General features: G+C 67.9%; 209 protein-coding genes, 5 tRNA genes, 1 pseudogene and 1 riboswitch (2 of these 216 running past the window's edge). Of the genes and pseudogenes, 103 read left to right on the plus strand and 112 right to left on the minus strand.

Features of this window, described 5'->3' with window-relative positions:
* Positions 1-1,373, plus strand: the 3' portion of a protein-coding gene (locus tag FHR72_RS10945; RefSeq protein WP_183467996.1) for an alpha/beta hydrolase. 349 nt of this gene lie to the left of the window's left edge; only the last 1,373 of its 1,722 coding nucleotides appear in the window; its start codon lies beyond the left edge, outside the window; it ends in the stop codon at positions 1,371-1,373.
* A gap of 5 nt (positions 1,374-1,378) precedes the next feature.
* Positions 1,379-2,002, plus strand: a complete 624-nt coding sequence (locus FHR72_RS10950; protein ID WP_183467997.1) for an Rv0804 family intramembrane glutamic endopeptidase — start codon at positions 1,379-1,381, stop codon at positions 2,000-2,002.
* A gap of 3 nt (positions 2,003-2,005) precedes the next feature.
* Here the strand turns inward: FHR72_RS10950 and FHR72_RS10955 are convergent, their stop codons facing one another.
* Complete coding sequence (locus FHR72_RS10955; protein WP_183467998.1) at positions 2,006-2,443, minus strand: PPOX class F420-dependent oxidoreductase; 438 nt, start codon at positions 2,441-2,443, stop codon at positions 2,006-2,008.
* Positions 2,444-2,557: 114 nt separating this feature from the next.
* Between FHR72_RS10955 and FHR72_RS10960 the strand changes: the two genes are divergently transcribed.
* Positions 2,558-2,950: a sterol carrier family protein gene (locus FHR72_RS10960; RefSeq protein WP_183467999.1), complete on the plus strand. Its 393-nt coding sequence runs from the start codon at positions 2,558-2,560 to the stop codon at positions 2,948-2,950.
* A gap of 204 nt (positions 2,951-3,154) precedes the next feature.
* Positions 3,155-4,687, plus strand: coding sequence for an amidophosphoribosyltransferase (gene purF, locus FHR72_RS10965; protein WP_183468000.1), 1,533 nt, complete (start codon positions 3,155-3,157; stop codon positions 4,685-4,687).
* A 28-nt stretch (positions 4,688-4,715) separates the two neighbouring features.
* On the opposite strand, the gene FHR72_RS10970 is transcribed toward purF, so the two are convergent.
* Entirely contained in the window at positions 4,716-5,702 is a 987-nt protein-coding gene (locus FHR72_RS10970) for an NAD(P)H-binding protein (protein ID WP_183468001.1), read from the minus strand.
* Positions 5,703-5,824: 122 nt separating this feature from the next.
* Here FHR72_RS10970 and purM point away from each other — a divergent pair, with 122 nt between their 5' ends.
* Entirely contained in the window at positions 5,825-6,916 is a 1,092-nt protein-coding gene (gene purM, locus FHR72_RS10975) for a phosphoribosylformylglycinamidine cyclo-ligase (protein ID WP_183468002.1), read from the plus strand.
* 28 nt (positions 6,917-6,944) lie between these two features.
* On the opposite strand, the gene FHR72_RS10980 is transcribed toward purM, so the two are convergent.
* Both FHR72_RS10980 and ygfZ read right to left on the minus strand, forming a co-directional pair.
* Complete coding sequence (locus FHR72_RS10980; RefSeq protein WP_183468003.1) at positions 6,945-7,130, minus strand: DUF3073 domain-containing protein; 186 nt, start codon at positions 7,128-7,130, stop codon at positions 6,945-6,947.
* A 148-nt stretch (positions 7,131-7,278) separates the two neighbouring features.
* The gene (gene ygfZ / locus FHR72_RS10985; protein ID WP_183468004.1) at positions 7,279-8,376 is read right to left on the minus strand and encodes a CAF17-like 4Fe-4S cluster assembly/insertion protein YgfZ; all 1,098 of its coding nucleotides are present in this window, start codon (positions 8,374-8,376) and stop codon (positions 7,279-7,281) included.
* Between the two features lie 81 nt (positions 8,377-8,457).
* On the opposite strand from ygfZ, the gene FHR72_RS10990 reads away from it, so the two are divergent.
* Complete coding sequence (locus FHR72_RS10990) at positions 8,458-9,321, plus strand: aminodeoxychorismate lyase (protein WP_183468434.1); 864 nt, start codon at positions 8,458-8,460, stop codon at positions 9,319-9,321.
* Positions 9,322-9,653: 332 nt separating this feature from the next.
* On the opposite strand, the gene FHR72_RS10995 is transcribed toward FHR72_RS10990, so the two are convergent.
* The 9 genes from FHR72_RS10995 to lmeA all read right to left on the minus strand — a co-directional run bounded on the left by FHR72_RS10995 (position 9,654) and on the right by lmeA (position 14,366).
* A complete protein-coding gene (locus FHR72_RS10995; RefSeq protein WP_183468005.1) occupies positions 9,654-9,902 on the minus strand; it encodes a hypothetical protein in 249 nt (82 codons plus the stop codon).
* 23 nt (positions 9,903-9,925) lie between these two features.
* Entirely contained in the window at positions 9,926-10,555 is a 630-nt protein-coding gene (locus FHR72_RS11000) for a heme-binding beta-barrel domain-containing protein (RefSeq protein WP_183468006.1), read from the minus strand.
* Positions 10,556-10,719: 164 nt separating this feature from the next.
* The gene (locus FHR72_RS11005) at positions 10,720-11,040 is read right to left on the minus strand and encodes a DUF732 domain-containing protein (RefSeq protein WP_183468007.1); all 321 of its coding nucleotides are present in this window, start codon (positions 11,038-11,040) and stop codon (positions 10,720-10,722) included.
* Between the two features lie 272 nt (positions 11,041-11,312).
* On the minus strand, positions 11,313-11,615 hold the full coding sequence (locus tag FHR72_RS11010) for a DUF1416 domain-containing protein (protein ID WP_024448701.1): 303 nt from the start codon (positions 11,613-11,615) through the stop codon (positions 11,313-11,315).
* 1 nt (position 11,616) lies between these two features.
* Entirely contained in the window at positions 11,617-12,450 is an 834-nt protein-coding gene (locus FHR72_RS11015) for a sulfurtransferase (RefSeq protein WP_183468008.1), read from the minus strand.
* Positions 12,451-12,470: 20 nt separating this feature from the next.
* Complete coding sequence (locus tag FHR72_RS11020) at positions 12,471-12,932, minus strand: DUF4395 domain-containing protein (RefSeq protein ID WP_183468009.1); 462 nt, start codon at positions 12,930-12,932, stop codon at positions 12,471-12,473.
* 89 nt (positions 12,933-13,021) lie between these two features.
* A complete protein-coding gene (locus FHR72_RS26830; protein WP_396888426.1) occupies positions 13,022-13,114 on the minus strand; it encodes an Ms5788A family Cys-rich leader peptide in 93 nt (30 codons plus the stop codon).
* A 29-nt stretch (positions 13,115-13,143) separates the two neighbouring features.
* Positions 13,144-13,575, minus strand: coding sequence for a thioredoxin family protein (locus tag FHR72_RS11025; protein ID WP_183468010.1), 432 nt, complete (start codon positions 13,573-13,575; stop codon positions 13,144-13,146).
* Positions 13,572-14,366 carry a mannan chain length control protein LmeA gene (lmeA, locus tag FHR72_RS11030; RefSeq protein ID WP_183468011.1) on the minus strand — a complete coding sequence of 265 codons (795 nt, stop codon included), beginning with the start codon at positions 14,364-14,366 and terminating at the stop codon, positions 13,572-13,574. The genes FHR72_RS11025 and lmeA overlap by 4 nt, the downstream gene beginning before the upstream one ends.
* A 191-nt stretch (positions 14,367-14,557) precedes the next feature.
* Here lmeA and FHR72_RS11035 point away from each other — a divergent pair, with 191 nt between their 5' ends.
* The 6 genes from FHR72_RS11035 to pstB all read left to right on the plus strand — a co-directional run bounded on the left by FHR72_RS11035 (position 14,558) and on the right by pstB (position 20,342).
* Entirely contained in the window at positions 14,558-15,358 is an 801-nt protein-coding gene (locus FHR72_RS11035; protein WP_183468012.1) for a winged helix-turn-helix transcriptional regulator, read from the plus strand.
* A 14-nt stretch (positions 15,359-15,372) separates the two neighbouring features.
* A complete protein-coding gene (mshD, locus tag FHR72_RS11040; RefSeq protein ID WP_183468436.1) occupies positions 15,373-16,284 on the plus strand; it encodes a mycothiol synthase in 912 nt (303 codons plus the stop codon).
* A 114-nt stretch (positions 16,285-16,398) separates the two neighbouring features.
* Positions 16,399-17,535, plus strand: a complete 1,137-nt coding sequence (gene pstS, locus FHR72_RS11045) for a phosphate ABC transporter substrate-binding protein PstS (RefSeq protein ID WP_183468013.1) — start codon at positions 16,399-16,401, stop codon at positions 17,533-17,535.
* Between the two features lie 48 nt (positions 17,536-17,583).
* Complete coding sequence (gene pstC / locus FHR72_RS11050) at positions 17,584-18,642, plus strand: phosphate ABC transporter permease subunit PstC (protein ID WP_183468014.1); 1,059 nt, start codon at positions 17,584-17,586, stop codon at positions 18,640-18,642.
* Positions 18,639-19,556 carry a phosphate ABC transporter permease PstA gene (gene pstA, locus FHR72_RS11055; RefSeq protein WP_183468015.1) on the plus strand — a complete coding sequence of 306 codons (918 nt, stop codon included), beginning with the start codon at positions 18,639-18,641 and terminating at the stop codon, positions 19,554-19,556. Before pstC ends, pstA begins: the two co-directional genes overlap by 4 nt.
* A gap of 9 nt (positions 19,557-19,565) precedes the next feature.
* Positions 19,566-20,342 carry a phosphate ABC transporter ATP-binding protein PstB gene (gene pstB / locus FHR72_RS11060; protein WP_183468016.1) on the plus strand — a complete coding sequence of 259 codons (777 nt, stop codon included), beginning with the start codon at positions 19,566-19,568 and terminating at the stop codon, positions 20,340-20,342.
* A gap of 131 nt (positions 20,343-20,473) precedes the next feature.
* Here pstB and phoU read toward each other — a convergent pair whose 3' ends face one another.
* The 5 genes from phoU to FHR72_RS11085 form a co-directional block, all read right to left on the minus strand.
* Positions 20,474-21,142, minus strand: a complete 669-nt coding sequence (gene phoU / locus FHR72_RS11065) for a phosphate signaling complex protein PhoU (RefSeq protein WP_183468017.1) — start codon at positions 21,140-21,142, stop codon at positions 20,474-20,476.
* Between the two features lie 88 nt (positions 21,143-21,230).
* Positions 21,231-23,201 carry an LCP family protein gene (locus FHR72_RS11070; RefSeq protein WP_183468018.1) on the minus strand — a complete coding sequence of 657 codons (1,971 nt, stop codon included), beginning with the start codon at positions 23,199-23,201 and terminating at the stop codon, positions 21,231-21,233.
* Between the two features lie 262 nt (positions 23,202-23,463).
* On the minus strand, positions 23,464-24,597 hold the full coding sequence (dusB, locus tag FHR72_RS11075) for a tRNA dihydrouridine synthase DusB (protein ID WP_183468438.1): 1,134 nt from the start codon (positions 24,595-24,597) through the stop codon (positions 23,464-23,466).
* A gap of 29 nt (positions 24,598-24,626) precedes the next feature.
* Positions 24,627-25,634: an acyl-ACP desaturase gene (locus tag FHR72_RS11080; protein ID WP_183468019.1), complete on the minus strand. Its 1,008-nt coding sequence runs from the start codon at positions 25,632-25,634 to the stop codon at positions 24,627-24,629.
* A 106-nt stretch (positions 25,635-25,740) separates the two neighbouring features.
* Positions 25,741-26,322 carry a TetR/AcrR family transcriptional regulator gene (locus FHR72_RS11085; protein WP_183468020.1) on the minus strand — a complete coding sequence of 194 codons (582 nt, stop codon included), beginning with the start codon at positions 26,320-26,322 and terminating at the stop codon, positions 25,741-25,743.
* Between the two features lie 69 nt (positions 26,323-26,391).
* Between FHR72_RS11085 and FHR72_RS11090 the strand changes: the two genes are divergently transcribed.
* Both FHR72_RS11090 and FHR72_RS11095 read left to right on the plus strand, forming a co-directional pair.
* A complete protein-coding gene (locus FHR72_RS11090; protein WP_183468021.1) occupies positions 26,392-27,411 on the plus strand; it encodes an oxygenase MpaB family protein in 1,020 nt (339 codons plus the stop codon).
* A 20-nt stretch (positions 27,412-27,431) separates the two neighbouring features.
* A complete protein-coding gene (locus tag FHR72_RS11095; RefSeq protein ID WP_183468022.1) occupies positions 27,432-28,100 on the plus strand; it encodes a L,D-transpeptidase family protein in 669 nt (222 codons plus the stop codon).
* Between the two features lie 3 nt (positions 28,101-28,103).
* On the opposite strand, the gene FHR72_RS11100 is transcribed toward FHR72_RS11095, so the two are convergent.
* Entirely contained in the window at positions 28,104-28,460 is a 357-nt protein-coding gene (locus FHR72_RS11100) for a DUF2510 domain-containing protein (RefSeq protein ID WP_183468023.1), read from the minus strand.
* A gap of 102 nt (positions 28,461-28,562) precedes the next feature.
* Between FHR72_RS11100 and FHR72_RS11105 the strand changes: the two genes are divergently transcribed.
* The 3 genes from FHR72_RS11105 to FHR72_RS11115 all read left to right on the plus strand — a co-directional run bounded on the left by FHR72_RS11105 (position 28,563) and on the right by FHR72_RS11115 (position 31,089).
* The gene (locus FHR72_RS11105) at positions 28,563-29,459 is read left to right on the plus strand and encodes a serine/threonine-protein kinase (protein ID WP_183468024.1); all 897 of its coding nucleotides are present in this window, start codon (positions 28,563-28,565) and stop codon (positions 29,457-29,459) included.
* Between the two features lie 120 nt (positions 29,460-29,579).
* Positions 29,580-30,281, plus strand: a complete 702-nt coding sequence (locus tag FHR72_RS11110) for a VldE C-terminal domain-containing protein (protein WP_183468025.1) — start codon at positions 29,580-29,582, stop codon at positions 30,279-30,281.
* A 91-nt stretch (positions 30,282-30,372) separates the two neighbouring features.
* A complete protein-coding gene (locus FHR72_RS11115; protein ID WP_311736118.1) occupies positions 30,373-31,089 on the plus strand; it encodes a GAF and ANTAR domain-containing protein in 717 nt (238 codons plus the stop codon).
* 196 nt (positions 31,090-31,285) lie between these two features.
* Here the strand turns inward: FHR72_RS11115 and FHR72_RS11120 are convergent.
* A tRNA-Lys gene (locus FHR72_RS11120) sits at positions 31,286-31,361 on the minus strand.
* A 132-nt stretch (positions 31,362-31,493) separates the two neighbouring features.
* Between FHR72_RS11120 and FHR72_RS11125 the strand changes: the two genes are divergently transcribed.
* From FHR72_RS11125 to FHR72_RS11145, 5 genes are all read left to right on the plus strand, one after another.
* Positions 31,494-31,566: transfer RNA gene (locus tag FHR72_RS11125), tRNA-Glu, on the plus strand.
* A gap of 39 nt (positions 31,567-31,605) precedes the next feature.
* Positions 31,606-31,682: transfer RNA gene (locus tag FHR72_RS11130), tRNA-Asp, on the plus strand.
* A 41-nt stretch (positions 31,683-31,723) separates the two neighbouring features.
* A tRNA-Phe gene (locus tag FHR72_RS11135) sits at positions 31,724-31,797 on the plus strand.
* Positions 31,798-31,814: 17 nt separating this feature from the next.
* Positions 31,815-32,384 (plus strand): chorismate mutase, encoded by a 570-nt coding sequence (locus FHR72_RS11140; protein WP_183468027.1) that lies wholly within the window; start codon positions 31,815-31,817, stop codon positions 32,382-32,384.
* 22 nt (positions 32,385-32,406) lie between these two features.
* On the plus strand, positions 32,407-32,982 hold the full coding sequence (locus FHR72_RS11145; protein ID WP_260155982.1) for a TetR/AcrR family transcriptional regulator: 576 nt from the start codon (positions 32,407-32,409) through the stop codon (positions 32,980-32,982).
* 8 nt (positions 32,983-32,990) lie between these two features.
* On the opposite strand, the gene FHR72_RS11150 is transcribed toward FHR72_RS11145, so the two are convergent.
* The gene (locus FHR72_RS11150) at positions 32,991-33,785 is read right to left on the minus strand and encodes an MBL fold metallo-hydrolase (protein ID WP_183468029.1); all 795 of its coding nucleotides are present in this window, start codon (positions 33,783-33,785) and stop codon (positions 32,991-32,993) included.
* A gap of 159 nt (positions 33,786-33,944) precedes the next feature.
* Between FHR72_RS11150 and FHR72_RS11155 the strand changes: the two genes are divergently transcribed.
* Together FHR72_RS11155 and FHR72_RS11160 are read left to right on the plus strand one after the other, a co-directional pair.
* Entirely contained in the window at positions 33,945-34,550 is a 606-nt protein-coding gene (locus FHR72_RS11155) for a TetR/AcrR family transcriptional regulator (protein ID WP_183468030.1), read from the plus strand.
* A 49-nt stretch (positions 34,551-34,599) separates the two neighbouring features.
* On the plus strand, positions 34,600-36,165 hold the full coding sequence (locus FHR72_RS11160; RefSeq protein WP_183468031.1) for a phytoene desaturase family protein: 1,566 nt from the start codon (positions 34,600-34,602) through the stop codon (positions 36,163-36,165).
* 28 nt (positions 36,166-36,193) lie between these two features.
* Here FHR72_RS11160 and FHR72_RS11165 read toward each other — a convergent pair whose 3' ends face one another.
* Complete coding sequence (locus FHR72_RS11165; protein ID WP_183468032.1) at positions 36,194-36,346, minus strand: hypothetical protein; 153 nt, start codon at positions 36,344-36,346, stop codon at positions 36,194-36,196.
* Positions 36,347-36,379: 33 nt separating this feature from the next.
* Positions 36,380-36,745 carry a UBP-type zinc finger domain-containing protein gene (locus FHR72_RS11170; protein WP_183468033.1) on the minus strand — a complete coding sequence of 122 codons (366 nt, stop codon included), beginning with the start codon at positions 36,743-36,745 and terminating at the stop codon, positions 36,380-36,382.
* A gap of 70 nt (positions 36,746-36,815) precedes the next feature.
* On the opposite strand from FHR72_RS11170, the gene FHR72_RS11175 reads away from it, so the two are divergent.
* From FHR72_RS11175 to FHR72_RS11190, 4 genes are read left to right on the plus strand one after another with little or no spacing between them, the layout of a single operon-like run.
* A complete protein-coding gene (locus FHR72_RS11175; RefSeq protein WP_183468034.1) occupies positions 36,816-37,256 on the plus strand; it encodes an SRPBCC family protein in 441 nt (146 codons plus the stop codon).
* Complete coding sequence (locus tag FHR72_RS11180) at positions 37,253-38,329, plus strand: CaiB/BaiF CoA transferase family protein (RefSeq protein ID WP_183468035.1); 1,077 nt, start codon at positions 37,253-37,255, stop codon at positions 38,327-38,329. The genes FHR72_RS11175 and FHR72_RS11180 overlap by 4 nt, the downstream gene beginning before the upstream one ends.
* A gap of 60 nt (positions 38,330-38,389) precedes the next feature.
* The gene (locus FHR72_RS11185; RefSeq protein WP_183468036.1) at positions 38,390-38,830 is read left to right on the plus strand and encodes an SRPBCC family protein; all 441 of its coding nucleotides are present in this window, start codon (positions 38,390-38,392) and stop codon (positions 38,828-38,830) included.
* A gap of 4 nt (positions 38,831-38,834) precedes the next feature.
* On the plus strand, positions 38,835-39,293 hold the full coding sequence (locus tag FHR72_RS11190) for an SRPBCC family protein (RefSeq protein WP_183468037.1): 459 nt from the start codon (positions 38,835-38,837) through the stop codon (positions 39,291-39,293).
* Positions 39,294-39,309: 16 nt separating this feature from the next.
* On the opposite strand, the gene FHR72_RS11195 is transcribed toward FHR72_RS11190, so the two are convergent.
* The 3 genes from FHR72_RS11195 to FHR72_RS11205 form a co-directional block, all read right to left on the minus strand.
* Positions 39,310-40,485 carry a pyridoxal phosphate-dependent aminotransferase gene (locus FHR72_RS11195; protein ID WP_183468038.1) on the minus strand — a complete coding sequence of 392 codons (1,176 nt, stop codon included), beginning with the start codon at positions 40,483-40,485 and terminating at the stop codon, positions 39,310-39,312.
* 11 nt (positions 40,486-40,496) lie between these two features.
* A complete protein-coding gene (locus FHR72_RS11200; RefSeq protein WP_183468039.1) occupies positions 40,497-41,975 on the minus strand; it encodes an FGGY-family carbohydrate kinase in 1,479 nt (492 codons plus the stop codon).
* A gap of 92 nt (positions 41,976-42,067) precedes the next feature.
* Positions 42,068-42,535, minus strand: a complete 468-nt coding sequence (locus tag FHR72_RS11205) for a MarR family winged helix-turn-helix transcriptional regulator (RefSeq protein WP_183468040.1) — start codon at positions 42,533-42,535, stop codon at positions 42,068-42,070.
* 104 nt (positions 42,536-42,639) lie between these two features.
* Between FHR72_RS11205 and FHR72_RS11210 the strand changes: the two genes are divergently transcribed.
* From FHR72_RS11210 to FHR72_RS11240, 7 genes are all read left to right on the plus strand, one after another.
* Entirely contained in the window at positions 42,640-43,056 is a 417-nt protein-coding gene (locus FHR72_RS11210) for a RidA family protein (protein ID WP_183468041.1), read from the plus strand.
* 120 nt (positions 43,057-43,176) lie between these two features.
* Positions 43,177-44,283 (plus strand): alkene reductase, encoded by a 1,107-nt coding sequence (locus tag FHR72_RS11215; protein WP_183468042.1) that lies wholly within the window; start codon positions 43,177-43,179, stop codon positions 44,281-44,283.
* A gap of 35 nt (positions 44,284-44,318) precedes the next feature.
* Complete coding sequence (locus tag FHR72_RS11220) at positions 44,319-44,507, plus strand: hypothetical protein (protein WP_183468043.1); 189 nt, start codon at positions 44,319-44,321, stop codon at positions 44,505-44,507.
* 207 nt (positions 44,508-44,714) lie between these two features.
* A complete protein-coding gene (locus tag FHR72_RS11225; RefSeq protein WP_183468044.1) occupies positions 44,715-45,926 on the plus strand; it encodes an acetyl-CoA C-acetyltransferase in 1,212 nt (403 codons plus the stop codon).
* Positions 45,927-45,956: 30 nt separating this feature from the next.
* The gene (locus tag FHR72_RS11230) at positions 45,957-48,113 is read left to right on the plus strand and encodes a 3-hydroxyacyl-CoA dehydrogenase NAD-binding domain-containing protein (protein ID WP_183468045.1); all 2,157 of its coding nucleotides are present in this window, start codon (positions 45,957-45,959) and stop codon (positions 48,111-48,113) included.
* 395 nt (positions 48,114-48,508) lie between these two features.
* Positions 48,509-49,471: a helix-turn-helix domain-containing protein gene (locus FHR72_RS11235; protein WP_183468046.1), complete on the plus strand. Its 963-nt coding sequence runs from the start codon at positions 48,509-48,511 to the stop codon at positions 49,469-49,471.
* Positions 49,472-49,497: 26 nt separating this feature from the next.
* Positions 49,498-51,003 carry a class I adenylate-forming enzyme family protein gene (locus FHR72_RS11240; protein WP_183468047.1) on the plus strand — a complete coding sequence of 502 codons (1,506 nt, stop codon included), beginning with the start codon at positions 49,498-49,500 and terminating at the stop codon, positions 51,001-51,003.
* Here the strand turns inward: FHR72_RS11240 and FHR72_RS11245 are convergent.
* Positions 51,000-51,425, minus strand: coding sequence for a pyridoxamine 5'-phosphate oxidase family protein (locus FHR72_RS11245; protein ID WP_183468048.1), 426 nt, complete (start codon positions 51,423-51,425; stop codon positions 51,000-51,002). The genes FHR72_RS11240 and FHR72_RS11245 overlap by 4 nt on opposite strands.
* A 77-nt stretch (positions 51,426-51,502) precedes the next feature.
* On the opposite strand from FHR72_RS11245, the gene FHR72_RS11250 reads away from it, so the two are divergent.
* On the plus strand, positions 51,503-52,495 hold the full coding sequence (locus FHR72_RS11250; RefSeq protein WP_183468049.1) for an LLM class F420-dependent oxidoreductase: 993 nt from the start codon (positions 51,503-51,505) through the stop codon (positions 52,493-52,495).
* Between the two features lie 12 nt (positions 52,496-52,507).
* Here the strand turns inward: FHR72_RS11250 and FHR72_RS11255 are convergent, their stop codons facing one another.
* Positions 52,508-52,858, minus strand: a complete 351-nt coding sequence (locus FHR72_RS11255) for a VOC family protein (protein ID WP_183468050.1) — start codon at positions 52,856-52,858, stop codon at positions 52,508-52,510.
* 862 nt (positions 52,859-53,720) lie between these two features.
* Between FHR72_RS11255 and FHR72_RS11260 the strand changes: the two genes are divergently transcribed.
* Both FHR72_RS11260 and FHR72_RS11265 read left to right on the plus strand, forming a co-directional pair.
* On the plus strand, positions 53,721-57,125 hold the full coding sequence (locus tag FHR72_RS11260) for a hypothetical protein (protein ID WP_183468051.1): 3,405 nt from the start codon (positions 53,721-53,723) through the stop codon (positions 57,123-57,125).
* Positions 57,126-58,051: 926 nt separating this feature from the next.
* A complete protein-coding gene (locus tag FHR72_RS11265) occupies positions 58,052-75,124 on the plus strand; it encodes an Ig-like domain-containing protein (protein ID WP_183468052.1) in 17,073 nt (5,690 codons plus the stop codon).
* Positions 75,125-75,130: 6 nt separating this feature from the next.
* Here the strand turns inward: FHR72_RS11265 and FHR72_RS11270 are convergent, their stop codons facing one another.
* Together FHR72_RS11270 and FHR72_RS11275 are read right to left on the minus strand one after the other, a co-directional pair.
* Positions 75,131-76,780: a DNA repair helicase XPB gene (locus tag FHR72_RS11270; RefSeq protein WP_183468053.1), complete on the minus strand. Its 1,650-nt coding sequence runs from the start codon at positions 76,778-76,780 to the stop codon at positions 75,131-75,133.
* A gap of 205 nt (positions 76,781-76,985) precedes the next feature.
* On the minus strand, positions 76,986-79,259 hold the full coding sequence (locus FHR72_RS11275) for a helicase-associated domain-containing protein (protein WP_183468054.1): 2,274 nt from the start codon (positions 79,257-79,259) through the stop codon (positions 76,986-76,988).
* A gap of 129 nt (positions 79,260-79,388) precedes the next feature.
* Between FHR72_RS11275 and FHR72_RS11280 the strand changes: the two genes are divergently transcribed.
* The 4 genes from FHR72_RS11280 to FHR72_RS11295 are packed head-to-tail and all read left to right on the plus strand — an operon-like array spanning position 79,389 to position 80,957.
* Positions 79,389-79,574, plus strand: a complete 186-nt coding sequence (locus tag FHR72_RS11280) for a hypothetical protein (protein WP_183468055.1) — start codon at positions 79,389-79,391, stop codon at positions 79,572-79,574.
* 47 nt (positions 79,575-79,621) lie between these two features.
* Positions 79,622-80,059 (plus strand): cyclic pyranopterin monophosphate synthase MoaC, encoded by a 438-nt coding sequence (gene moaC / locus FHR72_RS11285; RefSeq protein ID WP_221193449.1) that lies wholly within the window; start codon positions 79,622-79,624, stop codon positions 80,057-80,059.
* A complete protein-coding gene (locus tag FHR72_RS11290) occupies positions 80,056-80,535 on the plus strand; it encodes a MogA/MoaB family molybdenum cofactor biosynthesis protein (protein WP_183468057.1) in 480 nt (159 codons plus the stop codon). Before moaC ends, FHR72_RS11290 begins: the two co-directional genes overlap by 4 nt.
* Positions 80,532-80,957, plus strand: coding sequence for a molybdenum cofactor biosynthesis protein MoaE (locus FHR72_RS11295; protein ID WP_183468058.1), 426 nt, complete (start codon positions 80,532-80,534; stop codon positions 80,955-80,957). The genes FHR72_RS11290 and FHR72_RS11295 overlap by 4 nt, the downstream gene beginning before the upstream one ends.
* Positions 80,958-80,963: 6 nt before the next feature.
* Here FHR72_RS11295 and FHR72_RS11300 read toward each other — a convergent pair whose 3' ends face one another.
* From FHR72_RS11300 to FHR72_RS11315, 4 genes are all read right to left on the minus strand, one after another.
* Positions 80,964-82,484, minus strand: a complete 1,521-nt coding sequence (locus tag FHR72_RS11300) for a transglycosylase family protein (RefSeq protein ID WP_183468059.1) — start codon at positions 82,482-82,484, stop codon at positions 80,964-80,966.
* 10 nt (positions 82,485-82,494) lie between these two features.
* Positions 82,495-82,667, minus strand: a riboswitch (cyclic di-AMP (ydaO/yuaA leader).
* A 284-nt stretch (positions 82,668-82,951) separates the two neighbouring features.
* Positions 82,952-83,218, minus strand: coding sequence for a MoaD/ThiS family protein (locus FHR72_RS11305; RefSeq protein WP_183468060.1), 267 nt, complete (start codon positions 83,216-83,218; stop codon positions 82,952-82,954).
* Between the two features lie 3 nt (positions 83,219-83,221).
* On the minus strand, positions 83,222-84,283 hold the full coding sequence (moaA, locus tag FHR72_RS11310) for a GTP 3',8-cyclase MoaA (protein WP_183468061.1): 1,062 nt from the start codon (positions 84,281-84,283) through the stop codon (positions 83,222-83,224).
* Complete coding sequence (locus tag FHR72_RS11315; RefSeq protein ID WP_183468062.1) at positions 84,280-84,687, minus strand: YccF domain-containing protein; 408 nt, start codon at positions 84,685-84,687, stop codon at positions 84,280-84,282. The genes moaA and FHR72_RS11315 overlap by 4 nt, the downstream gene beginning before the upstream one ends.
* Before the next feature lie 182 nt (positions 84,688-84,869).
* Between FHR72_RS11315 and FHR72_RS11320 the strand changes: the two genes are divergently transcribed.
* A complete protein-coding gene (locus FHR72_RS11320) occupies positions 84,870-85,280 on the plus strand; it encodes a cold-shock protein (RefSeq protein ID WP_183468063.1) in 411 nt (136 codons plus the stop codon).
* Positions 85,281-85,411: 131 nt separating this feature from the next.
* On the plus strand, positions 85,412-86,428 hold the full coding sequence (locus FHR72_RS11325) for a glutathione S-transferase family protein (RefSeq protein ID WP_183468064.1): 1,017 nt from the start codon (positions 85,412-85,414) through the stop codon (positions 86,426-86,428).
* On the opposite strand, the gene FHR72_RS11330 is transcribed toward FHR72_RS11325, so the two are convergent.
* Positions 86,413-86,907 carry a DUF2771 domain-containing protein gene (locus tag FHR72_RS11330; protein ID WP_183468065.1) on the minus strand — a complete coding sequence of 165 codons (495 nt, stop codon included), beginning with the start codon at positions 86,905-86,907 and terminating at the stop codon, positions 86,413-86,415. The genes FHR72_RS11325 and FHR72_RS11330 overlap by 16 nt on opposite strands.
* On the minus strand, positions 86,904-88,589 hold the full coding sequence (locus FHR72_RS11335) for an MFS transporter (protein ID WP_396888427.1): 1,686 nt from the start codon (positions 88,587-88,589) through the stop codon (positions 86,904-86,906). Before FHR72_RS11335 ends, FHR72_RS11330 begins: the two co-directional genes overlap by 4 nt.
* Before the next feature lie 89 nt (positions 88,590-88,678).
* Between FHR72_RS11335 and FHR72_RS11340 the strand changes: the two genes are divergently transcribed.
* The gene (locus tag FHR72_RS11340) at positions 88,679-89,506 is read left to right on the plus strand and encodes a DUF3027 domain-containing protein (RefSeq protein WP_396888428.1); all 828 of its coding nucleotides are present in this window, start codon (positions 88,679-88,681) and stop codon (positions 89,504-89,506) included.
* Positions 89,507-89,510: 4 nt separating this feature from the next.
* Here FHR72_RS11340 and FHR72_RS11345 read toward each other — a convergent pair whose 3' ends face one another.
* Positions 89,511-89,963 carry an SRPBCC family protein gene (locus tag FHR72_RS11345; RefSeq protein WP_183468067.1) on the minus strand — a complete coding sequence of 151 codons (453 nt, stop codon included), beginning with the start codon at positions 89,961-89,963 and terminating at the stop codon, positions 89,511-89,513.
* A 16-nt stretch (positions 89,964-89,979) separates the two neighbouring features.
* A complete protein-coding gene (locus tag FHR72_RS11350) occupies positions 89,980-90,231 on the minus strand; it encodes a DUF2530 domain-containing protein (RefSeq protein WP_183468068.1) in 252 nt (83 codons plus the stop codon).
* Positions 90,232-90,313: 82 nt separating this feature from the next.
* On the opposite strand from FHR72_RS11350, the gene FHR72_RS11355 reads away from it, so the two are divergent.
* The gene (locus tag FHR72_RS11355; RefSeq protein ID WP_260155984.1) at positions 90,314-91,141 is read left to right on the plus strand and encodes a TrmH family RNA methyltransferase; all 828 of its coding nucleotides are present in this window, start codon (positions 90,314-90,316) and stop codon (positions 91,139-91,141) included.
* Positions 91,138-91,416 carry a DUF2537 domain-containing protein gene (locus tag FHR72_RS11360; RefSeq protein ID WP_183468070.1) on the plus strand — a complete coding sequence of 93 codons (279 nt, stop codon included), beginning with the start codon at positions 91,138-91,140 and terminating at the stop codon, positions 91,414-91,416. The genes FHR72_RS11355 and FHR72_RS11360 overlap by 4 nt, the downstream gene beginning before the upstream one ends.
* 50 nt (positions 91,417-91,466) lie before the next feature.
* Here FHR72_RS11360 and sepH read toward each other — a convergent pair whose 3' ends face one another.
* Together sepH and serC are read right to left on the minus strand one after the other, a co-directional pair.
* Positions 91,467-92,282: a septation protein SepH gene (gene sepH, locus FHR72_RS11365; RefSeq protein ID WP_183468071.1), complete on the minus strand. Its 816-nt coding sequence runs from the start codon at positions 92,280-92,282 to the stop codon at positions 91,467-91,469.
* A gap of 89 nt (positions 92,283-92,371) precedes the next feature.
* Complete coding sequence (gene serC / locus FHR72_RS11370; protein ID WP_183468072.1) at positions 92,372-93,487, minus strand: phosphoserine transaminase; 1,116 nt, start codon at positions 93,485-93,487, stop codon at positions 92,372-92,374.
* Between the two features lie 238 nt (positions 93,488-93,725).
* Between serC and FHR72_RS11375 the strand changes: the two genes are divergently transcribed.
* Complete coding sequence (locus FHR72_RS11375) at positions 93,726-94,754, plus strand: AurF N-oxygenase family protein (protein WP_183468073.1); 1,029 nt, start codon at positions 93,726-93,728, stop codon at positions 94,752-94,754.
* A gap of 49 nt (positions 94,755-94,803) precedes the next feature.
* A complete protein-coding gene (locus FHR72_RS11380) occupies positions 94,804-96,477 on the plus strand; it encodes an FAD-dependent oxidoreductase (protein WP_183468074.1) in 1,674 nt (557 codons plus the stop codon).
* 5 nt (positions 96,478-96,482) lie between these two features.
* Here the strand turns inward: FHR72_RS11380 and FHR72_RS11385 are convergent, their stop codons facing one another.
* From FHR72_RS11385 to FHR72_RS11400, 4 genes are all read right to left on the minus strand, one after another.
* Positions 96,483-97,256: a bestrophin-like domain gene (locus tag FHR72_RS11385; protein ID WP_183468075.1), complete on the minus strand. Its 774-nt coding sequence runs from the start codon at positions 97,254-97,256 to the stop codon at positions 96,483-96,485.
* A 115-nt stretch (positions 97,257-97,371) separates the two neighbouring features.
* Positions 97,372-97,824 (minus strand): VOC family protein, encoded by a 453-nt coding sequence (locus FHR72_RS11390; RefSeq protein WP_183468076.1) that lies wholly within the window; start codon positions 97,822-97,824, stop codon positions 97,372-97,374.
* Positions 97,825-97,913: 89 nt separating this feature from the next.
* Positions 97,914-98,534: a maleylpyruvate isomerase N-terminal domain-containing protein gene (locus FHR72_RS11395; RefSeq protein WP_183468077.1), complete on the minus strand. Its 621-nt coding sequence runs from the start codon at positions 98,532-98,534 to the stop codon at positions 97,914-97,916.
* The gene (locus FHR72_RS11400) at positions 98,531-99,652 is read right to left on the minus strand and encodes a citrate synthase 2 (RefSeq protein WP_183468078.1); all 1,122 of its coding nucleotides are present in this window, start codon (positions 99,650-99,652) and stop codon (positions 98,531-98,533) included. The genes FHR72_RS11395 and FHR72_RS11400 overlap by 4 nt, the downstream gene beginning before the upstream one ends.
* A gap of 65 nt (positions 99,653-99,717) precedes the next feature.
* Between FHR72_RS11400 and pdxH the strand changes: the two genes are divergently transcribed.
* From pdxH to FHR72_RS11425, 5 genes are all read left to right on the plus strand, one after another.
* Positions 99,718-100,374: a pyridoxamine 5'-phosphate oxidase gene (gene pdxH / locus FHR72_RS11405; RefSeq protein ID WP_311736119.1), complete on the plus strand. Its 657-nt coding sequence runs from the start codon at positions 99,718-99,720 to the stop codon at positions 100,372-100,374.
* Between the two features lie 129 nt (positions 100,375-100,503).
* A complete protein-coding gene (locus tag FHR72_RS11410; RefSeq protein WP_183468079.1) occupies positions 100,504-101,148 on the plus strand; it encodes a TetR family transcriptional regulator in 645 nt (214 codons plus the stop codon).
* A gap of 104 nt (positions 101,149-101,252) precedes the next feature.
* Positions 101,253-102,557: a citrate synthase gene (locus FHR72_RS11415; RefSeq protein WP_183468080.1), complete on the plus strand. Its 1,305-nt coding sequence runs from the start codon at positions 101,253-101,255 to the stop codon at positions 102,555-102,557.
* 161 nt (positions 102,558-102,718) lie between these two features.
* Entirely contained in the window at positions 102,719-104,155 is a 1,437-nt protein-coding gene (locus tag FHR72_RS11420) for an MFS transporter (RefSeq protein ID WP_183468444.1), read from the plus strand.
* Positions 104,145-104,564 carry a MarR family winged helix-turn-helix transcriptional regulator gene (locus FHR72_RS11425; RefSeq protein ID WP_183468081.1) on the plus strand — a complete coding sequence of 140 codons (420 nt, stop codon included), beginning with the start codon at positions 104,145-104,147 and terminating at the stop codon, positions 104,562-104,564. The genes FHR72_RS11420 and FHR72_RS11425 overlap by 11 nt, the downstream gene beginning before the upstream one ends.
* Here the strand turns inward: FHR72_RS11425 and FHR72_RS11430 are convergent.
* Positions 104,561-106,120, minus strand: coding sequence for a phytoene desaturase family protein (locus FHR72_RS11430; RefSeq protein ID WP_183468082.1), 1,560 nt, complete (start codon positions 106,118-106,120; stop codon positions 104,561-104,563). The genes FHR72_RS11425 and FHR72_RS11430 overlap by 4 nt on opposite strands.
* Before the next feature lie 46 nt (positions 106,121-106,166).
* Positions 106,167-106,415, minus strand: a complete 249-nt coding sequence (locus FHR72_RS11435; RefSeq protein WP_183468083.1) for a DUF2630 family protein — start codon at positions 106,413-106,415, stop codon at positions 106,167-106,169.
* 51 nt (positions 106,416-106,466) lie between these two features.
* Between FHR72_RS11435 and FHR72_RS11440 the strand changes: the two genes are divergently transcribed.
* Positions 106,467-106,829, plus strand: coding sequence for an FKBP-type peptidyl-prolyl cis-trans isomerase (locus tag FHR72_RS11440; RefSeq protein WP_183468084.1), 363 nt, complete (start codon positions 106,467-106,469; stop codon positions 106,827-106,829).
* On the opposite strand, the gene FHR72_RS11445 is transcribed toward FHR72_RS11440, so the two are convergent.
* Positions 106,826-108,181, minus strand: a complete 1,356-nt coding sequence (locus FHR72_RS11445) for a sensor histidine kinase (RefSeq protein WP_311736120.1) — start codon at positions 108,179-108,181, stop codon at positions 106,826-106,828. The two genes, FHR72_RS11440 and FHR72_RS11445, sit on opposite strands and share 4 nt — an antisense overlap.
* Before the next feature lie 5 nt (positions 108,182-108,186).
* Positions 108,187-108,897 carry a two-component system response regulator PrrA gene (gene prrA / locus FHR72_RS11450; protein WP_311736132.1) on the minus strand — a complete coding sequence of 237 codons (711 nt, stop codon included), beginning with the start codon at positions 108,895-108,897 and terminating at the stop codon, positions 108,187-108,189.
* A gap of 206 nt (positions 108,898-109,103) precedes the next feature.
* On the opposite strand from prrA, the gene FHR72_RS11455 reads away from it, so the two are divergent.
* The 8 genes from FHR72_RS11455 (at position 109,104) to FHR72_RS11490 (ending at position 123,921) form a co-directional block, all read left to right on the plus strand.
* On the plus strand, positions 109,104-111,101 hold the full coding sequence (locus FHR72_RS11455; protein WP_183468086.1) for an ABC transporter ATP-binding protein: 1,998 nt from the start codon (positions 109,104-109,106) through the stop codon (positions 111,099-111,101).
* Positions 111,094-112,983: an ABC transporter ATP-binding protein gene (locus FHR72_RS11460; RefSeq protein WP_183468087.1), complete on the plus strand. Its 1,890-nt coding sequence runs from the start codon at positions 111,094-111,096 to the stop codon at positions 112,981-112,983. Before FHR72_RS11455 ends, FHR72_RS11460 begins: the two co-directional genes overlap by 8 nt.
* Complete coding sequence (locus FHR72_RS11465) at positions 112,980-114,797, plus strand: ABC transporter ATP-binding protein (RefSeq protein WP_183468088.1); 1,818 nt, start codon at positions 112,980-112,982, stop codon at positions 114,795-114,797. The genes FHR72_RS11460 and FHR72_RS11465 overlap by 4 nt, the downstream gene beginning before the upstream one ends.
* Before the next feature lie 89 nt (positions 114,798-114,886).
* Positions 114,887-118,024: a cadherin-like domain-containing protein gene (locus tag FHR72_RS11470; protein ID WP_183468089.1), complete on the plus strand. Its 3,138-nt coding sequence runs from the start codon at positions 114,887-114,889 to the stop codon at positions 118,022-118,024.
* Positions 118,025-118,074: 50 nt separating this feature from the next.
* Positions 118,075-119,802: a hydroxysqualene dehydroxylase gene (locus tag FHR72_RS11475; protein ID WP_183468090.1), complete on the plus strand. Its 1,728-nt coding sequence runs from the start codon at positions 118,075-118,077 to the stop codon at positions 119,800-119,802.
* A 118-nt stretch (positions 119,803-119,920) separates the two neighbouring features.
* Complete coding sequence (locus FHR72_RS11480; RefSeq protein WP_311736121.1) at positions 119,921-122,704, plus strand: ATP-binding protein; 2,784 nt, start codon at positions 119,921-119,923, stop codon at positions 122,702-122,704.
* 15 nt (positions 122,705-122,719) lie between these two features.
* On the plus strand, positions 122,720-123,097 hold the full coding sequence (locus tag FHR72_RS11485; protein ID WP_183468091.1) for a hypothetical protein: 378 nt from the start codon (positions 122,720-122,722) through the stop codon (positions 123,095-123,097).
* Positions 123,098-123,108: 11 nt separating this feature from the next.
* On the plus strand, positions 123,109-123,921 hold the full coding sequence (locus FHR72_RS11490) for a DUF5995 family protein (RefSeq protein ID WP_183468092.1): 813 nt from the start codon (positions 123,109-123,111) through the stop codon (positions 123,919-123,921).
* 48 nt (positions 123,922-123,969) lie between these two features.
* Here FHR72_RS11490 and FHR72_RS11495 read toward each other — a convergent pair whose 3' ends face one another.
* Positions 123,970-125,073: an epoxide hydrolase family protein gene (locus FHR72_RS11495; protein ID WP_183468093.1), complete on the minus strand. Its 1,104-nt coding sequence runs from the start codon at positions 125,071-125,073 to the stop codon at positions 123,970-123,972.
* Positions 125,074-125,106: 33 nt separating this feature from the next.
* Here FHR72_RS11495 and FHR72_RS11500 point away from each other — a divergent pair, with 33 nt between their 5' ends.
* The 3 genes from FHR72_RS11500 to FHR72_RS11510 all read left to right on the plus strand — a co-directional run bounded on the left by FHR72_RS11500 (position 125,107) and on the right by FHR72_RS11510 (position 131,492).
* Positions 125,107-125,553, plus strand: coding sequence for a hypothetical protein (locus FHR72_RS11500; RefSeq protein WP_183468094.1), 447 nt, complete (start codon positions 125,107-125,109; stop codon positions 125,551-125,553).
* Positions 125,554-125,564: 11 nt separating this feature from the next.
* The gene (locus FHR72_RS11505; RefSeq protein WP_183468095.1) at positions 125,565-125,903 is read left to right on the plus strand and encodes a hypothetical protein; all 339 of its coding nucleotides are present in this window, start codon (positions 125,565-125,567) and stop codon (positions 125,901-125,903) included.
* Between the two features lie 480 nt (positions 125,904-126,383).
* On the plus strand, positions 126,384-131,492 hold the full coding sequence (locus FHR72_RS11510; RefSeq protein ID WP_183468096.1) for a cadherin-like domain-containing protein: 5,109 nt from the start codon (positions 126,384-126,386) through the stop codon (positions 131,490-131,492).
* Positions 131,493-131,581: 89 nt separating this feature from the next.
* On the opposite strand, the gene FHR72_RS11515 is transcribed toward FHR72_RS11510, so the two are convergent.
* A complete protein-coding gene (locus FHR72_RS11515; RefSeq protein WP_183468097.1) occupies positions 131,582-133,060 on the minus strand; it encodes a carboxyl transferase domain-containing protein in 1,479 nt (492 codons plus the stop codon).
* Between the two features lie 26 nt (positions 133,061-133,086).
* Here FHR72_RS11515 and FHR72_RS11520 point away from each other — a divergent pair, with 26 nt between their 5' ends.
* The 7 genes from FHR72_RS11520 (at position 133,087) to FHR72_RS26750 (ending at position 141,243) form a co-directional block, all read left to right on the plus strand.
* Positions 133,087-133,821, plus strand: coding sequence for an enoyl-CoA hydratase (locus FHR72_RS11520; protein ID WP_183468098.1), 735 nt, complete (start codon positions 133,087-133,089; stop codon positions 133,819-133,821).
* The gene (locus FHR72_RS11525; RefSeq protein WP_183468099.1) at positions 133,821-134,939 is read left to right on the plus strand and encodes an MBL fold metallo-hydrolase; all 1,119 of its coding nucleotides are present in this window, start codon (positions 133,821-133,823) and stop codon (positions 134,937-134,939) included. The genes FHR72_RS11520 and FHR72_RS11525 overlap by 1 nt, the downstream gene beginning before the upstream one ends.
* 27 nt (positions 134,940-134,966) lie before the next feature.
* On the plus strand, positions 134,967-136,559 hold the full coding sequence (locus FHR72_RS11530; RefSeq protein WP_183468100.1) for a serine hydrolase: 1,593 nt from the start codon (positions 134,967-134,969) through the stop codon (positions 136,557-136,559).
* Between the two features lie 8 nt (positions 136,560-136,567).
* Entirely contained in the window at positions 136,568-138,970 is a 2,403-nt protein-coding gene (locus FHR72_RS11535; protein WP_396888429.1) for an HAD-IC family P-type ATPase, read from the plus strand.
* A gap of 10 nt (positions 138,971-138,980) precedes the next feature.
* Positions 138,981-139,271: an antitoxin gene (locus FHR72_RS11540; protein WP_183468102.1), complete on the plus strand. Its 291-nt coding sequence runs from the start codon at positions 138,981-138,983 to the stop codon at positions 139,269-139,271.
* Between the two features lie 14 nt (positions 139,272-139,285).
* Positions 139,286-139,717, plus strand: coding sequence for a type II toxin-antitoxin system Rv0910 family toxin (locus FHR72_RS11545; RefSeq protein WP_183468103.1), 432 nt, complete (start codon positions 139,286-139,288; stop codon positions 139,715-139,717).
* Positions 139,718-139,908: 191 nt separating this feature from the next.
* Positions 139,909-141,243 carry a hypothetical protein gene (locus FHR72_RS26750; RefSeq protein ID WP_183468104.1) on the plus strand — a complete coding sequence of 445 codons (1,335 nt, stop codon included), beginning with the start codon at positions 139,909-139,911 and terminating at the stop codon, positions 141,241-141,243.
* Between the two features lie 212 nt (positions 141,244-141,455).
* On the opposite strand, the gene FHR72_RS11555 is transcribed toward FHR72_RS26750, so the two are convergent.
* From FHR72_RS11555 to FHR72_RS11620, 15 genes are all read right to left on the minus strand, one after another.
* Positions 141,456-142,118 (minus strand): NAD(P)H-binding protein, encoded by a 663-nt coding sequence (locus FHR72_RS11555; RefSeq protein WP_183468105.1) that lies wholly within the window; start codon positions 142,116-142,118, stop codon positions 141,456-141,458.
* Positions 142,119-142,123: 5 nt separating this feature from the next.
* Positions 142,124-142,687: an isomerase gene (locus FHR72_RS11560; RefSeq protein WP_183468106.1), complete on the minus strand. Its 564-nt coding sequence runs from the start codon at positions 142,685-142,687 to the stop codon at positions 142,124-142,126.
* On the minus strand, positions 142,684-143,913 hold the full coding sequence (locus tag FHR72_RS11565) for a cytochrome P450 (protein WP_183468107.1): 1,230 nt from the start codon (positions 143,911-143,913) through the stop codon (positions 142,684-142,686). The genes FHR72_RS11560 and FHR72_RS11565 overlap by 4 nt, the downstream gene beginning before the upstream one ends.
* A complete protein-coding gene (locus FHR72_RS11570; RefSeq protein WP_183468108.1) occupies positions 143,910-145,064 on the minus strand; it encodes a cytochrome P450 in 1,155 nt (384 codons plus the stop codon). Before FHR72_RS11570 ends, FHR72_RS11565 begins: the two co-directional genes overlap by 4 nt.
* A complete protein-coding gene (locus FHR72_RS11575; RefSeq protein WP_221193461.1) occupies positions 145,061-145,414 on the minus strand; it encodes a hypothetical protein in 354 nt (117 codons plus the stop codon). Before FHR72_RS11575 ends, FHR72_RS11570 begins: the two co-directional genes overlap by 4 nt.
* Before the next feature lie 59 nt (positions 145,415-145,473).
* Entirely contained in the window at positions 145,474-146,532 is a 1,059-nt protein-coding gene (locus FHR72_RS11580) for an NAD(P)H-dependent amine dehydrogenase family protein (RefSeq protein WP_183468109.1), read from the minus strand.
* Positions 146,533-146,542: 10 nt separating this feature from the next.
* The gene (locus FHR72_RS11585) at positions 146,543-147,601 is read right to left on the minus strand and encodes an NAD(P)H-dependent amine dehydrogenase family protein (protein WP_183468110.1); all 1,059 of its coding nucleotides are present in this window, start codon (positions 147,599-147,601) and stop codon (positions 146,543-146,545) included.
* Positions 147,598-148,833 (minus strand): cytochrome P450, encoded by a 1,236-nt coding sequence (locus tag FHR72_RS11590; protein WP_183468111.1) that lies wholly within the window; start codon positions 148,831-148,833, stop codon positions 147,598-147,600. Before FHR72_RS11590 ends, FHR72_RS11585 begins: the two co-directional genes overlap by 4 nt.
* The gene (locus tag FHR72_RS11595; RefSeq protein WP_183468112.1) at positions 148,830-149,240 is read right to left on the minus strand and encodes a hypothetical protein; all 411 of its coding nucleotides are present in this window, start codon (positions 149,238-149,240) and stop codon (positions 148,830-148,832) included. The genes FHR72_RS11590 and FHR72_RS11595 overlap by 4 nt, the downstream gene beginning before the upstream one ends.
* 11 nt (positions 149,241-149,251) lie before the next feature.
* On the minus strand, positions 149,252-150,010 hold the full coding sequence (locus FHR72_RS11600) for a hypothetical protein (protein WP_396888430.1): 759 nt from the start codon (positions 150,008-150,010) through the stop codon (positions 149,252-149,254).
* Positions 150,007-150,138 carry a hypothetical protein gene (locus FHR72_RS26540; RefSeq protein ID WP_260155985.1) on the minus strand — a complete coding sequence of 44 codons (132 nt, stop codon included), beginning with the start codon at positions 150,136-150,138 and terminating at the stop codon, positions 150,007-150,009. The genes FHR72_RS11600 and FHR72_RS26540 overlap by 4 nt, the downstream gene beginning before the upstream one ends.
* Before the next feature lie 14 nt (positions 150,139-150,152).
* Positions 150,153-150,947: a CbbQ/NirQ/NorQ/GpvN family protein gene (locus FHR72_RS11605; protein WP_183468113.1), complete on the minus strand. Its 795-nt coding sequence runs from the start codon at positions 150,945-150,947 to the stop codon at positions 150,153-150,155.
* Positions 150,944-152,476 (minus strand): nitric oxide reductase activation protein NorD, encoded by a 1,533-nt coding sequence (locus FHR72_RS11610; RefSeq protein WP_183468114.1) that lies wholly within the window; start codon positions 152,474-152,476, stop codon positions 150,944-150,946. The genes FHR72_RS11605 and FHR72_RS11610 overlap by 4 nt, the downstream gene beginning before the upstream one ends.
* 150 nt (positions 152,477-152,626) lie before the next feature.
* A complete protein-coding gene (locus tag FHR72_RS11615; protein WP_183468115.1) occupies positions 152,627-153,229 on the minus strand; it encodes a TetR family transcriptional regulator in 603 nt (200 codons plus the stop codon).
* Positions 153,230-153,276: 47 nt separating this feature from the next.
* Entirely contained in the window at positions 153,277-154,008 is a 732-nt protein-coding gene (locus FHR72_RS11620) for a hypothetical protein (RefSeq protein WP_183468116.1), read from the minus strand.
* A gap of 149 nt (positions 154,009-154,157) precedes the next feature.
* On the opposite strand from FHR72_RS11620, the gene FHR72_RS11625 reads away from it, so the two are divergent.
* The 4 genes from FHR72_RS11625 to FHR72_RS11640 all read left to right on the plus strand — a co-directional run bounded on the left by FHR72_RS11625 (position 154,158) and on the right by FHR72_RS11640 (position 158,928).
* The gene (locus FHR72_RS11625) at positions 154,158-154,946 is read left to right on the plus strand and encodes an SDR family NAD(P)-dependent oxidoreductase (RefSeq protein WP_183468117.1); all 789 of its coding nucleotides are present in this window, start codon (positions 154,158-154,160) and stop codon (positions 154,944-154,946) included.
* A gap of 21 nt (positions 154,947-154,967) precedes the next feature.
* Entirely contained in the window at positions 154,968-156,041 is a 1,074-nt protein-coding gene (locus FHR72_RS11630) for an NAD(P)H-dependent amine dehydrogenase family protein (protein WP_183468118.1), read from the plus strand.
* Positions 156,042-156,191: 150 nt separating this feature from the next.
* The gene (locus FHR72_RS11635) at positions 156,192-156,533 is read left to right on the plus strand and encodes a hypothetical protein (RefSeq protein WP_183468119.1); all 342 of its coding nucleotides are present in this window, start codon (positions 156,192-156,194) and stop codon (positions 156,531-156,533) included.
* 139 nt (positions 156,534-156,672) lie between these two features.
* On the plus strand, positions 156,673-158,928 hold the full coding sequence (locus tag FHR72_RS11640; protein ID WP_183468120.1) for a molybdopterin-containing oxidoreductase family protein: 2,256 nt from the start codon (positions 156,673-156,675) through the stop codon (positions 158,926-158,928).
* Here the strand turns inward: FHR72_RS11640 and FHR72_RS11645 are convergent.
* The 6 genes from FHR72_RS11645 to FHR72_RS11670 all read right to left on the minus strand — a co-directional run bounded on the left by FHR72_RS11645 (position 158,905) and on the right by FHR72_RS11670 (position 166,938).
* Complete coding sequence (locus FHR72_RS11645) at positions 158,905-160,704, minus strand: putative bifunctional diguanylate cyclase/phosphodiesterase (RefSeq protein ID WP_183468121.1); 1,800 nt, start codon at positions 160,702-160,704, stop codon at positions 158,905-158,907. The genes FHR72_RS11640 and FHR72_RS11645 overlap by 24 nt on opposite strands.
* Positions 160,705-160,860: 156 nt before the next feature.
* On the minus strand, positions 160,861-162,330 hold the full coding sequence (locus FHR72_RS11650) for an acyl-CoA synthetase (RefSeq protein ID WP_183468122.1): 1,470 nt from the start codon (positions 162,328-162,330) through the stop codon (positions 160,861-160,863).
* The gene (locus FHR72_RS11655; protein ID WP_183468123.1) at positions 162,327-163,091 is read right to left on the minus strand and encodes an SDR family NAD(P)-dependent oxidoreductase; all 765 of its coding nucleotides are present in this window, start codon (positions 163,089-163,091) and stop codon (positions 162,327-162,329) included. The genes FHR72_RS11650 and FHR72_RS11655 overlap by 4 nt, the downstream gene beginning before the upstream one ends.
* A gap of 1 nt (position 163,092) precedes the next feature.
* On the minus strand, positions 163,093-164,622 hold the full coding sequence (locus FHR72_RS11660) for an AMP-binding protein (RefSeq protein ID WP_221193398.1): 1,530 nt from the start codon (positions 164,620-164,622) through the stop codon (positions 163,093-163,095).
* Positions 164,612-165,352 (minus strand): GntR family transcriptional regulator, encoded by a 741-nt coding sequence (locus FHR72_RS11665; RefSeq protein WP_183468125.1) that lies wholly within the window; start codon positions 165,350-165,352, stop codon positions 164,612-164,614. The genes FHR72_RS11660 and FHR72_RS11665 overlap by 11 nt, the downstream gene beginning before the upstream one ends.
* Positions 165,349-166,938, minus strand: a complete 1,590-nt coding sequence (locus FHR72_RS11670) for an SMP-30/gluconolactonase/LRE family protein (RefSeq protein WP_183468126.1) — start codon at positions 166,936-166,938, stop codon at positions 165,349-165,351. The genes FHR72_RS11665 and FHR72_RS11670 overlap by 4 nt, the downstream gene beginning before the upstream one ends.
* Before the next feature lie 139 nt (positions 166,939-167,077).
* Between FHR72_RS11670 and FHR72_RS11675 the strand changes: the two genes are divergently transcribed.
* The 12 genes from FHR72_RS11675 (at position 167,078) to FHR72_RS11730 (ending at position 181,850) form a co-directional block, all read left to right on the plus strand.
* Entirely contained in the window at positions 167,078-167,929 is an 852-nt protein-coding gene (locus tag FHR72_RS11675) for an SDR family NAD(P)-dependent oxidoreductase (protein ID WP_183468127.1), read from the plus strand.
* Positions 167,930-168,025: 96 nt separating this feature from the next.
* Positions 168,026-169,438, plus strand: coding sequence for an aromatic ring-hydroxylating oxygenase subunit alpha (locus tag FHR72_RS11680; protein ID WP_183468128.1), 1,413 nt, complete (start codon positions 168,026-168,028; stop codon positions 169,436-169,438).
* Positions 169,439-169,507: 69 nt separating this feature from the next.
* Positions 169,508-171,367, plus strand: a complete 1,860-nt coding sequence (locus FHR72_RS11685) for a flavin-containing monooxygenase (protein ID WP_183468129.1) — start codon at positions 169,508-169,510, stop codon at positions 171,365-171,367.
* Complete coding sequence (locus FHR72_RS11690) at positions 171,360-172,274, plus strand: SDR family NAD(P)-dependent oxidoreductase (protein WP_183468130.1); 915 nt, start codon at positions 171,360-171,362, stop codon at positions 172,272-172,274. Before FHR72_RS11685 ends, FHR72_RS11690 begins: the two co-directional genes overlap by 8 nt.
* 28 nt (positions 172,275-172,302) lie before the next feature.
* Positions 172,303-173,481: a CaiB/BaiF CoA transferase family protein gene (locus FHR72_RS11695; protein ID WP_183468131.1), complete on the plus strand. Its 1,179-nt coding sequence runs from the start codon at positions 172,303-172,305 to the stop codon at positions 173,479-173,481.
* Complete coding sequence (locus FHR72_RS11700; protein WP_183468132.1) at positions 173,471-174,652, plus strand: acyl-CoA dehydrogenase family protein; 1,182 nt, start codon at positions 173,471-173,473, stop codon at positions 174,650-174,652. The genes FHR72_RS11695 and FHR72_RS11700 overlap by 11 nt, the downstream gene beginning before the upstream one ends.
* Complete coding sequence (locus FHR72_RS11705; RefSeq protein WP_183468133.1) at positions 174,649-175,566, plus strand: acyl-CoA dehydrogenase family protein; 918 nt, start codon at positions 174,649-174,651, stop codon at positions 175,564-175,566. The genes FHR72_RS11700 and FHR72_RS11705 overlap by 4 nt, the downstream gene beginning before the upstream one ends.
* A complete protein-coding gene (locus FHR72_RS11710) occupies positions 175,563-176,717 on the plus strand; it encodes an acyl-CoA dehydrogenase family protein (protein ID WP_183468134.1) in 1,155 nt (384 codons plus the stop codon). Before FHR72_RS11705 ends, FHR72_RS11710 begins: the two co-directional genes overlap by 4 nt.
* On the plus strand, positions 176,717-177,712 hold the full coding sequence (locus FHR72_RS11715; protein ID WP_183468135.1) for an acyl-CoA dehydrogenase family protein: 996 nt from the start codon (positions 176,717-176,719) through the stop codon (positions 177,710-177,712). The genes FHR72_RS11710 and FHR72_RS11715 overlap by 1 nt, the downstream gene beginning before the upstream one ends.
* 2 nt (positions 177,713-177,714) lie before the next feature.
* Positions 177,715-179,427, plus strand: a complete 1,713-nt coding sequence (locus tag FHR72_RS11720) for a thiamine pyrophosphate-binding protein (RefSeq protein ID WP_183468136.1) — start codon at positions 177,715-177,717, stop codon at positions 179,425-179,427.
* 27 nt (positions 179,428-179,454) lie between these two features.
* The gene (locus tag FHR72_RS11725; RefSeq protein WP_183468137.1) at positions 179,455-180,879 is read left to right on the plus strand and encodes an aldehyde dehydrogenase family protein; all 1,425 of its coding nucleotides are present in this window, start codon (positions 179,455-179,457) and stop codon (positions 180,877-180,879) included.
* Between the two features lie 86 nt (positions 180,880-180,965).
* On the plus strand, positions 180,966-181,850 hold the full coding sequence (locus FHR72_RS11730; protein ID WP_183468138.1) for an amidohydrolase family protein: 885 nt from the start codon (positions 180,966-180,968) through the stop codon (positions 181,848-181,850).
* Between the two features lie 30 nt (positions 181,851-181,880).
* Here the strand turns inward: FHR72_RS11730 and FHR72_RS11735 are convergent, their stop codons facing one another.
* Complete coding sequence (locus FHR72_RS11735) at positions 181,881-182,219, minus strand: DUF3140 domain-containing protein (protein ID WP_183468139.1); 339 nt, start codon at positions 182,217-182,219, stop codon at positions 181,881-181,883.
* A complete protein-coding gene (locus FHR72_RS11740; RefSeq protein WP_183468140.1) occupies positions 182,216-182,431 on the minus strand; it encodes a hypervirulence associated TUDOR domain-containing protein in 216 nt (71 codons plus the stop codon). The genes FHR72_RS11735 and FHR72_RS11740 overlap by 4 nt, the downstream gene beginning before the upstream one ends.
* Positions 182,432-182,524: 93 nt before the next feature.
* Here FHR72_RS11740 and FHR72_RS11745 point away from each other — a divergent pair, with 93 nt between their 5' ends.
* Positions 182,525-183,775 (plus strand): KasA/KasB family beta-ketoacyl-ACP synthase, encoded by a 1,251-nt coding sequence (locus tag FHR72_RS11745; RefSeq protein ID WP_183468141.1) that lies wholly within the window; start codon positions 182,525-182,527, stop codon positions 183,773-183,775.
* A gap of 26 nt (positions 183,776-183,801) precedes the next feature.
* Here the strand turns inward: FHR72_RS11745 and FHR72_RS11750 are convergent, their stop codons facing one another.
* The gene (locus tag FHR72_RS11750; protein ID WP_311736123.1) at positions 183,802-184,704 is read right to left on the minus strand and encodes a cyclopropane mycolic acid synthase family methyltransferase; all 903 of its coding nucleotides are present in this window, start codon (positions 184,702-184,704) and stop codon (positions 183,802-183,804) included.
* Between the two features lie 90 nt (positions 184,705-184,794).
* Complete coding sequence (locus FHR72_RS11755) at positions 184,795-185,727, minus strand: cyclopropane mycolic acid synthase family methyltransferase (protein ID WP_260155987.1); 933 nt, start codon at positions 185,725-185,727, stop codon at positions 184,795-184,797.
* 235 nt (positions 185,728-185,962) lie between these two features.
* On the opposite strand from FHR72_RS11755, the gene FHR72_RS11760 reads away from it, so the two are divergent.
* On the plus strand, positions 185,963-186,736 hold the full coding sequence (locus tag FHR72_RS11760; RefSeq protein WP_183468143.1) for a 3-keto-5-aminohexanoate cleavage protein: 774 nt from the start codon (positions 185,963-185,965) through the stop codon (positions 186,734-186,736).
* Here the strand turns inward: FHR72_RS11760 and FHR72_RS11765 are convergent.
* A complete protein-coding gene (locus tag FHR72_RS11765) occupies positions 186,726-187,172 on the minus strand; it encodes a cupin domain-containing protein (RefSeq protein WP_183468144.1) in 447 nt (148 codons plus the stop codon). The genes FHR72_RS11760 and FHR72_RS11765 overlap by 11 nt on opposite strands.
* A gap of 26 nt (positions 187,173-187,198) precedes the next feature.
* On the opposite strand from FHR72_RS11765, the gene FHR72_RS11770 reads away from it, so the two are divergent.
* Both FHR72_RS11770 and FHR72_RS11775 read left to right on the plus strand, forming a co-directional pair.
* Positions 187,199-187,624, plus strand: coding sequence for a hypothetical protein (locus FHR72_RS11770; RefSeq protein ID WP_183468145.1), 426 nt, complete (start codon positions 187,199-187,201; stop codon positions 187,622-187,624).
* A 28-nt stretch (positions 187,625-187,652) separates the two neighbouring features.
* A complete protein-coding gene (locus FHR72_RS11775; RefSeq protein WP_183468146.1) occupies positions 187,653-188,249 on the plus strand; it encodes a GNAT family N-acetyltransferase in 597 nt (198 codons plus the stop codon).
* A gap of 12 nt (positions 188,250-188,261) precedes the next feature.
* Here FHR72_RS11775 and FHR72_RS11780 read toward each other — a convergent pair whose 3' ends face one another.
* From FHR72_RS11780 to FHR72_RS11800, 6 genes and pseudogenes are all read right to left on the minus strand, one after another.
* Positions 188,262-188,711 carry an Hsp20/alpha crystallin family protein gene (locus FHR72_RS11780; RefSeq protein ID WP_183468147.1) on the minus strand — a complete coding sequence of 150 codons (450 nt, stop codon included), beginning with the start codon at positions 188,709-188,711 and terminating at the stop codon, positions 188,262-188,264.
* A 105-nt stretch (positions 188,712-188,816) separates the two neighbouring features.
* Positions 188,817-189,134 carry an isochorismatase family protein gene (locus tag FHR72_RS26755; protein ID WP_311736124.1) on the minus strand — a complete coding sequence of 106 codons (318 nt, stop codon included), beginning with the start codon at positions 189,132-189,134 and terminating at the stop codon, positions 188,817-188,819.
* Positions 189,115-189,411: pseudogene (locus FHR72_RS26760) on the minus strand (isochorismatase family protein); the annotation flags it as partial. The gene FHR72_RS26755 and the pseudogene FHR72_RS26760, both read right to left, overlap by 20 nt.
* 9 nt (positions 189,412-189,420) lie before the next feature.
* The gene (locus FHR72_RS11790; protein WP_183468455.1) at positions 189,421-190,278 is read right to left on the minus strand and encodes a winged helix-turn-helix transcriptional regulator; all 858 of its coding nucleotides are present in this window, start codon (positions 190,276-190,278) and stop codon (positions 189,421-189,423) included.
* A 30-nt stretch (positions 190,279-190,308) separates the two neighbouring features.
* Entirely contained in the window at positions 190,309-191,835 is a 1,527-nt protein-coding gene (locus FHR72_RS11795; protein ID WP_183468148.1) for a carotenoid oxygenase family protein, read from the minus strand.
* Positions 191,832-193,067, minus strand: a complete 1,236-nt coding sequence (locus FHR72_RS11800) for an acetyl-CoA acetyltransferase (protein ID WP_183468149.1) — start codon at positions 193,065-193,067, stop codon at positions 191,832-191,834. The genes FHR72_RS11795 and FHR72_RS11800 overlap by 4 nt, the downstream gene beginning before the upstream one ends.
* Positions 193,068-193,260: 193 nt before the next feature.
* Here FHR72_RS11800 and FHR72_RS11805 point away from each other — a divergent pair, with 193 nt between their 5' ends.
* Positions 193,261-193,947 carry a GAF and ANTAR domain-containing protein gene (locus FHR72_RS11805; protein WP_183468150.1) on the plus strand — a complete coding sequence of 229 codons (687 nt, stop codon included), beginning with the start codon at positions 193,261-193,263 and terminating at the stop codon, positions 193,945-193,947.
* A 6-nt stretch (positions 193,948-193,953) separates the two neighbouring features.
* Here the strand turns inward: FHR72_RS11805 and FHR72_RS11810 are convergent, their stop codons facing one another.
* Together FHR72_RS11810 and FHR72_RS11815 are read right to left on the minus strand one after the other, a co-directional pair.
* Entirely contained in the window at positions 193,954-195,939 is a 1,986-nt protein-coding gene (locus tag FHR72_RS11810; protein ID WP_183468151.1) for a molybdopterin-containing oxidoreductase family protein, read from the minus strand.
* Between the two features lie 394 nt (positions 195,940-196,333).
* Positions 196,334-196,406, minus strand: a tRNA-Arg gene (locus tag FHR72_RS11815).
* Positions 196,407-196,557: 151 nt separating this feature from the next.
* Between FHR72_RS11815 and FHR72_RS11820 the strand changes: the two genes are divergently transcribed.
* The 3 genes from FHR72_RS11820 to FHR72_RS11830 are packed head-to-tail and all read left to right on the plus strand — an operon-like array spanning position 196,558 to position 198,088.
* Positions 196,558-197,238, plus strand: coding sequence for a hypothetical protein (locus FHR72_RS11820; protein ID WP_183468457.1), 681 nt, complete (start codon positions 196,558-196,560; stop codon positions 197,236-197,238).
* The gene (locus FHR72_RS11825; RefSeq protein WP_183468152.1) at positions 197,235-197,819 is read left to right on the plus strand and encodes a cytochrome c oxidase subunit 3 family protein; all 585 of its coding nucleotides are present in this window, start codon (positions 197,235-197,237) and stop codon (positions 197,817-197,819) included. Before FHR72_RS11820 ends, FHR72_RS11825 begins: the two co-directional genes overlap by 4 nt.
* Complete coding sequence (locus tag FHR72_RS11830; RefSeq protein ID WP_183468153.1) at positions 197,819-198,088, plus strand: cytochrome C oxidase subunit IV family protein; 270 nt, start codon at positions 197,819-197,821, stop codon at positions 198,086-198,088. The genes FHR72_RS11825 and FHR72_RS11830 overlap by 1 nt, the downstream gene beginning before the upstream one ends.
* Position 198,089: 1 nt before the next feature.
* Here FHR72_RS11830 and FHR72_RS11835 read toward each other — a convergent pair whose 3' ends face one another.
* Complete coding sequence (locus FHR72_RS11835) at positions 198,090-198,914, minus strand: LLM class F420-dependent oxidoreductase (RefSeq protein ID WP_183468154.1); 825 nt, start codon at positions 198,912-198,914, stop codon at positions 198,090-198,092.
* Positions 198,915-199,051: 137 nt separating this feature from the next.
* On the opposite strand from FHR72_RS11835, the gene FHR72_RS11840 reads away from it, so the two are divergent.
* Complete coding sequence (locus tag FHR72_RS11840; protein ID WP_183468155.1) at positions 199,052-200,149, plus strand: glutamate--cysteine ligase 2; 1,098 nt, start codon at positions 199,052-199,054, stop codon at positions 200,147-200,149.
* On the opposite strand, the gene FHR72_RS11845 is transcribed toward FHR72_RS11840, so the two are convergent.
* The 10 genes from FHR72_RS11845 to FHR72_RS11890 form a co-directional block, all read right to left on the minus strand.
* Positions 200,146-200,865: an anti-sigma factor gene (locus tag FHR72_RS11845; protein WP_183468156.1), complete on the minus strand. Its 720-nt coding sequence runs from the start codon at positions 200,863-200,865 to the stop codon at positions 200,146-200,148. The two genes, FHR72_RS11840 and FHR72_RS11845, sit on opposite strands and share 4 nt — an antisense overlap.
* Positions 200,862-201,446, minus strand: coding sequence for a sigma-70 family RNA polymerase sigma factor (locus tag FHR72_RS11850; protein ID WP_183468459.1), 585 nt, complete (start codon positions 201,444-201,446; stop codon positions 200,862-200,864). Before FHR72_RS11850 ends, FHR72_RS11845 begins: the two co-directional genes overlap by 4 nt.
* Positions 201,447-201,478: 32 nt before the next feature.
* The gene (locus tag FHR72_RS11855; protein ID WP_396888432.1) at positions 201,479-202,231 is read right to left on the minus strand and encodes a DUF1365 domain-containing protein; all 753 of its coding nucleotides are present in this window, start codon (positions 202,229-202,231) and stop codon (positions 201,479-201,481) included.
* A 107-nt stretch (positions 202,232-202,338) separates the two neighbouring features.
* On the minus strand, positions 202,339-203,439 hold the full coding sequence (locus FHR72_RS11860) for a serine hydrolase domain-containing protein (RefSeq protein WP_260155988.1): 1,101 nt from the start codon (positions 203,437-203,439) through the stop codon (positions 202,339-202,341).
* On the minus strand, positions 203,439-204,509 hold the full coding sequence (locus FHR72_RS11865; RefSeq protein ID WP_183468157.1) for a poly-gamma-glutamate hydrolase family protein: 1,071 nt from the start codon (positions 204,507-204,509) through the stop codon (positions 203,439-203,441). Before FHR72_RS11865 ends, FHR72_RS11860 begins: the two co-directional genes overlap by 1 nt.
* Positions 204,510-205,736: an Nramp family divalent metal transporter gene (locus tag FHR72_RS11870; protein WP_183468158.1), complete on the minus strand. Its 1,227-nt coding sequence runs from the start codon at positions 205,734-205,736 to the stop codon at positions 204,510-204,512.
* 92 nt (positions 205,737-205,828) lie between these two features.
* Complete coding sequence (locus tag FHR72_RS11875; protein ID WP_183468159.1) at positions 205,829-206,068, minus strand: hypothetical protein; 240 nt, start codon at positions 206,066-206,068, stop codon at positions 205,829-205,831.
* Positions 206,069-206,083: 15 nt separating this feature from the next.
* Positions 206,084-206,320, minus strand: a complete 237-nt coding sequence (locus FHR72_RS11880; RefSeq protein ID WP_396888433.1) for a hypothetical protein — start codon at positions 206,318-206,320, stop codon at positions 206,084-206,086.
* A gap of 34 nt (positions 206,321-206,354) precedes the next feature.
* Complete coding sequence (locus FHR72_RS11885) at positions 206,355-207,431, minus strand: NAD(P)H-dependent amine dehydrogenase family protein (protein WP_183468161.1); 1,077 nt, start codon at positions 207,429-207,431, stop codon at positions 206,355-206,357.
* Between the two features lie 12 nt (positions 207,432-207,443).
* Entirely contained in the window at positions 207,444-208,235 is a 792-nt protein-coding gene (locus FHR72_RS11890) for an SDR family oxidoreductase (protein WP_183468162.1), read from the minus strand.
* A gap of 579 nt (positions 208,236-208,814) precedes the next feature.
* Here FHR72_RS11890 and FHR72_RS11895 point away from each other — a divergent pair.
* Entirely contained in the window at positions 208,815-209,669 is an 855-nt protein-coding gene (locus tag FHR72_RS11895; RefSeq protein WP_183468163.1) for a type IV toxin-antitoxin system AbiEi family antitoxin, read from the plus strand.
* A 168-nt stretch (positions 209,670-209,837) separates the two neighbouring features.
* Here the strand turns inward: FHR72_RS11895 and ku are convergent, their stop codons facing one another.
* Both ku and FHR72_RS11905 read right to left on the minus strand, forming a co-directional pair.
* On the minus strand, positions 209,838-210,791 hold the full coding sequence (gene ku / locus FHR72_RS11900) for a non-homologous end joining protein Ku (protein ID WP_183468164.1): 954 nt from the start codon (positions 210,789-210,791) through the stop codon (positions 209,838-209,840).
* On the minus strand, positions 210,791-211,723 hold the full coding sequence (locus FHR72_RS11905) for a carbohydrate kinase family protein (protein WP_183468165.1): 933 nt from the start codon (positions 211,721-211,723) through the stop codon (positions 210,791-210,793). The genes ku and FHR72_RS11905 overlap by 1 nt, the downstream gene beginning before the upstream one ends.
* A 41-nt stretch (positions 211,724-211,764) precedes the next feature.
* Here FHR72_RS11905 and FHR72_RS11910 point away from each other — a divergent pair, with 41 nt between their 5' ends.
* Positions 211,765-214,032 (plus strand): ATP-dependent DNA ligase, encoded by a 2,268-nt coding sequence (locus tag FHR72_RS11910; RefSeq protein ID WP_183468166.1) that lies wholly within the window; start codon positions 211,765-211,767, stop codon positions 214,030-214,032.
* Here FHR72_RS11910 and rnhA read toward each other — a convergent pair.
* The 6 genes from rnhA to FHR72_RS11940 form a co-directional block, all read right to left on the minus strand.
* Positions 214,019-214,483, minus strand: a complete 465-nt coding sequence (gene rnhA / locus FHR72_RS11915) for a ribonuclease HI (RefSeq protein ID WP_183468167.1) — start codon at positions 214,481-214,483, stop codon at positions 214,019-214,021. The genes FHR72_RS11910 and rnhA overlap by 14 nt on opposite strands.
* Before the next feature lie 35 nt (positions 214,484-214,518).
* A complete protein-coding gene (locus tag FHR72_RS11920; RefSeq protein ID WP_183468168.1) occupies positions 214,519-215,148 on the minus strand; it encodes a glyoxalase in 630 nt (209 codons plus the stop codon).
* A gap of 7 nt (positions 215,149-215,155) precedes the next feature.
* Positions 215,156-215,644, minus strand: a complete 489-nt coding sequence (locus tag FHR72_RS11925; protein ID WP_183468169.1) for a nitroreductase/quinone reductase family protein — start codon at positions 215,642-215,644, stop codon at positions 215,156-215,158.
* A 125-nt stretch (positions 215,645-215,769) separates the two neighbouring features.
* Positions 215,770-216,105, minus strand: coding sequence for a hypothetical protein (locus tag FHR72_RS11930; protein ID WP_183468170.1), 336 nt, complete (start codon positions 216,103-216,105; stop codon positions 215,770-215,772).
* Between the two features lie 28 nt (positions 216,106-216,133).
* Positions 216,134-217,360, minus strand: coding sequence for an MFS transporter (locus FHR72_RS11935; RefSeq protein WP_183468171.1), 1,227 nt, complete (start codon positions 217,358-217,360; stop codon positions 216,134-216,136).
* Positions 217,357-218,016: a beta/alpha barrel domain-containing protein gene (locus FHR72_RS11940; RefSeq protein ID WP_183468172.1), complete on the minus strand. Its 660-nt coding sequence runs from the start codon at positions 218,014-218,016 to the stop codon at positions 217,357-217,359. The genes FHR72_RS11935 and FHR72_RS11940 overlap by 4 nt, the downstream gene beginning before the upstream one ends.
* Before the next feature lie 86 nt (positions 218,017-218,102).
* Between FHR72_RS11940 and FHR72_RS11945 the strand changes: the two genes are divergently transcribed.
* Positions 218,103-219,287 carry an ROK family transcriptional regulator gene (locus tag FHR72_RS11945; protein ID WP_183468173.1) on the plus strand — a complete coding sequence of 395 codons (1,185 nt, stop codon included), beginning with the start codon at positions 218,103-218,105 and terminating at the stop codon, positions 219,285-219,287.
* 46 nt (positions 219,288-219,333) lie between these two features.
* The gene (idi, locus tag FHR72_RS11950) at positions 219,334-219,894 is read left to right on the plus strand and encodes an isopentenyl-diphosphate Delta-isomerase (RefSeq protein WP_183468174.1); all 561 of its coding nucleotides are present in this window, start codon (positions 219,334-219,336) and stop codon (positions 219,892-219,894) included.
* Here idi and FHR72_RS11955 read toward each other — a convergent pair.
* The 9 genes from FHR72_RS11955 to FHR72_RS11995 form a co-directional block, all read right to left on the minus strand.
* Positions 219,818-220,921 (minus strand): DUF5914 domain-containing protein, encoded by a 1,104-nt coding sequence (locus tag FHR72_RS11955; RefSeq protein ID WP_183468175.1) that lies wholly within the window; start codon positions 220,919-220,921, stop codon positions 219,818-219,820. The genes idi and FHR72_RS11955 overlap by 77 nt on opposite strands.
* On the minus strand, positions 220,918-222,453 hold the full coding sequence (locus FHR72_RS11960) for an FAD-dependent oxidoreductase (protein ID WP_183468176.1): 1,536 nt from the start codon (positions 222,451-222,453) through the stop codon (positions 220,918-220,920). The genes FHR72_RS11955 and FHR72_RS11960 overlap by 4 nt, the downstream gene beginning before the upstream one ends.
* On the minus strand, positions 222,450-223,160 hold the full coding sequence (locus FHR72_RS11965; RefSeq protein ID WP_183468177.1) for a class I SAM-dependent methyltransferase: 711 nt from the start codon (positions 223,158-223,160) through the stop codon (positions 222,450-222,452). Before FHR72_RS11965 ends, FHR72_RS11960 begins: the two co-directional genes overlap by 4 nt.
* Before the next feature lie 55 nt (positions 223,161-223,215).
* A complete protein-coding gene (locus FHR72_RS11970) occupies positions 223,216-224,160 on the minus strand; it encodes a phytoene/squalene synthase family protein (RefSeq protein WP_183468178.1) in 945 nt (314 codons plus the stop codon).
* A 13-nt stretch (positions 224,161-224,173) separates the two neighbouring features.
* The gene (gene crtI, locus FHR72_RS11975; protein ID WP_183468179.1) at positions 224,174-225,685 is read right to left on the minus strand and encodes a phytoene desaturase family protein; all 1,512 of its coding nucleotides are present in this window, start codon (positions 225,683-225,685) and stop codon (positions 224,174-224,176) included.
* Positions 225,685-226,851: a polyprenyl synthetase family protein gene (locus FHR72_RS11980; protein ID WP_260155989.1), complete on the minus strand. Its 1,167-nt coding sequence runs from the start codon at positions 226,849-226,851 to the stop codon at positions 225,685-225,687. The genes crtI and FHR72_RS11980 overlap by 1 nt, the downstream gene beginning before the upstream one ends.
* 475 nt (positions 226,852-227,326) lie before the next feature.
* Positions 227,327-228,199 (minus strand): LLM class flavin-dependent oxidoreductase, encoded by an 873-nt coding sequence (locus FHR72_RS11985; RefSeq protein WP_183468180.1) that lies wholly within the window; start codon positions 228,197-228,199, stop codon positions 227,327-227,329.
* Between the two features lie 64 nt (positions 228,200-228,263).
* Positions 228,264-228,998: a DUF4873 domain-containing protein gene (locus tag FHR72_RS26765; RefSeq protein WP_183468181.1), complete on the minus strand. Its 735-nt coding sequence runs from the start codon at positions 228,996-228,998 to the stop codon at positions 228,264-228,266.
* A complete protein-coding gene (locus FHR72_RS11995) occupies positions 228,995-229,894 on the minus strand; it encodes an AurF N-oxygenase family protein (protein ID WP_183468182.1) in 900 nt (299 codons plus the stop codon). Before FHR72_RS11995 ends, FHR72_RS26765 begins: the two co-directional genes overlap by 4 nt.
* 141 nt (positions 229,895-230,035) lie before the next feature.
* Between FHR72_RS11995 and FHR72_RS12000 the strand changes: the two genes are divergently transcribed.
* Positions 230,036-230,152 carry the beginning of a phage holin family protein gene (locus tag FHR72_RS12000; protein WP_183468183.1) on the plus strand. 264 nt of this gene lie beyond the right edge of the window, so the window shows 117 of its 381 coding nt (coding positions 1-117); its start codon is at positions 230,036-230,038; the stop codon falls past the right edge of the window.

Raw genomic sequence — 230,152 nt, forward strand, 5'->3', positions numbered from 1 at the left:
AGGTCTCGGCGCTGATGGGTATGGACGGCCCGAGCACGTCGAGCTATCTGCGCCTGCTTCTGGTCGCCGTCGCGGTCGCCGGAGTGTGCATCGCCACGGCCAGGCTGCTTCTGGACCTCATCAAGACCATGGCGCGTGTCCTGATCCGGCGGTGGCGACTCTCCGACGAGATGGCGCTGTTCATCGGTACGGCGGTTGTCGTGATCCTGGTCATCACGCTGGTCAACGGCGTGCTCGTGCGGGGATTCCTGGCCGGGGCCAACCGGATCTTCCAACCCCAGAACTCGACCACCAGAGAAGGCGTCGTCCAGCCGGAGGAGACCGAAAGATCGGGCAGCCCCGACTCTTTCGCCGCCTGGGACACGCTCGGCTATCAGGGGCGCAACTTCGTCGGCACCGGTCCCCACGCCGACGAACTGGCCCGCGTCAACGGCAGGCCCGCCCTGGAGCCGATCCGGGTCTATGTCGGACTGCAGACGGCCGACACCGACGAAGAGCGGATGGCGGTGCTGCTCAGCGAACTCGAACGCACCGGCGCCTTCGAGCGTGAGGTGCTCGTCATCGCCCCGACGACCGGGACCGGCTGGATCAATCCGATCGCGGCGCGTTCGCTGGAGCTGATGTACAACGGCGACACGGCGATCGTCGGTTCCCAGTACTCCTACCTTCCGAGTTGGATCTCGTTCCTCGGCGACCAGCAGAAGTCGATGGAGTCGGGCCGGTTGATGATCGATGCGGTGCACGATCGCTGGGTCACCCTGCCACCGGAGCGCCGCCCACGACTCGTCCTCTACGGCGAGAGCCTGGGATCCATGGCGGGGCAGGGCGCGTTCGACTGGCTGCCGGACATCTCGCGGATGGGGTTCTCGTCGGTGCTGTGGGTCGGCCCGCCGAACGCGAGCCCGCTGTGGCACGGCATCACCGTGCGCCGCGACCCCGGCACCCCCGAGGTCGAACCGCGCTACGACAACGGGCGCACCGTGCGGTTCTCGCAGGGCAACGACGCGGCCCAGATCGCGGCCGATACGGCGGGGCCGTGGGAGAGCCCCAGAGTGCTCTTCCTGCAGCACTCGTCGGATCCGATCGTGTGGTGGTCCCAGGACCTGCTGTTCACCCGGCCGGACTGGCTGTCCGAACCGCCGGGCCGTGACCGCACGAGGTCGATGCGGTGGTATCCCATCGTCACGTTCTGGCAGGTGGCCGCCGACATGACCAACGCGGCGTCGGTCCCCGGCGGGCACGGACACAACTACGGCGATTTCATCCTCGACGGCTGGGCGGGTGCCGCACCGCCGCAGGGCTGGACCCGGGAGGACACGGATCGGATCCGGGTCGCGCTGGCCGAGACCGAATTCGAGGACGGCGACTACTAGTGCCCGTGCGGCGCGAGAGGGCCCGGGTGGCCGCGCTGGCGGTCGCGCTGCTCGGCTGGAGCGCGCTCGCCCCGCGGCTGTCGAAGCGGTGGAACCCGTTGCCGCAAGCCGTGTTCGGCGCGGTGGCCGTGGCCGGGCTGCGGCCCCCGCTGGGTCTGCGTCTGCCGGAGCTGGGGCGGGGGCTGCGGTGGGGAGGGGTGGCGGCGTCCACTGTCGTCGCGACCGTCGCGGTCGGCACGCTCCTGCCGCCGGTGCGCGCCGGAATGGCCGGTAGGGAGTTGCCCGCCGAGCCCGCGCGGTGGCTCCTTCTCCGCATCCCGTTCGGCACGGTGTGGTCGGAGGAGGTCACGTTCCGCGCCGCGCTGGGCACTGCCGCCGAGAACGCGTTCGGCGCCACTGCCGGCCGGCTGCTCGCCGCGGCGGTGTTCGGACTGTCCCACACTCCCGATGCCCGCGCCGCCGACGAGTCGGTGCCGCTGACTGTGATCGCCACCGGTGCGGCCGGGTGGATGTTCTCCTGGCTGTACGCCCGTTCCGGCAGCCTGGCCGCGCCGATGCTGGCGCATCTGGCCGTCAACGAAGCCGGAGCGATGGCGGTCCTGGCCGTTCGGCCCCGGCCAGATCGCTGACTGTCAGCCCGCCGTCGCGACGTTCCGCACGTGCGCCGTGAGCTGGTGGGGTTCGGTCTGCTGGTCATCGATCCCGAAGCTGATCACCCTCCGCGGTGTGATCCGGATGATCGCCGCGTCCAGCGGATCGCCGTTCGGTTCGCGGGGCGCGTCCTCCAGCGTCGCCTGGACGGCGGTGCCGCGGATCTCGAGGCACCGCACCCGCCAGGGATCACGTGAGGTGATGTCGTCGATCACGAACGCCACCTTGGGATTAGCGGCGATGTTGCGATACTTGCGGCTCTTCGACATCTCGTATCCGGAGATGTCGATGGTCCCCGACGTCTCGTTGAACGTGAACCCGACGGGGCTGTTCTGCGGGGTTCCGTCGGGCTGGATGGTGGCAAGCCGTCCAAGCTCCGCCTGTTTCATGAATTCGATCTCGTATGCGGTGAACGTCATGCGGGTCACGCTAGAACCTCAATGGACGTTGAGGTCAAGGGTGGATCGCCGGGACGTCGACCCGACGCGGAGGGCGGCGCGCCGCGGCCTGCAGGCACTCTGAGAACCTGGGTCATGGCCGCCCGTCGCCCCGCCGATCCGGCGAAGACCCGCGCCGCCGTCGCGGCCCTCGCCGAGTGGTTGCGCGATGACGCCGCCGCTGCGCCGGAGCGCGCAACTCTGGCCGAGGCGGTGCGCGCCACCGCCAGGACCCTGGCCGCGCTCGCGCCCGGCGCCACGGTCGAGGTGCGGGTGCCGCCGTTCGTCGCGGTGCAGTGCATCGAGGGACCCCGGCACACCCGGGGCAATCCGCCCAACGTCGTGGAGACGGACCCGCGAACCTGGCTGATGCTGGCCACCGGGCTGACCACGCTGGAGCAGGCCGCCGCCGACGGCTCCCTTCAGATGTCGGGATCGCGCGCGACCGAGATCGCCGCCGTGCTGCCCCTGGTGGCTCTCCCGGACTGACGGATCTTTCTGAGCGGCGGAAGCCATTGGCACGGACTGCCATGAATCGGCGGGACGTCACGGACCACCACGGAATGCGGGAGCGGCGAATCTTCGTTGTTCCCAGCGGCAAACCGCCCCACTCCGTCGCGTGATTCCGCTTTTCCCAGTCGTGCACCGTAGACTGTGCGACGTCACCCACAGCCCCCAGGGAGCAGCCTGATCGTGACCGCCGAGCAGCTCGACAACGAGCCGAAAGAAGAGTGCGGAGTATTCGGGGTCTGGGCGCCCGGCGAGGAGGTGGCGAAGCTCACGTACTACGGCCTCTATGCCCTGCAACACAGGGGTCAGGAGGCTGCGGGTATCGCTGTCGCCGACGGTTCCCAGGTGCTGGTGTTCAAAGATCTCGGGCTTGTCAGCCAGGTGTTCGACGAGCAGACGCTGGCGGCGATGCCGGGCCACGTCGCCGTCGGGCACTGCCGCTACTCCACCACCGGGTCGACGACGTGGGAGAACGCCCAGCCGGTGTTCCGCAACACCGCGGCGGGAACCGGTGTCGCCCTGGGTCACAACGGCAACCTCGTCAACACCGCCGAGCTGGCCGCCCGCGCCCGCGACGAGGGCCTGATGGGCAACCGTGGCGCGGCCACCGCGACCACCGACTCCGACATCCTGGGCGCGCTGCTGGCCCACGGCGCCGCCGACTCCTCCCTGGAGCAGGCTGCGCTCGAACTGCTCCCGACCGTCCGGGGCGCTTTCTGCCTCACGTTCATGGACGAGAACACCCTCTACGCGGCCCGCGACCCGTACGGCGTGCGTCCGCTGTCGCTGGGCCGGCTGGACCGCGGCTGGGTGGTGGCCTCCGAGACCGCCGCGCTCGACATCGTCGGTGCGTCCTTCGTCCGTGACATCGAACCCGGCGAGCTGCTGGCCATCGACGCCGACGGTGTCCGGTCGACGCGCTTCGCCAACCCGACCCCCAAGGGCTGCGTCTTCGAGTACGTCTACCTCGCACGCCCTGACAGCACGATCGTCGGCCGGTCGGTGCACGGCACCCGTGTCGACATCGGCCGCAGGCTCGCCCGCGAGAAGCCGGTCGACGCCGACTTGGTCATCGGTGTCCCCGAATCCGGGACACCCGCCGCGGTGGGGTACGCGCAGGAGTCGGGCATCCCGTTCGGTCAGGGCCTGATGAAGAACGCCTATGTGGGGCGCACCTTCATCCAGCCGTCGCAGACCATCCGGCAGCTCGGTATCCGACTCAAGCTCAACCCGCTCAAAGAGGTCATCCGCGGGAAGCGGCTCATCGTCGTCGACGATTCGATCGTGCGGGGCAACACCCAGCGCGCACTGATCCGGATGCTGCGCGAAGCCGGGGCGGTCGAGGTGCACGTGCGCATCGCGTCGCCGCCGGTGAAATGGCCGTGCTTCTACGGCATCGACTTCGCCACCCCCGCCGAGCTGATCGCCAATGCCGCGAGCAATTCGGCCGACGAGCACGAGATGCTCGACGGGGTGCGCCACGCGATCGGCGCCGACTCTCTGGGCTACATCTCCAAGCAGGGCATGATCGCGGCGACCGAGCAGCCCGCATCGCGGCTGTGCTCAGCCTGTTTCGACGGTGAGTACCCGATCGAGCTTCCGGGCGAGACCGCGCTCGGCAAGAACGTCATCGAGCACATGCTCGCCACCGCGGCGCGCACCGGGATCCCGATCTCGGCGGACAACGACAACGCCTCGGCCCTGCGCCGGCCATAGGCGAGCGTCCCCGGGGGGAGCGCCGCTGCTAGCGGACAGTCCCTGTCGCAGAGGTGAAGCGGAGCAGCCGAGGCCGGCCGCCCTTACCGGCGTTGCCCTCCTGCACCAACGCCTGCGTCACCGCGTCGCGGTAGCCGGTCAACCCGTTGGGCGGAGGCGGAACCACGCCGTCGATGTCCTTCTCGTGGGCGACCGCGTCGCATTCCAGTGACTCCACGAGGGGACGTGCCAGCCCGGACGCGATCGGCGTCACCAGCCCCACCCAGCGGCTCGCCAGCGTCGGGGTCAGCCAGGGCAGCACCACGAAACGGCGCGGCGCCAGCCCCGCGACCTCGGCGTACACCTGCATCGCGTCGCCGTACTCCAGGATGTCGGAGGAACCGATGTCCCACGTGCGTGATGCGGGCACCTCCGCGGTCGCGCACTCGACGAGGTAGTACAGCGCATCGTCGATCGAGATGGGCTGGATCTTGTTGTGCACCCACTTGGGCGTCGTCATGATCGGCAGTCGATCGGTCAGATGCCGGATCATCTCGAAGGACGCCGATCCCGTGCCGATCACGATGCCCGCCTGCAGCACGATCGTCTCGATCTCGGAGGCCAGCAGGATCTCACCCACCTCGACGCGCGAGGCCAGGTGCCGGGACAGGTCTGTGTTCGCGGGGTGCAGACCGCTCAGGTAGACGATCCGTCGCACCCCGGCCTTCTTGGCGGCCTCGACCACGTTGTGCGCCGAGCGCCGCTCCTCCTCGACGAAGTCCTTCGAGGTCCCCATCGAATGCACGAGGTAGTAGACGACGTCGACACCGTCGAACGCCTCGACCAGTGAGTCGGGCTCGGTGAGATCGCCGCGGGCCACCTCGACCCGGTCGCGCCACTCGGCCTTGTCGAGCTTTGCGGGTGTGCGTGCCATCGCCCGTACGCGCAGTCCCCGGTCGAGCAAGGCGGGTATCAACCGGCCACCGATGTAACCGGTCGCCCCGGTCACCAGGCAGCGAACTTCCTCAGCAGGCATGGCCGCGGGATGTCCACTTCAGGGGCGGGGCAAACCCGCGAACGGGATCTGACACCTCCCCGTCACACCACAACAGATACTGCCAGCGATTCGCTGGGAAAGCGCGGGTAGCCTTGCTCTCGATGACAAAGGGTGTTGAACGACAGGGCATCGCCGAACACCGCGGCGTTTCCTATGCGTCGGCAGGCGTGGACATCGAAGCCGGTGATCGAGCCGTCGAACTCTTCAAACCACTCGCGAAGAAGGCCACCCGGCCCGAGGTGCGCGGCGGCCTCGGCGGCTTCGCCGGCCTGTTCGCCCTCCGCGGGGACTACCGCGAGCCGCTGCTGGCGTCCTCCACCGACGGCGTCGGCACGAAGCTCGCCGTCGCCCAGGCCATGGACAAGCACGACACGGTCGGCATCGACCTGGTCGCGATGGTCGTCGACGACCTCGTCGTGTGCGGAGCCGAGCCCCTGTTCCTGCAGGACTACATCGCCGTGGGCAGGACGGTTCCCGAACGCGTGGCCGAGCTGGTGTCCGGCATCGCCGACGGCTGCGTGCTCGCCGGATGCGCCCTGCTCGGCGGCGAGACCGCCGAACACCCCGGTCTGATGGCCCCCGACCACTACGACATCTCGGCCACCGGGATCGGCGTGGTGGAGGCCGACGACGTCCTCGGACCCGACCGGGTCCGGCCCGGCGACGTGATCATCGCGATGGCGTCCACCGGGCTGCACTCCAACGGCTACTCGCTGGCCCGGCACGTGCTGCTGGAGATCGACCATATGAACCTGGCCGGGCACGTCGAGGAGTTCGGCCGCACCCTCGGCGAGGAGCTGCTCGAACCCACCCGTATCTACGCCAAGGACTGCCTCGCGCTGGCCGCCGAAACGCAGGTGCGCACGTTCTGCCACGTCACCGGCGGCGGACTGGCAGGCAACCTCGAACGCGTCATCCCGCCCGGACTCGTCGCCGAACTGGACAGGGGCACGTGGACGCCCGCTCCGGTCTTCGGCATGATCGCCCAGCGCGGACGTATCGAGCGTGCCGAAATGGAGAAGACGTTCAACATGGGCGTCGGCATGGTGGCCGTCGTCGCGCCGGAGGACACCGATCGCGCGTTGGCCGTTCTGACTGCCCGCCACCTGAATTGCTGGACCCTCGGAACCATCCAGAAGGGCAGCAAGGACGCGTCACGAGCTGTGCTCGTGGGTCAGCACCCCAGATTCTGAGAACGCTGCGGGGGACCGACTGGCGGAACTAGCGTCGCCAGTCGTCCTCGTCGGCCCAACCGTCGTCGGACGGCGCTTCGCTGCCGTTGAGGCGGTCGTCGTCAGGAGCGTTCGACAGCTCGCGCTGTAGCCGCTCGAAATCGGTCTGCGGCGAGCTGTACTTCAGCTCACGTGCAACCTTGGTCTGCTTTGCCTTTGCCCGGCCGCGGCCCATGGGGGAACCCCCTCGCGCAATAACGGAGCGGCCCAATTTCTAGGCGGCTCCGATCTGAGTGTGTTTATTGTCCTGCCGTCACTTTACCGTGCCGCGCGCTGTACCGCTGGCAGGCCCTGTTGCGGCGCGGTTTTTTGCGTCGATCGCCTCACCGGGCACCGCCGCGCAGTCGTTCGACGGCGAGCCGGCCCGCTCCGATCGCGTCCGCGGCCGGCATCGAGTCGGGGTCGATCGCGGCGGCGACCTGCACGTCCCCACCGGTCGTCAGCGGGGTGTCTGCGGGCAGACCCCGCTTGAGCAGTGCCAACGCGATGGCGCCCTCGTCGACGTGAGTCACCACCGTGCCGAGCCGCCCGACGGCACGGCCACCCGCGAGCAGGGGGTCCCCCGGTGAGGGCCGGTCGGCGTCGCCGTCGAGGTGCAGCAGCACCAGCATGCGGGGAGGTTTGCCCAGGTTGTGCACACGCGCGACGGTTTCCTGACCGCGGTAGCAGCCCTTGTCGAGATGGACCGCGCCGACGCCGGGTCCGCCGATCCAGCCGACCTCGTGCGGGATGGTGCGCTCATCGGTGTCGACACCGAGGCGTGGGCGCTGGGCCGCGACGCGGTGCGCCTCGTAGGCCCACACCCCGGCCGGCCGGACACCGGCGGCCACCAGCGCGTCCCGCCACGCCGCGAGCTGGGTGCGGGGCACCACCAGGTCGACCTCGAGGGTCGCCCCCGGCAGCCTTCGGACGAACCCGCCGTCGGCGAGTGCGGTCGCGGTGCCCTCCGCGGGAAGCTCGGCGATGCCGAGCGCGGCCAGGACCGGCGCGCCGCTCACCCCGGGGCCGAGCAGTGACAGCACACCGAGGTCCGCGGGATCGATGACGACGTCGGCCCAGAACACCATCTTGCGCAGGAAATCGAGCAGGGCCTGGCCCCGCCACGGCTCGGTGTCGATGACGGTGCGGCCGTCGAGCTGCGTCTGCAGCCAGTGATCTTCCACCCGGCCCTGCCCGTCGAGGCTGAGGTTCTCGGTGACCGCCCCGTCGGCGAGCTCGCTGACGTGCTGACTGGAGATGGTGTGCAGCCACGACTTCCGCTCGGCACCCGTCAGGGTCAACACCGCCCGATGGGAGCGGTCGACGACCACGGCGCCGTCGGCGGCGGCCCGCTGCTCACCGAGAGGGTCGCCGTAGTGCCAGACGGCGCCCGCGTCGGGTCCGTTGTCGGGGGCGGGTACTTGCGACGTCTCCCAGGCCATGGCTCAACTCTACGAGCCCTGTGCCCGAGGCCGCCGCTACGCTGGTGCCCCATGGCAGAGACCGCGGGCGCACCGAACGGCATCGTCGTGACGCTCGACGGCCGTCTGCACGATCCCGACGTTCCGCTGCTGCACGCCGACGACCTGGCGGCGGTGCGCGGTGACGGCATCTTCGAGACGCTGTTGATCCGCGACGGTCGTCCCTGTCTGCTCGAGGCCCACCTGGGCCGCCTGGCGCACTCGGCGCAGATGCTGGATCTGCCCACCCCCGACGCCGATCGGTGGCGGGCCGCCGTCGACGTCGCCGTGCGCGCGTGGCTGGCAACCGGTGGCGACGAGGGCGTCCTCCGCCTGGTGTATTCGCGGGGCCGCGAACACGGCGGCGAGCCCACCGCGTACGCCACGATCGGGTCCGTCCCGGCGCGGATCCACGACGTCCGGCGCCACGGTATCGCTGCGGTGACACTCGAGCGCGGCCTGTCCAGCGGCGGCATCGACGAGCTGCCGTGGCTGCTCGCGGGTGCCAAGACACTCTCGTACGCGATCAACATGGCCGCCTTGCGCCACGCGGAGCGCCAGGGCGCCGCCGACGTGGTCTTCGTCAGCACCGACGGCCACATCCTGGAAGGGCCCCGCTCGACCGTCGTGATCGCCACGACGTCGGCCGACGGCCACGCCTGCCTGCTCACCCCGCCGCCCTGGTATCCGATTCTGCGGGGTACCACGCAGCAGGCGCTCTTCGAAGTGGCGCGCGATGCCGGCTACGACTGCGACTACCAGGCCCTCACGCCCGCCGATCTTCGTGCCGCTCAGGGCGTTTGGCTGGTCTCGAGCATCACGCTGGCGGCGCGGGTGCACACCCTCGACGGCACCCCCCTCCCGCCTGCGCCGATGGCCCACGATCTGGCGGCGTTGGTCGATGCGGCGATCTTGTGCGATCGCTGAGCGCGTAATTCCCTTGTCGCCCTGTCGAAGCGGGAGTACGGTCGCGGGTACACAGGAAGGGAGGTGGTCCGAGAAATTGATTGACTTATGGACATGTGAGGTGGCTGCGAGCTAGCAGCGCCGGGAGAGCGCTTGACGCACCTGTGCGCGCTGGCGAATTCCCCGCAGTCACCCGGCCCCCGAGCCTCTTGGTCTTGTCCGACCGAGAACACCGGCTCGGGGGCCGCTCCATATCTGCAGCCGGTTCGGCCGGAAAGGAGCAGCCGGCGTCGTGCCGGACATGATGGCCCGCACCCAGGGTGCGTCGAGGGGGTGACGGCGTCGGCGCTGATTCAGCCGGCCGGGCCGGGGGCCAGTGTCGAGCACTCCGCCATCGCGGTCTCCCAGACCTCGGGGTCGATGCCCGGCGGGGGATCGGCGGCCGGTCCGGGCGGGGCGGGCACGCCGTGCTGACCCAGGCAGTAGGCGAACGAACCGTGGCCGACACTGGGCACCGCCGAGGTCGGACTGGTCTCGTCGGCCGGTTCGCTCGGCCCCGAGCACGCCGTGAGTCCGGTGAATGCTGCTGCGGCGGCGAACATCGCCACTCGGTGAGGGGTGCGCACTAGCCCACGAACCTGGACAGCCGGGCCGACAGGTGCGGTACCAGGCCCCCGTCGGCGTCGACGCGTTCCTCGACATACGCCAGGTCGCCGCCCTCGATGATTCCGTAGAGCCGTTTCGCGCCGCCGACCAGCACTCCCGACTTGCTCCGCGCGAGTGCATCGGTCACCAGCTCCCACGAAGCCTGGTTGAGCGGTTGCCCGTAGAACAATTCGACGTACCCCGCGGAGTGCGCGAGCAGAAGCTCGATGGCCTGCGCCTCGGACGGGTCGTTGGGGTCGTTGACGAAGCGCCAGAACCCCGTCTCGCGCAGGTCCGGCCGGTCGTACTCGCCGTCGTCGTCGAGGCGCCAGGAGCGGGCCTCCCAGTTCAGGTAGTCGCGTCCGTCGTGGGACACCACGATCTGCTGGCCGAACCGGTAGTCGCCGTGGGCATCCCGGCCTTCGCCTTCCCCGCGCCACACGCCGACCAGCGGCAGCAGCGCGAGCAGCGCATCGTCGAAATGGGCGCCCTCACGCAGATTCGCCGTGTCGGAAGGCAACGGCAGATCCCCGAACACGGGGATGTTGCGCGCGGAGGTCGCTCTGGCTCGCTCGGCAGCTGCGGCGACCGCCTCGTCGCCAGAGGTCACGACTCGTCAGTGACGAGGCGGTACAGCGCGTACAGCGCGAACCACGTGATCACCACGACGGCCGCGACGAGCAGGATCTCGAAAAACAGCACCACGGCAGAAAGTCTAACCGCCGGGAGAAATACTCTCCCGGCGGCCGTCGACGCGTCACGAAAAGAGGCGCGTCAGCTGACTTTCCACTCGAACTCGGGGCAGAACGCGCCGGTCGCGGCGCCGATGAAGTAGCCCGCCTGGTAGTCCGACCAGTCGGTGACGCTGGTCAGGTCCGCGACCTCCTGCTCGAAGGAGGCGCCGTTGGACCAGTCCTCGCAGACCGCACGGCCGGTGTCGACGACCTGGGGGGTTTTCTCCGCCGGCCAGGTGATCCCGCCGTTGGTGATCACCGTGAGGAAGTCGTCCTCGGGTGCCGCGAACGCCGCGGGGGCACTGAAGAGAGCAACAGCGGCAAAGGCCGCAGACGCGGCGCAGGCGATCGTGGTCTTCATGTCTGGGTCCTCGTGTCGGCGCGGCGGGGCCGCGAAAGGGCGAACGCGGCAGAACCGCGCAGGGTGGGCGCGGCGAGCCGCGGGCATGATACCCGAGGCCGACCGCGAACCTGTCGGGGTCGAACCCGCCCCCAACAGCGCGGGTTCTCCCCTATATTCGCCGACCACAGCTAATCCTGCAGCGTTTTCACAGCAGAACAGCCCAACGTCCGGCGACCGGAGCGTGAACACACCGCTCGGCGGCCGCGGACGGTTGACGTCCGTGACTTTGGTCAGGCGACCTTGACGTCGACCTCGTGGATCCCGGCGCCCGACGGTGCCACGCTGGCGTCGCCGTTGCCCGCGGGCGAGAGCGCGCGCAGCGTCCACGTCCCGGGCGCGGCGAAGAACCGGAAATCACCGGTGGCCGATGCGACGACCTCGGCGGTGAACTCGTCCGAGCTGTCGAGCAGGCGCACGAAGGCACCGCCCACCGCCTGGCCCGACCCGTCGACGACACGGCCGGTGATGACCGTCTCCTTCTCCAGGTCGACGCTCGCAGGCAACGTCAGTCCTTGCTTCGGTGCAGAGCACATATCAACTTCCCAACTCAATCGGGGCACCCACCAGGGAGCCGTATTCCGTCCAACTGCCGTCGTAGTTCTTGACGTTCTTGTGTCCCAGCAGCTCCTGCAGCACGAACCAGGTGTGCGACGAGCGCTCACCGATGCGGCAGTAGGCGATGGTCTCCTTCTCGCCGTCGAGTCCCGCGTCGGCGTACAGCTTGGCCAGGTCCTCGTCCGACTTGAAGGTTCCGTCGTCGTTGGCGGCCTTGCTCCACGGCACGTTGATCGCGCTGGGGATGTGGCCGGGGCGCTGGCTCTGCTCCTGGGGGAGATGCGCGGGGGCGAGGATCTTGCCGGAGAACTCGTCGGGGGAGCGCACGTCGACGAGGTTCTTGGTACCGATCGCGGCGATGACCTCGTCGCGGAACGCGCGGATGCTGTTGTCGGGATCCTTGGCCGTGTAGCTGGTGCTCTCCCGGGTCACGGTGTCCTTCGACAGGGGGCGGGCGTCGAGCTCCCACTTCTTGCGGCCGCCGTCGAGCAGCTTGACGTCCTGGTGGCCGTAGAGCTTGAAGTACCAGTAGGCGTAGGCGGCGAACCAGTTGTTGTTGCCGCCGTAGAGGATCACGGTGTCGTCGTTGGCGATGCCGCGCTCGGACAGCAGCTTCGAGAACTGCTGGACGTCGACGAAGTCACGCTTGACCTGATCCTGCAGATCGGTCTTCCAGTCCAGTTTGATCGCGCCCGGGATGTGCCCGGTGTCGTAGGCGCTGGTGTCCTCGTCGACCTCGACGAAGACGGTCTTCGGCGCGTCGAGATTGCTCTCGGCCCAGTCGGCGGAGACCAGGACGTCGGAGCGTGCCATGGAGGAGATCCTTTCGATTGCTAACGGGTGGGGGTCAAGCGGGTGATGAGCGGATAGAGCTGACAGCCCAGGCAGATGCCGAAGGCTGCATTGAGCAATGCCGCCACCAGCGCCAGGGCGGTGGCGGTCAGACCCAGCGGGATGAGGCCGCCGGCGAAACCGAGGCTGCCCGCGACGGCGAAGACGAACCCGACCAGCTGCGCGAACTTCAGCGGGGCGACCGGCTCCCGTTCGGTGACCGGGCCCAGGCGCGGGGCGACCAGGGACGCGAAGACGAGCCCGTAGGGGTGCCGGCGCGGTCCGGCCACCGCGCCGACGGCGAACACGACGGCCTGCGCGCCGAGGATGATGGCGGCCAGAGCGGGGCTCTGGGCCGACACCAGCAGCGCGACGACCAGGACGCCGGTCGTCACCCACGCGACGAAACGGGGACCGCGCACGTCGACCTGCGCCGGGGCGCGTGTCTGTGTGGGGTTCGACATAGCTGTGCTTCCTGTTGTCCGGGACGGCTGGGAGCGGCAGACCACTGGGGGCCGGTCGCAGAGTGCGGCGCGAAGAACAGCGCAGCTACTCAGCAGCTACGACAACAACAGCAACAACCCGCGACGCGGCACAGATCGACTGCGCGGCGCTTGGTGAGCACGAGCTCAAGGCGGGCTGACACGGCTGACAGCTTACCCAACGAGGGGGTGATCAAGCCAACAGCGGCTCGAGGGCCGACCGCAGGTCAGCGGCGGTCGGCACACCCGAGGCGCGATAACGCTGCCCGCCGTCGGCGTCGAAGATGAACGTGGTGGGCAGCGACAGCACCGAAAGCGTGCGCGCCGCGGCGGGATTGGCGTCCATGTCGATCTCGACGTGGGCGACCGCGGGCAGGTCTGCACACACCTGGTCGACGACGCGGCGCAGACCCACGCACGGCCCGCACCAGGCTGCCCCGAAATGCAGCACGGTCGGGCCGGACCGGGACAGCCCCAGCTCGTCGATCTCGCTGTCCTTGAGTACGGGCCACTCCGCGGCGCCCTTCATCAGGCCCGAGCGCCGCGTCAGCAGCCGTCCGACGACGAACGCCGCACCGAACGCCGCGATCAACACGGCGAGGACGACGATCCACGAAGTACTCATGACAACCGGAACTCGTGCAGGTCGACGGTTACTCCCTCGGCGATGCCCTCGATGATGATGTCCGAGCCCCGCGCGCCCTCACTGGTCGGTGCGATCCCGAACGGAAGCTTCTGGCCCGGCAGCTCGGTGGTGAACGCGGCGAGCACCGCAGGGATCTGTTCTTCGGGGACCGCCTGGTCGGCAGTGCCCGGTTCGGTCAGCACGCCGGTGGCGGTCAACACCAGCGTGGTGTCGTCGGGGCCCGCGACGGACAGATCGACGGCGATGCTCACGCGTTCGTCGAAGCCGGCCTTGTCCGGAGTGCCGGTGAACACCAGCCCGCGATTGCTGGAGATCCCCGACTCGGTCGTCCCGCCGGTGGAGTCCTCGGTCTCCGAGGTCGGCGCCTCGATCAGCAGGTCCGGGATGCCCATGTACCGGCCGACGTGGGTCGAGTCGATGATGATGCGGCTCTCCAGCTTCTCGACCGTCAGCGAGCCGTCGGGCGCCACCAGCCAGGAATCGCCCAGGCCGACCGAATGCATGGTCGCCTCCAGGGACGCCTTGCCCACCACGGCGTGATCAACGCCACTGGCCTTGATCTCGACCTCGTCGTAGTAGTGCCGCCGGGCCTGGGTGATGAACGGGAATCCCAGGATGGCGACGGACGGGTCCCAGTGCAGGTCGGCAGCACTGCGAACACTTCTGGCCAGGCGGTATTCGGCGTAGATGGCGGCCCCGAAGTCGGTGCCGACGGCGCCGACGGTCACCGCCGCGAGGGTGGCGAGGGCACCGATGACGAGCTTGCGCACCCCGACATTGTTGCCGACGCCGCCGAGCCCATGCGCTCCGCGCGGCTAACAGGCTGGTTGCACGCTATCGTTTAACAACCAACGGTCCGGTAACGGCCGTATGTCAGGCATGAATCTGGAAAGTGACCGCCCGCGACAACGATGTCCGGCGGTCTTCCGGGCCATGAGCTCCACGGCTGCTGGAGGGTCAGTTGGATCTACTGCTACTGACGGTCGACCCGCACCCGGAATCAGTCCTGCCGTCTCTGTCGCTACTCGCGCACAATGTGCGCACCGCCCCCACCGAGGTGTCCTCGCTGCTGGAGGCGGGCACCGCCGACGTCGCCATCGTCGACGCCCGCACCGATCTGGCCGCCGCGCGCGGTCTGTGCCGTCTGCTGGGCACCACCGGGACGTCCGTTCCGGTGGTCGCGGTGGTGAACGAGGGCGGGCTCGTCGCGGTGAACGTGGAGTGGGGTCTCGACGAGATCCTGCTGCCCGGCACCGGCCCGGCCGAGATCGACGCGCGTCTGCGCCTGCTGGTCGGGCGCCGCGGTGGGATGGCCAATCAGGAGAACCTGGGCAAGATCAGCCTCGGTGAGCTCGTCATCGACGAGGGGACCTACACCGCGCGGCTGCGGGGCCGCCCGCTGGACCTCACTTACAAGGAGTTCGAACTCCTGAAGTATCTGGCCCAGCACGCCGGGCGGGTCTTCACGCGGGCCCAGCTGCTGCAGGAGGTCTGGGGATACGACTTCTTCGGAGGCACCCGCACCGTCGACGTGCACGTGCGGCGCCTGCGCGCCAAGCTCGGGCCCGAGTACGAATCGCTGATCGGCACCGTCCGCAACGTGGGTTACAAGGCCGTCCGACCGGCTCGCGGCCGGCCGCCCGCAGCCGACACCGACGAGCGCGACGCCGACGATCCGTACGACGACGAGGACTCCTTCGGACCCGACGACGTCCCCGAGGCGCTGGGCAGCCCGTCCACCCAAGCGCTGCGCAGCCAGTGACCTCCTCCAACCCGCTGTCCGACGACGTCGGCTGGCGCACGACCCTGTCGGACGACGACCAGACGGCCATCCGCGACCTCATCTCTGCGGCGAGGTCGGCCGACGGCGTGGCCCCCGTCGGTGATCAGGTGCTGCGCGAGCTCGGCCAGCCCCGCACGCGACACCTGGTGGCCGTCCGCGACGGCGCGATCCGCGGATACCTCAACCTCGCGCCCGCCGACGGGGACGCCGCGGCGATGGCCGAACTCGTGGTCCACCCGGATGCGCGCCGCCGCGGCATCGGCGCGGCGATGATCCGCGCCGCACTCGCCGACGGCGGCCCCGCCACCCGCGTCTGGGCCCACGGCAACCTCGAGCCGGCGCGCGCCACCGCAGCAGCGCTGAACCTCGTCGCGGTCCGTGAACTCCTCCAGATGCAGCGAACGCTGGCCGACCTGCCGCCCACGCCGTCCGTCGACGGTGTGCGTTTCGCCACATACGGCGGCCCGGACGACGACGCCGAGGTGCTCCGGGTCAACAACGCGGCGTTCTCGTGGCATCCGGAGCAGGGCGGGTGGACCGAGGCCGAGATCGCCGAGCGCCGGGACGAGCCGTGGTTCGACCCTGACGGCTTCTTCCTCGCCTTCGACGCCGACAGCGGCGCGCTGCTCGGATTCCATTGGACCAAGGTGCATTCCGCGTCGTTGGGCGAGGTGTACGTCGTCGGCGTGGACCCCGCCGCCCAGGGCCGCGGCCTCGGCGCAGCGCTCACGCTGACGGGTCTGCACCACCTCGCAGACCGGCTCGGCGGGCCCGGCCGCGACGCCGACGTGATGCTTTATGTCGAGGCGGACAACACCGCGGCGGTGAAGACGTATCGACGGTTGGGTTTCGACGTGGTCAATTCTGACGTGGCGTACGCCACCGAGACTGCAGCCCACCTGTGAACTCGCTGAACCTGTTCACGCCTCGTTAACCCGGCATCCCCGAACCGTCCACTGCGGACGCATACCTTGCCGGAGAGTTCGAGCCGCCTGGAACGTTCGAGGAAAGTGGGATAAGTGAAGCTCAACATCATCGGCAAGTCGTTCGGTACGACTGTCTCGGTCGCCGCGATCGCCGCTCTGACGCTGGCCGGCTGCGGCAGCGACAACAACGCTCCGGCAGGATCGGGCTCCTCGGAGTCCGGCTCGTCGGCGTCTGCTGCCGACTGCGGGGGCAAGGCCTCCGTCACCGCCGAGGGCTCGACCGCCCAGCAGAACGCCATCGCGCTGTTCAACCAGGTGTGGGGCCAGAAGTGCCAGGGCAAGAACCTGTCCTACAACCCGACCGGCTCGGGCGCGGGTCGCGAGCAGTTCGTCGCGGGCAACGTCGACTTCGCCGGTTCGGACTCGGCCATCAAGGAAGAGCAGGCCCAGCAGGCGGCGCAGCGCTGCGGCGGCAACCCGGCGTGGAACCTTCCGCTGGTGTTCGGCCCCATCGCGATGGCCTACAACATCGAGGGCGTCGAGGGCCTGGTGCTCAACGGCGACACCCTCGCCAAGATCTTCCAGGGGCAGATCGCCAAGTGGAACGACCCGGCCATCGCCGCGCTCAACGAGGGCAAGTCCCTGCCCGACGTGGCCATCACGCCGATCTTCCGTTCGGACTCCTCGGGGACCACCGACAACTTCCAGAAGTACCTGGAGGCCGCGTCGGCCGGTGCATGGACCAAGGGCGACGGCAGCGAGTTCCAGGGCGGCGCCGGTGAAGGCGCCCAGAAGTCGGCCGGCGTCGCGCAGGCCGTGCAGGCGACCCCGGGCGCCATCGGCTACGTCGAGAAGGGCTTCGCCGATCAGGCCGGCATCCCCTACGCCCAGATCGACAACGGCAGCGGCGCGGTCGAGCTGACCGACGAGTCCGCGGGCAAGGCGATCGACGCGGCCAAGTTCGCCGCCGAGGGCAACGACCTGACGCTGGACCTCGCGTCGCTGTACGGCACCACCGAGTCCGGCGCTTACCCGCTGGTGCTCGCGACCTACGAGATCGTCTGCTCCAACGGCTACGACGCCGAGACCGCCCAGGCGGTGAAGTCCTTCCTGACCGTGGCGGCCAACGACGGCCAGAGCGGACTGTCGGCCGCGGGGTACGTCCCGCTGCCGGAGAAGTTCAAAGAGCGTCTGCTGACGTCGATCGACGCCATCGGTTCGACCGCTTAGTTCACTGGCGCAACCGCCGTACCGCGGCGAGGATGGGTGCTTGACCGTATGACCGACAAGCTCGATGGAACTTCATTGACCACACCGAATCCGTTGGGATCGGGGTCGGGGGAGGCACTGGCCGCCCCCTTCCCCGAGCCGACCCCCATCTCGACCAACCCCTCGGGGAATGCGAAAGTCCGCGCGGGCGACCGCATCTTCCGCGGATTGGCCGAGGGGTCGGGCATCCTCATCGTGGCCATCATCGCCGCGATCGGGATCTTCCTGCTGTGGCGTGCTGTCCCCGCGCTGGCCCGCAACGAGGAGAACTTCTTCCTCTTCGGCGGCTCGTGGATCACCACGGACACCTCGGCCATGCACTTCGGAATCCTGGACCTGCTGCAGGTGACGGTGTTCGTGTCGGTGTTCGCCCTCGTCATCGCGATGCCCATCGCACTCGGCATCGCGATCTACCTGACGAACTATGCGAACAAGCGGGTGTCGGGGCCGCTGGCCTACATGGTCGACCTTCTCGCCGCGGTGCCGTCGATCATCTACGGCGTCTGGGGTCTCTACGTGCTGGCGCCGGCGATCAAGCCGGCGGCGGTGTGGCTCAACGAGAACCTCAGCTGGTTGTTCCTGTTCTCGACGGGCAACGCGTCGGTGGCCGGTGGCGGCACCATTTTCACCGCGGGCATCGTGCTCGCGGTGATGATCCTGCCGATCATCACCGCGGTGACCCGCGAGGTGTTCGTCCAGACGCCGCGCGGCCAGATCGAGGCCGCGCTGGCGCTGGGCGCCACCCGCTGGGAGGTCGTGCGGACGACGGTGCTGCCCTTCGGTATGTCCGGCTACATCAGCGGCGCGATGCTCGGCCTGGGCCGCGCCCTCGGTGAGACGATCGCGCTGCTGATCATCCTGCGGGGCACGCAGACCGCGTTCGGATGGTCGCTCTTCGACGGCGGCTTCACCTTCGCCAGCAAGATCGCCTCGGCGGCCTCCGAATTCAACGACCAGTACAAGGCGGGTGCGTACATCGCGGCCGGCCTGGTGCTGTTCATCCTGACCTTCGTGGTGAACTCGCTGGCCCGCGCTGCGGTCGCCGGAAAGGACCGGTCCGCCTCATGACCTCCGCAACGTTGGACCAGCCGGTCAAGGTGCCGACCTTCCAGGGGGTCAGCACGCGACGCAGGATCACGAACACCGTGGCGACCGTTCTGGTCACCGCGTCGGTGGTGGTCGCGATCGTTCCTCTGGTGTGGGTGCTCTACACCGTCGTCGCCAAGGGCATCGGCATCGTCATGTCCAGCACCTGGTGGATGAACTCGCAGTCGGGCATGACGGCGTTCGCCGCCGGCGGTGGCGCCTACCACGCGATCGTGGGCTCCCTGGTGCAGGCCGCGATCTGTGCGGTCATCTCGATCCCGGTCGGTGTGTTCGTCGGCATCTACCTCGTGGAGTACGGCGGCGGCACCCGGCTGGGCAAGCTGACCACCTTCATGGTCGACATCCTCACCGGCGTCCCGTCGATCGTCGCGGCCCTGTTCATCTACGCGCTGTGGGTGGCGACCCTGGGCTTCGAGCGGTCGGGCTTCGCGGTCTCACTTGCCTTGGTGCTGTTGATGATTCCGGTCATCGTGCGCTCCACCGAGGAGATGCTGCGCATCGTGCCGATGGATCTGCGCGAGGCCAGCTACGCGCTCGGCGTGCCGAAGTGGAAGACCATCTCGGCGATCGTGGTGCCGACCGCGCTGTCGGGCATCGTCACGGGCATCCTGCTGTCGCTGGCCCGCGTCATGGGTGAGACGGCTCCGCTGCTCATCCTGGTGGGCTACTCGCAGGCGATCAACTTCGACATGTTCGGCGGCTTCATGGGCTCGCTACCGGGCATGATGTACGACCAGACCTCGGCGGGTGCGGGTGCCAACCCGATCCCGACGGACCGCCTGTGGGGTGCCGCGCTGACCCTCGTCGTGCTGATCGCCGTGCTTAATGTCGGCGCCCGGTTCATCGCCAAATTCTTTGCCCCCAAGAAGGTCTAGGAGAAACTCATGGCCAAGCGCCTTGATCTGAAAGACGTCAACATCTACTACGGCGCGTTCCATGCGGTGGCGGGTGTCTCGCTGTCGGTGGAGCCGCGCAGCGTCACCGCCTTCATCGGGCCGTCGGGCTGTGGCAAGTCCACGGTGCTGCGCACCCTCAACCGCATGCACGAGGTGATCCCCGGCGCCCGCGTCGAGGGCTCGGTGCTGCTCGACGGCGACGACATCTACGGCGCCGGCGTCGACCCGGTGGGTGTGCGCAAGACCATCGGCATGGTGTTCCAGCGTCCGAATCCGTTCCCCACCATGTCGATTCGCGACAACGTGGTGGCCGGCCTGAAGCTGCAGGGCGTGCGGAACAAGAAGACCCTCGACGAGGTGGCCGAGCGTTCCCTCAAGGGCGCCAACCTGTGGAACGAGGTCAAAGACCGGCTCGACAAGCCCGGCGGCGGCCTCTCCGGCGGTCAGCAGCAGCGTCTGTGCATCGCCCGCGCCATCGCCGTGCAACCCGACGTGTTGCTGATGGACGAGCCGTGCTCGGCGCTGGACCCGATCTCCACCCTGGCGATCGAGGACCTGATCTCTGAGCTCAAGCAGGACTTCACCATCGTGATCGTCACGCACAACATGCAGCAGGCGGCGCGCGTGAGCGATCAGACGGCGTTCTTCAACCTCGAGGCGACCGGCAAGCCGGGCAAGCTCATCGAGATCGACGACACCGAGAAGATCTTCTCCAACCCGACGCAGAAGGCGACCGAGGACTACATCTCGGGCCGCTTCGGCTGAACGCCCCCGCACCGACCACGGATCGCCCCGTCTCCGCCGAGACGGGGCGGTTCTGCATTCCGGGCGCGGCTCCCGGCACCGACGAGTGAGCCCCCCGGCGATTCACCGGGGGGCTCAGTCGACTCTCGTGGTCAGCGGGACGCCGGCAGCTGTTCCTCGTCGGCGGTCCGGCCGGTGACCTGGAAGATCACCCGGCGCGCCACCTCGACCGCATGGTCGGCGAAGCGCTCGTAGAAGCGGCCCAGCAGCGTCACGTCGACGGCGGCCGCGACCCCGTGCTTCCACTCCCGGTCCATCAGCACCGTGAACAGGTGGCGGTGCAGGTCGTCCATCGCGTCGTCTTCTTCACGGATGCGCGCGGCCTTCTCGGGATCCCGGGTGAGCAGCACCTCCTGGGCGCTGTGGCCCAGTTCCACGGCGACACGGCCCATCTCGGCGAAGTAGCCGTTGACCTCCTCGGGCAGGGCGTGCTGAGGATGGCGGCGACGGGCGATCTTGGCGACGTGCAGGGCCAACGCGCCCATGCGATCGACGTCGGCGACGATCTGGATCGAGCTGACGATGGCCCGCAGGTCGCCGGCGACCGGGGCCTGCAGCGCAAGGAGGACGAAGGCTTCCTCTTCGGCGCGGACGCTGAGCGCCGAGATCTGATCATGGTCGGTGATGACCTGTTCGGCGAGGGCCAGATCGGCCTGCAGAAGGGCCTGCGTGGCTCGCTCCATGGCAATCCCTGCAAGGCCGCACATCTCGCCGAGCCGGCTGGCCAGGGCATCCAACTGCTCGTGGTAGGCGGTACGCATGTGTCAACCCTACGGCGTGGGGAACCCGTCGTCACGAACCGACGGTGAACGAAGAGTGAATGCCACCTGCCCAAATGCTGCGTGGCGGCTACTCGCAGCTGGTGTCCGCGGCGTTGGTGACGGTGAGGTCCTCGGGCAGCTCGGTGGCCGGGGCCTTGGTGCCCCGCAGGACGTGCAGCTGCACCGGGGAGCCGCTGGGTGACGGCGCGCCGACGGAGTCGAAGTTGCTGCCGAGGACCACCTGTACCACGTCGCCCATGCCGTTGACCTGCTCGATCGTCGCATCGGCGAACGACGAGGCCACCGTCGCGGCGGCTTCTTCGTTACCGGCGGAGTAGAAGACGGTCGTCTGCGCCAGCGGGCCGGGGTAGTCGTCGGGAGTGGTCACGTTGAACCCGTGCGACTGCAGCGCGCTGGCCGCGGTGGCGCCCAGGCCGGTCTGGCCGGTCGAATTCGACACCTGCACGGTCACCGTCTCCGGATCCGTGACGATCACGTCGACCGTCTGGTCACCGGGCTGCGCCGGATCCTGCTGGTCGGGCGCCTGGCCGGCCAGCGACTCCGGCGTGCCGGGCACCGGGGTGTTGTCGGCGTTGCGCTCCTCGGGGAGGGGCTCGTCGTTGATGATGGCGCTGAACAGGGCCCGCATGTCGTCGGTGCGCGGGATCTCGTTGCCCCACTCGTCGGCGTACCCGACGGTCGGCACCGTCACGAAGGTGATGCGCCCGGCGGTGACACCCTGCACGGACTGGCCGAGGTCGACGAGGTCCTTGGTGTCGACGTTGTCGACGTAGCTGTCCCCGATGAACATGTTCACGACGTTGTTGAGCTTGGACAGCGAGAAGAAGGTCTCTTTGGAGATCAGCGAGCGCAGCAGCGACGACAGGAACAACTGTTGGCGTTTGATACGGCCGTAGTCGCCGTTGGTCTCGGTGGTGACCTGCCGGGCGCGCACGTAGTTCAGCGCGGTGTGGCCGTTGACGACCTGGCGGCCGGCGGTCGGCAGCACGGTGCCCAGTTCGTAGTCCTCGATCGGGGTGGTGCTGCAGACCTCGACGCCGCCGAGAGCGTCGACCATCTTGGAGAACCCGGCGAAATCGACTGCCATGAACCGGTTCACATGCAGACCGGACAGCTTCTGGATCACCTTGACCAGACACTTGGGTCCGCCGACGGCGAAGGCGGAGTTCAGCTTGTACTCGGTGTAGACCGATTCCTTGCCGTACATCGGGGACTCTTCGTCCGTGATGGGCCCGTACTCCCGGGTCTCGGCGTTCCAGGGCTCGCATTCCATCGGGTCGATCTCGAGGTCGCGCGGAAACGACACGGCCACAACGCGTTTGCGGTTCGCCGGGATGTTGACCAGCATCACGGTGTCCGACCGGGCGCCCGCTGCGTCGTCGGTGGTGCCGGCACCCATGTCGCTGTTGGCCCCGATGCGGCTGTCGGTGCCGACGATCAGGAAGTTCTCGTCACCGAACTGTGCGTTCGGGTCGACGATGTCGCGGGAGTCGGGATCGAGTGCGGACACCCGATTGAGCAGGTTGTTCTTCGCCGACTGCCACTGCCAGGCGCCGCCGGTCAGCACCAGGGCGAGGACGGCCACCAGTGCCGCGACGACCCGCCCGGCCACACCCGCGCGGCGGTGCGAGCGGCGGGGGCGGTCGGGGAGGTGCCTGGGCGGCCGGGGCGTCGTCAGATCGGGAAGTTCGGAGGCCGGGGCGGCGATCGCCGGCAGGATCGTGGTGTCGAGGTCGTCGCCGTCGGGGTAGGGCTCGGGCTCTGGATCGGGATCCGGTGCGGCGCGGTGCCGCCTGGGCTCGGGCAGCGAGGTACCGCCGTTGATCTTGGCGATCAGGTCGGCGACGGTGACGGGTCCCGACGGCTCGTCGGTGCGCGCGGGGGAGGCGTCCTCGGCGGTGGCGGGACCTATTTCGCGCTCCCACGGCGCGGCGCCTGGCTTCGGCCGCCGCGATCGGGTAAGCCAGTCTCGGTCGGGTGTGTCCCCACTTCCGGGAAGCGAACGGCCAGGAGTGGCGTCGTCGTCGCCGTCACTCATCTTCTACCGGCCTTCCAGCGTCCCTGCGGCGTCTCGTGGGTGCGCGTCGTTGCGCACGGGCACGCAGGCCGCCGAGTGCCTGCTAACTGTCTAGAGCACTGCGCCCTGCTCCGCCACCGGAGCCGGGCAGTGTGATCCCTCATCGTACTGAGACATCCTGAGAGACATCCAGCCGCAGCCGGGTGTCTATTCCCTCTCGAAACCCTCTCGAACCGACCTCGGCGCGATCACGAACCCGTCTCGGATCCGGCGTAACCGCAGCTCAGCCGCCCGAGTGCATGACGTCGGCCCCGGCGGGCACCGTGCAGTCGTCCGGGTCGTCAAGCCAGCCCTCGGGCAGCGTGACCGAGGCCGGGGAGCCCTGACGTCCGCGCGGGCCGTTGGCGGCGTCGGGGAACGGTACGTCGGGATCGAGGGTGCCGAGCAGGTCGTCGAGCTCGGAGATGGTCTTGACCAGCGCCAGCGACCGGCGCAGATCGGCGCCGGCAGGGAATCCGTGCATGTACCACGCCACGTGCTTGCGGATGTCCCGCATTCCTTTGTCCTCTCCGAAGTGGGCAGCGAGCAGCTCACCGTGTCTACGGATGATCTGCGCCACCTCACCGAGGGTCGGCGGGGTGGCCGGCGCAGTGCCGGCGAACGCCGCGGACAGCTCGGCGAACAGCCACGGCCGTCCCAGGCAGCCACGGCCGATGACCACACCGTCGCACCCCGTCGCGGCCATCATGGCCAGCGCGTCACGAGCGTCGAAGATATCACCGTTCCCGAGCACCGGAACACTCGTGACGTGCGCCTTCAGTGCGGCGATCTGGTCCCAGTCGGCGCTGCCCGAATAGCGCTGCGCGGCGGTCCGGGCGTGCAGCGCGACGGCCGCTGCACCCTCCTCGGCGGCGATGCGTCCCGCATCGAGGTGGGTGTGGTGGGCGTCGTCTATCCCGATGCGGAACTTGACGGTGACCGGGATGTCCGTCCCCTCCGTCGCGCGGACCGCGGCAGCGACGATCTGACCGAACAGCCTGCGCTTGTAGGGCAGGGCCGCTCCGCCACCGCGCCGGGTGACCTTGGGCACCGGGCAGCCGAAGTTCATGTCGATGTGGTCGGCGAGGTCCTCGTCGACGATCATCTTCGCCGCGGCATAGGTGTTGACCGGGTCGACGGTGTAGAGCTGCAGGGACCGCGGTGATTCGTCGGGGGCGAACGTCGTCATGTGCATCGTCACCGGATGCCGCTCGACGAGGGCGCGGGCGGTCACCATCTCGCAGACGTACAGCCCGCTGACGGTGCCGGCGCGCGCCAGCTCGAGTTCGCGGCACAGCGTCCGGAACGCGACATTGGTCACCCCGGCCATGGGCGCGAGGACGACCGGGCTGCGCAACGCGATCGGCCCGATCTGCAGCGCAGATCGGGCCGGTCGGGTGGTGTCTGCTACGAGGCTGATGATCCCACCAGCTGGTTCTTGGCGGCCTTCTTCTCGGCCATCTGCCGCAGCCGTTCCTCGCGGCGCTGCTTGGCGATCTCGAACTTGTCGACGGCCTCCTGCAGCTCCTCGACCAGCAGGCCGAGGTCGTCACGCAACCGCGCACTCTCGCCGTTGAAGTCCTCGCGCTCGAAGATGCGCCACTTCTTGAGCACCGGCATCACGATGTCTTCGAGGTGGATCCGCGGGTCGTAGACGCCGCCGGAGGCGATGCTGACCGCGCGCCGGCGGAAGTCCGGGATCGTGTACCCGGGCATCTTGAAGTTGCGCAGCACCTTGTGCAGAGACTTCATCGCCTGGTCGGGCGCGATCTCGAAACCGGCCTCGGAGACGTCGCGGTAGAAGATCATGTGCAGGTTCTCGTCGGCCGAGACGCGCTGCAGCAGTTGGTCGGCGATCGGCTCGTTGCACGCCTTACCGGTGTTGCGGTGCGACACGCGGGTGGCGAGCTCCTGGAACGTCACGTAGATGACCGAGTCGAACAGGCTGTCGGCGAACAGGTCGGCCTCGATCTGGTCGTTCTGGCCGGGGCTGAAACCGCGGGTCATCTGCTCGAGGCGCAGCATCTCCAGTTCGACCGGATCGACGTTGCGCGTGACGATGAGGTAGTCGCGCAGCGCGATGCCGTGGCGGTTCTCCTCGGCGGTCCAACGGTTCACCCAGAAGCCCCAGGGGCCGTCCATGCTGAAGTTCATCGCGATCTCGCGGTGGTAGGACGGCAGGTTGTCCTCGGTCAGCAGGTTGACGAGCATCGCCACGCGGGCGGTCTCGGAGATCTGCGACTGCTCCGGGTGCCAGTCCTGGCCGCCGAGTGCGTAGTAGTTCTTGCCATCGGACCACGGGACGTAGTCGTGCGGATTCCAGTCCTTCTTCATCCGCATATGACGGTTCACGAGGGGCTCGACGACGGGCTCGAGTTCCCTCAGCAGTTGCAGGTCGGTCAGGTCTTTCGACACGACACCTCCCAGTTATCTGTACCTGATGGTTGCACTCAATATATCTGTGTATCCCGGTGACATTCAAGCCGCCGCGCCGTACCTCACACCCAGGTGGGGGCCCTGATCAGGTCGACGCCCTGCTGAGCAGTAGCTCAGCACAGTGGTCGATGAACTGCTCGCGGGTGGCTGACAACCTGTCGTCGAGATACGCCGTGAACAACGCAGTGAGTGCCCCGATCAGGCCGGTGGCAACCATCGCCTGAGTGGCGGGGTCGGTGATCTGGGTCAGGTTGTGCTGCAGCAACTCGATGAAGCTGGGCATCCACCGAGCCCCGGATCGGGCCAGGACCGGTTCGGCCTCCGGTGCCAGCAGCAGCACCCGGCCGCGGGCCGGGTCGTCGATCATCAGCGCGACGAACCGTTCGACGGCGTCGCGCATGCTGTCGGACTCCATCAGGGTGGACATCGCCGCGGCGCAGACGTCGTCGTACACCGCGGCCACGTATTCGTCGCGGTCGGCGAAGGATTCGTAGAAGTACCGCTCCGTCAGGCCGGCTTCGCGGCACACCGCGCGCACCGTCAGGTTCGGACCGCCCGGACGGCCGAGCAGGCCGATGCCCGCGGCGATCAGTTCGTCGCGCCGGAGGGCCTGGCGGTCCTGCAGCGGAACACCCGACCAGCGGCCACGTCGTTGACCGGACGCCACAGTCCTCCTAAGCTCCGTAGTGACAACACGCGTAGTCAAAAACCGTGATCCTCGTCGAGAAGAGCACCAGTGACTCAAGATACGTCCGAGATACCTCCCGTGAGCGAGGGATCGGCGACCGGATCGGCCCCGGTGGGTGCGGGTTGCCCCGTCAGCGGCGGCGGATACGACGCGCCGCCGGAACCCCTCGGCCCCGATTCGCTGACGTGGAAGTACTTCGGCCAGTGGACCGGGATGCTGCAGGGACCCTGGGCCGGCTCGATGCAGAACATGCACCCGCAACTCGGCGCCGCGGTGCAGGAGCACTCCATCTTCTTCATCGAGCGGATGCCGCGCCTGTTCCGGTCGGTGTATCCGATCGGCGGCGTGGTGTTCGACGGTCACCGCGCTCCGAGGACCGGCGCCCAGGTGCGCGACTATCACATCGGCATCAAGGGAGTCGACGACCAGGGGCGGCGCTACAGCGCGCTCAACCCCGACGTCTTCTACTGGGCGCACGCGACCTTCTTCAAGTCCACGCTGCTGGCTGCGGAGTGGCTGGGCGGCGGTCTCACCGAGGCGCAGAAACGGCAGCTCTTCGACGAGCACGTGACGTGGTACCGCATGTACGGCATGAGCATGCGCCCCGTCCCGAAGTCCTGGGAGGAGTTCCAGGAGTACTGGGACCACATGTGCCATCACGTGCTGGAGAACAACTGGGCCGCCCGCACCGTGCTCGACCTGTCGACGATGCCCAAGCATCCGTCGCTGGAATGGATGCCGGACTTTCTGTGGCGGCTGAATCTGGCGGTGATGCAACGCTTCTTCAACTTCACCACCGTCGGACTCTTCGATCCGCCGGTCCGTGAGCTCATGGGCTACACCTGGTCGCCCCGGCAGGAACGTGCGCACCGGCTCTTCGGCAAGGCCGTCCATCACGTGGTCAAGCTGCTGCCCGGGCGCGTGATGATGCATCCGCGTAAGCGTTCGGCATGGGACCGGGCCCACGGACGTCTCCCGGTCGACGCGCCGCTGGTGGAGACCCCGGCCCGCAATCTGCCGCCCCTGGCGTATCGCGACGACCCGCATTACTACAGCCCGAGGGTGTGAAGACCGGCTAAGTTTGGGCGATGCGACGAAACCTGGCGCGACGCAACGTAGTGACCGTCCTCGTCGCGGTGTTCGCCGCCTCGGCATTCGCCGTTCCGGCGGCGGCGGACCCGTCGGTGGCGCCCGGTCAGATGATCGTGGTGAGCGCACCCACGGCGGATTCGCCGACCGCCACCCTGTCCGCCTACGAACGTGTCGACGACGGGTGGCGCGCGGTGCTCGGGCCGACGCGGGCCGATCTCGGTTCGCTGGGCGTGGGGGCTCCCGAGGACGACGTCTTCCGCACCCCCGAGGGCACCTTCCCGCTCGGGCAGGCCTTCGGCCGCGAGGTCAATCCCGGCACCCGGATGCCGTACTTCCAGGCCACCGACGAGGACTGGTGGGACGAGGACGTCGACTCCCCGACGTACAACACGCACGTGCACGCCGAGGAGATCGCCTCCGACGACGCCGAGAACCTGTACGACTCCGGGCCCATCTACGACTACGCCGTCCTGATCGACCACAACCCCGAGCGGATCCCGGGCCGCTCGGCGGGCATCTTCCTGCACGTGTCCGACGGCGAACCGACCTGGGGCTGCGTGGCCATCGACCGCGATCAGATGCGGTCGGTGCTGCAGTGGCTGGATCCCGCGGCGCACCCGCACATCACCATCCGCGTCGGGTCCGACGGGCCGCCCGCCCTCTGACGGTTAGCGCCGCGCGACGTGGGGCGTCCAGGACAGGCCGTCGAAATAGCGCAGCGCGTAAGGGTTCTGGGGATCCGGATACCAGTTCGGCCGGGCCGGTCGGTAGCGACCGAAGACCCCGGCGGGATCGCCGGCGATGCTGAGCCGGTGCTCATAGTCCGCACGGGCCCGGAGGCCGGCCTCACGCACGGCCGCGGCGCGTCGGCGTCGGCGGACGACGATCAGCAGGCCTGCCACCGCGATTGCGGCGACCACCTCGTACCAGCCCAGCCACATCCACCACGCCGCTGTCGACGCCGCGACGACGGTCAGGGCGGGGTGGCGGCGTGCGAAAGGCCGGTGGGCGATCTGCTCGGGCATCGATGGCGATCTTACGAGCGCGGCGGCACCCGGGACCGGGCTTCGGGGCGACGCGCCTGCGCGTGAGGTTTGCTTTCTCCGCCGACGGGCTAGCTTGGAGGAATGCAGGCGCCGGAGATCCTGGGCGGCCGCTATGAGTTGGGGCGTGTCCTCGGCCGTGGCGGGATGGCCGAAGTGCGCGATGCCTGGGACAAGCGGCTGGGTCGTCCGGTGGCCGTCAAGCTGCTCTACCCGTCGGTGGTCACGCAGCCCGACACTCGCAGGCGCTTCGCGACCGAGGCGCGCGCGGCCGCGGCCCTCAACCATCCGCATGTCGTCGCGGTGCACGATTCCGGCGTCCATGACGGCAGGCACTACATCGTGCTGGAGCGCCTGCCCGGGCAGAACCTGGCCGACGTGCTGGCCCGTAACGGGCCGCTGCCCACCGAACACGTGCGCGCCATCATGCGCGACGTGCTCTCCGCGCTGAGCGCCGCGCACGCCAATGGGGTGCTGCACCGCGACATCAAACCGGCGAACATCTTGTTCACCGAGTTCGGCGGGGTGAAGATCGCCGACTTCGGGGTGGCGAAGAGTCCCGACACCCCGCAGACGTTGACGAACCGGGTCTTCGGCACGATGGCCTACCTGCCTCCCGACCGGATCGCGGGACGGCCGGCCACTCCGAGCGACGATCTGTACGCGCTCGGAGTCGTCGCCTACGAGGCGCTCACGGCCCGGCGTGCGTATCCGCAGGAGAATCTCGGGGCGCTGGCCGACGCGATCGCGGCGGGGCAGGTGATGCCGCTGTCGGCGTTGCGGCCCGACGTCGATCCGGCTCTGGTGACCACGATCGAGCGCGCGATGGCCACCGATCCGCGGTGGCGGTTCGCCACCGCCGAGCAGATGCTGGCCGGCCTTGACGCGCCCCGCGCCCGGCCCGATCGGACCGGAACCGTGCTGGCGGCCGTCGCAATTCTGCTCGTCCTGGTGCTCGCCGCGGTACTCGTCGCGCTGTAGCGAATTCCTTGCGTGACCTGCAAATATCTGCGGGCTCACCGATGGGTCGCGGTCGGATAACGATCCGCGCGTCGAGTTCAGTTTTGATCTTGCATGCTGTATTTTGCGGGATTTTTCGTTATGTTGCTGGGCGTGGGTCGGCACTCATTGCCCAAGAAGCGGCGCAACCCGTCTGTGTACGTGATGTCGGCGCTCGCCCCCGCGGCGGTGTTCCTGGCCGTCAAGGGTGATGCGGGCCCGGTTCCCGTGGTCGTCGAGGACGAGCCCGTGGCCGCCCCCGCTCCCGCCGCGGTTCTCGAGCCCTCGGTGCCGTGCTGCGTGGAGATCGTCGCAGCGCCCGCGGCGTCGCCGGCACCGGCATTGCTGACCGACCCGGGGGACGACGCCGCGGTGGCGCCGGCCTCGCTGGTGTCCGCGTCGCGTTGGCGGGTCGTGAGCCGCACGCTGCCCGCCGGGGTCGCCCCCGAGCGCGGGCTGCAGGTGCGCACGATCCTGACCGCTCGGAGCATCAGCGCCGTCTTCCCGGAGATCAACAACATCGGCGGCGTACGCCAGGATGCGCTGCGCTGGCATCCGAACGGCCTCGCGCTCGATGTCATGATCCCGAACCCCGGCTCCGACTCGGGGATCGCGCTCGGCAACCAGATCGTCGCGTACGTGTTGGCCAACGCGCAGCGCTTCGGCATCCAGGACGCCATCTGGCGGGGCGTGTACTACACCCCCGGTGGGGCCCGATCCGGCGGCTACGGGCACTACGACCACGTCCACGTCACGACCACCGGCGGTGGCTACCCCGACGGCGACGAGGTCTACTTCCGCTGACCTGCCCGGTCCTGCCGCCCGGTCTGGCCCGCTACCCGGGCGAGGACGGCCGTAGTTGCCGCCGCCGCAGGTGAATAACCAAGATGGGTTCGTGGTTGATCTGGGCCGCGAAACATCGCACGACTCTTCCGATGAGCGTCAGCTCATTCAGGACGCCCTCCAGCAGCTCGACGAGTTGCAGCGCAACGGCGCCTCCGATCCCGACGACGGTCTGCGCACCCTGGTCGAGACGGCGGTCGCGGCAGTCCCGGGCGCGGTGTATGCCGGCATCACCCTGGTGACCGAGAGCGAAGACGTGTCGTCCGTCGCGGCGACGCACGAGTACGTCGACCTGCTCGACGCAGTCCAGCAGGAGGTGCGGGAGGGGCCGTGCCTGTCCGCGGCGTGGGAGAACCACCTCATCTGCATCGAGGACCTCCGCAGCGACGGACGGTGGCCGAAGTACCGGGACGCCGCCCTGGCTCGCACGCCCGTGCGCTCCGTGCTGTCCTTCGAGCTGCACACCGAGGGCAAGAGCGTGGCCGCGCTGAACTTTCTCGCCGAAACGCCGGGGGCGTTCGACGCGGACTCCATCGAGCTGGGGGTCGTCTATGCCACGCACACGACCCTGGCCTGGAACTCACTGCGCCGGGAACAGCAGTTCCGCAATGCGCTCGCCAGCCGTGACGTGATCGGTCAGGCCAAGGGAATTCTGATGGAGCGCCACGACATCGATGCCGTGGCCGCGTTCGACCTGCTGCGCCGACTGTCGCAGGAGATGAACGTCAAGCTCGCCGACCTTGCCCAGCAGCTCGTTCGCAAGCGCTGAAGCTCACGCGGCGCCGGCAGGTGGGTGCGGCGACACCGGCTGATCCTCCCTGCTGAAAACCATGGTTGCGCCCCGGTGTCGCCTTGGACCGGACATGTGGGCAACTGCACTCGATCCGGTCCCGACAGTCGCGATACCCGGGTGGGCGGGTGCGCAATCGTGCGCAAAGCGCAAAGAGGGTGTCCGATGGACGAAGTGGTGCCCCCACCAGGGCTCGAACCTGGGACCTGCGGATTAAAAGTCCGTAGCTCTACCGACTGAGCTATAGGGGCGTGGGTGGACTTCGATGACGGGGAAAGGATACGGCACGCAGCCCGTTTGAGGATTTGGGTGTCCGTACCCTAAGCTATCGAAGCTCCCAACGACATGAGCGTTGCGAGTACCCCGGAGAGATTCGGAAATGGGCCCCCATCGTCTAGTGGCCTAGGACGCCGCCCTTTCACGGCGGTAGCACGGGTTCGAATCCCGTTGGGGGTACACGCGACGACCACCTCGGTGGGAGGAGCAGCACAGTAAGGCCCTGTGGCGCAGTTGGTTAGCGCGCCGCCCTGTCACGGCGGAGGTCGCGGGTTCGAGTCCCGTCAGGGTCGCCATTACGGCGAGGCACTTGCCAGGCAAGTGATCGGTGCCGTCCGGCCAGGTAGCTCAGTTGGTACGAGCGTCCGCCTGAAAAGCGGAAGGTCGCCGGTTCGATCCCGGCCCTGGCCACCGCAAACATCGGTGACATGATGGTCCCGATGATTCGTCTTCTCGCCTTCGTCTCCGCGCTGTCGGCGCTCGCGATCTCAGCTGCCCCCGCGGTGTCCGCCCAGCCCCAGAGCTCCCTGGTCGACCTCGTCGACGCGGCGACGCGCCGGCTGCAGGTCGCCGACCCCATCGCGGCCAACAAGTTCCACACCGGCGGCCTCATCGAGGACCCGGCCCGCGAGCAGCAGGTCCTCGACGCGGTGTCCGCCGAAGCGACCACCCTGAACCTGGACCCGGCGTATGTGACGACCGCGTTCCGCGACCAGATCGACGCCACCGTCGCCGTGGAGTACACCCGCCTGGCCCAGTGGAAATTCGATCCCGCAGTCGCGCCCGCCGAGGCCCCCGACCTGGCGTCCTCGCGCGGGGTCATCGACGCGCTCAACCGCGAGATGGTCACGCTGATGGCCGACGACTGGGACACGCTCCACTCGCCGACCTGTCGTCTGGACCTCGATCAGGCCAAGGCGACGGTGGTGGGACAGCGCGGCCTCGACCCGCTGTACCGCCAGGCCCTCGACTTCGCGACGCGCAGCTACTGCCGTTGACCGTGACAGCATGTCTTCCGGCATGAACGATTTTCGCCAGCGGTTGCTCGACGCGTTGGAAGCGTCGATCGCCGAGGACGGGTACCCGAAGACGACCGTCGCCGACATCGTCCGCCGCGCCAGGACATCCCGGCGCACCTTCTACGAACACTTCGACAGCCGGGAAGCGTGCTTCATCGCCCTGCTCTCGGACGCCAACGCCGACCAGATCAGGCAGATCTCCGAAGCCGTCGATCCCAGCGCGCCGTGGCAGAAGCAGGTGCGTCAGGCGATCGAGGCGTGGATCTCGTCCGGGGAGGCCCGGTCGGCGCTGATGCTGAGCTGGATTCGCGACGTGCCCGCGCTCGGCGCCGTCGCGCGGGAGTTGCAGCGCGACGCCCTGGACAACTTCATCGACATGGTGGGCACGCTCGGGGCCACCGACGAGTTCCGCGCCGCGGGCATCGGTCCGGTGTCGCGGCGCCGGATCATCATGCTGCTGGGCGGACTTCGCGAGCTGACCGCGATCACGGTCGAGGAGGGCGGCAAGATGAGCGATGTCATCGACGAGGCCGTCGACGCCTCCATCTCGCTGCTCAGTCCGCACGCTCCGGGCTGACCGCCGGGTCAGGGTGTCGCGGTGGCCTTCGCGCGTTCGAAGAGCGTGGCGTCGTGGCTGCACAGGATCATCAGATCGGGGTCCCGGCGCTCATAGAGCTCGGTCAGACGAGAGTGGTTGTCCCTGACCTTGTCCCGGTCGAAGGCCACTGCCATCTCGAAGCCTGCCAAGGCCTTCGGCATCGGCGGGCCACCGGCGATCGTGCTCGGGTGGTAGAAGGCGTCGCCGGCCTGCAGCAGCCAGCGTTCACCGGCGTCGACGGCGACGCACGCGTGCCCGTCGGTGTGCCCGGGCAGCGAGATCATCACGAAACCGGGGCCGATCTCGCTGAGTTCCTTGGCCGCGGCGAAACCGCGCCACGCCTCGCCGTCGATGCTGTGCTCCACGAGCCGCGGCCCGTGCGCCCACTGTGAAGACTGGAACCGCAACCGGTTGCGCAAAGCCCGGGATCTCATCGCGCCGGCCGCCTCCTCTGTCGTCACATGGACGAGGGCGTCGGGGAAGTCGGCGAGGCCGCCGATGTGGTCGGCGTCGAAGTGGGTCACGATGATGTGGCGGACGTCCGACGGCGTGAAGCCGAGCCCGGCGAGCTGGCGCACCGCGGTCTCGGAGGGGTCGAAGACCGGCTTGAGGATCAACCGGCGGGCTGCGCCGAACTCCGCGGGGTGGCGGCAGTCGCGGGTGCCGAACCCGGTGTCGACGAGGACGAGACCGTCGTCGCCCTCGACGACCAGGACGTGACAGACGACCGTGGGACAGCCCACGGGATGCATGGTCCCGCAGTTGAGATGGTGGACCTTCACGAAATATGCCCCCCGGCGTGGCGTGCTGCAGGCGTGTCGGCGGACGCGCCCGCGGACAGTCAATGTGACACCCGCCCGCTGCGTCAACCCGCTCCGTTCGTGGGGGAGCAGCGTGATTTCCCCGGAGTTCGGGGCTGGTCGTTGAGGTACCTTACGCACATGGTCCGGCCTGCTCAGACGGTGCGCAGTGAGCGCACCAGGGAAGCGCTGCGGCAGGCCGCGGTGGTCCGGTTCCTGGCCCAGGGCGTGGAGGAGACGACGGCCGAGCAGATCGCCGCGGACGCGGGGGTCTCGCTGCGCACCTTCTACCGGCACTTCGCGTCCAAGCACGATCTGCTGTTCGCCGACTACGACGCCGGTCTGCACTGGTTCCGCTCGGCACTGGCGGCGCGGTCACCGGACGCCTCGATCATCGAGGCGGTGCAGGCGGCCATCATGGCGTCGCCGTACGAGGACTGGGCGGTCACCAAGATCGCCGCGATGCGGGCGCAGGAACTCGACGCCAGCCGCATCGTGCGTCATATCCGGCAGGTCGAGGCCGATTTCGCCGAGGCCGTCGAGCACCACATGACCGAGGCGAACGGGCCCTCGCCGGGCACCGACGAACGCATGCGCATCACTGTCACGGCCCGCTGCATCGCCGCGGCAGTATTCGGGGCGATGGAGGTGTGGATGCTCGGCGAGGACCGGTCGCTGCCGGAACTGGACCGGCTGTGCCGGCACGCGCTGCAGCACCTGCGCTCCGGAGTCGGCGACAAGCTCTGAAAGTTTTGTCATTATTGACAAAACATTCGCCCCGTGTCAGCCTCAGCCGATGACGGACTTCGATGCCATCGTCGTCGGCGCGGGGCACAACGGGCTGACGGCCGCGGCGTTGTTGCAGCAGGCCGGTCTGCGCACCCTGTGTCTGGATTTCAAGCTCTACGCCGGCGGAATGGCCTCCACCGTGGAGCTTTTCGACGGCTTCCGCTTCGAGATCGCGGGGTCGGTCCAGGTGCCCACCTCGGCGGTGGTCAGCGATGCGCTCGGTCTCGGCGACCTGCCGACCGTCGATCTCGACGTGATGTCGGTGCAGTTGCGTGGCGTCGGCGACGATCCGCTCATCTACTACACCGACCCGATGACATTGTTGACCCACCTCAACGACGTGCACGGTGCCGACGCGGTCCACGGCATGGCCGGGCTGATGGCGTGGTGCCAGGCCCCGACGCGGGCGCTGGGCAGGTTCGACGCGGCGCAGCCGCCCAAGACGCTCGACGAGATGTTCGCCTGTGCCACCAGCGAATTCGAGAGACAAGCCATCAGCGACATGCTGTTCGGATCGGTGACCGACGTACTCGACCGTCACCTGCCCGATCGGGAGAAGCACGGGGCGTTGCGCGGCATGCTGGCGTTTCTGGCCGTCAACACCACCTACCGTGGGCCGGCCACTCCCGGCAGCGCCGCCGCGCTCGCCTTCGGCCTCGCCGTCCCGGACGAGAACGCCACGCTGATCAAGAAATTCCGCGGCGGTATGGGCGCGGTGACCGAACATCTTCTGCACCTGTTCACCGCGGCAGGCGGAGAGCTGCGCCTACGCAGCAGAGTCGACGGGATCCTCGTCGGGGACGGGCGGGTGTCGGGCGTGCGGCTGGACGACGGCACGACGGTGACGGCGCCGGTCGTGGTGTCCAATCTCGCGCCGGACGTCACCGTCAACGAGCTCATCGACACCTCCGCGATCCCGGGCGACATCCGAGAACGGTTCTCCCGCATCGACCATCGCGGCAGCTACCTGCAGATGCACTTCGCGCTCGACGGTCCGCCGACGTTCGCCGCACCCTACGAGGTGCTCAACGACCCCGAATTCCAGTCGGCCATCGGCATCTTCACCACCCCCGAGGACCTTCAGCGTCAGTGGGAGGACTCGGCCAGGGGAGTGGTGCCGACCGATCCGGCCATCGCCCTGCAGATCCCGTCGGCCAACGATCCGGGGCTCGCGCCGCCGGGAAAGCACGCGGTCTCGGCGTTCTCCCTGTGGTTCCCGCTGACCGAGCAGGAGGCGAGCTACGGCGAGATGAAGACCGAGATGGGCCGCCGCGTCATCGACAAGATCACCCGGCTCGCACCGGATTTCGAGAGTCTCATCCTGCGCCACACCACATTCACGCCCAAGCACATGGGCACGATGTTCGGCGCACCCGGCGGTGACTACTGCCACGGCCTGATCCATCCCGAACAGATGGGCCCCAACCGTCCAGGCCCGAAAGGCTATGCCGACCAGCCGCTCCCCGTCGACGGGTTGTATTTGGCGAGTGCCGGATGCCACGGTGGACCGGGCATCACCTTCATCCCCGGCTACAACGCCGCTCAGCAGATCCTCGCGGACGGGCGCGGCTGACGAGCCGCGTCACCCCACGCACGCGGAGTCAGTCGGTGGCGGGGCCGCTCGGGGTCGCGCCGCCCTCGTCGGACCAGTCGTTGCCCTCGTCATCACCGCGGGAAGGGTCGGTGACGACGTCGTCGTCGGTGCCCTCAGGGGCGGTGTCGGTCTCGGTCGTGGTCGGCTTGTCTTTCGTCACGGCGCTGGATTACCCAGGTCACCGCGCATTCATTCAGCCGCGGCGAGCTTGCAGCTGGGCCATCCAGTCGGCAGGCACCCGACCGCGTGGGCCCGGCACCGTCTCGTCGGCCGGCCTGCTCTGGGGTGCGGCGAGTTCCGGACCGTCGTAGTACTGGTCGGTGTCGTAGTCCCAGAACCAGTCCTCGCCGGGTTCGAACGAGCGGATGATCGGGTGTCCGCTGGATCGCCAGTGCGCCGAGGCGTGCTTGGCGGGGGAGTCGTCACAGCAGCCGATGTGGCCGCAGGCCGCGCACCTGCGAAGGTGCACCCACCAGCCGCCGTCGGCGTCGCATTCCACACACCCGGTGCCACTGGGCGCAACGCTGGGGTCGACAGCCTTCTTGTCGTCGTCGCTCACCCCTCGAGCCTACGGTCCCGGTCGCTTCATCTCGATCCGAACGACGACCGCGGTGGTCTATGGTCTCGCCATGGCAACCAAGGATTCCCGCGAGGTCGTTATCGACGCCACCCCCGAGCAGATCCTCGACGTGATCGCCGACGCCGAGGCGACCCCGTCCTGGTCGCCGCAGTACCAGAAGGCCGAGGTGCTGGAGCGTTTCGACAACGGGCGGCCCAAGCAGGTCAAGATGACCGTGAAGGCCGCGGGCCTGACCGACGAGCAGGTCATCGAATACACCTGGGGCGACGACAAAGTCACGTGGACGTTGGTCTCGGCCGGGCAACTCAAGGCCCAGGACGCCGGTTACACACTCACCCGGGAAGGGGACAAGACGCGGGTGCGGTTCGACATCGCCATCGACCTGTCGGTGCCCATGCCCGGCTTCATCCTCAAGCGCACGATGAAGGGCGGCGTCGAGACGGCGACCGAAGGCCTGAAGAAGCAGGTGCACAAGGTCATCAAGGGGTGAGCGGCGGACCCCTGGCCGGGGTGCGGGTCGTCGAACTCGGCGGCATCGGGCCGGGGCCGCACGCCGGGATGATGTTGGCGGATCTCGGTGCCGACGTGGTGCGCATCCGAAGGCCCGGCGGCCTGCAGATGCCGGCCGAGAGTGTCGACCTGATGCACCGCGGCAAGCGTGTGGTGGACCTCGACCTCAAGACGGAGCGCCGGGCGCTGCTCGGCCTGGTCGCCAGGGCCGACGTGTTGATCGACGGCTTCCGCCCCGGCACCTGCGAACGGCTCGGCATCGGGCCCGAGGACTGCGAATCGGTCAACGCGCGGCTGATCTTCGCGCGCATCACCGGCTGGGGCCAGCACGGCCCGATGGCGACGGACGCGGGCCATGACATCAATTACCTGTCCCAGACGGGGGCGCTGTCGGCGATCGGGTACCGCGATCGCCCCCCCGTCCCGCCTCTGAACCTGGTCGCCGACTTCGGCGGCGGGTCCATGCTGGTGCTCGTGGGCATCGTGGCCGCCCTCTACGAACGGGAGTCGTCGGGGAAGGGGCAGGTGATCGACGCCGCGATGGTCGACGGCGTGAGCCTGCTGTCCCAGATCGCCTGGACGATGAAGGCCGTCGGTTCGTTGCGCGACGAGCGGGAGTCCTTCCTGCTCGACGGAGGAACGCCGTACTACCGCACCTACGAGACCGCCGACGGCAGGCATGTCGCGGTGGGCGCGATCGAGCCGCAGTTCTACGCGCAACTGCTCGCGGGCCTGGGGTTGGCGGCCGAGGATCTTCCCGATCAGGGGGACCGCTCGGGCCATCCCGCGATGCACCGCCTGTTCGCCGAACGGTTCGCCGCCCGGACCCGTGACGAGTGGGCCCGGATCTTCGCCGGCACCGACGCCTGCGTGACGCCCGTGCTGACGTGGCAGGAAGCGGCCGACAACGCGCATCTGCGCGCCCGCGCGACGATGGTGACCGCCCACGGCGTCGATCAGGCGGCCCCGGCGCCCCGGTTCTCCCGGACACCGGCGCCGCCGCCGGCGCGCCCGCCGCAGCACACCACCCCGGCCCACTCGATCGGGTGGTGACACGGCGTTAGCTGCGAAATACTGGGCACGAGGCCGGTCGCTTGACTACCATTTGCCGGTATGGCGGTGCGGGCATCCAGCGAAGTGGTGATCGAAGCCCCGCCGGAGGCGATCATGGACGCCCTGGCGGACATCGAGGCGGTGGCCTCGTGGTCCTCGCTGCACAAACAGGCCGAGGTGGTCGACCGCCACCCCGACGGCAGGCCGCACCACGTGCGAACGACGGTCAAGATCATGGGTCTCGCCGACAAGGAGTTGCTGGAATATCACTGGGGCGACCACTGGGTGGTGTGGGACGCCGAGAAGACGAGCCGGCAGCGCTGCCAGCACGGTGAATACAACCTGACCCCGCTCGGTGAGGAACGGACCCGGGTGCGGTTCGATCTGATCCTTGATCTGGCCGCTCCCTATCCGACGTTCCTGGTCAGGCGGGCCAAGCGGATGGTGCTCGATGTCGCCCTGGAGAACCTCCGCCAACGCGTGCTCGCCGCGGCGCGATAGCGACATGGCCATCCGGGCGGCGCGCGAGGTCCTCATCGAGGCACCGATGCCCGTCGTCCTGGACGCGTTGGCCGACGTCGAGGCCTGGCCGTCGTACTCGTCGATGCACAAGCACGTCGACGTCGTCGACCGCTACCCCGACGGCCGCCCGCACCACGTGCGCGTCAAGGTGAGGGTGCTCGGGCTCAGCGACACCGAACTACTCGAATACCGTTGGGGTCCAGACTGGTTGGTGTGGGACGCGCAACCGACGTCGCAACAGTACGCCCAGCACGTCGAATACCGCCTCACCGACGAGCACAACGGCGCCTCGACGCGAGTACGCGTGGAGATCACGGTGGAACCGGCCGTGCCCATCCCGGAATTCATGATCCGCCGGGCCGGCAGCGCCGTGCTCGAGGCGTCCACCACGGGCATCCGCCGACTGGCCATGCAGCGCACGAGTTCTCACCGCGTCGAGTAGACGCGTCGGCGATCCGTCAGCTGCGGTGCCGCAGCGCCTGGAGCCTGCGGATGGCTTCGTCGAGTGTCTCGTCGCGCTTGCAGAAGGCGAAGCGCACCAAGTGTTTCCACTCGTCGGCATGCGGTGCCGCGGCATCGCAGAACGCCGACATCGGGATCGCGGCGACGCCCACCTTCTCGGGGAGTTCCGCGCAGAACGTGGTGCTGTCGTCATAGCCGAGCGGGCGGGGATCGACACACAGGAAATACGTACCGGAACTGTCGTAGACGTCGAACCCGATGTCGGTCAGTGCCGCACCCAGTCGGTCGCGACGGGCTTGATAGGACGCGCACAGTGCATCGACCCAGGCGTCCTGGGTGGCCAGGGCCTCGGCCACCGCCGGCTGGAACGGTGCTCCGGAGACGTAACTCAGGTATTGCTTGGCGGCGCGCACACCGGCGATGAGATCCTCGGGCCCGCAGGCCCAGCCGACCTTCCACCCGGTGGCGTTGAACATCTTGCCGGCGCCCGAGATCGTGATGGTGCGCTCCGCCATGCCCGGATAGTTGGCCAGCGGCCGGTGCACCTTCCCGTCGAACACCAGATGCTCGTACACCTCATCGGTGATGACGAGCAGGTCGGCCGCGACGGCGAACTCGGCCAACCCCCGCAGTTCGTCGTCGCCGGCGATCATCCCGGTCGGGTTGTGAGGCGAGTTCACGATGATGGCTCTGGTGTCCGGGGTGACCGCGGCCCGCAGCGCCTCGAGGTCGATCGCGAAACTCCTGCCGTCGCGGCGAAGCGGCACCGCGCGCCGTCGGCAACCGGCCATCGCGATGACCGGCGAGTAGGAATCGTAGAACGGTTCGATCAGCAGGATGTCCGACCCGGGTTCGACGAGGCCTAGTACCGACGCCGCGATCGCCTCGGTCGCCCCGACGGTGACCAGTACCTCGGTGTCGGGGTCGTATTCGGTGCCATAGCGGCGCCGGCGCTGATCGGCGATGGCCTGACGCAGGGACGGAATGCCCAGCCCCGGCGGGTACTGATTGACTCCCTCGGCGATGGCGTTCTGGGCCGCCGTCAGCATCGCCGGGGGGCCGTCCTCGTCGGGGAACCCCTGCCCGAGGTTGACCGCTCCGAGACGCGTCGCAAGCGCCGACATCTCGGCGAAGACCGTCACCGCATACGGCCTCAGGCGTTGAACCGTCACAGCATCGGAGCCTAGCCGCGGGGCGCCGAGAGGCGGTGGACCTGTGCCCTGGTGGCCGGATAGAGCTCGCGCCACGTCCGGTAGAGGTCGTCGTACATCGCTGAGCGTGCACCGTCGGGTTCGATGATCCGGTCGATCGTGGTCCAGTCCGTATCGCGGGGCAACAGCCCGACACCGATGCCGGCCAGCAGCGCGTCGCCGTAGCTCGCGCCGATCGTCTGGTGCGGGACCAACTGCGTGCACCCGGCGATGTCGCTCACGGCCTGCGCCCACAGCGGGCTGTGCAGCCCGCCGCCGACGGCGACGACGCGGGCGGCCGGCGATGCCTGGGCGAACCTTTCGAGGATCTCGCGGACACCGAAGGCGATGCCCTCGTATGTCGCGCGCAGGAGGTGGCCCCGGCCGTGCCGCAGCGACAGGCCCGCGAAGACGCCGCGGGCGTACGGGTCGAACAGCGGAGTGCGTTCCCCCGCGAGGTAGGGCAGCATCAGCAGCCCTTCGCCACCGGGCGGCACCGCCAGCGCCTCGGCGGTCAGGTCGTCGAGCGACGCGTCGCCGAGGACGCCCTGCAGCCAGGTCACGAGGCTGCCCGCCGTGGCGGTGCCGGCGGCCAGCGCATAGGTTCCGCGTTCCACCGCGGCCGTCGTCCACAGCGACGGATCAGTGGCGTAGTCGGCGAGGACCTGGACCATGAACATCGTCGAGCCGTACATCAGCATGAGGTCCCCGGGCCGGCGGACACCGACGGAGAAGGCTTCGGCATACGCATCGACGGTGCCCGCGAGGACGGGGGTGCCCGCGGGGATGCCGGTCTGAGCGGACGCCTCCGGGGTGACCGCGCCGATCACCTCGTCGGGCCACACCAGTGTCGGCATCGGCAGGTGTCCGCAGATCCGGCGAGCCCAGTCGTGGTTCCACGTGAATTCGGCCGTGGCATAGAGGGGATCGCACTGGCTGGCGGTGTGATGATCGAGGATGTATTCGCCGGTCAGCTTCGCCGCGATGTAGGAGTTCGCGCCGAACCAGCGGGTGGCGGCGCCGAACACCTCCGGTTCGTTCCGGCGCACCCATTCCAGTTTCGGGCCGATCGCCTGGCTGGTCAGCCGGCTACCGCCGCTCTCCAGGATCGCGGCATCTCCGAATTCGCCAGTGAGCAGGTCGATCTCCTCGACCGCGCGGGTGTCGATGCCATACAGGATGGCAGGGCGCAGCGGCGTCAGGTCGTCGCCGCACAACACCAGGCACGGACCCATACCGCTGACGCACACGCCGGCCAGCGTCGCCTGCGGAGGCATCTGCGCGACAAGGGCCCCGCCGATCTCGCGAATCTCGCGCCACCACACCGTTTCGGCGTCGAACTCCGCCCACCCGGGCCGGGGGAGGCTCATCGTATGGGTGAGGGTATGCGCCGCCAGGAGGGTCCCCGCCGCATCGGTGAGCACACCTTTCGTGCTTCCGGTGCCGATGTCGATCCCGAGCAGTGTCTGCACCGTCCCACCGTAGGGCGCGCACCGCGTCCCGGGTCGCGAACACCGCGCCACGTCTGTCCTCCGGCCGGTGGAGCGGCCCTCGTGCGCGGGGCCTAGGCGAGGCTGGGGTGAACCACCCTCAGCTTGTCCGCGATCCGCGTCAGCGCCCGCAGGTCGGTCGGGGTGAGCGGGTCGAGCACCAGTTCGCGCACCGCCTGGACGTGCACCGGCGCGGCGCGAACCACGTGCCGATAGCCCACGTCGGTGAGTTGGGCGAGGGTGTAGCGGCCGTCCGCAGGATCAGGCGACCGGGTCACCCAGCCGCGCTGTTCGAAGCGCTTGACGACGTTCGAGAGCCGCGACAGCGAGCCGTTGGCCAGGAACGCCAACTCGCTCATCCGGATTCGCCGGCCCGGCGCTTCCGAGATATGGCTCAGCGTCAGGTATTCGAACAGCGTGAGGTCCACCCCGCGCAGTGGTGCCTCGAGCCGGCCGGGCAGCAGCAGCATCAGCGCCACGAGCCCGGTCCATGCCTCCTTCTCCTCCGGGGTCAACCACGACGGTTCGTAGGTACGCGCCATGGGTGCACACTATCGGCCTCCGCCCGGCCTCGGAATAACTTCACGCATGAAGTCATTACTTCCACCGTACGGTTCACGCATGAAGTGATATCGAGAGGTGACCCATGACTGATGTCGAGTTCTTCAACACGCCCGGTTACGGCGAGAAGTTGCGGGAGACGTTGCACTACAGCCAGGCGGTACGAATCGGAGACAGGGTGGAGATCTCGGGTCAGGGCGGGGTGGACGACGACCTCAATATCCCCGACTCACTGGAGGAGGAAATCGTCCTGGCATTCGACAACGTGGAGCGCACGCTGGCCACCGCGGGTGCCGGATGGGGCGACGTCGTGCACGTGAACTCCTATCACGTCGCGAGCGAAGCGGATGCCATCGGCGCTGCCCACAACGACGTCATGGTGGCCCAGTTCCGTGCGCGGATGCCGGAGCGGGCGCCGATCTGGACCCAGACCGGCGTCACCGTGCTCGGACTGCCCGGGATGCGGGTCGAGATCCGGGTCACCGCAATCCTTGGAAAATGATGTCCACCAGCGTGTTCGGCGCTGTGTGAGGCGGCCTCGCGGCCATGCCACAGCGGTGCCTGTGGGCCCGGCCGAGAGTCGGCGGGGAATGAATCGGCGCCGACGGGCGCTTGGTGGATCATGACCTTCACGCTCAGCGAAACCTCCGCGCTGCTCAAGCCCATCGATCTCGGGAACGCGAAGCTCGCCAATCGAATCTTCATGGCGCCGTTGACGAGGTCGCGTGCCGATGCCGATGGGACGCCGTCCGCGCTGGCCGCGGAGTATTACTCCCAGCGCGCCGAAGCGGGACTGATCATCAGCGAGGCCACGGCGGTATGCGAGCAGGCCAACGGCGCCTACATGAACACCCCCGGGATCTACACCGACAGGCAGCAGGACAAGTGGGCCGAGATCGCCACGGCGGTGCACCGCGCCGGCGGCAGGATGTTCGTCCAGTTGTGGCACGTCGGACGCATGGCTCATCCCGACATCAGCGGTTTCGAGACCGTGGGCCCGTCGGCGGTCGCCGCAGACGTGGTGACGCACACGCCGGCCGGCAAGAAGCCGCTGCCGGTGCCCCGCGCGCTGAACACCGGCGAAATCCAGGAGATCATCGGTCAATTCCGGACGGCCGCCCGGCGTGCCGTCGACGCCGGTATGGACGGTGTCGAAATCCATTCTGCGAACGGCTATCTGCTGCACGAATTCCTCTCCGACGTGGTGAACCAACGCACCGACGTCTACGGCGGTTCGCCGCAGAACCGCGCCAGGTTCGCCGCCGAGGTCGTGGAGGCGGTCGCGGCCGAGATCGGGGCGGACCGTGTGGGCCTGCGGATCTCGCCGGGAAACAGCGCAGGGGACATGCAGGAGATCGACCAGGTCAGCGCCTACGAGGCCCTGTTGTGCCGGATCGCGTCCCTGGACATCGCCTACCTGCATGTGGTGATCGAGCCGTCGCGGCCTGCGTTCGCCGCGGTGCGCACGCAGTGGGAGGGCACCCTGGTGCTGAACACCCCGCGGACCCAGGACACCGACTTCGGTGTCATGGAGAACCTCGCGGAGTGGGGGGTGGTGGGTGCCATCTCGGTCGGCCGCGCGTTCCTGGCCAACCCGGATCTCGTGCATCGTCTGACCGTGGGGGCCGAACTGAACGAGCCCGACGTCGAGACCTTCTATGCCCCCGGGCCGGCCGGGTACATCGACTACCCGACATTGGACGAATTGGTGACGCCTCGATCGGCGTAGGTGTGAACGGCGCGGAGGTGGGAAACACCGTGGGCATGGCTACCTACCGCGTACTGAATCCGAAGGGCGACGTCGTCGACACCAAGGACATCGAGAGCGCCGACGACGCACACGCCTGGTTCGTCGACCAGAAGGCCGACAACTCGGAGCTGGGCTGGCGCATGGAGGTCGAGCACGACGGGGAATGGTCGTTCTTCGACGACACCGAAGGCACCCCCGACTAGCCGCCACGGTCCGTGAGCGGGGCGCCGCCTGCTCCCAGCACGTGAACTCGCACGGTCCGCATTCGGATCGTGCGAGTTCGCGTCTCTCCAGTACTTCGTTCGGGGCCCAACCAAGCGGTTGGGCGAGGCTGCTAGCATCGCCACCAGAGGATCAGCCTCCCCGCGGCACATCCGCGAACCCCGATCTGAACAGGACCTGGAGAGCACATGTCCGAAGAAGCCTTCATCTATGAGGCCATCCGCACGCCTCGCGGCAAGCAACGCAACGGCTCGCTGAACGAGATCAAGCCCGTCAACCTGGTCGTCGGCCTGATCGACGAGATCCGCGCGCGCTACCCCGACCTGGACGAGACCCTGATCAGCGACGTCATTCTGGGCGTCGTATCGCCCGTCGGCGACCAGGGCGGCGACATCGCCCGCACCGCCGGCCTGGTGGCGGGCCTGCCCGAGACCACGGGCGGTTTCCAGCTCAACCGTTTCTGCGCCTCCGGCCTGGAGGCCGTCAACCTGGGCGCGCAGAAGGTGCGCTCGGGATGGGACGACCTGGTGCTCTCCGGCGGTGTCGAGTCGATGAGCCGCGTGCCGATGGGCTCCGACGGCGGCGCCTGGGCCTCCGATCCTGAGACGAACTACCGCATCGGCTTCGTGCCGCAGGGCATCGGCGCCGACCTGATCGCCACCATCGAGGGATTCTCGCGCGACGACGTCGACGCCTACGCCCTGCGTTCGCAGGAGAAGGCCGCCGCAGCATGGTCGGGCGGCTACTTCGCGAAGTCGGTCGTGCCCGTCAAGGACCAGAACGGTCTGGTCGTCCTCGACCATGACGAGCACATGCGCCCCGACACCACCATCGAGGGCCTGGGCAAGCTGCGCACCGCTTTCGACGGCGTCGGCGCGATGGGCGGCTTCGACGACGTGGCGCTGCAGAAGTACCACTACGTCGAGCGGATCAACCACGTCCACACCGGCGGCAACAGCTCGGGGATCGTCGACGGCGCCGCGCTGGTGCTGATCGGTTCCGAGAAGGCGGGACAGTCGCAGGGTCTCACCCCGCGCGCCCGCATCGTGGCGACCGCGACGTCCGGCGCCGATCCGGTCATCATGCTGACGGGCCCGACCCCGGCGACCCAGAAGGTCCTCGACCGCGCCGGCCTGACCGTCGACGACATCGACCTGTTCGAGCTGAACGAGGCGTTCGCCTCGGTGGTGCTGAAGTTCCAGAAGGACCTCAACATTCCCGACGAGAAGCTCAACGTCAACGGTGGCGCCATCGCCATGGGTCATCCGCTGGGGGCCACCGGCGCCATGATCATGGGCACCATGGTCGACGAGCTGGAGCGGCGCAACGCACGGCGGGCGCTCGTCACGCTGTGCATCGGCGGCGGCATGGGTGTCGCGACCATCATCGAACGAGTCTGAGCGCGCGGGCTACGGAGGAACTGAAAGATCATGGCAGAAAACACCATTCAGTGGGACAAGGATGCCGAGGGCATCGTCACCCTGACGCTGGACGACCCGACCGGTTCGGCCAACGTGATGAACGAGCACTACAAGGAATCCATGCACAATGCCGTCGAACGGCTTGTGGCAGAGAAGGATTCGATCAGCGGCGTGGTGATCGCCAGCGCGAAGAAGACCTTCTTCGCCGGCGGTGACCTCAAGGGCATGATGAACGTCGGTCCGGACAACGCGGCCGAGTCGTTCGCCGAGGTCGAGTTCATCAAGGCCGACCTGCGCAAGCTCGAGACGCTGGGCAAGCCTGTCGTCGCGGCCATCAACGGCGCCGCGCTCGGCGGCGGTCTGGAGATCGCGCTGGCCTGTCACCACCGCATCGCCGCGGACACCCGAGGTGTCGTGATCGGTCTGCCCGAGGTCACCTTGGGCCTGCTGCCCGGCGGCGGCGGCGTGGCCCGCACCGTGCGCATGTTCGGTATCCAGAAGGCGTTCATGGAGATCCTCTCCCAGGGCACCCGGTTCAAGCCCGGCAAGGCCAAGGAGATCGGTCTGGTCGACGAATTGGTCGACAGCGTCGAGGAATTGGTTCCCGCCGCCAAGGCGTGGATCAAGGCCAACCCTGAGGCCCACACCCAGCCCTGGGATCAGAAGGGCTACAAGATGCCCGGCGGCACGCCGTCGCATCCGGCCCTCGCCGCGATCCTCCCGTCGTTCCCGGCCCTGCTGAAGAAGCAGCTCAAGGGCGCGCCGATGCCGGCCCCGCGGGCGATCCTCGACGCCGCGGTCGAAGGCGCCCAGGTCGACTTCGACACCGCCACCCGCATCGAGAGCCGCTACTTCGTCGGCCTGGTCACCGGCCAGACCGCGAAGAACATGATCCAGGCGTTCTTCCTGGACCTGCAGGCGATCAACGGCGGCGCCTCGCGGCCCGACGGCATCGCCAAGCAGGAGATCAAGAAGATCGGTGTGCTGGGTGCGGGCATGATGGGCGCCGGCATCGCCTACGTCTCGGCCAAGGCCGGCTACGAGGTCGTGCTGAAGGACGTCGCGATCGAGGCCGCCCAGAAGGGCAAGGCGTACTCGGAGAAGATCGAGGCCAAGGCGCTCGAGCGCGGCCGCACCACCAAGGAGAAGTCCGACGCGCTGCTGGCCCGTATCACCCCGACCGCCGATGCCGCCGACCTCAAGGGCGTCGACTTCGTGATCGAGGCCGTCTTCGAGAACCAGGAACTCAAGCACAAGGTGTTCCAGGAGATCGAGGACATCGTCGAGCCGAACGCGCTGCTGGGCTCCAACACCTCCACGCTGCCGATCACCGGTCTGGCGACCGGCGTGAAGCGCCAGGAGGACTTCATCGGCATCCACTTCTTCAGCCCCGTCGACAAGATGCCGCTGGTGGAGATCATCCGAGGCGAGAAGACCTCGGACGAGGCGCTGGCCCGGGTGTTCGACTACACGCTGGCGATCGGCAAGACCCCGATCGTGGTCAACGACAGCCGCGGCTTCTTCACCTCCCGTGTCATCGGCACCTTCGTCAACGAGGCGCTGGCGATGCTGGGCGAGGGCGTGCCCGCGGCCAGCATCGAGCAGGCCGGGTCGCAGGCCGGCTACCCCGCGGCCCCGCTGCAGCTCTCCGACGAGCTCAACCTGGAGCTCATGCAGAAGATCGCCACCGAGACCCGCAAGGCGACCGAGGCGGCCGGCGGCACCCACGAGGCGCACCCGGCCGAGGCCGTGGTCAACAAGATGATCGAGATCGGTCGCCCCTCGCGGCTCAAGGGCGCGGGCTTCTACGAGTACGTCGACGGCAAGCGTGCCGGCCTGTGGCCCGGTCTCGCCGACACCTTTTCTTCTGGGGCGGGCTCCGGCGCGGCCGATATCCCGCTGCAGGACATGATCGATCGCATGCTGTTCGCCGAAGCGCTGGAGACGCAGAAGTGCCTCGACGAGGGCGTGCTGATGTCGACCGCCGACGCGAACATCGGCTCGATCATGGGCATCGGTTTCCCGCCCTACACCGGTGGCTCGGCCCAGTTCATCGTCGGCTATCAGGGCGAGCTCGGGGTAGGCAAGGAAGCGTTCGTCGCGCGCGCCAAGCAGCTGGCGGAGCGCTACGGCGAGCGGTTCAACCCGCCCTCCTCGCTGAGCTAGCCGCCGGCAGTCATCGTCTGACGCAGAACCCCCGCGACCTCCGGGTCGCGGGGGTTCTCGCGTGTGCGGGCCGAGTCCGGTCCGTTGAGTGCACGCTGCGTAACGACAACAGCGGGGACGTCGTCAGGAACCGGGCGTCTGGAGGCATGGCTGTGCGCGTTCCTGTCGGCGCTGCACGCTCGGCGCCTGCGGTTGGCGAACGCCGTGGGCGAGGCCGTGGGCGACGTGTATTCCGGTGCCGAACTCCTTGATATGCCGGAAAGCGGTGTGCCTGCCGAGCTTCGACCGGAGGCGGGTCATCGGGGTGGGGCGCTTCAAGAACATGTCACCCATGCTGCCCACACTCACAGACCGGGAACAGTGGCCCTAGCGCCGATGGTCGTTAAGATAGTGACATGCATTCCGTGGCGATCCTGGCGTATGACGGCATGACGGGCTTCGAATCGGGGCTCGCCGCGGAGATCTTCGGCATGACGGAGCTGTCGGAGCGGTTCTCCGCGGGCATCGCCCGGCCCTGGTACACGGTCAAACTGTGTTCGGAAGCAGGCGAGATCAGGCTGCTGGGCGGCGCCACCATTCGAACCGCCTACGGTCTTTCCGACCTCGCCGACGCGGACACCGTCGTCATCCCCAGTGTTCGTGACGTGGACCAGCCGACGTCGCCCGGCCTCATCGACGCACTCAAGGTCGCCGAGAGTCGCGGTGCGCGCCTGGTGTCGATCTGCTCGGGGGCCTTCGCGCTGGCCGCCGCCGGTGTCCTCGAAGGACGAAAGGCGACGACGCACTGGATCTACACCGATCTGTTGAAGCAGCGCTACCCGGGCATCGACGTGGACTCCGCCCCGCTCTACGTCGACAACGGGACCGTGCTCACCAGCGCGGGCTGCGCGGCCGGGCTCGATCTGTGTCTGCACATCGTGAGGTCGGACCATGGCGTGCGCGTCGCGAACGACGTCGCCCGGCGCCTCGTGGTCTCACCGCACCGCGCCGGAGGGCAGGCGCAGTACATCGAGACCCCGGTGCCCGAGCCCGCCACCGACGGACGGATCGCGGCCGGGATGGCGTGGGCGCTGGAGAACCTCGACCGGCCCATCACCCTGGACGACCTGGCTGCCCAGTCGATGATGTCGCGGCGAAGCTATCTGCGGCAGTTCGCGAAAGCCACCGGCACCACGCCGATCAAATGGCTCATCGAGCAGCGCATCCAGGCCAGCCTTGCGCTGCTGGAAGCCTCGGACTTCTCGATCGAACAGATCGCGGTGCGTGTCGGTTTCGAATCCCCGGCCACCTACCGCCATCACTTCGTGCGTCAGGTCCACACCACGCCGAGCGATTACCGCAGCGCGTTCACCGGCTAGCGGATTCGGGGCACGGCCCCGCCTGGATGGCACAGAATGACGGGGTGCCCGAAGGGTTTACCGAGAACTTTGCGACAGCGCTGGCCGGTTACGGCGATTCTCCCTGCATCGAGTACGACGGCCGCTGGTACACCGGTCACGAGGTGGCGGCCTACGGCGCCGACCTGGCGGCTGCCCTCCGCGGCGCGGACGTGGACGCCGACGCACCCGCCGGTCTGGTCGTCCGGAACCGCCTCCACCATGCGGCGGCGATAGTGGGGTTGCTCGCGGCCGGCCGCACGCTGGTCATGATCTATTCGTTCCAGTCCCCGGAAGCCATCGCTCGCGACATCGAACGGCTCAACCTGCCTGCCGTCATCGCCGACCCCGAAGACTGGACGGCGCCCGTCGTCGCCGCCGCGACGCGCACAGGCTGCGCAGGTATCTCCCTGTCTCTCGCCGAACCTGCGGTCGCATCGGTGCGCGGGTTGGAGCGCCGAGACCGTACGCGCTCCCACGCGCCGGCCGAGCCCGGCGTGGCTTTGAAGATCTTGACGAGCGGAACGACGGGACCGCCCAAAAGGCAGGCAATCCCGATCCATGTGCTGGAACGTACGGTCTTCAGCGTCACCGCGGGGGAACGTGCGGCCGATGATGCGCCACCGGAATTCGCCTACTGGCAGTTCGGGGGTATCGGCGTCTGTCAGCTGATCGCGGGGATCTACAACGGCCGCCGGGTGGCGATGCTGGAGCGGTTCACGGTCGACGGCTGGGTGGATGCCGTCAAGAGACATCGAGTCACGCGGGCCGGCGTCCAGCCTGCGGTGATCCGGATGCTTCTCGACGCAGATGTGGCCGCCGCGGACCTCGCCTCGCTGGAATTCCTGATCAGCGCGTCTGGTCCGCTGGACCCCGAAACTCGTGACGAGTTCGAGCAGCGATACGGCATTCCCATCCGGCTTGCCTATGGCGCAACGGAATTCGCGGGGTCGCTGTGCGCCTGGACGCCGGAGATGCTGCGCGACTTCGGCCAGGCCAAGCGTGACAGCGTGGGACGTGCGCTTCCCGATACCGAGTTGCGGGTCGTCGACCCCGAGACCGGCGGCGAGGTCCCTGCCGGTCAGCGCGGCGTGCTGGAGGCCAAGGTCGCGCCGATCGGCCCCGAGTGGATCCGTACCACCGACATTGCGAGTATCGACGACGACGGGTTCGTCATGCTGCACGGGCGCGCCGACGGCGCCATCAACCGCGGAGGCTTCAAGGTGCTCCCCGAGACGGTCCGGCGCGTACTGATGGGGCATCCGAGCGTCCGGGACGCCTGCGTGGTCGGCGTCCGCGACGAACGGCTCGGACAGGTGCCGTTCGCGGCGATCGAGACCAGGCCCGGTGCGCCGACCCCGTCCGAGGACGAACTCAAAGATCTTGTCCGTCAGCAGCTTCCGGTGTACAACGTACCGGTCGCCGTGACCGCCGTCGACGCGCTGCCGCGCAACCCCGCGTTGAAGGTGAGCCTGCCCGCGGTGGCGGCGTTGTATGCCGGCGGTCAGGCCTAGAAGGCGCCGAGGTCCGCTGACAGCCAGTGCGCCGTCTCGACGAACACCGCAACGGATTCTCCGTGCTCGCGCCGGGCCATGTCGAGGTAGCCGTCGACCGTCTGCGGCGGCAGGTAGCGACGCGCCATCTCCACCAGCTGTTCATCGGTGCCGGGTTCGATACGCAGGACCGGGCCGTCCACGGCGACGTACCGCACGCTGGGCTCGACACGCTCGACCATGAGGGAGACGAAGCCGCTCGCCTCGATCAACTGGTGCTTGCGGGAACCCTTGCCGGTGGTGAACCACAGCGGGCCCCCGGGGGTGTACTGGTACCAGATCGGCACGGTGAGCGGGCCGCGCTCGGGACCGTGAGAAATGGACAACGCGCCGACGTGGGGCTCGGCCAGAAACTGTTCGCGATCTTCTCTGGAGAGTGCCATGGGGTCACGGTACCGACCCCCGGTGACAACGCAGCTTCCCGTTTCGCGGACCCTCGGCTCGACATAGAGTCGGGTGCATGCGCTTCGGACTCTTCATCCCGCAAGGCTGGCGACTCGACCTGGTCGGTATCGAACCTCGTGACCACTGGCGGGTGATGAGCGAGCTCGCGACGTATGTGGACCACGGCGACGTCTGGGATTCGTTGTGGGTCTACGACCACTTCCACACCGTCCCCGTGCCCACGGGGGAGGCGACGCACGAGGCGTGGTCGCTGATGGCGGCCTACGCCGCGACGACGTCGCGGATCAAGCTGGGCCAGATGTGCACCGCCATGAGTTACCGGAACCCGGCCTACCTCGCGAAGGTCGCTGCGACCGCCGACGTCATCTCGGGCGGACGCATCCAGATGGGTATCGGCGGCGGGTGGTACGAACACGAGTGGCGCGCTTACGGATACGGATTTCCGTCGGCGGGCGTGCGGCTGGCCCGACTGGACGAAGGTGTCCAGATCATGCGCGGTGCGTGGCGAGACGGCGTGGTGACCTTCGACGGCAAGCACTACCAGACCGACGGGGCGATCGTCGCTCCGCGGCCGCTGCAGGAGGGCGGCATACCGCTGTGGATCGCGGGTGGCGGCGAGAAGGTCACGTTGCGGATCGCCGCGCAGTACGCCCAGTACACGAACTTCACGTCGGAGCCCGAAGGATTCGAACACAAGTCGCAGGTGCTGGCCGGCCACTGCCGCGATGTCGGCACCGACTTCGAGGCGATCGTGCGGTCGGCGAACATCAACGCCGTCGTCGGAACCTCCGACGCCGACGTGAAAGACCGGCTGGGAAGGGTGCGCTCGCGCATCGCCGAATTCAGCGGGGAGTCCGCGGCCGACGCGATGCTCAACGCGATGAACACGCCGCAAGCGGGAAGCGGCACACCGGAACAACTCGTCGAAGCGCTGGGGAAGCTGCGCGACCTCGGCTGCGAGTACGTGATCTGCTATTTCCCCGAGGCGGCCTACGACCGCTCCGGAATCGAGCTGTTCGAACGTGAGGTCATTCCGGCCTTTACGTGAATCGGTTGCGGCTCAACCCTTGTGACTGAGAACGTTGACGACGTTGCCCTGCGCGTCAGCGAAGAAGAACCGACGGACACCCCACTCTTCGTCGCTGAGCGGGTGCACGATAGTCAACCCTGCGGCCACGGCAGCGCCGTACGCGGCATCGACGTCGTCGACTTCAACCGACAGCGACGGGTTGACCCTCGCGGTCGCGTCTCGTGTCATCAGGCTCACCTGATGTCGGTGGTCGGCATCGGCGAGTGTGGCGATCCATCCGTGGTTCATCACCACCTCCAGGCCGAGCACCGATCGATAGTGGGGCAGGGCCGCCTCGATGTCGTCGACGGACACGATGGGCACGACGCGTCGGACACTCATGCCACTACCCTACGAGCCGGGTCGGACGACACTTTTGGCAAATACTGACGTCTCAGCAGGATAATTCGACGTGGCTACTGTGGCGCCGCGGTGTCCGATCGGCGGAGAGCGCAGAGCCCCGGCATGGTGGGTGCCCTGCCGTCGCATAAATACGACGTGGATGTTCTGTGCGAGCAACCCCAGGTACCACACCGCGCCGCGCCGCGCCGCGCTCCCGCGCAGTGATCCGGCCTCGCGGCAACGCGGAGGGGGGGACGGACGGACCAGGGTCTCAACCACGAGCGGGGTGCGGACGGCCGACGGCACCGCGCTGGCTGAGTTTAATTTTCTCGTGTGAAAATTTGCTGATAATGCGTTTGTCGCATCTTGAGCTCGAAATATATCCCACTGACCGGACCAGGCTGATTGCTGCACGTTTGCATCTGCAAAAAATCTCTCGGATTTCGTTATCAGAGTCACGTTATTGGCTTACGCTCATTCTTGCTGGACGCACGCTGGACATTGAGGCGTGCGTCCAGCAAACCAAGGTTCGTTCCAGATGGACGTGGTTTCGGGCTGTGAGATCGCCGCCTGCAGGCGCCGACGCTGCGGACGATTCTTCCCGATGCCTCTGGGTCACGCTCCTGGTGCGCTACGCGGGGAACAATTGAACAACCGGGGGGTGCAGACACAGCAACGGAGGAAGACTATGTGTGCAGCCCCGGCCCGTCACCGTGCCGAGCGCTCGGGACAGACCCGCGCCGCCCGGGACTACTGGTCTGCCGGCGACCTTGTGGACACCACCGGCGAACGTCGGGCGCCCAAGCACACACGTCGATCGTCGAGACTGACCCTGCACATCGGGCGGGTCGGTGCCTTGGCAGTGTCTCTCGGGGTAGGTCTTGCGGTCGCGAACTCCTCTGCCGTCGCCTACGCCGACACTGACTCTGAGGCCTCGGTGTCGGATTCCCGGGCCGACGAGCAGAACGCTCCTGACTCAACGACACCCCCTCCCTCCGGCAGCGACGAGGATTCGCCCGCTGCCGAGTCAGACGAGCCGACAGCCGACGACACCGTTGCCGACGACGACGAACTGGATCCAGGATCGGAACCCGACGATTCCGACGACGACACCACCGAGACATCGCCCGACGACGCGGACGTTCCGTCCGAGGACATCTCCGACAAGGAACCGCAGCAGCCGCCCGGCCCTGAAGACGACCCGGCCGAGCCGGTGGTCACTCAGCCTCGAACCGACGAGGATGGGCCCGCCGAAGACCAGCTGATCGATGACCTCAGCGAATCAACCGACCACACGGTTACGGGGAACGGCGAGGACGACGAGAACGGCGAGGCGGAGCACGCCCCCGGCGTCGCGAACGTCGACATCGGCAGCTCCTCGACCCCGGCGCCTGAGGTGTCCGTCGGTGACGCGGGTGCGGCGAAGACGGTGAGCTTCGTTTCAGCCCTGGTGTCGTCGGTGGTCTCACCGTTCGCCGACCCCGAAGCCCCCGCTCCTGTTCCGTGGTTCGACGCGCTCCTCGCCTGGGTCCGGAGGCAGATCACCCACACCTTCGCGAACAAGACCCCGGTGTACGGCCCCATCACCATCGAACAGATTCTGACCGGGCAGCTGTTCATCGATCTCAACGCCACCGACCCCAATGGTGATCCGTTGACCTACGACATCATTCAGCCGACGCACGGTCTTGTCGTCAGGGATCCGATCACCGGGAGATTCGTCTACACCCCGACCGCGATCGTGGCGGGCGATCCACTGACCGACAGCTTCCAGATCGTGATCCGGGACGACTCCGAGCACCTCACCGGGGCGCTGGGGTCAATCCAGAAGCTGTTCCACGGGATTGCGCGGCTGTTCGGACTCGCAGAAAAAGACAACGTCACCGTCACGGTCCCGGTCACCGTCACGCCGGTGGTGCAACTGCCACCGGGCGTGGTCACCGTCGGGTTGCCCATCTTCACGCTGGGCGGCGCACCGGTCAAGATCCTCACCTCGGCGACGATCACCGACCTCGACTCCGACCGGATCTCCAAGGCCGTCATCAAGATTGCGACGTCCAGCCAGGATGGCGACGTCTTGCAGTACACACCGCCACAAGGCAGTCCGATCACGGTTACGTGGGATGCGCTGTCCAAAACCCTGACACTGTCGGGACTTGCGACGCCCGACGAATACGAGCAGGCCCTGCTCGCGATCTCTTTCACCGCGACGAAGGGTGGACTACCGCGGGGACTGACCATCTCGGTGACAGATGACGACGGTGTGCAGAGTTTGGTGCCGGGTGCGGCGATTGTGAGTGTGATCGGGTTGCCGCCGGCGATCGTGACGATCGGGGCGCCGCTATTCAAGCTGGGTGGTTCGCCGGTGAAGGTGGTGTCGTCGGTAACGATCACCGATGTGGATTCGGAGAAGTTGTCTTCGGCGACGTTGACGATCGGTGCGCTCAGTTTCAAGGCCGGTGATGTGCTGGCTTACAGCATGATTGACGGTAATCCCATCCAGGGTGTGTGGGATGCGGCGACGCGGACATTGACGCTGAGCGGACTCGCCTCGGTTGAGCAGTATGAGCAGGCCATCAAGGCGGTGACGTTCTCGACCACCGAGGGTGGGTTGTCGCGGGGTGTGTCGATCTCGGTGACCGATGACGCTCAGGTGCAGAGTTTGGTGCCGGGTGCAGCGATTGTGAGTGTGATCGGGTTGCCGCCGGCGATCGTGACGATCGGGGCGCCGCTGTTCAAGCTGGGTGGTTCGCCGGTGAAGGTGGTGTCGTCGGTGACGATCACCGATGTCGATTCGGAGAAGTTGTCTTCGGCGACGTTGACGATCGGTGCGCTCGGTTTCAAGGCCGGTGATGTGCTGGCTTACAGCATGATTGACGGTAATCCCATCCAGGGTGTGTGGGATGCGGCGACGCGGACATTGACGCTGAGCGGACTCGCCTCGGTTGAGCAGTATGAGCAGGCCATCAAGGCGGTGACGTTCTCGACCACCGAGGGTGGGTTGTCGCGGGGTGTGTCGATCTCGGTGACCGATGACGCCCAGGTGCAGGCTCTGGTGCCGGGTGCGGCGATTGTGAGTGTGATCGGGTTGCCGCCGGCGATCGTGACGATCGGGGCGCCGACGTACACCATCGGGACTGCCCCGGTGAAGTTGCTGTCATCGGTGAGCATCAGCGATCTCGATTCGGACAGAATGTCCAAAGCGACGGTGACCATCACCACTTTCGGACAGGCGGGGGATCTGCTCGCCTATATCGCCCCGCCGGGAAACCCGGTCTCTGCATCCTGGGACGGCGCCATCCGAACCCTGACGCTGTTCGGATCGGCGACCACAGAACAGTACGAAGAGGCATTGCAAGCCGTCACGTTCTCGGCGACCGGGGGTGCGCTACTCGTTCGCGGCATATCGGTACGCATCATCGACGACACGGGTGTCGAGAGCCTTCTTCCCGGGGCCGCCACCGCCGGCGTGCGCTACTCGCTGCCCCCCTCGGTCATCACGCTCGGAACCCCTACCCACACCATCGGAACGGTGCCCGTCAAACTTCTGTCGTCGGTCACCATTACCGACGCCGATTCGGATGGCTTCTCGTCTGCGCGGGTGAGCATCGAAGCGTTCGGACAGGCAGGCGATGTCCTTGGCTACGTGCGGCCGATCGGTAGTCCGATCACCGCGAGTTGGGACGCCGGCACGAAGACACTGACGCTTGTCGGCGCCGGGACGAAAGCCGAGTACGAGGAGGCGCTCAAGGCGGTCACGTTCTCGGCGACCGGCGGGGTGCTGCTCGTCCGCGGCATTGCGATTTCGGTGTCCGATGACACGGGCGTCAGCAGCTCCGGCTTGCTCAACGGTGCGGCCACCGCCAACGTGCGAAATCCGCTTCCGCCCCTGGTCGTCACCGCTGGGTGGCCTTCTCACACACGAAACGGCGCGGCGACGACGGCACTGGGCTCGGCATCCATCACCGATGCCGATTCGGACTACATGACCGGGGCTACCGTCAGGGTGACCAACGGGGCCGGCGGGGATCTGTTGAGTTTCTCGCCGATCGTCGGTATCCCGCTCACCGCGAACTACAGCGCCGCGACGTACACACTCACCTTCACAGGAAACGCGACCAGAGCGCAGTACGTCGCTGCCCTGGAAGCCGTGAAATTCTCGGCCACCTCGAACGGATTCGGTGCTGTGCGCAATCTGACGTGGACCGTCACCGACGATGCCGGCCAGACCGGCTCAGGGGCATCGCTACTCAGCGTCCTGTGGTGACCAGCAAGCACCGCTCAGGTCGAAGGTAGACCGACGGTGTGGGCGGAGGGCATACCACCCAGCGGGGGGCTCGGCAAAGCGCGGCGCCGATCATCGCGATGGGTCTGTGCAGAGCGTGGGCAGCCACCGTGGGCGGGCGGCGATCATCGGCGTGAAGTCCGCCCTGGGGGTACACGTCGCACAGGCGCACGGCACGGCGACGCCGCTTCGGGAGAGCAATCCCTGAAGCCATCCCTGCCATAGGAGCCCACGGCGGCGTGCGGGCCGCTGAAGACAGGGTAGGTGACCCTGTGTCGTCCTCGCAGCCGAAATGCGCAAACTTCACCGTGGTTGCATTCGCTTCGTGACGTGTCCAGTTTTGATGCCCTAACATTTGCGGATGCGCTATAGATCCGGTATTTGACCAGGCTAACAAGGTTCTTGACTCGACAACCACTGTAGCCAAATTGTTGCGCACGAAAGAATCTGGGCAAATATTAGCGTGGACGTCACGGAATGCTTTAGGCTCCTGCGTAGCTGGAACGAGACGCCGGAAACGTCGATCCTTTCAGCAAACCAGTAAATGGTGCAGGAATGGGTCGGGGGAGCGGCGATGACCGCTGCTCGATGACGCGCGTCTCTGTCAGCGCGAAGCTTCTCCGATTTGCACTTCTGCACGTAAAGCGGGCGCGTGCGAACCACACATGATCCGGGGGGATTGCAGGTGCAGCAAACGGAGGAACAGTATGTGCGCAACCCCCACCCGTCATCGTGCCTGCGCCAAGGACGACGCATGCGTTGACGCCGGAATCTGGGCCGCCCGCGACCTGGTCGACCGGACCGGTTCCTCCAAGTCGGCGAAGCACGCGCGCAAGCGATCGTCTGTTACTGGACTGCACATCGGTCGCGTCGGGGCTCTCGCGATATCGCTCGGGGTCGGGTTCGCTATGGCAAACGCCTCCGGCGTGGCCTATGCGGGTACCGAGTCGGAGACATCGTCATCCGCGGATTCCAACGACGCGGATGCGGCCGACGACCAGACCGGCGCTCCTGATGCACCGGATGCCGAGTCGGACGGAACCGACGTCGAAACTCCCGGGGACGAGCCGGATGAAGACGTCACGGTCGTCGACCCCTCCGAGACCGAGGGCGACGTCGACGGCGGCGACGACGCAGGCTCCGTCGGCGGAGGCGAGGACACGGGGGGCGGCGGCACCGCCCCCGAGGTCCCGGAAACAGACTCCGGTGAGGAACTCCCGACCACCCCGTCCGAGGTGACCGGGTCGGACACCGGCACTCCGACTGACCCGGCGCCGGATTCCGGTGCCACTACCGAACCGGTAGACGAGCAGACGACCACCGATCTCGATGACGCCGGCGATCCGGCAGATGTCGACATCATCTCCGAGCCGACGGACACCGTCGGGGTTACCGACATCGACCCCGTCGCTGCCGAGCAGAGTGACACCGTCGTCCCGACCGCCTCGGCTCAGCCCGAGGCGTCGGAGAACGTCGGAACCGTGGACGTCCTGTCTGCGGTTGTCTCCAGTGTTCTCGCGCCGTTCACCGATCCGGCAACGCCCGCGCCGGCACCCTGGTTCGACGCCCTGCTGGCCTGGGTCCGGCGCCAGATCACGCACACCTTCTTCAACGAGAGCCCGGAATGGGGCCCGGTCACCGCGCAGCAGCTCCTCACGGGCCAGGTGGTCATCGACCTCAACGCCGTTGACCCGAATGGGGATCCGCTCACATTCAAGATCATCCAGCCGGCGCACGGTGTCGTCCTTCGGGATCCGATCACCGGCAACTTCGTATACACCCCGACATCGGTGGTCACCGGAGCGCCGCTCATCGACAGCTTCAAGGTCGTCATCAGCGACTCTTCCGAACACCTGAAGGGTCTCGTCGGCGTCGTCCAAGGAGTGTTCCACTTTCTCGCGCGCGCCATAGGACTGGCCGAGCGCGACGAGGTGACGCTGATGATCCCGGTCACCGTCAATCCCATCGTGCAGATGGCGCCCGTCTTGGTCGTGACCCCCGTAGGGACGGGCACCGCGGGCGACCCCATCAAGGTGAGCCCCGTCGTGGTGATCACTGACCTGGACTCGCAGAAGCTGACCTCTGCCACGGTCACCCTCAACGATCCCGGCCCCGGCCAGGTCCTCGGGTACGGTTCACTGCCGGCGGGGGTGACCGCTACCTACTCCAACGGCGTCCTGACCTTCACCGGCGCCGCGACAGTGGCGGCCTACAGGGATCTGCTGGCCTCGGTGACCCTAACCGCGCCTACCGCGGCGATCAAGACGGTGTCGTTCCAGGTCGTGGACGATCAGAACAAACCCAGTCTGCCGGCCGTCGCGGTGATCACCGTGCTCGGATTACCGGTCGAGGTCCCCCCTCTGGTGATCGTCTCGCCGGCGGCGGTCGGTGTCGTGGGCGCCCCGGTGAAGATCAGTCCGATCGTGGTGATCACCGATCTGGATTCTGACGAAATCAGTTCAGCGACAGTGTCGGTGGATGGTTTCGGCGAGGGCGATGCGTGGGCCTACGGGCCGGTGCCGCCGGGGATTCTGGTGACGACCGGTGCGGGTTCGCTGACGTTCACCGGGTCGGCGTCGGTCGCCGCTTACGAGCAGCTGCTGCAGTCCGTGACGTTGACCTCGGCGGCGGTCGGACTCAAATCGGTGTCTTTCACGGTGGTCGATTCCGAGGGTAACCAGAACATCGTGCCGGCGGCCACGGTGATCACAGTTCTCGGGTTGCCGGTGGAACTGCCTCCGCTGGTGATCGTTTCGCCCGTGGCGGCCGGTGGTGTGGGCGCCCCGGTGACGATCAGTCCCGTCGTGGTGATCACCGATCTGGACTCCGACGAGATCGGTTCGGCGACTGTCACTGTCAAGGACGCTACTGACGGGGATGTTCTCGGGTGGGGGTCTCTGCCGGACGGGTTCGAGGTGTCCGTCGGTGCGGGGTCGGTGACGTTCACCGGTGCGGCGTCGGCGGCGGTGTATCGGCAGATCCTGCAATCGGTGACGTTGACGTCGACCAGCGCTGGGCTGAAGTCGGTCACCTTCACAGTGACTGACGCTGAAGGTAATGCGAACACCGTTCCTGCGGGCACGGTGATCACGGTCCTCGGGTTGCCGGTGCAGGTGCCTCCGCTGGTGATCGTTTCGCCCGTGGCGGCCGGTGGTGTGGGCGCCCCGGTGACGATCAGTCCGATTGTGGTGATCACCGATCTGGACTCCGACGAGATCGGTTCGGCGACGGTCACTGTCAAGGACGCTACTGACGGGGATGTTCTCGGGTGGGGGTCTCTGCCGGACGGGTTCGAGGTGTCCGTCGGTGCGGGGTCGGTGACGTTCACCGGTGCGGCGTCGGCGGCGGTGTATCGGCAGATCCTGCAATCGGTGACGTTGACGTCGACCAGCGCTGGGCTGAAGTCGGTCACCTTCACAGTGACTGACGCTGAGGGTAACGAGAACGCAGTGCCGGCGGGGACTCTGGTGACCGTCGTAGGCGTGCCGAATGCCGACCTCGCTCCGGTCGTCGTGGTTTCTCCAGTGGCGGCCGGCCTGCCCGGCCAGCCGATCACGGTCAGCCCGGTGGTGGTGATCACCGACCTGGATTCCGGCGAGATCCGTTCTGCCACCGTCACGGTCAATGGCGCGGCCGCGGGTGACGAGATCGGGTACGGCGACCTACCGGCCGGTTTCGAAGTAACGACGGGCGCCGGCACCGTGACGTTCACAGGGAACGCGACGGCCGCGGTGTACCAGCAGCTGCTCCAATCGGTCACGCTGACCTCGACGACAGCTGGGTTCAAGTCGGTCAGCTTCTCTGTCACCGATGCTGAGGGCAACAAGAACACGCTGCCTGCCGTGACGCTCGTGACGGTCGTGGGTGCGGCCGTTGAGGTGCCCCCGCTGGTGATCGTGACTCCGGCTTCTTTGGGCGGGGCGGGGCAGCCGGTCACGATCAGTCCGATCGTGGTGATCACCGACCTGGACTCTGACATCGGTTCGGCCACCGTCACGGTCAAAGATGCGGCAGCCGGAGATGTTCTCAATTGGGGTGATCTGCCGGACGGGTTCGAGGTGTCCACGGGCACCGGGTCGGTCACCTTTACCGGTGCGGCGTCGGCGGCCGTCTATCAGCAGATCTTGCAGTCGGTCACTTTGACGTCCAGCACGGCGGGTTTGAAGTCTGTCAGTTTCGTCGTCACCGATGTCGACGGTAATGCGAATGCCGTGCCTGCCGGGACCGTCGTCACGGTGATGGGCGCGACTGTTGAGGTGCCGCCTTCGGTGATCGTTTCGCCGGCGGCGCTGGGTGCGGCCGGGCAGCCGGTCACGATCAGTCCGATCGTGGTAGTCACGGATCTGGATTCTGAGATCGGTTCGGCCACAGTCACCGTGGAGGACACTGCTGCCGGGGATGTTCTCGGGTGGGGTGAGCTGCCGGATGGGTTCGAGGTGTCGACGGGCACTGGGTCGGTGACGTTCACCGGTGCGGCGTCGGCGGCGGTGTATCAGCAGATCTTGCAGTCGGTCACTTTGACGTCCAGCACGGCGGGGCTGAAGTCGGTGTCGTTCACTGTGGTTGACGTTGACGGTAATGCGAATGCGGTGCCGGCGGGCACGGTCGTCACGGTGGTGGGCGCGACTGTTGAGGTTCCGCCGTTGGTGATTGTTTCGCCGGCGGCGCTGGGTGGTGCGGGTCAGCCGGTCACGATCAGTCCGATTGTGGTGATCACTGACCTGGACTCCGAGATCGGATCGGCGACGGTCACTGTCAAAGACGCTGGTGCCGGGGATGTCTTGACCTGGGGTGAGCTGCCGGACGGGTTCGAGGTGTCTACGGGCACTGGGTCGGTGACGTTCACCGGCGCGGCCACGGCGGCGGTGTATCAGCAGATCTTGCAGTCAGTCACTTTGACGTCCAGCACGGCGGGCCTGAAGTCTGTTTCCTTCACGGTCACCGATGTCGACGGCAACGCGAACGCCGTCCCGGCAGGAACCGTCGTCACGGTCGTCGGCGCGACTGTCGCGGTGCCCCCGCTGGTGATCGTCTCCCCGGCGGCGCTGGGTGCGGCCGGTCAGCCGGTCACGATCAGTCCGATCGTGGTGATCACCGACCTGGATTCTGACATCGGTTCGGCCACCGTCACTGTCAAAGATGTGGCTGCCGGAGATGTTCTCAATTGGGGTGAGCTGCCGGACGGGTTCGAGGTGTCTACCGGCGCGGGGTCGGTCACCTTTACCGGTGCGGCGTCCGCTGCCGTCTATCAGCAGATCCTGCAGTCGATCACGCTGACGTCCAGCACGGCGGGGTTGAAGTCGGTGTCGTTCACGGTCACCGATGTCGATGGCAACGCGAACGCAGTGCCGGCGGGCACGGTCGTCACGGTGGTGGGCACCACTGTTGAGGTGCCGCCGCTGGTGATCGTCTCGCCAGCTGCGCTGGGTGCGGCCGGGCAGCCGGTCGCCATCAGCCCGATCGTCGTGATCACCGACCTGGACTCTGACATCGGTTCAGCCACAGTGACGGTCAAGGACGCCGCCGCGGGCGATGTCTTGAACTGGGGTGAGCTGCCGGGCGGCTTCGAGGTGTCTACCGGCGCGGGCTCGGTGACCTTTACCGGTGCGGCGTCTGCGGCGGTGTATCAACAGATCCTGCAATCAGTCACGTTGACCTCGACCAGCGCGGGATTGAAGTCTGTCAGCTTCGTCGTCACCGACGTCGACGGCAACGCGAACGCCGTGCCGGCAGGAACCGTCGTCACGGTCGTCGGCGGCGTCGCGCAGGTCCCGCCCCTGGTCATTGTTTCCCCGGCGGCGCTGGGTGGGGCGGGGCAGCCGGTCACGATCAGTCCGATTGTGGTGATCACGGATCTGGACTCTGAGATCGGTTCGGCGACAGTCACAGTGAAAGATGCGGCCGTCGGGGATGTCCTGAACTGGGGTGAGCTGCCGGACGGCTTCGAGGTCTCCACGGGCGCGGGCTCGGTCACCTTCACCGGCGCCGCCTCGGCCGCCGTCTACCAGCAGATCCTGCAGTCAGTCACACTGACGTCGACCAGCGCGGGTCTGAAGTCCGTTTCCTTCGTCGTCACCGATGTCGACGGCAACGCGAATGCTGTGCCGGCGGGCACTGTCGTCACGGTCGTCGGCGCCGTCGCGCAGGTTCCGCCGCTGGTGATCGTCTCGCCGGCGGCGCTGGGTGGGGCGGGGCAGCCGGTCACGGTCAGTCCGATCGTGGTGGTCACCGACCTGGACTCCGAGATCGGTTCGGCCACAGTCACCGTCAGAGACCCGGCTGCCGGGGATGTTCTCAATTGGGGTGAGCTGCCGGACGGGTTCGAGGTGTCCACGGGCACCGGGTCGGTGACTTTTACTGGCGCGGCGTCGGCGGCCGTTTACCAGCAGATCCTGCAGTCAGTCACCCTCACCTCCAGCACGGCGGGGTTGAAGTCGGTGTCGTTCACGGTCACCGATGTTGACGGCAACACCAATGCGGTGCCCGCCAGCACGGTCGTCACCGTGGTGGGCACCACTGTTGAGGTGCCCCCGCTGGTGATCGTTTCGCCCGCGGCGCTGGGTGGGGCGGGTCAGCCGGTCACGATCAGTCCGATTGTCGTGGTCACCGACCTGGACTCTGAGATCGGTTCAGCCACCGTCACCGTCAAAGACCCGGCTGCCGGAGATGTTCTCAATTGGGGTGAGCTGCCGGACGGGTTCGAGGTGTCTACGGGCACTGGGTCGGTGACGTTCACCGGTGCGGCGTCGGCAGCGGTGTATCAGCAGATCCTGCAGTCGGTCACGTTGACGTCCAGCACGGCGGGGTTGAAGTCTGTCAGTTTCGTCGTCACCGATGTCGACGGCAACGCCAATGCTGTGCCGGCCGGGACCGTCGTCACCGTGGTGGGCACCACTGTTGAGGTGCCCCCGCTGGTGATCGTGACTCCGGCCTCATTGGGCGGTGCGGGGCAGCCGGTCACGATCAGTCCGATCGTCGTGATCACCGACGTGGACTCTGACATCGGTTCAGCCACAGTGACCGTCAAGGATGCTTCTGCCGGGGATGTCCTCGGATGGGGTGAGCTGCCGGACGGCTTCGAGGTATCTACCGGCGCAGGGTCGATCACCTTCACCGGCGCGGCGTCGGCGGCCGTCTATCAGCAGATCTTGCAGTCGGTCACGCTGACCTCCAGCACGGCGGGATTGAAGTCGGTGTCGTTCACGGTCACCGATGTCGATGGCAACGCAAACGCGGTGCCAGCAGGAACCGTCGTCACGGTCGTGGGCGCGACGGTAGAGGTTCCGCCGTTGGTGATCGTTTCGCCGGCGGCGCTGGGTGGTGCGGGTCAGCCGGTCACGATCAGTCCGATTGTGGTGATCACCGACCTGGATTCTGAGATCGGTTCAGCCACAGTGACCGTCAAGGATGCTTCTGCCGGGGATGTCCTCGGATGGGGTGATTTGCCGGACGGCTTCGAGGTGTCTACCGGCGCGGGATCAGTCACCTTCACCGGCCCGGCGTCGGCGGCCGTTTACCAGCAGATCCTGCAGTCAGTCACCCTGACCTCTAGCACGGCGGGGTTGAAGTCGGTGTCGTTCACGGTCACCGATGTTGACGGTAATGCGAACGCCGTCCCGGCGGGCACGGTCGTCACGGTCGTCGGCGCGACGGTAGAGGTGCCGCCGCTGGTGATCGTCTCGCCCGCGGCGCTGGGTGGGGCCGGTCAGCCGGTCACGATCAGCCCGATTGTCGTGGTCACCGACCTGGATTCTGAGATCGGTTCAGCCACCGTCACCGTCAAAGACCCGGCTGCCGGAGATGTTCTCAATTGGGGTGATTTGCCGGACGGGTTCGAGGTGTCTACCGGCGCGGGCTCGGTGACGTTCACTGGCGCGGCCACGGCGGCGGTGTATCAGCAGATCTTGCAGTCAGTGACCCTGACCTCCAGCACGGCGGGGTTGAAGTCGGTGTCGTTCACGGTCACCGATGTTGACGGTAATGCGAACGCAGTGCCGGCGGGCACGGTCGTCACGGTCGTCGGCGCCACTGTTGAGGTGCCGCCGCTGGTGATCGTCTCGCCAGCTGCGCTGGGTGCGGCCGGGCAGCCGGTCGCCATCAGCCCGATCGTCGTGATCACCGACCTGGACTCTGACATCGGTTCAGCCACAGTGACGGTCAAGGACGCCGCCGCGGGCGATGTCTTGAACTGGGGTGAGCTGCCGGACGGCTTCGAGGTGTCTACGAGCGCAGGCTCGGTGACCTTTACCGGTGCGGCCACGGCGGCGGTGTATCAGCAGATCTTGCAGTCGGTGACCCTGACCTCTAGCACGGCGGGGTTGAAGTCGGTGTCGTTCACGGTCACCGATGTTGACGGCAACGCGAACGCCGTGCCGGCAGGGACCGTCGTCACGGTCGTCGGCGCCGTTGTGCAGGTTCCGCCGCTGGTCATTGTTTCGCCGGCGGCGCTGGGTGGGGCGGGGCAGCCGGTCACGATCAGTCCGATTGTGGTGATCACTGACCTGGACTCTGAGATCGGTTCGGCGACAGTCACAGTGAAAGACCCGGCTGCCGGGGATGTCTTGAACTGGGGTGAGCTGCCGGACGGCTTCGAGGTGTCCACAGGCCCTGGGTCGGTCACCTTTACTGGCGCCGCGTCGGCGGCGGTGTATCAGCAGATCTTGCAGTCAGTCACACTGACTTCGAGCTCGTCGGGGTTGAAGTCGGTGTCGTTCATGGTCACCGATGTCGACGGTAATGCGAACGCGGTGCCGGCGGGAACCGTGGTCACGGTGGTGGGTGCGGCCGTTGAGGTGCCGCCCTTGATCATTGTTTCCCCGGCGGCGCTCGGTGCGGCGGGGCAGCCGGTCACGATCAGTCCGATTGTCGTGGTCACCGACCTGGATTCTGACATCGGCTCGGCCACCGTCACGGTCAAAGACGCGGCATCCGGAGATGTTCTCAATTGGGGTGAGCTGCCGGACGGGTTCGAGGTGTCTACCGGCGTGGGCTCGGTGACCTTTACCGGTGCGGCGTCGGCTGCGGTGTATCAGCAGATCCTGCAGTCGGTCACTCTGACGTCCAGCACGGCGGGGTTGAAGTCTGTCAGTTTCGTCGTCACCGATGTCGACGGCAACGCGAACGCTGTGCCGGCAGGCACCGTCGTCACCGTTGTCGGCGCCGTTGTGCAGGTTCCGCCACTGGTGATCGTTTCGCCCGCGGCGCTCGGTGGGACCGGGCAACCGGTCACGATCAGTCCGATCGTGGTGATCACCGACCTGGATTCGGATTCACTGCAGTCGGCGACGGTCACGGTCAAAGATGCTGCCGCCGGGGATGTCCTCGGATGGGGTGAGCTGCCGGACGGCTTCGAGGTGTCTACGAGCGCAGGCTCGGTGACCTTTACCGGTGCGGCCACGGCGGCGGTGTATCAGCAGATCTTGCAGTCGGTGACCCTCACCTCCAGCACGGCGGGGTTGAAGTCGGTGTCGTTCACGGTCACCGATGTTGACGGCAACGCGAACGCAGTGCCGGCAGGGACCGTCGTCACGGTCGTCGGCGCCGTCGCGCAGGTCCCGCCCCTGGTCATTGTTTCCCCGGCTGCGTTGGGTGCGGCGGGGCAGTCCATCACCATCAGTCCGATCGTGGTGATCACCGACCTGGACTCCGAGATCGGTTCGGCCACAGTCACAGTGAAAGACCCGGCTGCCGGGGATGTCCTGAACTGGGGCGAGCTGCCGGACGGCTTCGACGTGTCTGTCGGCACAGGATCAGTCACCTTCACCGGCGCGGCGTCCGCTGCCGTCTATCAGCAGATCTTGCAGTCGGTCACGTTGACGTCGACCAGCGCGGGATTGAAGTCTGTCAGTTTCGTCGTCACCGACGTCGACGGCAATGCGAATGCAGTGCCTGCCGGCACGGTCGTCACCGTAGGGGGCGCAACTGTCGCGGTGCCCCCGCTGGTGATCGTTTCCCCGGTTGCGCTCGGCGCGGCCGGGCAGCCGATCGCGATCAGTCCAGTTGTGGTGATCACCGACCTCGATTCCGATGCTCTGGACTCAGCGACGGTAACGATCGACGATCCCGCCATCGGTGATGTGTTGAGTTGGGGTGGTCTGCCTGACGGTGTCACCACCGTCGGGTTTGATTCCCGCACCGGGTCGGTGACGTTCACTGGTGCGGCATCTGCTGCCGTCTACCAGCAGATTCTGCAGTCGGTCACGTTGACCTCGACGGGTGCGGGCTTGAAGTCTGTTTCCTTCACTGTGATTGATGCCGACGGCAATGAGAACGTGGTGTCTGCGAGCACGGTGGTGACTGTCGCCGGCGTACCCGTTGAGGTGCCGCCGTTGGTGGTCGTCTCGCCCGCGGCTGTGGGTGCGGCGGGACAGCCGGTCACGATCAGTCCGATTGTGGTGATCACTGACCTGGATTCTGAGATCGGTTCAGCCACAGTCACAGTGAAAGATGCGGCTGTCGGGGATGTCCTGAACTGGGGTGAGCTGCCGGACGGGTTCGAGGTGTCCACCGGCGCGGGCTCGGTGACCTTTACCGGTGCGGCGTCGGCTGCGGTGTATCAGCAGATCCTGCAGTCGGTCACTCTGACGTCCAGCACGGCGGGGTTGAAGTCTGTCAGTTTCGTCGTCACCGATGTCGACGGCAACGCGAACGCTGTGCCGGCCGGCACCGTCGTCACGGTCGTCGGCGCCGTCGCGCAGGTCCCGCCCCTGGTGATTGCTTCCCCGGCTGCGCTGGGTGGGGCGGGGCAGCCGGTCACGATCAGTCCGATCGTGGTGATCACCGACCTGGACTCCGAGATCGGTTCGGCCACAGTCACAGTGAAGGATGCGGCCGCCGGGGATGTCTTGAACTGGGGTGAGCTGCCGGACGGCTTCGAGGTGTCCACCGGCACCGGGTCGGTCACGTTCACCGGTGCGGCCTCGGCGGCGGTGTATCAACAGATCTTGCAGTCAGTCACACTGACCTCCAGCACGGCGGGGTTGAAGTCGGTGTCGTTCACGGTCACCGATGTTGACGGCAACGCGAACGCAGTGCCTGCCGGCACTGTCGTCACCATTGTCGGAGCCGTTGTGCAGGTTCCGCCGCTGGTGATCGTTTCGCCGGCTGCGCTGGGTGGTGCGGGGCAGCCGGTCACGGTCAGTCCGGTTGTCGTGGTCACCGACCTGGACTCCGAGATCGGATCGGCCACAGTCACCGTGAAGGACGCTGCTGCCGGAGATGTTCTCAATTGGGGTGAGCTGCCGGACGGGTTCGAGGTGTCCACAGGCACTGGGTCGGTGACCTTTACTGGCGCGGCGTCCGCGGCGGTGTATCAGCAGATCCTGCAGTCGGTCACCCTCACCTCCAGCACGGCGGGGCTGAAGTCCGTTTCCTTCGTCGTCACCGACGTCGACGGTATTGCGAATGCAGTGCCGGCGGGCACCGTGGTCACGGTGGTGGGCGCGGCCGTCGAGGTGCCGCCGTTGGTGATTGTGTCGCCCGCGGCGGTGGGTGGGGCCGGTCAGCCGATCGCGATCAGTCCGATCGTGGTGATCACCGACCTCGATTCCGATGCTCTGGACTCAGCGACGGTAACGATCGACGATCCCGCCATCGGTGATGTGTTGAGTTGGGGTGGTCTGCCTGACGGTGTCACCACCGTCGGGTTTGATTCCGGCACAGGGTCGGTCACCTTTACTGGTGCGGCGTCGGCTGCGGTGTATCAGCAGATTCTGCAGTCGGTCACGTTGACCTCGACGGGTGCGGGCTTGAAGTCTGTTTCCTTCACTGTGATTGATGCCGACGGCAACGAGAACGTGGTGTCTGCGAGCACGGTGGTGACTGTCGCCGGCGTACCCGTTGAGGTGCCGCCGTTGGTGGTCGTCTCGCCCGCGGCTGTGGGTGGGGCCGGCCAGCCGGTCACGATCAGTCCGATCGTGGTGATCACCGACCTGGACTCGGATTCATTGCAGTCGGCCACGGTCACGGTCAACGACCCGGCTGCCGGGGATGTGCTGAACTGGGGGTCGCTGCCGACCGGGTTCGAGGTGTCCACAGGCGCAGGGTCGGTGACCTTCACGGGTGCGGCCTCGGCTGCGGTGTATCAGCAGATTCTGCAGTCGGTCACTTTGACGTCCAGCACGTCGGGGCTGAAGTCTGTCAGTTTCGTCGTCACTGATGTCGACGGTAATGCGAATGCGGTGCCGGCGGGCACCGTGGTCACGGTGGTGGGCGCGGCCGTTGAGGTGCCGCCGCTGGTGATTGTTTCCCCGGCGGCGCTGGGTGCGGCGGGTCAGCCGATCACAATCAGTCCGATCGTGGTGATCACCGACCTGGATTCGGATTCACTGCAGTCGGCGACGGTCACGGCCGACGATCCGGCTGCCGGGGATGTTCTGAACTGGGGGTCGCTGCCGACCGGGTTCGGGGTGTCCACAGGCGCAGGGTCGGTGACCTTCACGGGTGCGGCCTCGGCTGCGGTGTATCAGCAGATCCTGCAGTCAGTCACACTGACCTCGAGCTCGGCGGGGCTCAAGTCGGTGTCGTTCAAGGTGGTCGATGCCGACGGCAATGAGAACGTGGTGTCTGCAAGCACGGTGGTGACTGTCGCCGGCGTAGCCGTTGAGGTGCCGCCGTTGGTGGTCGTCTCGCCCGCGGCTGTGGGTGCGGCGGGTCAGCCGATCACGATCAGCCCGATCGTGGTGATCACCGACCTGGATTCGGATTCACTGCAGTCGGCGACGGTCACGGTCGACGATCCGGCTGCAGGGGATGTTCTGAACTGGGGGTCGCTGCCGACCGGGTTGGAGGTGTCCACGGGCGCAGGGTCGGTCACGTTCACGGGTGCGGCGTCTGCGGCGGTGTATCAGCAGATTCTGCAGTCGGTCACGTTGACCTCGACGGGTACGGGCTTGAAGTCGGTGTCATTCACTGTGATTGATGCCGACGGCAACGCAAGCACCATTCCGGCGGGCACCGTGGTCACGGTGGTGGGTGCGGCCGTTGAGGTGCCGCCCCTGGTGGTCGTCTCCCCGGCGGCGCTGGGCGCGGCGGGGCAGCCCATCACGATCAGTCCGATCGTGGTGATCACCGACCTGGATTCGGATTCACTGCAGTCGGCCACGGTCACGGTCAACGACCCGGCTGCCGGGGATGTTCTGAACTGGGGGTCGCTGCCGACCGGGTTCGAGGTGTCCACAGGCGCTGGGTCGGTGACCTTTACTGGTGCGGCATCTGCTGCCGTCTACCAGCAGATCCTGCAGTCAGTCACACTGACGTCCAGCTCGGCGGGGCTCAAGTCGGTGTCCTTCACGGTGGTCGATGCCGACGGCAACGAGAACGTGGTGTCTGCGAGCACGGTGGTGACTGTCGCCGGCGTACCCGTTGAGGTGCCGCCGTTGGTGATTGTGTCGCCCGCGGCGGTGGGTGGGGCCGGTCAGCCGATCGCGATCAGTCCGATTGTGGTGATCACCGACCTGGATTCGGATTCACTGCAGTCGGCGACGGTCACGGTCGACGATCCGGCTGCCGGGGATGTTCTGAACTGGGGGTCGCTGCCGACCGGGTTCGAGGTGTCCACAGGCGCAGGGTCGGTGACCTTCACGGGTGCGGCCTCGGCTGCGGTGTATCAGCAGATTCTGCAGTCGGTCACGCTGACCTCGACAGGTGCGGGCTTGAAGTCGGTGTCGTTCACGGTGGTCGATGCCGACGGCAACGAGAACGTGGTGTCTGCGAGCACGGTGGTGACTGTTGCCGGCGTAGCCATTGAGGTGTCGCCGTTGGTGGTCGTCTCGCCCGCGGCCGTGGGTGCGGCCGGCCAGCCGGTCACGATCAGTCCGGTTGTGGTGATCACGGATCTGGATTCTGCGGAGCTGCAGTCGGCGACGGTCACGGTCGACGATCCGGCTGCAGGGGATGTTCTGAACTGGGGGTCTTTGCCGACCGGGTTCGGGGTGTCTACGGGCGCCGGGTCGGTGACCTTCACGGGTGCGGCGTCGGCTGCGGTGTATCAGCAGATTCTGCAGTCGGTCACGTTGACCTCGACGGGTGCGGGCTTGAAGTCGGTGTCCTTCACGGTGGTCGATGCCGACGGCAATGAGAACGTGGTGTCTGCGAGCACGGTGGTGACTGTTGCCGGCGTAGCCATTGAGGTGCCGCCGTTGGTGGTCGTCTCGCCCGCGGCCGTGGGTGCGGCCGGCCAGCCGGTCACGATCAGTCCAGTTGTGGTGATCACCGATCTGGATTCTGCGGAGCTGCAGTCGGCGACGGTCACGGTCGACGACCCTGCCGCAGGGGATGTTCTGAACTGGGGGTCGTTGCCGGCCGGGTTCGGGGTGGCTACGGGCAACGGGTCGGTGACCTTCACGGGTGCGGCGTCGGCTGCGGTGTATCAGCAGATCCTGCAGTCGATCACGCTGACCTCCACGGGTGCGGGGTTGAAGTCTGTTTCGTTCACTGTGATTGATGCCGAGGGCAATGCAAGCAGTGTTCCGGCCGCCACGGTGGTCACGGTGGTGGGTGCGGCCGTTGCGGTTCCGCCGTTGGTGGTCGTTTCCCCGGCGGCGCTGGGTGCGGCGGGGCAGCCGGTCACGATCAGCCCGATCGTGGTGATCACGGATCTGGATTCTGCTGAGCTGCAGTCGGCGACGGTCACGATCGACGACCCGGCTGCCGGGGATGTTCTGAACTGGGGGTCGCTGCCGACCGGGTTCGGGGTGTCCACAGGCAACGGGTCGGTCACGTTCACTGGCGCGGCGTCGGCTGCGGTGTACCAGCAGATCCTGCAGTCGATCACGCTGACCTCCACGGGTGCGGGGTTGAAGTCTGTTTCGTTCACTGTGATTGATGCCGAGGGCAACGCAAGCACTGTGCCGGCCGCCACCGTGGTCACGGTGATGGGTGCGGCCGTTGCGGTTCCGCCCCTGGTAGTCGTCTCGCCCGCGGCCGTGGGCGCGGCGGGTCAGCCGATCACGATCAGCCCGATCGTGGTGATCACCGGCTTGGATTCGGATTCGCTGCAGTCGGCGACGGTCACGGTCGACGATCCTGCTGTCGGGGATGTGCTGAACTGGGGGTCGCTGCCGACCGGGTTCGGGGTGTCCACAGGCAGCGGGTCGGTCACCTTTACTGGCGCGGCGTCGGCTGCCGTCTACCAGCAGATCCTGCAGTCAGTCACACTGACGTCCAGCTCGGCGGGGCTCAAGTCAGTGTCCTTCACTGTGATTGATGCCGAGGGCAACGCAAGCACCGTTCCGGCCGCCACCGTGGTGACGGTGGTGGGTGTTCCGGGGGTGCAGATCGCTCCGGTGGTGGTGGTGGCTGCGGCTGCGGCGGGGACCACCGGTGAGTCGGTGACGGTCTCCCCGATTGTGGTGATCACTGATCTGGATTCTGAGGAGATCCAGTCGGCCACGGTGACGGTGTCCAATCCGGGTGCCGGAGATGTATTGGGTTGGGGGACAGTGCCGACTGGTTTCCAGGTCACCACTGGCACCGGCACGGTCACGTTCACCGGGGTCGGATCGGTGGCGGTGTATCAGCAGCTGCTGGAGTCGGTGACGTTGACGTCGACCAGTCCTGGGTTGAAGACCGTCTCGTTCACCGTCACTGATGATCAAGGCAAGACCAGTGTGGTTCCGGCCGCCACCGTGGTGACGGTGGTGGGTGTTCCGGGGGTGCAGATCGCTCCGGTGGTGGTGGTGGCTGCGGCTGCGGCGGGGACCACCGGTGAGTCGGTGACGGTCTCCCCGATTATGGTGATCACTGATCTGGATTCTGAAGAGATCCAGTCGGCCACGGTGACGGTGTCCAATCCGGGTGCCGGAGATGTATTGGGCTGGGGGACAGTGCCGACCGGTTTCCAGGTCACCACTGGCACCGGCACGGTCACGTTCACCGGGGTCGGATCGGTGGCGGTGTATCAGCAGCTGCTGGAGTCGGTGACGTTGACGTCGACCAGTCCTGGGTTGAAGACCGTCTCGTTCACCGTCACTGATGATCAAGGCAAGGCCAGTGTGGTTCCGGCCGCCACCGTGGTCACCGTCATCGGGTTGTCTGCTGTCGCACCGATCGTCTTGACGTCGGTCGTCAGCGTGTCCTACACCGCCGGAGCGGGAGCTACCCCGGTCGATGCCGGAATCATTGTGCTCGACGGAGATTCGGCGATGATGTCGGGAGCCACCGTGACAATCACCGACCCTGTCGCAGGCGACGCTCTGACATGGGGCACTCTGCCGACCGGTGTGTCAGCGGAGTACAACGCAGGAGTACTCACCTTTGACGGTGATGCGACCGTCAGCCAGTACCAGCAGCTTCTACGAACGGTCGCGTTCTCGACGAACTCGACGGCTCTGTCGTCGATCAGGATGATTTCGTTCACCGTCACCGATGCCCAGCTCAATAGCAGCGCCTCAGGATCGGTAGCGGTCACAGTGGTGTCCGTACCCGTCCTCGCGACCCCGGTCGTCGTGACCACGGTGGCAAATGTGTCCTACACGGCCGGCGCTACGGCAACAACCGTCGATCCGAATCTCACCCTCCTCGACGCTGATTCGTCGCAGATCTCCAAAGCTGTGGTATCGGTTGTCGGCGGTGCAACAGCCGGCGAGATCCTGGGCTTCACACCGCAATCGGGTATCAGCGGCAATTACAGCGGGGGCGTCCTGACGTTCGAAGGTACCGCTTCACTGAGCGCCTACCAGCAGATCTTGCGCTCGGTGACGTTCACCACGAGTAGCGGTGCCCTTGCCACCATCAAGAGCATCTCGTTCGTGGTGACCGACGTCGACGGAAAGGTCAGCGCACCGGGCCTCGTCGCGGTGACCGTGGTGTCAGCTCCTCTCAATGTCGCTCCGCTGGTGATCACCTCGGGTGTCAATCTCACGTACACGGCGGGAACGAGCGCGGTGGCGGTCGACTCAAACCTGGGTCTGCTCGATCTCGACTCGAGCACGATTAAAGGGGCGACTGTCAAGATCACGGGCAACTTCAGTGCCGGCGACACGCTAACCTACTCTGCGCAGCAGGGGATTACAGGTACATATGACGGGACCTCCGGAACGCTGACGTTCACGGGTGATGCCTCGGTGGCCGACTACCAACAGCTGCTCAGGTCGGTCAAGATCGCGACCAGCTCAACGGCGCCGGCAACATTCAAGACGGTGTCGTTCACCGTCACCGATCAGCAGAATTCGTCGAGTCTGCCGGGCTCGGTCACCGTGACCGTGCTGGCTGCGCCGGTGAACCTCGCACCCCTCGTCACTACGGTGCTCGGCCCGATCTATACGGCGGGAAACACTGCAGTACAGGTGAACCCGTTGCTCACTGTCCTGGATCTCGATTCGTCGACGATGCAGGGAGCATCAGTGGCGATCACGGGCAACTTCGTATCGGGCGACGTTCTCGGTTTCACTCCTGTGAGCGGCATCGTCGGAAACTACAACAGCGCCACGGGAGTCCTGACCTTCACCGGGACCGCCGCCACCGCGACCTATCAGCAGCTGTTGCAATCGGTGACGTTTGCCTCTGGAGCGTCTGGTTCTACCGATGTGAAGACTGTCACCTTCACCGTGACCGATGCTCTGGGCGCGACGAGCCCGAACGCCACCGCGCTGGTGACGCAGACCGCCAACTCGGCGCCGGTACTCACGGCCCCGCTCGGCGGTGGTGTGCTCCTACTCGGCGCACAAGTGGTCAGCCCGACCGCGGTGATCCTGGATGACTCCTCGTATTTGAACCAGGCTGTCGTCACGATCACGAATGTGCAGAGTGTCGACAATCTGACATTCACACCCGTGGGGAACATCACCGGCAACTATGTCAACGGGGTGTTGACGCTGTCCGGCGAGGGAACGGTGGCGCAGTATCAGGAAGCCATCCGCTCCGTCAGATTCTCCAAGACGGGCCTCAATCTGCTCAGCACCCGCACCGTCACCATGGTGGTGCGCGACTTCCAGGGGGTTTCCAGCAACACCACGACAGGGTTGTTGACGCTCGTGTTGTAACGGGTCCTAGATCGCAGGGCCGAGCAGGTCGTCGGCGTCCTTGATGACGTAGCCGTAGCCCTGCTCGGCCAGGAAGCGCTGCCGGTGTGCGGCGTACTCCGCATCGAGGCTGTCACGGGAGACGACCGAATAGAACACGGCGCCACCGCCGTCGGCCTTGGGGCGCAGAAGTCGGCCCAGGCGCTGCGCCTCCTCCTGACGTGAACCAAAAGTTCCCGAAACCTGCACTGCAACACTGGCTTCCGGCAAGTCGATGGAGAAGTTGGCCACCTTCGAGACCACCAGCGTACGGATGTCACCGCGGCGGAAACTATCGAACAACTCCTCCCGCTCGGCCGTCTTCGTCGACCCCTGGATCACCGGGGCGTTCAACTCGGTGCCCAGTTCTTCCAGCTGGTCCAGATACGCGCCGATCACGAGCGTCGGTTCTTTCGGATGCCGATCGAGGATCGACTTGACCACCGCGATCTTCGTGTGGGCAGTCGCGCACAGTTTGTAGCGTTCCTCTGGCTCCGCCGTGGCGTAGAGCATGCGTTCGTTGTCGGTCATCGTGACCCGAACCTCCACGCACTCGGCCGGTGCGATCCACCCTTGCGCCTCGATGTCTTTCCACGGTGCGTCGTACCGCTTGGGTCCGATGAGCGAGAACACATCGCCTTCGCGGCCGTCTTCGCGGATCAGCGTGGCCGTGAGTCCGAGGCGGCGGCGGGACTGCAGGTCCGCCGTCATTCGAAAGACGGGCGCGGGCAGAAGATGCACCTCGTCGTAGATGATCAGTCCCCAGTCCCGGCTGTCGAACAGCTCAAGATGCTTGTACTCACCCTTGGTACGTCGGGTGATCACCTGGTACGTCGCGATCGTCACGGGCCGGATCTCTTTACGCTCGCCCGAGTACTCGCCGATTTCATTCTCGGTCAGGGATGTTCGCGCGATGAGCTCCCTCTTCCACTGGCGGCCCGCCACCGTGTTGGTGACGAGGATCAGCGTGGTCGCCCCGGCTTTGGCCATCGCAGCGGCACCGACCAAAGTCTTGCCGGCGCCGCACGGGAGTACCACGACGCCGGATCCGCCGTCCCAGAACGAGTCTGCGGCCATCTGCTGGTAGTCACGCAGCTGCCAGCCGTCCTGATCGAGGTCGATCGGGTGTGCTTCGCCGTCGACGTAGCCCGCCAGATCCTCGGCCGGCCAACCGATTTTGAGCAGCATCTGCTTGACGCGACCGCGCTCGCTGTTGTGCACGAGGACGGTGTCGTCGTCGATACGTGCACCGAGCATCGGTGCGATCTTCTTGTTGCGGAGCACCTCTTCGAGTACCGCACGATCGAAACTGACCAGCATCAGACCGTGTGCCGGGTGTTTGACGAGCTGCAGGCGCCCGTACCGCGCCATCGTGTCGACGATGTCGACCAGGAGCGGCTGCGGGACGGCATAGCGGGAGAAGGACACGAGGGCGTCAACAACCTGCTCGGCATCGTGTCCCGCCGCGCGTGCGTTCCACAGGGCCAACGGGGTGATGCGATAGGTGTGCACGTGCTCGGGTGCACGCTCCAGTTCGGCGAACGGGGCGATCGCCGCGCGGGCCGCTCCGGCCAGCTCGTGATCGATCTCGAGCAGCACCGTCTTGTCGGACTGCACGATCAGCGGGCCGTCAGTCATCGCGTCCCCACCCTGTTGCCTGCGATAAAGTCACGATTTCCCATTATTCCGGGTCGTGAGGAGTGCCCGCCGCAACGACTGCGTCACTCCGCCCGTTCCCCGGGGTGGGGGATTTGCTGCGCGCCGCGCTCTGCAGATCTCGGGCCTGTTATGAGCCATGGGAGAGCGCCCTTGTGCTTTGCCGGATTGCGCGGCTGGCGAAACGTCAGTCGGAGTCCGCAGAGACGACGGACGTGACGCGGTGGATGGCGAACTCCCGTACCCGTCCCGAGGCCGGGTCGTAGGCGGTCAATTGGCCCCCGCGGACATTGATCGGGGCCACGACCCGCTGGGTGGCCACGCCTGCGGGGTCGACATAGCCGATCACCACCGACTCCTGGTGGTGCGCCGCCTGCTGCAGCTCGGAGATGGCGACCGCCGGGTCCAGCCTCGACGCCGACGACGGTGCCGACGCCACTTTGCGCAGCACCGCGACGATCGCTGCCAGCGTCTGATCCGTCGGTGCCGGGTTGTGCCGGTATCCGCGTCGGCGCCCCGGCACCGGCACCCGCGCCCCGCGGCTGCGCAGATCGACGATGGCGCCGGTCGCATCCTCGGCTGCCGGTGCGAAACCGGCAGCGCGCAGCGCGCTGAGGACATCGGAGATCGGGGCTTGGGACACTGCCACCGTCGGCGCGAGCAGGCGCAGTTCGACCGCTTCGGTCGCCGGCGCGGCGACGGCCTGGGCCAGCAGGGCCGCGTCCTCGCAGCGGACGAAGGACGCCGCCATGCCGACGCGCAACTGGCCGTGCCGCCTGGCGACGTCATCGATCAGATAGGACAGTGCCTGTGGCACAGGGGTTTTGGAGTAGCGGTTGAACAGTGCATGGAGCTCGCCCGCGGTCTTGCCCGTGTCGAGGGCACGGCGCACCGACGATTCGTCGATGCGGTACACCATGGCCGCACCAGCGGATTCGACATTGGCGACCGTCGAGAGCTGTTCGGCCAGCGTGCGCTCCAGTGGACCCGGGACCACGACGGTGAGGTCCGCCTGCAACAGAAAGTGGTCGATGGGGGACGGCAGAACCTTCTCCATCGCAGCGATCACCGCGTCATCGCCGTCCCCACTCAGCAGCTTGCGAAGGGGGCTCGCAATGGCCCCGCGCCCGACTGCCCCCACGGCATGGGCCTCGGTGAGTAGGTCGGCGACGGGATCGCGCTGCAGTCGCACGGCCCAGCGCGGCCGCCTCCACACCATCGCCGCGGACGCGCTGTCCGCGTCCACCCCGGCCCCGGCCGGCAAGTCGCTCAAGGTGTCGAGAAGAAGTCTGCGATCCAGCGGTGCCGCCGTCGAGAACAGCGAATCTGACAGCGCTGCATAAGGTTTGCCGTCGGGCCCGCGGGTGCCGACCAGACTCGGACGCCCGGGGAGATCGATCCAGGCCGAGACGAGGAGATGCCACCGCGCGGCCGTCGACGATTCGACGAACCGGTCGGCAGCCACGGTCGGCGCCCACACCGAACCGGCGGCGTCGGTCGGGTCGGGCTCGGGGATGCCGGGCGCGATCAGGCCGGCCGCCGCGGCCACCTCGAGAATCAGGCCGAGCCGGCGGTCCTCGATGCCGGTGACCTTGGTGAGCCGCTTGACCTCACGTATGCCCAGACCGCCGCTGCGCAGCTCCACGACCGGTGCGTCGCTGAGCGTCTCCAGCACCATCTCAACTTCGCGAAGCAGATCGAGCGCCGCCCCGGCGGCCACCGCGTCGACATCGGCACCCTTCGTCTTCGTGACCGTCGGGTCCGGCTTCGACAAGCTGACCGGGCCGGGCGTCTCCCCGCGCAGGACCTGTCCCACGAGGCGCGGCAGGATGACCGTGTCGTCGTCGAGCCGGCGCAACAGTCCGGCGGCCAGCAGCCGGGGCACCGGCCGATCCGGCGGGGTCCCCGGCATCGCGTCACGGGTGCGGCCGATGGGTGATCCCTCCAGCAGCTTGTCCAGCAGCTCACGCGCGCCGGCGTCGAGGGACTCCACAGCCACTCTGATATCGCCGGGCGTCAGGGCCGCACTCTCCACCGTCGCCTGCCCCGGGTACCACGGCAGGCTCGAGGCAACCTCCGCGGCGACGCGCAGGGCGCCCTCGCCGGTCAGATCGCCCCACACCAGCGCGCGATCGCAGAGGTCGTCGACGGCGGCACGGAGGTCGGCGTGGTCGGCGCGCTCGCCGAACAGCTCGGCGAGCTCACCGAACGTCGCGGTCGTGGTCTCCGCGTGCAACGTGAGCAGGGCGTCGAGCACGGCCATGTGCAGGAAATCGAGGTCGTCGGTGGCAGCCTTGACGGATTGGCGCGCCGCAGCCCGGGCGGCCAGCGCAGCGATGCTGCCCGGCGGAGGCTGGGTGAGGTCAGGCCGCAGTCGCAGCAGTCGAATGAGCTGCGCGTCGTCGCCGTCGGCCAGCCAAGCAGCCAACGGCACGCCAGGAACCTTCGCCCCGGTGCTCATCGGCTGTTACTGCTCTTCGTGCAAGCCCTCATCGGCTCCTACTGCTCTTCGTGCAAGCCCTCATCGCTGACCAGCGTAAAGGAGCCTCCCGACCTCGCCAGCCGCTGATGGGCCTGCCACAATGTCTTCGTGGCTGATGACAAGAAGAATCGATACGTCGATCCCGGCTGGCCCACGACCGATGCCGACGACCATGCGGTCAGTGAGCTGGCCGCCGACCGCACCGGCGCGCTGTCCCCGTTCGGTGACATCACGTTCCCGCTGCCGGCCGAGACACTGCCGTTCATCCAATCAGTAACCGTCGTCAACAAGTAGTGGTGGCCGACCGCCTCTCGCATCTCGACGAGACCGGCGCGGCCCACATGGTCGACGTCACGGCCAAGGACGCCACCAAACGGGTCGCTGTGGCCGTGGGCACGGTGCACACCAGGCCGGACGTCATCGCGATGATCGCTGCGAACGGGCTGCCGAAGGGTGACGCGCTCGCCACCGCGCGCGTTGCCGGCATCATGGCCGCAAAGCGCACGAGCGATCTCATCCCCCTGTGTCACCCACTGGCCCTCACCGGCGTGGACGTCGACTTCGTCATCGGAGGCGACGACGATCCAGGGGCGGTCACCATCACGGCCACCGTGCGTACCACTGACCGCACCGGCGTCGAGATGGAGGCCCTCACCGCCGTCAGTGTCTCCGCGTTGACGGTGTACGACATGATCAAGGCCGTCGACAGGGCAGCGACCATCGACGACATCCACGTCATCCGCAAAGAAGGCGGCAAGACCGGAACGTGGGTCAGGTGACGCGGTCGGGTCGGGTCATCATCGCGTCGACCCGGGCGTCGAGCGGCGTGTACGAAGACAAGACCGGCCCGGTCCTGGTCGAGTGGCTCCGGGCCCGAGGGATCGACTCACCGCCGCCCGTCGTCGTCGCCGACGGCGATCCGGTCGCCCAGGCGTTGCGAACGGCGCTCGCCGAGGACCCGGACATCATCGTGACCTCCGGTGGCACCGGCATCTCGCCGACCGACTCCACACCACAGGTCACCGCCGAGGTGCTCGATTACGAGATCCCCGGACTTGCCGACGCGATCCGGCGCTCCGGTCTGCCGCACGTTCCGACGTCGATCCTGTCCCGCGGCATCTGCGGTGTTGCGGGCCGAACGCTGATCGTGAACCTGCCGGGCTCCCTGGGCGGGGTGAAGGACGGACTCGCCGTGCTCGGCGACGTGCTCGATCACGCCCTCGATCAACGTCAAGGCAAGGATCATTCGCGATGACCGCCGTGGTGCGCGCTGCCCTCACCGAACAGCCCATCGACTCTGCGCACCACGAAGAGCTGGTCTCCCACGAGTCCGCCGGCGCCGTGGTCGCATTCGCCGGCGTCGTCCGTGACCACGACGGGGGTCGTACGGTCACCAGACTGGAGTACTCCGCGCATCCCACGGCCGAGCAGACACTCGCCGACGTCGTCGCCGAGGTGGCGGCCGAGAGCCCGGGGGTGCGCGCGATCGCGGTGAGCCACCGGGTGGGCCCGCTGAACATCGGCGATGCCGCGCTGGTGGCCGCCGTCGCCGCCGACCACCGCGGCGCAGCGTTCGAAACCTGCGCGCGGCTGGTCGACCGGGTCAAGGAACGGCTACCGGTGTGGAAGCACCAGTTCTTCGCCGACGGCACCGACGAATGGGTGAACTCCGCCTAAGCCTGCTCAGGCCGGAGGCAGCACCGGCGCAGGCGCCGGAGCGGCGGGAGCAGGCGCGCCCGCGACGGGAGCCGGGGCGGCCAGCGGCGCCGGGGCGCCGGGCAGCGGTGCGGGAGCCGGGCCCACCGGAGCGATCGGCGCCGGGCCTCCGCGATTGTCCGGAGTAGTCAGCGGACGCTGCGTCAGCGCCAGGAGCGCGTCGGTACCGGAGATCTCCTGGGTCTGGATCGCGTGCCAGATCTCCTTGAGGTACGTGACATTCGGGCTCTGGTTGGGGCCCTGTGGCGCGATCGCGGTGCCGGGGGGAAGGTTCTCCGGGCTGGCGAGGTGAGGAACCTCGCTCGGGACCGGCAGCTCACCGGAAATCGCCTGATTGGCCATGTCGTAGGCCGGAGCCGGAACATCGACCGCGCCCAGCGGTGCCAGCGGGTCCGGTGCGGGAGCGGAGGCCACCACATTGGGAGCCGGCGCAGGAGCCGGGGCCGGGGGAACCGGGGGCAGGACCGGTGCGGGTTGCAGCGGGGCGTCGACACCGAGCGACCACACCTGCGGCTCGCCGGGTGCGGGCGCCGGAGCGGCATCCCAGTTGGCGGCCGCGACGACGGCGCTCTGCGGCGCCGGGGCAGGCGCGGCCAACGGTGTGACACCCGCGACGTCCACGACCGGAGCCGGGGCCGGAACGGGGGCCGCGACCGGATCGATCGGGGCGGGTGCCGACAGAGCGTCGAACGGCACCGCAGCAGGTGCCGGAGGCGGAGGCAGCGGCACATCCACCGGGGCGGGTGCCGGGGGCAGGGGCGCGGGTGCGGCGAGTGCGTCGGCCGGGGCGGGTGCCGGCGGCAGGGGCGCGGGTGCGGCGAGTGCGTCCACCGGGGCGGGTGCCGGCGGCAGGGGCGCGGGGGCGGGAGGCAGTGGCTCGGGAGCCGGAGGGAGCGGCGCCGGTGCGGCCATCGCATCGATGGGCGCCGGGGCGGGCGGCAGCGGTGCGGGCGGCAGAGGAGCCGGTGCGGGCGGCAGCGGCGCCGGTGCGGCCATCGCATCGAACGGCGCAGGGGCCGGCGGCGGCGGAGGCGGAGCGAACGGTGCCGGGGGAGGAGGCAGCAGGCCGTTGAGTCCAAGGGGATCGATCGGCGCAGGCGGCGGTTCCACCACGTTGCGCGGCGTTGCGGCGGAGAGCGGCCCGCCGCACGACGGCCACGCACCCTTGCCCTGAGAGGCCAGGACACGCTCGGCGACCGCGATCTGTTCTTCCTTGGTGGCCAGGTGAGCTGCGGGGGCATACTCGCCGCCGCCGTGGCCGGACCACGTGCTCGGGGAGAACTGCAGTCCGCCCTGATAACCGTTGCCGGTGTTGATGGCCCAATTGCCGCCGGACTCGCAGCTGGCGACGCGGTCCCATTCGCCGTCTGTCGCTGCGCCGGCCTGGCCGGCGAGGGCGAGGCCGCCGCCGCCGATGACCGCGCCGGTTACGGCGATCTTGGCGACGCTCTTGGCTGATGAAGCGGGCTTACGGTGCCGTCCACTCATAGGTGCGCGTGGTTCCTCTCTGAAGCGCCCGCGAGGTCAGCTGTCGGGTTCGGGCTGGAGAGGTCGCCCGGCCGTCCTCGTCGAAACGACGACGGCTTCACCCCAAGGAACCGCAGTGGGTTCCAGGTCCTTCAAGTCGGTGGACCAGTGGGTCCCCCGCCTCCATCCAGGTTGTATCTCGTTGTCCCCGCGCACCAACGGATGGAGCTCGGCGCAATTGGTGACGCGGCAGGCGATCGATTGTGGGGGTTGATCGCCTGGTTCAGAACCGTATCGGCTCTCCGGGGAGTCGTCACCTTTTGCTCAACGCCGTGTCGACGTCGGCGGCAAATACTAAAAAAACTCTAAAAGACCAAGAGAGACCGTTGTTCCTGCAGGTGCCGGTCGCCTCAACCTCGCCGTAGCCATCCCGTGACCATTCCGTGATGTGACGCAAATCACGGAATAGACTCGGCGAATCGGTCTAGTTACCCGCCGGCAAACGGCGGCAAAACATCGATCGTCGGGGCGTTGCCGAGCTCAGTGGCCATGTCTCGCACCGCAACTCCGTCGCGCAGATAAGAGCACCTCGCGAGCACCTTCGCCAGCCCCGCGTCGCGTCTCCGCAGCACCGCGACGAGGTCGTCGACCGTGGCGCCCGCCGGAAGCTCGACCATCTCGGATTCCACACCCGCGGCAGCCCTCGCCGCGGCGAAGAAGCGCACGGTCACCCGTACGCCGAGGTCGGCCTCCATCGGTCAGCCGCCGATCGCGCTCATCGGGCGGTCCGGCTGCACGAAGTCGGGGTCGTTGATCCCGTGTCCGGCGGCCTTCGTCCACATCGCGGTGCGCCAGGCCGCTTCGAGCGCGGCGTCATCGGCGCCGGAACGAAGCAGCGCGCGCAGATCGGTCTCGTCGCGCGCGAACAGACAGTTGCGGATCTGGCCGTCCGCAGTCAGCCGGCTCCTGTCGCAGGTGGAGCAGAACGCCTGGGACACCGACGCGATGATCCCGACGTGGCCTGCGATGCGCGCGCCGTCGTGAACGCGCCACAGCTGGGCGGGAGCCGACCCCCGCGGCGCAGGGTCGAGAGACAGCGTGAAGTGCCGCCGCAGGGCGCCCAGGATCGCCTCCGCGCTCAGTGCGCGGTCGCGCTGCCACGAGTGATTCGCATCGAGTGGCATCTGCTCGATGATGCGGAGCTGATATCCGTTGTCCAGGCAGAACCGCAGGAGAGCCACCGCGTCCTCCAGACCCGTGGCCGGGTCCAGCACCGCATTGACCTTGACCGGGCTCAGCCCCGCATCCCTGGCCGCCCGCAGGCCGGCTACGACGTCGTCGAACCGGTCTCGCCGGGTGATCGCGGCGAAGCGCGCCGGGTCGACGGTGTCGAGCGAGACGTTGATGCGGTTGAGGCCGGCCTGCTTGAGCGCGGCGGCCCGTGCGGCAAGTCCGACGCCGTTGGTCGTCAGCGTGATCTCGGGGCGGGGCCGCAACGCCGCGGTCGCGGCGACCACCTCTTCGAGGTAGGGCACCACCAGGGGCTCGCCGCCGGTGAACCGGACACTGGTGATCCCCAGTCGGGTGACGCCGATCCGCAGCAGTCGCGTCAGCTCGTCGCGGCTGAGCTTCTGGTCCCGGGCCAACCAGTCGAGCCCCTCGGCCGGCATGCAGTAGGTGCACCGCAGGTTGCACAGGTCGGTCAGGGAGACGCGCAGATCGGTCGCGATACGTCCGAACGTGTCGATCAGAGGGCCGTCGGCAGGCGCAGGAGAGGGCGGGCGAAGCACCGACGGCACTCCGAGCGCCACCGCGCTCACGGCACGGCTCCGACCACGCGACCGCGCGCCTGATCCACCGGAACGATCTCCTTGCCCAGCGGCATCAGCGATACCGGGATGAGTTTGAGGTTGGCGACTGCCAACGGGATGCCGACGATCGTGATGGCCATCGCGATCGCGGTGGTGATGTGCCCGATCGCCAGCCAGATGCCGGCGACGATCACCCAGATCACGTTGCCCACCATTGCGCCGGGCCGTGGGCCGGGCTTCTCGACGATGGTCCGGCCGAACGGCCACAGCGCGTAGGCGGCGATGCGCAACGACGCGAATCCGAAGGGGATCGTGATGATGAGGACGAAGCAGATCAGGGCTGCCAGAACGTAGCCGAGCGCCAGCCACAGGCCGCCGAATATCAGCCAGATGACGTTCAGTGCCAATCGCATATCAGTCGCCTTGTTCTTCCTCCAGCGGTGACCTGCAGCCTACCGACATAAGGGGATGCTGGCCCCCGCAGCGTCCGAGTAGGATCTGCCGGGACGCGTCCCGACGCATACGGGGCGCTTACTTTGTGTACCCGAACAGGTACAGACGTATATCGGCTTCAGACAGACAGCAGGTGAGACCAGTGCCGACCGGCCGGGTGAAGTGGTACGACGCGGAGAAGGGCTTCGGGTTCCTCTCACAGGAGGAGGGCGAAGACGTCTACGTGCGGTCCTCGGCGTTGCCTGCCGGAGTCGAAGGCCTGAAGGCCGGACAGCGCGTCGAGTTCGGAGTGGCCGCGGGTCGACGCGGTCCGCAGGCGCTGCAGGTGAAGCTCATCGACCCGCCGCCGAGCATCAGCCGCAACCGCCGCGAAGCCGCGACCGTGGAGCACAAGCACACACCCGACGAATTGCACGGCATGGTCGAGGACATGATCACGCTCCTGGAGGGCGCGGTGCAGCCGGAACTGCGCAAGGGCAAGTACCCCGACCGCAAGGTCGCCCGCCGGGTTTCCGAAGTGGTCAAGGCGGTCGCGCGCGAGCTCGACGCCTAGGCGTCGCCGCGGCCCCGGTGGTCACCGGGTCTGTTGTCGTGGGCGCCGACAGTGGCATGACCCGGAGTCGTCACCGTTTTCGGTGGGCAATCATGTCGCTGCGGTCAGGCTCGGCGGGTATGAAGTGACCCATGAGCTACGTGGCCAATCCGTCCTCGTCCGACGGTGAGTTCAACCGGGACACCGACTACATCACCACCCGCATCACCGCCGACGGTCGAGACGGTTACGCCGTGGAGCCCGGCCGGTATCGGCTGGTGGTCGCCAGGGCGTGCCCGTGGGCGAACCGAACGATCATCGTGCGGCGGCTGCTCGGCTTAGAAGACGTTCTGTCCATTGGCTTCTGCGGTCCCACCCATGACGAACGCAGCTGGACGTTCGACCTCGACCCGGACGGTGTCGACCCGGTGCTCGGCATCCACTATCTGCGCGACGCCTACAACAAGCGTGTCCCGGACTATCCGAAAGGCGTGACGGTGCCCGCGCTCGTGGACATCCCGACCGGGGAGGTCGTCACGAACGACTTCGCCCAGATCACGCTCGACTTCTCGACGGAGTGGACGGCGTACCACCGCGACGGTGCACCGCAGCTCTACCCCGAGGCGCTGCGCGACGAGATCGACGAGGTGGCCCAGCGGATCTACACCGAGGTCAACAACGGGGTCTATCGCTGCGGCTTCGCCGGTTCACAGAAGGCGTACGAGCGGGCCTACGACCGGCTGTTCACCGCGCTCGACTGGCTGTCGGAACGACTGGAGAGCCAGCGATACCTGGTGGGCGACACCATCACCGAGGCCGACGTGCGGCTGTTCACCACACTGGCACGCTTCGACCCCGTGTACCACGGTCACTTCAAGACCAACCGGAGCAAGCTCTCGGAAATGCCGGTTCTGTGGGCGTACGCTCGCGACCTGTTCCAGACACCGGGTTTCGGCGACACCACCGACTTCGTGCAGATCAAACAGCACTACTACATAGTGCATTCGGACATCAATCCCACGGGCGTCGTCCCGAAGGGTCCGGATCTGTCGAACTGGCTGACGCCGCACGGGCGGGAGGCGTTGGGCGGCAAGCCGTTCGGCGACGGCACTGCGCCCGGCCCGACGCCCGAGGGCGAGCGGGTGCCCGAGGCTCACTCGGCGGGCTGATCCCACACCGTGCGCACCGACCATTCGGCGTGCGGCACGGGGAACTCGTTTCCGGCTTCGTCGCGCACGAGCGTCGGCAACTGGACAGCCAGACCGGTGAGCCGGCCGCGCTGGGCGTCCATGGTCGGGATGGTCACCGCGAGCGTCGTGTCCGGCCGGAACTCCTCGATGACGTCGGCGTCCTCGTAGGCGCGCAGCAGTACCCACGGCGCCCGCGAGATCTCGCCGGGAATCGACAACTGGATGGGTTTGCGTCCGGTCACGGGCAACTCGCCCTGCTGGGCGGGCACCACGCAGTCGGTGGGGTTGAGCACCTGGCAGAAACGGTAGGGGCCGACCCGCGTCAGGTGCCCGTTGGAGAACGCCGAGATCTCCGGCAGTTCCGAGGAGTGCCCGCGGGACAGCTGCCAAACCAGTACACCCGTACCGATCGTGGAGAGCAGCGCCAGCGTCACCAGAGCAGCGACAAGACGTTTCACTCCCGGGTCACCGCCGCATCCGTCCGTACACCCTCCTGCTCGGCGTGCACGGGGCGATTACCGCCGAGCCCCGGCACCAGTGACTCGCCACGATAGCTCAGCACGGTCTGCGCCAGACCGAGGATCAAGATCGCGGTGATCACGGTGAACCCCGCGTACAGCTCGGTGTAGATGAGCACGCCGGTCGCGCCGCCGGCCACCCAGGCCAACTGCAGCAGCGACTCCGAGCGCCCGAAGGCCGATGCGCGGGATTCCTCGGGCAGGTCGTCCTGCAGCGATGCGTCCAGGGAAGCCTTGGCGATGGCGCTGGCCGCCGACGTGACGAACGTCGCGGCCGCGGCCACGAGCAGATTCCCGGTCAGCGCGGTCGCCAGTGCCATCACGGTGACGGCGAGGGCACAGCGCACCACCAGGCGGGCGGGGTGGCCGAGTTTGAGGCGTGCCGCGGTGAAGTTGCCGCCGAAGTTCCCGATGGCCGCCGCGGCACCGATCATGCCGAGGATGCGCAGCTGCTCCCACCCGCTGGCGTCGTGGGCTTTCGCGACGAACGCGGGGTAGAGGAACAGGAAGCCGACCATCACCTTGACGGTGCAGTTGCCCCACAGCGAGGTGATGATGTTGCGGCCGAGCGGCTGGCGGACTTTCGCCGACGAGTCCCGCCGCATCTCTTCGGTTCCGCCGTGGTAGCTCAGGGTCGCCGGCACCTCGCCCTCGGTGACCTCCACCCACTTGGGTATCCGCATGGCCAGGGCGGCGCCGGCGATGGTCACCGCCACGACGACGTAGAGAGCGCCGGGCATCTCGAACAGCTGGAAGCCGTATTCGGCGGCCGCGGCAATACCTCCGCCGATCATCGTGCCGCCCAGCAGTCCGAACGTGGTGAGCCGCGAGTTCACCCGCACGAGATCGATCGACGGGGGCAGCACCCGGGGTGTGACGGCGCTGCGGAGCACCGAGAACGATTTCGACAGCACCATCATCCCGAGAGCGCAGGGATAGAGCACCCAGGACGGGAAGCCTCCCGTCGCGCTGTCGAAGTTGGCGATCAGCACGACCGCCAGCACTGTCCGCAGCGCGAACGACGCCGCCAGCGCGACCCGCCTGCCATGTTGCAAGCGGTCCAGGGCGGGGCCGATGAGCGGCGCGATCACCGCGAACGGTGCGATCGTGATCAGCAGGTACAGCGCCACCTTGCTCTTGCTCTCGCCGGAGGCTGCGGCGAAGAACAAGGTATTGGCCAGCGCGACGGCCATGGCGGCGTCCACCGCGAAGTTCGCGACCACCGGCCACGTCAACGCCGTCAGACCCGACTTGTCGGCGCCGTCGGCGGTCGCGGCGCGGTGCACCATCCCGTACACCTTGGAGCCCATCTCGCGGCTCCGTTGCGCGGCGGCACGCGTCACCGTCACCTTGTCGCCGCCGGCGCCCGGGGCCCGGCCCGGCGGCGGATCGTAGGAGGAACGGGTCCGGTGCCGGATGTCGTCGTCGAGCGGAGGCAGCCAGCGATTGCCGTGGTCGTTGGGTGAGTACGGCCGCCCCGACCTGCGGTTGCCGGGACGCATTCCCGGGTCGCTGGGATAGTTGGCCATCCCCGGGTGTTCTCCCGCAGGTGGGCGTGGCGGGTAGTAGCGTCCACCCTGCTGACCGTCAGGGTCCCGGGGGTCACGCCGCGGTCCGGTCACGCAGACGATTCTCCCTCATGGGGCCGACAGCGTCCGCGCAGGCGACCGGTGTGGCTAGACGTTGCCTGACTCAGGCAATATTGGAGGCGATGGACAGCATGACCGAACCCGATCAGCAGACCGATCCGACCGACATCGGATCCGGCCCCGCGCACGACGAACCTGGTTCCGTCGTGGCCAGCCCTGACCTGGAGGCGATCCTGCTGGGCGCCGTCGACGATGCGCGCGCAGCGATCATCGAGTACAGCGGCGACGACAGCGTCGGGGAGTATCTGGGCGCCGGGTTCGAGGATCCGACGTCGGCCACCCACCGCTTCCTGGCAGAACTGCCCGGCTACCGCGGCTGGCAGTGGGCCGTCGTGGTGGCGGCCTGCCCGGGTGCCGCGCACGCCACCATCAGTGAAGTGGTGCTCGTCCCCGGCCCCACCGCGCTGCTGGCGCCGAAGTGGATCCCCTGGGAGGAGCGGGTCCGGCCCGGCGACCTGAGCCCGGGTGACCTTCTCGCCCCGCCCGCAAACGACCCCCGCTTGGTTCCGGGATACACCTCGACCGGCGACCCGCAGATCGACGAGGTGGCCGTCGAGGTCGGGCTCGGTCGACGACAGGTGCTGAGCCTGTGGGGCCGCAACGACGCCGCGCAGCGTTGGCACGACGGCGAATACGGTCCCGGCTCGGCGATGGCACGGTCCACGCGGCGCATGTGCCGGGACTGCGGCTACTACCTTCCGCTCGGCGGTGCGCTCGGGGTGATGTTCGGCGTCTGCGCCAACGAATACGCCGCCGACGGACACGTCGTCGACGCCGAATTCGGTTGCGGCGCCCATTCGGACACCCCGGCGGCGCCGGGCACGGGTTCGCCACTGTTCGACCCGTACGACGACGGTGTGCTCGACCTGGTCGAACGCACCGAGGGTTAGCGGCTCAGCTCTCTGCGGCGGCCTTGATCCGCGTCAGCGACGCGTTCATGCCCTCGACCAGTTCATCCTCGAAGCTGGGCACCCCGCCCATGAACTTGCCGACCAGAAAGTTCGAGACCGCCGTCGTGCCGTTGTCGGCGCGCCTCGTCTCGGTCAGCCGGGTGCCGGCTTCGGTCGGCTCCAGCTCATAGCTCCACACCGTGTGGTTCTCGTTGACGCGGAACGCGAGCTTCTTCTCCGGCACGTACTCGGTGATCCGGCACGTCGTCGGCCAGAACAGCAGCCCGCGACGGTTGAGGTTGATGGTGCGCGCCCCGGGGCGCAGCTCGCCGACGGGCTTCATCAGACGGCACTGCGGGCTCCACTGCGGCATCTTGCTCAGGTCCGAGATGAGATCCCACACCTTGGTCACCGGCGCGTTGATGTCGACCTCGGCCTGCAATATCGGCGCTGCCATGGCTTCTCCCTAGTACTTACGTCAGACCGCGTTGGGCGCCGCGGTGCCCGCGACGCACGGCGTGACGTTGCCACAGAAAAATCGATGTGCCAAGAACGCCCACGCCGAGCCCTGCCAGCGTGACGGGCCGCCAGTCGTGCAGCGCGGCGACGGTGAACGCGAGCACGGTCGCGAGGACCCAGCCGCACGTGATCGCGATGATGACCGGCCACGGTGTGAGCAGGGCCGCGGGCAGCGGGGGTGGCTGGGGCTCGCCGTCGGGTTCCATCGCCTCCAACCTAATCGACGTGCCCGGGGCAGTGGGTAGTGTCTAGCGCTGTGCCAGCCGCCCGCCCACTCGAATGTGCGTGATGGCCAACGTCTTGCCGAACGTCGTAGACATCACGGATCCGGCGGATCCCCGGCTCGACGATTTCCGCGACCTCAACAGTGTCGATCGCCGGCCGGACCTTCCGAGCGGCAAAGGCCTCGTGATCGCCGAAGGCGTTCTCGTGGTGCAGCGCATGCTTGCCTCGCGGTTCACGCCCCGCGCCCTCCTCGGCACCGATCGGCGTCTGCAGGAACTCGGATCCGACCTCGATGACGTCGCGGCCCCGTTCTACCGGGCGAGCGCGGAGGTGATGGCCGAGGTAGTCGGTTTCCACCTCAACCGCGGGGTTCTGGCGTCGGCTTCGCGCGCGACGGAGCTCTCCGTCGACGACGTGCTGCACGACGCCCGCACGGTCGCCGTGCTTGAAGGCGTCAACGACCACGAGAACCTCGGATCGGTCTTCCGCAATGCCGCGGGCCTCGGGGTCGACGCCATGATCTTCGGCACCGGATGTGCCGATCCGCTCTATCGCCGTGCGGTACGGGTGTCGATGGGCCACGCTCTGCTCGTGCCGTTCGCCAGGGCGGCGGCGTGGCCTGAAGACCTCCAGGTGCTGCGCGAGAACGACTTTCGTGTCCTTGCGATGACCCCGGATCCGGCGGTCCCGACCCTGGCCGAAGCGATGGCGGGCCTGGCGGAGCAGCGGGTGGCGATCCTGGTCGGCGCGGAGGGGCCGGGTCTCAAGGAACACACGATGCGCTCCAGCGATGTGCGGGTGCGCATCCCGATGGCGAGGGGCACCGACTCGCTCAACGTCGCGACGGCTGCGGCGCTGGCGTTCTATGAGCGGGATAGGCTCGCCCCGTGAACGACGAAACCCCGTGGGCCACTGGCTTGACGGTGGCCGCGTTCGTCGCCGCGGTGACCGCCGCGGCCGTCATCGTGCTGAGCCTCGGGCTGATGCGGGTGCATCCCCTGCTTGCAGCCGGCCTGAATCTCGTTGCGGTGGGCGGGTTGGCGCCCACGGTGTGGGGTTGGCGCCGAAAGCCGGTGTGGCGCTGGTTCGTTCTGGGCGCAGGTGCCGGCGTGGCGGGCGCCTGGGTGGCTCTCCTGGTGCTGGGGTTTTCCGGCGTCAGGGTCTGAGGCCGTCGGCAGCCCGCGTCAGCGAGCGCTCGCCGGGGCCGGGGACGGCGTCAGCGCTGTCCGCCGCTGGACCGGACGCCGAGAAGGACGTCCTCCCAGGCCGGCACCGCGGGGCGGCCCTTGCGGGGACGTGGCGTCTTGGCGGCCGGGGCGTCCTGGGCATCCTGCGCGGCCGGTGCCGGTTCCGGCGTGGCGACGGGTTCCGGCTCCGGTGCGGGGAGCGGCTCGGCCTCTTCGAGCGCCAGCTGCGCGACGGGTGCCAGCGGCCGCAACGGGCGGGAGTAGCTCGGATCGATCAGCTCGGTGGCTGCCTCGTCGAACGCAGTGACCGTGCCTCCGTGCGCGCCGGGGGCGTACCGGAAGTGCGCGACGTTGTCGGACATGCCGGCTTTCCATGCCATCTGCACGGTCCAGCGTCCGTCTTCGTTGCGCCAGGCGTCCCAGTTGGTGCCCTCCGGGTCGAGTCCCCGCGCGATGAGCGCCGAGGTCACGGTCTCCAGCAGGGTCAGCACCGACGGGCCGTCGGCGAGGACGGGATGTGCCGCGGTCGCCAGTTCGGCGGCGCGGGCACGCTCCAGCAGCACGGGGTGGGCGAAACGTTCCACCCGGGCGATGTCGACCCCGGCGGCGTTGGCGACCTGCTCAACCGAGGCGCCGGCGCGGATCTTCGACTGGATTTCCCTCGGGCGCAGCACGTTCGGCACCTCGACATCGATGGTGGTTTGATTCGAACCGGCGCGGTCGCCGCGCACGGCGGCCTTGAGCCGGTCGTCGGACCGCAGGACGAACTTCTCCCCGGAGTCGCCGGTCTCGCAGATGATGCGCTTGCCGTCGATATCCAGTCCGACGACTCTGAGTTCCCGCATTGCGACCTCCTCCGGGCTGGTGCCATGCCCGATATCCAGGTCACCCTACTGCGTTATCACTCCGTAACCGGGGTGACACGCGGCAGCGATCACAGACGCTGCACAACCCAGTCGATGCAGGCCGTCAGCGCACTGACGTCGTCGGGTTCGACGGCGGGGAACATTCCGACCCGCAGCTGATTGCGGCCCAGCTTGCGGTACGGCTCGGTGTCGACGATGCCGTTGGACCGGAGGATCTTGGCCACCGCGGCGGCGTCCACGGAATCGTCGAAGTCGACGGTGCCGACGACCTGGGACCGCAGCGCGGGGTCCGCCACGAACGGCGTGGCGAACGACGCGCCGTCGGCCCACGAGTACAGCCGCTGCGAGGAGTCGGCGGTGCGCGTGACGGCCCAGTCGAGGCCGCCGTTGCCGTTGAGCCAGTCGACCTGCTCGGCCAGCAGCACCAGGGTGGCGATCGCCGGGGTGTTGTAGGTCTGGTTCTTCAGGCTGTTCTCGATGGCGATGGGCAGCGAGAGGAATTCCGGCACCCACCGGCCCGAGGCGGCGATGGCCTCGACCCGTGCCAGCGCTGCGGGGGACAGGACCGCGATCCACAGGCCGCCGTCACCGGCGAAGTTCTTCTGCGGCGCGAAGTAGTAGGCATCCACTTCGGTGATGTCGACCGGCAGGCCACCTGCGGCAGAGGTCGCGTCGATCGCCACCAGCGCGTCACCGGCGCCCTCGGGACGGGTCACGGGCACGGCGACGCCCGTCGACGTCTCGTTGTGCGCCCAGGCGATCAGGTCCACCGAGGGGTCGGACTGCGGGGCAGGGGCGCTTCCGGCGTCGGCTTTGATGACGATGGGGTCGCCGACGAACGGGTTCTTCGCGACGGCCGACGCGAACTTCGCGCTGAACTCGCCATAGGTGAGGTGCAGGGACCGGGAATCGACCAGGCCGAACGCGGCCGCGTCCCAGAATGCGGTCGAGCCGCCGTTGCCGAGGATCACCTCGTATCCGTCGGGCAGTGCGAACAGCTGCCGCAGCCCGTCGCGCACCCGTCCGACCAGGTTCTTCACCGGCGCCTGCCGGTGGGAGGTGCCGAAGAGATCCCCCGCCGCGGCCAGTGCCTGCAGCTGCTCGGGCCGGACCTTGGACGGGCCGCAGCCGAACCGTCCGTCGGCGGGCTTGAGGTCGGAGGGGATGGTCAGGGTCTCGGCCATGGCCGCAAGCCTAATGAGGCCACCCGGACCATGCGAAACGCGGTCAGGGTGCGCCCCGCGGGACCCCGGACGGTCCGCCGGCGTACCGCGCCGTCGTCCTCACTGTGACGTGCACCACATGTGACCTGGATAACCCGGCTGACCCACAGCTGGAGAAACCCCCTGGTTAATTCCTGGGACCGTGGGTACTGTTATTGGACATCGAGCCGACGAATGTAAACCTCACGGGAGGCTGCGAATGGCTGTCAAAGAAGCGAAGACGCGCGTGATCCGGCGCTGGCGCAAGAACATGGACGTCCTTGACGACGTCGAGTACGTGGACACGCTGAAGACCCTGTCCGAGGGTTCGGTGCGCCGCAACTTCAATCCCTACACCGACATCGACTGGGATTCGCCGGAATTCGCGGTGACGCCGGACGACGAACGGTGGATCCTGCCGGGCACGGACCCCCTCGGGCGGCACCCGTGGTACCAGGCGCAGACGCGGCAGCGACAGATCGAGATCGGCATGTGGCGCCAGGCCAATGTCGCCAAGGTCGGTCTGCACTTCGAGTCGATCCTGATCCGCGGCTTGATGAACTACGCGTTCTGGGTGCCCAACGGTTCCCCCGAGTACCGGTACTGCCTGCACGAGTCGGTCGAGGAGTGCAACCACACCCTGATGTTCCAGGAGATGGTGAACCGGATCGGCGCCGATGTGCCCGGTATGCCGCGCATGCTCAAGTGGCTCTCGCAGTTCATCCCGCTCGCCGCGGGTCCGCTGCCGATCGTCTTCTTCTTCGGCGTGCTCGCCGGCGAGGAGCCCATCGACCACACGCAGAAGAACGTGCTGCGCGAGGGCCGGTCGCTGCACCCGATCATGGAGCGCGTGATGGCCATCCACGTGGCCGAGGAAGCGCGACACATCTCGTTCGCCCACGAGTACCTGCGCAAGCGCGTGCCGCACATGCGCCGGATGCAGAAGTTCTGGCTGTCCCTGCACGTGCCGATCATCATGCGCGTGCTGTGCCAGGCGATCGTCGTGCCGCCGAAGGCCTTCTGGAAGGAATTCGACATCCCGCGCTCGGTGAAGAAGGACGTCTTCTTCGGCACTCCCGAGGCGCGCCAGTTCCTGCGGGACATGTTCGGCGATGTCCGGATGCTGTGCCACGAGACCGGTCTGATGAACCCGTTGGCGAAGCTGATGTGGCGGCTCTGCAAGATCGACGGCAAGGCCAGCCGCTACCGCAGCGAGCCGGCGCGTGAGCACGTGGTGAGCGCGGCCTAGCCGCGGCGGTCAGGACCCCGGCGGCCAGGACTCAGCGGACAGGATTTCCATGCCCCACGTCATCACCCAGTCGTGTTGCAGTGACGGATCATGCGTCTACGCGTGCCCGGTGAACTGCATCCACCCGTCGCCCGACGAGCCGGGCTTCGCGACGGCCGAGATGCTCTACATCGACCCGGATGCCTGCGTCGACTGCGGGGCGTGCGTCTCGGCCTGCCCGGTGGGGGCCATCGCCCCGGACACCCGGCTGGAACCCGATCAGCTCCCGTTCGTCGAACTGAACGCGGCGTTCTATCCCACCCGCGAGGGCAAGTTGCCGCCGACGTCCAAGCTGGCGCCGGTGCTGGAGGCCCCGGTGGTGCACCCGCGTCCGGACGGGCCGCTGACCGTGGCCATCGTGGGCTCCGGGCCGGCAGCGATGTACGCCGCCGACGAATTGCTCACTCAGCAGGGTGTGCGCGTGAACGTCTTCGAGAAGCTGCCCACGCCTTACGGTTTGGTGCGTGCCGGGGTGGCGCCGGACCATCAGAACACCAAACGGGTGACGAAGCTCTTCGACAAGATCGCTTCGAAGCCCGGCTTCACCTTCTACCTGAACGTCGACGTCGGCGCGGACGTCACCCACGACGAGCTGTTGGCGCACCATCACGCCGTGCTCTACGCCGTCGGCGCCCCCAACGACCGCCGTCTCGACATCGAGGGTGTCGGCATGCCCGGCACGGCCACGGCCACCGAGGTCGTCGCCTGGTACAACGGGCATCCCGAATTCGCCGATCTGCCCGTGGATCTGAGCGGAGACCGGGTTGTCGTCGTCGGCAACGGCAACGTGGCGCTCGACGTGGCGCGCATTCTGACCACCGACCCCGAGGTGTTGTCCCGCACCGACATCGCCGACCACGCGCTCGACGCTCTGCGGAACTCGCGGGTCCGGGAAGTGGTCGTCGCGGCGCGGCGTGGGCCCGCCGCGTCGGCCTTCACCCTGCCGGAACTCATCGGCCTGACCTCGACGTGCGAGGTCGTGCTGGACCCCGCCGACCACCGGCGCGTGCTCGCGGACCTGGAAAACACCACCGACGCGCTGACGCGGAACAAGCTCGAAGTCCTCGCCAAGCTGGGCGACGCGTCGGCGCCGTCCCCCCGCCCACGTATCCGGTTGGCCTACCAGCTGACCCCACGGCGGGTGCTCGGAAGCGAGACGGCAACCGGCGTGGGGTTCACGGTGACGGGTACCGAGGACGTCGTCGAGATGCCCGCGAAGCTTGTCCTGACGTCGATCGGCTACCGCGGCAAGCCCATTCGCGGACTGCCTTTCGACGAGGCGGCCGCGGTGGTGCCCAACGAGGGCGGACGGGTGACCGAGGACGGAACACCGCTGCGCGGCAGCTACGTCGCGGGCTGGATCAAGCGTGGACCCACAGGTTTCATCGGCACCAACAAGTCGTGCGCAGCCGAGACGGTGCACAACCTGGTCGCCGACTACAACGAGGGTCTGCTGGCCGCACCCGCGCACCGGGCGTCCGCATTGACACGTTTCGTGCGGGGCAGACAGCCGAAGGTCATCGATGCCGCCGGGTGGCGGGCGATCGACGAGGCGGAAATCGCCCGCGGCGCAGGACAGCGTCCGCGGGACAAGTTCACCTCGGTCGTCGAGATGGCGGACGCGGCGGCCGCAGCGCCGGTGCCACCGCTACACCAGCGGCTGCTGGCCGGCCTGCGGCGCTGAGCCCGTCAGGCCCAGTCCTGCAACACGTTCACGAACGCGGTCGGCCCGACCGACAATTCGCCGACATACGGGTGTTCGAGGGCGAAGATGAGGTACAGCACGAAGGCCAGCAGCGCCGACGTCAGCCCGACCACGAGCGCATGGAGGACGAGATCTTTCGTTCCGAACAGGAACGTGAAGGCCATCATCACGCCACCACCGCCGACCAGCAGCACCCACAATTCGCCGGGCACCGACGCCTCACCGGTGGACACTCGTTCCTTGCGTGCGGCGCTCAAGTCGTTCAGCCGGAGGATGGCATGGTCGAAGAAGGCGATCTCGTTGCGGGTTTCGGGCTGCACCTTCAGGTAGGCCTCCCACACGGTGACCAGCTGATCCGACTGCTCCGGGACCGTCTCGCCGCGGTGCATCCGTGGGAACTCGTCGTCGATGACGTCGCGGGTATAGGCGATCAAGGCGTCATCGACGGCACCGCGCGACTGTGCGGGCAGCGCGGCCGAGTCCCGGAGTAGATCCGCGATCGCCGTCGCCTCCGAGCTGCTGGCGTCCTCGGCGTCGGTGAACTGCTCCCAGACCACCACGACGACGAAGGCGACCAGCACGGCATAGAGGACGCCGGCGAGTTGGGACACCGAGCCCGAGACAGCGTTCGTGTGTTCCAGCCGGGTGTGGGACACGACCCGGCGGAACAGGATCAGGCCGCCGACGGACAGGCCGACGATCACGGCGACCCACAGGAAGCCCAGTATCACGGGCGGGATTTGCAGCAGCCAGAGCACAGTCCGTTACCTAGCGTCAGGTGCGCGCGTGCGCGGCGCAGTCCGGCAATTATGACCACCGGACGGCGCCGCGGCGCGTCAAACACACGGATTTTCGCGGACTGTCCTGACGGCGCTAGCTCTGGCCGTTCATCTCGGCCAGCACCTGGTCCATGTCGACCTCCTTGACCGTCTCGGCCAGCGACCAGTGATGGCCGAACGGATCGCGCAGGACCCCGTAGCGGTCGCCCCAGAACTGGTCTTCGAGCGGATTGACCACCGTCGCACCGGCATCGAGTGCCCGCTGGAACCGTCCCTCGACGTCGGGGCCCTGCAGGTGGATGGTCACCGGGGTCCCACCGAGCGCCGGGGGCGTGGTGGATTTGTCGCAGTTGAACTCCGGGAAGTCGTCGTTGAGGAACACCATCGAACCGTTGAGCTGCATGCAGGCGTGCATGATCTTTCCGTTCGGACCGGGCAGTCGCACCATCTCCTCGGCACCGAAGGCCTTGGCGTAGAAATCGAGCGCGGCTGCCGCGTCGTCGACGACGAGGTGCGGCACGAGCATGGGGGTGTTGTCGATCGCCATGAAGAGCTCCTCACAAGCTGGGTGGTGTGTGACGACGATGCAGACCTGCCGCCGCCGGGAAACTCATCGCCGCGCACACGCCGATGCCGTCACACCACCGAGAACGCGGCGGGCAGGCCGGCGCGGCCGGTCAGTGCGAGCAACACCGTCGCCCCCCGCCCCAGCTGCACGGAGATCTGGGCGGCAAGCGACGTCGCCTCGGCGAGCACGTCGTCGGTCGGTGCGAGGTCGATCCCGACCGCGGCGGCGATGTCCATGCCGTGCACCGCGAGCTCGAAGGTCCGGGTCGGCAGGTAGCTGCTGAGTCGGATGCCGTACCCGCCGATCACCTCGATCAACGGGTCCTCGACGGCGTCCACTTCGGCCAGCACCCGCGCCACCAGTTCGTCGACCGTGCCCGCCGGGTCCGCGCCGAGGTCCCGGCCCGCCTGACGCCCCCGTTCCACGATGGCCTCGGCGCCCAGATGTGCCGAGTAGTCGTGCATCGCCACGTAGTAGTCGGCCGCTCCGGCCAGATCTTCCCGCTGCGCCGGGGCCTTGAGGTAGGTGCTGACCGTGATCAGCGACCGCGACGTGTGCCCGACGAGGTCGCGGACCGACCAATCGCCCAAGCCGGGATCGTCCCACCGCGAGTCCGGTATCCGGCGGACCAGCGCGGCGAAACTGTGTGCCGCAGAGGCGAACACCTGGCGGCTACCCGACGGCGTCATGTCCGGGGGAGTTGGTCCCAGCCCTCGACCGACTCCGGGCTGCGTGGTTCGGGGCCCACGTAGATCGCCGACGGCCGCACGAGCTTGCCCAGGCGTTTCTGTTCGAGAATGTGGGCGCACCATCCGGCCGTGCGCCCGCAGGTGAACATCGCGGGCATCATCGTCGGCGGCACCTGGGCGAAGTCCAGGATCACGGCCGCCCAGAACTCGACGTTGGTCTCGATCGCGCGATCGGGCCTGCGCTCACGCAGTTCGGCGAGCGCGGCCTGCTCCAGCGCAGCGGCGACCTCGTAGCGCGGGGCCGCGAGGCGCTCAGCGGTCGCGCGCAGCACCCGGGCGCGCGGATCCTCGGCGCGGTACACGCGGTGCCCGAAGCCCATCAGCTTCTCGTTGCGGTCGAGGATCCCCTTGACGACCGCCCGGGCGTCGCCCGTCTTCTCCGCTTCCTCGATCATCGGGATGACGCGGGCGGGCGCACCGCCGTGCAGTGGGCCGCTCATCGCACCGATCGCCCCCGACAGCGCGGCGGCCACATCGGCACCCGTGGAAGCGATCACGCGCGCGGTGAAGGTGGAGGCGTTCATCCCGTGCTCGGCGGCACTCACCCAGTACGCGTCGATGGCTTCGATGTGCCTGGGGTCGGGGTCGCCCTGCCAGCGGGTCATGAAACGTGCTGTGACGGTGTCGCATTCGTCGATCTGACGCTGCGGGACGGCAGGCTGATAGATGCCGCGGGCGGACTGGGCGACATAGGACAGGGCCATCACCGACGCGCGGGCCAGCTGATCACGGGCGGTCTGGTCGTCGATGTCCAGCAGAGGCGGGTAACCCCAGATCGGCGCCAGCATGGCCAGTCCGGCCTGCACGTCCACTCGGACGTCGCCACTGTGGATGGGAAGCGGAAACGGTTCTGCGGGCGGGAGTCCCCGGCCGAACCGGCCGTCGACGAGCAGTCCCCACACCTCGCCGAACGTCACCCGGTTGGCCACCAGGTCTTCGATGTCGACACCGCGGTAGCGCAAGGCGCCGCCGTCTTTGTCCGGCTCGGCGATCTCCGTCTCGAACGCCACCACCCCGGCCAACCCGGGGGCGAAATCCTTGGGCACCGCAGTCGTCATGGGCCGATTCTCGCACCACGCCGGTGTGGCCGACCATACGGTCGCCTGGGCGTAGCGTTTGGCGCGTGGGCACTTCTGATGACCTGGCTCGGATGCGTGTGGAATACGGTTCGGTCGAGAAGGACGGCAGCCGCGACCTGGATGCCGACTGGCTCGACGTCGGGTGGGTGGCGCTGCTCAACCAGTGGATGGCCGACGCCCGGGAGGCGGGCGCGGCCGAGCCGAACGCGATGGTCGTCGCGACCGTCGACGCGGCGGGCCGACCCTTCACCCGCACCGTGCTGTGCAAGGGCGTCGACGAGACGGGCGTGTCGTTCTACACCAACTACGACTCGGACAAGGGCGCGCAGCTGGCTGCCAACCCGTACGCCTCGGCGACCTTCCCGCTGTATCTGATGGGACGCCAGGTCCACGTCCGCGGCGCGGTCACGAAAGTGTCGGCGCAGGAGACGGCCGATTACTGGCGCAAGCGGCCGCGGGGCTCGCAACTGGGGGCGTGGGCGTCGCGGCAGAGCCGCCCGATCGCGTCCCGCGCCGCACTCATGCAACAGCTCCGTGACGTCACGGAGCGCTTCGCCGACGCGGCCGAGGTACCTGTTCCCCCGCACTGGGGCGGGTATCTGATCGCTCCCGAGGTGGTCGAGTTCTGGCAGGGGCGAGAGAACAGGGTGCACAACAGGATTCGGCTCCGCGACGGCGACATCGAGCGTCTGCAGCCGTAGCGGGCGTTCTCCGGCCCCGAAAACGGTCGTGTTTTTCTGCGACCATTTCTGACAAATCACCACCGTTGACAATTGTCTCGGCGTGCCATTTCCGCCCCTGGGGCCCTCCGAGGCGTTTAGCATTCGGAGGTGGCTGATTTCAGGGGGGAGCCCGTCCTCGGTTTGCGCGAGCGCAAGAAGCGCCGCACTCGTGCCACGCTCATCGACGCGGCGGTCGGGCTGTGTGACCGCCAAGGTTTCGACGCGACCACGGTGGACCAGATCGCCGCGATCGCCGAGGTCTCGCCGCGGACGTTCAGCCGCTACTTCGCGACCAAGGACGCCATCGCGCTCGCACTCATCGACGAGGTGCTCGACTCCGCGGCCAGAGAGTTGCTCGACCAGCCGCGCGACATCAGCAACCTCGAGGCTCTGCGGCGTGCCTACGTGGCGATGGCCGGCAACACCAAGCTGGCGTCGGCCGGCACTCTCACCTCGGAGCGGATGCTGCAGATCCTGCGGATCGTGATGTCGTCGTCGACCCTGCGCCAGGCCGCGGTCGAATACCGCGCGAGCAAGGTCGACGTGATCATCGCCGAGCGTATCGGGACCGACATCGAGGACCGCCGGGTCAAGCTGCTGTCGGCGGTGTGGGGCGCGGTGCTCATCACGGCGATGTGCGACCTGGCGGAGAAGAGTGCCCTCGGTATCGACATCGACGATGTGATCAGGGCGTTCGAGGACACCTACGCCGAGTTCGCGGGTGAGATCGCCGGTATCGGACAGCCCGTCTGACGTTGTGGCAGCCCCCCGCGGGCGTCGCTCCTGGATTGGGACTACCTTCTGTAGACAGACTCCGTGACTCCCGCGATAGACCCCCCAGACACGAAGGGATCCCAGTGGCCGAAAACGCCGACGCCGGGCAGGAGCACGCCACCCTGAGCTATCCAGGCGGCGAGCTCGAACTCGACATCGTCAAAGCTTCCGAGGGCTCAGACGGCATCGCGCTGGGTTCGCTGCTGGCCAAGACCGGTTACACGACCTTCGACGGCGGCTTCGTCAACACCGCCTCGACGAAGAGCGCCATCACCTACATCGACGGCGATGCCGGCATCCTGCGCTACCGCGGCTATCCGATCGAGCAGCTCGCCGAGAAGTCCACCTTCATCGAGGTGAGCTACCTGCTGATCTACGGCGAGCTCCCGACGGCCGAGCAGCTCGAGGACTTCACCACCAAGATCCAGCGGCACACGCTGTTGCACGAGGACCTCAAGCGGTTCTTCGACGGCTTCCCCCGCGACGCGCATCCGATGCCGGTGCTGTCGAGCACGGTCAACGCGCTGAGCGCCTACTACCAGGATTCGCTGGACCCGTTCAATCCCCAGCAGGTCGAGCTGTCGACCATCCGGCTGCTCGCCAAGCTGCCGACGATCGCGGCGTACGCGTACAAGAAGTCCGAGGGGCAGCCGTTCCTGTATCCGGACAACTCGCTGACGCTGGTCGAGAACTTCCTGCGGATGACGTTCGGCTTCCCGGCCGAGCCCTACGAGGTCGATCCCGAGATCGTGCGCGCTCTCGACATGCTGTTCATCCTGCACGCCGATCACGAGCAGAACTGCTCGACGTCGACGGTGCGCTTGGTGGGCTCGTCGCAGGCCAACCTGTTCACGTCGATCTCCGGCGGCATCAACGCGCTGTGGGGCCCGCTGCACGGCGGTGCCAACCAGGCGGTGCTGGAGATGCTGTCGAAGATCCGCGACGGTGACGACGACGTCGCGACCTTCGTCAAGAAGGTCAAGAACCGCGAGGACAATGTGAAGCTGATGGGCTTCGGTCACCGCGTCTACAAGAACTACGATCCGCGTGCCCGCATCGTCAAGGAGCAGGCCGACAAGATCCTCGGCAAGATCGGCGTGCAGGATCCGCTGCTCGACATCGCCAAGGAGCTGGAGGAGATCGCGCTCACCGACGACTTCTTCGTCGAACGCAAGCTCTACCCGAACGTCGACTACTACACCGGCGTGATCTACCGGGCCATGGGCTTCCCGACGCGGATGTTCACGGTGCTGTTCGCACTCGGCCGGCTGCCCGGCTGGATCGCGCACTGGCGCGAGATGCACGGCGAGCCGAATAAGATCGGGCGCCCGCGCCAGATCTACACCGGCTACACCGAACGCGACTACGCCGAGATCGACGGCCGCTAGACCCCCACGCCCGGCCCGCCGAGCGTGCGTGTCTGCAGCGCAACACGCGCCTGGCGGCCCTAGTTCGCGCACGCTCGCGGCCGGCGACGTCACACTGCCGTCACTTGCCACGCAGACGGTTGTAGTTTCACAATAGTTGTGTGAATACAACTGTCGGCGCGATGACGCCACGGCGCAAGGCCATCGTCCTGGTGTCCTGTTGCCTGAGCCTGCTCATCGTGTCGATGGACGCCACCATCGTCAACGTCGCGATCCCGTCGATGCGCGACGATCTGTCCGCCACCTCGGCGCAGATGCAGTGGGTCGTCGACATCTACACCCTGGTGCTGGCGTCGCTGCTGATGCTCTCCGGGGCGACGGGGGACCGCTTCGGCCGCAGGCGGGTCTTCCAGATCGGTCTGACGCTGTTCGCGCTGGGCTCCCTGGCGTGCAGCCTCGCGCCCACGATCGATGCCCTGATCGGAGCCCGCTTCCTGCAGGGCATCGGCGGTTCCATGCTCAATCCCGTTGCGCTGTCCATCATCTCGCAGATCTTCACCAAGCCGGTCGAACGCGCGCGGGCGCTCGGCATCTGGGGCGGGGTCACCGGCATCTCGATGGCTGCGGGCCCGATCGTCGGCGGCCTGCTCATCGAGACCGTCGGCTGGCGGTCGGTGTTCTGGATCAACCTGCCCATCTGCGCCCTCGCGATCGTGCTCACCGCCGTGTTCGTGCCGGAGTCGAAGTCGCAGACCATGCGCAACGTCGATCCCATCGGGCAGGGGCTGGCCGTGCTGTTCCTGTTCGGCATCGTGTTCACGCTGATCGAGGGTCCGGTGCTGGGCTGGTCGCATCCGCGGGTGCTGGTGATCGCCACCGTCGCGGCGGTCGCGCTGGTCGCCTTCCTGCGTTTCGAGTCGCGCAGGCACGACCCGTTCCTGGACCTTCGGTTCTTCCGCAGCATCCCGTTCACGACGGCGACGGTCAACGCGATCAGCGCGTTCGCCGCGTGGGGCGCGTTCCTGTTCATGATGTCGCTCTACCTGCAGGGCGAACGCGGTTTCTCGGCGATGCACACCGGTCTGATCTACCTGCCGATCGCGATCGGCGCCCTGGTGTTCTCGCCGCTGTCGGGCAGGCTCGTCGGCCGCTACGGCGCCCGCCCCTCCCTGGTGGTCGCGGGGGTGCTGATCACCGCGGCCTCGGCGCTGCTGACCCAGCTCACGAACACCACCCCCGTGTGGTCGCTCCTGGTGATCTTCGCGGTCTTCGGTATCGGGTTCTCGATGGTCAACGCCCCGATCACGAACGCCGCGGTCAGCGGGATGCCGCTGGACCGCGCCGGCGCCGCATCGGCGGTGACGTCGACGAGCCGCCAGGTCGGTGTCAGTATCGGTGTCGCGCTGTGCGGTTCGGTCGCCGGATCGGCGATGGCCACGGGCGGGGCCGATTTCGCCGCCGCCGCCCGGCCGCTGTGGTTCGTCTGTATCGCGCTGGGTCTGCTGATCCTGGGCCTCGGCCTGTTCTCGACGTCGCAGCGCGCGCTCCGGTCCGCCGAGCGCCTCGCGCCGCTGGTGTCCGGAACCCCGGATCCGGTGACGGGTGCCCATGTCCGATGACGTGCTGATCGACGAGGTGTGGCGGGATCTCGCCGCGTTCGTCCACGACCACCGGGACGGCTGGAAGAAGGCCGTCGTCGAGCGAACGGGCCTGCCGTTCAGCAGGGTTCGGATCCTGATGCGGCTCAACCGGACTCCCATGACGGTCAAGCAGATCGCGGCGGCCGCCACCGTCGACGCGCCGGCGGCGACCGTGGCCGTGAACGACCTGGAGGACCGGGGGCTGGTCGTGCGGACGGTGGACCCGTCGAACCGCCGTTGCAAGACCGTCTCGCTGACCGACGCCGGGCGCGACGTCGTGCGTGCCATCGACGAGGTGCACGACCCGGCGCCCGTCTCGCTGACCGGGCTCCCCGAGGGCGACCTCAGGGCGCTGCGCCGCATTCTCGACGACCTGCGCCGGGGCTAGCCCTCCAGCACCGCCATCGCCGCATTGTGTCCGCCGATGCCCGACACCGCCCCGCCGCGTCGGGACCCGCTGCCGCACAGCATAATCCGCGGGTGATCGGTGGCCACGCCCCAGCGCTGGGCGGCGGTGTCCAGGGGTTCGTCGTCGTCGGCGAAGGGCCAGTACATCCCGCCGTGGAAGATGTGGCCATTCGTCATGCCCAGGGTGTGCTCGAGGTCGACGGTCGTCTTCGCCTCGACACAGGGGCGGCCCGCCGAGTCCCGCCACAGCAGGTCATGAATCGGTTCGGCGAGAACCGAATTCACGGAGGCGAGGGCAGCGGACGTCAGCTCCTCCCGCAGGCCTTCCGGTGTATCGGCCACCGCCAGGCTGTGGGGCGTGTGCAGGCCGAATACCGTCAGGGTCTGCGCTCCCGCGGTGCGCAACTCGTCTGACAGGATGGTCGGGTCGGCCAGGCTGTGGCAGTAGATCTCGCAGGGGAGGGGGTCGGGCACCGAGCCCGACGCGGCCTGCCGGTAGGCGGCGTCGAGTTGGCTGAAGTTCTCGTTGACGTGGAAGGTTCCGCCGAACGCCTGCTCGGCGGTGACGGTCTGATCGCGCAGCCCGGGTAGCCGCCGCAGCACCAGGTTGACCTTGATCTGTGCGCCCGGTGCGGTGTCGGGGTCCGGCTCGCCGAGCAGGCGGGACAGCACCGCGGGTGTGACGTTGGCCAGGACGTGCTCGCCGGCGATCGTGTGTTCCCGGTCGCCGTGCCGGTAGTGCACCTCACCGTCGGGATGGATCGCGAAAACATCGGCGCCGGTGACAATTTCGGCGCCGAAGCCGGCCGCGGCCGCCGCCAGTGCACCCGTCACCGCACCCATCCCGCCCACCGGCACATCCCAGTCCCCGGTTCCGCCGCCGATCAGGTGGTAGAGGAAACACCGGTTCTGCACCAGGGATTCGTCGTCGAGGGCGGCGAAGGTGCCGATCAGCGCATCGGTGGCCATGACGCCGCGGACGAGATCATCGGACACCGCGCCGGTGATGGCCTCGGCGATGGGCCGATCGATCAGTGAGCGCCAGGCCGTTTCGGCGTCGCGCCCACCCTCGGCCGCGATCGACCGGTGCATCGCCGACCGGGTCCGCAGAGGTTCGGTCAGCGTCGGCCACACGCGCGCCGTGACAGCTCCGCAGCGGCGGTAGAACGCGTGGAACGCGGCTTCGTCCGACGCGGCTCCGATCGAGGCGAACGTCGACTCCGGCCCGACCAGCAGCCCGGTCCTGCCGCCGTCGGCCGGGTGCGGCGTATACGAGGAATACCGGCGGCGCGACAGCGTGATCCGCGCGCCGAGTTCGTCGATGATGCGACGCGGCAGCAGACTGACCAGGTACGAGTAACGGGACAGGCGCGCGCCCACACCCTCGAACGGATACGCCGACACCGCGGCGCCGCCGACGTGGTCGAGCCGTTCCAGCACCCGCACCCGACGGCCCGCCCTGGCCAGGTATGCCGCCGCCACGAGACCGTTGTGCCCGCCACCGACGACGACGACGTCGAAACGCGCATCCGGCATGGGGCCAGTGTCCGCTACGACGTCGACGTCCCTGGTGCCGGTCGGCTCAGTTCAGGTAGCCCTCGACCTCGCCGGGCGGGCGGACCTGCGCATTGTCGGGGTCGCCGCCGCTGTCGCGCAGGGCGCGGCGCTGCCGCAGGAGGTCCCAGCACTGGTCGAGCTGTACTTCGAGGGCCTTGAGGCGGGTGTGTTCCTCGGACTCGTCGATCTCGTGGTGCTGCAGCTTCTCCCGCAACTCCCGTTCCTGGGCGACGAGTTCGTTGACTTGATTGATGATGTCTTGGTCATTCGGCACCACACCAGTGTGCAGTGAATCGGCGGCGACGTCCGCGACTAGGGTGGTCGGATGGCTACGAAACCCGAGATCGAGTTCCCCGACGGCCCCGCCCCCAGCGAGCTGGTGATCGAAGACGTCGTCGTCGGTGACGGGCCCGAGGCCGTCCCGGGTGCCAACGTGGAGGTGCACTACGTCGGCGTCGAGTACGACACCGGCGAGGAGTTCGACAGTTCCTGGAACCGCGGTGAGACGATCGAGTTCCCGCTGCGCGGTCTGATCCAGGGCTGGCAGGACGGCATCCCGGGGATGAAGGTCGGCGGCAGGCGCAAGCTGACCATCCCGCCGGAGCAGGCGTACGGTCCCGCTGGTGGCGGCCATCGCCTGTCCGGCAAGACGCTGATCTTCGTCATCGACCTGCTCGGCACCCGCTAGCGCGGACCGGGCAGGCGCAGCAGCAGGCGTGCGCCGCCCAACGGACTGGACTCCAGAGACGCTGTGCCGCCGTGCAGTTCGGCCTGCTGGGCCACGAGTGCCAGGCCGAGTCCCGAGCCGGAATGCGACGCCGTCGATCCCCGCGAGAATCGTTCGAAGACGACCGAGCGTTCCTCCTCGGGGACCCCGACGCCGTCGTCGTCGACGGCGATCTCGACCCCTTCCCGGGAGCTGACCGCCGAGAGCTGGACCCGTGTCGCACCGCCGTGCTTGACCGCGTTGGCGATCGCGTTGTCGACCGCCAGGCGCAGCCCCGCGGGCAGCCCCACGATGATCACGGTCGGTGCGGGTACGAGCGAGACCTCCAGGTCCGGGTAGACGCGCATCGCATCGTGGGCGGCGCGGTCGAGAAGCTCGGTGATGTCCACCGGCACGTGATCGTCCTCGGTCGACAGCTCGCCCTGCGCAAGACGCTCCAGCGCACCCAGGGTTGCCTCGATGCGGGACTGCGTGCGGATGACGTCGTTGACGATCTCTTTGCGGCCCTCCTCGGGCATGTCCAGCGTCGCGAGCACCTCGAGGTTGGTGCGCATGGCGGTCAGCGGCGTGCGCAGTTCGTGCGCCGACACCGACGCGAAGTCGCGCGCCGAGGCGAGTGCGGCCTTGGTGCGGTCCTGTTCCTCCCAGACACGCTCCACGAGGCCCTTGACCGCGTCGGCGATCTCCACGGCCTCGGTGGCGCCGCGCACGTCGATGTCGGGGTCCTCGTCCCCGGCGTCGATTGCGCGGGTCTGCTGCGCGAGCCGCTTGAACGGCCGCACCGCGAACGCGGCGAGCACCCATCCGCCGACCGTCGCCGCCCCGATCGCGAGCGTGCAGATGATCAGAACGCGCCGGTGCAGGTTGTTGATGTCGGCGGTCGTGGCGTCGTAGGTGGCGCCGACGGCCACCGACATCGGTGTCGGTGAGGAGAGCTGCACGGTGCGCACCCGGTAGCGCACGCCGTCGACCTGGGTGTCGGCGTAGCCGGGTTCCAGTTCGGGCAGGATCACGTTCGAATTGGCGGTCACCTGGCCGTCGTCGCGGCGCACCGTGATGACGACGTCCTGGTCGTTGGGCGACGGTGGGATCTCGTCGAGTCCCTGCGGCAGGAAGGGGATGACGAACCCGACCGCCTCGTCGAGCCGACGGTCCAGCCGTTCGTTCCACGCGTCGGTGATGCCGAACCAGACGACCGCGCCGGCGATGACCACGACGATCGCGCCGGCGATGGCGCTGGTGAGCGCGACCCGCTGCCGCAGCGACGGGGTGCGGCGGAAGATCCGGGACAGCCTCTCGGACAGCGGGGTCACGGCACCTACTGCTGCCTGAGCACGAATCCCACGCCACGGACGGTGTGCAGGAGCCGCGGTGCGCCGTTGGCTTCGAGCTTGCGCCGCAGGTAGCCGATGAAGACGTCGACGACGTTGGTGTCGGCGGCGAAGTCGTAACCCCACACCAGCTCGAGCAACTGCGCGCGGGAGAGCACCGCGGTCTTGTGCTCGGCAAGGACGGCCAGCAGGTCGAATTCGCGCTTGGTCAGATCGACGTCCACGCCGTCCACGCGGGCCCGGCGGCCGGGGATGTCGACCTCCAGTGGCCCGACGGTGATCGTCTCGGAGGAGAAGGTGGCCGTGGATCCGCGCCGCCGCAGCAGCGCCTTCACCCGGGCCACCAGCTCGGCGAGCACGAACGGCTTGACCAGATAGTCGTCGGCGCCGGCCTCCAGGCCGGCGACCCGGTCGTCCACCGACGACCGCGCGGAGAGCACGCAGACGGGCACGTCGTTGTCCATCGCCCGCAGTGCGGTCACGACCGACACCCCGTCGAGGACCGGCATGTTGATGTCGAGCACGATCGCGTCGGGACGGGTCTCGGTGGCGCTGCGCAGAGCTTCGGCGCCGTCGACGGCAGTGAAGACCTCGAACCCGGACAGGCGCAGACCGCGTTCGAGGGAGGCGAGGACGTCGGGGTCGTCGTCGACCACGAGCACCCGGGGTGAGCCCAGTCCACTGTCCATGCACGCAATCTTGCACGATGAACCGACGCGCCCGTGGGAGGCTGTGCCCGCGTTATCCGTGCTGAGCCCGCCGATCGGGCCGCCGTGTTTGCGATTTCTGCCGTGGTCAATCCGCTGTCATGGTCGGAGGCCCTCCCGTCGGGGGACACCGGAGTGGCCTGACGGGCCGGGAATGCCTTTGACCTCAATGATTGTTGAGGTTCTACGGTGAGAATATGAGTTTGGAAACGGTTGCCCGGCAGTCCCTCTACCGGCAGACCCATGCGCGCGGCGGCGATCTGCACACGCTGGCAGACCGCCGCCTGCTCGCGCGCATCTGGAGGTTCGCCGGCCGGCATCATCGCCGGCTGGCGCTGTTCGTCGCGGTGAGCGTCGTGGCCGCGGTGCTGACCGTCGCGACGCCGCTGCTGGCAGGCCGCGTGGTGGACGAGATCACCGGCGCGGGCAGCGCCCGGGTGGTGGTCTGGCTCGCCGTGGTGATCGCGGCGGTGGCCGTCGCCGAGGCCGCGTTGTCGCTGCTGACCCGGTGGCTGTCGTCGACGATCGGCGAGGGACTGATCCTGGATCTGCGCACCGCGGTGTTCGACCACGTGCAGCGCATGCCGATCGCGTTCTTCACCCGGACCCGGACGGGGGCGTTGGTCAGCCGTCTCGGCAACGACGTGATGGGCGCCCAACGCGCGTTCTCCGACACGCTCTCGGGTGTGGTGTCCAACCTCGTCACCCTCACGCTCACGCTGGCCGTCATGCTCAGCATCTCGTGGCAGATCACACTGCTCGCGCTGGCCGTGCTGCCGCTGTTCCTGATTCCTGCGCGGCGCATCGGCCGCGCGATGGCGACGTTGTCCCGCGAGGCCGCCGCCCACAACGCGACGATGAACACGCAGATGACCGAACGGTTCTCGGCGCCGGGCGCGACGCTGATCAAACTGTTCGGCGATGCCTCCTCGGAGTCCCGTGAATTCGGGGTCCGCGCCGGACGGGTCCGCGACATCGGGGTGCGCACCGCGATGCTGCAGTCGACGTTCATGAACTCGTTGACGTTGATGTCCGCGCTGGCGCTGGCGCTGGTCTACGGGCTGGGCGGTGCGCTGGCCATCGGCGGGCACCTGCAGGCCGGTGCGCTCGTGTCGCTGGCCCTGCTGCTGACCCGCCTCTACGCCCCGCTGACCGCGCTGGCCAACGCCCGCGTCGAGATCGCCACGGCGCTGGTCAGCTTCGAGCGCGTCTTCGAAGTCCTGGACCTCGTGCCGCTGATCCGGGAGAGCCCGGATGCCGTGGACATCCCCGCCGGGCCCGTGACGGTCGAATTCGACGGGGTGCGGTTCTCCTACCCCGCCGCCGACCAGGTGTCGCTGGCCTCCCTCGAGGAGGTCACCGAGCTCGACCGCCGCGGCGGGGAGGAGGTGCTGCACGGTGTCTCGTTCACCGCGGAACCAGGGCAGGTCGTCGCGCTCGTCGGGTCGTCGGGAGCGGGGAAGTCGACCATTGCCTCGCTGCTGGCCCGCCTGTACGACGTCGACGACGACCCGCGCGGGGGAGCGATCCGGCTCAACGGCACCGACCTGCGCGATGCGACGTTCGCATCGCTGAAGAGAACGGTCGGAATGGTCACCCAGGACGGTCACCTGTTCCACGAATCCATCCGCTCGAACCTGCAACTGGCCGTCTCCGCCGATGTTCCGGCCACCGACGACGAGCTGTGGGAGGCGCTTCGACGCGCGCGTCTGGACGACGTGGTGGCCGCCATGCCCGACGGTCTGGACACGGTGGTGGGCGAGCGCGGGTACCGGCTGTCGGGCGGGCAGCGCCAGAGGCTGACGATCGCGCGCGTGCTGCTGGCGTCACCGCGGGTGGTGATCCTCGATGAGGCGACGGCGTCGCTGGACTCCGAGTCCGAGGCGGCCGTCCAGCAGGCCCTCGCCGAAGCGCTGGCCGGGCGCACGTCGATCGTGATCGCCCACCGGCTCTCCACCGTGCGGGCCGCCGACGTGATCCTGGTCGTCGAGGACGGCCGCATCGTCGAGCGCGGCAGCCACGAGCAATTGCTGGCCGACGGCGGCCGGTACGCCGAGCTGTACCGCACCCAGTTCGGCACGGAGCGCCGGCAGTGCGCCCCGCGCGGCACCCAGGCCACGTCGTGCGCGCGGAATCCCGTTTCGCCGGGTGGTATATCCACTTGCCGGCAATGGGAAGATGTTCTAAGTGGCTGACTCCCGACCCGAAGTTCTGTACGCGGCGCCCTCGATCGGGCCGCCGCCGAGGAAGGTCAGGCCGAGCTCCGATCTGTGGCGGATGATGCCGTATCTGCTGCCGTACCGCGGCCGCTGGATCGTGATGATCGTGGTGGCCCTGGCCAGCCTCGCGGCGACGATCTCCATCCCGCTGATGACCAAGGCGGTCATCGACGGGCCCGTGCGGCACCAGGACCAGCAGGGGCTCTGGTTGGTGGGCGCAGCGGCCATCGCGGTCGGCGTGACCGAGGCGGTGCTGTGGTTCATCCGCCGCTGGCTGGTCGCCCGCGCGACGATGGGCGTCGAGGCGGACATCCGCAAGCAGCTCTACGCGCGGCTGCAGATCCTGCCGATGTCGTTCCACGGGCGCTGGCAATCGGGTCAGCTGCTGTCGCGAATCATGAACGATCTGAGCACGATTCGCCGCTTCATGTCGTTCGGCCTGATCTTCCTGATGCTCAACGTCCTGCAGATCACCGTGGTGACGGCCATTCTGCTGGCCATGTACTGGCCGCTCGGCGTGGTCGTGCTCGTCTCGATCGTTCCGATCACGCTGACCGTGCTGCATTTTCAGCGCGAGTACACCCGCCTGTCCCGGCTGGCCCAGGATCAGGCGGGTCACGTCGCGACCCACGTCGAAGAGTCCGCGCTAGGCCTGCGCGTGGTGAAGTCCTTCGGCCGCGAGGACTACGTCTACGAGCGTTTCGACGAACAGCTGACCAACCTGTACGACACGCAGGTCCGCCGGGTGTCCGTGTCGGCCAAGTTCTGGACCCTGCTGGAGATCATCCCGAATCTGACGCTGATCGTCGTGCTGGGCTTCGGCGCGTATGCGGCCGGCCACGGCTACGTCACGATGGGCACGCTGGTCGCGTTCATCACGATGATGTTGTCGTTGGTGTGGCCGATCGCCTCCCTGGGTTTTCTGCTGTCGATGACGCAGGAGTCGTTCACCGCGGCCAATCGGATCGCCGAGATCTTCGACGCGCCGCGGGAGATTTCCGACGGTCCGCGAGATCAGTCGCCACGCGGCGGTCGGCTGGAGTTGGTCGATGTGGGGTTCCGTTTCCCCGACAGTGAGGACTGGGCACTGAGGCACGTAAGCGTGACCGTGGAGCCCGGCGAGACGCTGGCCCTGGTCGGAGCGACCGGATCGGGCAAGTCCGTGCTGGTGGGTCTGTTGTCGCGGCTCTACGACGTGACCGAGGGCGAGATCCGGATCGACGCACAGGACATCCGCGAGCTGTCGCTGGAGGCGCTGCGCACGGCGGTGGCCACGGCGTTCGAGGATCCCACGCTGTTCTCGATGTCGGTCGCGGAGAACCTACGGCTGGGCCGCCCCGGCGCGACCGAGGCCGAGCTGCGCCAAGCGGTCGAGGTGGCGGCGGCGGACTTCGTCTACGACCTGCCGTTCGGGTTGGACACCCGCATCGGGGAACAGGGTATGAGCCTGTCCGGCGGTCAGCGGCAACGACTTTCACTGGCGCGCGCGATCCTGGCCGATCCGAAGATCCTCGTCCTCGACGACACGTTGTCCGCACTGGACGTGCACACCGAGGCGGTCGTCGAAGAGGCGCTGCGGCGGGTCCTGCATTCGGTGACCGGCGTGGTGGTGGCCCACCGCGCGTCCACGGTCCTGCTGGCCGACCGGGTGGCCCTGCTGCAGAACGGCACCATCACCCACGTGGGCACCCACGCCGAACTGCTGGCCGACGTTCCTGCGTACCGGTACCTGCTCGCGGCCGACGACGAGCTGGACGACGGGTGCGAACACGACTGCGACTGGGCCGACGAGGACCGCGCCCGGCTCGTCCACGATGCAGGCCGGCGCGATCCCGAAGTCCTGGGCAGGCGCGGATGAGCACCACGGACTGGCGCGGAAAGTTCGACGAGAGTGCCGATCTGCCGATCGACGAGTCGGTGCCCCGCAGGCGGGAGGCCCGCGCGCTGCTCGGTGCGCTGCTGAAGCCGTATCGCTGGGTGGTGGTCGCGCTGGCCGTCGTCGTCGTCGTGGAGAACGCGGCGCGTCTCTCGGTGCCGCTGCTGGTGCAGAAGGGCATCGACGACGGCATCCCTCCGCTCCTGGAGGGCGGCCCGGCCACGACGCTGCTCACCGTCGTCGCGGTGCTCTGCGGCGTGGTGGTCGTGCAGGCCGTCAGCCGCATGTTCTTCCTGCGCCGGTCCGGTCGCGTCGGCCAGAAAGTGCTCCTTGAGCTGCGCAGGCGACTGTTCCGCCACTTCGGGCGCCTCGACATCGCTTTCCACGACCGCTACACCTCGGGACGGGTCGTCAGCCGGTCGACCAACGACGTCGAGGCGATCCAGGACATGTTGGAGACGGGCTTCGACAGCCTGATCACCGCCGCGCTGACGATGGTCGGCACCTCGGTCCTGCTGATCGTCCTGGACGTGAAGCTCGGACTGATGTGCCTGGTCGCGTTCCCGGTTCTGGTGCTCCTGGTGTGGTGGTTCCAGCGCGAGTCGTCGAAGACCTACCGCGAGGTCCGGGAGATCTCCGCGCTGGTCATCGTGCAGTTCGTCGAGACCATGACCGGGATCAAGGCCGTCCAGGCCTACCGGCGGGAGCCGCGCAACCAGGAGATCTTCGAAGACGTCGCCGACCGGTACCGGGAGATCAACGAGCGGACGTTCAAGCTGCTCGCCGTGTTCATGCCCGGGGTGAAGCTCGTCGGGAACCTGACCACCGGTGTGGTGCTGCTGTACGGCGGTTACCGGGTCCTGCACGGCGAGATGACCATCGGCACGCTCGCGGCGTTCCTGCTCTATCTGCGGATGTTCTTCGAGCCCATGCAGGAGATCTCGCAGTTCTTCAACACCTTCCAGTCGGCGTCGTCGGCGCTGGAGAAACTCGCCGGGGTGCTCGCCGAGAGACCCGGCATCGCCGACCCGGCGCAGCCCGCGCGACTGGATGAGGTCAGCGGCGATGTCGCGTTGCGCGGCGTGCGGTTCGAGTACGTGCCGGGCCGGCCGGTCCTGCCCGGCCTGGACCTGGTGATCCCCGCGGGTCAGACGGTCGCCCTGGTGGGCACGACCGGGGCGGGCAAGACGACGATCGCCAAGCTCATCACCCGCTTCTACGACCCAGGGTCGGGAGTGGTGTCGCTGGACGGGATCGATCTGCGTGACCTGGCGCAGACGGACTTGCGGCGACACGTGGTGATGGTGACGCAGGAGAACTTCATGTTCGGCGGGACGGTCGCCGACAACATCCGGTTCGGCCGGCCCGACGCGACCGACGAGGACGTGCGCGCGGCCGCCCACGCGGTGGGCGCCGACACGTTCATCGAGGCGCTTCCGGAGGGCTATGACACCGATGTCGCCAAGCGGGGCGGCCGGCTGTCGGCGGGGCAGCGCCAGTTGGTGGCCTTCGCCCGGGCGTTCCTGGCCGACCCCGCGGTGCTGATCCTCGACGAGGCCACCTCGTCGCTGGACATCCCCAGTGAGCGGTTGGTCCAGCGGGCGTTGGAGACCGTGTTGGCCGACCGTACGGCGGTCGTGATCGCCCACCGGTTGTCGACCGTGCAGATCGCCGACCGCGTGTTGGTGCTGGAGCACGGACGCGTGGTCGAGGACGGCCCGCCCGAGGAGCTGACCGCGCGAGAGGGCGGCCACTACGCGGCGCTGCACCGATCCTGGGTCCAGTCCCTGGCGTGATCCCCTCGGCGTGGTCTTTCCATAAACGCCCTCGTTCATCGATTTGCGTTCTAGGCTGACTGCGGCTGATCAAGCAAAGGGGGGCTTCGATGGTTTCGATGGGTGACGGACGCCATGTCGGTCGAGTGGGTGCGCTGGCGGTCGCGCTGGGGATCGGCGCGGCGACCGTGGGACTGCCTGCGGTCGCGTGGGCGGAGCCCATGGGTGGGGCCTCGACCTCCGAAGCCTCGGAGTCGTCGAAACAAAAAGCTCCGTCGAAAGATTCGGACGCGCCGGCGCAGACGCGGGACGACGACACCGCTGACGCCGACGACAATTCTGACGAGGCGGAATCTCCCGCCGACGAAGAGCCCGCACCCTCGGACGCCGATCCCGACGAACCCGAGGACGAGCCTGCGCCGAAAAAGCGCGGCTCGTCGCGCAGCAACAACGACGACGCGGCCGACACGGCGGCGACGATCACCGCGGGGGACGGCGGCGACCGTTCCGAGGAGACCGACGAGGCCGACGAGCAGTCGGCCGACGAGGATCTGTCCGACCCCGCGCCGGAGACGTCGCAGGAGGAGTCTTCGGAGACGGTGCCGGAACCTGGCGCCGGCTCGACCGAGATTCCCCTCGATCAACCCGAACCCGCCGCAGATCCCGAGCCCGAACCGTCGGCAGCTCCCGGATCGATCCTGAAAAGCCTCTTCGCGCCGCAGGATTCACCGCGCAGCGGCGGCGGGCCGGTCGCGCCGGTCGACTCCCCGCTGATGTGGACCATGCTGGCGTTCGCACGACGCCAGTTCGGCCAGGCGCGCCCCGAGATCGTCGGCGCCGTCGGCTCGCAGGCAGACGAGCTCGTCGACCCCGAAGCCTCCGCGATCCCCGAACCCGAACAGGTGACCACGAGCGAACCAGGAATATTCACCGGCACGATCACCGGCCGGATCACCGGCTCCGACCCCGAGGGTGGACGCGTCACGTATTCCGGCACGGCCACCACCGAGAAGGGACGGGTGACGGTTCTGCCCTGGGGCAGCTTCCGCTACACCCCGACCGCGGCAGCCCGTCACGCAGCGGCGGCCGACGGCGCCGACGAGGAGACCAGGACCGACGTCTTCACGGTCACCCTCAGCGATGCTGCGGGCAATACGGTCGCCGTACCCGTCGTGGTGGACATTCTGCCGCGCAATGCGACACCCTTCGGCGCGCGTGCCGACGTGGGGACGGGCAGTCTCGCCACCGGCAAGACCGTCATCGACGTCAGAGCGTACGATTTCGACAGGGACACATTGACTTTCACCGTTCCCGACACCGACAAGGGCACCCTCGTCGACAACGGTGACGGCACGTTCACCTACACGCCGACCGCCGCGGCACGCGAAGCCGCCGGCGCCCCCGGCGCACCGGCGTCGGCCACGACGGACACCCTGACGTTCACCGTCAGCGACGGGCACGGCGGCGTGCGTACCGTGACGGTGGACGTCGCCGTCACGCCCTACGCGGAGGCGAGTCCGTCGGCGCCAGGGCGGGCTTCGGGCCCGGTCGTCGTCGGCTCCGACGGCACCCTGTATCAGGTCACCTACGACATCGACCCGGAGACGATGTCCCCGACGGGGACACGGGTCAGCATCCTCGACAAGGACGGCAAGGTGCTGGCGACCACCGACAGCATCGCCGGATCTCCGCTGGAGCAGGCGCCTGCGGTGGTCCGTCCGGACGGCAGCCTGCTCCTCACGACCTATCGGACCTCCACCAACACCACCATCATCTCGATCATCGACGGCCAGGGTGGGGTGACGAGGATCGGGACTGCCGTCGGTCAGCCCACCGAGCCTGTGACGATGGCCCCCAATGGTGTCGTCTTCGTGCGCACCGCTCAGTTCCCGTCGGGGCCGGGGACCAGCGGACTGCCCGGCGACCGCCTCGTGCGCATCTCTGCGGAGAACAACGTGCGGGTGTACCGGGTCGGGCGTGCGGGCGGCGGGTTGGCCGTGGCGCCCGACGGCAGCGCCTACATCGTCGGCACCTCGCTCTTCGGCACACCGTCGGTGCTGGCCGTGGGGCCCACCGGCACCTCTCGCATGGTGTCGCTTCCGCTGGGAACGGTGACGCCCAACGACGTCGTGGTCGGCCAGGACGGCCGCGGTTACCTCACGGTGGCACGAAAGACGTTCAGCACCACGGTGACTCGCGTGTACACCTTCACCGGGTCGTCGAACACGGTACGCGAGATCCCCGGCGCGCCGGTACGGGCCAAGGTGGTCACGGCAGACGGGGTGTACCAGGCCACCTACGACGCCGCCACCGGCAGGTCCTACGTCACGCGGATCACCGCTGACGCTCTGCAGGTCTCGGCGCCCATCGACGGTGCGCTCGTCAACGCGATCAGCGTCACCCCCGGAGGCGCCGTGTACGTCCCGGTGCGCAACTCCACGACGCAGGCCGACAGCGTCGCGGTGATCGACCCTGACGGATTGGTCACCACCGTGCAGATTCCCGGCGCCATCGTGTTCGTCGCTCCGCGGGTCAGCCCCTCTTCTGCGGGCTACGACGCCAACCCGAACGCCGGAGAGGCCGGGTACGTCGCCTACACCTCCGGTGGCACAACGTATCTGGCCGTGCTCGATCCGGACGGGACGGTGGCACGCACCGTGGCCCTGCCCGACGGCGCGGTCATCAGCACACCGGTGAGTTTCGGTCCGGACGGTGCGGCGTTCCAGGTGATCGAGTACCGGGACGGCGACGGCAGAATCACGTCCGAGGCCGTTGTCGCGTTGGCCGGCGACGTCGTCACCGCCGCACTGCCGGGAGCTCCGCTGCGGCCGAATTACGATGCGCTGCAGTTCAGCCCGGACGGGACGGCATACCTGGTCACCGTGGAGTCGGGCCAGATGCTCACCTATCACGTCCTCGGAATCGACGAATCCGGCGCGACGGTCACGAGCCTGGACGTGTCGGGATTCCTGGTTCCACGGCAGGTCGATTCCGTGTTCCACGAGGAGGCGATCGTGTTCGGCGCCGACGGGACCGGTTATCTCACCGTCACCGGGACCGACGCCGGGGTGTGGGCGCTGACACCCGGGGGTGGCGCCAAGGTCCTCGACCTGGACCTCGCCAATGGATCCACGGTCAGCCCCGTCGTGTTCGGGCCCGACGGAACGCCGTACGTCACGGTGTCGGACTTCGTGGACGGCGCTTATGTGACGACGGTGAAGACCTTCACCCCACCGACCGTGCTCTGATTACCGCTGTTCCGGTGTCGGCGGATTGTCGCGCAGCTATGGTCGGCAGGGTGACGGAGGTCGCGATCCTCGGCGGGGGCGTCGGAGGGCTCAGCGCTGCACACGAACTCGTGCAGCGTGGTTTCCGTGTGACGGTCTACGAGGCGCGGGACCGCCTCGGTTTCGGCGGCAAGGCTCGGTCGATGCCGGTGCCCGGGTCCGGCACGGACGGGAACCCCGATCTCCCGGCCGAACACGGGTTCCGGTTCTTTCCGGGGTTCTACCGTCATGTCACCGACACCATGAAGGGAATCCCGTGTGACGGCGGAACGGTCCACGACCATCTGACGACGTGCACCGAGATGCTCATGGCGCAGGCCGGGGGAGGCAACGAGATCGTCGCGCCTACAGGAATACCCACGTCCTGGGGCGGGCTTGTCGACGGTCTGCAGGCGATGAAGGCGATGGTGCTCGAAACGGGCGTGCCGCTGTCCGAGTTCGCCGTGTTCGTCGAGCGCATCCTGGCGATGATGACGGCGTGCGACGAGCGACGGTTGCACGAGTACGAGCGGATGAGCTGGTGGGATTTCGTCGAAGCGCCCGGAAAGTCCCCGGCTTATCAGAAGTTCCTGGCCACGGGGATGACACGCTCGTTGGTCGCGGCCAAAGCCGAACAGATGTCGGCACGCACCGGTGGCATGATCCTCAGCCAGCTGATCTATGACATGCTTCAGCTCGACGGTCGCGTCGACAATGTGCTGGACGGGCCCACCAGCGAGGTGTGGATAGACCCGTGGGTCGACCTGCTCAGGAGCAAGGGGGTCGAATTCCGTTCGGAGTGTGTCGTTTCCGGAATCAGCTGTGACGGAGCGCGGATCACCGGCGTCACCGTCCGCACTGCCGACGGCGACGAGTCGGTCCGCGCCGACTACTACATCTCGGCGTTGCCGGTCGAGAAGTTCGTGCCCCTGGTCTCCCCCCAGATGCGCGCTGCCGACCCGCGTCTGGGCCGGATCCGCCGACTGGACTACGACTGGATGACCGGCATCATGTTCTACCTGGACCAGGACGTCCCGCTGGAAAACGGTCACGCGATCTTCATCGACTCCGAGTGGGCTCTGACGGCGATCTCACAGAAGCAGTTCTGGCCGCAGATCGATCTCGAGCAACGCGGCGACGGCTCGGTCGAAGGAATCCTCTCGGTGGACGTCTCGGCGTGGGATGTGCCCGGCCCGGTGACCGGCAAGGTCGCGACGGCGTGTTCGGCGGACGAGATCCGCCGCGAGGTGTGGGCGCAGCTCGTGGCCCACATCGACGACGGGTCACTCGACGAAGCCAACGTGGTGACGTGGTTCCTGGATCCGGCGATCGAGTTCCCGAACCCGGGTGCGGCGACGAATGCCGAGCCGTTGCTCATCAACACCAAGGGCTCCTGGACCGACCGTCCCGACGCCATCACCGCGCTTCCTAATCTGTTCCTGGCAGCCGACTTCGTCCGCACCCATACCGACCTCGCGACCATGGAGGGCGCCAACGAGGCGGCCCGCCGCGCGGTCAACGGCATCCTGGATGCCGAGGGCTCCTCGTACCGGCGGTGTGCGGTCTACGCCCTGCAGGAACCGTGGGTGCTGTGGCCCTTCCGGCAGATCGACCGCATCCGGTGGAGACTCCGCAGACCCGCCAAGCCGCCCTTACGCGTGACCTCCACCGGTGGGCTGGAGCCGACGGGGCCCGTGGCGCGGGCCTGCCTGGCGGCGGCGAAGAGGACCAGCAAGCACGCGTTCCTCACCCACGGCTGACGCATTGCCACAGAAGACTTTGCGTAAGAAAACAACTGGAAAGGCGTCCGCCCCTGCTCGCGTGACCGTTTGCTGATTCGGAACGTGTGCATGGTGGACCTGTGCCATCATCCGGAGCGTGCCCACCGACGTCCTGGCTCGCGCCGCGGGCAACGAGTCGGTAGAAAAGTTCCTGGCCGCGGCGCAATCCGGGCCCGCCGGGCTGGTGCTCGAAGGCGAGGCCGGCATCGGCAAGACCACGATGTGGTCGGACATCTGCGAGCTTGCCGGCCAACGGGGGTTCCGAGTCCTGTCCTCACGTCCGGCCCAGGCAGAGTCGGTCCTCGCCTATGCCGCCGTCGCCGACCTGACGTCCGACATCGGTGACGAGGCAGCCGAGTCGCTACCCGAGCTACAGCGCCTCGCCGTGGATCGCGTCCTGCTGAGGGCGGGTGCCGAGGGCCCGGCGACCGATCAGCGCGTCGTCGCCGCGGCGGTCGGCGGGCTGCTCGAACGTGTGGCCGCCGTTTCCCCCGTCCTCGTCGCAGTGGACGACGTGCAGTGGCTCGATGCCTCCAGCCGGACCGTGCTGGCCTATGTCGCCCGCCGGCTGTCGGGGCGGGTCGGGCTTCTGCTCACCGAGCGCTGCGATGCCCTGCAAGGCACCACCCTGTCGTGGCTGACGCTGACGAACCCGGAGGAGATCGCGCGACTGCGGTTGGGTCCGCTGAGCCTGGGCGCACTCCACGTTCTGCTCATGCACAAGCTGGGCCGATCCTTTCCGCGCGCCATCATGGTGCGCATCGCTGAGGTCGCCGGCGGTAATCCCTTCTATGCGCTGGAACTCGCGCGCGCGATGGATGGCCGGACTCCGGCCTCCCGCACCGGATTGCCGAGCACCCTGGCCGACTTGGTGCGCGTGCGCCTCGGCCGTCTGGATGGCGATGTCCGCAACACCCTCCTTGCCGTGGCCTCGGTGGCGGCGCCGACGGTCGATCTGCTCGCTCGTCTCAACAGCACATCCGCCGAGCACATCGTGGATCTGCTGGAAGAGGTGGAGACTGAGGGGATCATCGGCATCGAGGGCAACCAGGTGCGGTTCTCACACCCGTTGTTGGCGCGTGGCGTCTACAGCGAAGCCACCCCGGCGAACCGACGCGCCATGCACCGGGCTCTGGCGGCCATCGAATCTCAACCCGAGCTCCGGGCCCGACACCTCGCCCTGGCCGCAACCAGTGCCGACGAAGCCACTTTGGCCGCACTGGACGAAGCGGCGGAAGCCGCGCGCAGACGCGGAGCCCCCGCGGCAGCCGCGGAACTGCTCGAATTGGCCATCGGCCTCGGCGGCGACAAGCCGTGGCGCCGACTGCGGGCGGCGGGCGACCATTTCCAGGCGGGCGACACCAGCCGGGCACGGTCACTGCTCGAAGAGCTGACCCGGGTTCTTCGCCCCGGGGTGCTGCGCGCCATCGCCTTCAATCTCCTCGGTGCTCTCTGCGTCTACGACAACCGCTTCATGGAGGCCTCGGGCCTTCTGATCCAGGCGGTGGACGAGGGCCACGAGGTGCCTGCGGTCCAGATACAGGCCCTGATGTCGTTGTCGTTCGCCCAGGGAATGGGGTCTTTCGCCGAAGGCACCTCCGAGGAGGGCCTGTTCGACGTCATGCTGGAGAACTCGCGCCGGGCGGTGGCGCTCGCCGAAGAACTCGGGGTGCCCACCGTGACGAGCCAAGCGCTGGCGATGTGGGTCCACACCCTGTTCATCCACGGTCACGGCGTCGACAAGACCGCTCTCGACAGGGCTTTGGATCTCGAGGTGCTCGACGACGATGTCGCGATCCCGTTCAAGGCCAGCGCGGTGAACGCCTTGATCCTGGCGTGGACGGGCCGACTGGACGAGGCGGCCGGACAGATGTCGACGGTGCGGCGCAGCTGTGAGGAACGGGGTTCCGACCGCAACCTGATGGCCGTGGCCAGCTACAGCGCGATGATCGAGATGTGGCGCGGAAACCTCGCCGCTGCAGCAGAGTTCGCCGAAGAGGGCGTGGAGCGCGCACAGCAGCTCGGCGACAACCACGTCGAGATCATCCCGCTGAGCGTGCGCAGCGTGGTGTCCGCGTATCAGGGTCGCGTCGATGACGCTCGGGCCGACGCCCACTCCGCTCTCGACGCCGCGATGGACTGCGGGGCTACTCGCATGGCGGACTGGCCGAGGATGACGCTGTGTCTGGTCGAGCTGTCACTGGGAAACCATGTCGACGCCGTCGCCGCCGTGCAACCGTTGCTGGACCGGTTGGCCATCGTGCCCGGCACCGAGCTCATGCACAGCTGGTATCTACCGGACGCTGCGGAATCCCTGGTGGCACTGGGCAATATGGAGCGAGCCGACCACATCGTCGACATCCTCGAGCGTAACGGTCGCAGGGTGGACCGGGCCTGGATGCTGGCGGCAGCCGAACGGTGCCGGGCCATGTCCCTCGCCGCGCGCGGGGACGTGGAGGCGGCCGACGCGGCAGTGCGCCGAGCGATGGTCGAACACGAGCGGTTGCCGATGCCCTTCGAGAGGGCCAGGACACAATTGCTGCTCGGCCAGCTGCAGCGCCGCCGGCGAGCCAAGGATGCCGCGGTCCATACACTGAGGGACGCTCTGAAAGCCTTCGAGGCGATGGGTGCGACCCTGTGGGCTCAGCGCGTGCGGGCCGAGTTGTCCCGGACCAACGTGGGGCGCAGCGGCGACGGCGAGTTGACGCCCTCCGAGCAGCGCACCGCCGAGCTCGCTGCATCGGGGATGACCAACCGCGACATCGCGTCGACGCTGTTCATCAGCCAGAAGACCGTCGAGCACAACCTGGGTCGGGTCTACCGCAAGCTCGGCATCAAGACCCGCGCGGAGTTGGGAAGAAAGATGGACCGGATCACATGAAGGAACGGACAACTGGTGAGTGAAGCGGAATCGGACTGGACCGCAGCCCTTGTCGCCGACTCCGAGGCGGCCCTGCGACGGCTGTGCGTCGCGGTCGAAGACGGTGCCGAACAGATGAGCTCCACGCAGCGCACCGCAGGCGGCCTGCAGCCCCTGGGGGAACCGGCCGACGAGCCCGAGGCCGGCGCGAATGTCGGTATCCTGCAGGCGATCACGGCACTCAGGACGGCCGTGGTGGGTGCGGCCGACCTGGCGACCGAGAGGACACGACGAATCGTCGAAACCCTGCCCGGCGATTCGGCGTCGTTTCGGCAATCCGATGCCGGTGTCCTCCTGAGCCGGGGTCAGAGCACCCTGCGGCGTCTGCTCGGCGACTCCGCGGCCCAGGACTGAAGGAGCCGACCGTGCCGTACCCCACGGTGAATCCGATATTCCCGCTCCCGCAACTCGACCGGGTGAACACCGTCGACGACGTCATCGCCAACTTCGACATCATCATCGAGTGGGCGATCGAGGCCGAGAACGGCATCGGTTACTTCGCCACGGTCTACAAGCGCGCCACCGTGGCCATCAAGGCGAAGATCGACCAGGGCGGATGCTTCGACGACGACGCGCGGATGACGCGCTTCGACATGATCTTCGCGCAGCGGTATTTCGATGCCCTCAACGCCTATTTCCATCCGCAGGACTACGAGGCGCCCACCCATGTGTGGCAGTGGAGTTTCGACGGTCACGAGTACGACGATCCCGAACCGGTCATGGTGCAGCACATGCTGACCGCGGTGAATTCGCACGTCAATCTCGATCTCGGGATCGCTGCGTTCCTGGCAGCCGAAGGCCAGCCGCTGAAGGAGCTGGAGCGCGACTTCGACCGCATCAACGAGCTGCTGGCCGACGAGGTCGCCGTGTTCCTGAAGACGCTCTCCGAACTCTCCCCGCGGGTGGGTGTCCTGCGGCGCCTTCTCTTCTGCGAAGATCGCGCACTCGGGGAGGTACTGAAGATCTTCCGCAACCTGGCATGGGCCTTCTCCCACCAGCTGGCCGCTCAGCCGCAGCGGCGCCGCGATCACATCGGTGTCCACGATTCGTGGGCCGGTGTTCTCGGGTCCTACTACCTGCACCCCAATGACACCATGCTCCGGCTCGTCCGGTGGATCGGTGAACGGGAGAGCCGAGCGGTGGCCCACAATCTCCGCGTACTCGACGGGCGCATCTGACCGCGACGTATCAGTCTGCGGCGCAACGGGCTCCGTACCGGCGGGCGGTCAGCGGAAGTCAGCGAAAAACGTGCTGACGTCGTCGACGTACAACTCGGGTTGCTCGAAGGCCGCGAAGTGGCCGCCACGCGGCATCGTCGTCCACCGGGTGATGTTGTAGTTGGCCTCGCACCAGGTGCGGGGAAACCGAAGGATCTCCCTGGGGAACGACGCGACCCCGGTCGGTAGCGTGACCGGCTCGCCGCCGGAGAAACTGCCGAAGCTCTCCCAGTAGAGCCGGGCAGAGGAGGCACCGCTGCCGGTGATCCAGTACAGCATCACGTTGTCGAGTAGTTCGTCCTTGGTGAGGACGTTCTCCGGGTGCCCGTCACAGTCCATCCACGACCAGAACTTCTCCACGATCCACGCCAGCTGCCCCACCGGGGAGTCGACGAGTCCGTACCCCAGCGTCTGCGGTCGGGTCGCCTGCTGCTTCGAATAGCCCGCATCCCACTGGCGGTAGTAGCCGAGCCGCTCGAGCGCGGCGAGTTCTTCGGCGGTCGGATCCGTCAGGTTCTTCGGCGGCCTGCCCATCGGCATGTTGGTGTGGATGGCCACGCAACCACCGACGTTGCGTCCGATCTGTGTGGTGACCGCGGCGCCCCAGTCGCCGCCCTGAGCGCCGTACCGGTCATAGCCCAGCCGCGTCATCAGGGTGTCCCACGCCGCAGCGATCCGCTCCACGCCCCAACCCGTCTCGGTCGGCTTGCCCGAGAAGCCGTAGCCGGGGAGCGAGGGACAGACCACGTCGAACCCGGCCTCGGTGAGCGGACCGACGACCTTCTGGAACTCGACGATCGAGCCGGGCCAGCCGTGGGTGATGATCAGCGGGAACGCATCGGCGCGGGTCGAACGCTGGTGCACGAAGTGGACGTCGAGTCCATCGATCTCGGTCGTGAATTGATCGAACCGGTTCAGAGCCGATTCCCTTGTCCGCCAGTCGTAGTGGCCCGCCCAGTACTCGGCGAGCTCACGGGTGTAGGCCAGTGGGATGCCCTGGCTCCAGTCGTCGACGCATTCGGCGTCGGGCCACCGGGTCCGGCGTAAGCGCTCGGCGAGATCGCTGAGGTCGTCCTCGGCGACGCGGATGCGAAATGGCTGAATCTGCGACATGGCACATCCTGGCATCCCCGATAATCGACGGTCGTGGGCACCCCGACGATCATCCTCATCGCCGCGACGACACTGGCCGCGTGCACCGCACTCGGCGGGGCCGTCTACGAGGTGGTCGTCGTCGATCCCTCCTGGCCGAGGCGGCCCGGCATCATCCAGTCGCAGAACGGCGGGATATCCCGCGTTCGCTTCTGGTTGCCGGTGCCGGTGATCTTCGAGGTGCTGTTGGTCGTCACGCTGGTCCTCACATGGGGCGACGGGGGCGTCGGAACGGCCCTGCTCGTCGCTCTGGTGAGCCATGCGGCGATGCGGCTCTGGGCCCTGTTCGACCTCATTCCCCGAGGCGCGGAGTTCGAACGCAAGAACCCCGGTGACGTCGACGAAGCTGCTGCTCTGCGGTGGACCCGGCGCAACATGCTGCGGGTGCCGCTGCTGCTCGTCACCTCCTGCGCGATGCTGGCCGCTCTGGCGGCGGCCTGATCCTGAGTGCCGTGGACGAGCGAAAACCGTTGCAGGCCGGGCTCACGGCGGTCGTGCTGTTGGCGCACGCGGTGCTGGCCCTGCTCACCGTCTTGGTGACCGGCCTGCAGGTGATGGGAACCGCCAACTGCGCCTATGTCGAGTGCGGGGACCAACGCTGGGCCGGTGAGGCCATGGGACTGGCCATGGTGGGCAGCGCCGCCCTGCTCGTTCTCGATGTCGTCATCGCGGTCTGGCGAATGGTCATCCGCCGTCGGGCGCTACCGGTCGCGCTCATCGGTCTCGGGGCGCAGCTCGTGCTGTGGGTCGTCTGCATGGTGATGATGGCCCAGGCTGGACCTGTGTCCTGACCGCGGGGATCGGAGGAGACGACCCCAGCAACGCCACCTCCCTGACGATCGCGGCCGCGGTGATGTCGTCACCGGGCGACGGAACACCTGCACACCAACCGGTTGGGGATGTTCTGGTCGCGACGATGTGTGATTCCGGGAGTGCCAGGGGGACCGAAGAGTCGGTGCCGGTCCGGAGTGCGGTTAACGCCGCCCCGGCGCACCGGGGCGTTCCGATCGATCCGCCCCGGGGTCCGACAACAGACTGGCGCAGGCGTCGAGCGGGCCATGGTGCAGCCGCGGACTCGGCGCGCCCGGGATGGCCAGCTACGAGCCGTGCCTCTGCCCGGCCATCGCCATCACCGTTGCTGAGTCGCGAGGGAAAGTGCGGCACCCCTCCTGCGGATTACATGAAAAACGTAGGGAAACCCCCTATATCTCCGAACCGTTCCCGCCCGTAGCGTCCGAGGCGGCAAATGTGTCGAAACGGGGGCAGGGATCATGGGTCATTCACGGTATATCGGCCGCGTCGGGGCGCTGGCTGTTGCGCTGGGCATCGGAACGGCGGTCGCATCGACCCCGGTCGTGGCCTGGGCGGACGAGCCGGGGAACGCGGCGTCCAGTGACGGCGCACCGTCCGGAGACGGCGCACCGTCCGGCGCCGCCGCCGGCGGCGGTACGCCCGGTGACGGGCAGACCACCAGCGAGGAGACAGGCCTCGGCGTCACCTCGGAGACCGAGTCCGACGACAAGCTGTCGAGTGAACCCGCCGAGGAGATCGACGTGGCCGCCGAGGAGGACGCCGTCGGCGAACCCCCGGTCGGTGAGGGAGATGACTCCGAGCCCGCGGTCGCCGAACCCGAGGGTGAGCACGAGACGGCCGACCCGGTCGTCACCGAAGGAGACCGGGAGTCGTCGAACTCCGCCGACCGTGAGACCACTTCGGGCGAATCGGCCGACAGCGCGCCACCGCTCGGCGGCACCCCTGAGGTGCCGGAACAGCAGGTCGACCCCGTGGTCTCGCCCGAGGATCCGGCACCCTTGCCGGAGGATGCGACACCTCCTCCCGCAGCGGAAGCGCCTGCGGATGAACAACTTTCAGTCGAGCCTCCTGCAGCGCCCGCGACGGGATCGATGTCGCTCGGCTCGGTGCTGACGAAACTGCTCTCCCCGTTCGGCTCGTCGAACGGCGACGTTCCCGTCGACTCGCCGCTGGTATGGGGCCTGTTGGCCTTCGCGCGCCGCCAGACCGTCGGGCGCAACGAACTGACCGGTGACCTCGTCGCGACCGCCGGCGCACTGGATCTCGCGGCCGCCGACGCGAACACCCCGCCCCAACCCGGGCGGGTGACGGTGGGCTCGCCCGGCCTGTTCTCCGGCGTCGTGACCGGACGTGTGCGCGGATCGGACGCAGACGGGGACGCGCTGACATTCGCCGGCTCGGGAAGCACCGCCAAGGGCAGCGTCGTCGTCGACGCGCAGGGTCGTTTCACCTACACGCCGACAGCTGCTGCGCGCCACGCCGCGGCGAAAGCGGGTGCGACCGAACAGGACAGGGTGGACTCGTTCGTCGTCACGATCGCAGACGGCAACGGTGGGGTGACGCCCGTGACGGTGCAGGTGCAGATCCGGCCCCTGAACGCCCGGCCGCAGTCGTCGGGTTCGGTGGGCCTGCCGAACGGCACCACCGGCCAGGTCGGCGGTGCCGTGGTGACCGACGATGACGACGACGACACGTTCACCTACTCCCCGAGCACTCCGGCGAAGGGTTCGGTGGTCTTCAACGAGGACGGCACCTTCGTCTACACCCCGACCCAGGCCGCCCGCGAGGCCGCCGGCGACCGGGACGCACGGTCCTCGGTACGGCGGGACTCGTTCACGGTGTCGGTGGACGACGGCCACGGCGGCGTCGACACGGTGCGCTTCACGGTGCAGATCGCTGCCATCGACAACGATGCTCCGGCGGCAGGGGCTGTCACCACGAACGCACCGGGCAGCTTCACCGGATCCGTCACAGGCAGGGTCACCGCCACCGATGCCGACGGCGACCGCCTGACCTATACGGGCTCGGCTACCACGGAGAAGGGCCGGGTCACCGTGTCGTCCTCCGGACGTTTCACCTACACCCCGACCGCAGCGGCGCGCCACGCCGCGGCGGCCGACGGCGCGGCCGCGGGGGCGAAGACCGACACGTTCAACGTGACGGTCACCGACGGGTTCGGCGGCTCGGTGGTCGTCCCGGTCACGATAACGATCGCGCCGAAGAACGCCGCACCGCGCATCACACGCATCGGGGCGTCGTCGCCGAACGCTGCCTCCGGGGTGGTCACGGTGACCGTGTCCGGGCGCGATTCCGACGGCGACACACTGACTTTCAGTGGCCCTGCCACAACCGCCAAGGGGACACTGGTCAAGAACGGCGACGGGACCTTCACCTATACGCCGACCGAAGCGGCCCGCATCGCCGCGGGCGCCGCAGGTGCCCCCCGGTCCGCGCTGACCGACACCGTCGAGATCACCGTCACCGACAGCCACGGCGGAACGGACACCGCGAGCGTGACGGTGCGGATCGCACCGTCGACAGCCAACGCGGGTCCGACCGGCGGAAAGGCCAACCCGGGGCAACCCGGTGTGGACGGAAAGGTGTCCGGCACGGTCACGGCGACCGACCCGAACGGGGATCCCCTGACCTTCACGGGGTCGGGCGACACGGCCAGGGGCAGCGTGATCGTCAATGCGAACGGCACGTTCGTCTACACCCCGACCGATGCCGCCCGGCACGCCGCAGCAGCGAACAACGCAGGCGCGGCGCTGAAGGAGGACAGCTTCGTCGTCACCGTCAGCGACGGCAAAGGGGGATCGCTGGCCGTTCCGGTGACGGTGAGCATCCTGCCCAAGAACGCCGCGCCGACCGGCAACGCCAACCCGGGCGCGCCGGATGTGACGACCGGCGTGGTGTCCGGCTCGGTGTCCTCCGCGGACGCCGACGGCGACTCGCGGACGTACAGCGGTCCGCTGGTCTCCGCCAAAGGCGGGACAGTACTGGTCAATTCGGACGGTACCTTCACCTACACGCCGACGGCGGCACTGCGGGAGGCGGCGGCCAAGTACGGCGCCACCGTGGCCGACAAGACCGACACGTTCGTGGTGACGGTGAATGACGGCCATGTCGGCGGCGTCGTCCAGGTCAATGTCACGGTGGCGATCGCGCCGGCGGCCAACAGCGGACCGACCGGTGGTACCAGCAGCCAGAACGCTGCGGGCCCTGACGGCACGATCACCGGGACGGTGACGGCCACCGACCCGAACGGCGATCCGCTGACCTACACCGGGACGACGACCACCGCCAAGGGGTCGGTGGTCGTCAACCCCGACGGAACCTTCACCTACACACCCACCGCTGCGGCGCGCCACGCCGCCTCGGCGAACAACGCTGCGGCAGCACTGAAGTCGGATACGTTCACCGTGGTCGTCAGCGACGGCAGGGGTGGTACCGCAGCGGTGCCGGTGACGGTGACGATCAGTCCCGTGAACGCCGCGCCGGTCGGCGGATTCACTGCCGGAACGCCGAATCCGTCGACAGGTCTGGTCAGCGGATCGGTGACCTCCACCGACACCGACGGGGACACCAGGACCTACAGCGGGCCGGCGGTGTCGGTCAAGGGCGGCACCGTCGTGGTCAACGCCGACGGCACCTTCACCTACACCCCGACTGCGGCGGCCCGCGATGCGGCCGCGGCGCCGAACGCACCGGCGTCGGCCAAGGTCGACTCGTTCGCCGTGACCGTCAACGACGGCCATCTCGGCGGTGTCACGACGGTGACGGTCCAGGTGGACATCGCGCCGGCGGCACCGGCGACGGCGGAGTCGACCCCCGGCGTACCGCTGGGCGGCGTCATCATCGCCGCCAACGGCACGCGCTACCTCGTCGTCAGCGATTTCAACCCGGCTGATCCGGGGCAGCAGAACCCAGTGACGCGGGTGAGCGTTCTGGACGCGAACGGCAAGGTGCTCGCGACATCGGCGGACATCGCGGGATTGCCCGTCGGCGCGCGGCCGGTGACACGCCCCGACGGGTCTCTGGTCCTCGCGACGACGAAGCCCACCGGCGAGACCGCCTACGCCACGTACGTCTCGGTCATCGGTGCGGACGGTGTGGTCACACCGATCACGACGTTGCCGGGGATTCCAGGGAACCTGTTCACCGTCATGCCCAATGGGACGACCTTCTTCACCGTCACCGGCCAGGAACCCGTCGGTCAGGACATCGTGTCCACAGTCGTGCGGATCTCGTCTGCCAACGTCGCCCAGTTCTACGAGGTGCCCGGGTTCGCACTGCCGACTGCGCAAACCGCGGGGTCCGACGGGACGATGTATTACTACGGAGTCTCCAACACGAACGGGGTGTCGGTCCTTGTTGTCGATGCCGCCGGAAACGGCACGCCGATCAACCTCGGGGCGGCGAGCGGGGCCACTCCGTTCCAGGTCGCGTCCGACGGAAAGGTGTACTTCGCCTTCACCACGGCGGGCACGACGCCGAGCACCACCGTCACGAAGATCCTCACCTTCACCGGCTCGACGTACACGGTGCGTGAGGTGGCCGGGCAGTCCATCGGCGGCCAGCTGTTCACCGCCGGGGCGGACGGTGCGGTCTACATCGCAACACGCGGCTTCGGGCAGAGTTCGCTGCTCCGGGTCACATCCTTGACGTTGACCTCGACGACGATCCCGGGAATCCCGATCAGCCTCGTTCGGACGGCGCCCTCCGGTGCGGCCTACATCGCGGTCGCAGACTTCGACGGCACGTCGTCGGTGGTGATCGTGCAACCCGGTGGCGCGAAGGTGACGGTGCCCATCCCGGGGGAGGTGGCCCAGGTTGCGGTCAACGGCGGAAACCTCGTCGTCGGAGCCGACGGCAAGGCCTACGTGTCCTACTCGGTCGACGGCCAGTATTACGTCGCAGTGATCTCGGCATCCGGAACCCTCACGTCGAAGGCGCTCCCACCCGGAGTCGTGGCGGGTCCGACCGCCGTGGCCGCCAGCGGCGAGGCGTACACCCTCCTCCTCCGCGAAGATGAGGAGTCGGGCGACTACTTCACCTCCGTGCTGTCGCTGTCGACCGGAAACAGATCAGACGAAATCCCCGGCAGGACAGAGATTTCGGGAGTCGACCCCCTCACGTTCGGTCCGGACGGAAAGGTCTACCGGGTCGAGTGGCAGAACGACGGGTCAGGGCCTCTCCAGACCTCGGTGCTGGTCGTCAACCCGGACGGAACGACGCTGGACACCTTCACCGACGACGGGCAGGTCACGGGCACCGTGGAAGCCGGCGGCCTGACGGGCCTGACCGCGCGGACGGTGTTCTTCGCCCCGGACGGGACCGCGTACGTGTCCATCACCCCCGGCTTCGTCGGATCGGGAACCCGGAGCACGGTCTGGGCGGTCACCTCGGCGGGGGCGACCAAGGTGCTCGATGTCGAGACGCCGGTGATCACACCGGTCACCGTCGCGCCGGATGGCACGGTGTATGTCGGCGTGGCCTCCCCGGGTGCTACCGAGGGGACCTACATCACGAAGGTGCAGAAGATCACCCCGCCGACGGCGCTCTGATCGCAGCCAGGTGGCCGGGCCGGAAACGGCCCGGCCACCTGCTGTGCGCGCGTACTGCTCGGCGGTGAACGGACGCCTTCCGGCCGAATTCAGTTCTGGGGCAGGCCGATACGGTGATAGCGCTCGAAGCGTGCGGCGAGCCGCTGTTCGTCGGGCACCGACCTCAGCCGGTGCAGCTCCGCGGCGATGGTCACCGACAGCCGCTCGGTGAACGCCCGCGGTTCGTCGGCGGCGTCGGGATGTTCGGGCACCACGGTGTCGACGATGCCGGCGCGGAGCAGATCGGCCGACCGGACCCCCTGCGCCGCAGCCAGTTCCGGCGCGTGCTCGACGTCCCGGTAGACGATCGCGCTCGCCCCCTCCGGCGGCAGCGGCGCGAGCCAACCGTGCAGCGCTGCGAGCACGCGGTCGGCGGGCACCATCGCCAGCGCCGGGCCGCCGCTGCCCTGGCCCATCAGCACGGACACGGTCGGGGTGTCGAGGGTGACGAGGTCGGCCAGACACCGCGCGATCTCGCCCGCGAGACCACCCTCCTCGGCTTCGGTCGACAGTGCCGGGCCGGCGGTGTCGATCACGAGAACCAGTGGCAGCTTCAGGCTCGCCGCCAGCGCCATGCCGCGCCGGGCCTCGCGCAGCGCCGCCGGACCCACCAGGCCGCCCACCACGCGCTGCTGTCCGAGGACCACGGCCGGTTGGCCGCCGAAGCGGGCCAGTGCCAGCAGCATGGTGGCCGCCTCGCCCTGCCCGGTTCCCGACAGCAGCACGCGTTCGGTGGCGCCGTGTCGCAGCAGCGAGCTGACGCCTGGGCGGTCGGGCCGGCGTGAGATCTCGACCGAATCCCACGCCGGGACGTCCGGCAACACCCCGGGGTCCGGCATCTCCGGAGGCTCGCCCGGGGCATCCGCCACCACCTTGAGCGTGCGATCGAGGGTCGCCCGCAGCACGTCCAGCGGGACCACCGCGTCGATCACACCGTGGCGTTGCAGGTTCTCGGCGGTCTGGACGCCGGCCGGGAACGGTTCGCCGTACAGGTGCTCGTAGACTCGCGGACCCAGGAAGCCGATCAGGGCGCCGGGTTCGGCGGCCGTGACGTGGCCCAGCGAGCCCCAGGAGGCGAAGACCCCTCCGGTGGTCGGGTGCCGCAGGTACACGAGGTAGGGCAGATGCGCCTTCTTGTGGAGCTCGACGGCGGCCGCGATCTTCACCATCTGCAGGAACGCGACAGTGCCCTCCTGCATGCGGGTGCCGCCGGAGCTCGGCGACGCCAGCAGCGGGAGACCCTCGCTCGTGGCGCGACGAACCGCGGCAACGATCCGTTCGGCGGCCGCGACCCCGATCGACCCCGCCAGGAAGTCGAACTCGCAGGCCACCAGCGCGACGCGGCGGCCCAGCACCCTTCCCTCGCCGGTCAGGACCGATTCGTCCAGGCCCGTCGCGGCGTGCGCGGCGTCGAGTTCCTGGCGGTATTCGGCCGACGTGGCCACGCCCAGGGGAGGGTCGTCCCAGCTCACGAACGACCCCTCGTCCAGGAGGGCGTCGCGCAGATCGAGGGCGCGGATCCGGCTCACAGGGAAAGGCTAATAGTCTGGTGGCCATGATTGGAGTGACCCGCGACGGCCACGTGATGACACTGGAGCTGCAGCGCCCCGAACGGCGCAACGCGCTCAACGCCGAACTCGTGGACGGCCTGCGTGAGGCGATCGAAAAGGCTGCGGCCGAAGACGTGCGCGCCATCGTCCTGACCGGGGCCGGGCATGTGTTCAGTTCGGGCGCCGATCTGTCCGGCGGTCAGGGCGTCGCCGACGAGCTGCCCGACAAGGCCAGAGCACTGAACCTGGCCATCGACAGGGCGCCGCTACCGGTGATCGGTGCGGTCAACGGCCCGGCCATCGGCGCCGGGGTCATCCTGTCGATGATCTGCGACCTGCGTGTCGTCGCGCCGGAGGCGTACTTTCAGTTCCCGGTCGCCAAATACGGTATCGCGCTGGACAATTGGAGTATCCGTAGGTTGACGTCACTGGTCGGGGCGGGCCGTGCCAGGGGCATGCTGCTGGGTGCCGAACGGCTCACCGCCGAGGTTGCACTGCAGACCGGCATGGCCAACAGGATCGGCACTCTGGCCGACGCTCAGGCGTGGGCGCAGGAGCTCGCCGGCTATGCCCCGCTGGCGTTGCAGCACGCCAAGCGCGTCCTCAACGACGACGGCGCCTATGAGGATCCGTGGCCGGCACATCAGGAACTGTTCGACAGGGCGTGGTCGAGCGAGGACATCATCGAGGCTCAGGTGGCGCGCATCGAGAAGCGCCCGCCGAGGTTCAAGGGGGCCTGATGGTGGTGCGCACAGCACTCCGATTCGGATTCGGCACGACGTCGCTGCTGGCCGGAGGATGGGTGCTGCGCGCCCTGCACGGCACCCCGGCGTCCCTGGGCGCCACGCCCGCCGAGATCGCCCCGGTGGCACGCCGCTCTCCGCACTACAAGGAGGGCAAGTTCGTCAATCTCGAGCCCTCCTCGTCGGGCCTGCCGGCTGACCGGGATCTGCAGCTCATGCTTCTGCGTGACCTCGCCAACGCCGGGTCGGCGGGCAAGCCGCCCGGACCCATCCCGCTGAAGGACCCGCCCGAGGTGGACCCGACGCCGGCCGCGGCTGCGGCCAGCTGGTACGGCCACTCCAGCGCGCTGATCGAGGTCGACGGCTACCGCGTGCTGGCCGACCCCGTGTGGAGCGAGCGCTGTTCGCCGTCCCGCGCGGTGGGCCCGCAGCGGATGCATGACGTGCCGCTGCTGCTCGAAGCGCTGCCTGCCGTCGACGCCGTCGTCATCAGCCACGACCACTACGACCACCTCGACATCGACACCATCGTGGCGCTCGCCCGCACCCAGCGAGCGCCGTTCGTGGTGCCGCTCGGCATCGGCGTGCACCTGCGCAAGTGGGGCATCCCGAAGTCCCGCATCGTCGAGCTGGACTGGCACGAGGCCCACCGGATCGGCGACCTGACCCTGGTGTGCACGCCGGCGCGGCACTTCTCCGGCCGCCTGTTCTCCCGCGATTCGACGCTGTGGTCGTCCTGGGTCATCACCGGGCCCACCCATAAGGCGTTCTTCGGCGGGGACACCGGGTACACCGCGAGCTTCGCCGACATCGGCGCCCGACACGGGCCGTTCGATCTGACGCTGCTGCCGATCGGGGCCTACCACCCGGCGTTCTCCGACATCCACATGAATCCCGAGGAGGCGGTCCGCGCCCACCTCGACCTCGCCGACCCGGACACCAGCCTGATGGTGCCGATCCACTGGGCCACGTTCCGTCTGGCGCCCCACCCGTGGGCCGAACCGGTGGAACGTCTCGTCGCCGCGGCCGAAGGCGACCGGGTCCGACTGGCCGTCCCGATCCCCGGCGAGCGTGTGGTCCCGGGGTCGACATTCGAACCCTGGTGGCGCCTCTAGACCCGGTCGACGGGATACCGTCTGGGCATGAACCCACCGGCCCGTGTGGCCGCCCTCGCCCTGACGGTCGCAGTCCTGGCCGGCTGCGGTGCGAACAGCTCAGAACCCGCCGCGTCGAGCCCCCCACCCGCAGCGGCCTCCGACGTCCCGCCGCCGCTCGTCCCGGCGATGGCACTGCCGGAGAACGCGGTCGACAACGCGGTGGCCGAACTCGACGGCATGGTCGGCGATCTGATGGACAGGACCGGGATCCCCGGCATGGCCGTCGCTGTGGTCCATGCCGGAAAAACGGTGTATGCGAAAGGCTTCGGGGTCAAGAACAACGAACTGCCGGACAGTCCCGAGAACAGGGTCGACGCCGACACCGTGTTTCAGCTCGCGTCGCTGTCCAAGCCGGTCAGCGCCACGGTGGTGGCCACGCTGGTGGGCCGCAAGGAGGTCAGCTGGGACACCCCGGTCACCTCTCGGCTGCCGTGGTTCGCGCTCTCGGATCCGGCGACGACCCGGATGCTCACGGTCGGTGACCTGTTCTCTCACCGCTCCGGATTGCCCGACCATGCCGGTGATCAGCTCGAAGATCTGGGCTTCGACCGCAGGCAGGTGCTGGAGCGACTTCGTCAGCTCCCGCTCGATGAGTTCCGAACTTCGTACGCCTACACCAACTTCGGCCTCACCGCCGGCGCCGAGGCGGTGGCCGCCGGGACGGGCAAGAGCTGGGAGGACCTGGCCGCCGACACTCTGTTCCGTCCCCTCGGGATGGACGCGACGAGCTATCGGTTCAGCGACTACGAAACCCGGCCGGACCGGGCGGTGGGGCACATCCACATCGACGGCCGCTACGAGCCGCGGTACGTGCGGGACGCGCAGGCGCAGTCGCCCGCAGGCGGGGTGAGCTCGTCGCTCAACGACATGACGACGTGGATGACGATGCTGCTGGCCGACGGTCAGCACCACGGCACACCTCTGATCGCCCCGGAGGCGCTGCTCCCGGCGATCACTCCGCAGGTGGTGTCCTCCCGCGGCACCGAGCCGGCGATGCGGTCGGGGTTCTACGGTTACGGCTTCAACGTCGGGACGACATCGGGCGCCCGCACGGAGCTCAGCCATTCCGGCGCCTTCGAACTCGGGGCCGCCACCAACGTCGTCGTGCTGCCGTCCGCCGATGTTGCGATCATCGCGCTCACCAACGCCACGCCGGCGGGTGTCCCCGAGACCCTGACCGCCCAATTCGCCGACCTGGTGCAGTTCGGAGAGGTTCGCGAGGACTGGTTTGCGTTGTACAACCACGCCTTCACCGAGATGGAGAAACCCGTGGGCAGCCTGGCGGGCAGGCAACGGCCCGCAGCCGCGACACCCCCGGCGGCCCTGGCGTCCTACGTCGGTGTCTACAACAACGCCTACTGGGGCCCGGCGACGGTCACCGAGCGTGACGGGCGCCTCGAGGTGGCACTCGGCCCCCGCGGACGTTTCGCACTGCAACCGTGGGACGGCAACGTGTTCACGTTCCCGCTGTCCTCCGAGAACGCCCCTCCGGGAACGGTTTCGGCGGCGACATTCGACGGCGGGAAGCTGACCCTCGAGTACTTCGACGACGAGGGCGAAGGGGCGTTCGTCAAGTGAGTCCAGCCGTGGGTCTCGCCACCGGGCTCTCCGACGCCGAGGTCGCACAGCGCGTCGCCGAGGGCAAGACCAACGACGTCCCCGCCCGCGCCGCCCGGAGCGTGTCCGACATCATCCGCGGCAACGTGTTCACCCGCATCAACGCGATACTCGGTGTGCTGCTGGTCATCGTGCTCTCGACCGGATCGCTGATCAACGGCGCCTTCGGCCTGCTGATCATCGCCAACAGCGCCATCGGCATCATCCAGGAGCTGCGGGCCAAGCAGACCCTGGACAAGCTCGCCATCGTGGGGCAGACGAAACCGTTGGTGCGCAGGCAGTCCGGGACTGCTCCGCTGGCCCCGAGCGAGGTCGTGCTCGACGACGTCATCGAGCTGGGCCCCGGGGACCAGATCGTGGTGGACGGCGAGATCCTCGAGGACTCCAACCTCGAGGTCGATGAATCGCTGCTGACCGGGGAAGCCGATCCGATCGTCAAAGGCATGGGCGATCACGTGATGTCGGGCAGCTTCGTCGTCGCCGGTGCGGGCGCCTACCGTGCGACCAAAGTGGGACGCGAGGCGTACGCCGCGAAGCTGGCCGAGGAGGCTAGCAAGTTCACGCTGGTGAAATCGGAGCTGCGCAGCGGGATCAACAGGATCCTGCAGTTCATCACCTACCTGCTGGTGCCCGCCGGCGCGCTCATCATCTACACCCAACTGTTCACGACCGACGCGGGCTGGCGGGAGTCGGTGCTGCGCATGGTCGGCGCACTGGTGCCGATGGTGCCCGAGGGGCTGGTGCTGATGACCTCGATCGCGTTCGCGGTCGGGGTGGTGCGGTTGGGTCGCAAGCAGTGTCTGGTCAACGAGCTGCCGGCCATCGAGGGGCTCGCCCGCGTCGACGTCGTCTGCGCCGACAAGACGGGCACCCTCACCGAGAACGGGATGAGGGTCAGTGATCTGAAGCAGGTGGACCCGCCGACCGCGGCCGGTCGGGTGGCGGCGGTGACCGAAGTCCTGGCGCAGCTCGCCGCCGACGATGCGCGCCCCAACGCCAGCATGGCCGCGATCGCCGAGGCCTATCCCACGCCGCCCGGCTGGACGGCCACGGCCTGCGCGCCGTTCAAGTCGGCGACAAAATGGAGCGGCACGTCCTACGGGGATCACGGCAACTGGGTGATCGGCGCCCCCGACGTGCTCCTCGACCCCACCTCGCCCGTCGCCGAGGAGGCCGAGCGGATCGGGGCGCAGGGTCTGCGGGTGCTGTTGCTGGGCTCCGGCGACCGCCCGGTCGACGACCCCGCGGCTCCGGGCACGGTGACGCCGGCCGCGCTGGTCGTGCTCGAACAGAGGGTCCGGCCCGACGCCCGCCAGACCCTCGAATACTTTGCCTCGCAGCATGTCTCCATCAAGGTGATCTCCGGTGACAACGCCGTGTCGGTGGGGGCGGTAGCCGGCTCGCTGGGCCTTGCCGGCGAGACGATGGATGCGCGAAGGCTGCCCGAGCAGCCCGAGGCGCTGGCCGAGACGCTGGAGGAATGCACGACCTTCGGCAGGGTGCGACCCGATCAGAAGCGTGCGATGGTGCACGCGCTGCAGTCCCACGGCCACACGGTGGCGATGACCGGGGACGGCGTCAACGACGTCCTCGCCCTCAAGGACGCCGACATCGGGGTCGCCATGGGTTCGGGCAGCTCCGCCTCGCGCGCCGTCGCGCAGATCGTGCTGTTGGACAACCGATTCGCCACGCTGCCCTACGTCGTCGGCGAGGGCCGCCGCGTCATCGGCAACATCGAGCGGGTCTCGAACCTCTTCCTGACCAAGACCGTCTACTCGGTGCTGCTCGCCGTGTTGGTCGGGGTGGCCGGACTGTCGGCGAAGATCTTCGGCACCGATCCGCTGCTGTTCCCGTTCCAGCCCATTCACGTCACCATCGCGGCGTGGTTCACGATCGGCATTCCGGCGTTCATCCTGTCGCTGGCACCGAACAATGAGCGTGCGCACACCGGCTTCGTACGCCGGGTCATGACGTCGGCACTGCCGTCGGGTCTCGTCGTGGGCGTCGCGACGTTCACCTCCTATCTGTTGGCCTACCAGGGTCGCGCCGCCACCGAGACGGAGCAGACACAGGCCTCGACCGCGGCGCTGATCACCCTGCTGGTCTGCGCGGTGTGGGTCCTGGCCGTTGTTGCGCGTCCGTACGAATGGTGGCGGGTGGTGCTCGTCGCATTCTCGGGGCTGGCCTACGTCGTCATCTTCAGCATCCCGGCCGCTCGCGACCTGTTCATCCTGGACCCGTCGAACGTGACCACCACCGCCACGGCGCTCGGCATCGGCCTCGCCGGCGCTGCCGCGATCGAGGCGATCTGGTGGGTGCAGGGCCGTGTGCTGGGCGAACGGCGCAGATTGTGGCGCCTGCGAGATGGGTAGGGTTGAACCCATGGGATTCCTCGACAAGGCCAAAGACCTCCTCGGTAAGAACGCCGACAAAGTCGACACGGTGATCAACAAGGCCGGCGATCTGGTCGACAAGAAGACGCAGGGCAAGTACGCCTCCACGGTCGACAAGGTCCAGCAGGCAGCCAAGAAGGCCGTGCAGGACAACGCCGGCGCGTCGGGGCACGTGCCGCCGGGACAGCAGTCCGGGCAGGTCCCGCCGCCGCAGCCGCCGCCGACGCAACCGCCCGTACCGCCGCAGCAACAGCCGCCGACCGCCCCTCCGACGTCGTAGGCTAACTTCGCCGCATGGCGAAGTTGTCCGTGTCGATCGACGTACCGCTCCCGCCCGAGAAGGCATGGGAGAGCGCGTCAGATCTCTCGCGCTACAAGGAATGGCTGTCGATCCACCGGGTGTGGCGCTCGAAGCTGCCGGAAACCATCGAGAAGGGCACCGAACTCGACTCCATCGTCGAGGTCAAAGGCATGCCGAACCGGATGCACTGGACCGTCGTGCACTACAGGCCGCCGGAGTCCATGACGCTCAACGGCGACGGCAAGGGCGGGGTGAAGGTCAAGCTCATGGGCAAGATCAAACCCAGCGGGGAGGGCTCCACCGTGACCTTCGACGTCCACCTCGGTGGCCCCGCGTTGTTCGGCCCGATCGGCATGGTGGTCGCGTCCGCGCTCAAGAGCGACATCCAGGAGTCGCTGAAGCGCTTCAAGGCGGTCTTTTCCTGACGGCTCGGCGGTCTTACGCGGTGCGGCGTCGGGATGCTCTCGCAAAGACAGGTAGTCGACTACCTCAGCTACTGCCCCCTCCGCAGTCCACGCTGGTTACTGCCATTTGAACAGGTAACCAGCCAGACGGGGGCTTCACCATGGCGTCCAGCCGACACATCAATTCCGCTTCACCCGCGCAACGATTCCCGGTGCGCCGTTTCCTCGCGACGGGGATCGGCGGCGCGGCAGTCGTCGGCGCCGGACTGTTCATGGGGGCCGGCGTCGCGGCCGCGGCTCCGGATACGAAGCCGTCGTCGGACGCCCAGCTGTGGTGGTATCTCCAGGACGGCGGCCCCGCGGAGAGACACGATGCGGCGATTCTGGCGGACGTCGACTACCGGCGTGCCTGCGGGCTGATCTGCAACGGCGCGGACGGCACCGCGCTGAATCCGAACGGTCAGGCCGGCGGCATCCTGTTCGGCAACGGCGGCAACGGCTTCAGCGGCGGCGGGGCGGTCGCGGGATCCGGGGGTAACGGCGGGCTTTTCGGCGGCAACGGCGGTGCAGGCGGCGAGGGTACCGCGCTGGGGACGAAGGGTGGCGACGGCGGCCACGCCGGCATGTTCGGTAACGGGGGCGCCGGCGGCGCGGGCGGCGCGACCGCCGCGGGCGGCGCGGGCGGCGACGGTGGGTTCGTCTTCGGCAACGGCGGTGCGGGCGGACGCGGCGGCGACGGTGTGGCAGGCAGCGACGGGATCAATCCGCAGGACAGTGGGACACGAGCCGAGGACGGCGAGGAGCAGACCGGTGAAGCCGGCGAAAACGGCGGCGTCACCGCCGAAGGCGAAGGGATCGGTGGCGGCAACGGCGCAGAGGGAACCCCGACCGGCTTCTGCGAGGCGACCTGCACGGCAGACGATGGCGGCCGCGGCGGTGACGGCGGGCCCGGCGCACCCGGCGGGAACGGCGGACAAGGCGCAGGTGCGATATCGCCCGTCGACGGCGTCGTTGCCACGGGCGGCGACGGCGGCAGGGGTGGTGACGGAGGAACCGGAGCCGACGGTGGTGACGGCGGAAAGGGCGGATTCGGAGCGAGTCCCACCAGCGGCATCGGCGGCACGGGCGGCGACGGCGGCGACGGCGGCTCGGGGGCCTCGGGTCAAGCCGGTGGTGCGGGCGGCCAGGGCGGAAAGGGAGGTAACGGCGGGCTTTTCGGCGGTAACAGCGGCAACGGAGGCAACGGGGGCCACGGCGGTCGGGGAGGTGACGGGGACGACGGCGGTGACGGCGGCAACGGCGGCGACGGCGCTGACTACGTCGGGACAGACGGAAAAGCCGGTAACGGAGGTGCAGGGGGTGCTGCAGGCGCTGCCGGTAAGGGAGGTGCCGGCGGCGCAGGTGGCAAGGGCGGCGAGTCGGGCGAACGCGGCAACCGCGGCAACCGGGGCAATGACGGCAGCACCGGCATCGGCGGGGCTACGGGTTCCGCCGGCACCGCGGGCACAGCGGGCACGCCCGGACGAGACGTCTCCGGCGAGGTCTGAACCGAGCGCCGCGCCCTGTGGATCTTGTTGCAAAGACAGGTAGTCCACTACCCCAGCTCATGGCTTCAGGGGATCCCATGCTGGTCAGAGGAATCTCGTCTGACCGACTTCACCGAACTGGGGGACCACTGACCATGCCATCGACACACGCCGACGCCTCTCGGCGCATCCCGGTTCGGCAGCGCCCTAACGGTGAACTCTAGGGCTGGTCGCTAGAGCACGAAAGACGCCAGCGCGGCGTCGATCTCGGTGTCGCCGGAGATGACGTCGAACGTCGTGCCCGCGGTCTGCGGTGCATCCAGCACGGCGACCAGCACGCCGGCGACGTCAGCGCGCGGGACGCTGCCGCGACCGGTGTGTTCGGCGATCGTCACCTTGCCCGTGGCATCGTCGTCGGTCAGCTGACCTGGCCGCACGATCGTCACGAGAAGCTCGGCGCGCGAACGGATCGCGTCGTCGGCGGCACCCTTGGCGCGCAGGTAGGTGACGAAGACGTCCTCGTCGGGTTCGACGGGAATGTCGGCATCGGCCCCCATCGCCGAGACCATGACGTAGCGCTGAACACCGGCCGCCTCGGCGGCGTCGGCCAGCAGGATCGCGGCGTCGCGGTCGACGGTCTCCTTGCGGGCGGCCCCGCTGCCCGGCCCGGCTCCCGCGGCGAAGATGACCGCGTCGGCTCCCCGCAGATGGGTCGACACGACGCCGTTGGTGGTGTTCTCCAGGTCGACCACGATCGGCTCGGCGCCCGCGACGCGCACTTCGTCGGCGTGGTCGGGGTTGCGGATGAGCCCGGCCACCGAGTCGCCGCGGGCCGAGAGCAGCCGTTCGGTGATCAGTGCGATCTTGCCGTGCCCTCCGGCGATGACGACCCGCATGCGGCCTACTTTCTCCGGCGCCGAACCAGCTTCGCGAACTCTACTGTCGAGCGGCGCACCGATTCGAACTCGAGCGACACCAACAATGTATCCACCATCGCGAACGGAAGCGTGGTGGCGACGGCGCCGCGCCCGTATTCGAGGTGCCATGACCCGGGGTGGATGGTCAGCCCGCGGGCGTGGCCTCGCTCGAGGCATGTGCGCTCGCCGGGGAGCAGCGGCGGCAGCGCGCCCGTGTCGTCGGACTCCAGGTCGTAGGAGTCGATCTGCCCCGCGAGGAGGAACTTGTGGATGTCGACGTGTTTGTATCGTCCCGAGAAACCGTGTGTGCCGGTGGGGGATCCGAAGATCACGACGTACTCACGCGGACTGAAGTAGAGGAAGCGGACCTTGCCGAGGACGCCGCCGGCCTTGCTGCCGACCCAACGCCCCGGCCCGGGGTCGATCTGATCGGGGTATTCGGCGGCGAGCAATTCGACGGTGCGGGGGATGAGCTCGCCGTCCACCGGCAAGCCGACCACCTGCTTGGCCACGCCGTGCAGCACGTCGGGATCGATCCTGTACTTCATCGGTCGAACTCCAGGGGGAGACTGGTCGGTCCGCTGAGCCCGAGCAGAGGCTTCCACGGCACGGGGCCGGCGGTGCGCGGGTTGAGCAAGCGTACCGAGAGGATCTTCAACGCCTCGGCGAGCTCCAGCCTCGCCAGATTCGCGCCGAGGCAGTAGTGCACGCCGCCGCCGAAAGTCAGGATGGGCGGCGGGTCGCCTCGGGTGATGTCGAAGCGGGTCGGATCGTCGTACACGCTGTCGTCCCGGTTGGCCGCGTACGTGTTGACGACGATGAATGTGCCTGCGGGAAAGGTGTATTCCCCGATCTCGACATCGTCGGTGACGCTGCGCACGGTGCTGCACATCGACGGGGAGTGACGCATCGTCTCCTCGACGGCGCGCATCGCCAGCTCCGGGTGCTCGCGCAGCACTGTCCACTGTCGCGGGTGTTCGCACAGCACCTGCATGGATGCCGCAAGCTGACTGCGGGTGGTGTCGGTGCCGGCGACCAGGACCGAGAACGCCAGCATGCGCAACTCGGCGGCATCGAGACGATCCCCGCCGTCCTCGATCCGGATCAGATCGGACAATAGATCGTCGGTCAGGTTCTGACGTCGGTCCTCGATCATGCCGTCGATGTAGTCGTCGAATTCGCCCCATGCCTTCAGGACGACGGGCGCTTCCTCGGCGAGATTGCAGTCGAAGCTGACGATCTTGAAGATGTCCTCGGCCCATCTCGAGAACTTCTGCCAGTCCTGGCGTGGCGCACCGAGCAGCGCGCAGATGATCGGGATCGGGTAGGGCCGCGCGACATCGTCGACGAACTCGCAGCGGCCCGCGTCCTGGACCGCGTCGAGGAGCTCGTTGACCACCGTGTGGATCGCAGCGTGCATGCGTGCCGTCGCACGCGGAGTGAACGCCCGCGACACCAGGCTGCGCAGCCGGCGGTGCTCGGCGCCCTCCATGTTGAGGATGCTGTGAGTAACCCTGTCCCACAACGGTCCTGATGTGATCCCGTGAGCCGAGAGGTGGATGCCGGGCGGAATGACGAATCGAGGATCGCGCAAGACGGCGCGGGCCATCTCGTAGGACAGCACCTCCGGGCCGATCGGTCCGAGCGCCACGGGCGCGATCTGTTGGGCCGCGCGGAACTGCGGGTAGATCTGCTGGGGGCTGTCGGAGAAACCGTAGTCCAGCGTCGGGAGGCCGGCGTCGAACACGCTCGGCTTCGCCGTGGGCGCGGTCACGACAGGACCAGCGGCAGCGTCGGCAGCGTGCATGTCGCTGACGGCCAGATGATTTCGGGAACGTAGCCGGGCGCGAGGTTGAACTCCGGGATGCGGGCCAGCCATTCGCCGACGACGAGCTTGAGCTCCATGCGGGCCAGATGCGAGCCGAGACAGCGGTGCGGACCGCCACCGAAACCCCAGTGTCTGTGCAGCTTTCCGTCAAGCACGAAGTCGTCGCCGGAGTGGTCGTCGGTGCCGTCGCGGTTGATCGCGCCGAGGCAGAGCCGCACCTCCGCACCCTCGGGCAGCTCGACACCGGCGACGGTGACAGGCCGCGTCGTGACCCGGCCGACGATCGGCGCCGCCGGTTCGAGTCGAATCATCTCTTCGACGAAACCCGTAACGCCGTCGGGGTTCTCGATGAGCGAGGCCCGCAGTCGGGGTCGGCGGGCGAGCTCCAGCAAGGTCGTGCCGATGGTGGACGTGACGGTGTCGAGTCCGGCGAGGACGAAGACAAGGGACAGTCCGACGGCCTCGTTATCGGTCAGCGGGTCGTCACCGTGGAGCACCTGCGACAGAACGCCTTCGCGGGGCTGGTTCCGTTGCTGGGCAATGGCTTCGGTGAGGTAGGTGTACAACTCGACAGCGGGGGTGAGGTCGACGCTGGAGGGGTCGGTGGTCAGACTGAACGCGATGATCGCGTCCTTCCATGCGATGAGCCGTTCGCGGTCCTCGAGGGGAAGCCCGAACAGCGTCAGGAACACCTGAGACGGGTACGGGGTGGCCAGCTCGGCCATCACCTCGCAGGTGTCGTGCCGGGCGATCGCCTCGACGATGTCGATGGCCTGGGCCTGCAACGACGGCATCAGGGCGCCCAGCGTCTGGGGACTGAAGAACGGGTGCAGGATGTGGCGGTAACGGGTGTGCTCGGGCGGGTCGAACCCCAACGGCACCAACGGCACTGGGCTGATCATGTCGTCGTAGGCGATCTGCGACGAGAAGACCTCCGGATTGCGCAACGCGGCGAGGACGTCCTCGCGGCGGGTGAGGTAGTACCAGCCGTCGCCGTAGAGGACGGGGCCGAGGTCGCGCAGTGTCGACCACCCGATGCCGCGGTCGGCGGCCATGGGCAGGTCGCTGTACAGCACGTGGGGCAGGGTGCTGGTCATGTGATGTTGGTGGAGAGCAAGGTCAGGGGGAGGGCCAGCACGGACAGGTCGATCTCGTCGAGATAGGAGCCGTCCCCGGAAAAGCTCTGCCGGAACCTGGTCGATGACCCGTACCGGTCGGCCACCGCTTCGGCTGCCGCAGCGTCGGGGACTCGCACCACCACGGTGTAGATGCCATCGCCGTGTAGGTCCAGGAACTCGTTCACCGACGCCGCGACCGATGCGGTCGAGCCCGGCACGGGGCTGATCAGTTCGATCCCGCGGTCCCAGTCGAGCTGGACGTGCACCCCGAGCTCGGTGAGTTCGGCCGCGTTGAAGGAGAATCCGAGATCGGTGAACATCTGCGTCATCGCGGCCTGCCGCTCGTGCGCGACCGCGAACACGACGTGGTGCAGCTTGGCTTCATCACTCACGGGCGCACCAGCCCACGCGGCCGAACCAGGCCGAGGTCGAGATGGTGGTGCCAGCCTGCCGGTGCGTCGCAGACATCCGGGATCGCGTTGATGGCGCCCATGGCCGTCCAGTCGTATCCCGGATGGGCCATGGTCCCGTCGGGCTGCCGGACACCTTTGAGGGTCAGCTCCGTGGGTGGGTCACCCTCCATGACGATCTCGTAGCGCGTCTCACCCCAGTCCCAGGCCGGTTCGAGATGCTCGGGGCCCGCCGTCACGTAGATCGCGTGGAAGACGATCAGCGGCTGCCCGCCGACCCACGCGGTCCACTCGTGGCGCTGCGCCGCGACCGTCCCCTTCGGGATCGCGCCCTCGTCGTGCGGGATGTCCTGCACCGCGGTCGCCACGTCGACCTCCGCGGCGGTGATCTCCTCGATGGTCACGCCGAGACCGTCGGCGACCATGTACATCGACTGGGCGAAGAACGGCAGACCGAGCCCGAGGATCGTCGGCTCGGTGAGGAACGTGTCCTTGTCTTTACCGAAGCCCATCCAGTCGATGTGGTCCATCGGCGCGTCCTTGAGGACATCGACGACCTCGTATACCTGGATCGTGTCGATCCTGTTCATCACCCGCGCCAGCGTGAGTGGCAGGAGGTCGCCGGCGTAGCCGGGGTGGATGCCGCCGCCGTGGAAGGACGTTCCGCCGTCGGCGCAGGCGACCCGGATCTGCTCGCCGGGTTCGCGGAAGTGTTCAGACGGGTGGAAGAAACCCGACGTCGTCACGACGTTCTTGCCGGAACGCAGGAGCCTGCAGACGGTTTCGACGTCCATGATGATCGGTGTGTAGAACACACAGTCGGCATCGAGCGCGACGATCGCGTCGACGTCGTCGGTGGCGGTGACACCGATCGGGCCGATGCCCGCGATGTCGCCGGCGTCCTTGCCGGCCTTGTCCTTGCTGTGGACCAGGACGCCGACGAGGTCGAACACCGGGTTCGAGGCGAAGTGTCTGATGCCGACCTGCCCGACATCACCCGTCATCCACTGGATGACCCGGTACGTGCGTTGTGACATGGGGGATCTCCTAGGCCGAGGCGGTGCGGAGGACACCGCGGGGGAGCAGTAGCGGCAGGTCAGCGTAGGTGGCGATGCCCGGCGCGGCGGCGACAACAGCCGGAATCGCGGCGATCGCGGGCATGGCGGTGATGGTCAGTCCGAGCATGATGAAATCGTCGAGCGTCTCGGCCACGAAGTCGGCCGGCGGCGCGAAGCTCAGTGTGCTCGTGATCGTCGGCCGACCCTCGACGGTGACGGTGTAGCCGAAGGACGTCGACCACGCCGGCTCCAGCGCCTGACCTTTCGTCCAGATGCCGCGGATTTCGATGACGTCGCGACCGCCGAGGACGCCGATCCAGCGGACGTCGATGCCGGCGACGCAGCCGGCCCCGATGGTCCAGTCGCCCGGCAGCGAAAGGTCTTCGGTGGTCTGGGCGTACTCGGCCTCGCACCGCACGTCGTCGAGTTCGACGCCGAGGGCATCCGCGACCAGGAGCACCGCCTCCCGGAAGATCCCCGAGCCCTTCTCGGTGACCGCGTGCAGGTCGGGATGGTCGATGGGGTAGCCGAACCCCATGGGGATCTCAGTGGCCGGGGAGTTGTAGATCGTGGTGTCGAACGACTCGACGATGGAGATCCGATCCACCTGGTCGGAGATGCCGGCGGTGACGACGGCGAACAACTGGATGAAGCCGGGATTGATGCCGCTGCCGAAAATGGTTGCGCCACCGCGTGTGCAGGCGTCGGCGACGCGGTCACGGTCAGCGCCCAGGCCGTGCCCGGTGATGAACTCGGAGGTGGTCACCACGTTGATGCCGGCGCCGAGGATCCGCACCAGCTCGTCGACGTCGGCGAACATCGGGTTGTAGACCACGCAGTCGGGCTGCAGCGCCAGCAGCGCGTCGACGTCATCGGTCGCGGTCACGCCGAGGGGGGCGATCCCGCAGAGCTCACCGACGTCGCGGCCCACCTTCTCGGGCGACCAGGCGTAGCACCCGACGAGCTCGAGGTCGGAGTTCGCGACGACGGCGTGCACCGACTTCGTCCCGACGTTGCCGGTCGTCCACTGCACGATCCGCAAGGTCATGCGCCGGACACCGGACCAGGGGTGAAAGTCACCGGGACCGAACGGAACCCGCGGGTGACGGAGTTGCCGTGGAACACGGCGCCGGTACCGGCGTCGAGGACGAAGTCGGGCAGGCGGTCGAGTACCTGCTCCACCGCGACCTGAAACTCCAGACGGGCCAGGTTCGAGCCGAGGCACCTGTGCACACCGGCACCGAAACCGAGGTGGCGGTTCTCCCGGCGATCGAGAACGCAGCGGTCGGCGTCGGGGAATATCTCCGAGTCGCGGTTGGCCGACGCGTAGTTGACCACTACGGATTCCCCGGGGCAGAACGTATGTCCGCTGAGCTCGACGTCGGTGGTGACCGTCCGAGGGATGCCATGGATCGACCCGGCGTAGCGGATGAACTCCTCGACGGCGCGGGGAACGATCTCGGGGTCAGCGATGAGACGATCCCGTTCGTCAGGCTTCGTGCCGAGGTAGTGGAACGCGAAGGACATTGCGCTTGCCGTCGTTTCGAGCCCGGCCTGCACCAGCAGCATCGCGTTGGACACGACGTCGCCGAACGTGAGCTTCTCGCCGTCGATCTCCGCAGAGAGCAGGACATCGATCATGTCGTCGCGAGGCGGCTGCTCCATGCGTGCGGTCACCGCGTCGGCGAGATGTTGGTACAGGCCACCCCACGCGCCCATTCGGGCTTCCTCGGTCACGCCGTTGAGTGCGGTATCGGTCAACTCGACGCACAGGGGCACGTCTTCGATCGGCATGCCGAGCAGATATTTGAAGAACACGATCCCGGGTTGCCGCCAGGCGACCTGGGCAAGGTCGCCGCTGCCCGCCTCGATGAAATCGTCGATGAGCCGGTCGGTTTCATCCTTGATCTGGGGGCGCAGCGCCTTCATCCGGGCCGGGGAGAAGTACGGGTTGAGTACCTTGCGGAACTTCTGCTGCCGCGGCGGGTCCAGTGTGATGACGAGATCTCCGGCGAGTTGCTCGGCGCCCTCCGGCGTCGGATTGCTGGAGAAGTGCTCCCAGTCCTGCAGGATCCGGTAGCACTCCGCGTACCGCGTCGCGACCCAGGCTCCGCCCGGTGTAGCAGTGAGGAACGGGGTGTCGGTGTGCGCGAACGGCGCTTTGTCGCGCATCACCGAGTAGACGTCATACAGGAACTCGTTGTCGTTGAAATCCGGATGACGCAGATCCCAGTTGTCGGCGTGCCGTTCGGGGGTCTGGGGCGCGGGAGTCTGGGTCACGGCGCCGCCTGCTGTTCGGCGGCCTGGCGGGCTTCGCGTTCGTCGTGGATCTTCACGAGCTCACGCCAGCCGATGCGGTTGTACTTCGGGACGGGCTGGATGCCCCAGTCGTCCTGCGCGGTGTCCTTGCCCGCGGCGCCTTCTGGTGGCCCGAGCGCCGGGTACGGCACCTGGCATTCCAGCGCATCGTCAGAGTAGCGGACCTTCAACAGCTCACTGCAGATCTCGGTGAGGCTCAGCGTCGGGTAGCCGTAGTAGACCGCCATGAACGGCAGCGTGAACGCGCCTTCGATGACGAGGGCGACCAGACACACGAGCACCGCACGCTTGATGTAGCGGTGCATCCGCGCGTAGTACGGCGTCGTGCCGGGGGGCAGGTCGTCGGTCTTCTCTTCAGTGCTCGTCACGGTGATACTCCTTAATCCGAGAAGATTTCGCGGTTCACGGTGTGCAGATACGGGATTGCGAGGAACGGGGTGATGTAGAAGATGTCGTAGAGCCACCACCCGATGACCGGGAACACGACACCCGCGTATCGCACGTCGGCGTACATCGTCATGTTGAACACGTAGAGGCACCAGATGAGCACACCCATCCAGCAGGTGATGATCATCCACTGGTGGCCCCAGCGCTTCATCTGCAGGAATCCGATCGCCGCGGCGCACCGCATCGCGAAGACCGTCAGGATCATCCCGAACACCATGGACTTCTCGCCCGGTCCGGCGGCACCCCCGATCCACGCCTCGTTGTAGTGCCAGAAATAGCCGGCGTCGAACATGCCGCCCCAGCCGACCATCAACACCCGGTTGATCAGCGTGTGGTTGGCGACCAGGTCGAGGGACCAACCGAGGCTGTTGAGCATGCCGTCGATCAGCGTCAGGTAGCCGATGAGCGTCACGATCATCGGGCGGACGGAATACCCGGCGCGCAGTGCCTCGCGTTGCAGCCACACCCCGCGCATGAAGATCGGGAATCCGATCAGCCCAGGCGCCCAGCAGCCCATCAGGCCCGCGCCGACGATCATCCATTTGTCGGCCCGTCGCTGTGCGAGGCGGGACTGTTCGTGGTGTTCTTCGAGATTGACCGAACCTTCGACGGGGACGCCGGCTGTGACCTTTCCGCCCGCCCGCCCGCCGACCTTGCTCCCCGACTTCCGGTTCAGCAGAGGAAGGTTCACAGCTCCCACCAGCCGCGGGCGAACGACATATAGAGCTGAATGCAGAACATCGTGAATAGGTAGCCGTAGATGACGACCTGCAGGATGATGAGCGCCTTCTTACGCTTCTTCTCTTTCTGATCCACCATGACGGCGTCCTTCCCTAGATGCTTGAGCTGTCGGCGTCAGCGAGGCTGGCGGCGGCCACCTCGCGGAGTCCTTCGGTGATGGCGCCGTCGCTCGACAGGGGCGCGAGGACACAGGCCTCGGCGGCTTCCAGTTCCGTTGCACCGGCGGTGATCAGGTGTGCCGCTGTGACGAGCACCCGTGTCGAGGGCGGCTCGAAGTGGAAGGCCTGGTCCGCAGTGCGGATCGCGGTGGCGCAATGCACCAGCCGCTGGGCGGACGCGAACGCGACGCCCGATTCGGCGACGATGACCGCGGCTTCGCGCTCCGGTGGCAGGTAGTGCATCGGCAGCGTGACGAACCGCTGCCGGAACGACGGCTTGAGTTCCTTCAGCGAACTGCGGTAGGCCGGGTTGTAGGAGCAGACAAGCATGAACGTCTCCGGTGCGGTGACGACTTCGCCGGCACGGTCCAGATACAAGGTGCGGCGGTGATCGGTGAGGGAGTGCAGGACGGCAAGGGAGTCGTGTCGTGCCTCGACGACCTCGTCGAGATAGCAGATCGCGCCGGCCTTGACCGCGCGGGTGAGCGGGCCGTCGGTCCACACGACGTCCCCGCCGGTGACCATGAACCGTCCGACGAGGTCGGAGCTGGTCAGGTCGTCGTGACAGCTGATGGTGATGACGGGCCGCTGCAGCAGGGTGCCCATGTGCTCGACGAGCCGGGTCTTGCCGCAGCCGGTCGGGCCGGTGAGCATCACGGGCAAGTGCTGGCGGTAGGCCTGCTCGAACAGCCGGACCTCGTTGCCGTTGGCCGAGTAGTTGTCTGTCACGCTGATACCAGCTCTCTGTGGACGTGTGCGAGCACGCGGGGAAGCTCTTCCACGCGGCGGATACGCTGAGACCTTTTGGGGCCGAACACCTCCGGCAGCGGGTCGACGCGGGTGGGTCCGACCCCGACGTAGTACATGGCGACGCCGGCATCGTTGGCTTCTTCCACGGCGTGCGCCGCGTCGGCCCAGGCGTAGCGGCCCTCGTAGCCCTCGTCGGAGATCAGGCCGTCACCGATGACGATCAGCAGCCGCCTTTCGGACGGCTGCGCCAGCAGCCGGCTCGTGAGATGTCGCAGGGGCGCACCGAGTCTGGTGTAGCCCCCGGTCGACAGGCCGAGGCTGCCGGGCGGGACGAAACGGCGTTCCTCGAAATCTTTGAGGCAACTGACTTCCACGCGGTGGCGGGTGTTGCCGGTGAAGGTGAAGATGCCGTGCCGCTCCCGGGCCGAGGTCATCGCGCGTGACAGGGCGTCGGCGCACGACAGCTCGAGTGTGAAGATCGCGCCACCGTGCACGCCGAGCGACGAACTGCCGTCAAGCAGCACCGCGGTGGTGACGTCGCGGCTGCTGGGCAGCAGTTCGCGGAAGAGTCGCGGCTCGACGGCTTCACCCGTCGTCAGATCGAGGTAGTGATTGACATACTCGTCGACGTCGAGATCGGATCCGTCTTCGAGACGGTTCTTCATCGCACGATGGGTGTTCTGCTCGAACCACTTCCGGACGTCCACGGCCACGGCGCCGGGTGGGCGGTCGCGGCTGCTGTGCGCGTGTTCGAGCACAGCGACGTGGCCTGGCATGAAGCTTTCCGTCCACGCGTTCCACTCCGGGTACGGGATGCCGGGCCTGTGGTCGGGCGTGATGTCGAGATCGTTGTCCTGGGGCCTGCTCGGCGGCGGCAGGTTCGGATTGCGCACTCCGCCATCGCCGCCTGCGGGCATGGAATGGGCGTTGGGCATGCGCTTCTGTGCGGTGGTCCACGGCAGGCGCCCGAAGGATCGACGCAGCTTGTCGGTCAGACCCTGTGGGGCGACGTACGACTTCGGCAGAGCGCCCAGCAGCGGGTCGAGGTGGAGCGGCTGTGACGTGCGGGCGAGCGCGACGGCGCGGCTGATCATCTCTTTGCCGTCGGTGTCGGCGTCTGCAGGTTCGAGCTCCGGGAGCACCCGGCGGAGTTCAGGGACGAGGCCGGGCCAGTTCTGTGTCACCCAGCCCAGCGCCACAGAGCCTTCGACCAGCGCCAGCGCCACCAGTTCGCGAACCGACAATTCGTTGAGCCGGTAGTCGAGTATCCGGTCCTTGGACGGCGAGCACTGCAGCGCGATGCCGCAGGTGACGGTGCGTCGGGTCCAATCCCGTTGGGGCAGTGGGTGAGGGACGTGGACGACGTCGAGCAGCGAACTCAGACCGAAGCCGCGGTGCTGGCCGCTGACCAGGCGTGCGCCGGACCGGCGGTGACCACTGAGCGCCACGGCGGTCAGCGCGCAGCTGCGCTCTGTCGCCAGGGCGTGGGTATCGGAGAGTTCGGACATCGTCTGCGTGGAACCTCAGAAGGTGCCGATGTTGGAGAACATCCAGTACCAGAACCAGATGATCAAACCGGTACCGCCCCAGGCGGCAACGTAACGGAGAATCTCCCAGATCCAGCCACCCACGTCAGTTCTCCCTCATGTCAGTGTGTTTCATCGGATTTCCAATCCACGTCGGGCGGTGGCGACCAATTGCGTGAGCATGATGTCTCGCCGTTCGGTGTTGGTGGTGGTGGTGAGTACGCCGTAGATGCCCAAGAGGAAGAACGCGGCGCTGTAGAACGCGTCGACCTCGGGATGGACCTCGCCGTCACCGCGGGCCCGTTCGATCTCGCGGACCAGCAGGACGATGATGGGGTGGTCGATCCACTCGTCCTTGCTGGGCCGGGTAGGCGAGAAATGCAGCGCCAGAAGCTCCTTGAACAGCGTTGAGCCGAAACGCTGCTCGAGGTTCGTCACGAGTTGGACGACCGTGGTGAGTGTCGTCGCGAGATCGTGGGTGACGTCGAGATAATGGGCGAATTCGTCTGCCATGCGGGACTCTTCGCGTTCTTCGAGCTCGAGCAGGACATGCTCCTTGCTGGGGAAATGAAAGAAGAACGTGCCGTGGGCGACGCCCGCGGCGGACACGATGGCGCCGACGTCAGCCCCCGCCATGCCCGACGCTTTGAACTCGGCGATGGCGGCGCCGAGGAGGCGTTCGCGCGTCTGCAGGCGGCGCAACTCGCGTGCTGATTGCTTCACCTGTGGCGTCATGGTCTGACCTTTGTATCCCGGTTACTGATGAGAGTCAATGAGTAACGTCAGTCAGTAAAGATCTCGCGGTTCACCGAATGCAGGTAGGGGATGGCAAGGAACGGGGTGATGTAGAAGATGTCGTAGAGCCACCACCCGACGACGGGCAGCACCACGCCGGCGAACCGGACGTCGGCGTACATCGTCATGTTGAACACGTACAGGCACCAGATCACGATGCCCATCCAGCACGTGATGATCATCCACTGCTGCCCCCAGCGCTTCATCTGCAGGAAGCCGATGGCCGCAGCGATCCGCATGGTGAAGACGGTCAGAATCATGCCGACTTCCATGGCCTTCTCGCCGGGCCCTGAAGCGCCCCCGAGCCACAGCTCGTTGTAATGCCAGAAGTAGCCGGCGTCGAACATCGCACCCCAGCCGTTCAACAGGATTCGGGCCAGGATGGTGTGGTTGGCGACGAGGTCGAGTGCCCATCCGACGGTATTGATGGCGGCATCGATGATGACGAGATAGCCGAGCAGTGTGACGAGCATGGGCCGCACACTCAGACCGTCGCGCTGCGCTTTGCGCATGAGCCAGACGCCGCGCAGGAACAGCGGGAGGCCGAAGATGCCGAGTGCCGCGGTGCCGATCAGGAGGCTGCCGGAAATGAGCCACTTGTCGGCCTGGCGCTGGGCCCTCTGGGAGGCCTCCATGTGCTCGTCGAGACCGCTCGCTGAGGCGCGAGGGACGGCGGGGCTGCTGTCGCCGCGGCTCCGATTGAACGTTGGCAAGTTCATGGACGCTGACTATAGTCAACAAACTGAAGTAGTCAATCGGCTACTTCGAACCGCGCCGAACGTGCATTCCAGCAGAGCTCCACTCGACCTTTCTCTGCTGGATTGCAATGTCGGCGGGGCTCGGGACCACCTCGACGGAGAGGCTGCGCATGGCGCTGGAACAGTTCAACCTGGAGGGCCAAGTCGCGATTGTGACGGGCGCCGGAAAAGGTGTGGGGCAGGGCATTGCCCGCGTCCTGGCCGAGGCCGGTGCGACGATCGTCGGCACGGCGCGCACGGAATCCGACATCGTCGCCACGATCGCCGGTATCGAATCCTCGGGCGGCAAGGGTGTGGCGGTCGTGGCCGACGCGATCAGCCGCCCCGACGGCGAACGCGTCGTGAACACCGCGATGGAGCAGTTCGGCCGTGTCGACATCCTGATCAACAACGTCGGCGGTTCCACCTATGCGCGATTCCTCGACATCACCGACGAAGACTTCAAGCACACGTTCGACTGGTGTGTCACCTCGGCTTTCATCATGAGCCAACTCGTGGCGCCCCACATGATCGAGGCGGGGCGCGGGAACATCGTGAACATCTCCTCGGGGTCGGCGCGATTCGGCATCCGGGCTCTGGCGGCGTATTGCGTGGCCAAGGGTGGTCTGGAGGCGCTGACCCGCGCCATGGCGCAGGAGCTGGCACCCAAAATCCGGGTCAACGCAATCGCGTTGGGGTCCTTTGCGACCGACGGGCTCCAGGGCAGCCTCGACATGTTGCCCGGCTCGCGGGAGAAGATGGAGGAGGCCACGCCGCTGCACCGACTGGGCGACGTCGAAGACCTCGGTCGACTGTGCGTTTATCTGAGTACCCGCGACTGCTATGCGACGAACGCTACGTTCCATGTGGACGGCGGGATCGACTCGAACAACTCGCCGCTGCCGATCCCCGATTACTGAGCAGAAACGGACACCTCGACCATGCGCAGAGTGGTGCAGTTCTCCACGGGCAATGTCGGCCGGCACTCGCTGCGGGCCATCATCGGACGCCCCGACCTGGAACTGGTGGGGGTGCATGCGTCCGGCGCGGAGAAGATCGGTCGCGACGCCGCAGACCTGTGTGGGCTGACGGATCCGACGGGCATCATCGCCACCGACGACCTCGACGCGCTGATCGCGTTGAAGCCGGATTGCGTGGTGTACACGGCGCTGGGGGAGACGCGCCCGATGGAAGCCATCGAGCAGATGTCCCGCATCCTGGCCGCCGGTATCAATGTCGTCGGCACGTCGATGGTGTGGCTGGTGACCCCGCGGCAGGCCGATCACTGGCTGCGCGGCCCGCTGGAGCAGGCCTGTCAGGCCGGCAACGCGTCGTTGTACGTCAACGGAATCGACCCGGGTTACTCAGGTGACACCGCGGTGCACGCTGCGCTGAGCCTGGTGATCCGCGCCGAGTCGGTGACGGTCGCCGAGATCTTCGACTACGGGAATTACGACGATTACGAATACACCGGAACCGCAATGGGATTCGGGACCACGCCGGACGATGACCTCCCGATGGCATTTCAGCCGGGGGTCATCACCGCCATGTTCGGCGGCTTGGTGCGCAATCTTGCGCACCACCTCGACGTGGAACTCGACGACATCCGTCAGCGCTATGAGCCGTGGTATTCCGACCAGCGCATCGAGTGCACGATGCTGACTGTCGAGCCCGGGCAGTTGGCCGGCGTCCGCTTCGCCGTCGAAGGCGTGCGCGGCGGCGTGCCGGTCATCACGGTGGAACACACCACCCGGTTGACGCCGGCGGCAGCGCCGGACTGGGACTACCCGCCCGACGGACAATCCGGGGTGCACAGGGTGATCGTCGAAGGCGAGCCACGCATCGAGGTCAGCACCCACCTGTCACATCCGACGCTCGACGTGACCGAGGCCGGCTGTGTCTCGACCGCTGCGCGAGTGGTGAACGCGGTCGACTGGGTGTGTCGGGCGCCCGCGGGTCTGGTTGCGGTGGAGGACATTCCGTTGACAGAGACGAGTCGCGGTCTGATGTGGTGACCCGCTGCGCACGATATGCCCAGTCACGTCGAGACCAGCCCACCGGTTCGGCCCCGCCAGGTCGGGGAGGAACGGCGAACGCGTTCCGTTGCCTACGGTTCGTCATGAATCGTGCGAAGACGTCCGGGCGGGCTGGGTCATGATGGACCGATGGCACAGCGAACATCGACCCCGCCACGGTGGGCGACACTGACTGCGTTCGCGTCACTGGGCCTGTTCGCCGCGGCGGTCGTGACGATCGGCGTGGTGCTGACCGGCGATGACCTGACCGCCACACTGATGGACGGTCGCTACCCTCCCGGCGGCAGCTGGACGGTTCGGGGGCTGACGATCCTCAGCATCGTTCTGGCGTCCGCCGCGCTGGCGATGTTCGCAGCGGTCGGACGGCGGGCCACTGCCCCGATCAGGCTCATGTCGGGTGCACTACTCGTCGTCGGTGCGCTGGTTTACATCCCCGTCGCGGGATTCACGGCATTCGTCGCGTTTCACTAGCCCTCCGCGCACCGGGGGGTTGAACGTCCTGTCTCGGTGACGTTTGACGCGATTGAGACCTACGTTGCTGTGCAGTCGCTTAGCATGACGCCGACGGGGTGGCCACCGGGCCGCCCTGCTCAGCGCGGGAGTGCGGCTCATGCCACAAACGACGACCCAGCCGGGGATCTGCCGAATCTGTTCGGCTCACTGCGGTGTACTGGCCACGGTCACCGACGGTCGCCTGACGAAAGTGACCGGTGACCCGGACAATCCGATGTTCCGGGGTTATACGTGTATCAAGGGGAGGGCATTGCCCGAGATCCACAACAATCCCGACCGGCTCCTGCACAGCCGGAAGCGGCACGCCGACGGCACCGTGACGACGATCGATTCCGAACAGGCGATGGACGAGATCGCCGCCCGGTTGACGGAGCTGATCGACACCTACGGCCCGCGCTCGGTGGCGATGTACCTGGGCACCAACGGCCTGCCCTACCCGGCCTCGGCGCTGATGGGCAACGCCTTCATGCGGGGCATCGAGTCGCCGATGTTCTTCACCGCCAACACCATCGACCAGCCGGGTAAACAGATCGCACTGGCGGCCCACGGGCATTGGCTCGGCGGGGACGTCGACTTCCACCACGCCGACAGCTGGATGCTGGTCGGGACCAATCCCCTTGTCTCCAAGGCCATCGGCATCCCCGGGCAGAACCCCTCGCAGAATCTGCGGGCGGCGATCGAGCGGGGGATGAAGCTGATCGTGATCGATCCGCGTCGCTCCCAGACCGCAGCGCGCGCGGCGATCCACCTGCAGCCGCGTCCGGGCGAGGATGTGACCATCCTGGCCGGGATGCTCCACATCATCATCGCCGAGAAATGGCACGATCAGGCGTTCCTGGACGAGAACGCCACCGGCTTCGATGATCTCGCCCGCGCGGTCGCCGGATTCACGCCCGCCTACGTCGCCGAGCGCGCGGACATCCCCGAAGAGCAGTTGCGCGACACTGCGCGGATGTTCGCGACCCACGGCGTCACGCGGGGCATGGTGAACGCCGGTACGGGCGCCAACTTCGCGATGCACGGGAACCTCCTCGAATACCTGTGCCTGTGTCTGACCACGATCTGCGGTCGATGGCAGCGGGCCGGCGAGCGGGTCACGCGCCCGAACACCCTGATGCCGGCGTTCACCGCCAAGGCGCAGCCGCACCCGCCGTACGAAGGGTGGGGCTACGGTGAGCGGCTGCGGGTCCGTGGGTTGACGGACACCGTGAGCGGAATGCCGACCGCGGCACTGGCCGACGAGATCCTGCTCGAGGGCGAGGGTCAGGTGAAGGCCTTGATCTGCATCGGGGGCAACCCGATGGCGGCATGGCCCGACCAGCGCAAGACGCATCGAGCGCTGCAGAGTCTGGAGCTGCTGGTGACCCTCGACACCGAGATGTCCCTGACGTCGCGGTTGGCCGATTACGTGATCGCGCCGATGATGCAGATGGAGACACCGGCGATGACGATGGGCAGCGAGCTCATCAAGTACTACACCAGCGGCACCGGAATACCCGCCGCCTACGGGCAGTACGTGCCGCGGGTGGTCGATCCCCCGCCGGGATCGGACCTGATCGAGGAATGGCAGTTCTTTCTGGGCCTCGCCAAACGCATGGACCTGGAGTTGTGGTTCGTCAACTTCTTCGGTGGCGGTGGCGGCCGGTTCATGGAGTCACCGCCGATCGTCCTGCAGATGAACAAGGACACGCATCTGAGCACCGAGGAGCTGTTCGAGCAGATGTGCGCGACCTCACGGATCCCGCTGGAGGAGGTGCGTAACCACCCGCACGGCAACATCTTCGACGTCGACGCGGTGGTTCAGCCGCGCGACGCGGACTGCACCGACCGGCTGGATGTCGGAAACGCCCACTTCCTGGCCGAGCTCGCCGACGTCAGGGCGACGGACTTCGCCGCCGGGCGGAGCGACGAGGCGTTCCCGTTCCGCCTCATCCCGCGCCGCCACCAGAATTTCATGAACTCCTCGGGCACGGCACTGCCGGCGTTGAACCGCGGCAAGCCGTTCAATCCGGTGTACATGCATCCGGATGCGGTGGCTGCCCTCGGGCTGACGTCGGGGGATTCGGTGCTCGTCTCCTCCTCCCACGACACCGTGCCCGCGGTCCTGGAAGCCGACGACACACTGCGCCGCGACGTGGTCGCCATGCACCATGCCTTCGGCGGACTGCCCACCGAGGACGACGAGTTCCGCGAGCACGGCACCAACGTGGGCCGACTGGTGCCCACCGATGTCGACTACGACCCCGTGACGGGTCTGCCCCGGCAGGGCAACATCGCCGTCGCGGTCAGTGCGTTCGGGGCGGGGCGGCAACGAGATGCGGTGCCCGTGTCAGCCGATCGTGCCCTGGGTTAGGGCCTTTCGGGCTGCGGCATCGGCGATTGCCGCCACCACGTCCTGGCGCGTCTGCGGTCTGCCGAAGAAGTAGCCCTGTGCCATGGTGAATCCCAGGCTGCGGATCACCGACGCCTCGTCCTCGGTCTCGACGCCCTCGGCGACGATCGGAAGAGCCAGGCTCTCGCCGAGACCGGCGACCGCGTGCAGCAACGCAAGCGTCGACGCCGACGCCGTATCGATGGACGACGTGAACGAGGCATCCAGCTTCAGGACGTCGGTCGGAAGCTTCTGCAGCCTGCTCAGCGACGAATAGCCGGTGCCGAAATCGTCGATGGCGATCCGGATCCCGTGGGAACGCAGCTCGTGCAGGGCCTGGATGGACGCGGGGCGGTCGACGTCGATCACTGTCTCGGTGACCTCCAGGACCAGTTGTGCGGCAGGCCAGCCGGTCGCCGCCAGCGTGTCGGTCACCCGCTCGACGTACCCCTGCTCGACCAGCTCGAGCCCCGAGACGTTGACGTTCAGGGAGAGCGGTGTTCCGGGCGCCTGCTCCTGCATCCACAGGGCGTCCAGACAGGCTCGCCGCAGTACGTACTGGTCGAGGGGGGCGATCAGGTCGTTGTCCTCGGCGACCCGGATCACCTCGCCCGCTTCGAGATCCGGCCCGAGCTCGGGGGACCAGCGCAGCAGGGCTTCCACGCCGACGATGGTGGCGTCCTCGTCGAGGCGCACGATGCTCTGGTACCGGACACCGACGGATTCGGCCGCCAGTGCCTCGCGGAGCTGGACCGCCAGCGGCGGCAGCTGCGAGGACTCGAGCATCGTGCGGTTGCGGCCGGTCGATTTCGCGCGGCGCAGAGCCACATCGGCGCGGTCCAGCACCGGGGAGGCCGATTCGCCGAACTCCCAGGCGCTGACCCCGGCGCAGAACTCGATGTTCGTCTCACCGCGGAGCTTCTGGACGAGCGCGAAGGCCTCGTCCTCGGTGGTTCCGGGCAACATCAGCACGAACTCCGCGTCCCCGCGCCGTGCCATGACTTGGCCCGGACTCAGCAGCCCGCGCCACTGCTCGACGAGTTGGTGCATCAGCGCGTCGCCGGCCCGGTCGCCGAACTCGTCGTGAATCGACGAGTAGTTGTCCACGCAGAGGAGCGCGACCGCGGGCCCGGTCTCGGTCGATGCCGCCCGCGCGATCTCCGCGCCGAACAGCCGCTCGAATCCGCGGCGGTTGGGCACCTGGGTCGCGTCGTCGAACTCCGCCTTGGACATGATGCGGCCGAGGATGGTGATGATCGCCCCGATGGCCGCCGTGGTCGCGGAGGTGACCACACCCGTCCACCACGGCACATCGGACGCCGTGCTCAGCGCGGCCATGCAGCACACCGTGGCCAGCGTCAGGTGGGCCACCGCCATCGGCCAGGCGACGAAGAACGCGGCGCAGGCGACGAAGGCGTAGAGCGTCGCGAAGGAGACCGCGGCCGGGCCCGTCGCTGCGATCACCGACACCGTGATCTGCAGTGTCGCAACAGCGACCAGAACATGGAATTGCCAGAGCGCGACCCGGTATCCGGTCAACAGCACGCACACGCCGAGGAACGTGGCGAGGGCGGCGTTGGCGTACTGGACACCGGCATGGTCGAAGTGACCGGGCGCCAGCCAGGTGAGCGCGCCGACGAGCACGCCACCCAGGACGAAGCACGCGCCGGCAGTGCGGCCCCACAGAGTCGGCGTCGCGATTCCGGGCCACATCTGGGCGCGTTTCTTGGCGGCCCCTCCGGCCCGGACCCCACCCACGCTGCCATCGTAACGTGGTAAGTGACTTTGCTGCGGCGCTTGGACGCCCGACTTTCCGCGTGGCCGGCCCGCGACGATCCGGGCGGGACCGTCGTGCGGGCGGGACGACGGGAGGTGCAGGCCGGTTGCTGACGATCCGGGGTGCGATCTCCGGCCTCACCCCAAGCGGGCTCGCAACTCCCTCTTGAGCACCTTGCCGTAGCTGTTCTTCGGCAGCTCGTCGACGAACTCGTAGCGCTTCGGTCGCTTGAACCTCGCGATCCGGTCCAGCAGGTGGGCGTCGAGATCGGCGACGGACACGTCCCCGACGATGAACGCCACGACGATCTCGCCCCACTCCTCGTCGGGGGCGCCCACGATACCCGCCTCGACGACCGCGGGATGTTCGAGCAGCACCTCCTCCACCTCGCGTGGGTAGATGTTGCTGCCCCCGCTGATGACGACATCCTTCGAGCGGTCGCGCAGGGTGAGGTACCCGTGCGCGTCGAACGACCCCATGTCTCCGGTCCGCAGCCAGCCGTCCTGCAGCGTCGCCGCAGTGGCGGCGGGGTTCTGCCAGTATCCGGACATGACGACGTCGCCGCGGCACACGATTTCCCCGATCTCGTCCACCCCGGCCGGGCTCCCGTCGGGACCCAGCACCGCGACGTCGACACCGGAGCGCGCATAACCGACCGACCCGAGCACCGCATCCGGCGCATCGACATGGTCCTGCCGCCGCAGTCCGGTGATCGTCATCGGTGCTTCGCCCTGCCCGTAGAGCTGGACGAAGACCGGGCCGAAAGCCGCCATGGCCTTCTTGAGGCTGTCGACGTACATCGGGCCGCCGCCGTAGACGATCGTCCTGAGGTCGGCCGGACAGGCGCGGCCCGTCTGCACAAGCCTTGCCACCATCGTCGGCGCCAGGAAGGCGCTGCACCCCGGGTGCTGCTCGCACAGATCGAGGAACTCGGTGGGGTCGAATGCCCCGGTCGCCGGCACCACCTGGCGGGCGCCCCGCGAAACATACGGCGGCACATACAGTCCCGATCCATGTGACATCGGGGCGCCGTGCACGAGACTGCAGGACTCGTCCGGGGAGTCGAAGTCGGCGAGATGAGACACGGTCATCGCCATCAGGTTCCGGTGCGACAGCATCGCCCCTTTGGAGCGCCCCGTGGTACCGCTGGTGTAGAAAAGCCAAGCCAGCGACGCGGGGTCGGTGGTGCGGGGGACCGGTGCGGCCGCGGCGCGGCAACGGCTTTCGTACGCCGGCGATCCGATCGGCTCGACCGGGGCGGCGGACAACGGCGCCAGCCGGTCACCGATGGCCGTCGACGCGAAGACCAGGACTGCGCCGGAGTCGTCGAGGATCTGCTGCATCTCCTTGGGGTGCAGCTTGTAGTTCACCGGGACGAACACGCATTCCGCGGCCCAGATCGCGAACATGAGTTCCACGATCTCCGGACAGTTCTCGGTGGCGACGGCGATCCGGACGCCCGGCCCCAGGGCGCGCAGCGACGCGGCCAACCGCAACGACCGCTCCCGCAGCGACGTCCACGTGTGCACCTGACGCTCACCGTGATACACCGCGCCCCGGTCACCGTGGCGGGACGCGGTCTGGTCCAGCAGGGCGAACAGGTTCAACGCGCCACCCAGTCGGAGTTCAGTGCGAAGTCGGAGAGGTACTTGGTCGAGCTCCACCCGCCGTCGACGACGATCGTCTGACCGTTGATGAAACTTCCTCCGTCAGAGCACAGGAAGGCCACAGTGGAGGCGATGTCCTCGACCCGGCCGAGCCGCTGGTGCGGTGTCATCTCGGTGTTGATCTTGCGGAAGCGTTCGTCCTCCAGCCGGGTGGCCACCATCGGGGTGAGCGTCACCCCGGGGGCGACGGCGTTGCAGCGGATTCCCTGTGCACCGTATTGGCACGCGATGTGGTTGGTGAGCGCGGTGAGCCCGCCCTTCGCCGCGGAGTAGGCCCCGCCGCGTAGCCCGCCGACGACCGCGAATGTGGAGGTGATGTTAATGATGGCCGAGCCGGGCTGCATGTGGACGATCACGTCACGCGCCAGTCGGAAGGGTGCCCGCAGCATGATGCCGAGGAAGTGGTCGAGGGTGTCGTCGTCGGTCTCGTGCAGCGGTTTAGGGCTGCCGATCCCCGCGTTGTTGACCAGGAAATCGATGCGCCCCCAACGCTCCAGAGCGGCCGACACGATTTTCTGCGGTGCGTCGTCGGCGGTCAGGTCGACGGCCAGCGTGGCGATCCGGTCCGACACCTGCTCCAGCTCGGCCAACCGGTCCGCATCGCGTCCGGTGCCCAGCACTGCCATACCCTGGTCGGCGAGCGTTGTCGCACAACCGAACCCGATCCCGCTGCTCGCGCCGGTGACGATAGCTACCTGCATGTCATGACTCCTTGACCACGTCAGCTCTGATCGCGTGCTTGAGCACCTTGCCCGCATCGTTCTTCGGAAGCGCCTCGACGAGCACGATCTGTTCGGGCGCCTTGAATTTCGCCACACCGCGGTCGGCCAGGTACCGCGCCAGGTCGGTAACGGCGGGGGCCGTGTCTCCGGCGGGCACGATGGCGGCGCAGGCGCGCTCCCCGGTGCGGTCGTCGGGCACCCCGACAACCGCGATCTCGGCGATCAGCGGATGCGTGACGAGGATGTCCTCGACCTCTTTGGGCGAGATGTTCTCGCCGTTGCGGATGATGATGTCCTTGGCCCGCCCGGTCACGACGAGGTGGCCGTCGTCGGTGAGGTGTCCGAGATCCCCGGTGCGAAAGAACCCCGCGTCGTCGAAGGATCCGCGATCGTCCTCGGGATGCAGGTATCCCGACAGCATCTGCGGCCCGCGGGCGCGGATCTCGCCGTCGACGACTCTGACCTCGGCGATGCCCGGCCTGCCGTCGGTGTCGGCGGCCCGGTCGACGTCATCGAGGGAGCCGACGGTGGTCACGGGCACCTCCGTGGAGCCGTAGACGCGGCTCACCGCCGCGTTCTCGAAATACTCTGTGGCGCGCCGGATCAACGACGGTGAGACGGAGGCGCCGCCACAGATGAAGACCTTGAGGTCCGGGAGCCGGGTCTGCGCACGCTCGGCCGCGGCCAGGAGTCCGTCGAGAAATGGTGTCGCACCGGCCATGTGCGTGCACCGGTGTTCCAGGAACAGGGCGACCGCGGCGTCGGGCTCCCACCGCGGCATCAGCACCGCCGTGGTGCCCAGCAGCAGCGGGCACTCGAAAGCGTAGATCGACCCCCCGATGTGTGCGATCGGCGACGGCACGAGGAAGGTGTCACCCGGGTCGATGCGCCAGTACCGGCCGAGTTGGGCGATGAGCGCGCCGAGCGATCGGTGGGTGTGCAGCACCCCCTTCGGTCGGCCCGTGGTGCCGGAGGTGTACAGGATCATCCGAGTGTCCGAGGGGTCGAGCGTCGGCAGGGTGCCGTCCTGCGGCTCAGCCAGGAGATCCGCCAGCGACAGACGGTCCGGTCCACCGCGCACGACGACGACCTCGGGCGCCGACGGGAGACCGGGCACCACGCGGTCGAGCATCGCGGCGTAGTCGTGACCGCCGAACGTCTCCGGGATGAAGATGGCGCGGCTGTCGGCGTCGGCGAGGATGAAGGAGAGCTCGCGATCGCGCAGGGACGGCAGGATCGGGTTGACGACCATGCCGGCCAGCGTCGCGCCGAGGTAGATGACCGCGGCCTCATGCCAATTCGGCACCGAGAACGACACCACGCTGCCCACCGGCATGCGCCGCAGCAGGGCGTGCGCCAGCGAGGTCGCCGCAGTAAGAAGCCGAATGCAGCTCAGCTCAGCGACATCGTCGCGGAGGAGCACCCGGTCAGGGGTGGCCTCGGCAGCCTCCCGCAGGGCGTCGGCCAGCGTGCCGGTCACCGGCGTTCCCGGCGCAGGGTCACAGCGCATCCCGAACGCGCCGCATCGTCATCGCATGCCGGAACCGTGAAGCCGGATGGGTGTTGATCGTCACCTGGGCGACCTCGTCGTCGGACGTCGTGTACGTGCGCTGCATCTGCAGCGCGGCGGTGCCCGCCTCGGTCCTCAGCCGGTGCGCGAGGTCGGTGTCGAGGACGACCGCGGAGATCTCCTGGTGCACCTCCACGACGCTGACGCCGAAGAGGTCTTCGATCAACGGGAAGATCGGGCCCGTGTGGCGCTGCAGCAGCCGGCCCACGGCCGCGAAGCTGCGGTTGATGAAGTACTCGGTGCGGCAGATCGGCGCGGTGTGATCGTCGGCGCGCCGAAAGCCGGTCACCGCAAGCCATTCCGATCCCAGAGCCAGCCCGGTCCGGTCCGCCAGCGCGCTGTCGACGGTCACCATCGCATTGGTCTCGATGGCGAATTGCGCCCCCTGCGCGAAGGCGAGCAGGTCGTCGATCGCGACGACGTCCTGGGCATAGGAGTTCGTGCCGGGTCGCGGCACCACCAGGGTGCCGGCGCGCGGCCGGGACTCCACGAGGTTGTCGTCGCGCAGACGGCGCAGCGCTTCGCGGATCGTGTAGCGGCTGACGGCGAATCGCTGGCACAACTCGTGTTCGGTGGGCAGCTGCGAGCCCACCGGGTAGACGCCGTCGACGATCTCCTTGCGCAGCGTGCGCGCCACCTGCAGGTAGCGGTGGTCCGCGGCCGTCGTCATGTGCGGCGGACCGCCAGGACGCTCCCGTCGCCGTCGGCCGACACGTACAGCGTGCCGTCGGGTCCCGAGGTGACTCCGGCGAAGGGCCCCTGGGGTCCGGAGAACGGCGGCATCCCTCGCAGCGGTTTCGGCTCGACCCCGGGCGGTGCCCCGACGGGCAACCCCGAGGCCACCGTGCTCCGCGTCGCGGTGTCCAGGTCGACCTCGACGAGTTCCTTCGCTCCTGCATCGACGACGTAGAGGTGCCTGCCGCGCACGTGGATGCCCTGCGGCCGTTGAAGTCCGTCGACCACGGTGTCGGCGCCCCCGGGGCCCAGGCGCACCACCCGGCCGCCGCCCGATTCGGCGACCAGCACGTGGCCGCCGTGTTCCATCGCGACACCGACCGGCTCGCGAAGGCCGGTCCCCACGGCCTCGACGGTGCCGCCGCGCAGGCTCAGCACGCGTCCGGTGCCGAGCTCGGCGAACACGATGGTGCCGTCCCGATCCACGTCGATGCCGTAGAGCTGGTCGAAGTCGGTTGCCAGGAAATCTGTTTCGCCCGCGCCCGGCCGGTACCTCGCCACCTGCCCGCCGGAGGTGGTGACGACGAACTCGTCGTCGCCCACCGCCGCCACGCCTCGGAGAAAGCCGGGATAGCCGGGGGAGAACAACATCCCGACGGTCTGCAGCCCGCCATCGGGGGTGACGACGTAGAAGTAGGTGCCGTCGGCGACGTAGAGGCGGCCGTCGGAGACCGTCAGGTCCAGCGGCCAGTTCAGGCCACCCGGCAGAACGGTGGAGGTACCTCCCCCCGAGAGGATCTCGGTGATCTCTCCGGTGAAGTTCGACGCGAACAGCCGATCGCCGACGAACGTCAGATTGTCGAGGCCCGGAGAGAGCTGTGCCAGAACGGTTTTCTCGCCGTTGCGCGGATCGATGCGCAGGACCTGCCCGGTCGCCACCTGGGTGGAGACGATGAACCCGTCGGCGTCGAACTTCACCGCGTCGGGAACGCCGAGATCGCCGACGACCCGTTCGGGTTCTGCGCGGCCGTCCGGGACGGGATCCACCCGCCAGATCTCGTTGGCGGTCATCAGGGGGTAGTAGAGGAGCCCGTCGGGGCCGACCTCCATCGCGTTCGGCGACGGCAGATTGTCCACCAGGATTCGGGGCAGGCCTCCGTCGAGCGGCAACTCCATGAGGCGTCCGCCGTCACGGCACTCACCGACGAACAGCCGGCCCTGGTGCACGGTGATGCCGTTGGCGCACGGCAGGTCGTCGCGCAGGACCCGGGTGCGCCCCGAGGGGTCGCGGGCGCTGACCCGGCCGTCCATCACCTCGGTGGCGAAGAGGGTGCCGTCGTCCCCGAAGGCGACGTCGTCAGGGGCGATGATGTCGCCCCCTTTGGCGCTGACCGTGTCGACATGACCGGACGCGAGGTCCAGCGCACTGATCTGGCTGCCGGTCACCTGGGCGACATAGATACGGCCGTCGGGCCCCGTGCGCAGGCCGTTGGCGCCGAAGAGTCTGCTCGCCGCGGTAAGCCGCTCCAGTCGCCAACCTTCGGCCGTCACCGCGTCCTTCGCGGAATACCGGGCATTCATGAGCTCGGACGTTAGCAAGCCGGGCTGGTCCAGACAATAGCGGCGCACGAGTGCCGGCAGCGCCCTTGACGCCCACATAACCGCTGCGGAATAGTGTTCTGCAATATGCAGAGCACCATTATTTGTCCGGACAAGTGACGTGACTGCCAGTATCACGATCGATCTGGCGGGGCGCATCGTCGTCGTCTCCGGCGCCGGTGGCGGCGGCATCGGAACGACGATCACGCGCGCGGCCGCCGAGGCCGGGGCGACGGTGGTCGCGGTCAGTCGCTCCGCAGCCAACCTCGACGAGCACGTGACCCCGCTGGCCGACCAGGGGCTGCCGGTCGTGCCCGTGGTCGCCGACGCGTCCACCGACGACGGCATCGCGGCGGTCCTCCACACGGCGCGCCGGATGGACGGGACGCTCTACGGATTGGTCAACGTCGCCGGGGGTGCGGCACCGTCGACATGGATGCCCTCCACCCGGGTCACCCGGGAGGATTGGCGAGCGTTGTTCGCCGCGAATCTGGAGACGGCCTTCTTCATGAGCCAGGCCGTCGCCGCAGAGATCCGGAGTGCCGGCGGTTTCGGTTCGATTGTGTCGATCTCGTCGATCAGCGGTATGAACACCGCCCCGTTCCACATCGCCTACGGAACTGCCAAAGCCGCCATCGTCGCGATGACCCGCACGATGGCGGTCGAACTCGCGCAGGACGGAATCCGCGTCAACGCCATCGCACCCGGGGTGACCGAAACAGCGGCGTCCCGGACCTACGTCGACGACGATCCCGATCGCGACCGCACCGCCATCGCGATGGGGCGGCGCGGCACGCCCGAAGAACAGGCGGGCGCGATCCTCTTTCTGCTGTCCGACCTGTCGAGCTACATCACCGGGCAGACGCTGCTCGTCGACGGCGGGCTCAACCTGAAGTGGACGCACCTCGGCGCGGACAACACGTCGCTGTTCCTGAAAGACGAGTCCTTCCGAGATGCCATCAGCAGGCATTGATGGACGGCACTGATTGATGAACGGCACTGCATTGATGGACGGCACTGAATTGGTGGACTGCACTGCTTTGACGGACGGCACTGGAAGGACGATCACGTGACCCACACCGAATCCGATCTGGACGCCGCGATCGAGGTCGAGGCCGACCCCGATGATTCGACCGGCGAGATCGCCGAAGACCTGTCGGACTCGATGACCATCCCGGTCGAGGCCTACATCAGCGAGGAGTACGCCCGCGCCGAACGGGACAGGCTGTGGCGCAAGGTGTGGCAGCAGGTCGGCCGCGTCGAGGAGATCCCCGAGGTCGGTAGCTACCTGACCTACGACATCCTCGACGACTCGATCATCGTCGTCCGAACGGGACCGGATTCCTTTGCCGCACATCACAACGTGTGCATGCACCGCGGCCGCAAACTGGTCGACACTCCCGAGGGCGCCAAGAACGCCGTTGGCCGGGCGCGCAAGTCGTTCGTCTGCGGATTCCACGGCTGGACCTACGGATTGGACGGCGCCTGCACGCACATCCGCGAGCAGGACGACTGGAAGGGCACGCTCACTCCGGCCAACACCCATCTGGCGCCCGTGCAGGTGGACACCTGGGGCGGGTGGCTGTTCGTCAACATGGACCCGCACTGCGAGCCGCTGGCCGACTATCTGTTCCCGGCCGCCAAGATCCTCGATCCGTTCGGTCTGGAGAACATGCGCTACAAGTGGCGCAAGTGGCTGTACTTCGACTGCAACTGGAAGGTCGCCATGGAGGCCTTCAACGAGACCTACCACGTGTTCACCACCCACCCGGAGTTCAATAAGTTCGGCGAGTTCAAGGGCTGGGCGAAAGCGCAGGGCAGACACAGCAACATCGGCTACGACGCGCCCAAGGGCATGGACGAGACGAAGTCGAAGATCCGTCTGGGGACCGGCGATCCGCGAATCTCGACCGCGGAGATGCAGGTGTACACGATGGAAGAGACCAACGCCACGACCACGCAGACGCTGGTCAACGCCGCCAAGCGCCTGGTCGACGAGCTCCCCGAGGGAACCCCCGCCGACGAGGTGCTGCAGCACTGGCTGGCCTCCGCGCGCCGAGACGACGAGGCCCGCGGTGTGGTCTGGCCGACCATCCCGCCGGACATCCTGGGGCAGAGCGGCACGGCGTGGCAGATCTTCCCGAACTTCCAGGTCGGGCAGGGGTTGACGAGCGCGTTGTGCTACTCGGCCCGGCCCGATCCGAGCTATGACCCGAACAAGTGCATCTTCGAGGTGGCGGTGTTCGAGCTGTATCCGAAAGGCGCCGAGCCCCAGACGGAGTGGGCGTACACGCCGAAGGATTCGCCGAACTGGCTGTCGGTGCTGCCGCAGGACTTCTCGAACATGGCGGCCGTGCAGCAGGGCATGAAGTCGGCCGGCTTCCCCGGCACACTGCCCAACCCGTACCGCGAACGCAGCACCGTGAACCTGCACCTGCAGCTGTCCAAGTACATGGGAACCGGCGAACCCCGAGCGCTGTAGAGCGATTTCGGTGTAGTTGGTCACGCTCACGATGACCGGCGACACCGAAACACCGACGAGGAGACCACATTGACGACCACCGAGAATGCGTGCGGGCCGACCGACACGCCCACCGACATCGACATCCCCGCGCTGCAGGAGCGCTACGCCGCCGAACGCGCCAAGCGTCTGCGTACCGACGGCGCCGACCAGTACCTGGAGCTTGAGGGGGAGTACGCCGACTTCTACGAGGTCGACCCGTATACCACGGTCGCCGAACGTGATCCGATCACCGAGGACGTCGACGTCGTGATCCTCGGCGGTGGCTTCGCGGGGCTGCTGGCCGGCGCCTACCTGAAGAAGGCAGGTGTCGAGGGCATCCGGGTCATCGAGATGGCCGGCGACTTCGGCGGCGTGTGGTACTGGAACCGCTTTCCCGGAATCCAGTGCGACAACGATGCCTACTGCTACATCCCGCTGCTCGAAGAGCTGAACTTCATGCCGTCGAAGAAGTTCGCCGACGGCGCGGAGATCTTCCAGCACTGCCGCAACATCGGCAAGCACTTCGGGCTCTACGACGGCGCTCTGTTCTCCACCCAGGTCCGCGACATGCGTTGGGAGGACGCCGCACAGCGATGGCGGCTCGCCACCGACCGGGGCGACGACATCCGCGCCCGGTTCGTGGTGATGGCGCAGGGTTCCTACAACCGTCCGAAGTTTCCCGGTATCCCCGGCATCAAGGACTTCGCGGCCGCGGGTGGTCACGTGTTCCATTCGGCACGCTGGGATTACGACTACACCGGCGGCGACGCCGACGGGGGGCTGGACAAGCTCGCCGACAAGCGGGTCGCCCTCGTGGGCACCGGGGCGACCGGTATCCAACTGGTGCCGCACCTCGCCCGGGATGCGCAGCAGCTCCTCGTGTTCCAGCGCACCCCGTCCTCGGTGGATGCCCGCGTCAACACCCCCACCGACACCGAGTGGGCCGCGTCCCTGCAGCCGGGCTGGCAGGAGGAACGCAAGCGCAACTTCCACAACTGGTCCCCGTTCGTCGGCGTGGTGTTCGGCGAGCCGGATCTGGTGTGCGACTTCTGGACCGAACTCGGCCGCAATCTGACCGCGCGCATCGCCGGCACCGAGGATCCCGCGTCGGTGACCATCGAGCAGATCATGGCGTTCCGGGAGGAGGAGGACTTCAAGATCATGGAGCGGCTGCGCCGCCGCGTCGCCGAGATCGTCGAGGACCCCGACACCGCCGAGGCGCTCAAGCCGTACTACCGGTTCATGTGCAAGCGGCCCACGTCCAGTGAGCACTACCTCTCGTCGTTCAACCGTCCCAACGTGACGCTGGTCGACGTCTCGGCCTCCAAGGGCGTGGAACGGCTGACCGACAAGGGTGTCGTCGCCGGCGGCGTGGAGTACGAGGTCGACTGCGTGGTCTTCGCCAGCGGCTTCGAGATCTCCACCGAGATCAGTCGCCGGTACGCCATCGACAGCATCGTCGGCCGCGACGGGGTGTCGCTGTTCGACCACTGGCAGAACGAGTACAAGACGCTGCACGGAATGACGAGTCGGGGATTCCCCAACCAGTTCTTCATGGGGTTCATCCAGGGCGGCGTCTCGGCCAACACGACCGCGATGTTCGAACAGCAGGCCCAGCACATCGCCTACATCATCGCCGAGGCGCAGAACCGTGGCGCCACCACCGTCGAGCCGACCCAGCAGGGCCAGGACGCCTGGGTCGAGACCGTGCGGGAGTTCTCGATCGACAACTCTGCCTTCGAATTGTCCTGCACACCGGGCTATTACAACAACGAGGGCCGCGGGGGTGCGGTGCGTAACGGGGCGTTCCTGGGGGATTTCTATGCACCCGGGTTCTACGCCTTCGACGAGCTGATCGCGCAGTGGCGGGACAAGGGCGACCTCGAGGGACTTGAGCTACGTGCCTGACCTTCGATTCGACGGCCGCGTCGCTGTCGTCACCGGCGCCGGCCGCGGACTGGGCAGAGCTTATGCGCTCATGCTGGCCGCGCACGGCGCGAGCGTCGTCGTCAACGACCCCGGCGGTGCACTGGACGGTGACGGCGCCGACGGCACGCCCGCCCAGGATGTCGTGGACGAGATCACCGCCGCCGGTGGCCGGGCCGTCGCCAGTACCGACACCGTCGCCACACCCGAGGGTGGGCAGGCGATCATCGACGCCGCCGTGGCCCATCTCGGCGGTGTCGACATCCTGATCCACAACGCCGGTATCGTCCGGCGGGCGTCACTGACGGAGATGTCCTACGACGACTTCGACGCCGTGCTCGACGTACATCTGCGTGGCGCCTTCCACGTCGTGCGGCCCGCGTTCCCGATCATGTGCGACAACGGGTACGGCCGCATCGTGCTGACGTCGTCGATCGGCGGTCTGTACGGCAACCACGAGGTCGCCAACTACGCCGTCGCCAAGGCGGGGGTGATCGGGCTGTCCAACGTCGCCGCGATGGAGGGGGCCGCCCACGGTGTCACGAGCAACGTGATCGTGCCCGCCGCCGTCACGCGGATGGCCGCAGGGATCGACACATCGGCCTACCCGCCGATGGGGCCGGAGCTCGTCGCACCCGTGGTCGGCTATCTGTCGCACGAAAGCTGCCGTGTCACAGGCGAAATGTTCATCGCGCTCGCAGGCAGGGTGGCCACGGCCACGATCGTCGAGTCCGCCGGTGTATACCGCCCCTCCTGGAGCATCGCCGACGTCGCCGACCATCTCGACGGGATCCGTGACCGCAGCGAACCGGTCGTGTTCCTCGTGGTGCCCGACGGCCACAACGACCACATCCGGTACAGCTTCGCGATGGCGGGGCGGGCGCGATGAGCGCTTGCGCGAAGAGCAGAGGGCAGCAGTGAGCGCGAACCAGGGACCGCTGGCGGGAATTCGCGTCGTCGACCTCACCGCGATGGTGATGGGTCCGTACTGCACGCAGATCATGGCCGACATGGGCGCCGACGTCGTCAAGATCGAGTCCCCGGAAGGGGACAACACCCGCTTCATCTCCGTCGGTCCGGTGTCGGGGATGAGCGGGGTGTTCGTCAACGTCAACCGCGGAAAGCGCAGTGTGGTCCTGGATCTGCGGTCGGAGGAGGGGCACGCCGCGATGCGGGCCCTGATCGAGCGGGCCGACGTGTTCATCCACTCCATGCGCTCCAAGGCGATCACCAAGCTCGGGTTCGGCTACGACGACGTCGCGGCCATCAACCCGCAGATCGTCTACACCAACTGCTACGGCTACGGCAGGCGCGGCCCGGAGCGCGACCGCCCCGCCTACGACGACACCATCCAGGCCGAGTGCGGGATCCCGGCGGTGCAGAAGCAACTCACCGGCGAGGCCGACTACGTCGGCACCATCATGGCCGACAAGGTCGCGGGCCTGACCGCGCTGTATGCCACCACGATGGCGCTGTTCCATCGTGAGAGGACCGGGCAGGGCCAGGAAGTCGAGGTCGCGATGTTCGAGACCATGGCATCCTTCATGCTGGTCGAACATGCCAACGGCGCCATGTTCGACCCCCCGCTGGGGCCGGCCGTCTATCCGCGCACGGTGGCGCCGAACCGCCGCCCGTACCGCACCAAGGACGGCTACATCGCGGCGCTGATCTACAACGACAAGCACTGGAACGCGTTCATCGCGGCGGTGCAGCCGGCATGGGCCTCGGATCTGTACGCGACGTTGGAGGCCCGGGCCCACCAGATCGACGCGGTGTACGGGCTGGTGGCCGAGACGCTGGCCGAACGCACGACCGACGAGTGGTTGGCACTGTTCCGCGAACTGGAGATTCCGGCCGCGCCGCTGAACACCCCCGACGCGTTGTTCGACGATCCACATCTCAATGCCGTCGGCCTCTTCGAGACGGTCGACACCCCCCACGGCCCGGTGAAGTTCCCGGGTGTGCCGACATGGTTCTCCCGAACCCCCGGCCGGGTGCGGGGTCCGGCGCCGGAGTTGGGCGCCGACACCGCCGCGGTGCTGGCCGAACTCGGCCTGGGCGCCGCCGATCCGGTGGGCGGTGGCCATGGATTTTGACATGGGCAAGCGCGCCGGTGACCTCCGGCGAGAGCTGCGCGATCTGGTGAGAAGTGAGGTGCCCGAACATTTCCTGGGCGCCTTTACCGACGACCCGACCGACCTGGAGACCGCTCAGAAGTTCTGTCGCACGCTGGCAGAACGCAACCTGCTGTGCCTCGCGTGGCCGCAGGAGTTCGGGGGCGGCGGGGCCTCGGTGTGGGAGCAGACGGTGGTGCGCGAGGAGATGTGGGCCCACCACGAGCCGCGCGGCGCCCAGTACATGGGCGTCAACTGGGTCGGGCCGATCATCATGAGGCACGGCACCGAAGAGCAGCAGCGCACCCATCTGCCGCCCATCGCGGCCGGCGAGGTGATCTGGTGTCAGGGGTTCTCCGAGCCAGAGGCGGGGTCCGATCTCGCGTCGCTGCGCACTTTCGCGCGACCTGCCGACGACGGCTCGGGGGACTGGCTCGTGAGCGGCCAGAAGATCTGGACGTCCTACGCGACGATGGCCCAGTGGTGTTTCCTGCTGGCGCGCACCTCGCGGGTGGGAGAAGGCGCCACCCGGAAGAAGCAGCAGGGTCTGACGATCTTCCTTGTCCCCATGGACGATCCGGCGATCACGGTGCGCCCGATCCGCACCATGCTGGGCCCGCATCACCTCAACGAGGTGTTCTTCGACAACCTGCGGGTCACCGAGGCCGACGTGCTCGGCACCCTGGACCAGGGGTGGTCCATCGTGCAGGACGTGATGGCCTTCGAACGGGTCGGCATCGCTCGCTACGCGCGCTGTGAGCGACTGCTGGCGGCCGCGCCGACGGTACTCGGGGAGCGGTGGGAGTCTCTGCCCGCCGAGTTGCGTGGCCGCTGGGTCCGGATGCTGACGCACTGCCGCCGTGCGCGGCTGCTGGCGTATCGCGTCGTCGCCTTGCAGAGCAGTGGACGCATCACCCCCGGTGATGCCTCGGCCTATCGGATCGCCGTCACCACACTCGATCAGGACAGCGCCGAGGTGCTGAACGACATCGCCGCGCAGGTCCGCCGCAGCGACGAGCGTGCCGAGTGGTTCCTCGGTGAGGTCGAGGACCACTGGCGGTATTCGCAGGCCTCGACCGTCTCGTCGGGAAGCATTGAGATGCAACGCATCCTGCTGTCCCGGGCACTTCTGTCCGCAGGTGGTCAGCGATGATCCTCGACCTCAGCGACGATGCGCTGGAATACGGCAGGCAGGCGCGGCTGGCCTTCGAGTCGGCGGGCGGCGACCGCCTCGTCGAACAGGCCCAGGCGGCGCCGGACACGCGCCAGTCTCTGGCCGGGGCGGTCCTCGACGGCCTCGGCGCCTGGGAACTCGAGCCCCGCGCAGACGCCGACAGCCTGGAGGCCGCCGCGGCGCTGTGCCGCAGCGCCGGCTACTGGGCGCTGCCCTACCCGCTGGCCGAGCGGCTCGCCGCACCGGGCGATCTCGATGCCGACGGTCTCCTCGTCGTCGGCGGCGCACGGCCGTCGGCGGCCGTCGCCGGAATCGACATGCGGTGGATCGCCGTGGATCTGGAGGGCCACCGGTCCCGGGTCGTTGGATACGGTGCGACAGGATCGGAATTCGTCGCCGAGCTGGACCTCGAGCCCCTCGACGGCGCGGGCGCCGGGAACGTCGCGCTCGGACTGGTGCTGCCCTGCTGGACGCTTCTCGGGATGCTCGACCGCGCCGTCGCACTGACCGTGGACCATGTCTCTCTGCGCACCCAGTTCGGCCAGCCACTCTCGAAGTTCCAGGGCGTGCAGTTCCAGCTGACCGACGCCGAAGTGGAACGCAGCGGGATGGACATCCTCGCCAAGCACGCACTCTGGAGCATCGCCACCGATCAGCCCGGCGCTCTGCAGGACGCGCTGGCGTTGCGCCTGGCGGCGATCGAAGCGGCCGATGTCGTCTTCCGGGTCTGCCACCAGCTGCACGGGGCCGTGGGTTTCTGCGACGAGACCACGCTGTCGTGGCTGTCGCGGTACAGCCAGCCGTTGCGACGCCTGCCGTTCGGGCTCTCGGCCACCCGCGACCATCTCGAGCGCACCGTCGGACGGCGTGGCCTGGCGGGGTTGTTCGCATGAGCGGCCTCGACGACTTCCGTGCCGAGGTGCGCTCCTGGTGCCGCGACCACATCCCTGCGGATTGGCGGGCCACCCAGACCGGGGCCGGCGACGACGAGTTCGTCCGCTTCCAGAAGGAGTGGTTCGACGAACTGCACCGCGCCGGTTACGCCGTGCCGCACTGGCCCGCCGAATGGGGCGGGGGTATGCCCGTCGACCGTCAGGTGGTGCTCTACCAGGAGCTCGCCGCACACGACGCGCCCCGCCTGGTCCTGGCGTTCGTCGGTATCCACCACGCCGCGTCCACCCTGCTGGTCGCCGGTACCGACGAACAGCGCCGGCGGCACCTGCCCGCGATCCTCGACGGCGAGATCTGGGTCCAGGGGTTCTCCGAGCCCGAGGCCGGATCGGATCTCGCGGCGTTGCGCACCACCGCCCGTCGCGTCGGTGACGAGTACCTCGTCAGTGGTCAAAAGCTCTGGGCCAGTGGGGGAATGCACGCCGACTGGTGCCTGCTGCTGGCCCGTACCGATCCGGATGCGCCGAAACGCAAGGGCATCTCGTATCTCCTGCTGGACATGACCACACCGGGGGTGGAGGTACGTCCCATCCGCAATGCCGTCGGCGACTCGCACTTCTGCGAGATCTTCCTCGACGAGGTGCCGATCCCCGCCGTCAACCTCATCGGCGCAGAGAATGCCGGATGGCAGGTGGCCCAGGCGACGCTGGGCGCCGAGCGCGGGATGACGATGCTGGAACTCGCCGAACGGCTCGGCAATGCCGGCTTCCGCCGCCTGGTGGAGTCCGCACCGATCGACGACCCCGTCGTGGCCGACCGGCTCGCCGGTTTCGACACCGAGATCACCGGGTTGCGCGGGCTGTGCCGGCGCATCGTCGAGGACGGTCCGTCCGGGCCGGCCGACGCGTCGATCGTCAAGCTGTACTACAGCGAGCTGCTGCAGCGGCTCACGGACTTCGGCGTCGAGATCGGAGGGCTCGCCGCCCACACCGTCCTGGCCAAGGCCATGTCGAGCGGCTGGGAATCCGGTTCCTGGGTACTGGATTTCGTCGGTTCCTGGGAGTGGACCATCCCCGGTGGCGCCAGTGAGATCCAGCGCACCATCATCGCCGAGCGTGGGCTCGGGCTGCCCCGCGAACCGAGTGCCGTCTGATGGCCGACACCGAATTCTCCGAGTTCCACGACGAGTTGCGCTCGGTCGCCACGGAACTCCTGGCCAAGAACTCCGCCGTGGACTGGGGCGTGCTGGCCGATGCGGGATGGACCGGGTTGGAGGTGCCCGAAGCTCTCGGTGGAGCAGGAGCGACCTTCGCCGAGACCGCGGTGATCCTTGAACAGATCGGCCAGGCCGCCGGTGCCACCGGTTATCTCGGAGGCGCCGCGCTGGCGGTCGGGGTCCTGAACACGTTGCCCCCCGGCGACATCAGAGACGAGCTCCTCGGCGCGGTGGCGGCGGGGTCGCCCAGGCTCGCGGTCGTCTCCGGTGGCTTCGGCCTCGACGGCGAGCGTGTCCACGGTTCGGCGGAGTTCGTCCCGGACGCGGTCGGTGCCGACCGGCTCCTGGTGCTCGTCGACGGTGCGGTGGCCGTGGTCGCGGCGGCGCAGCTGACGGTCACCGCGCAGCCCGTGGTCGATGAGACGCGCCGGCTCGCCGCGGTCAGCGCCGACTCGGTGCGCGCCGACGCCGTGCTGCCCTGGGAGGCCGCCGCGCGTATCCGCCACCGCGCGGAGGTGTCCGTCGCGTGTGACAGCCTCGGGATTTCGACGCGGATGCTCACCGCTACCGTGGATTACGTGGCGATGCGCCACCAGTTCGGTCGTCCCATCGGGTCGTTCCAGGCGGTCAAGCATGCGTGTGCCGACATGCTGGTGGCTGTCGAGATGTCACGGCGGCTCGTCACCGACGCCGTCGAGGCTGTGGCGGCCGGTGCGGAAGCCGGGGTCCCCGCCGCGATGGCGAAGTCCTATGCCTGCTCGGCCGCCGTCGACGTCGCAGGCAAGGCGATGCAACTGCACGGCGGCATCGGCTACACCTGGGAGAGCGGCATCCATACCTATCTCAAACGCGCCACCTTGAACCGCTCGTTGTTCGGTTCGATTGCAGCGCAACGACAACGCATCGCACAGAAATATTCGAAAGGGATCTGACCATGGGTGTACCCGTCTACAAACGCATTCTCGACCTGTTCGAGGCGGAGGGCGTGAATACGCTGTTCGGAATTCCCGACCCCAACTTCGTCCACATGTTCACCGAGGCCGAGGCCCGCGGCTGGTCGGTCATCGCGCCCCATCACGAGCTCAGTGCCGGCTTCATGGCCGAGGCGGCTTCCCGGATGACGGGTAAGCCCGGTCTGTGCATCGGGACGCTGGGTCCCGGCGTCGCGAACATCGCGGGCGCGATGATGTGTGCGCTGGTGGAGAATTCGCCGGTCGTGTTCCTCGGCGGGCAGCGCGCCCGCATCACCGAGCGCCGCGTCCGCCGCGGCCGCATCCAGTTCGTGCAGCAGGAAGGGCTGTTCGCGCCGTCGGTGAAGTACAGCAGCTCCATCGAATACGCCGACCAGACCGACGAGATCGTCCACGAGGCCATCCGGCGGGCCATGTCGGGTACGCCGGGCCCTGCCTACATCGAATTCCCGTCGCACGTCATCCTCGACGAACTGGAGGTGGGCGAGGCGCCGAAGCCTTCGGCGTACCGCCTGGTGGGCCAGGGCGCGGGCGCCCGCGAGGTGGCCGAGGCCGCAAGGCTGATCCGGGAGGCCGAGAGCCCGGTGCTGCTGGTCGGGCACGGCGTACACACCTCCCGCACCCAGGACGCCGTCCGGGAACTGGCCGAGCTCATGGCGTGCCCCGTGATCCAGACCTCCGGAGGCACCTCGTTCATCCCGGGCCTTCAGGAGCGCACGTTCCCGTATCTGTTCTCCCCGGCGGCGAACCAGGCCGTCGAGGAATCCGACCTCTGCGTCGCACTCGGCACCGAGCTCGGCGAGCCCATGCACTACGGCCGGACCCAGCACTGGGCCGACAACGATGCCCGCCGCAAATGGGTTCTGGTCGAACAGGATCCGACGGCGATCGGCGTCAATCGGCCCGTCGATGTGCCTCTGGTCGGCGACCTGCGCGGCGTCGTGCCGCAGCTCGTCGAGGCACTGCGCGACACCCCCCGTGCCCCGTCGGCCAATCTGGACTCACTGGTCAAGGCCGACGCCGAGGAGCTCGCCCAGCTCGCCGAGAACGCGCCGACGGGGCGTTCGCCGATCCACCCCGCGCGCTACGTCGTGGAGGCGACCAAGGCGTTCAAGGAGCTCGAGGACGGCATCATGGTCCGCGACGGCGGGGCCACCGTGATCTTCCAGTGGACGTACTCGCAGTCCAAGCCCCGCGACGTGATCTGGAACCAGAACTTCGGTCACCTGGGCACGGGGCTGCCGTACGCCGTCGGCGCGTCCGTCGCCGAGGGCGGCAAGCGTCCGGTCATGCTGCTGACAAGTGATTCAGCGTTCTTGTTTCACATCGCCGAGCTGGAGACCGCCGCACGGCAGAACCTGCCTTTGGTGTGTGTCGTCGGAGTGGACCACCAGTGGGGTCTGGAGGTCGGCGTCTACAAGCGCACGTTCGAGCAGCCCTCGCCGCAGCCGGGCGTGCACTGGAGCAAGGACGTCCGGATGGACAAGATCGCCGAGGGTTTCGGCTGCCACGGCGAGTACGTCGAAAAGGAGGACGAGATCGGCCCGGCGATCGCCCGCGCCTACGCCAGCGGCAAGGTCGGCGTGGTGCATGTGTGCATCGACCCGAAGGCGAACTCGGAGGAGATGCCGAAATACGACCGGTTCCGCACCTGGTATGCAGAAGGCACCCAGTAGTACTGCGATTTAGGGAAGAGTGCACTTATGCGCGAATACTTGAAGCACTACATCGACGGCCAGTGGGTGGAGCCGGTCCGGCCCAACGCCCTGGAGGTCGACAATCCCACCACCGAAGAGGTGTCGGGTCGCATCGCCCTGGGCTCCTCGGCCGACGTCGACCTCGCGGCCACCGCCGCACGCCGCGCCTTCGCGACGTTCTCGCAGACCACCCGCGAGGAGCGGCTCGATCTGCTGCAGACGATCATGGGCGAATACCAGAAGCGGGCCGGCGACCTCGCCGAGGCCGTCACCGAGGAGATGGGCGCGCCGGCGGCGCTGGCCGCCGGCCCACAAGTGAATCTCGGTCTCGGTCACCTGGCCACCGCGATCGACGTGCTGAAGAACTTCCAGTTCGAGGAACAGCACGGCAGCACGCTCGTGGTCAAGGAGCCGATCGGCGTGTGCGGCCTGATCACGCCGTGGAACTGGCCGATCAACCAGATCGCCTGCAAGGTGTACCCGGCGCTGGCCACCGGCTGCACGATGGTGCTCAAGCCGTCGGAGGTGGCGCCGTACTCGGCACAGATCTTCACCGAGATCATCGACGCCGCAGGTGTTCCCGCCGGTGTCTACAACCTGGTCTACGGCGACGGGCCGGGAGTCGGGGTGCCGCTGTCCAGCCATCCCGACATCGACATGGTGTCGTTCACCGGCTCCACCCGCGCCGGCATCGAGGTCGCGCGCAACGCCGCGCCGACGGTCAAGCGGGTGACCCAGGAGCTCGGCGGCAAGAGCCCGAACATCGTGCTTGACGACGAGGACTTCGCCAAGAGCGTGGCGGCCGGGACGTCGGTGATGATGATGAACAGCGGCCAGAGCTGCAACGCGCCGTCGCGCATGCTGGTGCCGAACTCGCGGATGGACGAAGCGATCGCGATCGCCCGCGAGACCGCGGGCGCGGTCACGGTGGGCGATCCGGAGGACAAGAACGCCATCGGTCCCGTCGCGTCCAAGGCCCAGTTCGAGAAGATCCAGGGCCTGATCCAGAAGGGTATCGACGAGGGCGCGACCGTGGCCGTGGGCGGGCCCGGCCGCCCCGACGGGCTGGAGAAGGGCTACTACGTCCGGCCGACGGTGTTCGCCAACGTCACCAACGACATGACGATCGCCCGCGAGGAGATCTTCGGGCCGGTGCTGTGCATCCTGGGCTACGACGATCTCGACGACGCCGTCGAGATCGGCAACGACACCGAGTACGGCCTCGCCGGCTATGTGTCCGGCGCCGATCTGGACAAGGCCCGTGCCGTCGCCCGTCGCATCCGGGCGGGGTCGGTCGCGATCAACCACGGCTTCGACATGGCCGCGCCGTTCGGTGGCTACAAGCGCAGTGGCAACGGCCGCGAATGGGGCCCGTTCGCCTTCGACGAGTACCTGGAGACGAAGGCCGCGCTGGGTTACGCACCCGCCTGATCTCGTGATTCGGGCGTAGTTGGTCACGCTACGGTTGACCAACTACACCCGAATCGCGGCGGGGGACGGGGAGACGGGGGAGCGGCATGTACCGGTACGGGATCGATTTCGACGCCGTCGAGGCCATCGACATCCACACCCACGTCGAGGTCGACAGCCACGGCCACCGCGCCTACGACGAGGTGCTGATCGAGGCGACCGCGAAGTACTTCAAGATGCCGGCGGGGATCGTCGCGAGCGTCGACGCCCTCGCCGACCAGTACCGCAGGCACAACACCGCCGCAGTGGTCTTCACCATCGACGCCCGTCACGGCATGCGCCACGCCCCGAACTCGATCGAGGACCTCGTCGCCGGGGCGGCCCGCAACAACGACGTGCTCATCCCGTTCGGCTCCGTGGACCCGTGGCAGGGCCGGCACGCCGTACACCGGGTTCACGAACTCGTGCGTGACCACGGCGTCAAGGGCTTCAAGTTCCATCCGAGCATGCAGGCGTTCGAACCCAACGACCGTGCGTACTACCCGATCTACCACGCGATCGCCGAAGCTGGGGTGCCTGCGCTGTTCCACACCGGGCAGACGGGAATGGGCGCGGGGCTGCCGGGTGGGCACCGCATCAAGCTGCGCTACAGCGACCCGATGTTGCTCGACGACGTCGCCGCCGATTTCCCGGAGCTGACCATCGTCATGGCCCACCCCGCGGTGCCGTGGGTCGACTCCCAGATCGCGATCGCCGGCCACAAGGCCAACGTCTACATCGACCTGTCCGGGTGGAGCCCGAAGTACTTTCCGCCGCAGCTCGTCCATGCCATGGGCCGCCAGCTGCGCACCAAGGTCCTGTTCGGAACGGACTTCCCCTATATCCAGATCGACCGATGGCGCCGGGACTTCGACACCCTCGACATCGACCCGGCGGTCATTCCGCTGATCTACAAGCAGAATGCGCTCAGGGTGCTCGGCATTGCGCCGTGAGCCCGCGTCACCCTGTCCTGGTCGACCGGGTCACGACTTGGTCGGGTCGTGCCCCCAGTTCATCAACGAGTACCGCCAGTCGGAATGCTCGACGTCCTTGGACGGACCTTGCGCGAGATGCCGGTGCACATAGCCGACGACCTTGCGCATGTGCTTGTAATCGGCGTCGGTGAGGTCGGCCTTCTTGCTCTGCAGGATGTCGACGATGTGCCGGCCGCTCTGGTGGCCCGTCGACTCTCCGCCCTGCGAGGACTTCTGGCCCACGGCTTTGGAGTCGTCGGTGTCGAGCCACTTCTTCAGCTCGGCCGCGGTCATGTTGACAACCTCGGAGAACTCGTCGTACGTCTGCTTCTGATCGTCGTCGCTCATGACTTCTTCTTCAGGGCGTCGGGCTTGTGCACCGCGTCGTTGCCGCTCTTGTCGCTGCGCACCCGGTACTGCGGCTCGTCCTTCGACGCCCGCACCGTGCGGCCCGCGGCCTCGGTGTCGGACGTGATCTTCTCCTCGACAGTCCCCTCGGCGGTACTGCCATGGCTCTGCCAGGTCACCTTGTCGCCCTTGCTGAAATTCTTCTCACTCATGCCGTCGCGCATACCCGGGCGGTGGAGTGCTACGCGGCGGGTGAAATATCGTCATAGGCGGGTAATTACCGCTGACGTTCGCGGAGGATGAGGATGACTGCCAGTACTGACCGCAAGTTTCCCGATGTCGTGGTCACGGGAATGGCCATGACGACGGCACTCGGAACCGACGCCGAGTCCACGTGGCAGGCGCTGCTGGAGGGCCGCAGCGGCATCCGCACGCTGGAGGACTCGTTCATCGACGAATTCGACCTGCCGGTGCGCATCGGCGGTCATCTGTTGGAGACCTTCGACGAGAAGCTCACCGAAGAAGAGAACTACCAGTGGTCCTACGTGCAGCGCATGGCTGTCGTCCTGGGGCGCCGGGTGTGGGAGAACGCGGGCTCGCCCGACGTGGACCCGAACCGGCTCGCGGTGTCCATCGGCACCGGCATGGGCGGCATCGAGGAGCTGGCATTCGCCTACGACCATCTGCGCGAAGGCCAGCTCGATCAGGTCAATCCCACCGTGGTGCAGCAGTACGCACCGAGTGGGCCGTCCGCGGCGGTGGCGATGGAGCGGCACGCCCGCGCCGGCGTGCTGTCCCCGGTGTCGGCCTGTGCGTCGGGCTCGGAGGGTGTGGCCCAGGCGTGGCGGCAGATCATCTTCGGTGAGGCCGACATCGCGATCTGCGGTGGGGTGGAGGCCAGGATCGAGGCGGTGCCGATCGCCGGGTTCGCGCAGATGCGCATCGTCATGTCGACGAACAACGACGACCCCCAAGGGGCGTGCCGGCCCTTCGACAAGGATCGGGACGGCTTCGTGTTCGGTGAAGGCGGCGCGCTGCTGGTGATCGAGACCGAGGAGCACGCCAGGGCCCGCGGAGCGACCGTGCTGGGTCGGCTGATGGGCGCGAGCATCACCTCCGACGGTTTCCACATGGTGGCCCCCGACCCGAACGGGGAGCGGGCCGGTTTCGCGATGAGCCATGCGGTCGAGCTGGCCGGACTGTCGGCGACCGACATCGATCACGTGAACGCGCACGCCACCGGTACCAGCGTCGGCGATGTGGCCGAAGGAATCGCCATCAACCGGGCTCTCGGCGGGCACAAGGCGGCGGTGTACGCGCCCAAGGGGGCACTCGGTCACTCGGTGGGTGCCGTCGGTGCGGTCGAATCGATCCTGACCCTGCTGGCGCTGCGCGACGGGGTGATCCCGCCGACGCGCAACCTGAAGAACATCGACCCCGAGATCGATCTCGACGTCGTCGCCGGCGAACCGCGCCGCGGCCGCTACGAGTACGCGATCAACAACTCATTCGGGTTCGGCGGGCACAACGTCTCGCTCGTGTTCGGCCGGCCATGACACCCGCCCGTCGGGGGTGACCGGCGTCAGGCCTTGACGAGCGTGAACTGCCCGAGCTCGCTGATGCGGCGGTTGAAGAAGTCGCTGCAGCCGGTCAGATACTTCATGTAGCGCTGGTACACCTCTTCCGAGGTGGCGGCGACGGCCTCCTCGTGGTGGGCCTCCAGAGCCTCGGCCCAGGTGTCCAGCGTCCGCACGTAGTGCTCGTTGAGGAACTGCGTCTGCTCCAGGGTGAACCCGGCGTCCGCGGAGAGCGCGACGATGTTCTCCTCGCCCGGTACCGAACCGCCGGGGAAGATCTCCTTGGCGATGAACCGCATGAACTTCAGGTCCGACATCACGATCGGGATGCCCAACTCCGGCCACTTCTTGAGCGGGTGACCCAGAATCGCCTGCAGGAGGAAACGGCCGCCGCTGGGCAGCACGCTGCTGCACATCTTGAAGAAGGGCGCGTACCGCTCCTGTGGGAAGGCCTCGATCGCCTCGATGCTGATGATGCGGTCGACCGGTTCGTCGAACTGCTCCCAGCCACGCAGGTGGATCGTGCGCGACCGGTCGGTGTCGATGCCGTCGAGCAACTGCTGGGCGAACCTGCACTGGTTGCGGCTCAGCGTCAGGCCGATGACGTTGACGTCGTATTTCTCCACGGCCCGCTGGAGTACGGAGCCCCAGCCGCAGCCGATGTCGAGCAGTGTCATCCCGGGTTCGAGGTTCAGCTTGCCCAGGGACAGATCGATCTTGGCGATCTGGGCCTCGGCCAGCGACATGTCGTCACGCTCGTAGTACGCGCAGCTGTACGTCCGGGACGGATCCTGGAAGAGACCGAAGAAATCGTCGGACAGATCGTAGTGAGCCTGGACCTCTTCGAAGTGTGGCTTCATATCGTCGACATTGTCGCCTGCGGGTGGCTCCACAGTGCTCCCGGTCATCCCCGACCGACCTCCATCCCAGTGCGGACTTTCGTCCGTTCGTCCCTGAATCAGGTAACGCGTGTGTCCAAATTACTACACCGCCGTCAGTTACTGCTTTTCGAGAGTGAACTGGACGACGTCGGTGTAGCCCTCGCGGAACAGGTCCGCGCAGCCGGTCAGATACTTGTAGAAGCGCTCGTAGATCTCCTCGGAGGTGATCTCGATGGCCTCGTCCTTCTTGTCCTTCAGGTTCGCGGCCCACGTGTCGAGCGTCTTGACGTAGTGCGGCTGCAGGTGCTGCTCGCGGGTGACGGTGTAGCCGTTGCGCGTCGCGGCATCGGTGACCTGGGCGGCCAGCGGCAGACGGCCGCCGGGGTAGATCTCGTCCATGATGAACTTGATGAAGCGCACCTTCGACATGGTCAGCGGCAGCTTCTTGGCTTTGATCTCCTCATCGCTGGGGATGATGATCGTGTGCAGCATCTGCACACCGTCGTCGGGCAGCCAGCTGAAGGTGTTCTTCATGTAGTCGTCGTACTTGTTGAACCCGAAGTGCTCGAACGCGCCGATCGACACGATGCGGTCGACCTTGCCCTCGAAGTCCTCCCACGGCTGCAGCCGGACTTCCATGCTGCGGGTGGTGTCGATGTTCGGGAAACGGTTCTGCTCGATGTGCTGCTTCTGGTTCTCCGACAGCGTCAGGCCGATGACGTTGACGTCGTACTTCTCCACGGCGCGCTGGATGGTCGAGCCCCAGCCGCAGCCGATGTCGAGCAGCGTCATGCCCGGCTCGAGGCCGAGCTTGCCGAGCGACAGGTCGACCTTGGCGAGCTGCGCCTGCTCGAGGGTGTAGTCGTCCTTCTCGAAGTACGCGCAGCTGTAGGTCTGCGAGGGGTCCTGCCACAGCTTGAAGAAGTCGTTGGAGATGTCGTAGTGGAACTGCACCTCTTTTTTGTCCGAGCCGCGGGTGTCCTTCGCCGACTTGGCCAACCACGCCGACTGGGCGGTGGCGCTCGACTGTCCCGTGGAGGTGTTCGACATGGGGCCCATCCTGTCTGCAATGTGTTCTTGCGACGTGCACTGGCACGGCTGGCTTTTCAACTCGGCCTTTGTCCGCTGGTCAGGACGCACCTGAGCAGATGCGAACGTTGCGGCTTCGCCGACCATACCCGCCTGACGATTCGCAGGTCGAGGCGGCTCGCGGCGGCAATTCCCGCAAAACGCATTCTGAGCCGACGCCGGACGTATGAGGCCTGCGCCCGCCAGGATGGTCTCCATGTCCGCCAGTTCCGATAGCCCCGAGGGCCCGAGAATCCCAAGAGTCCCGAAGATCCGGACGACTTATGTCAAGGCCTGCATCAACGGAGCACGCACACCCGACGAGCACCCGAACCTGCCGGTCACCCCCGAGCAGCTCGCCGCCGAAGCCGTCGCCGCGCATCGCGCCGGCGCCCGGGCGGTGCACATGCATCCCAAGGACGGCGAAGGTGTGGACTCCCTGGAGGGCGCCCACGTCGACGCGGCCGTCGCCGCGGTGCGCCACGCCCTTCCCGGCCTTCCGCTCGGGGTGACCACCGGATACTGGGCGCTTCCCGACGTGCAGCGGCGCTACGAGGCGATCGAGAGCTGGACGGTGCTGCCCGACTTCGCGTCCGTGAACTGGCACGAGCCCGGCTCGCCCGAGCTGGCACGACTTCTGCTCAGCCGCGGCCTCGGCGTCGAGGCCGGCATCTTCCACGCCGAGGCCGCACGGTCCTGGGCTGCCTCGGACGTCGCCCAGCACTGCATGCGGGTGATGATCGAACTGGGCGCCGACGGCGATGTCGACACCGCCGACGAACTGCTCGGCCTCGTCGCCGACGCGGGTTCGCCGGCGCCGGTTCTGCTGCATGGACTCGACGGAAGTTGTTGGCCGCTGCTGGAACACGCCGGAGTGCGCGGTGTGCAGGCGCGTATCGGCATGGAGGACGTGCTGACGCTGCCCGACGGATCCGTGGCCGACGGCAACGCCGCACTGGTGGCCGCGGCGATGGACCTGCTCAGTCGGTAGGCGCCCCGAGCTCGAAGTCGGCGAAGTCGAATCCCGGCACCACGACGCAACTGACGAGACACGGGTGATCGCCGCTCGGTCGCGCGCGCTGCCAATGGCCCGGCGGCACGACGAACTGCGGGCTCTCACCGGCGAGGATGTCGGCGCCGAGCACGTGGGTGGTGGCGTGCTCCTGCTGCTCACCTGTCTCGAGGAGCAGGGGCCCACCGGAGTGGTACAGCCACAGTTCGGCACTCCGCACGGTGTGCCACGCCGATTGCTGGCCCGGCATCAGAAGGAACAGGATCGCGGTTCCCGCATTGCGCGGTCCGGTGTAGTCCGGCGGCAGAACCGACTGCGGAACGGTCACCTCGCTGCGCCACGTCTCGCGGAACCAGCCGCCTTCCGGATGCGGTGCAAGGTCCAGACGACGCGCCCATTCTGGGAGATCGCTCATCGGTACACCCTAGTAGTGTTCTGCGCATGGCTCGCGCGCTTCCGGGGTGGCTGGTCGCGCTGTGTGCGCTCGTGGTGGCGATCAGCGCGTGGCTGCCCTGGCTGAAGTCTGCTCAGGGCGGTGGCCGGGCCAACGCGATCGGGGGTGTCGCCGGGGCCATGCCGGTGCCCCCACCGGGGTTCGGCGTTGGTCAGCTGATCGTTCTGTCGGCCTCGACGCTGGTGGTCGCGGGGGCGATGGCGGCGCGGGGGATCTCGGGGCGCGTGGCTTCGTCAGCGGCGCTGGCCATTTCGCTCGTGCTGGTGGCCTTGGCGGTGTGGTTCTACCGCCTCTACGTCTACCCGCCGGTGTCGGCGGCGTACGGACTGTACGTCGGCGGCGCGGTCGCGGTGGCTGCGGCGCTGCTGTCGGTGTGGGCGATGCTGTCGACGTGGGCGTCCGGGTCGCGATGAGCGCCGGCGCGAAGAGCCGAAGGTTGCGATGAGCGGCTTCGTCGAGCCCGTGACGCTCGAGGGTGCGCGGTGGGTGACGCTCGAACCCCTTCGCGAGGAACATGTCTCGGAGATCGAGGCGGCGGCCGGCGACGGCGAGCTGGGCCGGCTGTGGTTCACGGCGGCGCCGAAGGCGGGCGCTGCCGCCGACTGGGTGCAGACGCGCCTCGCGGTGCAGGCCTCCGATACCGGGTTGACCCTGGTGGTCCGCGCGAAGGACGGCGCCCTGGTGGGGTCGTCGAGCTATCTCAACGTCGACGCTCCGAACCGGCGCCTGGAGATCGGCAACACGTGGTACGTCGATGCGGTGCGGCGCACCGGGGTGAACTCCGAGACCAAGCTGTTGATGCTGGGCCACGCCTTCGACGAATTGGGTTGTGTCGCGGTTGAATTCCGGACGCACTTCTTCAATGCGGCCAGCCGGGCGGCGATCGAGAGGTTGGGCGCGAAGCTCGACGGCGTCCTGCGCAGCCACCAGGTGCTGCCCGACGGCTCCCGGCGTGACACCGTCGTGTACTCGATCCTCGACATCGAGTGGCCCGCCGTGCGGTCCAACCTGCGATTCCGGTTGGACCGCAACGGCTGAGGGTCACTGCGATCAGTCGGCGTCGACCGTGGTGGGTTCGATGGACGCCTGTTTGTCGGCGCGGCTGATCTCGATCTTGCGCGGCTTGGCCTTTTCGGCGACGGGGATCGTCACCGTCAGGACGCCGTTCTCGTAGGTCGCCGAGATGGCCGCGGTGTCGATGCCATCGCCGAGCGAGAGTTGCCGCCGGTAGGTGCCGTAGAACCGCTCACTGGTGAGCCACTGGGCCGCGTCGTCGGACCTGGCAGTGCGGTGCGCCGAGATGGTCAGTGTGCCGTTGTCGACGTCGACGTCGACCGAACCGGGATCGACGCCCGGTAGGTCGGCGGTCAGCACGTAGTGATCGTCGATCTTGCACAGGTCCATCGGCATGAACCGGGGGGCACGGCTCGATCCGGTCTGGCTGGTCAGCAAGCCCCGGGTCAGAGCATCAATGTCACTGAACGGATCGAAGCGAAGCACAGCAATCCACCTCCTATGTCGCTCGAAGCCCGCCACCCTGGCGGGCGACCAATCACTGTGCACCAGCGAGATTAGCACTCGACATAGGAGAGTGCCAGAAAAATTTCAGGCCATTTTCCGCTGCTGCGTGAGGCGGAGTTCGGCCGCCGTCACCACCTCTGCGGTGCGTCCGGGCGCCGACTGGTGAGCCCAGTACAGGTTCGTGTGAGCGATGACCGCGTCCACCGGCGGAGCGCCCCAGTGCGTCTTGTCGCCGGCGGTGTGGGCGTCGCTGACCAGCGCGACGTCGTATCCCCGGGTGAACGCCCCGTGCAGGGTGCTCCGCACGCAGGCATCGGTCTCGGCACCCGGCCACGGCGAGCCGGCCGACCCCGCGCTCGGCGAGCACATGTTCCAGGACGGTGTCCTCGAACGAGTCGCCATAGCTCTTGTCCACCACCGGCTCGTCGTCGCGGGGGATCAATTCGGGCACGATCTGCCATGCGTCACTACCCCGGACGAGGGCGTCGTCATGGTGGCGCACCCACACCACGGGTACGTCCTCCTGCCGGGCGCGATCCACCAGGGCCGCGATGTTGGCGATCACCTCGTCGCGCCGGTAGGCGCCGTCAACCACCAGATTTTGGACGTCGACGACGAGAAGTGCTGTGTGCGGGCGATTCTGGAGCGTGGTCACGAACCCATTGTCAGGCCTGATCACCGGGTGCCGCTACGAGACGGGGCGCATCTGCGACCCGCGCAGGTGGACGCCGCACCGATCGCAGGCGAGCGCCGGGAGGAATTCCGCGCCGCACGCGGTGTGCGTCAGCACGACGGCCGGTCCCTCCGGCGCCGGGAACCAACGCTGCGCCCAGGTCAGTGCGGTCACCAGAACGGGGAAGAAAGCCAGTCCCTTCTCGCTGAGCCGGTAGCGGCCGTCGCCGTGCACCAGGATCTCCTCGGCGGCGAACACCGAGAGGCGGTCGGCGACGGTCGCCGGCGCAGCGCCCAGCTGGGTCTGGAAATCGGTGAACCGGTCGATCCCGACGAACGCCGCGACCAGCAGCGCGAACGCCCAACGGTCACCGATCACACTCATCGTCTGGGGGAACAGCACCGAGGCCCCGGACCGGCGCCCTCCCGATCTGCGCCTGGTGCTGCCCGACGGGATCGAACGTTGCCACGAGCCGCTCGGACCCCAGTGCGCGGCAATGCCGTCCGCTGTCACCGGCGACTGACATCCCCGGCAGACCACCTGCGGTGCGAAGTCCGCCCCGCAGAGCGTGTGCCGCATTCCGGGCAGCGGCTCGGCATGGCTGGGCACCCACCGTCGCTCCCAGTCCCAGACCGAGATCAGCATGGGCCACAGCGAACGGCTCCTCGCTGTCGGCAGGTACTCCGAGCGCGGTGGTCTGCTCTGATACCGGCTGCGGGTCAACAGCTCTCGTGTGGTCAGTACCTGCAGCCGATTCGACAGCACGGCATGCGACACCGGAAGCTCCTCGGCGAAGTCGCCGTACCGCCGAGCGCCCAGTAGTGCACGCTGCACGATGAGCAGTGTCCACTCGTCACCCAGCACGCCCAGCATCTGCGCGACGGCGTTGGGGGCGGGTGTCAATCAGAGCCCGATCGAGGCGGCGGCGGAGTCCGTGTCGCGCCACCGGGGAAGGTCGTCGCCTGCCGCCCATGTCGAATGAGTGCCGCTGGAGATTCGCTCCGGCAGTCGCACGGTGCACACAGGTCCGTCGGCGATGTTCGCGGCGTCGAACACCAGGCAGTAGGAGGCGTCGGCGTTCATGTCGGTGGTCAGGGTCACGAGATAGCCGTCGTCTTCGGCGGTACTGCCGACGCGAGGCGCCATCGCGGTCTCGCTGCCGTAGACACCGCCGTCGAAGGTGTGGCGCTGCTCGGTGCCGGTGTGCAGGTCGTGGCGGAGCAGCCCGTCGAAAAGGAACCACCCGGGCTTGCCCGTCGCGGCGTAGGTGTAGCGGTGGCGCCGGCCCGCGTAGGCGGGGTTGATCATGCCGAATTCACTGATGCTGTCAGTCAACTGCTCGGTGCGGGTCTCTCCGGTCCTGAGATTGAAACGCCACCGGTGCAGCCGGGTCTGCAGGCGGTCGAGCGCCAGAAAGCGGAACGCGCGCTCGTAGCGGGTGCCCATGCCGTTGTCCGCCGGTTCGGGGTCGCCCTGGAAGAAGCCGTCGAGGACGATCTCGTCGCCGTCTTCGTAGGCGTTGGGGAAGTGCAACACGTAGGTCGGGTCGGCCTCGAACCACATGATCTGTGACGGGTCGCCACGGCGGGGAACGACGGCGAAGCGCGACGGCATGTCTCTGTGGAAGCGGGGCAGGTGGATGTTGTGGTCGAGCAGGGCTGGGTCCCAGAACAACGGAAAGTCGTTGAATACGACGAAGTTCTCCGTGAAGGCCATGTCGTGCGGCAACCGCGGGCCGGGCAGTTCGACGTCGATCCCGTGCACGACGCGACCCGCTGCGTCCACCACGCCGTAGCGCAGATACGGTGCCTGCTTGCTGTAGCTGAAGAACAACAGTTCGCCGGTCCGGTCGTCGACCTTGGGGTGGGCCGAGACGCCCCAGTCCGACGGAAACGCACCGTGCCAATCCTCTTTTCCGAGGTTCTCCCCCGTACAGGGGTCGGTGCGGTAGAGGTCCCCGCACTGGTAGTGGCTGGTCAGGGCCGTCCCGCGATGCACCACGACATCGGTCGAGGAGGCGTCCTTCATCAGCGTGCGCGCACCCCAGCCGTGATCGCGCCGGGCGAGTTCGACCGGTTCGGCGATACCGGGCCACAGCGGACCGCCCGCGTCGTTCTCCGCCAGCAGGCCGTCGGTACGGACGAATCTGTTGCGGTAGAACGCCGACCCGTCGCGAAAGCCCACGATGTGGAGCATGCCGTCGCCGTCGAACGGGTGGTAGTTCTTCAAGGCGGGATGCAGCGGGTTCTCGGTGTTGCGCAGGTACACACCGTCGAGGTCGTCTGGGATCTCGCCCGCGACGACAGGAAGATCATCGTCGTCCCACTCGGTCGTCTGCGGTCGCCATGGTCCCGTGCGGTACGGATGGTCGTCGCCGGCGGGCAGTGTGGACAGCAGCCGGCCGACGATCTCTGGGTGGGTGGCTTTCATACCGGCGCCTTTCCGACGACGAAGCTGACGGTCGTGGCGGTGCTCCCGCCGAAATTCAGCGTGGCGAACGTCTGCGCGCCGTCGACCTGGTAGTCGCCGGCGATGCCGCCGACCTGGCGTGCCGCGTCGAGCAGCATGCGGACACCGGTGGCGCCGACGGGGTGTCCGCCGCCGATGAGGCCGCCGCTCGGGTTGACGGGCCAACGGCCTGCCCGCGAGATGTCGCCGCTCTCGATGGCCTTCCACGACTCGCCCGGCGCGGTGAGACCGAGGTGGTCGATGGCGAGATACTCGCTGGGGGTGAAACAGTCGTGGACTTCGAAGCCGTCGATGTCCTCGACGGTCACGCCGGCCCGGTCGAACGCGTCGACGGCGGCGACGCGGACATGCGGGAGCACGTACCTGTCTTTGGCGCCCCCATCTCTGGCGCCCCGGTCGAACTTCTCCTGCAGCCCCAGCCCTACCGTGCGGTGACCCCACCCGTCGATGCGTGCCAGGGGCCGGGCATCCGGGTGGTCCCTGAGCCACTCGTCGCTGACGAGGACGACACCGGCGCCGCCGTCGGTGAGGGGACTGCAGTCGAACCGGCGCAGCCGGCCTTCCACCACAGGGTTCTGCACATCGTCGGTCAGGAGTGGGGTCGGTACCGACCACCCGCGCGTCTGGGCCAGCGGATTGGACTTCGCATTGGAGATGTTGAGTTCGGCGATGGCCCGCAGGTGGGTGTCGTCCAGGCCGTAACGGCAGTCGTATTCGGCGGCCACGCGGTCGAACATGAAGGGCCACATGTACTTCGCGTCCTGGCCCTCATGTCCGGTCCACGCGGCTGCACCCAGGATCGCGGTGGCCGTGTCGCCGGGCACCGTCTTCTCCAGCTCCACCCCGAGTACGAGCGCGGTCCGATAGGCGCCCGAGCGCAGGTCGGCCATCGCCGCCAGGACGGCGACGCTGCCGGACGCGCACGCCGCCTCGTGGCGCGACGCCGGGACGCCCCAGAGCCCCCCGGTCACCGTGGCGGGCATCGCTCCGAGGTGTCCTTGGCGCGCGAACAGCTCACCGAAGGCGTTGCCGACGTGCACGACGCCGATGTCAGAGGCATCGAGGCGGGCCGCCTCCAAGGTGGAGTTCACGACCTCGGCCGTCAGGTCTGCGAAGTCCGACCCCTCGCGGTCGAGATTGCGCGCGAAGTCGCTCTGATAACCACCCAGGACCCAGACGCCGGCCGGACTCATCCCCGCACCGTACTACAACTAACAGAGTGACCGAGGCGGCTGACGGTCCCGCCGGCTCGTAGTCTGAACCGACGAGACCTCAACAGGCAGTAGCGGTCGACCGCCCCGCCCGTCTGCGGGGCTACATAACCCGCGAACCCTCAGGGCAAACCCCGCTGTTTGCGCTGTCCGGGGGATAGGGGATTGTTGACCGATGACCGAGACGCCCAATCACGAGCTGGCTCTGCGGATGGCTGAGTTGGCACGACTCGTGGCCTCCCCGCGCCGGGTCGAGGAGGTGCTGTCCGACGTCACCGCCGAGGTCTTGAGGCTGATCCCGGGCGCCGATGCCGCGGGGTTCCTGTTCCTCGGCAAGGGTGGGCGCTTCGAATCGGTCGCCGGCACCTCTGAGCTGCCCCACCGCCTGGACCAACTACAGATGACCTTTCACGAGGGCCCGTGTCTGCAGGCGGCGGTCGACGATCTGATCGTCCGTACCGACGACTTCCGGACCGAAGAGCGCTGGCCGAGGTATTCGGCGGCCGCCGTGGAGATCGGCGTGCTCAGCGGGGTGTCGTTCAAGCTGTACACCAGCGAGCAGACCGCCGGGGCGCTGAACCTGTTCGCGCTTCGCCCGAACGCCTTCGACGGGCAGGCCGAGACGATCGGTGCGGTCCTCGCGGCCCATGCGGCCGCGGCGATCATGGCCAGCCGCGAGACCGAGCAGTTGGAGTCTGCGCTGTCGACGCGGGACCGGATCGGGCAGGCGAAGGGGATCATCATGGAGCGTTACGACGTCGACGACGTCGCGGCCTTCGAGATGCTGCGCAGACTGTCCCAGGACAGCAACACCAAGCTGATCGACATCGCCCAGAAGGTCATCGAGACCCGCGGGACCTGAGCCCCGTCAGGCCGGGTGCAGGCTGACGGCGATTCCGGAGTAGCGGACCATCCCCGTCACCACGTCGATGTCGTCCTTGCTCGTGAGCCGGTTGACGTTGGCGTCGCGGTGTCCGTGCGGAATCGACACCGCGCCGCGCCGGATCGTCCCGTCGATCCTGGCGATCCCGGTCAGTTCGCCGTTTCGGCTGCGCACGATGACCGGTTGTCCGTCGACGATGTCGGCGGCCTCGCCGTCGGTGGGATTGATCAGGATGTCGGCCCGCTCGCCGAGATAATCCAACTGGCCGTTCAGCTTCCGGCGCTGCCTGCGGGGCACCATCACCAACGGCGGTGGCGGCTCCAGCGCTGCGAGCTGCGCGACGAGCAGCGGTGGCGCAAGGCGCCATCCGCCCATCCGCTCGATGTGGTCGTCGACCCAGCGTGCGGGTAGCTCGCGCGGCGCTTCGGCCCATCCGGTCGCGGCCACCTCGGCGTAGCCGGCCCGCGCGCCGGCCAGCAGGACCGCCAGGACGTCGTCGTCGGTACTGGTGGCCGGGTCGCCCAGCGAGCTCAGGTCGTGACCCAGCCGGCGGCCGATCTCGGCGAAGACCCACCACATCGACCGGCGCTCGCCGACCGGGGCGACCACCGCCGGAGTGTGCTGGACGGAGACGCGCGAACTGAGGATGTCGTGCAGCGTGATGTCCGGTCGTTCCAGCGGATCCTTGGTGGGCAGCACGTGGGTGGCGAGCTGCGTGGTCTCGTTGTCGATGATCTCGGTGGTCGCGAACACCTCCAGGTTCTGCAGGGCCGGAACGAGCTTGGCGGTTTCGGGGAAGCTGGTGACCAGGCTCCCGCCGACGTTGATCAGGGCTCGGATGTTCCCCGCGGCGATCTCGTCGGGCAGCACCGCGCACGGCCATTCGTTGATGAACGCCTGCGCCTCGGGGCGGCTTCGGGGTCCCTCGCCGAACGATCCCTCGATCGGCGTGATGGGCAGGAACTCGCCGAAAGTCTCCAGCTGATAGGCGAATCCGGGGTGAAACCACGTCCCGCCGGGCCTGTTCATCGCTCCGGTCAGGATCATCAGCGCCCACGCCAGCCACTGCGTGACGTTGGCCCGGTCGGCGGTCATCGTCACGCCCGTGCCGGTCTCCACGGCCACGCATCTGGCTGCCCGCACCTGCGCGCACAGCAGCAGCAGATCCGCCTCGGCGACGTCGGCGAGGGCGGCGGTGTGCTCAAGGGTGAAGGGGGCGACGGCGGCTGCCAGCGCGTCCTCGCCCTGTACGGGTACGTCGCTCTTCCGGCCGTCCGCGAGCAGTTCCCGGACGAGGTAGGCCAGGACGGCATGATCGGTGCTGGGGCGTGGCGCGAGGTGGTGGGTGGCCAGACGGGCCGTCTCGGTTCGCCGCGGATCGATCACCCACACCGTCCCGCGGCGCGCGATGTCCCGCACCGTGCCGGTCGGGTTCGGCATCGAGATGGCATGACCATGCGAGACAACGGGATTGGCGCCCAGCAGGATCAGGAAGTCGGTGGTGTCGAGGTCGGTTCGGCCGGACAGACCGATGAAGCCGCCGACCAGGTCGGAGACGAGCGGCTTCGCGGTGCCGTCGATCGTCAGGGGGCTGAACTTGGCTGAGGTGCCGATGGCGGCGTGCAGGGCCTCGGCCATGCGGAAGCCGGCGCTCTCCATCGTGCTGAAGTAGAAGGCGACGGAGTTCGGTCCGTGTTCGTCGATGATGCCTTTGAGCCGGGCGCCGAGGTCGTCGAGGCATTCCTCCCACGGGGAGTCCTGCAGTCGGCCGTCGATGCGCATTCGCGGATGCTCGAGGCGGTCGGGGTGGTGGTGCAACTGCGGTAGCGATCTGCCCTTGGCGCAGGTGTATCCGCGGGAGAACGGATGCTCCTGATCGCCGCGGACGTGAAGCACGTCGTCGCCGTCGACGTCGACGAGGATGCCGCAGACGGAGGTGCAGACGCGGCAGAAGCTACGGACCGTATGCATACTCGGAAACGTACTCTCGGGAAAGTAGAGCCGAGGTCGCAATTTGGAGAATGACGTTATCTTTCGGCTGCCGATTCGACGGACTGATCGCGATCATCGACAGCAGCTGCAGATCGTCGTCCCTGGCCGGCGTCGCCGAGTTCTGCACCACGGCGGTCGACGTGCCGGCCCCGCGACCATCATGCAGAAGTCGACGGCGCGCTGAGGCCGGTCACGGGCGTACGTGGCGAGTTCTGCACCATGGCGGTCGACGCTCCGGTCCCACGACCATCATGCAGAAGTCGACGGCGTGGACACGCCGATCCCATCGGAACCGTTGGTCAGGGACGCGCGATCCCTGGCTGCTCGCCCGGCGATCTGCTGGTGCGATCGGATACAGACGACAGACGCAGAGTGCCCCCGGCAGGATTCGAACCTGCGACACCGGCTTTAGGAGAGCCGTGCTCTATCCCCTGAGCTACGGGGGCATTGCCGGTGGGAGCTTACCCGCCCGCCGCCGCACGCCCACAATGGCGCGTCTCCGTTATGGCAAAAGTGTCAAAACTTCGGGGAGGGGCCGGTAGCGTGCCGTGCGTGGAGCTGACACTGCAACGCATCGGCGCCTGGTCGGGGACCATCATGATCCTGCTGTACGGCGCGAGCTTCTCCGGTGTCGCCCAACTGTTTCCGCCGCTGTCTCCGGCTGCTTCGGCCGAGGAGATCGCCACCTTCTTCGTCGACCACAAGCTCTGGATCCGCTTCGGGGTGTCCGGCGCGCTACTCAGCGCAGTTCTCGCGCTGCCGTTCCTCGCGACGATCGTCCTGCGGATACGCCGGGTCGAAGGCCGCTTCGGGATGCTGTCGATGACCCAGCTGATGGCGGCCACGGTGTTCGTGCCGGCCCTGCTGTTCCCCCAGTTCTTCCTCGGCGTCGCCGCCTACCGTCCGCAGGAGCGCTCCGCAGAGCTCACCCAGGCCCTCAACGACGTGTTCTGGCTGTGGTTCATCGGCATCGTCGGCACGATCATCATCCAGAACCTCACGTTGGCCGTCGCGTCGTTCGTGGACACCACCGACCCCCCGACCTTCCCCCGGTGGTACGGCTACCTGAACCTGTGGGTGGCCACGCTGTCGCTGCCCGGGTGCGTCGTCGTCGTCTTCAACGACGGACCGCTGGCGTGGAACGGCGTATTCGCCTTCTACATCCCGGGTCTGGTGCTGGTCGTCTGGTTGTTCTCCACCACGGCGGTCATGCTGCGGTCCATCACGGCCGAACAGCGCGCCCAGCCGTCCGACGCCGTACAGGCCCAGCCGGCGTGACGGACACCGCGGTCGCACCGCGCGAGGCCCGCCGGGTCCCCGGCGAGAGCGGCACCTGGGTCTTCCTGTTCGGCGACATGCTCGTCTTCGGCGCCTTCTTTGTGACGTTCCTCGTCGAACGCGCCCGGGACCCCGAGGTGTTCGACACCGCGCGCTCCACGCTGCACCTCGGTGTCGGCGTGCTCAACACCCTGGTCCTGCTCACGTCCTCGCTGTGTGTTGTGTTGACGCTCAACGCGTTACGGTCGGGCCGTCCCGGCCTGGCCACCCGTGCCGTCCTCACGGCGATGGTGTGCGGCATCGGCTTCATCGCTCTGAAGGTGTTCGAGTACGTCTCGCTCGTCGCGGCGGGACACGGGCCGGGTGCCAACGACTTCTACCTCTACTACTTCATCCTGACCGGGCTGCACCTGTTCCATGTCTGCCTGGGACTCGGTGCGCTGTCGTTCGTGCTGAGCCAGTCCCGGCGGACCGAGATGAGTACCACCCGAACGGCGCTCGTCGAAGGCGCGGCCTGCTTCTGGCATCTGGTCGACCTGCTGTGGATCTTCCTGTTCGCACTGCTCTACCTGGTGAGCTGATGGCCGTCCTCGATCTGCTGAAGAACCGCGCGGGCGCGAGCTGGCTGTTCCTCGTCGCGGCGACGATCGTGTCGTGGGCCGTCGGCGCCGAACACGGGACCGGCTCCATGGTCGCGGTCGTGGTGCTCGCGATCGCCGCGATCAAGGCGCGTCTGGTCGGCCTGGACTTCATGGAGCTGCGCGACGCGCCCATTCCTCTGCGGCTCGCCTTCGAGGTGTACTGCGTCGCCCTGTGGACGCTGCTCTCGGGCCTGTACCTGTGGCTGTGAGCTAACGGAGAAGCTCGATCACCTTGCCGAACGCCTCCGCATGGCGCATCTGGACGATGACGTAGCTGATGCCGTAGACGTCGCGGTAGTTGCGGATCCGGTCGGCGATGTCCCCGGCCGAACCCGACAACACGCCCGGGTGCCGGAGTAGTTCGTCGTCGGAAAGGCCGGGCAGCGAGATGCGCGGGATCGTGAGGTCCGGCTGCCCTGAACCGTCGACCGGCATCGCGGTGATCGCGATGTTGAGCTCCAGCTCGTCGAACCGCGCGCCCGCTGCGTTGCGGACGAACGCGATGCGGTCCGCCAGCGGATCCTCGTCGCCGGAGGCCGCTCGGTCACCGCCGGTGAGCCCGATGATGTCGGCCGACCGGGCCGCGATGCGCAGCACCCTGTCCCCGTTGCCGGCGATCATGATCGGCACGGCAGCCAGATGTTCGGCCATGTATTCGGTGGTCGCCCTGAGGTGGTCCACACGTTCACCCGCGCTCGGGAAGGGGATCCCCGCGGCGTCGAACTCCTCTTTGACGTACCCGGTGCCCAGACCTAGCTCGAAGCGCCCGCCGGACAGATCGTGAAGGGCGCCGACATCACGCGCCAGCAGTGCGGGTCGGTAGAACGCGGCGTTGATCACGAACGTGCCGACCCGCAGGGTCGAGGTGGCCGTCGCGACGGCCGTCATGACCGGAAACGGAGCGGGCCCCCCGAGGTGGTCGGGGACGTGCAGGACGTCGAAGCCGAGTGCCTCGGCCCGCCGCGCCGCATCCTCGATCGCGTTTCGCGACTTGGCGCGCGTGACGCCCACGCCGAACCGGAATTCCTTTGCCACATTGTGATCGTAGGTGGAGGTTTGAACCGGATTTGGCTGGGGCATATACGCAATCGACTTTCTTCACCCCGATCCGGCCCGTCGTCGAATTATCCGACGGGCCGGATCAATATTTCGCACTGTGACCATCGGAGGCCATGACAGGGATCCCGACTCTCGGCGTCGAAGAGGAGTTCCTCCTCGTCGACCCGGAATCAGGCGCTCCGATCGCGCTCAACCGCGAGGTGGCCGCGCTCGCTGCCGAGAAGGACGTCGAACTGCAACTCGAGCTGACGAGGTGTCAGGTCGAGACGGCCACCGAGGTCATCGACGAGGTGGACGATCTGCGCACGCAGGTCACCCGCCTGCGACGCGTCGCCGCCGAGGCCGCCGAGCGCGCCGGCGCCCGACTGCTCGCCGTCGGTCTGCCACCGACGCTGCCGCACGAATTCCCGGTCACCGACACGCCGCGCTACCGCGACATCGGTGAACGCTTCGGCATGATCGCCCACGAACAGGGGATCTGCGGCTGCCACGTCCACGTCGCGGTGCCCGACCGGGATGCCGCGGTCGCGGTCAGCAACCGGCTGCGGCCGTGGTTGCCGATGCTGCTCGCACTGACCGCGAACTCGGCGATCTACCGCAACGCCGACACCGGCCACGCCAGCTGGCGCAGCGTGCTGTGGGCGCGCTGGCCCAGCGCGGGGCCGCCGCCGCACTTCGATTCGGCCGACGAATTCGACGCCGCTGTGCAGATGCTGATCCACAGCGGCGCGATCCGCGACGACGGCATGGTCTATTGGGATGTGCGGCCGTCGAAGAACTTCCCCACCGTCGAGGTCCGCGTCGCCGACGTCCCGGCGACGGTCGCCGAGACCGTCCTGTTCGCCGCGCTCGTGCGCGGCTGCGTCATGACCGCGCTCGACGACGAGCGCCGGGGTGAACCCCGGCTTCCGCTCGCGCCGTACGCGTTGAAGGCGGCCTACTGGAAGGCGGCGCGCGACGGCATCGACGGCGACGGAGTGGACCTGGAGAACCATGTCGCCGCGCCGGCGCTGACCCTGCTGGACGGACTCGTCGAGCGCGTCCGCCCGGCGCTCGAAGCTGCGGGTGACCACGAGCTCGTGACCTCCGGGCTCGCGGCTCTGGCGACCCGCGGCAACGGCGCGACCCGGCAGCGCAGAGCGTGGCGCCGGGGCCACAACGTCGACGATGTGCTCGCCGAGGTGGCCGCCGCGACGCTCGAAACCGACTAGGTCAACGAGAGCTGGGCGAACACCGGGCTCGTCGGTTGCGTGGACCCGCCGGGTGGCTCGACGGTGAACGCGAGCGTCTGTGAGCCGCCGAGGTCGGGCAGCACGGCCGTGGTCGACGGGGCCACCGCCTCCTGGTCCATCGTGCCGGCCGAGTGCGGGCCGTCTTCGCCGATCAGCCACATCTGATACACCGTGCCGGATTGCGGCGGGGTCACGTTGTTCATCACCAGTACGCCCGCGTTGCGGTCCCGCGAGAACACCACGGTCGCGGTGCCGCCGCCGGGGATCTCACCGGAGACCGTCCGGACGTCGGGCGCGGCGAAGATCTCCTGCGCCGTTGACACCGACGGGGCGGCGGGCCGTAGCGCATAGCCCACGCCGACGGCGCCGAGCCCGATCACCACGGCGGCCGCACCGGCGAGCGCCGCCCGCGACCAGCGCCGTTCCCGCGGCTGGGTGGGGAGGGTGCGCACCGGGTCGTCGGCGATCTGCCGCAGGATTTCTGCGCGCAGACCCGGCGGCGGTTCGATCGCCGTCGCCGCAGCGATCACCGCCATCGTCTCGCGCACCGCGCGGACCTCGGCGTCGAATTCTTCGGCGACCCCGGGCGGCGCGTCAGCGAGCCGGCGATCGATCTCGGCGACTTCGGCCGCCGGCAGCGCGTGCAGCGCGTACGGCGTCGCCAGGGACATCAGGTCGTTCTGAGGATTGGTCATGCGACCCCCAAGCATCTGCGCAACCCGCGGATGGCATCGCGCATACGGGATTTTATGGTCGCCAGGTTGGCAGCCAGCCGTTCCGACACCTGCACATAGGTCAGGCCGTCGTAATAGGCGAGTTGGATACATTCGCGCTGAGTGTCGGTCAGCGAGCCCAGGCAGTCGGTGACGCGTCGCCGCTCGTCGCCCGAGATCACCTCGTCGATGACGGCATCGGACGGGAGTTCGATGGTGGCGGCGCCGTAGCGGTTCTCCCGGGAGCTCGCTGCTTCTTCGGAGCGCACCCGGTCCACCGCGCGCCGGTGGGCCAGGGTCAGCAGCCAGGCCAGCGGGGATCCGGCGGCCGGGTCGTAGTTTCCGGCGGTGCGCCACACCTGCAGATAGACGTCTTGGGTCGTCTCCTCGCTGTAGCCGGGATCGCGCAGCACACGTGTGACCAGGCCGTACACCCGGGAACGGGTCTGGTCGTAGAACGTGGCGAACGCGTCGGCGTCGCGGCGGGCCACCTGGCGCAGAAGTGCGTCGAGTTCGGCGGTCACGAGCCGTAGCCTAGCCCCTACCTGCGCCGATACCGCCATACCGAACGTCACGTCGTCGGCATGTCGAAGCGTCACAACTGCTCGACCTTCTCCCGGCTCCTGGGGCACTGGGGTGTCCGGGGCACGACGGGGACCCGCCGCATCCACAGCAGGATGCCCTGCACGCGGATGCTGATGGTGTTCATGAGCGGCGCCAGCGGCGCGGTCATCTGCAGTCCGAGGATCTGGCGGGCTCCCGCCGGTCTGCGGTCGCCCCGCATCGTCACGACGAACGCGGGCTGGTTGTCACGGTGCAGGGAGATCCGCACGTCGAGGTGCTCGCCGGGCTCGGGTGCCGAGACCAGATAGTGCCCGTCGACGTCGTTGAACGGCGACACGTAGAACTTCTTGTCGACCATCGCCGGCTGGTCCCCGGACGGGGGCAGCAGGTACGCGTGGCGCTCGCCGTAGGTGTTGTGCACTTCGGCGATCACGTAGCGCAGGACCCCGGCGGTGTCGTGACACCAGAAGAGCGTCAGCGGGTCGAACACGTATCCCAGGACGCGCGCGTGCATCAGCGCGGTGACGCGGCCCCCCGGCGATTCGATCCCCTTGGACGCCAGGAACGCGTCGACCCGGCCGCGCAACGTGTCGTCGGCCGTCTCCCACAGGTGGTCCTGGGCCTCGAACCTCGCGAACGGGCGCAGCCAAAAGGGCACTCGCGGCATCGCGTCGATGTCGACGAACCAGCTGTAGCTGCGGTGCTCGAAGTAGTGGTGGACCGGCGCGCGCCGCAGATGGGTGATCCGCGTGCGGTACAGCGCGGCGCTGACCGGTGCCGGCACGACCTTCAGTCGTCGTCGCGTGCCGGTGGCGGCTGACGATCGGTTACTCGCGCGTAGGGGTTCCACATCCCGTATTCGGAGCCGCGGGACCTCCGGATGGGTGAGGGTCAGGACGGACAGAACACAGCGTTCACGACGTCGAATCGGGGGTCGTCGACGATCGTCGCCACGCCCGGCGCGCCCTGGGTGAACGTGACCGAGACGGCCCGTCCGCCGGGTTCGCCGACCACGACGCTGTGATACCCCGCCAGGTCACCCCCGTGACCCCACACCCGGACCCCACAGTCCAGATCGATGCTGGTCAGACCGAGACCGTACCGAAAGCCCGGTCCGTGCAGCGGCCAGGAGACGGTGTCCGTCATCTGCGCGAGCTCGGGTCGGGCGAGGACGCGTCCGTCGACGAGGGCGGTGAGGAACGCGGCGGTGTCTTCATTGGTCGAGATCAGGGAGCCGGCCATGTACTCGCCGGACGGTTCGGACGCGGTGACGTCGCGCCGCCGCCCGTCCACGAGTTCGTAGCCGTGCGCCATCGGCGCCCGCAGCCAGCTGTCACCCGCAGCGGGGAAGTAGGTGTGGGCCAGCCCCAGAGGTTCGATGATCCGACGCGTGATCACCCCGGCTGCCGGGGACCCGGTCACCGCTTCGAGGATCAGCCCGGCCACGACGTAGTTTGTGTTGGTGTACACCGGCACCGGTTGGCCCGGCGGCGACCCCGGCTTGGCCAGCGCCCAGGACAGCAGTTCTCGCGCAGCGACGGGCGTCGCGGGCGGCTCCGTGCTGTCGTCGAAGTACTCGGGCAGACCGCGCTGGTGGCGTAGCAGCTGACGCACCGTGATCGCGGCGCCGTCGATGCCCTCACCGCGCAGGACGCCCGGGAGATAGGTGTCGACAGGCGCGTCGAGGTGGATCCTGTTCTCGCCGACGAGCTGCAGAACTGCCGCTGCCACAAAAGTTTTGGTGATGCTGGCGACCCGGACGTGCGTCGGGGGCGCAAACGGTGCCCGGGTGTCGACGTCGGCGTATCCCGCAGACGACCGCAGCACCATGTCTCCATCCGCGACCACGCCGACGGCACCGGCGAGGTCGTCGGAGGCGACGAGGCGGGTCAGGACACCGTCGAGGGGGGCGGGCTGGGCGCGCGCCGGTCCTGCGGTCAGCATGGCGAGGATCAGCAGGGTGATCGCCGCGCCGCGCATCGGGACGCGCATCAATCGGGGACCCCTTGCCACGTCCGCGCGGCCCGGGCCAGTCCCTGCACGAGGGCGGAGGTCGCCGGTGACAGACCGTCGTCGCTGGGTAGGGCGCTGCGCGGGCTGGTTCCCCGCACCCGCGCGGAGAGCTCGAGCTGGGTGCCGCCGCCGCGGAACCGGTTGACCGGGTTGTCGGGATGCAGACCGCGCAGTTCCCGTGGGATCGACTCCAGGTCGTCCACCACCCGATAGCCGGGGATGTCGAGGTGGCGCACCAGATGTTCGGCGAGGCGACGGTTGCCGCCACCGGCGAGCAGCTGTGTGCTGCGGCCGATCCGGCCGTAGCCGTGCAGTGACACGGCGACGTCGACGTGGTCGAGGAACTCGGCGAGACGGGGTGACTGGGCGGGGTCGTAACGCGCCGACGGGAGGTGGTGCGGGTAGTGGTCAGGGTGACGGACGACGTACACCGAGGCGCCCGCGGCGTCGGCAGCCCGTTCTGCGATGACGTCGGTCATCTGCTCGAGACCGCCGCCGTGGATCGCCAGGAACCCGAATCGCGAGCGGAGGGTCGACTCCTCGGCGACGGCCGGGTCGCGTAGTAGTTCTGAAAGAGTCTGCGGCCCAGTGGTATCCGCGTCATGCCGACGCTGCGGCCAGTTGGCGGGATCCCACCGTTCCAGGAACTGGATCCAGCGGCCGGGCAGGCCGTGGTGGCGGGCGCCGTCGAGGATGCGCTCGAGATACCCGGGCCTGGGCGGGCCCGGCTCCACGCGGTGGTCGATGTACACCCAGGCGGTCGACGGGCCGTCGTCGGTGACGACCGTCATCTCGTCGCGCCGGTAGCGCACCGGAACCCCCTCGGCGCTGTCGAGGGTGGCCAGATCGCGGTCCGACAGCGTCCACACCACACCGTGCACCTGGGCGCCGGCGAACGGTTCGACGGTGGCGACGCCACGCTCGTTGATGAGCCAGTCGTGGTCGGCCAGCGTGGCCGGCCGGGGGTCGGTGGCCTCGGGGCATCGTCGCGCCATCTGCTGCACGCACAGGTTGGACCCGTACGCGAAATAGCGGTGCCGGCCGCCCATTCAGCCGGCGAGCGTCAGATAGATCAACACCACATTCAGCAGGGTAATCAGACCCGCGACTACCCAGCCGAGCATGGTGGTCAGTCGGTGGTTGACATCGGCGCCCATCAGCTGCGCGTCGGCCGTCAGCCGCACCAGTGGAATGAGAGCGAACGGGATGCCGAAGGACAGCACGACCTGGGAGAGCACCAGCGCGCGGCTGGGGTCGATGCCGACGGCCAGGATCACCAGCGCAGGGACCAGGGTGATGAGCCTGCGGGCCACGAGCGGAACCGAACGCCTAAGCAGCCCTTGCATGATCATCGCCCCCGCATACGCGCCCACCGATGAGGAGGCCAGGCCCGAGGCGAGCAGACCGATCGCGAAGAGCAGCGCAACCGTGGTGCCGAGGGTGCTCTGCACCGCGGCGTGGGCGCCTTCGATCGAGTCGGTGTTGTCCATGCCCTGCAGATTGGTCGCGGCGACCAGCAGCATCGACAGGTTCACGGCCCCGGCGATGAGCATCGCGATGCCGACATCCCAGCGCGTGACCCGGAGCAGGGCCCGCCGCGGCGGGCCCGCAGCCGGGTGGCCGTGGCGGTCGCGGGCCAGCCCGGAGTGCAGATACACCGCGTGCGGCATGACCGTGGCGCCCAGCATCGCCGCGGCGATCAGGATGCTCTCGGCCCCGTCGAATCGGGGGATGAGCCCCTCGACCGCGTCACCAGCCGGCGGGCGGGAGGCGACGAGGCTGGTCAAGAAGCCGATCGCGATGATCATCAGCAGGCCCGTGATGACCCGCTCGAAGACGCGTTGACCGCGGCGGTCCTTCACGACCAGCAGGATCAGCGAGACGACGCCGGTGATGACGCCGCCGACGACCAACGGCAGATCGAAGAGCAGATACAGCGCGATCGCCCCGCCGACGACTTCGGCGAGATCTGTTGCCATCGCGACCAATTCGGCCTGCATCCAGTAGGCCAGCCGGGTCGGCCGGCGCATCCGTGCGCCGACGGCCTCCGGCAGCGAGTTGCCCGTGACCAGACCCAGTTTCGCCGAGAGATACTGCACGAGGCAGGCCATCAGGTTGGCCACGACAATGACCCAGACCAGCAGGAACCCGAACTGCGCGCCGGCGCTGACGTTGGCGGCGACGTTGCCGGGATCGACGTACGCGATCGACGCGACGAACGCGGGTCCGAGCAGCAGCCAGTTGAACCGCGCCTGCGGTTGGACGTCCTGCGTCACGGCACCCCTCTTCTATCCGGAGAATCGAATAGAAAAGTTAGGCTAGACGAAACCTTGCGGACGAGCCAGGGCAGGGTGCCGGACGGGGTGGGTCACCAGGGGCCGAGGCCGTAGGCGCCGACCAGCGGCCACACGCCGATTCCCGTCCAACCGCCGTAGTTCCAGGGCGGCGGAGTGGTGGTGAGCTGGGTGCTGCCGTTGGTCTCGCAGAAGGTGACCGTCTTGCCGACGTCGGTGCAGTCAGGTGCGGCCGCGGCGGTGGGCGCCGCGATGAGGGCCAGGAAGGAAAGGCCGGTGGCGAGCCCGCATGCGGGGCGCACGACGGATTTCATGAGACGAGGTTCGGATCAGAAGATGTAGGGACCGTAGCCTTCCCACGGGAAGAAGCCGCCGCCGTACCACGGCTGCGCGTACTCGCCCGGGGTCGAGCTGATCTGGGCGTTGCCGGGGGATTCGCACACCTCGGTCCGGCCGCCGGCACCTGCGGAAGTGGTCGAGCAATTCGGCTGTGCCATCGCGGCCGGGGCGGCGATGATCGCCACGGAGGCACCGCCTGCGGCGAGGAGGGCGGCAAGAGTGCTCACGCGAGCCTTCATTTCAGGATCCTTCCAGCAAGTGTCAAGGGTTAGCGTACAGACCTTCACCCGTTATGGGAGGCAACTCACGCGCAGTCACAATTCCCGGTGACGAATCGACCACGGCCGGAATGGCATTGACGACGCGGGCCGCGGTGGCGACCAGCCCGGCGTGGTTGTGGTCACCGTTCGGGCTGCTCAGGCACAGGTCCAGGGAGTAGGACGGCTCACCGGTGATCTCGATCCGGTAGGACCCGCCGTGCTGTGCCGGCTGCGGCCAGTCGGGGCAGAGGTCGTCGCGCAGGCGCGTGACGTGTTCCAGGACCACAGCGATGTTGCCGTCCTTCATTCCGCGCACCTCGAAGCGGATCGCGGCGGTCGTGCCTTCCTCGATGCGTCCGGCTGCGATGTCGAACGCTTCGGGGGCCGGTACGCGTTCGTGCGTCTCGGTCACCTCGTCGAGCTCGATGCCGAGGCCGGCTGCCAACTGGCGCACCACGGAACCCCACGCGAGGCTCAGGACTCCCGGTTGCAGCAGCATCGGCGTCTCGTCGAGCGAGCCCCCGAACCCCATCACGTCGAACATCACGGCGGCGCTGTCATAGGTGTCGTAGTTGATGATCTCCATGCACCGGATCTGCTGCACGCTCTGGCAGGTGCCCGCCAGCGCCATCGGCAGCAGGTCGTTGGCGAAGCCGGGGTCGATGCCGTTGACGAAGATGCTGGCGTTGCCTGCCTTGGCCGCGTCCTCGATCGGTGCGATCAATTCCTCGGGCAGCACCTGCCAGGGGTGCTGGAGGAACACCGCGCTGCTGCCGACGATGTTCACGCCCGCGGCCAGGATGCGCCGGTAGTCCTCCAGTGCCTCGGGCAGGCGGTTGTCCGCCAGTGCCGTGTAGACGACGCACGCAGGCTGCGTGGCCAGCACCGCGTCGAGGTCGGTGGTCGCGAGCACGCCCGTCGAATCGTCAAGTCCGGCAAGCTCAGCCGCGTCCTTGCCGGCCTTGGCCTCCGAGGACACCCATACCGCGGTCAGGTCGAACCGGGAGTCGGTGATCAGCTGCCGGAGGGCATGCCTTCCGACGTTTCCGGTGCCGACGGCGGCGACTTTGATGGCCATGACAGGTGCTCCTTACAGGTCGGGGATCGGGAGTTCGAGATTGGGGAACGTGATTCCGCCGTCGACCTCCAGCGTCTTGCCGGTGAGGTAGGCCCCCGCCGGCGACGCGAGATAGACGGCGGCAGCGGCGATGTCGAGCGGATCGCCGAGACGCTTCATCGGGGTCGCCTTCTCCATGGGGTCCCGTAGGTCGTCGTTGCTCGCGACGATCTCGAGTGCCGAGGTCAGGATCGACCCGGGCGCGATCGCGTTGACGCGGATGCGGGGCGCGAGGTCCAGAGCCGACAGGCGGGTGTAATGCGCCAAGGCCGCCTTCGCGGTTCCGTACGCCGCGAACCCGCGTCCTGCGACACGGCCCATGGTCGAGGTGATGTTGATGATGCTGCCGCCGCCGGAGCCTTCCAGCATCAGCGGTGCAGCGGCGGCCGTGAGTGCGTGCGCGGTCGCGACGTTGAACGCGAACGCGTCGCGCATGTCCTTGGCCGAGGTGTTGAGCAACGCGTTCGGCATCGTCCCGCCGACGTTGTTCACGACGATGTCTAGTTTGCCGAAGGCCTCGACGGCCTGGGCCGCGAGGGAGGCGGTGTCCTCGGAGTGGGCGAGGTCGGCGACGACGATGTGGGCGCGTCGTCCGGTGCCCGCGATCTGCTCGGCCACTTCCTCCAGCTGTGACTGCGTGCGCGCGGCAATCAGCACGTCAGCGCCGGCTTCGGCGAATGCCAGGGCCATCGCGGCGCCGAGCCCGCGGCCCGCTCCGGTCACCACCGCCACCTGATCGTCGAGCCGGAATCGGTCCAGAATCACGTGCGCCTCCATTGCGGTCCGTCGCCTGCCGGCGTCACGCTAGCAAGGAGCTCGCACCGATGTGGGCACTTTCTGGAACACGTTCTATTTCTGGTGGGGCGTGGGTGGCGCTGTGGCTACGCGGTCGCGAGCGCCCAACCCCCGCGGTCGCGAGTTCTGCGTGGTGGTCGTAGGACCGGGGTGTCGACAGCCCTGGTGCAGATTTCGGCGACGTGCCCCCGCGGCGCCCAACCCCCGCGGTCGCGAGTTCTGCGTGGTGGTCGTGCGAACGGGGTGTCGACAGCCCTGGCGCAGATCTCGGCGACGTGCGCCCACCGCCGCCCAACCCACGCGGTCGTGAGTTCTGCGTGGTGGTCGTGCGAACGGGGTGGCGACAGCCCTGGTGCAGATCTCGGCGACGCTTGCCCGCGGCGCCCAACCCACGCGGTCGCGAGTTCTGCGTGGTGGTCGTGCGAACGGGGTGGCGACAGCCCTGGTGCAGATCTCGGCGACGCCTGCCCGCGGAAGTTATCCACAACCGCTGGGGACTACTCGACTGTGGGCGCGTTTACTGTCGGCGGCCCTGCCGACCATCAGCCCATGCTGTATCCCTTCGTCGGTGCCGAGGCTGTGGCTGTCGGTGCGCTGACCCGCGGGCAACTGCGCTGGAACTATCGCGCCGTCGCACCAGGGATTTACCTGCCCAAGGCCGTCGAAGCAGATGTGCTGATCCGCGCCAAAGCGGCGTGGCTCTGGACCCGCCGTAGAGGTGTGATCAGCGGACGCGCGGCAGCGGCACTGCACGGCGCACGCTGGGTCGAGGCGGGGACGCCGATCGAGGTCATCGCCGAGCACACGCGGCCGTGCCCCGGCATCATCGTCCGCGAAGAACGCGTCGGCGCCGACGAGATCACGACCGTGGGCGGGCTGGCGGTGACGACTCGGGCGCGCACGGCTCTCGACCTCGCCCGGCATCTTTCACGCGACAACGCTGTCTCGGCGTTGGATGCGCTCGCCAACGCCACGGGCGTCACGGCCGACCAGGCGTTTGCATTAGCGGCGAGATACCCTGGCGCACGCGGGATTCGACGGGCACGTGTGGCGATTGCCCTCATGGATGCCGGTGCCCAGTCGCCCCGCGAGACCTGGCTGAGACTGCTGCTGATCGACGCCGGGCTTCCCGTTCCGCGGACGCAGGTGTGCGTCACCGACGGAGTGCGTGAGGTCTTCCTCGACATGGGCTACGACGAGTTCAAAGTCGGTCTGGACTACGAGGGCTCGCATCACAGCACTGAGCGCAGCCAGTACGTGCGTGACATCGGCAGGTCGGAATTCATCGACGGGCAGGGCTGGATCGACATCAAGGTGGTTGCCGAACATTCGCGGACGTACATCCTGCGTCGCACCGAGGAAGCGCTCACCCGTCGCGGGTGGGTGTCGTCGAGTTCTGCGTGAGGGCTGCGGATGCCCGCGTGCAGCGACCACCATGCAGAAGTCGAGAAGGCCCGGAGTCGGTCTGGTCTGCGTGGGCTCGCTGAAAGAACCCGGATCGTCGAGTTCTGCGTGAGGGCTGTGGATGCCCGCGTGCAGCGACCACCATGCAGAAGTCGCGGGCCGGCGGGGCTATTTCTTGGCCGGGGCCTTCTTGGCCGCCTTCTTCGCGGGTGCCTTCTTCGCCGCCGTTTTCTTGGCCGGGGCTTTCTTGGCCGCCTTCTTCGCGGGCTTGTCGTCAGAGTCAGAGTCCGAGTCGGAGTCCGAACTGCCAGACGACGACCTCGAACCGCCCTGCTTCCGCGCCTTCACGCTGGCTTCGAGCTTGGCCAGCAGATCCGAGACGTCTTCGGTCTCGTCGAGCTCCTGCGGCTGCTCCTCGGTGGTGAACGCTTCTCCGCCTTCGAGTTTCGCCTGGATCAGCTCGTGCAGCTGCTCCTGGTAGTCGTCGTGGTAGCGGTCGGGATTGAAGTCGTCGGTCATGGAGTCGACGACCTGGCTGGCCATCTTCAGCTCGGCGGGCTTGACGTCCACTTCTTTGTCGAGCACCGGAAAGTCGGGGTCGCGGATCTCGTCGGGCCACAGCAGCGTGTGGATCATCATCACGTCGCGCTTGCTGAAGTCCTTCACCCGCAGCGCCGCGAGCCGGGTCTTGTTGCGCAGCGCGAAGTTCACGATCGCGACCCGGTCGGTCTCGGCGAGCGTCTTGGCCAGCAGCACGTAGGACTTCGACGACTTGCCCTCGGGCTCCAAGAAATACGAGCGATCGAACATCAGCGGATCGAGGTCTCCCGCGGGCACGAACTCCAGCACCTCGATCTCGCGACTGCGCTCCTCCGGCAGCGTCGAGATGTCCTCGTCGGTGATGATCACCGTCTGGCCGTCGTCGGATTCGAAGGCCTTGGCGATGTCGCGGAACTCGACGACCTCGCCACACACCTCGCACACCCGCTTGTAGCGGATGCGTCCGTTGTCCTTCTCGTGGACCTGGTGGAACTTGATGTCGTGGTCCTCGGTGGCGCTGTACACCTTGACCGGGACGTTGACCAGCCCGAAGGCGATGGAACCCTTCCAGATGGACCGCATCAGCCCAGTATGTCCGATGCAGCCGCCGCATCGAGTGCGACGCGATCAGGAAGATCCGCGCCGGGTCGGGCGACGGTGAGAGCCGAGGCGAGGGTGCCGGCACGCACCGCGGCGGTGAGCGAGTCGGTCCCGATGTCCGTCAGTGGCCCGCGGCGGTCGGCGCCGAGCAGATCCATCGACCACAGCGCGTCGATGAGCCCCGTCATGAACGCGTCCCCGGCGCCCACGGTGTCCACCACATCGACATGCCCCGCAGGTACCCGCACCGTTCCGTTCGCACACATCGCCACGGCTCCGTCGGAACCCGAGGTCACGACCACGATCGAGGGCCCCAGTGCAAGCCACGTCGCCGCGATCTGCTCCGGGGTGCGCGTGGGGTCGATCCACCGCAGGTCCTCGTCGCTGACCTTGACCACGTCGGCGCTCTCCAGCAGGCGGTCGATGCGGGATCGTGCCGCGTCCGCGTCCGTGATCAGTGCCGGGCGGATGTTGGGGTCGAACGTGACCGTCGCCGACAACCGATAGGTGTCCACCAGGGCCTTCGTCGCCAGGCATCCCGGGTCCAGCACCGCCGCGATCGATCCGGTGTGCAGGACGACCGGCGGCGCTGCCTCGGGGGTGCCGGACAGGGCCCAGTCGATGTCGAACTCGTATGTCGCCGACCCGGACGCGTCGAGCACCGCGCGCGCCGTCGCTGTCCGGGACGCGGCGTCGCTTCCCGGAACGAGTTGCACGCCAGCACTTTCCGCATACTCGCGGATCCGCACCCCGTGGGCGTCGGTGCCGATGTGGGTCAGGAAGTCGACGGGTCGTCCCAGCCTGGCCAGACCGACGGCGACATTCAGTGGGCTGCCGCCGACATATTCGCCGCGGACCTCGCCGTCGCGTTCCACGATGTCGATCAGTGCCTCACCGATGACGAGTGCCCTCACGAATTTGACGCTACCGCCTGACGAGCGGGTAATACGTTGTTGTGGTGGACCGCTATGACCGGGTGAGGCTGACGAACCCGGACAAGGTGCTGTACCCGGCTGCGGGGACGACGAAGGCGCAGGTCTTCGAGTATTACGTCGACGTCGCCGAGGCGATGCTGCCCCACATCGCCGGCCGGGCCGTGACACGTAAACGCTGGCCCAACGGCGTGGAGGAGCCCGCCTTCTTCGAGAAGCAGCTGGCGTCGTCGGCTCCCGACTGGCTCGACCGCGAAACCATCGTGCACAAGTCCGGCACGACCACCTACCCGGTCATCGACACGGTGGAAGGCCTGGCCTGGATCGCCCAGCAGGCCTCGCTCGAGGTACACGTGCCGCAGTGGCGGTTCGTCGACAAGGCCGTCGGACCGGCGACGCGGATCGTGTTCGACCTCGATCCGGGGGAGGGCGTGACGTTCCGGCAGCTCTGCGAGGTCGCCCACGAGGTGCGCGAGCTGATCACCGACATCGGTCTGCGCACGTTTCCGCTGACCAGTGGCAGCAAGGGACTGCATCTCTACGTCCCGCTGCAGGATCCGATCAGCTCGCGCGGCGCCTCGGTACTGGCCAAGCGCGTCGCCCAGCAGCTCGAACAGACGATGCCCAAGCGGGTGACCGCGACGATGACGCGGAGCCTGCGCGACGGCAAGGTGTTCCTCGACTGGAGCCAGAACAACGGGAACAAGACCACCATCGCTCCGTATTCGCTTCGCGGACGCGAACACCCGACGGTCGCCGCGCCGCGTACCTGGGAGGAGATCGAGGATCCCGACCTGCGGCACTTGACGTTCGACGAGGTGCTCGAACGTCTCGATCGCGACGGCGACCTGCTCGCCGACCTCGACGATCCCCTCCCGACGACCGACAAGCTCACGCGCTACCGCAGCATGCGCGACACCACCAAGACGCCCGAGCCGATTCCGGCCAAGGCGCCCAAGACCGGCAACAACGACAAGTTCGTGATCCAGGAGCACCACGCTCGCCGGCTGCATTACGACTTCCGGTTGGAGCGCGACGGAGTCCTGGTGAGCTGGGCGGTGCCGAAGAACCTGCCCGAGACCCCGTCGGTGAACCACCTCGCGGTGCACACCGAGGACCATCCGATGGAATACATCAACTTCGCCGGGGAGATCCCCAAGGGCGAGTACGGCGGCGGCGAGGTGTACATCTGGGACACCGGCACCTACGAGACGGAGAAGTTCACCGACCACGCACCTGACGGCCCGGCCAAGGGTGGCGAGGTGATCATCACGCTGCACGGCGAAAAGGTCGAGGGCCGTTATGCGTTGATCCAGACCGACGGTAAGAACTGGCTGGCGCACCGAATGAAGGATCAGCAGCGCCCCACCGCCGCCGACCTGGCGCCGATGCTCGCCACGGAAGGTTCGATCGAACGACTCACCAAGGGACAGTGGGCGTTCGAGGGAAAGTGGGACGGGTACCGCCTGCTCGTGGATGCCGATCACGGGAACCTGACGCTGCGCTCCCGGCGCGGGCGCGACGTGACGGCCGAGTATCCGCAATTAAGGGCACTGGCCGCCGATCTCGCCGACCACCACGTCATTCTCGACGGCGAGGCGGTCGCCCTCGACGAGTCCGGTGTGCCGAACTTCAGCGAGATGCAGAATCGCGCACGCTCCACCCGGGTGGAGTTCTGGGCGTTCGACATTCTGTTCCTCGACGGCCGATCCCTGCTGCGTGCCAAGTACTCCGACCGTCGCCGGCTGCTGGAGGCGCTGGCCGAAGGCGGGGGCGTGATCGTGCCGGACCCGCTCGACGGCGACGGTCCCGAGGCGATGGAGTACGCGCGGTCGAAACGCTGGGAGGGCGTGATCGCCAAGAAGCGCGATTCGACGTATCAGCCCGGGCGGCGGTCGTCGGCCTGGATCAAGGACAAGATCTGGAAAACCCAGGAAGTGGTGATCGGCGGCTGGCGCGAGGGCACCGGCGGGCGGACGAGTGGAATCGGTGCGCTGGTGCTGGGCGTCCCCGACGACGACGGGTCACTGCACTTCGTCGGTAGGGTGGGGACCGGTTTCACGGAGAAGGAGCTCGCGTCGCTGAAGAAGACGCTGATGCCGCTGCACACCGATGAATCACCCTTCGCGGCAAGGCTTCCCACGCAGGACGCCAAGGGGGTGACGTTCGTGCGCCCCGAGCTGGTGGGGGAGGTGCGCTACAGCGAGCGCACCTCGGACAACCGCCTGCGGCAGGCAAGCTGGCGAGGTCTGCGCGACGACAAGGTGCCCGACGAGGTCAGGTGGGAATAGCGCGGGCCGCGATCGCTTCCTGCATGCCGCGGGTGGCCAGCTGATCGGCGAGTTCGTTGTCGCCCACCCCTGAGTGTCCCTTCACCCAGAACCACTCGACCTCGTGGCGCGCGCACGCTTCCCGGAGTCGACGCCAGAGGTCGGCGTTCTTGACGGGCTGTTTGGCCGACGTCATCCAGCCGTTGCGCTCCCAGCCGAACACCCACTTGGTGATGCCGTTGCGGACATAGGTGCTGTCGGTGTGGATGTGCACGACCACCGGCCTCGTGAGCGCCTCCAGTGCCATGATCGGCGCCGTCAGTTCCATGCGGTTGTTGCTCGTCTCACCGGGCTCGCCACCGCACATCTCGCGGACGTGGTGACGCTGTCGCAGCACGGCCCCCCAACCACCGGGCCCGGGATTGGGTCGGCATCCACCGTCGGTGTGGATGACGACGACGTCTTCGGGCATGCGCCCGAGGATAGGCATTGCGGCAGCCGGGTCCGTCACCGACTCGCCGACAGGAATGCCGTACGCACCGACATCCCCAGCTCACGGTGGCGCAACGTCGTGATGCGCCGGCCGGGCTGCACCGCATCCTTGACCGGCGCCGTCCGATCGCCGAAGAACGCCGCGGTCTCGTCGATGTCGGCGACGGCGAAGGTGATCCCCCACAACGTCGACGGACCGTCTCCCTGCGCGTCGGGCGAACCCACGACCTCGACGATCACCTCGCCGAAGCGGAAGAAGATCTGACGAATGGGACGTCCGCCCAGGACGGCGTCGCGCTCTCTGCGCGGCGCGACACCGAGACCGGCCAGCGCCTCCGTGGTGCGCTGCAGGTGCGGGGACATCATCACGACATGGTCGATGGACGTCGCGCCGTTGGCGTGCGCGACCGGTGCTGTGGCGGGTGGGCGGGATGTCGTCGTCGGGACGCCGTCGATCTCCCGCAGGTCCGCAGGAATGCCGCGCAACGACCACCCGACGACGCCGGTGCTGCTGTGCGATCCGAGTAACCGCAGGGACACTGCGCCGACCCGGCACACCGACGCCGCCGCGTCTACGGTGAATCCCGCTGCCGCCCAGGCGTCCGCATCATCGCCGAGGGCCAGTTCGTCGAGGGTGACCGGCATTCGGATGTCAGGGGGTGAAAACGTCGATCGGTCGGCCGAGTGCCAGCATCACGAGCGGTATCCGGCGGCTCGTCGACTGCTGGTAGGTGATGTAGGGCGGATACAGGTGCGTCATGTACGCCCACACTTCGTGGCGTTCCTCGTCATCGGGTTCGCGCCACGTGGCTTCGAACGCCTGCGTGGCGATCTGGACGTCGACGGTTTCGCTGGCACGGATGTTCAGGTACCACGCCGGATGCGTGTCGGCGCCGCCCTTGGACGCGACGATGACCAACTCGCCGCCGAAGTTGCCGTAGATCAACGGCTTCACCGACGTCCGGCCCGACTTGCGCCCCTGACACCGGATCAGGCAGTGGGTGGTGAAGTTGCGCCCACCCACGTCGGTGAGGTCGAGGATGTGACCCCGAGCCCCGCCGGATTCCAGATAGCCGGCGAGATGGTCGGCAGCCCAGTCCCCGCGGTCGTCGCGGATCGCTGTGGCATCGGCGTCACTCATCGGCGGACCCTCCGTTTGCGTCATGCGCCCTGGCGCGGGCTCCTGACTCTAGCGCCAGGCCGGCACGACTCCGCGGTCGGCATCGCTACCGGGTGAGTGTCGTTGACCGCCACTGCTTCCGCGGGTCAGTCGTCCTTCTTGTCCTTGTCGTCCTTTGCGGACTTGTCGTCGTCCTTGTCGTCCTCGTCGTCGGACTTTGCGGACTTATCGTCCTTGTCGTCGGACTTATCGGACCTATCGGACTTCTCGTCGGAATCGTCCTTCTCCGACTCATCTTTGGAGTCGCCGTCCCCGTCGGAACTGCTGACGAGTTCGAGAACGGCCCAGTGGCTCGGTGAGAGCAGCACCGACCATTTCCCCTCTGTGCGCCCCAGCTTCAGGACACCGTCGTCGAGCTCCCACACGGTGTCGTCATCGTGCTGGGATTCCTGACCATCCGAATATGTGAGTTTGAACGCCATGCTGCTGAATGCCCGCAAGGCAGCGGCGTTAATCCACCGGTAACGTGGCGCGGTTCTGCAGCAGAACCGACACCGTCAGGATCGCCATTCCGACGAGGGCCAGGACGGCACCCGCGGCGGCGGGGGCGGTGTAACCCCATCCGGCGGCGATCACCACGCCGCCGACCCAGGCGCCCGTCGCGTTCCCGATGTTGAGCGCGGAGTGGTTCAGTGCGGCAGCAAGAGTCTGCGCATCGTGCGCGACGTCCATCAGCCGTGTCTGCAGAGCCGGCCCCACCGCCGACCCCGAAGCCCCGATCCCGAACAGAACCAGCAGCGCCGTCCACGGGTTGTGCGAGGCGACCACGAAGACAGTGAGCACTGTGGCCAGTGCGCCCATGGACAGGTAGAGCGCGCGGATCACGGAGCGGTCGGCCAGCCGGCCGCCGATCAGGTTCCCGCAGAACATGCCCAGGCCGAAGACCATGAGCGCGAGCGGAACCAGCGGACGGGGAAGCCCGGCGACGTCGGTCATCGTGGTGGTGATGTAGGTGTAGACCGCGAACATGCCGCCGAAGCCGATCATGCCGACGAGCAGCGCCAGCCACACCTGCGTGCGGCGCAGGGCTCCGAGTTCGGTCATCGGACTCGTCGAGGCCATGAACCGGAGCTGGAACGGGAGCCAGAACCAGAGCGCGACGAGCGTGACGACGCCGACGCCGACCACCAGGCCGAAAGCTGCTCGCCAGCCGAGGGATTGACCGAGCCACGAGGCCGTCGGCACTCCGAGAACCGTCGCGACGGTCAGTCCCGACATCACATGGGCGACCGCCTTCGCGCGGTTGCGCGGACCCATCAGGTGCGCGGCGACCAGCGCTGCCACACCGAAGAACGCCCCGTGCGGCAGGCCCGCCAGGAATCTCGCGACGATGAGCGTGTCATAGGTCGGCGCGAGCATGCTGATCAGGTTGCCGACGGTGAACAGCGCCATCAGCAGTAGGAGAAGTGTGCGCCGGGCCATCCGCGCGGTCACCGCGGCGATCAGCGGGGCGCCGACCACCACGCCCAGGGCATAGGCCGAAATGACGTGTCCCGCAGTTGGTTCGGACACACCCATCCCGGATGCGATCTCGGGGAGCAGTCCCATGGCGACGAATTCCGTCGTGCCGATCCCGAACCCGCCGAGTGCGAGCGCCAGGACGGCGAGCCACCGCACCACCGGGTCGGGGGCCACCACCGACACAGGACCGGCCGGGCGGTCGAGGATGGCGGTCACAGCGCGGCTACCGCGGTGACGGGGGGAGTGCCGAGCGTCAGGGCGACACCGGCCAGGCGGCGGATGCGGTCCCAGTCACGACGACGGATCGCGTCGGAGGGCGCCACCCACTCCGCGACGACGCAGCCGACGTTGGCCAGCCCGAGGTACGTCGGGAGTTCGGCAGCGGTGATCGTGCCCGAGACGCAGAACCTCGCCACCGGGACGAAGGCGGCCAGCGCCCGGAGTTGGCGGACACCGCCGGCGGCTGCGGCAGGGAACACCATGTCGGTGTAGCCCTGCTCCACCAGGCGAAGAGCCTCGAGGGTGGTGGATGCGCCGGGAAGATGTGGCAGTTCGGTGGCCCGCAGGGCAGCGCACAGCGCCGGTGTGCCGCCGGTGGCCACGAGGAACTCCGCACCGGCCGCCCGGGCCAGCGCCGGTTGATCGATGTCGGTGAGGGCACCCGCGCCGACGACCACCTCGGGGGCATGGGTGGCAAGGCTTTCGATGGCGTCGTAGGCCGCAGCGCCGTCGAGGGCGATCTGGACGAGCGGTAGTCCCGCCGCGGTGATCGCCCGGGCCGTCGGGACCACCGCAGCCACCTCGGCCGCGGTGCGGACGGTGAGCATCGGCATGACCGGAGCCACGTCGAGCAGGGATCTCGGCTCTCTCATCTGTGCCACGGTAGGAACGGTTTTGATGCGTGGCAAGCTGACTTTTGTACTTGAAATACATAAGTAGGGGTGGTTAGGCTTCGGGCATGCCGCCCCACAGGACGTCCTCGGCGCCGTCGGTCGGGGACGTCTACGGCCTGATCAGGCACAATCGCGACCTCACGCGCATCGACATCGGCAGGCTCACTGGCCTGTCGAGAACCGCGGTGACCGCGAGGGTGAGGGAACTCACGGCTCGCGGCCTCGTCGTCGAGCAGGAGCGGGCCCCGTCGACCGGGGGCCGGCCCGCGACCCTGCTGAGCTTCAACGCCGCCGCCGGCGTGGTCCTCACCGCCGCGGTGGGCGGCAGCCGTACCCGGCTGGCCGTCTGCGACCTCTCGGGTGAGGTGCTGACTGCCGCAGACCTCGACCAGGGGCCCGGCTTGGGCCCCCAGGACCTGATGCCCGACGTGGTCGCCCGACTCGGCGCGCTGTTGGCGGCCACCGGCCGCACGGGGGCTGACGTCTTCGGCGTCGGACTGAGCCTGCCGGGCACCGTCGACCAACAACGGGGCAGCAGCGTCGACACCCCGGTCCTCAGCGGATGGGACGGGTTGCCGCTGATCCCGTACTTCCGCGACCTCACCGGCGCTCCCGTGGTGCTCGGCAACGACGCCAACGTCATCGCCCTCGCGGAGTGGCGCACCGGGGCCGGCCGGGGTCTCGACGACCTCGTCGTCGTCAAGGCGTCCACGGGCCTCGGAGCGGGCATCGTCGCCGGCGGCGCACTGCAGCGGGGCGCGATCCGGGCGGCCGGGGAATTCGGCCACAACAAGACGTCGGCCGCCGCGGGCCGTGCGTGCCGGTGCGGCGACCTCGGCTGCCTCGAAACCGTGGCCGCCGGCTGGGCGCTGGTGCAGGCTCTGCGCGACGAAGGCCGGACCGTGCACAATCTCCGCGATGTCGTCCACCTGGCGCACACCGGAGACGCGCTCGCGCGCCGAATGATTCGCGACAGCGGACGACACGTGGGTGAGGTGCTCGCCGCCGCGGTCAACCTGCTGAACCCGGCGGCGCTCATCGTCGCGGGCGACGTGGCGGGGGCCTACGACATCTTCGTAGCCGGGCTGCGGGAAACGTTGTACCGCAACGCAACCACGCTGGCCACCCGGGTACTGCAGATCGCGCCGTCGCACCACGGCGACCGGGGCGGAAGCATCGGAAGCGCGATGATGGTCCTCGATCAGGTTCTCGGGCCGCACGCCATCGACACTCTGGTCACAGCTTCGTAATCTGTGCCTTGTTTGCCACCGACGCCGTCGGGTAGATGATGGCGCGATGGGTGAGTTCTTGGGTGACGGCGAACAGGTGGTGCTCCTCGACGACGCGGGAAAGCGCGTCGGGACGGCGGCGAAAGCCACAGTGCATCACAGTGATACCCCTCTTCATCTCGGATTCTCGTGCTACCTGTTCGACGAGGACGGCCGCGTCCTGCTGACGCGGCGGGCGCTGAACAAGAAGACATGGCCCGGAGTGTGGACGAATTCGTTCTGCGGCCACCCCGCGCCCGGGGAAGACGTCATCGACGCGGTACACCGCCGTGGGCGACAGGAACTCGGCACCGAACTCGCCGACGTCATCTGCGTACTTCCCGAGTTCCGTTACCGCGCAGAGGCATCCGATGGAACGGTGGAGAACGAAGTCTGCCCCGTGTTCTGTGCGCTGGCCCGCAGGCCCGTCGCGGCATCACCGGACGAGGTGATGGACCACGTGTGGGTGCAGTGGGAGGACGTGCGCTCGGCCGCCGCGCTGGACTGGGCGATCAGCCCATGGGCCCGATCCCAGGTGCCGCTGCTGGATTCTGCCGACCTGCCGGCGTGGGCCCGTTCAGAGGTCTGAGCAGGTCCCCGACGCCCTCGGCATCCTGCTGCCGGACGGTGTGCAGCCGTTCGGCGTACTCCAGGTCGTCCCGCCACAACCGGTTCGCGGCGTGCCTCATCAGCGGGGTGATCATCGGTGCCGCGCGCAACGCATGCGCGAAACCCGGCCGGTCCGAATGCGCGATCACGGCTTCGAGCACCGTGCACCGCGGTTGCCCGTCGGGACCGCGTCCGTTCGGGGTGGCATGGGTCTCGACCACGCTGCCGGTGCCCTCGCCGTCGACGATCCGCATCACCAGCGTGCGAGGCTCGGGGCTGGTGAACTCGGCGATCACCGGTACGCCGAGGCGTCCGAGCCGGAATGTCACCGCGACCAGGAACCGGTCCAGCTCCTCGGGGACGTCATCGTCCTCGGGCGGGGCGCTGAGCACCTCCAGCTTGGTGAACGAATAGGGGTGGAACCAGGCGCCGTGCCACGGATCCATCCTGTTGGCGATGATATCGGAGGCCTCGCAGGCACCGCTGAGGCTGGCCACCGCGGCGATACGCGGATGCTCCGGCCGGGCCGGCAGGATCGGTTCGGCCGTGGGTGATTCCCCGCCGATGCGGTCGAGTCGTGCCCACACCAGCACGCCGTCGTCGTGGGCGGGCACCGCGGGCCAGTCCGGGCGGGAGCGCCCGGTCAGCCTCAGCCCGTGCCAGGGGCAGACGAGATGCCCACGGTCCACGGAGCCGGTGCACAGGTCGGCGCCCAGATGTGGGCAGCGGGCGGGGCCGATGTGCAGGGCGCCGCCGGTGCCGCGCCAGCACACCAGTTCTGCCCCGGCGACAGTGACGCCCAGGGGCTTCGAGGTGATGTCCGTACTGGCGGCAAGGGCGTACCAATTGCCGCTGGGGCGACGCTGGGACCGGGTCATCGCGGCCGCGATGACCGACGGCGCCGCCTGCTTGTACGTCGGCGTCTGGCGGGCCCACGCGGTGCGGGGCAACACCTCGAACGGCCAGGCCTTCTTCACGGCCTCGGCCACCCGGCCGCGCGCACTCATCGCGATGTCTGCCTCTCGACGCGGCCGGCGAGGTGACGCAGGACGGGCGAGCGTCCTCGGACCGGCACCGTGTGCATATCGTGGCCCCTGAGACGGAATCGGGCAAGCAGGGTGTTCGCCGCCGCGAGGCCCGTGGTGGCGGCCCGTTCCATCAGCGCCACCGGCAGGTCGATGCGCACACCGTCTCCGGCCAGCACCAGACCCGGCTGGGGCGTGTCCACCGTCGGCCGTCGGGCGAAATCTCCCGGAGCCAGCCGGGGACAATCGCTGCGCGACAACGTCTTCTCGCCGACGATGCCCGCCTCACGGGTCTCTGGATAGATCGCGTGCAGGCGCCCGACCATGTCGCGGCAGATCCGGTCGACATCTCCGGCCGCGGAGTACGCGTGCAGTTCGACGACAGACCCACCCGTGCGCTGCGACCACCGGGTGGCTTCGTGTTCGTAGCGGTTCAGCACGCTGATGTTGTCGAGCGGGGGCAGACCCCCGGTGCCGAGGAACGCGGGCCGATCGGAACGCACCGGGCGGTCCAGCCACAGCCGCTGGACGACGAACGGTGCGGCGGTACCCATGTCCCCGACGCGGCCGCGCCATTCGGCGTCGCCGAGATCGCCGGAGTTCGCGACGATGGCCTGCAGCGCCGTCACATCGGTGGCGAGGACCACGCCGTCGGCGACGACGGTGTTGCCGCCCTCGTCGGTGACGACGAAGGTGTCCTCGGTCGTCACCGAGACGTGACGCACCGGTGCCGTGGTCCGGATCTTCGTACCGTGGGACTGCAGATAATCGGCCAGCGGATTCCACAGGGCCACATCGAAGTTCCGGGTCGCGACGTCGAACACCAGGCCCTCGCTGGAGCCCAGGAAGTAGATGTGGAACATGGTCGCCAACTCGGCGGCCGACAGTGCCTCGGGACGGGTGAAGAAGCTGCGTGAGAAGACCTCGAAGGCCAGGTGGCGGGCCGCGACGGGAAAGTTGATGTCGCGCAGGAACGATTCGGCGTCCACGCCGTCGAGTTCGTCGTAGGTCTGCGGCACCGAGACCGCGGCCAGCGGTGCGGCCGCGCGCGCGTCGATACGGACCAGGTCGCGAACGCGGAAGGTGGGGCTGCGCAGCGCGAACGCCATCGCATTGAGCGGGGGGACCCGGGGCAGGCCCCGGAACGTGTCCCGTCTGCCGCGGTCGTCGATGAGGGGATAGTCGTCCAGCGGCGTCAGCATCGACAGCTCAGGGTCGACGCGGCGCAACACGTTCCGCAGGTTGTAGTACTGGCGGAAGAAGGCGTGGAAGCCGCGGTTCATCGCCACGGGCGTGCCGTCGGGCAGTTCCTCCTGCCAGCCGCCCACGCGCCCGCCGAGGTAGGGCCGGCTCTCGAACAGCTCGACCGACACGCCCCGTTCGGCCAGTGCGGTGGCCGCCGAGAGGCCGGCGATGCCCGCACCGACGACGGCCACCGTGGGGCGGGTGGGCAGATCGGATGCGTCGGCCAGCCCGGGCCGGCCGGGGTGCAGAACGCTGCGGCGATCCCTCACCGGGGGGCTCTGGCGAGGAACGTGTGCACGATGTTGCGCTGCCAGCCCGGCATGGTCTGGCTCTGCACATCGACGAAGCCGTTGCGCGACAGGCGGTTCCGGAACTGCGTGGCCCCGTCGAACCTGTTCACGCTGCGGCGCAGGTAGCGGTAGAGGTCGGCATCGCCGGTGCGCAGCTTGCCCGCGGGAATGATGATCGCCGCACTGACCGCGTTCCACACCGCCTTGGCCACCGCGGAATCGCGGACCGAGTACTCGTGCACGGCGAGGACGCCCCCGGGGCGCAGCAGCGCGCGCAGCGACTGCAGGACGGCATCGGGGTCGGGCACGTTGCGGATCAGGTAGGCGCCCAGGATCCCGTCGAAGGGCCCTGCCACCCCGGCCTCGGCCAGCGTCTCGGCGCGGCTGTGGACGAACGACACCGACGACGGCCACGTCTTGCGGCGCGCCTGCTCCAGCATCCCCGCGGACCCGTCGACCGCGACGATCTCGGCCAGCGGGGCAGCCTGCAGGAGCGCGGCCGTCGAAGCACCTGTCCCGCAACCGATGTCGAGCAAGCGCAGCCCGCGACCCTGGTCGGGTATCCGCATGCGCTCCGCGGACAGTCTCAGGTGCTCGTGGTACCCCGGGTTGGAGCCGACAAGACCGTCGTAGGCCTCGGCGCCTGCGTCGAATGCTTCCGGGACGTCGTAGCGGTCAGTACTCATGCCGTGTCGCACTCATTCCGTCGGGCGAACCTCATCCACCGGGGCCGGTGGATGCTCACACCTCCTGCCGACGTGCCCGCGCGCGCAACGCCCTGGCCAGCCCGATCGAGGCGACCTGCAGCCTTCGTGACGTCGACACCGTGGCGCGGCGGGCGAAGACGGCGAAGTCCATCGCCTCGATGCGGTCGAGGATCTCCGAGTACAACGTCATCGCAGCGTTCACGCAGGGACGGGAACGAGGCTGCAGCATCGCGATGCCCTTCTCCGCCCGCCGATAGACGCGCCGGGTCTGCGCATGCTGCTCGGCCAGTGCCGCGCGCAGCCGGGGTTCGGTGCGGCGGTTCTGCTGGCACCACGTCAGCATCTCCCGGTCGACACCGTGGCCGGCGAGCTCGTCGGCGGGCAGGTAGACCCGCCCCCGGGTCAGGTCCTCGTCGATGTCGCGCAGGAAGTTGGTGAGCTGAAAGGCTTTTCCGAGATCTGCCGCGTACGGAGCAGCTTCCTCGCGCGGTACGACAGTCCCCAGGACCGGCAGCATCTGCAGCCCGATCACCTCGGCTGAGCCGTACATGTAGCGATCGAGTGCCGCACGGTCGGGATAGTCGGTGACCGTGAGGTCCATCCGCATCGACGCCAGGAAATCGTCGAACAGCTGCCAGTCGAGCCGATAATTGCGTGCGGTGTCGACGACCGCGTCGAGCACCGGGTCGTCGCCGCTGTGCTTCTTCTCCACCAGCCGGGTGAACAGCGCGGTCGACAGTGCCTGGAGCTCGTCGGCGCGCTGGTTCACCGAGCGGGGGTCGAAGGCGTCGAGGACGTCGTCGGCCCGGCGCGCGAAACCGTAGAGCGCATGCACGGCCGGGCGTTGGGACGGCGAGAGCAGCCGTGTCGCCAGGAAGAAGGTCTTGCCGTGTCGGGCGTTGAGGGTGCGGCACTCCCGGTAGGCCTGCCGCAGCGCCTCGTCGCGCACGCCGGCCGCGTCCAACTCTGAGCTGATCATGGTTGTGCCCCAATCATTGCGTCACTATCCGTTGTTGAGCGCGGCTCGGGATTCCGGTGATGCGGTCGGCGGCGAGGCGACCCGACACGATCGCCGTCGGGATGCCGACACCGGGCACCGTGGAGGAGCCGGCAAGAATTGCGTTGTCGATCCCGCGCACGGTGTTGCCCGGCCGGAACGGCCCGGTCTGGGCGAAGGTGTGCGCCAGCGCGAACGGTGTGCCCGCGGCCATGCCCTGACGGGCCCAGTCCTGCGGCGTCACCACGTGCAGAAGTTCGGCGTCCTGTGCCAGATGGGGCAGGCGGGCCGTGACGACGTCCAGCATGTGGTCGGTGTAGCCGGCCTGGTCGGCATCCCAGTCCCGGTGTCCGACAGCGGTGTTCGGTGCGGGGGCCAACACGTAGAGCAGGTCGCGGCCGGCAGGGGCCACACTCGGGTCACCGGCCGCAGGTCGCGTGACCAGCAGCGACGGATCGACCATCGGCCGTCCCTCGTCGATGATCTCCTCGAACGTGCGGTCCCAGGCGTCGCCGAACAGGATGGTGTGGTGGGACTGATCGGCCGACGGTTCGGGCTTGCGTGCACCGAAGTGGGCGACGACCGCCGACGGCGCGGGCCGGATCGGAACCACCCGTCGGGGGGTGCGTCCGAGCAGTCGGTAGGTGTCGGGGAGCTCCGTCGTCAGCACCACGGCGTCGGCCGCGAAGCGCTCCCCGGTGGCGGTGCGCACCGCGGTCACCCGGTCGCCAGACCGCTCCAGCGCCGAAACCGATGCGCTGTACCGGAATTCGACGCCCGCATCGCTGGCTGCGGCTGCCAGGGCGTCGGGGAGAGCCCGCATGCCGCCGCGGGGGAAATAGACGCCGGAGATGGTGTCCATGTACGCGATGACGGCGTACGCGGCCAGCGCCCGCTTCGGGGGAACGCCGACATAGAGCGACTGGAAGGTGAAGACGCGCAGCAGTCGCTCATCGCTGAGGAACCGCCGCACCATCGGCTCCCAGCGACGGAAGCCGCCGATGGCCGCCAGGCGTGCGAGCTGTGGGGTCAGCAGCGACAGTGGAGAGTCGAAGTTCGCGTCGATGAAGCCGTCGAACTCGATCTGGTAGAGCCGGGTGAGCCACTCCCGCATGCGGGCGTAGCCGCGGGCCTCGTCGGGTCCCGCGAAGCGCTCGATCTCGGCGGTCATCGCGTCGGCCTCGCTGTGGACGTGCAGGCTGCTGCCGTCGGCGAAGGTGGCGCGGTAAGCGGGTGACACAGGCAGCAGGTCCAGCCGCGACGCCGTCGACTCGCCGACCGCGGCGAACGTGTCGTCGATGATGTCGGGCATGGTCAGCACCGTCGGACCCGTGTCGAGGCAGTACCCGCCGACGTCGGCCCGCCCGACCCGACCGCCGGGGTGTTCGCCGCGCTCGAGAACGATGACCTGACGCCCGCGGCCGGCCAGGTGCAGCGCCGCGGACAGGCCGGACAGCCCCGCGCCCACGACCACGACGCGGTCGGTCGCCCCGCTGACGGTGCGCATCAGGCGACCCGCTCGGCGCAGGCGGCGGCCATCGAGACCAGCGACGACCGCACGTCGCTGTGTAGCGACGCGGAATCCAGACGGTGCAGCGCCCAGGCGAGGCGGCGTTCGATCAACTCTTCAATCCAATCCACGGTGCCGGTCTCGGCGATGAGCGCCCGCCAGGACGCGATGTCGCCGGGACTGAGATGGTCAGCGGTCATGTACGCGCGCAATCTGTTCCGCTGGCCACCGGTGGCCAGCTGATAGGCCGCGGCCACCACGGTGGTGGCCTTGCGCGCGGCCAGGTCGGTGCCGGCGGGTTTGCCGGTCGTCTCGGGTGTACCGAACACACCGAGCAGGTCGTCACGGAGCTGGAAGGCTTCGCCGACGGCGCCGCCGTAGTCGCCCAGTGCGCTGAGCAGTCGGTCGTCGCCGCCGGCGAGTGCCGCGCCGATCTCCAGCGGCCGGCGGACCGTGTAGTTGCCGGACTTGCGGCGGGCGATGTCGAGCACGTCCTCCAGCGAGGGAAGGCGGGCACTGTCGTTGACGAGGTCGGCGAACTGGCCGACGGCGAGCTCGACGCGCATCGCGTCGTAGCGGGGCCACACCCGGGTCAGGGCGGCGGCGTCGACGCCGCTCTCGCGCAGCATCTGCTCACCCCAGACCAGGCACAGGTCACCGAGCAGCACCGCCGCGGATTCACCGAACCGGCTAGAAAGACCGGGCAGCCGCCGCCCGCGGTGCCAGTGCTGCATGGCGCGATGTGCGCTGGGGCGTCCGCGCCGGGTGTGTGACTCGTCCATCACGTCGTCCTGCATCAGGGCGAAGGCGTGCAGCAGCTCCAGGCTCGCCGCCGCCCGCACGGCCGCCTGCGTGGGGGCCGCGCCGGTCAGCCACCCCAGATACAGGAAGGTCGACCGCAGGCACTTCCCGTCGGAGAGCAGGTCACGCACCACGTTCCCCGCGATGTCCACTCCGCTGTCGGCCAGCGCAGTCACACAGCGCGCGTCCAGAAACTCCGTCAGGGCGGCCAACACGGCATCGCGCAACGCGGGTTGCCAGTGCAGCGCGCGGCGATCAGCCGTTCCGGTGGCGTAGTTCCGTCCGGAAATGTCCTTGCTGCCCGCCCCTGCCTCGCCACGGTGGGTCAGGGGTCCAGCACCCGATGTCATCGGCGAGGTCATTACCCGATCTTGGCGTGTTTATGCCTCCGTGTCATCGTTTGTCGCGCCGCGACGGGGGTGGTCGGGCGCTGTCGCCGCGAATTCGGGCCGGGCGAGGGTGGTTGCCGGCGCAACGACCGCGCGGCGGATGTCGCAGGGTTTGCGGCGCAGGTGTCCGAATACCGTTGTGTCGCTGGTGTTTTCGCGCGACACCCACATGGCGTTCTTCTGCGTTCCCGAACGCAAGGATTGTCCTCGCGTTGCCGGACGGGCGCAGGATTTGGGTTGTGACGTGTCTGTGACACCCCGGATTCCGCCCGACCGGCACGGCCACTCACGCCCGCTGCCGGCCCGACGAGTGTCGCGAATGACCCGGCGCTGTGAACGCAGAGCAGATCGCCGCGCGCGGCGCAACCCCACACGCGCGCAGCCGGCCGCACACCGTGCACCGTTCCCGACCAAAGATGTTGTCGGGCAGCGTTGCTCGTGGCAGACGTCAGACCTTGGCGATCACGTTCTCGGCGAACATCTCCAGGTTTCGGATCTTCGCGTCGAGGGGTTCGGTGTCCTGGCCGGTGATGTAGGGGATCCGGAAGCCGACGATCACGTCGGTGACGCCCTTGTCCTCCAGGCGCTTGATGCCGTCCGGGGTGTAGGCGTCGATGGAGATCACGTGGATCTGATAGTCCTCGGAACCGGCTGTCCCGGCCTCGTCGCGGAACGCGTTGAGCTTGCCGAGCAGGGCGTCGAGCTCGTCGGGGTCGCCGCCGCCGTGCATCCAGCCGTCGTTGCGGGCCGCTCGCTTGAGGGCGGCATCGGCATGGCCGCCGATGAGAATCGGCACCGGCTTGGACGGCGCCGGAGTCATCTTCGTCTTGGGGATGTCGTAGAACTCGCCGTGGTATTCGAAGTAGTCACCCGAGGTCAGGCCCCGGATGATGTCGATGCACTCGTCCATTCGCTTACCCCGGCGGGCGAAGGGCACGTTCATCAGCTCGTAGTCCTCCGGCCAGGGGCTGGTGCCGACGCCCAGCCCGAGGCGGTTGTCGAACAGGGCGGCCAGCGATCCGGCCTGCTTGGCGACCAGTGCCGGGGGACGGATCGGCAGTTTGAGCACGAAGTGGTTGAAGTGCAGTGTCGTGGTGACCGCGCACAGGGCCGCGGTCAGGACGAAGGATTCGATGAACGCCTTGCCGTCCAGGAACTCGCGGTTGCCGTCCGGGGTGTACGGATACGTCGAATCGGATTCGAATGGGTAGGCGACGCTGTCGGGGATCGTCATCGCGTGGTAGCCGGCCGCTTCGGCCGCCTTCGCCAAGGGGATGTAGAAGGTCGGATCGGTCATCGCCTCGGCGTAGGTGAATCGCACGCTGCCTCCTGCTCGTCGGTGACCGCATACTAGAACACGTTCTAATAGTGCGGTGCCGATTCTGCTACGGAAGCGGGACGTCGACCTCGATCGATTCCAGGGCGAACGGTGGCGCGCCCAGCCCGGCCACCGAGAACGTCGACCAGGGCGTGCGCTCGGTCAGTCGGCCCGCCGCGGCGCGGTCATCGACGGTGACCGTCACGTCCTGAGGCAGCCGCACCTCGAAGCCGGTGTCGAAAAGCGTTCCCCGCCAGTGGTAGTGACCATCGATGGGGTCGAGCCTGCCCGTCAGGCGAGCCTGTGTCGGATGACTGTGCTCGCCGACGGTCACGACGGCCGGACCTTCGTAGACGGTGTCGTCGGGACCGTCGTCGAGCCCCAGGGCGCGCACCTCGAACGAGGAGGGGATCCGCCTGCCCACCCGGCGCCAGTACCCACCACCGCGGTGGCTCCGCCGAGGTGAACGGTCGTTGTAGAGGCGTTGGGCGCTGGAGCGCACCTCGATCCGCGTGCTCGAGGTGCGGCTCATTAACGCCAGGCACTTCGCGACGTAACCCTTCTGGGCGGCGACGTCCGGCCCGGTGATCACGAAGTAGTTGGGCACGCCGTGCACGGCCACCCCGAGGTAGGGCGACAGGCCGTCGGGCCGGCGGGCCGACGCCGCGGGCAGGGAGCCGTCGGTGGCCACGACCACCCGGGCACGTCCGTCCCGCAGCGTCCAGACGTGCGTCGCCTCGTCGAACACGGCGTCCGTGACGGCCTCTTGGGTGGCATACGCGACGGTCTCGACGTCGGTCACAGGAACCCGCTGCGCTGCCACATGCGGCGTGCGATCGGACCCAGCAGGCCCACCTCCTGCAGGAACGCCGCCAGCGGGGCGAATCCCGACACCTGCACCTCGCGTCGGTGCGCGCTCTGCCGGGCCTGGCGGCGTGCCTCCCGGGCGTCCAGGCCGACGCGCGCGTACTGGACGCGGTTGGTGAACAGGTGGCGGAAGAACAGTCCACCGACGCCGTGGATGTTGGCGACGAAGAACCGCGGGATCGGGCGCATGTGGGGGGTGCGCTTGCGCAGGCCGTCGCGGGCGAATTGGATGTGACGCGCCTCCTCGGTGACGTGGATGCGCATCAGCCGCTGAACCATGGGCTGGAGCTCGGGGTCGTCCATCATCTGACGCTGCAGGGAGTCGAAGATCTCCTCGCCGATGAGCGCGGCCATCCACAGTGCCGAGCCCTGGAACGCGAACGGCAGCGCGTTGATGATGACCCGCTGATAGCGCCTGGGCCGCACCGGCTTTGCGCCCATCCGGTCGATCGCCTTGCCGAACATCACCATGTGGCGGGTCTCGTCACCGAGCTCGGTCAGCTCGTAGTGCGTCGCGCGGGCGGTCGGGTCCTGGTGCATCATCTTGCGCAGCAGCGCCTGGTTCAGGATGTTCTCGAACCAGATGCCCGCCGAGAGCGTGTTGGCGAGCTCCTGGCGCGACAGCTCGATCTGTTCCTCGCGGGTCATCGAGTCCCACAGCGGGGTGCCGTACAGCGAGACCGTCCGGGGTGGCAGGAAGAACTTGTCCGGGTCCAGCGGCGCATTCCAGTCGATGTCGACAACCGGGGCGTAGGACTTCTTCACCGACCCCTTGAGCAGGCGCTCGGCGAACTCCTGGCGCGTGGTGCCCGACCTCGGCGGAGCCGTCATCGCTACATCCCTTCGTCGTCGTCGACTGTGATTCGACGGTAGGGAGCGGCGCGACACCATGTCAATACCCCGGGTACCGGATACTTTCGGTACCGCATCAATCGCGGAACGAAACGCGGCGCGGGGTGGATCATGATCGCTATGGGATTCGTACTGCGTGCCGCACTGACCGGGCTCGCGTTGTGGGTGGTGACGTTGCTGGTGCCCGGGGTCGACTTCGTCGGCGGGGATTCGACGGTGGCGCGAATCGGCATCGTG

It is taken from the genome of Mycolicibacterium iranicum, from assembly GCF_014190915.1.
GTDB classification, from domain to species: domain Bacteria; phylum Actinomycetota; class Actinomycetes; order Mycobacteriales; family Mycobacteriaceae; genus Mycobacterium; species Mycobacterium iranicum_B.

Excerpts from the sequence above, each read along its gene's own strand:
- FHR72_RS10955 (WP_183467998.1), bottom strand. The coding sequence starts at position 2,443 with ATGACGTTCACCGCATACGAGATCGAATTCATGAAACAGGCGGAGCTT.
- FHR72_RS10960 (WP_183467999.1), top strand. The coding sequence starts at position 2,558 with ATGGCCGCCCGTCGCCCCGCCGATCCGGCGAAGACCCGCGCCGCCGTC.
- FHR72_RS10970 (WP_183468001.1), bottom strand. The coding sequence starts at position 5,702 with ATGCCTGCTGAGGAAGTTCGCTGCCTGGTGACCGGGGCGACCGGTTAC.
- purM (WP_183468002.1), top strand. The coding sequence starts at position 5,825 with ATGACAAAGGGTGTTGAACGACAGGGCATCGCCGAACACCGCGGCGTT.
- FHR72_RS10980 (WP_183468003.1), bottom strand. The coding sequence starts at position 7,130 with ATGGGCCGCGGCCGGGCAAAGGCAAAGCAGACCAAGGTTGCACGTGAG.
- ygfZ (WP_183468004.1), bottom strand. The coding sequence starts at position 8,376 with ATGGCCTGGGAGACGTCGCAAGTACCCGCCCCCGACAACGGACCCGAC.
- FHR72_RS10995 (WP_183468005.1), bottom strand. The coding sequence starts at position 9,902 with ATGTTCGCCGCCGCAGCAGCATTCACCGGACTCACGGCGTGCTCGGGG.
- FHR72_RS11005 (WP_183468007.1), bottom strand. The coding sequence starts at position 11,040 with ATGAAGACCACGATCGCCTGCGCCGCGTCTGCGGCCTTTGCCGCTGTT.
- FHR72_RS11010 (WP_024448701.1), bottom strand. The coding sequence starts at position 11,615 with ATGTGCTCTGCACCGAAGCAAGGACTGACGTTGCCTGCGAGCGTCGAC.
- FHR72_RS11015 (WP_183468008.1), bottom strand. The coding sequence starts at position 12,450 with ATGGCACGCTCCGACGTCCTGGTCTCCGCCGACTGGGCCGAGAGCAAT.
- FHR72_RS11020 (WP_183468009.1), bottom strand. The coding sequence starts at position 12,932 with ATGTCGAACCCCACACAGACACGCGCCCCGGCGCAGGTCGACGTGCGC.
- FHR72_RS11025 (WP_183468010.1), bottom strand. The coding sequence starts at position 13,575 with ATGAGTACTTCGTGGATCGTCGTCCTCGCCGTGTTGATCGCGGCGTTC.
- pstC (WP_183468014.1), top strand. The coding sequence starts at position 17,584 with ATGACCGACAAGCTCGATGGAACTTCATTGACCACACCGAATCCGTTG.
- pstA (WP_183468015.1), top strand. The coding sequence starts at position 18,639 with ATGACCTCCGCAACGTTGGACCAGCCGGTCAAGGTGCCGACCTTCCAG.
- pstB (WP_183468016.1), top strand. The coding sequence starts at position 19,566 with ATGGCCAAGCGCCTTGATCTGAAAGACGTCAACATCTACTACGGCGCG.
- phoU (WP_183468017.1), bottom strand. The coding sequence starts at position 21,142 with ATGCGTACCGCCTACCACGAGCAGTTGGATGCCCTGGCCAGCCGGCTC.
- FHR72_RS11070 (WP_183468018.1), bottom strand. The coding sequence starts at position 23,201 with ATGAGTGACGGCGACGACGACGCCACTCCTGGCCGTTCGCTTCCCGGA.
- FHR72_RS11095 (WP_183468022.1), top strand. The coding sequence starts at position 27,432 with ATGCGACGAAACCTGGCGCGACGCAACGTAGTGACCGTCCTCGTCGCG.
- FHR72_RS11100 (WP_183468023.1), bottom strand. The coding sequence starts at position 28,460 with ATGCCCGAGCAGATCGCCCACCGGCCTTTCGCACGCCGCCACCCCGCC.
- FHR72_RS11105 (WP_183468024.1), top strand. The coding sequence starts at position 28,563 with ATGCAGGCGCCGGAGATCCTGGGCGGCCGCTATGAGTTGGGGCGTGTC.
- FHR72_RS11110 (WP_183468025.1), top strand. The coding sequence starts at position 29,580 with ATGTTGCTGGGCGTGGGTCGGCACTCATTGCCCAAGAAGCGGCGCAAC.
- FHR72_RS11140 (WP_183468027.1), top strand. The coding sequence starts at position 31,815 with ATGATGGTCCCGATGATTCGTCTTCTCGCCTTCGTCTCCGCGCTGTCG.
- FHR72_RS11145 (WP_260155982.1), top strand. The coding sequence starts at position 32,407 with ATGAACGATTTTCGCCAGCGGTTGCTCGACGCGTTGGAAGCGTCGATC.
- FHR72_RS11155 (WP_183468030.1), top strand. The coding sequence starts at position 33,945 with ATGGTCCGGCCTGCTCAGACGGTGCGCAGTGAGCGCACCAGGGAAGCG.
- FHR72_RS11160 (WP_183468031.1), top strand. The coding sequence starts at position 34,600 with ATGACGGACTTCGATGCCATCGTCGTCGGCGCGGGGCACAACGGGCTG.
- FHR72_RS11175 (WP_183468034.1), top strand. The coding sequence starts at position 36,816 with ATGGCAACCAAGGATTCCCGCGAGGTCGTTATCGACGCCACCCCCGAG.
- FHR72_RS11185 (WP_183468036.1), top strand. The coding sequence starts at position 38,390 with ATGGCGGTGCGGGCATCCAGCGAAGTGGTGATCGAAGCCCCGCCGGAG.
- FHR72_RS11190 (WP_183468037.1), top strand. The coding sequence starts at position 38,835 with ATGGCCATCCGGGCGGCGCGCGAGGTCCTCATCGAGGCACCGATGCCC.
- FHR72_RS11205 (WP_183468040.1), bottom strand. The coding sequence starts at position 42,535 with ATGGCGCGTACCTACGAACCGTCGTGGTTGACCCCGGAGGAGAAGGAG.
- FHR72_RS11210 (WP_183468041.1), top strand. The coding sequence starts at position 42,640 with ATGACTGATGTCGAGTTCTTCAACACGCCCGGTTACGGCGAGAAGTTG.
- FHR72_RS11215 (WP_183468042.1), top strand. The coding sequence starts at position 43,177 with ATGACCTTCACGCTCAGCGAAACCTCCGCGCTGCTCAAGCCCATCGAT.
- FHR72_RS11220 (WP_183468043.1), top strand. The coding sequence starts at position 44,319 with ATGGCTACCTACCGCGTACTGAATCCGAAGGGCGACGTCGTCGACACC.
- FHR72_RS11225 (WP_183468044.1), top strand. The coding sequence starts at position 44,715 with ATGTCCGAAGAAGCCTTCATCTATGAGGCCATCCGCACGCCTCGCGGC.
- FHR72_RS11230 (WP_183468045.1), top strand. The coding sequence starts at position 45,957 with ATGGCAGAAAACACCATTCAGTGGGACAAGGATGCCGAGGGCATCGTC.
- FHR72_RS11235 (WP_183468046.1), top strand. The coding sequence starts at position 48,509 with ATGCATTCCGTGGCGATCCTGGCGTATGACGGCATGACGGGCTTCGAA.
- FHR72_RS11240 (WP_183468047.1), top strand. The coding sequence starts at position 49,498 with ATGGCACAGAATGACGGGGTGCCCGAAGGGTTTACCGAGAACTTTGCG.
- FHR72_RS11245 (WP_183468048.1), bottom strand. The coding sequence starts at position 51,425 with ATGGCACTCTCCAGAGAAGATCGCGAACAGTTTCTGGCCGAGCCCCAC.
- FHR72_RS11250 (WP_183468049.1), top strand. The coding sequence starts at position 51,503 with ATGCGCTTCGGACTCTTCATCCCGCAAGGCTGGCGACTCGACCTGGTC.
- FHR72_RS11255 (WP_183468050.1), bottom strand. The coding sequence starts at position 52,858 with ATGAGTGTCCGACGCGTCGTGCCCATCGTGTCCGTCGACGACATCGAG.
- FHR72_RS11265 (WP_183468052.1), top strand. The coding sequence starts at position 58,052 with ATGGCAAACGCCTCCGGCGTGGCCTATGCGGGTACCGAGTCGGAGACA.
- FHR72_RS11270 (WP_183468053.1), bottom strand. The coding sequence starts at position 76,780 with ATGACTGACGGCCCGCTGATCGTGCAGTCCGACAAGACGGTGCTGCTC.
- FHR72_RS11275 (WP_183468054.1), bottom strand. The coding sequence starts at position 79,259 with ATGAGCACCGGGGCGAAGGTTCCTGGCGTGCCGTTGGCTGCTTGGCTG.
- moaC (WP_221193449.1), top strand. The coding sequence starts at position 79,622 with ATGGTCGACGTCACGGCCAAGGACGCCACCAAACGGGTCGCTGTGGCC.
- FHR72_RS11295 (WP_183468058.1), top strand. The coding sequence starts at position 80,532 with ATGACCGCCGTGGTGCGCGCTGCCCTCACCGAACAGCCCATCGACTCT.
- FHR72_RS11300 (WP_183468059.1), bottom strand. The coding sequence starts at position 82,484 with ATGAGTGGACGGCACCGTAAGCCCGCTTCATCAGCCAAGAGCGTCGCC.
- FHR72_RS11305 (WP_183468060.1), bottom strand. The coding sequence starts at position 83,218 with ATGGAGGCCGACCTCGGCGTACGGGTGACCGTGCGCTTCTTCGCCGCG.
- FHR72_RS11315 (WP_183468062.1), bottom strand. The coding sequence starts at position 84,687 with ATGCGATTGGCACTGAACGTCATCTGGCTGATATTCGGCGGCCTGTGG.
- FHR72_RS11325 (WP_183468064.1), top strand. The coding sequence starts at position 85,412 with ATGAGCTACGTGGCCAATCCGTCCTCGTCCGACGGTGAGTTCAACCGG.
- FHR72_RS11340 (WP_396888428.1), top strand. The coding sequence starts at position 88,679 with ATGGACAGCATGACCGAACCCGATCAGCAGACCGATCCGACCGACATC.
- FHR72_RS11345 (WP_183468067.1), bottom strand. The coding sequence starts at position 89,963 with ATGGCAGCGCCGATATTGCAGGCCGAGGTCGACATCAACGCGCCGGTG.
- FHR72_RS11350 (WP_183468068.1), bottom strand. The coding sequence starts at position 90,231 with ATGGAACCCGACGGCGAGCCCCAGCCACCCCCGCTGCCCGCGGCCCTG.
- FHR72_RS11355 (WP_260155984.1), top strand. The coding sequence starts at position 90,314 with ATGGCCAACGTCTTGCCGAACGTCGTAGACATCACGGATCCGGCGGAT.
- sepH (WP_183468071.1), bottom strand. The coding sequence starts at position 92,282 with ATGCGGGAACTCAGAGTCGTCGGACTGGATATCGACGGCAAGCGCATC.
- serC (WP_183468072.1), bottom strand. The coding sequence starts at position 93,487 with ATGGCCGAGACCCTGACCATCCCCTCCGACCTCAAGCCCGCCGACGGA.
- FHR72_RS11375 (WP_183468073.1), top strand. The coding sequence starts at position 93,726 with ATGGCTGTCAAAGAAGCGAAGACGCGCGTGATCCGGCGCTGGCGCAAG.
- FHR72_RS11380 (WP_183468074.1), top strand. The coding sequence starts at position 94,804 with ATGCCCCACGTCATCACCCAGTCGTGTTGCAGTGACGGATCATGCGTC.
- FHR72_RS11390 (WP_183468076.1), bottom strand. The coding sequence starts at position 97,824 with ATGGCGATCGACAACACCCCCATGCTCGTGCCGCACCTCGTCGTCGAC.
- FHR72_RS11395 (WP_183468077.1), bottom strand. The coding sequence starts at position 98,534 with ATGACGCCGTCGGGTAGCCGCCAGGTGTTCGCCTCTGCGGCACACAGT.
- FHR72_RS11400 (WP_183468078.1), bottom strand. The coding sequence starts at position 99,652 with ATGACGACTGCGGTGCCCAAGGATTTCGCCCCCGGGTTGGCCGGGGTG.
- FHR72_RS11420 (WP_183468444.1), top strand. The coding sequence starts at position 102,719 with ATGACGCCACGGCGCAAGGCCATCGTCCTGGTGTCCTGTTGCCTGAGC.
- FHR72_RS11425 (WP_183468081.1), top strand. The coding sequence starts at position 104,145 with ATGTCCGATGACGTGCTGATCGACGAGGTGTGGCGGGATCTCGCCGCG.
- FHR72_RS11430 (WP_183468082.1), bottom strand. The coding sequence starts at position 106,120 with ATGCCGGATGCGCGTTTCGACGTCGTCGTCGTCGGTGGCGGGCACAAC.
- FHR72_RS11440 (WP_183468084.1), top strand. The coding sequence starts at position 106,467 with ATGGCTACGAAACCCGAGATCGAGTTCCCCGACGGCCCCGCCCCCAGC.
- FHR72_RS11455 (WP_183468086.1), top strand. The coding sequence starts at position 109,104 with ATGAGTTTGGAAACGGTTGCCCGGCAGTCCCTCTACCGGCAGACCCAT.
- FHR72_RS11465 (WP_183468088.1), top strand. The coding sequence starts at position 112,980 with ATGAGCACCACGGACTGGCGCGGAAAGTTCGACGAGAGTGCCGATCTG.
- FHR72_RS11470 (WP_183468089.1), top strand. The coding sequence starts at position 114,887 with ATGGTTTCGATGGGTGACGGACGCCATGTCGGTCGAGTGGGTGCGCTG.
- FHR72_RS11495 (WP_183468093.1), bottom strand. The coding sequence starts at position 125,073 with ATGTCGCAGATTCAGCCATTTCGCATCCGCGTCGCCGAGGACGACCTC.
- FHR72_RS11510 (WP_183468096.1), top strand. The coding sequence starts at position 126,384 with ATGGGTCATTCACGGTATATCGGCCGCGTCGGGGCGCTGGCTGTTGCG.
- FHR72_RS11520 (WP_183468098.1), top strand. The coding sequence starts at position 133,087 with ATGATTGGAGTGACCCGCGACGGCCACGTGATGACACTGGAGCTGCAG.
- FHR72_RS11525 (WP_183468099.1), top strand. The coding sequence starts at position 133,821 with ATGGTGGTGCGCACAGCACTCCGATTCGGATTCGGCACGACGTCGCTG.
- FHR72_RS11530 (WP_183468100.1), top strand. The coding sequence starts at position 134,967 with ATGAACCCACCGGCCCGTGTGGCCGCCCTCGCCCTGACGGTCGCAGTC.
- FHR72_RS11540 (WP_183468102.1), top strand. The coding sequence starts at position 138,981 with ATGGGATTCCTCGACAAGGCCAAAGACCTCCTCGGTAAGAACGCCGAC.
- FHR72_RS11545 (WP_183468103.1), top strand. The coding sequence starts at position 139,286 with ATGGCGAAGTTGTCCGTGTCGATCGACGTACCGCTCCCGCCCGAGAAG.
- FHR72_RS11555 (WP_183468105.1), bottom strand. The coding sequence starts at position 142,118 with ATGCGGGTCGTCATCGCCGGAGGGCACGGCAAGATCGCACTGATCACC.
- FHR72_RS11560 (WP_183468106.1), bottom strand. The coding sequence starts at position 142,687 with ATGAAGTACAGGATCGATCCCGACGTGCTGCACGGCGTGGCCAAGCAG.
- FHR72_RS11570 (WP_183468108.1), bottom strand. The coding sequence starts at position 145,064 with ATGACCAGCACCCTGCCCCACGTGCTGTACAGCGACCTGCCCATGGCC.
- FHR72_RS11575 (WP_221193461.1), bottom strand. The coding sequence starts at position 145,414 with ATGACGCAGATGTTCACCGATCTCGGATTCTCCTTCAACGCGGCCGAA.
- FHR72_RS11580 (WP_183468109.1), bottom strand. The coding sequence starts at position 146,532 with ATGTCACAACGCACGTACCGGGTCATCCAGTGGATGACGGGTGATGTC.
- FHR72_RS11585 (WP_183468110.1), bottom strand. The coding sequence starts at position 147,601 with ATGACCTTGCGGATCGTGCAGTGGACGACCGGCAACGTCGGGACGAAG.
- FHR72_RS26540 (WP_260155985.1), bottom strand. The coding sequence starts at position 150,138 with ATGGTGGATCAGAAAGAGAAGAAGCGTAAGAAGGCGCTCATCATCCTG.
- FHR72_RS11610 (WP_183468114.1), bottom strand. The coding sequence starts at position 152,476 with ATGTCCGAACTCTCCGATACCCACGCCCTGGCGACAGAGCGCAGCTGC.
- FHR72_RS11615 (WP_183468115.1), bottom strand. The coding sequence starts at position 153,229 with ATGACGCCACAGGTGAAGCAATCAGCACGCGAGTTGCGCCGCCTGCAG.
- FHR72_RS11620 (WP_183468116.1), bottom strand. The coding sequence starts at position 154,008 with ATGAACTTGCCAACGTTCAATCGGAGCCGCGGCGACAGCAGCCCCGCC.
- FHR72_RS11625 (WP_183468117.1), top strand. The coding sequence starts at position 154,158 with ATGGCGCTGGAACAGTTCAACCTGGAGGGCCAAGTCGCGATTGTGACG.
- FHR72_RS11630 (WP_183468118.1), top strand. The coding sequence starts at position 154,968 with ATGCGCAGAGTGGTGCAGTTCTCCACGGGCAATGTCGGCCGGCACTCG.
- FHR72_RS11635 (WP_183468119.1), top strand. The coding sequence starts at position 156,192 with ATGGCACAGCGAACATCGACCCCGCCACGGTGGGCGACACTGACTGCG.
- FHR72_RS11640 (WP_183468120.1), top strand. The coding sequence starts at position 156,673 with ATGCCACAAACGACGACCCAGCCGGGGATCTGCCGAATCTGTTCGGCT.
- FHR72_RS11655 (WP_183468123.1), bottom strand. The coding sequence starts at position 163,091 with ATGCAGGTAGCTATCGTCACCGGCGCGAGCAGCGGGATCGGGTTCGGT.
- FHR72_RS11660 (WP_221193398.1), bottom strand. The coding sequence starts at position 164,622 with ATGCGCTGTGACCCTGCGCCGGGAACGCCGGTGACCGGCACGCTGGCC.
- FHR72_RS11665 (WP_183468125.1), bottom strand. The coding sequence starts at position 165,352 with ATGACGACGGCCGCGGACCACCGCTACCTGCAGGTGGCGCGCACGCTG.
- FHR72_RS11670 (WP_183468126.1), bottom strand. The coding sequence starts at position 166,938 with ATGAATGCCCGGTATTCCGCGAAGGACGCGGTGACGGCCGAAGGTTGG.
- FHR72_RS11700 (WP_183468132.1), top strand. The coding sequence starts at position 173,471 with ATGGATTTTGACATGGGCAAGCGCGCCGGTGACCTCCGGCGAGAGCTG.
- FHR72_RS11705 (WP_183468133.1), top strand. The coding sequence starts at position 174,649 with ATGATCCTCGACCTCAGCGACGATGCGCTGGAATACGGCAGGCAGGCG.
- FHR72_RS11710 (WP_183468134.1), top strand. The coding sequence starts at position 175,563 with ATGAGCGGCCTCGACGACTTCCGTGCCGAGGTGCGCTCCTGGTGCCGC.
- FHR72_RS11715 (WP_183468135.1), top strand. The coding sequence starts at position 176,717 with ATGGCCGACACCGAATTCTCCGAGTTCCACGACGAGTTGCGCTCGGTC.
- FHR72_RS11720 (WP_183468136.1), top strand. The coding sequence starts at position 177,715 with ATGGGTGTACCCGTCTACAAACGCATTCTCGACCTGTTCGAGGCGGAG.
- FHR72_RS11725 (WP_183468137.1), top strand. The coding sequence starts at position 179,455 with ATGCGCGAATACTTGAAGCACTACATCGACGGCCAGTGGGTGGAGCCG.
- FHR72_RS11730 (WP_183468138.1), top strand. The coding sequence starts at position 180,966 with ATGTACCGGTACGGGATCGATTTCGACGCCGTCGAGGCCATCGACATC.
- FHR72_RS11735 (WP_183468139.1), bottom strand. The coding sequence starts at position 182,219 with ATGAGCGACGACGATCAGAAGCAGACGTACGACGAGTTCTCCGAGGTT.
- FHR72_RS11740 (WP_183468140.1), bottom strand. The coding sequence starts at position 182,431 with ATGAGTGAGAAGAATTTCAGCAAGGGCGACAAGGTGACCTGGCAGAGC.
- FHR72_RS11745 (WP_183468141.1), top strand. The coding sequence starts at position 182,525 with ATGACTGCCAGTACTGACCGCAAGTTTCCCGATGTCGTGGTCACGGGA.
- FHR72_RS11750 (WP_311736123.1), bottom strand. The coding sequence starts at position 184,704 with ATGACCGGGAGCACTGTGGAGCCACCCGCAGGCGACAATGTCGACGAT.
- FHR72_RS11755 (WP_260155987.1), bottom strand. The coding sequence starts at position 185,727 with ATGTCGAACACCTCCACGGGACAGTCGAGCGCCACCGCCCAGTCGGCG.
- FHR72_RS11760 (WP_183468143.1), top strand. The coding sequence starts at position 185,963 with ATGTCCGCCAGTTCCGATAGCCCCGAGGGCCCGAGAATCCCAAGAGTC.
- FHR72_RS11765 (WP_183468144.1), bottom strand. The coding sequence starts at position 187,172 with ATGAGCGATCTCCCAGAATGGGCGCGTCGTCTGGACCTTGCACCGCAT.
- FHR72_RS11770 (WP_183468145.1), top strand. The coding sequence starts at position 187,199 with ATGGCTCGCGCGCTTCCGGGGTGGCTGGTCGCGCTGTGTGCGCTCGTG.
- FHR72_RS11775 (WP_183468146.1), top strand. The coding sequence starts at position 187,653 with ATGAGCGGCTTCGTCGAGCCCGTGACGCTCGAGGGTGCGCGGTGGGTG.
- FHR72_RS26755 (WP_311736124.1), bottom strand. The coding sequence starts at position 189,134 with ATGGCGACTCGTTCGAGGACACCGTCCTGGAACATGTGCTCGCCGAGC.
- FHR72_RS11790 (WP_183468455.1), bottom strand. The coding sequence starts at position 190,278 with ATGCTGGGCGTGCTGGGTGACGAGTGGACACTGCTCATCGTGCAGCGT.
- FHR72_RS11795 (WP_183468148.1), bottom strand. The coding sequence starts at position 191,835 with ATGAAAGCCACCCACCCAGAGATCGTCGGCCGGCTGCTGTCCACACTG.
- FHR72_RS11800 (WP_183468149.1), bottom strand. The coding sequence starts at position 193,067 with ATGAGTCCGGCCGGCGTCTGGGTCCTGGGTGGTTATCAGAGCGACTTC.
- FHR72_RS11805 (WP_183468150.1), top strand. The coding sequence starts at position 193,261 with ATGACCGAGACGCCCAATCACGAGCTGGCTCTGCGGATGGCTGAGTTG.
- FHR72_RS11810 (WP_183468151.1), bottom strand. The coding sequence starts at position 195,939 with ATGCATACGGTCCGTAGCTTCTGCCGCGTCTGCACCTCCGTCTGCGGC.
- FHR72_RS11820 (WP_183468457.1), top strand. The coding sequence starts at position 196,558 with ATGATCCTGCTGTACGGCGCGAGCTTCTCCGGTGTCGCCCAACTGTTT.
- FHR72_RS11830 (WP_183468153.1), top strand. The coding sequence starts at position 197,819 with ATGGCCGTCCTCGATCTGCTGAAGAACCGCGCGGGCGCGAGCTGGCTG.
- FHR72_RS11840 (WP_183468155.1), top strand. The coding sequence starts at position 199,052 with ATGACAGGGATCCCGACTCTCGGCGTCGAAGAGGAGTTCCTCCTCGTC.
- FHR72_RS11845 (WP_183468156.1), bottom strand. The coding sequence starts at position 200,865 with ATGACCAATCCTCAGAACGACCTGATGTCCCTGGCGACGCCGTACGCG.
- FHR72_RS11850 (WP_183468459.1), bottom strand. The coding sequence starts at position 201,446 with ATGGCGGTATCGGCGCAGGTAGGGGCTAGGCTACGGCTCGTGACCGCC.
- FHR72_RS11860 (WP_260155988.1), bottom strand. The coding sequence starts at position 203,439 with ATGCGCGTCCCGATGCGCGGCGCGGCGATCACCCTGCTGATCCTCGCC.
- FHR72_RS11865 (WP_183468157.1), bottom strand. The coding sequence starts at position 204,509 with ATGGGCGGCCGGCACCGCTATTTCGCGTACGGGTCCAACCTGTGCGTG.
- FHR72_RS11875 (WP_183468159.1), bottom strand. The coding sequence starts at position 206,068 with ATGAAATCCGTCGTGCGCCCCGCATGCGGGCTCGCCACCGGCCTTTCC.
- FHR72_RS11885 (WP_183468161.1), bottom strand. The coding sequence starts at position 207,431 with ATGGCCATCAAAGTCGCCGCCGTCGGCACCGGAAACGTCGGAAGGCAT.
- FHR72_RS11895 (WP_183468163.1), top strand. The coding sequence starts at position 208,815 with ATGCTGTATCCCTTCGTCGGTGCCGAGGCTGTGGCTGTCGGTGCGCTG.
- ku (WP_183468164.1), bottom strand. The coding sequence starts at position 210,791 with ATGCGGTCCATCTGGAAGGGTTCCATCGCCTTCGGGCTGGTCAACGTC.
- rnhA (WP_183468167.1), bottom strand. The coding sequence starts at position 214,483 with ATGCCCGAAGACGTCGTCGTCATCCACACCGACGGTGGATGCCGACCC.
- FHR72_RS11920 (WP_183468168.1), bottom strand. The coding sequence starts at position 215,148 with ATGCCGGTCACCCTCGACGAACTGGCCCTCGGCGATGATGCGGACGCC.
- FHR72_RS11925 (WP_183468169.1), bottom strand. The coding sequence starts at position 215,644 with ATGAGTGACGCCGATGCCACAGCGATCCGCGACGACCGCGGGGACTGG.
- FHR72_RS11930 (WP_183468170.1), bottom strand. The coding sequence starts at position 216,105 with ATGGCGTTCAAACTCACATATTCGGATGGTCAGGAATCCCAGCACGAT.
- FHR72_RS11940 (WP_183468172.1), bottom strand. The coding sequence starts at position 218,016 with ATGAGAGAGCCGAGATCCCTGCTCGACGTGGCTCCGGTCATGCCGATG.
- FHR72_RS11945 (WP_183468173.1), top strand. The coding sequence starts at position 218,103 with ATGCCGCCCCACAGGACGTCCTCGGCGCCGTCGGTCGGGGACGTCTAC.
- idi (WP_183468174.1), top strand. The coding sequence starts at position 219,334 with ATGGGTGAGTTCTTGGGTGACGGCGAACAGGTGGTGCTCCTCGACGAC.
- FHR72_RS11955 (WP_183468175.1), bottom strand. The coding sequence starts at position 220,921 with ATGAGTGCGCGCGGCCGGGTGGCCGAGGCCGTGAAGAAGGCCTGGCCG.
- FHR72_RS11965 (WP_183468177.1), bottom strand. The coding sequence starts at position 223,160 with ATGAGTACTGACCGCTACGACGTCCCGGAAGCATTCGACGCAGGCGCC.
- FHR72_RS11970 (WP_183468178.1), bottom strand. The coding sequence starts at position 224,160 with ATGATCAGCTCAGAGTTGGACGCGGCCGGCGTGCGCGACGAGGCGCTG.
- crtI (WP_183468179.1), bottom strand. The coding sequence starts at position 225,685 with ATGCGCACCGTCAGCGGGGCGACCGACCGCGTCGTGGTCGTGGGCGCG.
- FHR72_RS11980 (WP_260155989.1), bottom strand. The coding sequence starts at position 226,851 with ATGACCTCGCCGATGACATCGGGTGCTGGACCCCTGACCCACCGTGGC.
- FHR72_RS11995 (WP_183468182.1), bottom strand. The coding sequence starts at position 229,894 with ATGACGGCTCCGCCGAGGTCGGGCACCACGCGCCAGGAGTTCGCCGAG.